Source organism: Streptomyces sp. NPDC002870, from assembly GCF_042888505.1.
In the GTDB taxonomy this organism is placed as follows: domain Bacteria; phylum Actinomycetota; class Actinomycetes; order Streptomycetales; family Streptomycetaceae; genus Streptomyces.
Window position 1 is genome coordinate 339,838 of the sequence record NZ_JBIAPW010000001.1, and the last position, 205,342, is coordinate 545,179.

Annotated in this window: 178 protein-coding genes, 7 pseudogenes and 2 riboswitches (1 of these 187 cut by a window edge); of the genes and pseudogenes, 90 read left to right on the forward strand and 95 right to left on the reverse strand. The window is 70.3% G+C overall.

All coding sequences use genetic code 11. The features are described 5' to 3' along the window. A protein-coding gene (locus ACFYWY_RS01530; protein ID WP_389177898.1) for a tyrosine-protein phosphatase crosses the window boundary here: on the reverse strand, nucleotides 1–284 show its 5' portion. 511 nt of this gene lie to the left of the window's left edge; only the first 284 of its 795 coding nucleotides appear in the window; its start codon is at nucleotides 282–284; its stop codon lies off the left edge, out of view. A 74-nt stretch (nucleotides 285–358) separates the two neighbouring features. Continuing rightward, nucleotides 359–3,499: an alpha-N-acetylglucosaminidase TIM-barrel domain-containing protein gene (locus ACFYWY_RS01535; protein ID WP_389177901.1), complete on the reverse strand. Its 3,141-nt coding sequence runs from the start codon at nucleotides 3,497–3,499 to the stop codon at nucleotides 359–361. A gap of 103 nt (nucleotides 3,500–3,602) precedes the next feature. Between ACFYWY_RS01535 and ACFYWY_RS01540 the strand changes: the two genes are divergently transcribed. After that, on the forward strand, nucleotides 3,603–4,094 hold the full coding sequence (locus tag ACFYWY_RS01540; protein WP_389177904.1) for a hypothetical protein: 492 nt from the start codon (nucleotides 3,603–3,605) through the stop codon (nucleotides 4,092–4,094). 95 nt (nucleotides 4,095–4,189) lie between these two features. On the opposite strand, the gene ACFYWY_RS01545 is transcribed toward ACFYWY_RS01540, so the two are convergent. Then, a complete protein-coding gene (locus ACFYWY_RS01545; protein WP_389177907.1) occupies nucleotides 4,190–5,740 on the reverse strand; it encodes a DUF1996 domain-containing protein in 1,551 nt (516 codons plus the stop codon). 213 nt (nucleotides 5,741–5,953) lie between these two features. Between ACFYWY_RS01545 and ACFYWY_RS01550 the strand changes: the two genes are divergently transcribed. Further along, entirely contained in the window at nucleotides 5,954–6,487 is a 534-nt protein-coding gene (locus ACFYWY_RS01550; protein WP_389177910.1) for a GNAT family N-acetyltransferase, read from the forward strand. Nucleotides 6,488–6,608: 121 nt separating this feature from the next. On the opposite strand, the gene ACFYWY_RS01555 is transcribed toward ACFYWY_RS01550, so the two are convergent. Next, on the reverse strand, nucleotides 6,609–7,604 hold the full coding sequence (locus ACFYWY_RS01555; protein WP_389177913.1) for an SDR family oxidoreductase: 996 nt from the start codon (nucleotides 7,602–7,604) through the stop codon (nucleotides 6,609–6,611). A gap of 159 nt (nucleotides 7,605–7,763) precedes the next feature. On the opposite strand from ACFYWY_RS01555, the gene ACFYWY_RS01560 reads away from it, so the two are divergent. Next, complete coding sequence (locus ACFYWY_RS01560) at nucleotides 7,764–8,375, forward strand: hypothetical protein (RefSeq protein ID WP_389177916.1); 612 nt, start codon at nucleotides 7,764–7,766, stop codon at nucleotides 8,373–8,375. 45 nt (nucleotides 8,376–8,420) lie between these two features. Continuing rightward, nucleotides 8,421–9,827 (forward strand): PepSY-associated TM helix domain-containing protein, encoded by a 1,407-nt coding sequence (locus tag ACFYWY_RS01565; protein ID WP_389177920.1) that lies wholly within the window; start codon nucleotides 8,421–8,423, stop codon nucleotides 9,825–9,827. A 25-nt stretch (nucleotides 9,828–9,852) separates the two neighbouring features. Here ACFYWY_RS01565 and ACFYWY_RS01570 read toward each other — a convergent pair whose 3' ends face one another. The 4 genes and pseudogenes from ACFYWY_RS01570 to ACFYWY_RS01585 all read right to left on the reverse strand — a co-directional run. Beyond that, nucleotides 9,853–10,434, reverse strand: coding sequence for a winged helix-turn-helix domain-containing protein (locus ACFYWY_RS01570; RefSeq protein WP_389177923.1), 582 nt, complete (start codon nucleotides 10,432–10,434; stop codon nucleotides 9,853–9,855). A gap of 423 nt (nucleotides 10,435–10,857) precedes the next feature. Then, a complete protein-coding gene (glnII, locus tag ACFYWY_RS01575) occupies nucleotides 10,858–11,880 on the reverse strand; it encodes a glutamine synthetase (protein ID WP_389177926.1) in 1,023 nt (340 codons plus the stop codon). 101 nt (nucleotides 11,881–11,981) lie between these two features. Further along, nucleotides 11,982–12,664: pseudogene (locus ACFYWY_RS01580) on the reverse strand (hypothetical protein). Further along, nucleotides 12,609–13,006 (reverse strand): annotated as a pseudogene (locus ACFYWY_RS01585) (hypothetical protein); the annotation flags it as partial. The pseudogenes ACFYWY_RS01585 and ACFYWY_RS01580, both read right to left, overlap by 56 nt. A gap of 65 nt (nucleotides 13,007–13,071) precedes the next feature. On the opposite strand from ACFYWY_RS01585, the gene ACFYWY_RS01590 reads away from it, so the two are divergent. Beyond that, entirely contained in the window at nucleotides 13,072–13,986 is a 915-nt protein-coding gene (locus ACFYWY_RS01590) for a Gfo/Idh/MocA family protein (RefSeq protein ID WP_389177929.1), read from the forward strand. Between the two features lie 130 nt (nucleotides 13,987–14,116). On the opposite strand, the gene ACFYWY_RS01595 is transcribed toward ACFYWY_RS01590, so the two are convergent. Both ACFYWY_RS01595 and ACFYWY_RS01600 read right to left on the reverse strand, forming a co-directional pair. Beyond that, entirely contained in the window at nucleotides 14,117–14,794 is a 678-nt protein-coding gene (locus ACFYWY_RS01595; protein WP_389177932.1) for a hypothetical protein, read from the reverse strand. Nucleotides 14,795–14,996: 202 nt separating this feature from the next. After that, complete coding sequence (locus tag ACFYWY_RS01600; RefSeq protein ID WP_389177935.1) at nucleotides 14,997–15,359, reverse strand: arsenate reductase family protein; 363 nt, start codon at nucleotides 15,357–15,359, stop codon at nucleotides 14,997–14,999. Nucleotides 15,360–15,480: 121 nt separating this feature from the next. Between ACFYWY_RS01600 and ACFYWY_RS01605 the strand changes: the two genes are divergently transcribed. The 3 genes from ACFYWY_RS01605 (at nucleotide 15,481) to ACFYWY_RS01615 (ending at nucleotide 17,804) form a co-directional block, all read left to right on the forward strand. Further along, nucleotides 15,481–15,750, forward strand: a complete 270-nt coding sequence (locus ACFYWY_RS01605; protein ID WP_389177938.1) for a hypothetical protein — start codon at nucleotides 15,481–15,483, stop codon at nucleotides 15,748–15,750. Between the two features lie 268 nt (nucleotides 15,751–16,018). Then, entirely contained in the window at nucleotides 16,019–17,362 is a 1,344-nt protein-coding gene (locus ACFYWY_RS01610) for a glycoside hydrolase domain-containing protein (RefSeq protein ID WP_389177941.1), read from the forward strand. A gap of 157 nt (nucleotides 17,363–17,519) precedes the next feature. Beyond that, on the forward strand, nucleotides 17,520–17,804 hold the full coding sequence (locus ACFYWY_RS01615; RefSeq protein WP_389177944.1) for a putative quinol monooxygenase: 285 nt from the start codon (nucleotides 17,520–17,522) through the stop codon (nucleotides 17,802–17,804). Between the two features lie 78 nt (nucleotides 17,805–17,882). On the opposite strand, the gene ACFYWY_RS01620 is transcribed toward ACFYWY_RS01615, so the two are convergent. Then, entirely contained in the window at nucleotides 17,883–18,359 is a 477-nt protein-coding gene (locus ACFYWY_RS01620; protein ID WP_389177947.1) for a GNAT family N-acetyltransferase, read from the reverse strand. Between the two features lie 190 nt (nucleotides 18,360–18,549). Between ACFYWY_RS01620 and ACFYWY_RS01625 the strand changes: the two genes are divergently transcribed. The 4 genes from ACFYWY_RS01625 to ACFYWY_RS01640 all read left to right on the forward strand — a co-directional run bounded on the left by ACFYWY_RS01625 (nucleotide 18,550) and on the right by ACFYWY_RS01640 (nucleotide 23,604). Beyond that, on the forward strand, nucleotides 18,550–19,419 hold the full coding sequence (locus ACFYWY_RS01625) for an arpA protein (protein ID WP_389177950.1): 870 nt from the start codon (nucleotides 18,550–18,552) through the stop codon (nucleotides 19,417–19,419). Between the two features lie 101 nt (nucleotides 19,420–19,520). Continuing rightward, entirely contained in the window at nucleotides 19,521–20,417 is an 897-nt protein-coding gene (locus tag ACFYWY_RS01630; RefSeq protein ID WP_389177953.1) for a class I SAM-dependent methyltransferase, read from the forward strand. Between the two features lie 23 nt (nucleotides 20,418–20,440). Continuing rightward, nucleotides 20,441–22,243 (forward strand): choline/carnitine O-acyltransferase, encoded by a 1,803-nt coding sequence (locus tag ACFYWY_RS01635; RefSeq protein WP_389177955.1) that lies wholly within the window; start codon nucleotides 20,441–20,443, stop codon nucleotides 22,241–22,243. Nucleotides 22,244–22,389: 146 nt separating this feature from the next. After that, nucleotides 22,390–23,604: a serine hydrolase domain-containing protein gene (locus ACFYWY_RS01640; RefSeq protein WP_389177958.1), complete on the forward strand. Its 1,215-nt coding sequence runs from the start codon at nucleotides 22,390–22,392 to the stop codon at nucleotides 23,602–23,604. A 40-nt stretch (nucleotides 23,605–23,644) separates the two neighbouring features. Here ACFYWY_RS01640 and ACFYWY_RS01645 read toward each other — a convergent pair whose 3' ends face one another. Genes ACFYWY_RS01645 through ACFYWY_RS01705 form a run of 13 tightly spaced genes read right to left on the reverse strand, consistent with a single transcriptional unit; the run spans nucleotide 23,645 to nucleotide 37,292 of the window. After that, complete coding sequence (locus ACFYWY_RS01645) at nucleotides 23,645–25,102, reverse strand: NADase-type glycan-binding domain-containing protein (protein ID WP_389177961.1); 1,458 nt, start codon at nucleotides 25,100–25,102, stop codon at nucleotides 23,645–23,647. A 4-nt stretch (nucleotides 25,103–25,106) separates the two neighbouring features. Next, complete coding sequence (locus ACFYWY_RS01650) at nucleotides 25,107–25,670, reverse strand: phage tail protein (RefSeq protein WP_389177964.1); 564 nt, start codon at nucleotides 25,668–25,670, stop codon at nucleotides 25,107–25,109. After that, nucleotides 25,667–27,628, reverse strand: a complete 1,962-nt coding sequence (locus ACFYWY_RS01655; RefSeq protein ID WP_389177967.1) for a putative baseplate assembly protein — start codon at nucleotides 27,626–27,628, stop codon at nucleotides 25,667–25,669. The genes ACFYWY_RS01650 and ACFYWY_RS01655 overlap by 4 nt, the downstream gene beginning before the upstream one ends. Continuing rightward, a complete protein-coding gene (locus ACFYWY_RS01660) occupies nucleotides 27,628–28,050 on the reverse strand; it encodes a GPW/gp25 family protein (RefSeq protein ID WP_356219489.1) in 423 nt (140 codons plus the stop codon). The genes ACFYWY_RS01655 and ACFYWY_RS01660 overlap by 1 nt, the downstream gene beginning before the upstream one ends. Beyond that, nucleotides 28,047–28,370: a PAAR domain-containing protein gene (locus tag ACFYWY_RS01665; protein ID WP_389177969.1), complete on the reverse strand. Its 324-nt coding sequence runs from the start codon at nucleotides 28,368–28,370 to the stop codon at nucleotides 28,047–28,049. The genes ACFYWY_RS01660 and ACFYWY_RS01665 overlap by 4 nt, the downstream gene beginning before the upstream one ends. A 49-nt stretch (nucleotides 28,371–28,419) precedes the next feature. Next, entirely contained in the window at nucleotides 28,420–30,246 is a 1,827-nt protein-coding gene (locus tag ACFYWY_RS01670) for a VgrG-related protein (protein ID WP_389177972.1), read from the reverse strand. Continuing rightward, on the reverse strand, nucleotides 30,243–30,965 hold the full coding sequence (locus ACFYWY_RS01675; protein ID WP_389177975.1) for a LysM peptidoglycan-binding domain-containing protein: 723 nt from the start codon (nucleotides 30,963–30,965) through the stop codon (nucleotides 30,243–30,245). Before ACFYWY_RS01675 ends, ACFYWY_RS01670 begins: the two co-directional genes overlap by 4 nt. 57 nt (nucleotides 30,966–31,022) lie before the next feature. Beyond that, on the reverse strand, nucleotides 31,023–31,448 hold the full coding sequence (locus tag ACFYWY_RS01680; RefSeq protein ID WP_389177978.1) for a phage tail protein: 426 nt from the start codon (nucleotides 31,446–31,448) through the stop codon (nucleotides 31,023–31,025). 24 nt (nucleotides 31,449–31,472) lie between these two features. After that, nucleotides 31,473–34,604 (reverse strand): hypothetical protein, encoded by a 3,132-nt coding sequence (locus tag ACFYWY_RS01685; RefSeq protein ID WP_389177981.1) that lies wholly within the window; start codon nucleotides 34,602–34,604, stop codon nucleotides 31,473–31,475. A 4-nt stretch (nucleotides 34,605–34,608) separates the two neighbouring features. Then, on the reverse strand, nucleotides 34,609–34,767 hold the full coding sequence (locus tag ACFYWY_RS01690; protein ID WP_389177984.1) for a DUF6760 family protein: 159 nt from the start codon (nucleotides 34,765–34,767) through the stop codon (nucleotides 34,609–34,611). Beyond that, entirely contained in the window at nucleotides 34,764–35,258 is a 495-nt protein-coding gene (locus ACFYWY_RS01695; RefSeq protein WP_356219507.1) for a hypothetical protein, read from the reverse strand. The genes ACFYWY_RS01690 and ACFYWY_RS01695 overlap by 4 nt, the downstream gene beginning before the upstream one ends. Continuing rightward, nucleotides 35,255–35,695 (reverse strand): phage tail protein, encoded by a 441-nt coding sequence (locus tag ACFYWY_RS01700; protein ID WP_389177987.1) that lies wholly within the window; start codon nucleotides 35,693–35,695, stop codon nucleotides 35,255–35,257. Before ACFYWY_RS01700 ends, ACFYWY_RS01695 begins: the two co-directional genes overlap by 4 nt. Nucleotides 35,696–35,729: 34 nt before the next feature. Beyond that, nucleotides 35,730–37,292: a phage tail sheath family protein gene (locus ACFYWY_RS01705; protein WP_389177990.1), complete on the reverse strand. Its 1,563-nt coding sequence runs from the start codon at nucleotides 37,290–37,292 to the stop codon at nucleotides 35,730–35,732. A 232-nt stretch (nucleotides 37,293–37,524) separates the two neighbouring features. Here ACFYWY_RS01705 and ACFYWY_RS01710 point away from each other — a divergent pair, with 232 nt between their 5' ends. Continuing rightward, nucleotides 37,525–39,042 (forward strand): DUF4157 domain-containing protein, encoded by a 1,518-nt coding sequence (locus tag ACFYWY_RS01710; protein ID WP_389177993.1) that lies wholly within the window; start codon nucleotides 37,525–37,527, stop codon nucleotides 39,040–39,042. A gap of 27 nt (nucleotides 39,043–39,069) precedes the next feature. Here the strand turns inward: ACFYWY_RS01710 and ACFYWY_RS01715 are convergent, their stop codons facing one another. The 4 genes from ACFYWY_RS01715 to ACFYWY_RS01730 form a co-directional block, all read right to left on the reverse strand. Continuing rightward, nucleotides 39,070–41,172, reverse strand: a complete 2,103-nt coding sequence (locus ACFYWY_RS01715) for an AAA family ATPase (protein WP_389177996.1) — start codon at nucleotides 41,170–41,172, stop codon at nucleotides 39,070–39,072. Nucleotides 41,173–41,251: 79 nt separating this feature from the next. Continuing rightward, nucleotides 41,252–41,959 carry a DUF4255 domain-containing protein gene (locus ACFYWY_RS01720; RefSeq protein WP_389177998.1) on the reverse strand — a complete coding sequence of 236 codons (708 nt, stop codon included), beginning with the start codon at nucleotides 41,957–41,959 and terminating at the stop codon, nucleotides 41,252–41,254. After that, nucleotides 41,956–45,192 (reverse strand): hypothetical protein, encoded by a 3,237-nt coding sequence (locus tag ACFYWY_RS01725; RefSeq protein ID WP_389178001.1) that lies wholly within the window; start codon nucleotides 45,190–45,192, stop codon nucleotides 41,956–41,958. The genes ACFYWY_RS01720 and ACFYWY_RS01725 overlap by 4 nt, the downstream gene beginning before the upstream one ends. A 183-nt stretch (nucleotides 45,193–45,375) precedes the next feature. Beyond that, complete coding sequence (locus tag ACFYWY_RS01730) at nucleotides 45,376–46,098, reverse strand: LuxR C-terminal-related transcriptional regulator (RefSeq protein ID WP_389178004.1); 723 nt, start codon at nucleotides 46,096–46,098, stop codon at nucleotides 45,376–45,378. A gap of 203 nt (nucleotides 46,099–46,301) precedes the next feature. Here ACFYWY_RS01730 and ACFYWY_RS01735 point away from each other — a divergent pair, with 203 nt between their 5' ends. Further along, nucleotides 46,302–47,648: a hydrolytic protein gene (locus ACFYWY_RS01735; RefSeq protein ID WP_389178007.1), complete on the forward strand. Its 1,347-nt coding sequence runs from the start codon at nucleotides 46,302–46,304 to the stop codon at nucleotides 47,646–47,648. Nucleotides 47,649–47,832: 184 nt separating this feature from the next. Here the strand turns inward: ACFYWY_RS01735 and ACFYWY_RS01740 are convergent. From ACFYWY_RS01740 to ACFYWY_RS01785, 10 genes and pseudogenes are all read right to left on the reverse strand, one after another. Further along, a pseudogene (locus tag ACFYWY_RS01740) lies at nucleotides 47,833–48,007 on the reverse strand (SAM-dependent methyltransferase); the annotation flags it as partial. Nucleotides 48,008–48,450: 443 nt separating this feature from the next. Further along, the gene (locus ACFYWY_RS01745; protein ID WP_389178010.1) at nucleotides 48,451–49,239 is read right to left on the reverse strand and encodes an ABC transporter ATP-binding protein; all 789 of its coding nucleotides are present in this window, start codon (nucleotides 49,237–49,239) and stop codon (nucleotides 48,451–48,453) included. Beyond that, on the reverse strand, nucleotides 49,236–50,075 hold the full coding sequence (gene ntrB / locus ACFYWY_RS01750; protein WP_389178012.1) for a nitrate ABC transporter permease: 840 nt from the start codon (nucleotides 50,073–50,075) through the stop codon (nucleotides 49,236–49,238). Before ntrB ends, ACFYWY_RS01745 begins: the two co-directional genes overlap by 4 nt. A 38-nt stretch (nucleotides 50,076–50,113) precedes the next feature. Further along, on the reverse strand, nucleotides 50,114–51,346 hold the full coding sequence (locus tag ACFYWY_RS01755) for an ABC transporter substrate-binding protein (RefSeq protein WP_389178015.1): 1,233 nt from the start codon (nucleotides 51,344–51,346) through the stop codon (nucleotides 50,114–50,116). A gap of 313 nt (nucleotides 51,347–51,659) precedes the next feature. Beyond that, nucleotides 51,660–52,304 (reverse strand): FKBP-type peptidyl-prolyl cis-trans isomerase, encoded by a 645-nt coding sequence (locus tag ACFYWY_RS01760; protein WP_389178018.1) that lies wholly within the window; start codon nucleotides 52,302–52,304, stop codon nucleotides 51,660–51,662. A 122-nt stretch (nucleotides 52,305–52,426) separates the two neighbouring features. Continuing rightward, the gene (locus tag ACFYWY_RS01765; RefSeq protein ID WP_389178021.1) at nucleotides 52,427–52,669 is read right to left on the reverse strand and encodes a hypothetical protein; all 243 of its coding nucleotides are present in this window, start codon (nucleotides 52,667–52,669) and stop codon (nucleotides 52,427–52,429) included. Between the two features lie 179 nt (nucleotides 52,670–52,848). Then, on the reverse strand, nucleotides 52,849–53,397 hold the full coding sequence (locus tag ACFYWY_RS01770) for a hypothetical protein (RefSeq protein WP_389178023.1): 549 nt from the start codon (nucleotides 53,395–53,397) through the stop codon (nucleotides 52,849–52,851). A 30-nt stretch (nucleotides 53,398–53,427) separates the two neighbouring features. Further along, nucleotides 53,428–54,127, reverse strand: a pseudogene (locus ACFYWY_RS01775) (class I SAM-dependent methyltransferase). Next, entirely contained in the window at nucleotides 54,128–55,048 is a 921-nt protein-coding gene (locus ACFYWY_RS01780) for a phosphotransferase family protein (protein ID WP_389178026.1), read from the reverse strand. It lies immediately after the preceding pseudogene. 94 nt (nucleotides 55,049–55,142) lie between these two features. Continuing rightward, nucleotides 55,143–55,898, reverse strand: a complete 756-nt coding sequence (locus ACFYWY_RS01785; protein WP_389178029.1) for a hypothetical protein — start codon at nucleotides 55,896–55,898, stop codon at nucleotides 55,143–55,145. A gap of 227 nt (nucleotides 55,899–56,125) precedes the next feature. On the opposite strand from ACFYWY_RS01785, the gene ACFYWY_RS01790 reads away from it, so the two are divergent. Both ACFYWY_RS01790 and ACFYWY_RS01795 read left to right on the forward strand, forming a co-directional pair. Continuing rightward, complete coding sequence (locus ACFYWY_RS01790) at nucleotides 56,126–57,481, forward strand: tetratricopeptide repeat protein (RefSeq protein ID WP_389178032.1); 1,356 nt, start codon at nucleotides 56,126–56,128, stop codon at nucleotides 57,479–57,481. Nucleotide 57,482: 1 nt separating this feature from the next. Further along, nucleotides 57,483–58,019, forward strand: a complete 537-nt coding sequence (locus ACFYWY_RS01795; protein ID WP_389178034.1) for an NUDIX domain-containing protein — start codon at nucleotides 57,483–57,485, stop codon at nucleotides 58,017–58,019. 151 nt (nucleotides 58,020–58,170) lie between these two features. On the opposite strand, the gene ACFYWY_RS01800 is transcribed toward ACFYWY_RS01795, so the two are convergent. Together ACFYWY_RS01800 and glnA are read right to left on the reverse strand one after the other, a co-directional pair. Then, complete coding sequence (locus ACFYWY_RS01800) at nucleotides 58,171–59,112, reverse strand: hypothetical protein (protein WP_389178036.1); 942 nt, start codon at nucleotides 59,110–59,112, stop codon at nucleotides 58,171–58,173. Nucleotides 59,113–59,426: 314 nt separating this feature from the next. Next, a complete protein-coding gene (glnA, locus tag ACFYWY_RS01805; RefSeq protein ID WP_389178039.1) occupies nucleotides 59,427–60,836 on the reverse strand; it encodes a type I glutamate--ammonia ligase in 1,410 nt (469 codons plus the stop codon). A gap of 209 nt (nucleotides 60,837–61,045) precedes the next feature. On the opposite strand from glnA, the gene ACFYWY_RS01810 reads away from it, so the two are divergent. Further along, on the forward strand, nucleotides 61,046–61,513 hold the full coding sequence (locus tag ACFYWY_RS01810; RefSeq protein ID WP_389178042.1) for an RDD family protein: 468 nt from the start codon (nucleotides 61,046–61,048) through the stop codon (nucleotides 61,511–61,513). A gap of 305 nt (nucleotides 61,514–61,818) precedes the next feature. Here ACFYWY_RS01810 and ACFYWY_RS01815 read toward each other — a convergent pair whose 3' ends face one another. From ACFYWY_RS01815 to lipB, 4 genes are all read right to left on the reverse strand, one after another. Continuing rightward, the gene (locus ACFYWY_RS01815) at nucleotides 61,819–62,526 is read right to left on the reverse strand and encodes a DUF4191 domain-containing protein (protein WP_389178045.1); all 708 of its coding nucleotides are present in this window, start codon (nucleotides 62,524–62,526) and stop codon (nucleotides 61,819–61,821) included. A gap of 19 nt (nucleotides 62,527–62,545) precedes the next feature. Further along, nucleotides 62,546–62,755 (reverse strand): hypothetical protein, encoded by a 210-nt coding sequence (locus ACFYWY_RS01820; RefSeq protein WP_389178048.1) that lies wholly within the window; start codon nucleotides 62,753–62,755, stop codon nucleotides 62,546–62,548. Between the two features lie 280 nt (nucleotides 62,756–63,035). Then, nucleotides 63,036–64,004, reverse strand: a complete 969-nt coding sequence (lipA, locus tag ACFYWY_RS01825; protein ID WP_389178051.1) for a lipoyl synthase — start codon at nucleotides 64,002–64,004, stop codon at nucleotides 63,036–63,038. 120 nt (nucleotides 64,005–64,124) lie between these two features. Continuing rightward, nucleotides 64,125–64,919 carry a lipoyl(octanoyl) transferase LipB gene (lipB, locus tag ACFYWY_RS01830; RefSeq protein ID WP_389178054.1) on the reverse strand — a complete coding sequence of 265 codons (795 nt, stop codon included), beginning with the start codon at nucleotides 64,917–64,919 and terminating at the stop codon, nucleotides 64,125–64,127. 243 nt (nucleotides 64,920–65,162) lie between these two features. Between lipB and ACFYWY_RS01835 the strand changes: the two genes are divergently transcribed. Continuing rightward, nucleotides 65,163–66,608, forward strand: a complete 1,446-nt coding sequence (locus tag ACFYWY_RS01835) for a regulator (protein ID WP_389178057.1) — start codon at nucleotides 65,163–65,165, stop codon at nucleotides 66,606–66,608. A gap of 151 nt (nucleotides 66,609–66,759) precedes the next feature. Here ACFYWY_RS01835 and ACFYWY_RS01840 read toward each other — a convergent pair whose 3' ends face one another. Continuing rightward, complete coding sequence (locus ACFYWY_RS01840) at nucleotides 66,760–68,109, reverse strand: FAD-dependent oxidoreductase (protein ID WP_389178059.1); 1,350 nt, start codon at nucleotides 68,107–68,109, stop codon at nucleotides 66,760–66,762. Nucleotides 68,110–68,451: 342 nt separating this feature from the next. Beyond that, nucleotides 68,452–69,342 (reverse strand): TIGR01777 family oxidoreductase, encoded by an 891-nt coding sequence (locus ACFYWY_RS01845; RefSeq protein WP_389178062.1) that lies wholly within the window; start codon nucleotides 69,340–69,342, stop codon nucleotides 68,452–68,454. 44 nt (nucleotides 69,343–69,386) lie between these two features. Between ACFYWY_RS01845 and ACFYWY_RS01850 the strand changes: the two genes are divergently transcribed. Then, nucleotides 69,387–69,884 (forward strand): GNAT family N-acetyltransferase, encoded by a 498-nt coding sequence (locus ACFYWY_RS01850; RefSeq protein WP_389178065.1) that lies wholly within the window; start codon nucleotides 69,387–69,389, stop codon nucleotides 69,882–69,884. Between the two features lie 40 nt (nucleotides 69,885–69,924). Here ACFYWY_RS01850 and ACFYWY_RS01855 read toward each other — a convergent pair whose 3' ends face one another. Next, nucleotides 69,925–70,446 (reverse strand): DUF4240 domain-containing protein, encoded by a 522-nt coding sequence (locus ACFYWY_RS01855; protein WP_389178407.1) that lies wholly within the window; start codon nucleotides 70,444–70,446, stop codon nucleotides 69,925–69,927. 111 nt (nucleotides 70,447–70,557) lie between these two features. Between ACFYWY_RS01855 and ACFYWY_RS01860 the strand changes: the two genes are divergently transcribed. After that, nucleotides 70,558–71,499 (forward strand): SDR family oxidoreductase, encoded by a 942-nt coding sequence (locus ACFYWY_RS01860; protein ID WP_389178068.1) that lies wholly within the window; start codon nucleotides 70,558–70,560, stop codon nucleotides 71,497–71,499. 32 nt (nucleotides 71,500–71,531) lie between these two features. Here the strand turns inward: ACFYWY_RS01860 and ACFYWY_RS01865 are convergent, their stop codons facing one another. From ACFYWY_RS01865 to ACFYWY_RS01880, 4 genes are all read right to left on the reverse strand, one after another. Further along, nucleotides 71,532–72,497, reverse strand: a complete 966-nt coding sequence (locus ACFYWY_RS01865; protein WP_389178071.1) for a helix-turn-helix transcriptional regulator — start codon at nucleotides 72,495–72,497, stop codon at nucleotides 71,532–71,534. A 121-nt stretch (nucleotides 72,498–72,618) separates the two neighbouring features. Then, a complete protein-coding gene (locus ACFYWY_RS01870) occupies nucleotides 72,619–73,437 on the reverse strand; it encodes a MerR family transcriptional regulator (RefSeq protein WP_389178074.1) in 819 nt (272 codons plus the stop codon). Between the two features lie 117 nt (nucleotides 73,438–73,554). Continuing rightward, nucleotides 73,555–76,224: a pyruvate dehydrogenase (acetyl-transferring), homodimeric type gene (aceE, locus tag ACFYWY_RS01875; protein ID WP_389178077.1), complete on the reverse strand. Its 2,670-nt coding sequence runs from the start codon at nucleotides 76,222–76,224 to the stop codon at nucleotides 73,555–73,557. 372 nt (nucleotides 76,225–76,596) lie between these two features. Further along, nucleotides 76,597–77,220, reverse strand: coding sequence for a GntR family transcriptional regulator (locus tag ACFYWY_RS01880; protein WP_389178079.1), 624 nt, complete (start codon nucleotides 77,218–77,220; stop codon nucleotides 76,597–76,599). Nucleotides 77,221–77,517: 297 nt separating this feature from the next. Here ACFYWY_RS01880 and ACFYWY_RS01885 point away from each other — a divergent pair, with 297 nt between their 5' ends. After that, a complete protein-coding gene (locus tag ACFYWY_RS01885; protein ID WP_389178082.1) occupies nucleotides 77,518–78,054 on the forward strand; it encodes a hypothetical protein in 537 nt (178 codons plus the stop codon). 535 nt (nucleotides 78,055–78,589) lie between these two features. After that, nucleotides 78,590–78,741: pseudogene (locus ACFYWY_RS01890) on the forward strand (IS701 family transposase); the annotation flags it as partial. Between the two features lie 411 nt (nucleotides 78,742–79,152). Here the strand turns inward: ACFYWY_RS01890 and cimA are convergent. Then, nucleotides 79,153–80,724, reverse strand: a pseudogene (gene cimA / locus ACFYWY_RS01895) (citramalate synthase); the annotation flags it as partial. A gap of 968 nt (nucleotides 80,725–81,692) precedes the next feature. Between cimA and ACFYWY_RS01900 the strand changes: the two are divergent. Continuing rightward, complete coding sequence (locus tag ACFYWY_RS01900) at nucleotides 81,693–82,064, forward strand: ATP-binding protein (protein ID WP_389178409.1); 372 nt, start codon at nucleotides 81,693–81,695, stop codon at nucleotides 82,062–82,064. Between the two features lie 66 nt (nucleotides 82,065–82,130). On the opposite strand, the gene ACFYWY_RS01905 is transcribed toward ACFYWY_RS01900, so the two are convergent. Together ACFYWY_RS01905 and ACFYWY_RS01910 are read right to left on the reverse strand one after the other, a co-directional pair. Further along, on the reverse strand, nucleotides 82,131–83,540 hold the full coding sequence (locus ACFYWY_RS01905) for an MFS transporter (protein ID WP_389178084.1): 1,410 nt from the start codon (nucleotides 83,538–83,540) through the stop codon (nucleotides 82,131–82,133). 461 nt (nucleotides 83,541–84,001) lie between these two features. Beyond that, a complete protein-coding gene (locus ACFYWY_RS01910; RefSeq protein ID WP_389178087.1) occupies nucleotides 84,002–84,637 on the reverse strand; it encodes a TetR/AcrR family transcriptional regulator in 636 nt (211 codons plus the stop codon). A 267-nt stretch (nucleotides 84,638–84,904) separates the two neighbouring features. On the opposite strand from ACFYWY_RS01910, the gene ACFYWY_RS01915 reads away from it, so the two are divergent. From ACFYWY_RS01915 to ACFYWY_RS01925, 3 genes and pseudogenes are all read left to right on the forward strand, one after another. Next, nucleotides 84,905–85,522 (forward strand): TetR/AcrR family transcriptional regulator, encoded by a 618-nt coding sequence (locus tag ACFYWY_RS01915; protein ID WP_389178090.1) that lies wholly within the window; start codon nucleotides 84,905–84,907, stop codon nucleotides 85,520–85,522. Nucleotides 85,523–86,121: 599 nt separating this feature from the next. After that, entirely contained in the window at nucleotides 86,122–87,450 is a 1,329-nt protein-coding gene (locus ACFYWY_RS01920; RefSeq protein ID WP_389178093.1) for a M14 family zinc carboxypeptidase, read from the forward strand. Between the two features lie 40 nt (nucleotides 87,451–87,490). After that, a pseudogene (locus tag ACFYWY_RS01925) lies at nucleotides 87,491–87,662 on the forward strand (thiamine pyrophosphate-dependent enzyme); the annotation flags it as partial. Here ACFYWY_RS01925 and ACFYWY_RS01930 read toward each other — a convergent pair. From ACFYWY_RS01930 to ACFYWY_RS01950, 5 genes are all read right to left on the reverse strand, one after another. Continuing rightward, nucleotides 87,646–88,710 (reverse strand): hypothetical protein, encoded by a 1,065-nt coding sequence (locus ACFYWY_RS01930; protein ID WP_389178096.1) that lies wholly within the window; start codon nucleotides 88,708–88,710, stop codon nucleotides 87,646–87,648. The pseudogene ACFYWY_RS01925 and the gene ACFYWY_RS01930 sit on opposite strands and share 17 nt — an antisense overlap. Before the next feature lie 54 nt (nucleotides 88,711–88,764). Beyond that, on the reverse strand, nucleotides 88,765–90,585 hold the full coding sequence (gene sucB, locus ACFYWY_RS01935; RefSeq protein WP_389178099.1) for a 2-oxoglutarate dehydrogenase, E2 component, dihydrolipoamide succinyltransferase: 1,821 nt from the start codon (nucleotides 90,583–90,585) through the stop codon (nucleotides 88,765–88,767). A 54-nt stretch (nucleotides 90,586–90,639) separates the two neighbouring features. Further along, the gene (lpdA, locus tag ACFYWY_RS01940; protein ID WP_389178102.1) at nucleotides 90,640–92,028 is read right to left on the reverse strand and encodes a dihydrolipoyl dehydrogenase; all 1,389 of its coding nucleotides are present in this window, start codon (nucleotides 92,026–92,028) and stop codon (nucleotides 90,640–90,642) included. A 281-nt stretch (nucleotides 92,029–92,309) separates the two neighbouring features. Continuing rightward, entirely contained in the window at nucleotides 92,310–93,875 is a 1,566-nt protein-coding gene (locus tag ACFYWY_RS01945; RefSeq protein WP_389178105.1) for a leucyl aminopeptidase, read from the reverse strand. 284 nt (nucleotides 93,876–94,159) lie between these two features. Next, entirely contained in the window at nucleotides 94,160–94,939 is a 780-nt protein-coding gene (locus ACFYWY_RS01950; RefSeq protein WP_389178108.1) for an adenosylcobinamide-GDP ribazoletransferase, read from the reverse strand. Nucleotides 94,940–95,012: 73 nt separating this feature from the next. Between ACFYWY_RS01950 and ACFYWY_RS01955 the strand changes: the two genes are divergently transcribed. Next, entirely contained in the window at nucleotides 95,013–95,768 is a 756-nt protein-coding gene (locus ACFYWY_RS01955; RefSeq protein ID WP_389178111.1) for a hypothetical protein, read from the forward strand. On the opposite strand, the gene ACFYWY_RS01960 is transcribed toward ACFYWY_RS01955, so the two are convergent. The 4 genes from ACFYWY_RS01960 to ACFYWY_RS01975 form a co-directional block, all read right to left on the reverse strand. Then, entirely contained in the window at nucleotides 95,717–96,421 is a 705-nt protein-coding gene (locus ACFYWY_RS01960; protein WP_389178114.1) for a hypothetical protein, read from the reverse strand. The genes ACFYWY_RS01955 and ACFYWY_RS01960 overlap by 52 nt on opposite strands. After that, nucleotides 96,418–98,259: a phosphatidylglycerol lysyltransferase domain-containing protein gene (locus ACFYWY_RS01965; protein ID WP_389178116.1), complete on the reverse strand. Its 1,842-nt coding sequence runs from the start codon at nucleotides 98,257–98,259 to the stop codon at nucleotides 96,418–96,420. The genes ACFYWY_RS01960 and ACFYWY_RS01965 overlap by 4 nt, the downstream gene beginning before the upstream one ends. 84 nt (nucleotides 98,260–98,343) lie before the next feature. After that, entirely contained in the window at nucleotides 98,344–99,414 is a 1,071-nt protein-coding gene (gene cobT, locus ACFYWY_RS01970; RefSeq protein WP_389178119.1) for a nicotinate-nucleotide--dimethylbenzimidazole phosphoribosyltransferase, read from the reverse strand. A gap of 45 nt (nucleotides 99,415–99,459) precedes the next feature. After that, nucleotides 99,460–100,662, reverse strand: a complete 1,203-nt coding sequence (locus ACFYWY_RS01975) for a bifunctional adenosylcobinamide kinase/adenosylcobinamide-phosphate guanylyltransferase (protein WP_389178122.1) — start codon at nucleotides 100,660–100,662, stop codon at nucleotides 99,460–99,462. A 91-nt stretch (nucleotides 100,663–100,753) separates the two neighbouring features. Between ACFYWY_RS01975 and ACFYWY_RS01980 the strand changes: the two genes are divergently transcribed. Then, complete coding sequence (locus ACFYWY_RS01980) at nucleotides 100,754–100,963, forward strand: hypothetical protein (protein WP_389178125.1); 210 nt, start codon at nucleotides 100,754–100,756, stop codon at nucleotides 100,961–100,963. 85 nt (nucleotides 100,964–101,048) lie between these two features. Here ACFYWY_RS01980 and ACFYWY_RS01985 read toward each other — a convergent pair whose 3' ends face one another. The 3 genes from ACFYWY_RS01985 to ACFYWY_RS01995 all read right to left on the reverse strand — a co-directional run bounded on the left by ACFYWY_RS01985 (nucleotide 101,049) and on the right by ACFYWY_RS01995 (nucleotide 104,336). Next, nucleotides 101,049–102,779, reverse strand: a complete 1,731-nt coding sequence (locus ACFYWY_RS01985) for an ABC transporter ATP-binding protein (RefSeq protein WP_389178412.1) — start codon at nucleotides 102,777–102,779, stop codon at nucleotides 101,049–101,051. 172 nt (nucleotides 102,780–102,951) lie between these two features. Further along, nucleotides 102,952–103,686, reverse strand: a complete 735-nt coding sequence (locus ACFYWY_RS01990) for a class I SAM-dependent methyltransferase (protein WP_389178128.1) — start codon at nucleotides 103,684–103,686, stop codon at nucleotides 102,952–102,954. A gap of 53 nt (nucleotides 103,687–103,739) precedes the next feature. Beyond that, nucleotides 103,740–104,336 carry a DUF3043 domain-containing protein gene (locus tag ACFYWY_RS01995; protein WP_389178131.1) on the reverse strand — a complete coding sequence of 199 codons (597 nt, stop codon included), beginning with the start codon at nucleotides 104,334–104,336 and terminating at the stop codon, nucleotides 103,740–103,742. 304 nt (nucleotides 104,337–104,640) lie between these two features. Between ACFYWY_RS01995 and ACFYWY_RS02000 the strand changes: the two genes are divergently transcribed. The 5 genes from ACFYWY_RS02000 (at nucleotide 104,641) to ACFYWY_RS02020 (ending at nucleotide 111,048) form a co-directional block, all read left to right on the forward strand. Next, a complete protein-coding gene (locus ACFYWY_RS02000; protein WP_389178134.1) occupies nucleotides 104,641–105,426 on the forward strand; it encodes a PspA/IM30 family protein in 786 nt (261 codons plus the stop codon). 9 nt (nucleotides 105,427–105,435) lie between these two features. Beyond that, nucleotides 105,436–105,714, forward strand: coding sequence for a hypothetical protein (locus ACFYWY_RS02005; RefSeq protein WP_389178137.1), 279 nt, complete (start codon nucleotides 105,436–105,438; stop codon nucleotides 105,712–105,714). Nucleotides 105,715–105,826: 112 nt separating this feature from the next. Beyond that, nucleotides 105,827–107,056: a sensor histidine kinase gene (locus ACFYWY_RS02010; RefSeq protein ID WP_389178140.1), complete on the forward strand. Its 1,230-nt coding sequence runs from the start codon at nucleotides 105,827–105,829 to the stop codon at nucleotides 107,054–107,056. Further along, a complete protein-coding gene (locus ACFYWY_RS02015; RefSeq protein WP_389178143.1) occupies nucleotides 107,053–107,739 on the forward strand; it encodes a response regulator in 687 nt (228 codons plus the stop codon). The genes ACFYWY_RS02010 and ACFYWY_RS02015 overlap by 4 nt, the downstream gene beginning before the upstream one ends. Nucleotides 107,740–107,907: 168 nt before the next feature. Further along, entirely contained in the window at nucleotides 107,908–111,048 is a 3,141-nt protein-coding gene (locus ACFYWY_RS02020; protein WP_389178146.1) for an efflux RND transporter permease subunit, read from the forward strand. 179 nt (nucleotides 111,049–111,227) lie between these two features. On the opposite strand, the gene nadA is transcribed toward ACFYWY_RS02020, so the two are convergent. Continuing rightward, nucleotides 111,228–112,418, reverse strand: coding sequence for a quinolinate synthase NadA (nadA, locus tag ACFYWY_RS02025; protein ID WP_389178149.1), 1,191 nt, complete (start codon nucleotides 112,416–112,418; stop codon nucleotides 111,228–111,230). Nucleotides 112,419–112,664: 246 nt separating this feature from the next. Here nadA and ACFYWY_RS02030 point away from each other — a divergent pair, with 246 nt between their 5' ends. Then, entirely contained in the window at nucleotides 112,665–113,021 is a 357-nt protein-coding gene (locus tag ACFYWY_RS02030) for an iron-sulfur cluster assembly accessory protein (protein WP_215098020.1), read from the forward strand. A 67-nt stretch (nucleotides 113,022–113,088) separates the two neighbouring features. On the opposite strand, the gene ACFYWY_RS02035 is transcribed toward ACFYWY_RS02030, so the two are convergent. Further along, on the reverse strand, nucleotides 113,089–114,561 hold the full coding sequence (locus tag ACFYWY_RS02035; RefSeq protein ID WP_389178151.1) for a hypothetical protein: 1,473 nt from the start codon (nucleotides 114,559–114,561) through the stop codon (nucleotides 113,089–113,091). Nucleotides 114,562–114,701: 140 nt separating this feature from the next. Then, nucleotides 114,702–114,908: a hypothetical protein gene (locus ACFYWY_RS02040; protein ID WP_389178154.1), complete on the reverse strand. Its 207-nt coding sequence runs from the start codon at nucleotides 114,906–114,908 to the stop codon at nucleotides 114,702–114,704. A 131-nt stretch (nucleotides 114,909–115,039) separates the two neighbouring features. On the opposite strand from ACFYWY_RS02040, the gene ACFYWY_RS02045 reads away from it, so the two are divergent. After that, the gene (locus ACFYWY_RS02045; RefSeq protein ID WP_389178157.1) at nucleotides 115,040–116,014 is read left to right on the forward strand and encodes a carbohydrate kinase family protein; all 975 of its coding nucleotides are present in this window, start codon (nucleotides 115,040–115,042) and stop codon (nucleotides 116,012–116,014) included. A gap of 271 nt (nucleotides 116,015–116,285) precedes the next feature. Here the strand turns inward: ACFYWY_RS02045 and ACFYWY_RS02050 are convergent, their stop codons facing one another. Next, nucleotides 116,286–117,716, reverse strand: coding sequence for a cysteine desulfurase/sulfurtransferase TusA family protein (locus tag ACFYWY_RS02050; RefSeq protein ID WP_389178160.1), 1,431 nt, complete (start codon nucleotides 117,714–117,716; stop codon nucleotides 116,286–116,288). Nucleotides 117,717–117,965: 249 nt separating this feature from the next. On the opposite strand from ACFYWY_RS02050, the gene coxB reads away from it, so the two are divergent. From coxB to ACFYWY_RS02070, 4 genes are all read left to right on the forward strand, one after another. Then, complete coding sequence (gene coxB / locus ACFYWY_RS02055) at nucleotides 117,966–118,925, forward strand: cytochrome c oxidase subunit II (RefSeq protein WP_389178163.1); 960 nt, start codon at nucleotides 117,966–117,968, stop codon at nucleotides 118,923–118,925. Beyond that, on the forward strand, nucleotides 118,922–120,661 hold the full coding sequence (gene ctaD, locus ACFYWY_RS02060; protein ID WP_389178166.1) for a cytochrome c oxidase subunit I: 1,740 nt from the start codon (nucleotides 118,922–118,924) through the stop codon (nucleotides 120,659–120,661). Before coxB ends, ctaD begins: the two co-directional genes overlap by 4 nt. Further along, nucleotides 120,658–121,056, forward strand: a complete 399-nt coding sequence (locus ACFYWY_RS02065) for a cytochrome c oxidase subunit 4 (protein ID WP_389178168.1) — start codon at nucleotides 120,658–120,660, stop codon at nucleotides 121,054–121,056. Before ctaD ends, ACFYWY_RS02065 begins: the two co-directional genes overlap by 4 nt. Before the next feature lie 119 nt (nucleotides 121,057–121,175). After that, nucleotides 121,176–122,432, forward strand: coding sequence for an Ig-like domain-containing protein (locus ACFYWY_RS02070; protein ID WP_389178171.1), 1,257 nt, complete (start codon nucleotides 121,176–121,178; stop codon nucleotides 122,430–122,432). 54 nt (nucleotides 122,433–122,486) lie between these two features. Here ACFYWY_RS02070 and ACFYWY_RS02075 read toward each other — a convergent pair whose 3' ends face one another. Then, the gene (locus ACFYWY_RS02075) at nucleotides 122,487–122,888 is read right to left on the reverse strand and encodes a hypothetical protein (protein ID WP_389178174.1); all 402 of its coding nucleotides are present in this window, start codon (nucleotides 122,886–122,888) and stop codon (nucleotides 122,487–122,489) included. 168 nt (nucleotides 122,889–123,056) lie between these two features. Here ACFYWY_RS02075 and ACFYWY_RS02080 point away from each other — a divergent pair, with 168 nt between their 5' ends. From ACFYWY_RS02080 to ACFYWY_RS02105, 6 genes are all read left to right on the forward strand, one after another. Further along, nucleotides 123,057–123,677 carry a heme-copper oxidase subunit III gene (locus tag ACFYWY_RS02080; protein ID WP_389178177.1) on the forward strand — a complete coding sequence of 207 codons (621 nt, stop codon included), beginning with the start codon at nucleotides 123,057–123,059 and terminating at the stop codon, nucleotides 123,675–123,677. Between the two features lie 78 nt (nucleotides 123,678–123,755). Then, nucleotides 123,756–124,565: a c-type cytochrome gene (locus ACFYWY_RS02085; RefSeq protein ID WP_389178180.1), complete on the forward strand. Its 810-nt coding sequence runs from the start codon at nucleotides 123,756–123,758 to the stop codon at nucleotides 124,563–124,565. Continuing rightward, a complete protein-coding gene (locus ACFYWY_RS02090) occupies nucleotides 124,562–125,614 on the forward strand; it encodes a Rieske 2Fe-2S domain-containing protein (protein ID WP_389178183.1) in 1,053 nt (350 codons plus the stop codon). The genes ACFYWY_RS02085 and ACFYWY_RS02090 overlap by 4 nt, the downstream gene beginning before the upstream one ends. Continuing rightward, complete coding sequence (locus ACFYWY_RS02095; RefSeq protein ID WP_389178186.1) at nucleotides 125,611–127,242, forward strand: cytochrome bc complex cytochrome b subunit; 1,632 nt, start codon at nucleotides 125,611–125,613, stop codon at nucleotides 127,240–127,242. The genes ACFYWY_RS02090 and ACFYWY_RS02095 overlap by 4 nt, the downstream gene beginning before the upstream one ends. Nucleotides 127,243–127,367: 125 nt before the next feature. Continuing rightward, the gene (gene trpD, locus ACFYWY_RS02100) at nucleotides 127,368–128,432 is read left to right on the forward strand and encodes an anthranilate phosphoribosyltransferase (RefSeq protein WP_389178188.1); all 1,065 of its coding nucleotides are present in this window, start codon (nucleotides 127,368–127,370) and stop codon (nucleotides 128,430–128,432) included. A gap of 98 nt (nucleotides 128,433–128,530) precedes the next feature. After that, a riboswitch (SAM riboswitch) is annotated at nucleotides 128,531–128,648 on the forward strand. Nucleotides 128,649–128,877: 229 nt separating this feature from the next. Then, entirely contained in the window at nucleotides 128,878–130,350 is a 1,473-nt protein-coding gene (locus tag ACFYWY_RS02105) for an aminotransferase class V-fold PLP-dependent enzyme (protein ID WP_389178191.1), read from the forward strand. Between the two features lie 102 nt (nucleotides 130,351–130,452). On the opposite strand, the gene ACFYWY_RS02110 is transcribed toward ACFYWY_RS02105, so the two are convergent. Together ACFYWY_RS02110 and ACFYWY_RS02115 are read right to left on the reverse strand one after the other, a co-directional pair. After that, on the reverse strand, nucleotides 130,453–130,734 hold the full coding sequence (locus ACFYWY_RS02110; RefSeq protein WP_307663983.1) for an Lrp/AsnC family transcriptional regulator: 282 nt from the start codon (nucleotides 130,732–130,734) through the stop codon (nucleotides 130,453–130,455). Then, nucleotides 130,731–131,474, reverse strand: coding sequence for a rhomboid family intramembrane serine protease (locus tag ACFYWY_RS02115; protein WP_389178194.1), 744 nt, complete (start codon nucleotides 131,472–131,474; stop codon nucleotides 130,731–130,733). The genes ACFYWY_RS02110 and ACFYWY_RS02115 overlap by 4 nt, the downstream gene beginning before the upstream one ends. A gap of 150 nt (nucleotides 131,475–131,624) precedes the next feature. On the opposite strand from ACFYWY_RS02115, the gene ACFYWY_RS02120 reads away from it, so the two are divergent. From ACFYWY_RS02120 to ACFYWY_RS02140, 5 genes are all read left to right on the forward strand, one after another. After that, nucleotides 131,625–131,867 (forward strand): hypothetical protein, encoded by a 243-nt coding sequence (locus ACFYWY_RS02120; RefSeq protein ID WP_389178197.1) that lies wholly within the window; start codon nucleotides 131,625–131,627, stop codon nucleotides 131,865–131,867. A 35-nt stretch (nucleotides 131,868–131,902) separates the two neighbouring features. Beyond that, the gene (locus ACFYWY_RS02125) at nucleotides 131,903–133,264 is read left to right on the forward strand and encodes an NYN domain-containing protein (RefSeq protein ID WP_389178200.1); all 1,362 of its coding nucleotides are present in this window, start codon (nucleotides 131,903–131,905) and stop codon (nucleotides 133,262–133,264) included. Between the two features lie 324 nt (nucleotides 133,265–133,588). Continuing rightward, nucleotides 133,589–134,614 carry an NlpC/P60 family protein gene (locus ACFYWY_RS02130; RefSeq protein ID WP_389178203.1) on the forward strand — a complete coding sequence of 342 codons (1,026 nt, stop codon included), beginning with the start codon at nucleotides 133,589–133,591 and terminating at the stop codon, nucleotides 134,612–134,614. Between the two features lie 173 nt (nucleotides 134,615–134,787). Next, on the forward strand, nucleotides 134,788–135,816 hold the full coding sequence (locus tag ACFYWY_RS02135; RefSeq protein ID WP_389178206.1) for an NlpC/P60 family protein: 1,029 nt from the start codon (nucleotides 134,788–134,790) through the stop codon (nucleotides 135,814–135,816). A gap of 41 nt (nucleotides 135,817–135,857) precedes the next feature. Next, a complete protein-coding gene (locus ACFYWY_RS02140; protein ID WP_389178209.1) occupies nucleotides 135,858–137,090 on the forward strand; it encodes a hypothetical protein in 1,233 nt (410 codons plus the stop codon). Here ACFYWY_RS02140 and ACFYWY_RS02145 read toward each other — a convergent pair. Then, on the reverse strand, nucleotides 137,044–138,294 hold the full coding sequence (locus ACFYWY_RS02145) for a glycosyltransferase 87 family protein (RefSeq protein ID WP_389178212.1): 1,251 nt from the start codon (nucleotides 138,292–138,294) through the stop codon (nucleotides 137,044–137,046). The two genes, ACFYWY_RS02140 and ACFYWY_RS02145, sit on opposite strands and share 47 nt — an antisense overlap. A gap of 98 nt (nucleotides 138,295–138,392) precedes the next feature. On the opposite strand from ACFYWY_RS02145, the gene ACFYWY_RS02150 reads away from it, so the two are divergent. Together ACFYWY_RS02150 and ACFYWY_RS02155 are read left to right on the forward strand one after the other, a co-directional pair. Then, nucleotides 138,393–139,535, forward strand: a complete 1,143-nt coding sequence (locus ACFYWY_RS02150) for a glycosyltransferase family 4 protein (protein WP_389178215.1) — start codon at nucleotides 138,393–138,395, stop codon at nucleotides 139,533–139,535. An 86-nt stretch (nucleotides 139,536–139,621) separates the two neighbouring features. Beyond that, a complete protein-coding gene (locus ACFYWY_RS02155) occupies nucleotides 139,622–141,241 on the forward strand; it encodes a GMC oxidoreductase (protein ID WP_389178218.1) in 1,620 nt (539 codons plus the stop codon). 28 nt (nucleotides 141,242–141,269) lie between these two features. Here ACFYWY_RS02155 and ACFYWY_RS02160 read toward each other — a convergent pair whose 3' ends face one another. Next, nucleotides 141,270–143,066 (reverse strand): AMP-dependent synthetase/ligase, encoded by a 1,797-nt coding sequence (locus ACFYWY_RS02160; RefSeq protein WP_389178221.1) that lies wholly within the window; start codon nucleotides 143,064–143,066, stop codon nucleotides 141,270–141,272. A 300-nt stretch (nucleotides 143,067–143,366) separates the two neighbouring features. Here ACFYWY_RS02160 and ACFYWY_RS02165 point away from each other — a divergent pair, with 300 nt between their 5' ends. The 6 genes from ACFYWY_RS02165 (at nucleotide 143,367) to ACFYWY_RS02190 (ending at nucleotide 148,317) form a co-directional block, all read left to right on the forward strand. Further along, nucleotides 143,367–144,122, forward strand: coding sequence for a metallophosphoesterase (locus ACFYWY_RS02165; protein WP_389178416.1), 756 nt, complete (start codon nucleotides 143,367–143,369; stop codon nucleotides 144,120–144,122). A 93-nt stretch (nucleotides 144,123–144,215) separates the two neighbouring features. Continuing rightward, complete coding sequence (locus tag ACFYWY_RS02170; protein ID WP_389178224.1) at nucleotides 144,216–144,665, forward strand: SRPBCC family protein; 450 nt, start codon at nucleotides 144,216–144,218, stop codon at nucleotides 144,663–144,665. Then, nucleotides 144,665–145,900 carry an ArsA family ATPase gene (locus ACFYWY_RS02175; RefSeq protein ID WP_389178226.1) on the forward strand — a complete coding sequence of 412 codons (1,236 nt, stop codon included), beginning with the start codon at nucleotides 144,665–144,667 and terminating at the stop codon, nucleotides 145,898–145,900. The genes ACFYWY_RS02170 and ACFYWY_RS02175 overlap by 1 nt, the downstream gene beginning before the upstream one ends. A gap of 77 nt (nucleotides 145,901–145,977) precedes the next feature. Beyond that, a complete protein-coding gene (locus ACFYWY_RS02180; RefSeq protein WP_389178229.1) occupies nucleotides 145,978–146,418 on the forward strand; it encodes a DUF5304 domain-containing protein in 441 nt (146 codons plus the stop codon). Nucleotides 146,419–146,484: 66 nt separating this feature from the next. Next, entirely contained in the window at nucleotides 146,485–147,426 is a 942-nt protein-coding gene (locus ACFYWY_RS02185) for an ROK family glucokinase (RefSeq protein ID WP_389178231.1), read from the forward strand. Nucleotides 147,427–147,540: 114 nt separating this feature from the next. Then, a complete protein-coding gene (locus ACFYWY_RS02190; RefSeq protein WP_389178234.1) occupies nucleotides 147,541–148,317 on the forward strand; it encodes an endonuclease/exonuclease/phosphatase family protein in 777 nt (258 codons plus the stop codon). A 57-nt stretch (nucleotides 148,318–148,374) separates the two neighbouring features. On the opposite strand, the gene ACFYWY_RS02195 is transcribed toward ACFYWY_RS02190, so the two are convergent. Both ACFYWY_RS02195 and ACFYWY_RS02200 read right to left on the reverse strand, forming a co-directional pair. Continuing rightward, nucleotides 148,375–148,983 (reverse strand): hypothetical protein, encoded by a 609-nt coding sequence (locus ACFYWY_RS02195; RefSeq protein WP_389178237.1) that lies wholly within the window; start codon nucleotides 148,981–148,983, stop codon nucleotides 148,375–148,377. Next, on the reverse strand, nucleotides 148,976–149,755 hold the full coding sequence (locus ACFYWY_RS02200; RefSeq protein ID WP_389178239.1) for an alpha/beta hydrolase: 780 nt from the start codon (nucleotides 149,753–149,755) through the stop codon (nucleotides 148,976–148,978). Before ACFYWY_RS02200 ends, ACFYWY_RS02195 begins: the two co-directional genes overlap by 8 nt. Nucleotides 149,756–149,919: 164 nt before the next feature. Between ACFYWY_RS02200 and ACFYWY_RS02205 the strand changes: the two genes are divergently transcribed. From ACFYWY_RS02205 to ACFYWY_RS02220, 4 genes are all read left to right on the forward strand, one after another. Beyond that, the gene (locus ACFYWY_RS02205) at nucleotides 149,920–150,711 is read left to right on the forward strand and encodes a lysophospholipid acyltransferase family protein (RefSeq protein ID WP_389178419.1); all 792 of its coding nucleotides are present in this window, start codon (nucleotides 149,920–149,922) and stop codon (nucleotides 150,709–150,711) included. 28 nt (nucleotides 150,712–150,739) lie between these two features. Next, on the forward strand, nucleotides 150,740–151,948 hold the full coding sequence (macS, locus tag ACFYWY_RS02210) for a MacS family sensor histidine kinase (protein ID WP_389178242.1): 1,209 nt from the start codon (nucleotides 150,740–150,742) through the stop codon (nucleotides 151,946–151,948). After that, nucleotides 151,945–152,619: a response regulator gene (locus ACFYWY_RS02215; RefSeq protein WP_389178245.1), complete on the forward strand. Its 675-nt coding sequence runs from the start codon at nucleotides 151,945–151,947 to the stop codon at nucleotides 152,617–152,619. The genes macS and ACFYWY_RS02215 overlap by 4 nt, the downstream gene beginning before the upstream one ends. A 177-nt stretch (nucleotides 152,620–152,796) precedes the next feature. Then, nucleotides 152,797–153,825: a 6-phosphofructokinase gene (locus ACFYWY_RS02220; protein ID WP_389178247.1), complete on the forward strand. Its 1,029-nt coding sequence runs from the start codon at nucleotides 152,797–152,799 to the stop codon at nucleotides 153,823–153,825. 193 nt (nucleotides 153,826–154,018) lie between these two features. On the opposite strand, the gene ACFYWY_RS02225 is transcribed toward ACFYWY_RS02220, so the two are convergent. From ACFYWY_RS02225 to ACFYWY_RS02235, 3 genes are all read right to left on the reverse strand, one after another. Further along, nucleotides 154,019–155,893 carry an anthranilate synthase family protein gene (locus tag ACFYWY_RS02225; protein WP_389178250.1) on the reverse strand — a complete coding sequence of 625 codons (1,875 nt, stop codon included), beginning with the start codon at nucleotides 155,891–155,893 and terminating at the stop codon, nucleotides 154,019–154,021. A 125-nt stretch (nucleotides 155,894–156,018) separates the two neighbouring features. Next, a complete protein-coding gene (locus ACFYWY_RS02230; protein WP_356228357.1) occupies nucleotides 156,019–156,087 on the reverse strand; it encodes a trp operon leader peptide in 69 nt (22 codons plus the stop codon). A 78-nt stretch (nucleotides 156,088–156,165) separates the two neighbouring features. Beyond that, on the reverse strand, nucleotides 156,166–158,952 hold the full coding sequence (locus tag ACFYWY_RS02235; RefSeq protein ID WP_389178253.1) for an N-acetylmuramoyl-L-alanine amidase: 2,787 nt from the start codon (nucleotides 158,950–158,952) through the stop codon (nucleotides 156,166–156,168). Nucleotides 158,953–159,166: 214 nt separating this feature from the next. Here ACFYWY_RS02235 and ACFYWY_RS02240 point away from each other — a divergent pair, with 214 nt between their 5' ends. Continuing rightward, on the forward strand, nucleotides 159,167–160,519 hold the full coding sequence (locus tag ACFYWY_RS02240) for a class II 3-deoxy-7-phosphoheptulonate synthase (RefSeq protein ID WP_389178256.1): 1,353 nt from the start codon (nucleotides 159,167–159,169) through the stop codon (nucleotides 160,517–160,519). 150 nt (nucleotides 160,520–160,669) lie between these two features. Continuing rightward, nucleotides 160,670–160,939, forward strand: coding sequence for a bacterioferritin-associated ferredoxin (locus tag ACFYWY_RS02245; RefSeq protein WP_389178259.1), 270 nt, complete (start codon nucleotides 160,670–160,672; stop codon nucleotides 160,937–160,939). 34 nt (nucleotides 160,940–160,973) lie between these two features. Here the strand turns inward: ACFYWY_RS02245 and bfr are convergent, their stop codons facing one another. Further along, entirely contained in the window at nucleotides 160,974–161,453 is a 480-nt protein-coding gene (bfr, locus tag ACFYWY_RS02250) for a bacterioferritin (RefSeq protein ID WP_215097996.1), read from the reverse strand. Nucleotides 161,454–161,610: 157 nt separating this feature from the next. Between bfr and ACFYWY_RS02255 the strand changes: the two genes are divergently transcribed. Continuing rightward, nucleotides 161,611–162,243 (forward strand): sulfite oxidase-like oxidoreductase, encoded by a 633-nt coding sequence (locus ACFYWY_RS02255; RefSeq protein ID WP_389178262.1) that lies wholly within the window; start codon nucleotides 161,611–161,613, stop codon nucleotides 162,241–162,243. Nucleotides 162,244–162,263: 20 nt separating this feature from the next. Here the strand turns inward: ACFYWY_RS02255 and ACFYWY_RS02260 are convergent, their stop codons facing one another. The 6 genes from ACFYWY_RS02260 to thiO all read right to left on the reverse strand — a co-directional run bounded on the left by ACFYWY_RS02260 (nucleotide 162,264) and on the right by thiO (nucleotide 167,971). Next, nucleotides 162,264–162,758: a DUF4396 domain-containing protein gene (locus ACFYWY_RS02260; protein WP_389178265.1), complete on the reverse strand. Its 495-nt coding sequence runs from the start codon at nucleotides 162,756–162,758 to the stop codon at nucleotides 162,264–162,266. A 77-nt stretch (nucleotides 162,759–162,835) separates the two neighbouring features. Then, entirely contained in the window at nucleotides 162,836–163,684 is an 849-nt protein-coding gene (locus ACFYWY_RS02265; protein ID WP_389178267.1) for a deoxyribonuclease IV, read from the reverse strand. A 5-nt stretch (nucleotides 163,685–163,689) separates the two neighbouring features. Beyond that, nucleotides 163,690–165,639 (reverse strand): Stk1 family PASTA domain-containing Ser/Thr kinase, encoded by a 1,950-nt coding sequence (gene pknB, locus ACFYWY_RS02270; RefSeq protein WP_389178270.1) that lies wholly within the window; start codon nucleotides 165,637–165,639, stop codon nucleotides 163,690–163,692. A 168-nt stretch (nucleotides 165,640–165,807) separates the two neighbouring features. Beyond that, nucleotides 165,808–166,602, reverse strand: coding sequence for a thiazole synthase (locus ACFYWY_RS02275; protein WP_389178273.1), 795 nt, complete (start codon nucleotides 166,600–166,602; stop codon nucleotides 165,808–165,810). A 5-nt stretch (nucleotides 166,603–166,607) separates the two neighbouring features. Next, nucleotides 166,608–166,817: a sulfur carrier protein ThiS gene (thiS, locus tag ACFYWY_RS02280; RefSeq protein ID WP_389178275.1), complete on the reverse strand. Its 210-nt coding sequence runs from the start codon at nucleotides 166,815–166,817 to the stop codon at nucleotides 166,608–166,610. After that, nucleotides 166,814–167,971, reverse strand: coding sequence for a glycine oxidase ThiO (gene thiO / locus ACFYWY_RS02285; protein WP_389178278.1), 1,158 nt, complete (start codon nucleotides 167,969–167,971; stop codon nucleotides 166,814–166,816). Before thiO ends, thiS begins: the two co-directional genes overlap by 4 nt. Next, nucleotides 167,969–168,081: riboswitch (TPP riboswitch) on the reverse strand. (Overlaps the previous gene by 3 nt.) Before the next feature lie 51 nt (nucleotides 168,082–168,132). Between thiO and ACFYWY_RS02290 the strand changes: the two genes are divergently transcribed. The 6 genes from ACFYWY_RS02290 to ACFYWY_RS02315 all read left to right on the forward strand — a co-directional run bounded on the left by ACFYWY_RS02290 (nucleotide 168,133) and on the right by ACFYWY_RS02315 (nucleotide 172,852). Beyond that, nucleotides 168,133–168,474, forward strand: a complete 342-nt coding sequence (locus ACFYWY_RS02290) for a hypothetical protein (protein WP_389178280.1) — start codon at nucleotides 168,133–168,135, stop codon at nucleotides 168,472–168,474. 85 nt (nucleotides 168,475–168,559) lie between these two features. Further along, on the forward strand, nucleotides 168,560–169,741 hold the full coding sequence (locus ACFYWY_RS02295; protein ID WP_389178423.1) for an NAD(P)/FAD-dependent oxidoreductase: 1,182 nt from the start codon (nucleotides 168,560–168,562) through the stop codon (nucleotides 169,739–169,741). 61 nt (nucleotides 169,742–169,802) lie between these two features. Further along, nucleotides 169,803–170,168 carry an Rv2175c family DNA-binding protein gene (locus ACFYWY_RS02300; RefSeq protein ID WP_389178282.1) on the forward strand — a complete coding sequence of 122 codons (366 nt, stop codon included), beginning with the start codon at nucleotides 169,803–169,805 and terminating at the stop codon, nucleotides 170,166–170,168. A gap of 86 nt (nucleotides 170,169–170,254) precedes the next feature. Further along, a complete protein-coding gene (gene thiE / locus ACFYWY_RS02305; RefSeq protein ID WP_389178284.1) occupies nucleotides 170,255–170,905 on the forward strand; it encodes a thiamine phosphate synthase in 651 nt (216 codons plus the stop codon). A 105-nt stretch (nucleotides 170,906–171,010) separates the two neighbouring features. Then, nucleotides 171,011–171,928, forward strand: coding sequence for a methylenetetrahydrofolate reductase [NAD(P)H] (gene metF, locus ACFYWY_RS02310; RefSeq protein ID WP_389178287.1), 918 nt, complete (start codon nucleotides 171,011–171,013; stop codon nucleotides 171,926–171,928). Nucleotides 171,929–171,979: 51 nt separating this feature from the next. Then, nucleotides 171,980–172,852: a hypothetical protein gene (locus ACFYWY_RS02315; protein ID WP_389178290.1), complete on the forward strand. Its 873-nt coding sequence runs from the start codon at nucleotides 171,980–171,982 to the stop codon at nucleotides 172,850–172,852. Between the two features lie 88 nt (nucleotides 172,853–172,940). Here the strand turns inward: ACFYWY_RS02315 and ACFYWY_RS02320 are convergent, their stop codons facing one another. The 4 genes from ACFYWY_RS02320 to ACFYWY_RS02335 all read right to left on the reverse strand — a co-directional run bounded on the left by ACFYWY_RS02320 (nucleotide 172,941) and on the right by ACFYWY_RS02335 (nucleotide 178,488). Then, nucleotides 172,941–174,428, reverse strand: a complete 1,488-nt coding sequence (locus ACFYWY_RS02320) for a phytoene desaturase family protein (RefSeq protein WP_389178293.1) — start codon at nucleotides 174,426–174,428, stop codon at nucleotides 172,941–172,943. A 512-nt stretch (nucleotides 174,429–174,940) separates the two neighbouring features. Continuing rightward, complete coding sequence (locus tag ACFYWY_RS02325) at nucleotides 174,941–175,549, reverse strand: TetR/AcrR family transcriptional regulator (protein WP_389178426.1); 609 nt, start codon at nucleotides 175,547–175,549, stop codon at nucleotides 174,941–174,943. Nucleotides 175,550–175,586: 37 nt separating this feature from the next. Continuing rightward, on the reverse strand, nucleotides 175,587–177,674 hold the full coding sequence (locus tag ACFYWY_RS02330) for a YhgE/Pip family protein (RefSeq protein WP_389178296.1): 2,088 nt from the start codon (nucleotides 177,672–177,674) through the stop codon (nucleotides 175,587–175,589). Further along, nucleotides 177,646–178,488 carry an ATP-binding cassette domain-containing protein gene (locus ACFYWY_RS02335; RefSeq protein WP_389178299.1) on the reverse strand — a complete coding sequence of 281 codons (843 nt, stop codon included), beginning with the start codon at nucleotides 178,486–178,488 and terminating at the stop codon, nucleotides 177,646–177,648. The genes ACFYWY_RS02330 and ACFYWY_RS02335 overlap by 29 nt, the downstream gene beginning before the upstream one ends. 158 nt (nucleotides 178,489–178,646) lie before the next feature. On the opposite strand from ACFYWY_RS02335, the gene ACFYWY_RS02340 reads away from it, so the two are divergent. From ACFYWY_RS02340 to ACFYWY_RS02350, 3 genes are all read left to right on the forward strand, one after another. Then, a complete protein-coding gene (locus ACFYWY_RS02340) occupies nucleotides 178,647–179,186 on the forward strand; it encodes an SAV_6107 family HEPN domain-containing protein (RefSeq protein WP_389178302.1) in 540 nt (179 codons plus the stop codon). A 135-nt stretch (nucleotides 179,187–179,321) separates the two neighbouring features. Beyond that, nucleotides 179,322–180,080, forward strand: coding sequence for a methyltransferase (locus ACFYWY_RS02345; RefSeq protein WP_389178305.1), 759 nt, complete (start codon nucleotides 179,322–179,324; stop codon nucleotides 180,078–180,080). A gap of 250 nt (nucleotides 180,081–180,330) precedes the next feature. Next, entirely contained in the window at nucleotides 180,331–180,735 is a 405-nt protein-coding gene (locus ACFYWY_RS02350; protein ID WP_389178308.1) for a DUF3040 domain-containing protein, read from the forward strand. Between the two features lie 183 nt (nucleotides 180,736–180,918). On the opposite strand, the gene ACFYWY_RS02355 is transcribed toward ACFYWY_RS02350, so the two are convergent. From ACFYWY_RS02355 to ACFYWY_RS02370, 4 genes are all read right to left on the reverse strand, one after another. Then, nucleotides 180,919–183,369 carry a DUF3488 and DUF4129 domain-containing transglutaminase family protein gene (locus ACFYWY_RS02355; protein ID WP_389178311.1) on the reverse strand — a complete coding sequence of 817 codons (2,451 nt, stop codon included), beginning with the start codon at nucleotides 183,367–183,369 and terminating at the stop codon, nucleotides 180,919–180,921. Further along, nucleotides 183,366–184,721 (reverse strand): DUF58 domain-containing protein, encoded by a 1,356-nt coding sequence (locus tag ACFYWY_RS02360; protein WP_389178314.1) that lies wholly within the window; start codon nucleotides 184,719–184,721, stop codon nucleotides 183,366–183,368. The genes ACFYWY_RS02355 and ACFYWY_RS02360 overlap by 4 nt, the downstream gene beginning before the upstream one ends. Beyond that, nucleotides 184,721–185,767 (reverse strand): AAA family ATPase, encoded by a 1,047-nt coding sequence (locus tag ACFYWY_RS02365; protein ID WP_389178317.1) that lies wholly within the window; start codon nucleotides 185,765–185,767, stop codon nucleotides 184,721–184,723. Before ACFYWY_RS02365 ends, ACFYWY_RS02360 begins: the two co-directional genes overlap by 1 nt. Nucleotides 185,768–185,967: 200 nt before the next feature. After that, complete coding sequence (locus ACFYWY_RS02370; RefSeq protein WP_389178320.1) at nucleotides 185,968–186,510, reverse strand: beta-class carbonic anhydrase; 543 nt, start codon at nucleotides 186,508–186,510, stop codon at nucleotides 185,968–185,970. 403 nt (nucleotides 186,511–186,913) lie between these two features. Here ACFYWY_RS02370 and rsmH point away from each other — a divergent pair, with 403 nt between their 5' ends. From rsmH to ACFYWY_RS02450, 16 genes are all read left to right on the forward strand, one after another. Continuing rightward, entirely contained in the window at nucleotides 186,914–187,867 is a 954-nt protein-coding gene (gene rsmH / locus ACFYWY_RS02375) for a 16S rRNA (cytosine(1402)-N(4))-methyltransferase RsmH (RefSeq protein ID WP_389178323.1), read from the forward strand. A gap of 145 nt (nucleotides 187,868–188,012) precedes the next feature. Then, entirely contained in the window at nucleotides 188,013–188,663 is a 651-nt protein-coding gene (locus ACFYWY_RS02380) for a septum formation initiator family protein (protein ID WP_389178326.1), read from the forward strand. Between the two features lie 4 nt (nucleotides 188,664–188,667). Continuing rightward, a complete protein-coding gene (locus tag ACFYWY_RS02385; RefSeq protein WP_389178329.1) occupies nucleotides 188,668–190,599 on the forward strand; it encodes a peptidoglycan D,D-transpeptidase FtsI family protein in 1,932 nt (643 codons plus the stop codon). A 16-nt stretch (nucleotides 190,600–190,615) separates the two neighbouring features. Next, nucleotides 190,616–192,316 carry a UDP-N-acetylmuramoyl-L-alanyl-D-glutamate--2,6-diaminopimelate ligase gene (locus ACFYWY_RS02390; RefSeq protein ID WP_389178332.1) on the forward strand — a complete coding sequence of 567 codons (1,701 nt, stop codon included), beginning with the start codon at nucleotides 190,616–190,618 and terminating at the stop codon, nucleotides 192,314–192,316. Continuing rightward, a complete protein-coding gene (murF, locus tag ACFYWY_RS02395; RefSeq protein ID WP_389178335.1) occupies nucleotides 192,316–193,710 on the forward strand; it encodes a UDP-N-acetylmuramoyl-tripeptide--D-alanyl-D-alanine ligase in 1,395 nt (464 codons plus the stop codon). The genes ACFYWY_RS02390 and murF overlap by 1 nt, the downstream gene beginning before the upstream one ends. Further along, entirely contained in the window at nucleotides 193,707–194,777 is a 1,071-nt protein-coding gene (gene mraY / locus ACFYWY_RS02400; RefSeq protein WP_389178338.1) for a phospho-N-acetylmuramoyl-pentapeptide-transferase, read from the forward strand. The genes murF and mraY overlap by 4 nt, the downstream gene beginning before the upstream one ends. After that, entirely contained in the window at nucleotides 194,759–196,195 is a 1,437-nt protein-coding gene (gene murD, locus ACFYWY_RS02405) for a UDP-N-acetylmuramoyl-L-alanine--D-glutamate ligase (protein WP_389178341.1), read from the forward strand. Before mraY ends, murD begins: the two co-directional genes overlap by 19 nt. Before the next feature lie 321 nt (nucleotides 196,196–196,516). Beyond that, nucleotides 196,517–197,836 (forward strand): putative lipid II flippase FtsW, encoded by a 1,320-nt coding sequence (ftsW, locus tag ACFYWY_RS02410; RefSeq protein WP_389178429.1) that lies wholly within the window; start codon nucleotides 196,517–196,519, stop codon nucleotides 197,834–197,836. A gap of 6 nt (nucleotides 197,837–197,842) precedes the next feature. Next, nucleotides 197,843–198,937 (forward strand): undecaprenyldiphospho-muramoylpentapeptide beta-N-acetylglucosaminyltransferase, encoded by a 1,095-nt coding sequence (gene murG, locus ACFYWY_RS02415; RefSeq protein WP_389178344.1) that lies wholly within the window; start codon nucleotides 197,843–197,845, stop codon nucleotides 198,935–198,937. 15 nt (nucleotides 198,938–198,952) lie between these two features. Then, nucleotides 198,953–199,759: a cell division protein FtsQ/DivIB gene (locus ACFYWY_RS02420; RefSeq protein WP_389178347.1), complete on the forward strand. Its 807-nt coding sequence runs from the start codon at nucleotides 198,953–198,955 to the stop codon at nucleotides 199,757–199,759. A gap of 279 nt (nucleotides 199,760–200,038) precedes the next feature. Further along, nucleotides 200,039–201,250 (forward strand): cell division protein FtsZ, encoded by a 1,212-nt coding sequence (gene ftsZ / locus ACFYWY_RS02425; RefSeq protein ID WP_389178350.1) that lies wholly within the window; start codon nucleotides 200,039–200,041, stop codon nucleotides 201,248–201,250. Further along, nucleotides 201,247–202,032: a peptidoglycan editing factor PgeF gene (gene pgeF / locus ACFYWY_RS02430; RefSeq protein WP_389178353.1), complete on the forward strand. Its 786-nt coding sequence runs from the start codon at nucleotides 201,247–201,249 to the stop codon at nucleotides 202,030–202,032. The genes ftsZ and pgeF overlap by 4 nt, the downstream gene beginning before the upstream one ends. Beyond that, complete coding sequence (locus tag ACFYWY_RS02435) at nucleotides 202,029–202,748, forward strand: YggS family pyridoxal phosphate-dependent enzyme (protein WP_389178356.1); 720 nt, start codon at nucleotides 202,029–202,031, stop codon at nucleotides 202,746–202,748. The genes pgeF and ACFYWY_RS02435 overlap by 4 nt, the downstream gene beginning before the upstream one ends. Before the next feature lie 124 nt (nucleotides 202,749–202,872). After that, nucleotides 202,873–203,478 carry a cell division protein SepF gene (locus ACFYWY_RS02440; RefSeq protein WP_389178359.1) on the forward strand — a complete coding sequence of 202 codons (606 nt, stop codon included), beginning with the start codon at nucleotides 202,873–202,875 and terminating at the stop codon, nucleotides 203,476–203,478. A 90-nt stretch (nucleotides 203,479–203,568) separates the two neighbouring features. Further along, on the forward strand, nucleotides 203,569–203,859 hold the full coding sequence (locus tag ACFYWY_RS02445) for a YggT family protein (RefSeq protein WP_389178362.1): 291 nt from the start codon (nucleotides 203,569–203,571) through the stop codon (nucleotides 203,857–203,859). 54 nt (nucleotides 203,860–203,913) lie between these two features. Beyond that, nucleotides 203,914–204,999, forward strand: a complete 1,086-nt coding sequence (locus ACFYWY_RS02450; RefSeq protein WP_389178365.1) for a DivIVA domain-containing protein — start codon at nucleotides 203,914–203,916, stop codon at nucleotides 204,997–204,999. The last annotated feature ends 343 nt before the right edge of the window (nucleotides 205,000–205,342 follow it).

Genomic DNA, 205,342 nt, shown 5'->3' on the forward strand with positions numbered 1-205,342 from the left:
ACCGCCATCCTGCCGGACGCCACCGGGTCGGCGAGCACATCGGCGAGCAGCAGCCGCCCGCCCGGCGGGATGCGGTCCGGGCGGGCGAGGCGCTCGGCTGCCGTGCGGAAGTCGACGACCGTACGGATCCCGAGCGCGGCGACGGCCGGATCGGCGGCTGGGTCGAGCCGGTCGAGCGACCCGGAGCGGAAGAGCAGACCGGATCGTACGGAACGGCCGCAGCGCAGGGGAGTGCCGCCGAGGCCGCGGAGGTTGGCGACGGTGGTGGCGGGGATCGCGGTCATGGCGGGCGGCTCCCTGACTCGGCACATCGATATCTGCTGCTATATCTGCTGGATGTCCCGGAAAGATCCTTTCCTTACGGAACGGTAGTGGACTCAGGCGCCGTGATCGACCACCCGCTGAAGTGCACCGTGCCCCGGGCCCCGCTGCCACCGCTTACGGCGCTCATGAACAGCCCCACGTCCTGAGTGCCGGCGGTTCCCGGCACGGACACCGTGGCGATCGTGCGCCAGGTGGCGCCGCCGTCCGTCGAGCAGGCGCCGGTGAAGGAGGTCCCCGCGTTGCGGACGAGCCTCAGCAGCACCGGGGCCTTGATACCGGTGATGCGCTTGTACGCGTCCAGAGTGCCGTCGCCGTTCGTGTCGTACGACAGCACGATGCCCTGGCCGGGTGTCGCGGCCAGAATCAGGAAGCCGGCGGCGCCGGGTGTGGACAGGCTGTTGCGTACGACGATGCCTGCCCGGGCCCAACTGCCCGTGTCCTCCTGGGAGTCCACGCGCAGGACGACGGTTGTGCCCCCCACCAGGGCGGCATCGCGGTAGGCGGTGCCGAAGTGGGTGGTGCCCCGCCACATGTCGTTGCCCGCGCCGTTGATCGCGAGGCGGTCGCCGAACTGTCCGAAGACGGCCGCGTTGCTGGTGAACGTGCGCCATCCGGCGTCCAGCGGCGACGCCACGAACAGCGCGCCCTTCTGGGGGACGGCCACCCGGTCCTCTCCGCGTGGGCCGTACTGCGTGCGCAGTTCGTACGGCATGGGGCGCAGGGGCTCGGTGAGAGGGTCGGCCGGGGCCGTCACGCGCCAGGAGACGGTGCCGGTGGCGCCCGCCGGGACGCGGCTCAGGAAGGGGTCGCCCTGAGGTTCGGCGTCCGGGCCGGTCAGGTCGAAGTCGACGCGGCCGGTGGAGCGCAGCCCGTTGAGGTTGCGGAAGGCGGCCGTGACGGTGCCGGTGCTGCCGGGCGTGAAGGCGGGCGGATCCGCGCTGACATCGGTGAAGCCCTGGTAGGGCGCCGCGGCGAGGGTGTCGTACACCCGCCGTGCCGTGCGGTACGCGTCCCCCGTCGCCCGCACCGGATAGGCGCGCCGGTCCTTCGTCCAGGCCTCCTCTGCCGGATACCAGTCGAAGGCCTTGGGCGCGCGGCCCTCGGCCATCGCGGCGGCCTGCTCGTCCAGATACGCCTCCCACTGCGGCACATGGACGTCGTTGATCAGCCCGTGCCAGTCGCGGTTGGCGTAGTTGCTGAGCTGGTCGGCCGCCGCCCGGTCCGCCCAGGTGGTGATCAGCGCCCTCGCGGTGCGCTCCAGCTCCACCGCCTCGTCCGCGCTGGTGGCCAGCCGTTTGGCGTCCTCAAGCCAGGGGCCGAGAAGGAAGGCGCGGTGGCAGCCGGCCATCGTGTCGCTCAGCCGCATCAGCTTCAGCCACAGCGCGGTGAGGGCGCGGAAGGTTTCCACGTCCTTGGTCAGATGGGCGACGCGCAGCGGGAGCTGCAGCGTGCGGGAGCGGTTGGCGAGGGCCTGACGGGCCAGGTCGGTCACATCGTGGCGGTAGGCGTCACTGTCGCGCAGCCACGGACGTACGCCGAGCAGCGCCGCGAACGCCCGGTCGAACGCAGCCGGGTCGAAGGCGGTGCCGATGTACGCGGTCATGCCGGGGCGGCGGCAGAACAGCGAGTCGTAGGGGCGGCCGTCGGTGCTGGTGAGCTGGTAGGCGGTGGCGGCGAGCGCGGCGAAGGCGGTGCGCGCCGATCTGTCCTCGCCGCCGTAGCGGATCTCGGCGTACTCGGCGAACCACGCCTCCCGGTCGATCCGCTCCTCGCGCCAGGCGAGCTCGCTGAACAGCTCCAGGGCGGCGGGGTCGCGCTCGGCGGCCTCCGGCATGTACGCGGTGCCGGCCAGCGCGCTGCCCGGCTTGTCGCGCCAGGCGGTGAACTTGGCGGTCCACCGGTCGGTGTTCGCCCCGATGGTGGTGCGCCCGCCGAAGTTCGGGATGGTGCCGAAAGCGTACGGAGCGCCGCCCCAGGCCGTCTCCCGGTCGGTGACCGTGTCCAGGTCGGAGAGCCCGTCGACGATCAGCACCCGGTCGGTGTCGATGGCATCGAGGAGGGCGGGCCGTGGGTTGGCCTGCCAGCCGAGGATCACCCAGGTGGCCCCGGGGCGTGCGGTGTGCAGGGAGGTCTCGACGGCGCGGGCGGCGGCCGCGACCGGGACGTCCCCGGCGGTGCCGCCCTCATGCAGCAGGTCCATCTTGAAGTGGCCGATTTCGCCGAACAGTTCCGACTGGTGCCGGTAGAAGGCGGCGGCGACGTCGGCGAAGCTCCGGGTGCGCGGGTCGAGCCAGTCGGGGCGGCGCAGCCCGTTCCAGCTGCCCTGCGGGATGACGCGGGCGTCGCCGGGATTGCGGGCGACGAAGCCGTCCGGGACCGTGCCGAAGTAGCCGGGCAGGACCGGGTGCATGCCCAGTTCGCGCATCCGGTCGCAGATGCGTCTGCCGAGTTCGGTCCGTCTGCCGATGAGCTCGGGGGAGAGCGGGCCGCCGTATTCGCTCATGTTCTGCAGCAGCCACCACGGCTGGTGGGAGGGGGCGGGCAGCCAGGTGCGGGACTCGGTGTCGGAGTATCCGAAGTCCATCAGGAGCCGGTGGTAGACGGCCTCCTGGCCGGGTGTCACCAGCACCTCGTTGCAGCCGTGCAGGGCGAGCACGTCGAGCAGCCGCTCCCAGCGGGCCCAGTCGGCGTACGGGGCGGTGTAGCCGTCGTGCGTGTCGTTGTACGCGAACCGGTGCGGGACGGTCGCCGACCGCTCGAGCGGCGTGCGGGGCGCGGGCAGCCGCCCCGGCAGGTCGAGCCGGCTGCCGGACCAGGAGATGTGCGCCCGGCAGACGTACTTGAGGTACCAGTGCACCGCGGTGAGGAGTACGGCGGGACTGGTGCCCGCGACCTCGATACGGCCACGCGAGCCGGTGACTTGGAAGCGCTCGGGTCCGTCCAGCGCCCGGAGCCGGAACTGACCGGCGTGCCGGGGAAGCAGCCGCTGGACCGCCGCCTGGGCGGGTGTGGTGTCGAACCGGGCGGCGGGCGCGGCGGCGGCTGCTCCGGACGCCGCGCCGGCCGGGGCGCCTCCGGATTGGGCTGCGGCCGCTGGGTTGTGTCCGGCCAATGCAGCTCCCACGCCGATCGCTCCCGCTGTGCCCAGCACCGTACGTCTCGACAGCTCGATCATCAGCGCTCCTCCGTGTGGCTCACGTGACAACAGGTGCGTGCGGGAGCGCAGGTTATCGGGAGTTCCCTCGCGCGAAAGGTGGCTGACAGGGCACGATGGCCGGATGCGGACAGTTACGAACACGGGCGCGAGGCGGACGGCCCGCGCAGCACTGGCAGTTCTGGCGCTGACCCTTGCCACGGCCTGCGGATCGGGCGACGACGGCGACGGGCGCGGCGGCGACAAGGATCCAAAGCCCCCGAAGACGGCGACGGGCACCCTGGAGCAGTTGGCCGAGAAGGCGGAGTGCAAACCGAACATCCAGACGGATGCGGACGAGCTGCGTCAGGCCAACTGCACGACGGGCGACGGCAAGTATGTGCTGGCCACCTTCGCCACCGACCGGGGGCAGCGCGAATGGATCAACGAGGCCAATGACTACGGCGGCTCGTATCTCGTCGGCCGCAAATGGGTCGTGGTCGGCGAGGCGAAGGTGGTCACAGCGCTGCGCGGCCGGCTCGGTGGGACGGTGGAAACCGGCTCGCAGCACCACTCGGGGAGTAGTGGTGGCAGTGGGGGGAGCGAGCAGGACCACTCGGAACACCACGGGAGCTGACCGCGCAGGTACTGGGTGGGGGGCCGGGACAGCCGGATCGGCCCCCCTTCCGGGGAGCCGATCCGGGTCGTGCGCAGGGGATCAGTGCCGACGGGTCACTGGCACTTCTGACCGGTGTTGATGCAGTCCACCACCTCGTTCATCAGGTCCTCGTCGAAGACGTTGATGAAGTCCCCGTGGTCGGTGATGGGCTTGTGCAGCTGCTCCGGGAAGGAGTCGACCGCGAAGCCGGGACCCGGCGGGACGTCGTAGACGATCCGCTGGACCAGCTGCGGGATCGCCTGGAATCCATCGCCGCAATTGCCGTTGCCGTCCGCGAAGGCCACATGCGTGCGGTGATTCGCACTGTCCGTGTTCTGGCCGTCCCAGCAGCTCTGGAACTTGAAGCTCCGCACCACCTGGCTGCCCTCGGGGCAGATCGGGTACTTGTCCTTCAGCTGACGGTCCTCGAAACCGGTGCAGCTCCAGGAGGCATTGGCATTCGCGTCACCATTGGTGAGTGCCTTGGCGTCACCGGTGATGATCCGCAGGAAACGGGGCATTGCGGTGACCTTGCTGACCGGATTGCCGACGAAATTCAGCGTGACCTGGGACGGAGTCTGGATCTCTCCGACGTTCTGGTCATTGCCGCCGCCGTCGGCGTTGGCGTCGTTCTCGTCCTGCCCGTTCTGCAGTCGCAGGACAGGCCAGTAGTACGTGGACTTGTCGCCCTGGTTCTGGCAGGTGGTGTCACCGCCTGCGAGATCGTCGTCGCTGGCGAATGCGTCATTGGCCTGGTTGCCGACGTAATCGTGCATATGGTGCGCGCCGTTGCTCACACCTGGGGCGACGATGACATTGTCCGGGTTGAACTTCCCGTTTTCGTTCGTCCCGCACTCGGTGGTGAAGGTGCCTTTGGACCCGCTGCGCCGCTGACGCGGCTGCTGGACGTTCGGCTCGACGGACTGGATGTCGACGAAGTCGGAGGCTTCGGGGCCGTTTCCGGCCTGCCCACCCTGGTCATTGCCTTGACCGTCGTCCTGACCGCCATTCTGGCCATCGTCCTGACCGTTGTCCTGACCGTTGTCCTGACCGCCGTCCTGACCGCCGTCCTGACCGTCGCCGTCCTGTCCGTCTCCTTGTCCGTCGCCGCCGTTGTCACCCTCGCCGGCGTTGACGTTGTCGTCGGGGCGCAGGGCGCAGGGGGCGAGAGAATCAAGCCCCTGCGGCTGCTGGCCGGCCCGGCCGATGGCCACGGAAATACGGTCGATGCTCGCCACCCGCTTGTCCTTCAGCGGATTCAGAATGGCGTTCTCGGCCAGTTGGGGATCCTGTTCGATCTGCTCCTTCTGTTCCGCGAACTTCTGGTACGCGTCGGTGATCTGGCTGTCCATCGTCGCCAGTTCCCGGTCGACTTCCGGACGTGCCTGTTCGGGGACGTCGGGCAGATCGTTCGCGACCTCGGGGCAGTCGATGGTGGACACCGACTGTCCCGCGCCCTTTGTCTGGTTCTGCGTCTGCTCGTTCTGCTGGCCGGACCAGGACCAGCCTTCGCCTGCGGAGGCATAGGTATTGACCGCGACCAGTCCACCCCCGCCCAGAATCAATGCGGCCGAGGCGACTATCGCCCGGTTCGCCAGCGTCGAGCGTTTTCTGTTGCGTCCCATGGAACTCCTCTGCTTCGTTGCCGGGTGTGGGTTAGGGGGGTCCCGGCAGAGGGAGAAGCGCGACGTTCCCCGGCAGAGGGAGAAGCGCGACGTCCAATACGGCTGGGGCTCATGGGGTGTTCAGCCGCCTCTGGAATTCGTAGAAATCTCCATGAGTAAATCCGGCGCATTGCGCTGAAGTCGGACGGCGGTGGGGATGGCAGGATGGACGCCATGACCGAGATCCAGACCCCCCGTCTCCTCCTGCGCCGCTGGCACGACGACGACCTCGTCCCGATGGCCGAGATCAACGCAGACCCCGAGGTCATGCAGTGGATCGGTGACGGCTCGGTCCGCGACCTGGAGCAGACGGCGCAGGACATCGAGCGCTGGGAGGAGGAGTGGGACGAGGAGGGCTTCGGCCTCTTCGCCGTCGAGCTGCTCGCCTCCGGTGAACTGGTCGGCTGCGTGGGCCTGTCCGTGCCGCACTTTCTGCCGGACGTGCTGCCCGCCGTGGAGATCAGCTGGCGGCTCGGCCGGCCCTTCTGGGGTCAGGGGTACGCCTCCGAGGCCGCCCACGCCTCACTGGAGTTCGCGCTCCAGGACCGCGGCCTCGACCGGGTGATCAGCATCGCGCGGCTGGGCAACGACGCGTCAGAGAACGTGATGCGCAAGCTCGGCATGGAGCTGGATCACGAGACGACGCACCCGGAGTACGGCTTCCGGCTGCACATCTACGCGATCGACCTCACGGAGTACGAGGCCTGACGCTGTCGTGGGCGTCCAGAGCCGCCGCTCCAACCACGGCCGTTGGGGGTCCCCCCCGGACGAAGTCTGGGGGGAGATTGAGGACACGCCCGAAGGGCGCACGCCCGCCGCAGGCGCCCCCCTAGCCGGCCAGAACCTTCGCCTCCACCTCCGCCGCAAGCCCCACCACCGGACGATCCTCCCGCTGCGGCGGAGCACCCCCGATGGACTCAAGCCACCTCCACGTGTCCGTCACCGTCGACCCGACCGGGCGGCAACTCAGCCCCGCCGCCAGGGCCTTGGCGACATTCACGCCGTGGATCGCTCGATGCAGTTCCGGCTGTTCCGCGCGGGGAATCCAGATCGGCAGGTCGGTCCACGGCTCGATCCCCGCCGCCAGGATCGTCTCCGGCGGCGTCCAGCGGAGCTCCGCCGACGAGCCCGTGGCCCTCGCGCAGGCCTCCAGCAGGTCGCCCATCGTCGTGTGCCCCGGCTCGCTCACCACGTTGTACGGGCCGCTCAAGCCCCGCTCCGCCGCCAGTACGACCCACTCCGCGAGGTCGCGTACGTCGATGTACTGCAGCGGCGTGTCCCGCGGACCCGGCGCGAGCACAGCGCCGCCGCGGGCGATCCGGCGCAGCCACCACGGCAGGCGGCCGATGTTCTCCCAGGGGCCGATGATCAGGCCCGCGCGCACCAGCAGCGCGCCCTCGTCGCCGAACGCGTCGAGCGCGGCCAACTCGCCGCCCCGCTTGGCTTCCGCGTACGGCACCTCGCCCGCGTCGGGCGAGCCCTCCACCACCGGGCCGGTCTCGTCGTGGCCGAGCGCCGGGGGCCAGGCGTACACCGAACAGCTCGACACATAGACATAGCGACCGACCCGCCCCGCCAACAGCCGCGCCGCGTCGCGTACGACGGAGGGCGCGGCCGACCACGTGTCGACGACGACGTCCCACTCCCCGTCAGCCAGCGCCGCAAGCCCCTCAGGCGCGGTCCGGTCGCCGAGCAGCGTGGTGACGCCCGCGGGCGCCTCGTGCCGCCCGCGGTGGAAGACCGTGACCTCCCAGCCACGTGCCAGCGCCGACTCGACGACCGCACGGCCGACGAACTCCGTGCCCCCCAGAATCAGAAGTCTCATAGCTGCGACTCTGCCTGGTGGGGAGAGGTCAGGGACAGGGTTTCAGCTGCCCGCGGAAGGGGCCCCTCCTGCAACCGCCGCGCGGGATGGCAGCATGTGCGGACCATGACAGATGCCCGGTCGCCGATACGCGCCTTTCGGGCCGCACTCTTTGCGGCGGTGTGCATCGCACTGGCCGCCATGGGGCATTCGTTCATATCTGCGCATGACATCCCCGTCCCCACGCTCCTCACGGCCTTCGCCGCGACCACGGCCGTCGGCTGGCTCGCCGGCGGACGACGTCGAGGCGTCCGGGCCATCGGCACCGGCCTGCTCGCCGTCCAGGGCGCCCTGCATCTGATCTTCTCCGAAGCCGGCGGACGCCCGTCCCGGCACCACCATCACGCCGAGCCCGCCACCACGGCCGGGCGAACCATGGACGCGGGAGCCATGGACGTGGGAGCCATGGACGTGGGTCCCATGTCCATCGGACCCATGGACGTGGACGCCGGCATGCTCGCCGCCCACCTCGTCGCCGCCGCCGTCTGCGCGCTCTGGCTGGCCCGTGGCGAGGCCGCCTTCTTCCGGCTCGCCCACGTCGTCGGGCATCTCGCCTTCACCCCGCTGCGCCTGCTCCTCACTCCCGTCCGGCTGCCCGCAGCCCCACGCCCGGTCCCGCAGAGCCCCCGGCCCCGGCGTCTGCACGGCGTACACCTCGCGCACGCGCTGACCCGGCGCGGCCCGCCGACGTTCCCCGCACCTCTCGCAACGGCCCCCGGAGCAGCCGCCTGACCTGGGGCCCGTCCCCCATGTCAGCGTCAACTCCCTAGGACCATCATGGCCATTGACGTCCCCAAGCAGACCGACGAATCCGAGAGATCGACCGCGCAAGGCTCCACCTGGAGCGCACTGCGCCCCCTCGTGCTCCGCCTCCACTTCTACGCGGGACTGCTCATCGCCCCGCTGCTCCTGGCCGCCGCCGTCAGCGGCTTCCTCTACGCGCTCTCCTTCCAGGCCGAGAAGCTCGTCTACAGCCATGAGCTGCAGGTTCCGACGGGCGACCGTTCCGTCCCCCTCTCCGCCCAGGTCGAGGCCGCCCGCACGGCCCACCCCGAGGGCGAGGTGACCGCCGTATGGCCCTCCTACGAGGACGGCGCGACCACCCGCGTCCTGATGACCACCCCCGAGGTCGAGGAGGGCGAGTCCCTCGCCGTCTTCGTCAACCCCTACACCGGGGAGATACGCGGCGAGCTGGTCGACTCCTTCGGGGCTCTTCCGCTGCGGGCCTGGCTCAGCGGACTCCACTCCAACCTGCACATGGGCGACTTCGGCCGCAACTACAGCGAGATGGCCGCCAGCTGGCTGTGGGTCGTGGCACTCGGCGGTCTGCTGCTGTGGCTGGGCCGCAGACGGCGCTCCAAGCGTGAGCTGATTCTTCCCGAGCGCGGCGCTACGGGCCGCCGTAAGTCCCTGACCAGGCACGGCGCGATCGGCGTGTGGGCGGTCGCCGGACTGCTCGTCCTCTCCGCGACCGGTCTGACCTGGTCCAAGTACGCGGGCGAGAACATCGACACGCTCCAGACGCAGCTCGGCGGCGCGACCCCGTCCGTGGCGGCCGAACTCTCGCCGGGCGGCGGGGAGGGCGACGGACACGAGGGCCACGGCGGCGGTGCTGACTCCGTCGCCCAGCAGGGCCCGGACGTCGGCATCGACAAGGTGGTCGAGGCGGCCGCGGCCAAGGGTGTCGAGGGGGAGATCTCCGTCATCCTGCCCGCCGACGGCAGTGGTTATGTCGTCAAGGAGACCGACAAGCAGTTCCCGGTCCATCTCGACTCGGTCGCCGTCCATCCGGCCGACGGCAAGGTCATGGACGAGCTCAGGTTCGCCGACTACCCGCTGCTCGCCAAGCTGACCCGGTTCGGGATCGACGTCCACATGGGCAGGACCTTCGGCCTCGCCAACCAGCTCGTCCTGGCCGCTCTCGCCCTCGCGCTGATCCTGCTCATCGTCTGGGGCTACCGGATGTGGTGGCTGCGCAGGCCCACGAAGGAACGGAAGCTGAGCGCGGGCCGCCCCATCCCGCGCGGCGCATGGCGGAAGGCGCCGATCACCCTGCTCCTGCCGATCGCCGCCGTGACCGCGGCGATCGGCTGGTTCGTCCCGATGCTGGGCATCAGCCTGCTGGTGTTCCTGGTGGCCGACCTCGCGTTCGCGGGCGTGGCGAGGGCCCGGTCCCGCTTCTAGCGGAAACCGGGCCCAGGCGCTCAGCTCACGGAGCGTATTTGTAGCCGACCCGCCGCACGGTCTGGATCGTGCGGCGGTGCTCGGCGCCCAGCTTGCGGCGCAGCCGGGCCACATGGACGTCGACCGTCCGGCCGTCGCCGACGTGCCCGTAGCCCCACACGGTGGTCACCAACTGGTCGCGGGTGTGCACCCGGTGGGGGTGCGCCACCAGATGCGCCAGCAGCTCGAACTCGAGGTAGGTCAGATCCAGCGTCCGGCCGTCCACGTGGGCGGTGCGCCGGGAGCTGTCGATCGTCACCGGGCCCGCACCCTCGGTGCCGTCGACCGGCGCGGCCGACGGCACCAGCGGGGCCGGCTGCTGATCGGCCGGTACGAGGACGAGGTAGCCGACCATCGGCGGCTGGTCCGGCAGGGTGGGCAGCGTGTGCTGGGGAGCGGGCAGCCAGGTGGCCCCCGGCGGCAGGAAGTCCGCCACATCGACGAGGCTGCCCGGCGGGACGATTTCGTCGCGGTCGACGGCACGCAGCCGGTGGCGGCCCGGATTCACGGGTTTGGGGTTGACGGCGGTCGCAGCGGATACGGCGGAGAAGGTACGGGAGTTCGCCATGAGGCTCAGCTCTTTCGCGCGGAGGAGTCGACGAGTCGGTAGGACGGACGTACGTCGTGCGCGCTGGCCGAAGACCGGGGTGAGCGGCTTTAGAGGGCCTGCGCGTTCACCGCGCGGCAACACACCCGGTCGAAGTCATGGTGCTGCCGGGACGGCCAGAACGGCTCAAGGTCGCTGCGACCTGTCGCGATGTGCTGGAAGCTGGCCATGCCCCTATTGAAGCAGATGGCGTCGTGCGGCAGCAGTGGCCTTCCGCACGTTGCCGTGCCTTTCCGGGGGGCGACCCCGGACCGTCGGCCGTAGGCCTGCCTGACGGTCAACTGGCGCGAGACGCGCCGAAGGGCGCCCACCGGCCGGACCGGAGGGCGCCCTGTCGTGCTCACTGCGTGCTCACTGCGTACTCACTTGGTGCCCACTGCGGGATCAGACCTGGCCGGCCTTCTCCAGAGCGGCGCAGCAGGTGTCGACGAGCAGCCGCGTCACCACGTACGGGTCGACGTTGGCGTTCGGGCGGCGGTCCTCGATGTAGCCCTTGCCGTCCTGCTCGACCTGCCAGGGGATACGGACCGAGGCGCCGCGGTCGGAGACGCCGTAGCTGTACTCGTTCCACGGGGCGGTCTCGTGCAGGCCGGTCAGGCGGTCGTCGATGCCCGCGCCGTAGTTCTTGACGTGGTCGAGCGGCTTGGAGCCCTCGCCCAGCGACTCGCAGGCGGTGATGATCGCGTCGTAGCCCTCGCGCATCGCCTTGGTCGAGAAGTTGGTGTGCGCGCCCGCGCCGTTCCAGTCGCCCTTCACCGGCTTCGGGTCGAGCGTCGCGGAGACCTGGAAGTCCTCGGCGGTGCGGTAGAGCAGCCAGCGCGCGACCCACAGCTGGTCGGAGACCTCCAGCGGGGCGAGCGGGCCGACCTGGAACTCCCACTGGCCCGGCATGACCTCGGCGTTGATGCCGGAGATGCCCAGGCCCGCCTTGAGGCAGTTCTCCAGGTGCGCCTCGACGACGTCACGGCCGAAGATCTCGTCCGCGCCGACGCCGCAGTAGTAGCCGCCCTGCGCGGCCGGGAAGCCGCTCTCGGGGAAGCCGAGGGGGCGGGCGCCCTTGAAGAAGGTGTACTCCTGCTCGATGCCGAAGATCGGCTCCTGCGCGGCGAACTTCTCCGCCACCTCGGCCAGTGCGGCACGCGTGTTGGACTCGTGTGGGGTCAGGTCCGTGTTGAGGACCTCGCACATGACCAGTACGTCGCCGTCGCCGCCGCGGATCGGGTCGGGGCACGAGAAGACCGGCTTGAGCACGCGGTCCGAGGCGTGGCCCTTGGCCTGGTTGGTGCTGGATCCGTCGAAGCCCCAGATGGGGAGCTCGGCGCCGTCGTTCAGAATCTTGGTCTTCGAACGAAGCTTGGCGGTCGGCTCGGTGCCGTCGATCCAGATGTACTCAGCCTTGAAGGTCACGGGCCTCATCCTTTGGGGGTGCAGCGGTATGTCGCGAAGCTTCGCAATCCGCGATTTCCCGGCCGTTGCCCGCTTGTGAACCCCGCGTTACGCCGGGCCGGTCAGCCCGCCGCGCGCTGCGTGAGCAGGGAGTCGAACCCCGCGGCACGGATCCGGCGGACAAGATCGGTGCGGCTCGTGCCCAGCGCCTCGGCCGTCCGGCCCAGATGCCAGTCGTTCTCGTGCAGCCGGTTCAGCAGATGGCTGCGCCTGATCTGTGCCTCGGAGAGCCGGAAGGTTTTGAGGGCGTAGACCCGCTCGAAGGAGTACGACGAGTCGAGCAGCCGGGCGGCCGGCAGCGTGTCGTGGTTCTCGGCCCACGCGCGCTCCTGCGCCCGGGCCGCGGCCCGGAGGTCGGCGAGCGTCTTCAGATGCCCGCCGTCGCGGACCCGCGCCTCGAAGTCCGGCACCGGGCCGCCGAAGAAGGCGGTCTGGTGGACCAGTTCCCCGTACAGATCCTCGATCAGGGACGGGCAGGGCACGGTAGTGGGCGGGGTGCGGTACGACTCGCGACGAAGCCGTGCGGAATGTAGGAGAGACAGTGCGCACGAGAGCCGAGCTCGACCTCGCCGGAGCCGTAGATCTCGTGACGCAGCCGCAGCCCTGCCACCGGCTCTTCGCGCACCAGCGGCACCAGCCGGATGCCGCCCCACACCTGGGCGGGCATGGTCGTGAGCCCGGTCACGTCCATCCTCCGCGTCGCGGATGCCGGCCGTCGGCACGCTCGGCGCGAGGCGGCGCACATCGAAGCTGTCCGCGTCGTATACAGGGTTCACATGCACGACATTTGTGCTCCGGTCGGGGTCGAGCCGGGTGCGCCAGACCCGCAGCATCTCGTCGGCCAGCCCCGGCGGCACGTTTTGTCCCAGCCGTCCGAGACGATCACCAGCCGCTCGGGGGAGTGCTCCAGGGCGTCCAGGATCCGGGTGCCGAGCGGAGTCGGCCCCCACGGCCGGACCAGCAGCGGGTCCGCGGAACCCGAGGTCCAGTGCGCGCGGTACGAACCGGCCGGCGCCTCCAGCAGGAAGTGGCAGCCGAGCGCTACCGCGAGCGGCCGGCGGCGCTTGACGCCCGAGTCGTACGAGGAATAGTTCGCGTCCCGGCCGCCTGTGTACGCACCGGGATTTTTCCGCGGTTGGCACACTGGGCGGTATGACGAAGCCCGCAAAGCAGCTGCGTATCGGACTCCTCGGAGCCGGTCCCTGGGCGGAGCGCACCCAGGCCCCCGCGCTCGCCGCCCACCCCGACGTCGACTTCGCCGGGGTGTGGGCCAGGCGGCCCGAGGCGGGCGCCGCCCTCGCCGCCATGTACGGCACGACGGCCTACTCCGGCGAGGACGGCGCCGACGCCCTCTTCGCCGCCTGCGACGCGGTCGCCTTCGCGCTGCCGCCGGACGTCCAGGCGCCGCTCGCGGCCAGGGCGGCCGCGGCCGGCTGCCATCTTCTGCTGGACAAGCCGGTCGCGACGAACGTGGCGGCGGCGCGCGAGACGGCCCTGGCGGCGGAGCGCGCCCAGGTCGCCTCTGTGGTCTTCTGCACGCTGCGCTTCGCCGTGGACACGGCACCCTGGATCGCCGAACAGGCGGCGGTGGGAGGCTGGTTCACGGCCCGCGCGCAGTGGCTCGGCTCGCTGTACGCGCCCGGCGCGGACAGCCCGTACGCCGCGTCGCCGTGGCGGCGGGAGAAGGGCGGGCTGTGGGATGTCGGCCCGCACGTGCTGTCCGTACTGATCCCGGTGCTGGGCGATGTGACGACGGTGACGGCGGCGCGCGGGCCCGTGGACACCGTGCATCTGGTGCTGCGGCACGCTTCGGGGGCGTCGAGCACGGCGACGCTCGGCCTGAGCGCGCCGGTGAAGGCGGCGGGCGCGAGCATCGACCTCATCGGCGATCAGGGGAAGGTGGCGCTGCCGCAGTGGGCCGACGCGGTCCGCTCGTTCGGTGCGGCGGTCGACGCGCTGCTGGAGTCGGCGCGTACGGGGCGGGCGCACGACTGCGACGTACGGTTCGGGCTGCGGCTGACCGAGATCCTCGCGGAGGCGGAGGCGGAGCTTCTGCGGCGCGGATAGCGGGAGCGGGGAGCGGGGAGCGGGAGCGGGGAGCGGGAGCCGGTAGCGGGGGCGGGCGAACTGGCCAGGACGGTGCCGTTCTCCTCCTCCCTGGCGGAGGAGAACGGCACCGTCCTGACAGCCGTCAGGGTCAGCCGACGCGCTCGATCCGCGCCTTGCGGATCAGGAACTTGCCGGGCTCGCGGACCTGCTCGAAGGCCGCGTTGTTCAGCAGGGCGCAGCTGCCGGAGACCGACGTGACCTTGACGGTCGTGGACTTGCTGTTGTCGAGGTTGGTCACCTTGAGGGTGGTGCCGACCGGGAACTGGCTGCTGGAGGCGGCGGGCGCGCCGCCCTCGCCGGACAGGGTCACGGTCGAGCCCGCGCAGACGACTTCGCCGACGGCGCCCTGGTCGCCGCCTTGATCATTGCCGCCCTGGTCGTCGGCCGGGGGCTGCTCTTCGGCGGGCGGCTGTTCTTCCGCGGGCGGGTCGGCGGGCGGCTGTCCTTCGGCCGGCGGCTGCTCGGCCGGAGGAGCGGCTTCTCCGCCACCCCCTCCGACCTCGCACCCGGAAGCCGCCTGCTTTCGCTTGATCTCCTCGATCACAGCCTCCCGGTTGGCGATACGCGCCTCGGACTGCGCATCCGGATTCGCACGCTGGCCGGCGATGAACTTCTCGTTGTTCTGCAGGGCGGTGACCAGTCCGTCGCAGGCCACCGACGCCTGGCTGGTGCCGGTCATCGCCACTGCCGTACCACCGATGGCGACGGCGGCGCCGACGAGCAGCGCGATCTTCTTCTTCCGGCTGAGGGTCTTCTTGCGGGACACGTGGGACTCCTTGTCGGGTCGGTTCCGTGTGCCGTTACGTACGAGTAGGAATCCCGGCTTTCTCAGCCCCCTCACCTACAACATCCTTAACTTTTCTTAAGGCAGCGCGCGGCACAGCGCGTCCAGCGCCCCGCCCTAGGCGTGCTCACCCGCACCTGCGAAGGTCGCGGGCACGGACGAGCGGTGACCTCACCGGGACGCGCTAGGACCGCCCGAGCGCGTCCCGTACGGCCTCGTCCGTACGCGCCACGACAGCCGTACCGTCGTCGGCCGTGATGATCGGCCGCTGGATCAGCTTTGGGTTCTGCGCGAGGGCGGCCACCCACCGATCCCGCGAACCCTCGTCCCGCGCCCACTCCTTGAGCCCGAGCTCCTTCGCCGCGGCTTCCTGCGTCCGCGCGATGTCCCACGGCTCCAGCCCGAGCCGCCCCAGAACGGCCCGGATCTCGTCCTCGCTCGGCACGTCGTCGAGGTAGCGCCGGACGGTGTACGCGGCGCCCTCCTCGTCGAGCAGATCGATGGCGCCGCGGCACTTGGAACAGGCGGGATTGATCCAGATCTCCATGCCGTCACCGTACCGCTCACGAGCCCCTCAAACACCGTCTGGCCAGGGGGGATTGTCAGTGGTGGCCGGTAGACTGAACAGTAGTTCGGGATGGTCCCGCCACCGCGCCAGGAGGTTGCCGATGGCCGTTGCCACACTCATGACGAAGCCCGTGTACCAGCCGCTGAAGAAGAAGCCGCTCCCGGCCGGACAGCCGCGCGAGTGGTACGTCTCCCACAACCGCCGACTGAAGGCCATGCGCCTGGCGATCGCCCTGCTCGACTCGGGCGTCTACCACCCGGCGACGGCCGACAATCGCAAGATACGAGCGACGGCGGAGAGCGTCGGGATCCACCCGCCGTCGGACACGACGTGCCGGATGGTGCGGGCACTGATCCGTTACGGCCGCTGAGCGCCACGTCCCGCCGCCGCCACATCGGGTGACGGCGGCGGGACGCGTGCCCGCGTCTTCGCGTGCCTCGCGCGAGCGTGCCCGCGCCTTCGCGTGTCCGCATTGTCCTGACCGCGGGCGGTCATAGGTCTGTTGACTGGAAGCCTGAAAAAGGTCCCATGTAACAAGCTGGTGGTCCCTGGTAACAACCCGCGCGTCCCAGGGTGCAGTTGGTAGGAAATAGGGCATTCTGACCCCCTCTCGCTTCGAGCCGCCCCGGGGGGCAGACATGTCACACCCGCACCGCACCCTCCGTACTCTCCGCAGATTCCTCGTCCTCTCGGCCGTCGGCGTGCTGAGCGCCGGCGCCGCGCTCGCCTCCGCCCCGCCCGCCGTTGCCGAACCGGACACGGCGGTCGCCCATACCGCGGGAGCGAGCGCAACCCGCTACTCCGGACTCGCCTTCGACACCTGTACGGCACCGCCGCTGACGGCCATCCAGGCCTGGAGCGCCTCCCCGTACCGCGCCGTCGGTGTGTACATCGGGGGCGTCAACCGCACCTGCGCCCAGCCGCAACTGACCGCGTCGTGGGTCACGTCCGTTTCGGCGCTGAAGTGGCGTCTGCTGCCCATTTACAAGGGCCTGCAACCGCCCTGCGGCGCCAGGCCCACCGACGCCAAGATCAGCTCCGTCCCGGCGACCGCCAGGTCCCAGGGCACGGCGGCGGCCACCGACGCCATCGCCAAGGCCAAGGCGCTCGGCATGCAGCCAGGCAGCGCCTTCTACAACGACATCGAGCACTACGTCCAGACGGACCCCACGTGCCAGGTCGCCGTGCTGTCGTACGTCTCCGCCTGGACGAAAGAGCTGCACCGGCTCGGCTATGTCTCGGGCGTCTACATGAACCTCAACCTCGGGGCGAAGCAGCTCTCCGACGTCTACACGTCCACCGCATACGCCCGTCCCGACGCGCTGTGGATCGCCCGCTACGACGGAGTCGACTCGCTGAAGGGCTGGACCGGCATCGCCGACTCCAAGTGGGCCTCCCACCAGCGGGCCAAGCAGTTCAAGGGCAGCCACAACGAGACCTACGGCGGCGTCACCATCAACATCGATACCGACCGGCTGGACACTCCGGTCGCCACCGTGGCGTACACGTACACGGCGACGAGCTCCACCGTGCTCAATGCCCGCACCGGTCCCTCGACGGCCTACCCCGTCGCCAAGTCCTATGCGCCCGCGTCCTCACTCAAGGTGGTGTGCCAGGCGCCCGGTTCCACCGTCGGCAGCACCCGCGTATGGGACAAGCTCTCGGACGGCACGTACGTCACGGACTACTACGTCAGCACCCCGTCCAACACCACCTACAGCGCGCCGCTGCCGCGCTGCACGTACCCGTACCAGACCACCGCCCCTGGTGGCGTCGCCGAGCGCAGCGGTCCCGGCACCTCGTACCCGACCGTGGGGACGTTGCCCAACGGGTCCCTTGCGTGGGTGTACTGCCAGCGGCCCGGCTCGACGGTCGGCACGACGAAGATCTGGGACAGGATGGACAACGGCCGCTATGTCTCTGACTACTACGTGGCCAACTCCAGCAACACGACCTACAGCAAGCCGGCTCCACGCTGCTGACGGACGCAGGTCCGGTGCCGAGCCCGGCGGCGATCAGGCGCAGGCCGCCGGGCTCGTCCCTGCCGACGGCGGCAGGGGACCGGCGGTCGTACGTGCGCGCCACGACCGCCGGTGAGACGATCGCCACCACGACCCACGCGCACCAGGGGAGACGTACATGCTCATCGTGTCCGGCCGCGTCCACGTCGCCGCGGACGCCCGCGACGGCTACCTCGACGGCTGCCAAGAGGTGGTGACCCAGGCCCGCTCGGCCCCCGGTTGCCTGGACTTCGCCCTCTCGCCCGACCTGCTCGACCCGACCCGGGTCAACGTCTACGAACGCTGGGAGTCGGACGCGGACCTCGCGGCCTTCCGCGGCTCGGGGCCGGACACGGGCCAGCTGGCGGCGATCGTCGACGCGGAGGTGATGAAGTACCGCATCTCCGCCACCGAGGCGCCGTGAGCAGCTCCCGGCGCTTGGGCGCGCGAGCCGGCGGCCAGCCGGGAATGGGAGCCGGGCGCGATCACGGCCGGGGCGCGATCAGATCCTGGCGCTGAGGCGCGCCTTCGAGGCCGGCCACTCCTCGGCGAGGATCGAGAAGTAGACGCTGTCCCGCCAAGTGCCGTCCGGCCGCTGCCTGTGGCGGCGAAGTGCGCCTTCCCGCCGTGCTCCCAGGCGGGCGATGGCGGCCTGGGACCTCTCGTTCATGTGGTCGGTCTTGAACTGCACGCGCCCCATGCCCAGTTCCTCGAAGGCGTGGCTCAGCAACAGCAGCTTCGTCTCGGTGTTGACCGCTGTACGCCAGGACGCGCGGCCGTACCAGGTCCAGCCGATCTCCAGCCGCTCGTTCTCCGTATCGACGTCCATGTACGTGGTCCAGCCGACGGCCCTGCCCGTCGCGCGGTGCACCACGGCGAACGATATGTACACGCCCTGCTCGGCAGCGGCGAGCAGCTCAGCGAGCTTGAACCCGAGTTCCTCCTGTGTGCGCGGCGTCGGTCCGCCCTGCCAGCGCAATCGAGTTTCGTACTAGTGCAGAACTCTACTCACGGCTCGAGTGTGCCGCGTCTACACAGTGTGACGTGTCACAGACAACGCGGCGGCGCTGTGGGAGCTTCAACTTTGCTACCTCTCAGTTGAGTTGATGAAGAGCCGAGGGTCCGGGCATCGGACTCGGGGCGGTCTGCCCGCACGTGGAGAGGATCGAATGAGCACTTTGGAAGCCATGGCGCTCGACCAGGTGGTCGACACGGCCCGGTATCCCCTGTCCGAACTCGAGAGCGCCGAGGGGCAGGCCGTGGTTTCCCGCGCCCGGCGCGAACTGCTGACTCTCGGCTGCACCGTACTGAAGGACTTCATCCGTCCCTCACTTCGCGATGTCCTGCGGCAGGAGTGCGCGGCCATCGCCCCCCGAGCGCACTTCGACGTCGAAACGGTCAACGTCTACAACATCGCGGTGGACTCGGCCCTGCCGGAGGACCACCCCGGCCGCAGGACCTTCCAGCGGGGCAACGCGTTCGTCGCGCGAGACCGCATCCCCGCAGGCTCACTCATCAGTCGGCTCTACTCCGACCAGGTGTTCCAGCGTTTCATCGCCGACTGCTTCAGACTGCCGCAGCTGCACGAGTTGGCGGACCCGCTCTCCGGGCTTGTTCTCAACGTCGTAGAGCCGGGCATGGAGCACCCCTGGCATTTCGACACCAACGAGTTCACCGTGAGCATGCTCACCCAGGAAGCGAAGGCCGGCGGCGTCTTCGAGTACTGCCCGAACATCAGGTCCGCGCACGACGAGAGCTTCGACGACGTCCGGGACGTACTGGACGGCCGGGGCGGGCGGATGACCCGGCGCCTCCCCCTGCAACCTGGTGACCTGCAGCTGTTCAAGGGCCGCTACTCGCTGCACCGGGTGAGCCCCGTGCGGGGCGAGGTCGCGCGCCACTCCGCGATATTCGCCTACAGCGAGCGCCCCGGCGTCATCGGGAGCGTGGCACGGACCCGGCAGCTCTTCGGCCGGGTACTGCCCGGGCATCTGGCAGCCGAGGGCCGGGCCGTCCGGAGCGATCAACTGCTGGATTAGCGGGCGCCGAGGACGTGCGCCGGCCAAGGACCTACGCCGCTCGGCCGCAGTCGTCGTAGGCCGTTGCCCCCCACTCTGCGATCCACGGAGGAGTAATTCCTGTGCGTTTCGACGCGACCGGAAAAGTCTCGCTCGACCACATCTACACCCAGCCCGATCCGCGCAGCTATTTCAGTGTGCTGCGCCCGCTCGGCTACTGCATTCCGCAACAGGCCAAGCCCTACTTCGCGAAGCTCATCAAGGAGTACCGGGAGTCCCAGCACGTCGCGGCGCCGAAGGTGCTGGACATCGGGTGCTCGTACGGAATCAACGCCGCCCTGCTGAAGTACGACACGACCATGGACGAGCTGTACGCGCGCTACTGCGACGAAGAACTCGAGGAGGAGAGCCGCGAAGCCCTGCTGGCCCGCGACCAGGAGCTGTCCCGGTCTCGCCAACCCCCGCAGCGCATCCGCTTCGTCGGTCTGGACACCTCGGGCAGTGCGCTGTCCTACGCGCTCGAGGCCGGGTTCCTCGACGACGCGGTCCACGCCGACCTGGAGTCGCACGAGCCCACACCGCGGCAGCGCGCCCAGTTCGCCGGGACGGACCTGGTGATATCGACGGGCTGCCTCGGCTACGTCACCGAGCGGACGCTCAAGCGTGTCGTCCGTTCGCAGGGCGCCCGCCGGCCCTGGATGGCGCACTTCGTGCTGCGCATGTTCCCATTCGACCCCGTCGAGCACGCGCTGGCCGGGCTGGGGTACCGGACCACCCGTGTAGAAGAGGTATTCAAACAGCGGCGGTTCGCCTCCCCGGAGGAGCAGACGCTCGTGCTGGACAGAATGTCGGCCGCCGGGGTGGATGCGCGGGGCCTGGAAGCGGAAGGCTGGCTCTACGCACAGCTCTACCTCTCCCGGCCGCAGGACCCATCAGACCCATCAGACTCTGAGGCCGGGGGGCTCGCCGCCCGCGAGGAAACCACAGTTCCCCACGATCCGAATCGAGAGCAGAATTGAACACCAGCCAGCAATCGGCTGCCATGACGACCTTCGCCCAGGAGGACAGCCTGCCGCGCGTACCGCTGCCCACGCTGGAGGCAAGCTGCGAGAGGTTCCTCGCCTGGTGCGCGCCGCTGCTGACCGCCGACCAACTGGCGGTGACCGAGGCAGAGGTGACCGCCTTCCTCCGGGCTGACGGCCCCGGCCGGGTGCTGCAGGCGGCGCTGGAGGAGTACGACGCCACGGAGGGCGTGCACAGCTGGCTCGACACCTTCTGGCCGTACCGCTACCTGGGCCGCCGGGACCGGATCGCGCTCAACGCCAACTTCTTCTTCCTGTTCAAGGACTCCGGCCGGCCGCAGGTGGAGCGGGCGGCCGGGCTCGTCGCCGGGGCCGTCAACTACAAGCGGCAGCTCGACCAGGGGCTCATTCCGCCGGTGGTGCAGCGCGGTGTGCCCCAGTCGATGGTGCAGAACAAATTCCTGTTCTCCGCCACCCGGATCCCCGGCGCGCAGCAGGACACCGTCCGCGCCCCCTACTCCCCGCAGTGGCCCGGCCCGTCCGAGGCCCGGCACATCGTGGTGTTCTTCCGGGGCGGCATGTTCCGGCTGGACGTGCTCGGCGCGGACGGCGTCCCGCACAGCCTGGACGACCTCGAGGCGGGGCTGCACGCCGTGATGAAGGCCGGCGCCGAGCCGGCCGCAGCGGACAGCTCGGTGGGTCACCTCACCACCATGGCCCGCGCGGAATGGGCGGCCGCCCGGGGGTCACTGCTCGCCTGCCACCCCCGCAACGCGGACGCGCTGGACGACATCGAGACCGCGCTGTTCTGCGTCGCTCTGGAGGACTTCGCACCCGCGGACACCCAGGAGGCCTGCGACGAGCTGCTGTACGGCGACCGCGGCAACCGCTGGTTCGACAAGGCCCTGACCTTCGTCGTCTTCGCCGACGGCCGGGCGGGGATCAACGTGGAGCACTGTGAGCTGGACGGAACCACCATCCTCAGCTTCACTGACGCCCTGCTGACCACCGAGGCCGAGGAGCACTCCCGCCAGTCCGGAGCCCGCTCCCAGGGGCTGCCGGCGCTGGAGCCGGTCGTGTTCGGGCTGGACGACGCCCTGCGAGCCCAGGTGCGCTCCGCCGCCGACGCGTTCGCCGCGTACGGGGAGAACACCGCGACCAGCACCGTGTCGTTCGCGGACTTCGGCAGCAACGCGGCCAAGGCGCTGGGGGTTTCGCCGGACGCGTTCGTCCAGGTCGCCTACCAGCTCGCCCACCAGCGCGCCAAGGGGCGCCTGGGCGCCACGTACGAGTCGATCGCGACCCGGCAGTACCGGCTCGGGCGGACCGAGGCGATGCGCGTCGTCACCCCCGGGATGCGCGATTTCGTCGCGGTCATGGAGAACCCGGCAGCGGACGCGGACACCCGGCGCGCCGCGTTCCGGGCGGCCGCCGAGCAGCATGTGGCCCGAGCGAAGGAGTGCCAGCTCGGGCAGGCGCCCGAGCAGCACCTGTGGGAGCTGGAGCTGATCCAGCGACGCCGCGGGGCGGAGCTGGGAGTGACCGAGCAGCCCGCGCTGTACCGGACGCCGGGCTGGCTGACGATGCGGGACGACTACCTGAGCACCAGCTCCGCGCCGTCCGCCAACATCCAGTACTTCGGCTTCGGGTCGACCAGCAGTAAGTGCATCGGCGTCGCTTATGTGCTGCTGCCGGAGCGGTTCAACCTCTACCTGAGCACGCCGCTGGCGGTGGCGGACCAGATGCGGACCTTCGCGGACCGGCTGCGGGAGGCGGTGGGCGAACTGCGGGAACTGCTGGCGCCGGAGCGTTCCGGGGACTGACGCAGAGCCGGGAGGGCCGCCACCGCGCGTCGGGGTGGCGGCCTTTCCCGCACCGGGCCGCGCGGAAGGCCGCTCAAGTCGCCGGGCCTGTGACCTGGGCCTACGATTCTTTTGGAGCTTTGTCCTCTCGTGACGGGAGCCGGCTCATGACGCGCTTGTACTCACGGCTGCGCAGGGGGGCGGCTGCCGCCGTGGCGGCCGGGCTGCTGGTCATGTTCGTGCCCGCGGAATCCGCGGAATCCGCGTACTCCCAGCCCACCCCAGAACCCACCGCGTCCGCATCCTCCGCCTTCCCGCCACTCACTCCCGCTGTGACCGGGCAGTTGGACAAGGCAGTCACACAGGTCATGCGCGAAGCGAACGTGCCCGGCGTGACGGTTGGACTGTGGGTTCCCGGCAAGGGCCATTACGTCCGCTCGTTCGGGGTCGCCGACAAGGCGACGGGCGCGCGCATGTCCGCCGGCCTGAATATGCGGATCGGGAGCGAAACCAAGACGTTCACCGTGACCGCCCTGCTCAGGCTGGTCGACCAGGGCAAAGTCGGCCTGGACGACCCGATCGGGAAGTACGTGGACGGTGTCCCCAACGGAAACCGGATCACCCTGCGCGAGCTGGCGGGGATGCGCAGCGGACTCTTCAACTACACCATGGACCCCGGCTTCTTCAAGGCACTGACAACCGACCCCCGACGGCCCTTCACACCGCAGGAGTTGCTCTCCTACTCCTTCAAGCACCCCGTGCAGTTCCAGCCCGGTGAGAAGTTCGAGTACTGCAACACCAACATCATCCTGGTCGGCCTGGTGGTGGAGAAGGTCAGCGGTCAGCCCCTCGCGGAGTACATCAAGCGCAACGTCCTCGACCCGGCGGGCCTGGAGCACACGCTCTTCCCGAAGGCCGCGGAGTTCCCGACGCCGCACGCCCACGGCTACACCAACCAGACGGCGACCGGCAAGGTCGAGGACTCGACGGACTGGAACCCCTCCTGGGCCTGGGCCGCCGGAGCCATGATCTCCGACCTGAACGATCTGCGTAGCTGGGCCTACACCCTCGCCACCGGTACACTGCTCAGTCCCGCCACGCAGGCTCAGCGCATGAAGATGTCCCCCAGCGACCTGCCGGACACCGGTTACGGCCTGGGCATCTTCGACGTCGCGGGCTGGATCGGCCACAACGGCTCGCTGCCCGGCTACGAGTCTCTGGTCGTCTACCTGCCGGAGGCTAAGGCGACGCTGGTCGTGCTCCTCAACACGGACATCAACTACAAGGGTTCTGAACCGAGCACTCTCTTCGGCCAGGCGATCACCCGCATAGTGTCGCCGCAGCACATCTTCAAACTGCCCGCCCAGCCGGCGGGGCAGTGAGCCAGGCCGGCTCCGGATCAGATCGCCGGGTGGCGCTGAGTCAGCTTCGCTGGAAGAACTCCACCTCCGCCAGGGCTAGGTGACGGCCCGGGGTCAGGCCGACAGCCGAGCGCAGGACCAGCCGTACCGTCTTCACGTCGCTGATCCCGGTGGGGATCGTCTGTGCGCCCGGTTTGTCGCTGAGGGTGAACTCCTTGTTGTGCGTGGTGCCGTCCTGCGTCGTCACCTCCAGATTCAGCTGGAGTGCGCGTGCCTGGCGGGCGTACTCTTGCGGATCCTTGGACGCGCCGTTGGTGATGATCAGGTCGACCAGCCGGAACGGCTTGCGGAAGGTGTAGGTCACCGAGGCGCCCGTCGCGGGCACACCCCAGTAGCGATTGGTCAGCCCGTCCGTGGTGTCCGTCGCCGGGTGCCCCGGCACCTCGGCGCTCGCCTTGGTGTCCGCTGGCGTTACCGGCTTGGCCTTGCCCAGTTTGTCCCGGGTGTCCTCGAATAAGGCGCGGCCGGCCGGCAGCAGAAGGAAGCCGCCCGCGCACAGAGCCAACACCACGGCCAGGATCACCAGCAGCCGCACCCCCCGGCCCGAACTCGCCCGCACCCGGCGGCGGAATGGCCACACGGTCCGCCACCACGGCAGCGGGGCGGCCTTCGCGGCGGGGTTCAGCTCAGTCGCGCAGCGTCGGCAGAACCGGCGGCCCGGCAGGTTGGGCGTACCGCAGGCGGGGCAGGGCACGCCTGCCGCGTCGTCCGGCACCGCAACGGGTCGCACGACGGGGCGGGGGGCTACCGGCTTCGCCGGGCGTACGGGCAGTACGGGGTCCGGAGGCGGTGCCTCGGGGGTGGGGGTGGGGGTGGTCGGGGTCCGGGGGCCGGGCAAGTTTGGGGTGGTAGGGGTGGTCGAAGCGGGTGGGGTGGTGGGAGGTGTGGTGGGGGGAGCTTCGTCGGTGTGGGGGGTTTCGTTGCCGCCCGTGGTTACGCCGGTGGTCGCGCTGGTGGAGTCGCCCGTCGTCCCGTCGGTGGTCGAACCGTGCGCCGGGGCGGACGGCTCGGTGCGGACATCCTCGGGCCCGGTCTGGGGTGGGGAGCTCGAGGGCTCCTGGGCGGGGGCGGCGACGGGGCCCTCGGCGGCGCGGGGGCGTGAGCCCGCGACCTGTGCGGGGCTCGGCCTGCTCGCCTCGCTGCGGCCGCGGCCGGTCAGCCGGGCGCGCAACGACGAGGTGCGGGGAGGCGTGGCGGACGTCGGCTCGTCCGCCGGGGGCGATGCGGGCGCCGGGGTGACGTCCGGCGCGGCCGGAGGCGCCGAGGGTGTGCTCGGTGGCGACTGCGCCGGGGGCGTGGGCGTGGGCGTGGGTGTGCTCGGGGCCGAGGGCTCCGGCGCTGTGGGCGACGGTGTGCTCGGGGGCGGCGTGGTGTCCGACCAGCCCAAGTACGCGCCGCAGTTGCCGCAGAAGTCGTCCGCGGAGCCGTTGGACGCCCCGCACGCGGGACACGCGCGCATGACGTCACCTCCCTTCGTCGGCGGGCGGGCCGGGCAGGACCTCCACCCGGCAGACGGTGTGCACCGGGCACATGGCCCGGACGATCTCGCGGACCCTGTCCACGTCCACCCGCGCCTCGCGGCCCGGCCACACCCGGACCAGAATCGCGGCGGTGGGCTCCGGCGGCAGATCGGCACAGGCAGTGCTCGACCACCACGCACCGCCGTCGCCGGTCACCTCGGCGTGCACGCCGAGCGCGAGTTGCAGGGCTTCGACCAGTCCGAGCCTGGTGCCGCGCCACCGGTGCAGCTCCACCGCGCGGACGACCGCCTCGCGGCGCAGCTCCACGGGCCACTGTGGGTCGTCGGCGGCACCCACCCAGGACGCCAGCCAGGCCAGGAAGTCGGCCGGCGTCACCCGGGGGTCGAGGTAGGCGGGCAGGTTGTCGAGGGTCGCGAACACCGGGGCGAGGACGGTGTCGAGACCGGTGGTGAACCGCTGCGCGAAGTCGTCGTCGGCGTACAGGGCCGGCAGTTGCTCACCGATCGGGTACCTGCTCGGCAGGCCGGGTACGGCGGCGCGGTTCATCCCCGTACCTCCGGATCGACCGCCGTCACGACCACCTGGTGCTGGTAGGAGAAGACCAGCGCGCCCGCGGCCACGTCGATGCGGTCCGAGGGGGCGCCGCGCCGCCCGGTGATCGGGTCGGCGGGGAACAGGCGGATCTCCTCCACCAGCGCGTTGCCGGTGGCTCGTTGCAGGACGCCGAAGATCTCGCCGTACTGGACCGGCCGCCCGAACGGCCATCCGGTGCCGTCCGGACCGCCGTGCAGGGGGTTGAGGTGGCGGAACAGCGCGTCGAGCGCCGCGTCGCGGAGCCGGTCGGTGTCGGCGGGTGCCGCCGTGAGCCGGGCCACCACGGTGACGCCCTGGTAGACCGGCGGCTCCACGACGAGGCGGGTGCCGATCAGGCGTCGTTCGTCGAGGCTCGTGGTGATCGCTTCGAGCACCTGGTCGGAGGGGATGAGCTGCTCGAAGCGGAGCCGGTCGTCGCCCTCGTCGGCCACCGCGTCCGGCACCACCAGGACCCGTACCGCGCCCGGACCGTCCGCGGCGGGCAGACAGCGGACCCGGCGCACCGAGGGCGCCGCCTGGCGGCTGATGATCTCGTAGTCCTCGGCGGTCACCGCGCGTTCCTGCATCCGCAGCACGTCCGGCGCCCGCAGCTTGGCGTTGGCGACGGTCTCACCGGCGACGCCGCCGCGCGCCGCCTCCCGGTTGGTGACCCGGGCGACGTACGGAACGGAGCTGCGCAGCACGGAGATCGCGCCGCGGGCGACGTTGCCGGCCGGGCCGCCGCCGGTGCGGTAGCGGGCGACCCGTACCTGGGCGCCCTTGGGCGGCAAGGCGCCGCACTGCCGCAGCGTGCCGTCCGGCTCGCGCAGCACCGGGGGGAAGCTGAACTCGCCGGTGGTGGCGTCCACGCGGACGTGCTGGTCGGCGGGCCCGGAGCGGCCGAAGTGCTCGACCACCTCCCAGCGTTGCCACCCCTCGGCCGAGGACACCTCCACCAGCGGGGGTTCGCGGTCGAGGAGGACCGGCGGGCGGCCGAGCCGGAACGTCTGTCCCGCGACGCCCTCCGAGGTGCCGAGCGGCACGTCGGTCACGGTCTCGGCGTGCTCGACGGACATGGTGCCGCCCACGGTGAGCACCTCCGCCTCGCGCACCGTCGGCGACTCCGAATAGAACGGCTGGCCCGGCTCCGGCTCGGTGACGCGGCAGCGCAGCCAGCCGGCCCGGGTCCCGCCGATCACGGACGCCGTGTGCCCGGCCGGTACATAGACGTTGACCTCGCCGGGCCGGTTCAGGCCTCCGGTGGTGTCCTCGCCGGTCTCGCACACCTGCCAGCCGCCGCCGTTCCAGGCCTCCCAGACGAGCGGGGGCTGGCGCGGGTCGACGCCGACGCCCTCCACGCGGCTGTCGAGGCGCACCGCGACGATGCAGCGCGGCACGGCCGTCGGCAGGCCGAACAGCAGCGCGTCGCCCGGCTCCGGGGCGGCCTGGAAGCAGGGGACGTCGTGGCCATCGGCGAGCGTTCCGGTCCGGTCGGTCTGCTCACCGGTCCGGGGCGCGGTCACCAGGCGGGTCAACTCGCTGGGCACGATGCGCAGTTCGTCCGTGGTCGTGAACACCACAGCCTCGTCGCTCTCGCCGCCTCCGGTGGTCACCTCGGTGCCCGCGGGCAGCGCCACCGTGTCGGTCTGCGGCGCCGACAGCCAGAAATCGACGTCGGCCACGGCCGCGGCCGGCGGGAACAGGCGGATGCCCAACAGGTCGAGGAAGGCGGTGTAGTTCTTGTCCGGGACCCGGTTCAGCCGGTACAGCAGCTGGTCCACGAGGTAGGCGAACGTCTCGATCAGGGTGACGCCCGGGTCGGAGACGTTGTGGTCGGTCCATTCCGGGGCGCGCTGCTGCACGTACCTCTTCGCCTCGTCGACGAGTTGCTGGAACCGGCGGTCGTCCAGGTTGGGGGAGGGCAGGGCCATCAGTCGGCGACCAATTCCTCGGCCCCCTCCTCGGAGGGGATCGTGTAGAAGGGAAAGACCAGGTTGCGTCGGTCGTTGGTGGACCGCAGGGTGTAGTGCACGTCGATGTAGAGGGTGCCGTCCTCGATGGCGTCGAAGGCGACCACCACGTCGTCCACCGCGATGCGCGGCTCCCACCGTTCGAGCGCCTCGCGTACCTGCTGTGCGATGCGTCCGGCGGTGGCGCCGTCGCCGGGGGCGAAGACGTAGTCGTGGATACCGCAGCCGAACTCGGGGCGCATGGGGCGCTCACCGGGCGCGGTGCCGAGCACGAGACGGATCGCCTCCTCGATCTCACGCTCCCGTTCGACCATGGCGATCCCGCCGGTCGGCCCGACCCTGAGCGGGAACGCCCAGCCGCGGCCGATGAACTGTTCGCTCATAGCTCGCCCCCGATCATGACGTTCAGGGAGCCGGGGGGCAGGATCATCGCGCCGCATGCGGTCTGGTTGCGCACCCGCGCGGCCGGCAGCCCGCCGATCAGTACCTGGCCCTTGGCGAGCGACCCCGGGTTGGGCACGATCACGTTGGCCGGTCCCAGGGCCGCGTGCGGCACGATCGGGCAGACGTGCAGGCTGCCCACGACGGCGGCGGGCTGATTGTTGATCAGCACGGTTGCCACCGACCTGGCGGCGGCGGGCGGCGGGGTGGTGATCCGGCCGCCGTGGTTGGTGGGGTCACCGGTACGGGCTGCGCCTGGCATACGGTGCTCCTTTCGGAAGGTCGGGGGCAGCGGACAAGGGATCAGGGCATCAGTTGATCTTGATGAGCCGGGCCTTGAGGACGCCGAGCAGACCGCCGTCGACGGTGACGTTCGAGCTGCCGTTGACACTCACCGTGCGGCCGCCGATCTTCACCCCGACCCTGCCGTTGATGTCCACGTTCCGGCCCGACACGCTCACGTTGCCGCGTCTCGCGTCCAGGGTGATGCCCTTCTTGTCGAGCAGGACGGAGGTGAGCGGGCTGCTGCCTTTCCTTGCGTACACCGTCAGCTCGATCTCGCCCCGCCGTTGGTCGAGGCGTACTTCGAGGCGCTCGTCACCGGTCACGATCCTGAGGCCGGACTGGCCCGGAGCCCTCGCGTCCAGGAGCTCCAACCGGTGCCCCGAACGCGACGCGATGGAGCGGCGGTTGACCTTCCCGGTGGCCTTGTCGATCAGTGGGACCTTGTGGGGCGAGGGCTTGTCCACGCCGTTGTACAGCCCGCCGATGACGTACGGGCTGTCCAGCAGGCCCTGTTCGAAGCCGACCAGTACCTCGTCGTTGACCTCGGCGCTCACCACGCCTCCGCCGCCCTTGCCGCCCCACTGCACGGTGCGCACCCAGTCGGTGGTGTAAGTGTCGTCCAGCCAGGGGAACTTCAGCTTCACCGAGCCGTTCTGTGCGCCGGCCGGCTCGCGTACGTCCGTCACCACGCCGATCGCCAGACCGGGTATGCGCGGGCCACGGGACGGTGCGTTGGCGCCGGTCACCAGGCCGGTCAGGGAGCGGTCCGGGCTGGCGCTGACCCACACCGTGGTCCGGTAGCCGCCGTGCGGTTCGAGGACGTGCTGCACCGCCGTCGCCGTGTACTTGCCGGAGAACGCCTGCCCGACGTTGCCGAGCGCCACGGGCTTGCCCGCCCGCAGCAGGGGGTTGCCCTCGGCCACCACCTCCAGCTCCCCGAAGCCCGCGCTGACCTGATCGGCCACCGCGTCCGCGACCGCCTTCGTCTCGGCCTGGGTGCGGTACGGGGTGTCCGTAACGGTCAGCTTCGACGACTTGCCGAACCGGGCGGCGAGCGCCGGGCTGAGGCCGGGCACCACCGTGTCGCTGTTCACTGACGGCTGCTTGGCCACCAGCGGCCGCTTCGTGGTGACGTCCCAGCCGCGCACCTCCACCTGCTGCGCGCCGTCCGCGGCCGACAGGGAGGCCCGCAGCGCCAGCAGGTTCCGCCCGTACTCCAGCACCATCGGGTCGCGGGTGGCCGAGGTCGACGGCGCGGGCGCGCCGGACGCCTTCACCGGCTTGGTGAACTGGAGCAGCCCCTTGTCGTCGACGCGCACCTGAGCGCCGCTCTCGGCCGCCAGGAACTGCAGGAAGTCCCAGTCGGACACGTTCGCCTGGGAGAGCTGCTTGTACGTGATCGGCGCCGCCTGCACGGTTCCGCAGGCCAGCCCGGCCCCGGCGGCCACCTTGCGGACGATGGCCGACGCCGTCATGTTCCGGTACGCCACCACCTTCCGGCCCCGCTGGAGGCGGTGCGCCTTGGAGTAGGCGCGCACGACGGTGAACGAGCCCGTGCGGTCCCGGTCCACCTCCAGGGCCGTCACCTCGCCGTTGAACAGCCGCTCGCGCGCCTTCCCCGACACGGTCACCACCGACACCTTGAGCGGGGTGCCGATGGTGATGCCGGTCTTCTTCAGGAACTCGTGATCGGGGTCGCGGAAGGTGAGCACCGCCGCGTCGGGCAGGCCCACGTTCTCGTCCACCACGCAGCTCACCAGCTGGGCGGCCCAGATCGGCGGAAGTTCGCCGGGCGTCTCCACGACGGGGTCCGCCGCGAACGACCGGCCGCCCCGTTCCGCAGCTGTGGTCACTGCTCCTCCTCAGCGCCCGCGTCACTCAGCCCCGGCACCACCAGTTCGGTGCCGGGCACGAGCGCCATCGGGTCGTCGATTTCGTTGGCCTCCGCGATGACTCGCCAGGCCGTCGCGTCGCCGTACTCCCGCCAGGCCAGCAGGGCCAGGCTGTCGCCCGCCACGACGGTGTGCGTACTGCGGGCGGTGCGCGCGCCGGACGTCGGGTTCTGGCCCGGCGGGTCGACGCTCGCCTCCTCGATCGACAGGGCGCAGGTGGCCCGCAGCGGCTTGCCGTCCACGTCGAACAGCGTGTACGACACCGACAGACTGGAGAGCACCCCGTCGAACGAGGTCGTCCGCGCGGTGCCCCACTCGAACCGCACCCAGGGGCTGGCCGGCTTCTTGCGGCCGAGGCTGGCCGGTGTCGGCACGCACGCCTTCATCAGCTTCTCCACCGCCTGCTCCACGGAGTTGTCGTGCTTGGCGGTGGCGTCCAGGAACACTTCGAGGCTCAGCTCGCGCGGGCCACTGCCGACGAACTCGGGCAGCGCCGACTGCCCCGCCATCCGGGACGGGGAGCGCCGCCACTCGGTGGTCTTGCGCAGCTCCAGGGTGGAGGGGTTGAACTGGAGGTTCAGCCGCGCGATCGTCCCGCCCGGCTTCGCGCCGACGGAGGCCGGGGGCTCCTTCAGCGTCAGCTGGGCCCTGGCCCGACTGGAGCGGAACGAGGGGGACATGCCGGGACTTCCTTTCCGGTGCGAATACGCGGACGGGGTAAGGGCGATGAGGGTGCGTCAGAAAGGCCGCAGCCCCTCGTGGGCGATCTCCAGGGTCTCCACCGCGGCTTCCGAGTTGCTGGGGTCGAAGGACGGACCCTGCCAGCGCACCGGGACGATCCCGAACACCTGCCAGCTGATGATCTTGGTCAAGTCCGGTTTCAGCGCCACGATCTCGCCGTCCTTGGGCTCCACCCGCTTCAGCGTCTCGTCGAGCCAGCGGCCGATCTTCGCCGTGTCGGCGGTGACGGGCCGGGTGAGCGTGATGTTCGACCAGCTCACGCGGCCGGGCAGCTGCCAGGTGAAGCCGTTGTTGCCGCCCTCCTGGTAACTCTCCATCTCTACCTCGGCGCCCATGCCGGAGCAGGTGTGGAAGGCGCCCAGGTCGTTGCCGCCGATCGCGAGCCGAAAGAACACGCTCGTCGCGAAGATGTTGTCCGTCATTCGTCCGTCATCCGTTCCGTGCCCTCAGCGGCGTCCGTCGTAGGGGCGGCCTGTACGTTCCCGGCCGCGCCGCAGCTCGGTGCGCAGCAGCCTGGCCATCGGGTCGAGCAGGCGGCGTGCCAGGTCGTCCAGGTCGAGGCCGGGGTCCTGCGGTGACTCGGCGCGGTGTGCCTTGCGCTTGCCGGAGGCTGAGGACGTGTCGTCCGACCGCGACTGACCGCGCGCCGGCACTGTCTTGGCCGGTTCGGCTTTGGGTTCGGCGAGGTCGCCGGCAGCGGAGGCCGACCGCCGCCGGCCGCGCGACGGCAGCTCCTTGGGCGTACCAGTGTTGATTGCTGAGTCGTCCGCGCTGTAGACCGCGCGCTGCACCGGGAGTGCCGCACCACCGGTCCCGCCGCCCGGCGTGGCGGTCCGGGGCCGGACCACGGGGACGGTCGCCCCCGGTGCCGGTGCCGGTGCCGGTGCCGGTGCCGACGTGCCCGTCGGGCGGTCCGCGAGCGGCGGCGCCTGCGGGGCGGTCACCGGCAGGGACCGCGCGGGTACGGCGACGGCCGGGGCAGCCGCCGTACCGGAAGTCTGGTGGTGCGGCGCAGGCTTGACGACCGGGACGCGCTGGACGGAGCCCGCGGAACTGGTCCCTCCGCCGCCCGAGTTCTGCGGTCCGTGCGCCGACACGGCCCGTTGGACCCGCGGCGTCGCCGTGGCGCCCCCGGCAGGTCCGGGCGTCGGCCGCGCGGCCACCCCGGTGTGCGGTGCGGGGTCGCCCCCGGAGGCAGCCGGTTCGCCCGGCCAGCGCATCGCCACCACGGGACGTGTGCCGGAGCGGGAGGCGGTCGGCCGTGCCACCCCTTCCGGGGTCCGGGTGTTCAGGGTGAGCGGGCGCGCCGGGAGCAACTGGAGGGTGCGGGGTGCCGCCGGGGCGGAGTGCGCTCCGGAGCCGGTCACGGTGCGAGGGCGCGGGTCGGCGGCGCCTGCGGTGCCGCGAGGGCGGGGTGCCGCCGGGGCAGAGGGCGTGCCGGCTGCCGGGGGCCGGGCGTCTCCGGTGCCTTCGGCCAGGGCGCGGGCTACGACGACCGGGCCCGGGGCGCGGGGGAGTCGAGGCCGTTGCCCGCCGGGGCCAGGCCCGTCGGACGTCGCGCCGGGGCGTCGCGCGTTTCCTGCCGGGTCTTGCGTGCCTTCGGGCGCGGCGGCCTGGGACGGCGTCACCAGCGGTGTGGCGGGCCCGTTTTCGTGGTCCGCGGGACCGTGCTCGGTGGCTCCCCCGGTGGAGGGGTGGTCCGCGAGGCGGCGTTGGACGTCGACGGCCCCCAGCAGCGGCGCGTCCGCTCCGGCCTCGCTCCCCGTGAGCGGCGGGGCCACGGTGGGCATCCCGTCGCGATCCGCCGCTGATGACGCAGGAGGGGTTACGGACGCCCAGTCCTCGCCGGCCGGGGCGCGCTGGACGTCCGGGCGGGCCGGTGCGCGCTGGATGTTCGGGCCGGGCGCCGCCGGACGGGAAGCGCGGGCGCCGGACGCGCCGGAGCCGGGCACGTCGGCGCTCGGCGGCAGTGCAGGCAGCGGCGCACCGAGGCCGCCACGCGCGCGTGCTCCGGACCGACTTGAGTCGGCAGTACGGCGCGGGGCGGGACCCTCCTGAGGCGTACCCCGCACGCCGCCGTCGGACGCGACCGACGTACCGGCCGTGCTCGTGTCATCCGTCTGGCGCTGGACGACGGGAAGCGCCGGGCCGGACGCGGATCCACTACCGGGCGCGCGGGTTCCCTGCGCCAACCGTGCAACCGTAGAGGGAAGTTCAGTCAGCGGGGCGCCGAGAGGCGCGCGGCTTCCCGTACGCGTGGCGGAACGCTGTGCGGGGGTGGTCGAGGGTGCGCTCGTCCCGGCCGGTGCGGAGGCGGGGCCGGGTGCGTCAGGGACCGTGCCGCTGCCGGGCGCCGGGGTGGCGGCGGGCCGCAGGGCGGGGACCGGGCGCGCAGGTCCAGCCGGGCGACGGGCGACGGTCAGTCGAGGACCCACCGAGCGGAGCTGTACGGGTACTTGGGACACGTCGGCGCTGGAGGCACGCGATGCCTCCGGCTGCCTGCTGCCTGCCCCGTTGGACTGTGGCCCCGACGTCCCCGTCGCGGTGCGCTGGACGGCCGGGCCGGAAGACGTACGACCCCCGGAACCGCCCGACGCCCGGGAGACGCTCCCGGAGTCCGGCCCGGGTGCGCTGGGCCGTGCCGCCGTAGCGGGCCCACCGGAAGCGGGCCGGGCCAGGCCGGCGTCCGCGGCTGCGCCCGTGAGCACCGCCACACGTCGGACCAGCGGAATGTCACGAGCGGCCGACGGGCGGCCGCTCTCGGCGGGGTTCACGACTGGTGCCGCGCCCGGCTCGACGGACCGTTGGGCAGGGGGAGTTGACGAGGCGAGTACGGCGGGGGAATCCGCCGGCGCGATGCCACGGGCCTGCAGAGCTTCGGCCGAACGGCCCTTCCCCGCAACGCTGTTGTCGCCGGAAGGCGCCACCACGGGCTTCGCCCCTGACGCCGTGTCCCCCGCTCCCGCGCCGCCGGAGCCGCTGCGGGAAGGCCGTACGGCGGAGACCACCGGGTCGGACGGAACCGAACCGGACGACGCCGGTCCGGACGGCCGCGCCCCGGGACGCACCCGGCGTGAGACCTGCGGTGTCCGGGCGGTGGCCGGCGACCGGGTCGCGCCGCCCGCGGCCCCGGCGTCAGACGTACCGTCCTGCGGACCGTCGGCACCCTCCGGGCGCAGTGTCCGGAGCAGCAGCGGTCCCCCGCCGGTAAGGGTGGGCTGCGGGGCGGCCGGACGGGTGACGCCGCGCACCAGGCCGGTCGGGGCGGTGGGCAGCAGGGCGTGGCCGAGACCGGCGTCGAACGACGGGTTTTGCCAGGCGGCGAGGCCCGCGCGGAACTCGAGGCCGTCGCTCACGCCCAGCGGGGCGCGGGAGACGGTGAGTTCCGGCGGTGGGGTACGGCGCCAGCCGCCGTCCCAGTCGTCGGGCACGGAGGGACCCGGGTCGCCGGGTGCGCCCCGGTCCGGGCCCTCGCCGGACGGACCGGCCGCTGAGGCGCCGGAGCGCTCCGTACGCCGCGGACGGTCCGCGGTGTCTGTTCCGGCGGCCCGGCGGCGCAGCCTGTCCCGCCATGCCATGTGCTCAACCGCCTTCGTTCATACGGGTGTTGATGCGAGCGATCTCGCCCACCCACTGCCGGCGTTCGTCGTGGGTCAGGTCGAGGATCTCCTCGCGCTGCCAGTGGAAGTGGTAGGCGATGTACGCGACCTCCTCCCGGAGCCGGGGAAGGGCGTACGTCACGATTCCCCCAGGCGCCCACCCGAGAGGTCGACCTCGAAGCCGCCTTCGCAGTGCGGGCACGTCACCGCCGCGCGGGTGTGACCCTCGCTGTTGACGCGCCGGTAGAAGTCCTGGAGGAAGGCGACGTCGGTGGCGTACATCCGTTCCACGACCCCGGCGTGCACATCGGTGATCGAGCCGATCCGGGTGATCACCTGGCTCAGCAGCACCACACTCAGGTACGCCGGGTTCTCCTTGACCCGCAGGTCGATCTGGGGCCGCAGCTCGTCACGGGCCGTGGCCAGGCGCATCGAGCCGTGGCGGTGCACGGTGCCCGCCTCGTCCACGTACCCGCGCGGCAGCTCGAACTCGAACTCGGTGCGCAGCCCGTGGTCCTCCCGGCGCGGCGGAGCGGCGGCGGGGGTGGCCGCCGCCTGCTCCGACGCCTGGGCGGGCGCTGTCACCTGGAGGATCTCCTCCAGGCTGCCCGCCGTCACCGTACGGCGTTTCATTCGACGATGATCTCCTCGAACACGATCGTGACGGACTCGGTGGCCGGTGACGACTCGCCCGCCTTCAGGGACGGGCCCTCCCACTTGGAGGCCCAGCCCTGCATCAGCTGGATGCGGCGGACCGTGTTGCCCTCGGAGTCCTTGATCTCGATGGTGAGGTTCTGCCGCGCGGAGTTCACGGCGCCGTTGTTCAGGGTCTCCTTGATCCACTTGGTGAACTCGCTGCTCTGGTCGAGTCCCCGGGTGATCGTGATCTCACCGGCCTGCCGCGCTCCGGGCTGCTTGCGGATGATCTGCTTGCCCTCGGCGCTGACCTGCTTGACCTCGACGACCTCCTCCTCGACGGTCAGTCCGCTGATCTCCTGGATCGACTCGACCAGGTAGCCGCCCAGCTGCACGCCGAAGACGTGGGTGGAAAGAGCATCGCCCGTTGCCATGACTGTCTGTCACCTTTCCTTGCTGACCCGCGGGTCACTCGTCGATGAGGCTGGTGCTGTCGGAGAACTGGGCCAGCCGGAACACCACGAACTCGGCGGGCTTGACCGGCGAGACGCCGATCTCGCAGATGACCCGACCCTGGTCGATGGACTCCTGCGGGTTGTTGTCGCGGTCGCACTTCACGTAGAACGCCTCTTCGGCGGTGCGGCCGAAGAGCGCGCCCCGGCGCCATTCCTCCTGGAGGAACGCCGTGACATTGCGCCGGATGCTCGCCCACAGCCGGTCGTCGTTCGGCTCGAACACCACCCACTGGGTGCCCAGGAGGATCGATTCCTCAAGGTAGTTGAACAGACGGCGCACGTTCAGGTAGCGCCAGGCCGGGTCGGAGGAGAGGGTGCGGGCACCCCAGATCCGGATGCCCCGGCCGGGGAAGGCCCGTACACAGTTCACGCCGATCGGGTTCAGCAGATCCTGCTCGCCCTTGCTGAGCCGGAGCTCCAGGTCCACCGCGCCGCGGATCACTTCGTTGGCGGGCGCCTTGTGCACGCCGCGCTCGGCGTCGCTGCGCGCCCACACACCGGCGATGTGACCGCTCGGCGGGACGGTGGTGTTGCGTCCGGCGGCCGGGTCGAAGACCCGCACCCACGGGTAGTAGAGGCTGGCGTACCGGGAGTCGTAGCCCGCCTCGTCGTTGCGCCAGGTGCGCACCTGCTGGGCGGAGAGCCCGGGCGGGGTGTCCAGGACGGCCACCCGGTCGCCCATCTGCTCGCAGTGCGAGATCACGGCGAGCTGCACGGTGCGCACGCCCTCGGCGTCGATGTCGCCGCGCTGGTAGGCGCCCATCAGGTCCGGCACCGCGACCATGGTGATCTCGTCGATCGTCTCCAGGCCGCCGAACCCGGTGCGGGCAGCGGCGTCGCCGACGTACTCGGCGGGGCTGAGGCGGGACACCTCGCCGGAGCCGTTCGCGGCGGGCGCGGCCGGGGCGTCGGGGATCGCGACGGTCTGGCCGGCGGGCCTGCTCTGGGTGGCGCCCCGCTGCTCCGTGACCTCGATCAGCTTGGATGCGCGGGCCTGGTTGACCAGGTACCCCTTGACGTTCTTGCGGGTGGATACCTCATACGTCTCCGCCACCCGGTCGCCCTGGCGGACCAGGACCTTGAAGCGGTCCTCCGGAGGGTTCTCGGCGTCCGAGTCGGCGACCTCCACCGACACACCGGAGACGCCCGGCTTGACCGCGACCAGGAAACCGCCGAGCTCCACGGGCTCCGCCGCCCGGGTCTCGCGCCGCCCCTGAGCACCGTCCGCAGCGGGGGCGGAGGTGTCCTCGGCGGAGCCGCCGATCCGCACCACGTACGCGGCGCCGCCGCCGTTGGCGAAGTACCCGTAGACCGCGTGGGCCAGGTAGGTGCCCTCGGTGAAGCCACCGAAGTGCTGGGTGTACTGGTCCCAGCTGGTGACCAGCGTCGGCGCGTGGAACGGGCCGTTCTCGGCGAACCCGACGAACGCGGCGACGGCGGTGCCTACCCCCTCGATGGGTCGGGCACCGGACTGCACCTCCTCCACGTACACGCCCGGGGTGAGGTACGTCGGCATACTCGCTCCTTCGCGTCCTTACAGGCCACCTGTGTCCAGGCCGAGTCTGCGCGGCGGGTCCGCCGGGCGACAGGGACCCGCGGACCTGGCCGGGGGCAAGACCACTGCCTTTCCGGACTCCTCGCGTGGACCGTCCGGGTGTTGCCCACCCTTGCCCTCGCATTGCCCGTCCGGACCTTCCCGGCCGGCCTCCGACTCTGTAGAGATGCAGGAAGTCCAAGGAGGTCCCGCCATGCACAGCAAGGAACTGCCGGAGAAGAATGCCGGTCGGCGTCGCGTGCCGAACCCGCCGCGACAGGTAGCTGCAGTGGCACGGCCCGCCACCGGGGCTCTGTCCCCGCAGACGGTCGCGGCCTTGCAGCGCACCGCCGGAAACGCGGCGGTGGCACGGATGATCGAGCGGCATGAGGAGCACGGGGGACGCGAGGAGCATCGGCACAGTGCCGGATGCGGGCAGGACCATGGCGCAGTTCAGCGACGTGCCGCTGACGAGGTGGGCTCCGTGGTGCGGTCCGCGGGCAGTCGTCTGGCCCCCTCGTTGCAGCAGGAGATGGAAGCCCGATTCGAGGGCGAGGACTTCTCCGACGTCACGGTCCACACCGGCACCGCTGCCCGACGTTCCGCCGAGGCAGTCGGAGCCGAGGCGTACACCACCGAGGCCAGCCACATCGTCTTCCGCAGCTCGATCGACAAGAAGACCCTCGCGCATGAACTGGAGCACGTCCGACAGCAGCGTGCAGGCACTGTGGCCGGTACGAACGACGGCAGCGGCCTGAGGATCAGTGATCCCTCCGACCGGTTCGAGAGGTCGGCCGAGCGCAAGGCGGAACAGGTGATGCGAGGCGGGGTGGACGTCCAGCGCTCGGCTGCGGAGGACGCTGCAGGGGCGGCACATCGAACGGCCGGGCCGTCGGCCGCGGTTCAGCGCATGCCCAACAAGAGGCCGACGAGGAAGACCACGGAAGGCCAGCCTTCCACCGAGCCACCCGCTGCCGAGAAGAGTGAGTTCGAGAAGATCGTGGAGTACTTCGAGGGGCTCAGCGAGGAGTTCAAGAAAAAGAAGCAGAACGAGAAGGAGTACATCCTCGAAAGGATCGGGGTCGAAGACGGAAGCGACCTTTTCACTCTCGACGATGTAGTGGACAACGATGACATGTTGAGCGATTTCTCCATTGAGATGGAAACCGCGCAACACGCGTCCGGGTTCGGGGGGACGGGCGGGGGGAAGAGTGACTGGGCGGCAAGTGCAGTGACCTCGGCGCATGCGGAGATGCGGAAGGACCATCCGCACTGGGGCGACGACACAACCCTCCACCACAAGATCTCCCGCAGCGAGTTGGACGGCGTACTCGCGCAGGCCGAGAAGGACAAGGCGAATGCGAAACCGCTCTTCGAGTTCCTCGATGAGATCCGGGCGGTACTCGGGTCGACCGCGGCGGACAAGAAGGCACTGCACAATATGCCCTCGAATCTGGAAATGGGACCTTCGAGTGACACCAGGAGAGGCGACCCGGGTTCCGGAACCGACTTCAACTACGTTCCTTCAGGCGCGATGACGCCACGATCGAGCGAGCTGAAGGACGCGCTGGCCCTGGCGAACAGGGCACCGGTCGACTGGGAAGCCGTCGCGGAGAAGCTGCGGGAGGCGCAGCGCCTTCACGAGAAGGAGTACGGAGGCGCGATCCTTTCCCCGCCCGTTCTCGAACGATGGGAGAAAATAGGTGCCAAGTGGAAGAAAGCCTCCGATTGACCGAGAAGGCCTCCGGCTGACCGCCCCTCAGACGCCGGTGGCCTCCGCCCAGTACGGGCCGAACTCGCCCTCCAGGACGAGCCGTCCGAGCTTGCGGTACTCCTGCGCGACCGCCGTCACCACCTGCCGCATGGTGAGCGGGGTGCCGGACTCCGCCGCGAGGTAGGCCGCGGTCACGGCGCAGGCTCGGATCGAGCCGCCGGCCAGTTCGAAGCGGTCCGCGCAGAAGGCGAGGTCCAGGTCGTCGGCCCGGGGCAGCCGGTCGCCCAGGCACCGCTCCCACAGAGCGAGGCGGTGGTCTGCGTCGGGCACCGGGAAGTCCGCCACCACGTCCAGGCGGCGTGTGAACGCCTCGTCCAGGTTGGCCCGCAGGTTGGTGGTCAGCACCGCGATCCCGTCGAACGACTCCATGCGCTGGAGCAGGTACGCCGACTCGATGTTGGCGTGACGGTCGTGCGCGTCCTTCACCTCCGAGCGCTTGCCGAAGATCGCGTCGGCCTCGTCGAAGAGCAGCACCGCGTTGACCGCCGACGCCTCGGTGAAGATCCGCTCCAGGTTCTTCTCGGTCTCCCCGACGTACTTGTCGACGACCGTGGACAGGTCCACCACGTACAGGTCCATGCCCAGGTCCGCCGCGACGACCTCGGCGGACATGGTCTTGCCGGTGCCCGACTCCCCGGCGAACAGCGCGATCACACCGCGCCCCCGGCCGCCGCCGGGCCGCATCCCCCACTGCCCGAGCACCTGGTCGCGGTGGCGGGCCCGGAGCGCGAGTTCGCGCAGCCGCCGGTGGGTAGTCGGCGGGAGCACCAGGTCGTCCCAGCCGACTCCCGGCTCCACCCGGCGGGCGAGCCGCTCGAGGCCCGCGCCGTTCTGGGCACGCACGGCGGTCTGCAGGTCGTCGGGACGGACCGGACGGCCCGCGGCGGCGGCCGTGCGCACCGCCACGTCGGCGGCGCGGCGCACCTGCCCGGAGTCCAGGCGGTGCGCGGCGACCGCCCGGGCGAGCGCCTCGGCGTCGCCGGTCACGAAGCCGTCACCGGCGGCCCGTTCGAGGGCGTGGCGCCAGCGCGCGGCCTGCCGCTCGGGAGAGGGCGCCGGCACGGTCAGGACAACGGGGGTGTCGGCCGCCCACAACGGGTCCCAGCCTTCGGTGCCGTACATGAGCAGGGGGATCCCCCGCAGTGCCGCGCACAACTCCCGCACCGTACGCCCCCGTTCGGCGGGTTCCGCGGGCAGCGCTTCCAGCGGGCCGAGGACGACCCCGGCGCCGGTCAGGCGGGCTTCGCGGGCGGCTGCCCGGGCGAGCTCGGGCCCCTCGCCCGAGCGACGGGCGAGTGCCGTCGCATCCAGCACGATCGGGTGCAGCCCGGCGGCACGCAGGGCGGCGGTGGCCAGTCCCTCGGCGTCGCCGCCCCGGCTGCGCAGATGGACGAGGCCGACGCCGGCCTTGGCCGCGGCCGCCGTACGCCGGATCTCCTCCGCCTCGGCGGTCGGGTCCTGCCTGGCCTCGCCGAGCACCCCGGCGAGCCGGGCGTCGGGCTGTGCGCTGCCCAGGAGGTGCCCGGTGACCCGGTCGGGGACCGCCAGGACGCGGGACAGCGGCGGCCGTTCCGGCTCGGTGACCTCCACCAGACCACCCGCGATCAGCGGCGCTCCGGGGGCGAGCCGGAATCGGGCGGATGCCGCCCCAGCCAGCCCGCACAGCTCCAGGGCGAGCCCGACCGTGGGCCGACGGCGCGTCAGGTCGTCGTGGAGGTAGCCGTAGAGCCGTTCGAACCGCGCGTCCAGGTCGGGCGCCACCGCGACCAGGAGCAGGTCCAGGTCCAGCGAGGACAGGCCGAACCGCCCGGCGAGGCCGTCGAGGACGGAACCGGCCGGTGGGTGCCAGGGCTCGTGGGCGGTTACGTCGAGGCCGCCCGGCTCATCCAGGATGCGGGACACCGCCTCGGGTGTGAGGTACTGGCCCCGGTACGGGTCGTCGGGGTCGGGGTCGACGGCGCGCCGGACCGCCACCGCATGCCGCACCCGCTCCTCGACCACGCGAAGCCGCGCCCATAGATGGTCGACTTCGGCGGAGAGGGGTTCGGTGTCGGGTCGGGCGACGGCAGGTTCGGCGGTGTGTGTCACGGCAGGCGGTCTCCCCGGCGGCGCCGGTCGGTGTGGGACTGAACGGTGGGTCGGACCACGGCAGGTTCCGCGGTGTACGTCACGGCTGGCGGTCTCCCCGCCGGCGGCGCCGGGCCGGGGCGGGGCCCCGCTCGCGCGGACCGGCGAAGCCGTCCGGGCCCGGGTCGCTGACCTCCGTGTAGCGCAGCCGGCGGCCCGGTGCCGCTTCCTCGCCCTCGCGTGCGGCGGCGGAGCGTACGACGAGGCCTTCGGTGACCGGCGGCGCGGTGGCCCTGGTCAGGCCCGCGAGCGGCGCCCGTACCCGCACCCCGAGTGACGCCTTCAGCTCGCCGCCGAGCGCCGACCACACGTCGGACGCGGCCGGTGCGTCGAGCGCCGCCCCGCCGGCGTCCAGCCCCACGGTCAGGCCGAGTTCGGCGAGCGTGCCGGTGAGCAGCCGCTCGGGCAGCGTGTCGGTGGCCACCAGAGTGGCGAGCACCTGCGAGAGCAGCCGGTGCTCGTCCTGTGGACGGCTCGTCCACGCCGTGACCATGTACGACAGCCAGAACCAGCGCGGCGGGGAGCGCCGCGCCACCAGGTACCCGTCCTCGTCGTACACCTCCCCGGCGCCGCTGCCGCGCCGGGTGGCGTCCTCGCGGATGTCGTACAGGAAGACGCAGACCGTCGGGGCGCTGCGGCGCGCCGCCCAGTCCCGGGTGGGGGCGTCGAAGACCACCTCGACGCCCGTTGCCTCCAGACCGGACTCGCCGAGCAGGCGGCGCAGCCCCTCGTCGACCTCGTGGATCACCGGCGGGTCACCTCGTCGGGCGGCTGCACGCTGCCGCTGACCACCAGGAAGTCGGTCTTCACCGGTGAGAACCCGGGGCCCCGGGCGGTGATGACGCGCGGTCCCGTCTGGTCCTTGGCGAGGATGAGCAGCTGGCCGATGAACGTGCCGTCCGGCTTCGGTACGGTCGGCGCCGCCGCCGCGGTGATCCCCGGCTTCCAGGTGAACCGCACCGGCACTCCCGGCGGGAAGTCCTTGCCGCGTACGGAGGTGACGAAGCCGGGCTTGCCGATCTCCGGCACCGCGATGATGCGCGGCTGGAGAATCCGCAGCCGCTCCCGGGCGGTGTTGTCGTTCGTGTTCGCATCGGTCCCGGTGGTGGTGAGTACGCCGGTGGCCTGGCCGGTCAGCGCCTTGTTCGGGCTGAGGACGACCCGTACGACGGTGCTCGCGCCCGGCTCGAGGTCCGCCAGCGCGCACACCCAGGAGGCGTCGCAGCCCGCCGGCGGCCCGCTGTTCGGGATGCCCTTGGGCAGACCGATCCGCAGCCGCAGCCCGGTCGCCAGCGCGTTACGGCCGTTGCGCACGGTGTACGTCACCACGACGCGCCCACCGACGTAGCCGGGGTTCGGCTGGGCCGTGACACGCACGCCGGGCCCGGCCTTCGGCTCCTCCGGCTCCGGGGGCACGGTGGGAGTCGGCGTGGGAGTCGGGGTCGGCGTCGGAGGGGTCGGCGTCGGAGGGGTCGGGGTCGGAGGGGTCGGGGTGGGAGGGGTCGGGGTCGGGGGCGGCGTGTCCTCCTCGACCACCGGCACCACGGTCCGGCCCGTGTTGTCGCTGGGCTCCGGATCCAGGACCGTACCGGTGACCGACCAGTCGATCGGCGCGTCGCCGGGTGTGACGCCGGTGAGGGTGACGTCCACCGGAACGGTCGTGCCCGGCTCCACCACGCCGACGTTGCACTGGAGGGAGGCGGCGTCGCAGGTGCCGCCGGGCCAGGTGATCCCGGTGATCTGCACGCCGGGCGGCGGGGCGAGGGTCAGCGTGGTGCCGGGGGAAGCGGCGGGACCGTTGTTCACCACGTTGACGCGGACCGTGGTGGAGTCGCCGACGGTGACCTCCGGCATGGTGCCGGGCGCCTCGAGGGCAAGGTCCACGGACTGCTGGACGGCCGGCTCCTTCTGCCGGCCCGGGAGACCGGTGGTGAGCAGGGTGATGTCGCCGGACTCGATCTCCAGGACGCTCAGCTTCTCGGGGCTGTTGACCGCGACGTCGGCGCGGGAGCTGAACACCAGGCTCTTGCCGTCGGCTGTCCAGGCGGCGTCCCGCGGCTGGAACGGGCCGGTGGCCGAGGTGTCCGGCAGCGCCCGGCCGCAGGCGCCGGGGAGGTTGATGACGGAGGCGGGCAGCAGCACCTGGCAGTCGTCGCCCGACAGGGACGTCAGGAGCAGGCCGTTCTGTTCGTCGACCGCGCCGCCGCCGTTCTTGCGGTTGAAGGCGATGCTGAGCCCGTCCGGGGAGAACGCCGGGCTGTCGTCGATGACTTCGCAACTGCCGGGGCAGTTGGTGGCGCTCAGGTCGCGCTGCTGGGTCAGGACGTTCACGGGCACGGTCCAGATGTGCTTGTTGCCGCCGCCCCCGTCGATCTCCATGTTGCGGGTGAAGGCCAGGGTGGTGCCGTCGGAGGACCAGGTGGGCTGGGCGTCCTGGCCCTGGAGCTGGCCGGCCGGCGGGGTGACCTCGCCGGCTATCGCGCCGGTGGCCGCGTCGGCGATGAGGATGCGGCTGGGTCCCGCGGCCCCGCCGACCCCGCCCGGCGAAGTCCGGGTGAAGGCAAGTAACTTGCCGTCCGGGGAGAACGTCGGGTCGGTGTCCCAGTCCGTCGCGCCACGTCCGGCGAGCGGCATGGGCGCCGCGTTGGAGCCGTCGGCGTCCACCATCCAGATCCGCTCGACCCGCTGGCCGTCGACGGTCTCGAAGCGCGTGACGACGATCCGGCGGCCGTCGGGCGTGTAGTTCTGCCGCTCGGTCCACGGGTCGAACCCGGCCGCGGGCTGGAACAGCGGGTCCTTGGCGGGATCGGTGTTGGTGTCGGCCGCCGGGTCCTCGTTGAGGAGCGTCAGCCCCAGGTCGCGGGGGTCGGACCCGTCCATCCGGACGTCCTGCAGCGTCACCACGTGCGCGCCGGAATGGTCCTTGTCAGGGGCTGTCGCCGTGGTGCGCTCCACCACCACGCCGCCGCCCTCGAGCGGGCCGAGCCAGGTGGGCGAGAGGACCTCCCGGTCCTCGTTGAGCTCCAGCTTGGGGACCTGGTCGGAGTGCGCGGTCGAACTGAACACATGGTCCCAGCCGCCCTCGCACTCACAGGTGATCTCGGGGCTCAGGAACAGCACCCCGTCCCCGTCGGGCTTCCACGCTGCCCCGTGGGCACGCCATGTTGCGATCGTGCCCCCGAACAGCGGCTCGTCCGTGGTCCCGTCCGTCACCCGCAGCCGGGGCACGGACTGCCCGTCGACGGTGGTGGTGGCGGTGTACGCGATCCAGTTCCGGTTCTCGTCGTCGTTCACCGGGTTCCACGCCGGCTCGGTGGCCGCGCCGTTCACGGGATCGGTGATCCGGGTTTCGGTGCCGCCTGCCAGCGGCCGTACGTAGATCTGCTGCCCGACCGACGCGTCGCTGTCGCTGTCGCTGGAGTACGCGATCCGCTGCCCGTCCGGGGAAACGGTGGGGCACTCCTCGTCCGCGGCGGTGTCAGTGAGCCGCGTCAGTCCGGTGCCGTCGGTGCGAACCAGCCACAGGTCGCGCTGCGTGCCGCCGTCCGTGCCGCCGGGTTCGGCAGAGTCGAACACCACCGCTTGGCCGTCCGGCGTCAGCCGGGGATGCGCCGCGTCCCGGCCGCTGGTGAGACGGCGTACCGAACCGTCGGCGGACCTCAGGTAGATCTGCGGGTCCTTCTCGTCGCGGCGGCTCGCGAAGACCATCTGGTCGCCGAGGGCGGACGGCTGGACGTCGAAGTGGGCCGGGCCAGCACCGAACAGCGGTGTGCTGGAGGTGCTGGTGGCGACCTGGCCGAGACTGCGGTGGCGGGTACCGGCGTACGCGACCCGGGCGTCCGCGGCGTCGGCCGCCTTCACCTGGGGCTCGGCACTGCCCGGCCCTGCGGCCGCCGTCACCCCGAGCAGCGGGATCAGCAGCAGCAGCGACATCCCGAGTCTCCCCAGGCGGTACCGCCCGCCGGGGCCAGCGGATTCCATCACGGTCCCCTTCGCAGTCTGGTGCGGCATCTGGATGTGCCCCCACCACCCTGCATCGGCCCGCGTACGGCGCGGCAGGGCGGCGGGGACGAACCCGGGGGAAGCGCGGGGTGCGCTTTCGGGCAGTGCCGGGTTCCCGGCCGGCGTCGGACGGGCCATCGGACGGGCCCGTCAACGAGTCCGTCAGATCAGCCCGTTGCGCAGCGCGTAGCCGACCGCGTGGGCCCGGTTGCGCAGTTGCAGCCGCGTGATGATCTCGTGCAGCACGTTCTTGACGGTCCGTTCGGAGTACGAGGTCTTGCGGGCGATCTCCGCGGTGTCCAGGCCCTCCGCCACCAGGCGCAGCATGTCCGCCTCGCGCGTGGTCAGCGTGGACAGGGAGAGGCCCCGCGGGTCGAGCGCCGAGCGCTGGAGGCTGCCCACCTGGGTGAGCAGCTTGCCGAGCAGGTCGCCGGGCAGCACGCCCTCTCCGTTGGCTATCGCCAGGACCAGGTGGAGGAGTTGGTCCTGGTCGGCCTCGGTGCGCCGCAGCACCGCCGCCACGCCGCACTCGATGACGCGCTGCAGCGTGCCGGGCCCGAGAGTGCCGACCACAAGGCCGGTGCGGGTAGCGGTGTTGTGCCGCAGCCGGTGCAGCAGGGCGGCCACGTCGTCGTCGACGTTGTCCACGACCACCAGCGACACCTGGGCCTGCTCGGCGTCGGCGTTGTCGAGCAGGTCGACCTCGGGGCGCTGGCGCAACTGCTGGACGACGCCGACGCGCAGAACCGGATCGGCGGCGCAGACGGCCACGGTCACCCGGTCCCGGCGATCCGAGCGGGAGGCCCCGTGCGTGGCGCCGGACTGGGCGGGCTCATGTGACATGGCGGCGGACATGGCAAGGCTGTTCTCCTGGGCGCAGGACATGGAGGGTTACCTGTTTCCTGAGTTCGTGGGGGTGGATACAAGGGCGAGACGACCACCGGAGGGCGGCGCGCGGGAGGCGGCGCGCCGCATTAACCACTCACCGTTACAACGGAGTTGGCCTTCACTCCCCGGGCACCGCCACTGCCCGGGTGTTGCCCTCGCGCTCCTCGTGGCGCTCCCGGGCGCGCTCCTACCGTGGTGGCGTGACGCCTTCTGCAGCCTCTTCCGGCCCCGGTGCGCCCGGCCTCGACATTCCGGCCGTGACGGTGACGCCGGGTGACACCGCCACGACCACTCTGACCGTCCGCAACGACAGCGACATCGTCGAGGCGTACAGCCTGGAGGTCGTGGGGGACTGCGCCTCCTGGACCACCGTGGAACCGGCGCGGGTCTCTCTCTACCCCGGCACCTCCGAAACAGTGACGATCCGTCTGGCGCCGCCGCGCTCCCCGGAGATCCGGGCCGGCGACCTGCCTCTGGGCGTGCGGGTCCTGCCGACCGAGCACCCCGAGTCGGTGCGGGTCCTCGAAACCACGGTGCACATCGAGGCGTTCCACGAGCTGCAGACCGAGCTGGCCCCGCGCCGGCGCCGCGGCTGGCTGCGCGGCCGCTACAAGCTGGCGGTGCGCAACCAGGGCAACACCCCGGTGCAGGTGGGCTTCACTCCCGGGCAGGCCGGCGAGGAGCTGGGGTTCGCCTTCAGCCCGGCGGAGCCGAAGCTGGAGCCCGGCGAGTCGGCGGAGGTCCGGCTTCGGGTCCGCACGGGCAAGCCGGTGTGGTTCGGCGCCGCAGTGGTGTGGCCGTTCACCGTGGACACCGCCGAGAAGGGTGACCGGGAGGAAGAGGCCCGGTGGGACGAGCCCGCCGTCCGGCCGCCGCTGGACGCGGAGTTCGTCCAGATCCCGATCTTCCCCAGGTGGCTGCTGATTCTGCTCGCGGCGCTGATCGCGCTGTTGCTCGCCTGGTTCGCGCTGGTCCGTCCGGCGGTGAAGAGCGCCGCCAAGGAAGCAGCCAGCGAGGCAGTCCAGGCGCGTCCCACGCCCGGCGGGGAGCAGGACGGTCAGACTCCGGGCACCGGTTCCGGCGGCGGTAAGGACACCCGGCCCGGTGGCCAGGGCACGGACGCGCCGCCCGGATCGGACTCCGACGCACCGCCCGGACCGGGCGGCGACGGTACGTCGGTCGGCGGCGGCCAGCAGGGTTCGGCGACCATCGACCTGCAGACGTCCGGCGGGGAAACCAAGACCGGTACCTACCGGGTGCCCAAGGACACGGTCTTCGGGATCACGGACATCGTCGTCGCCAACTTCCAGGGTGACGAAGGGGTGTTGACCATCACGTTCGGCGACCGCAAGATCACCACGATCGCGCTGGAGACTTTCCGCAACCAGGACTATCACTGGGTCACCCCTATCAAGATCCCTGAGAACGACACCGTGACCGTCAACGTGACCTGTGCGAAGCCGGGCACACCGGCCACCGGCCGTCAGGCGGAGGGGTGCCACGAGGTCCTGAACGTGAGCGGCGTGCTCAGTCGTACCAAGCAATGAACCGGGCCTTCCGGGACAATTGTTGGTCAGTGTGGCGCCATCCGGAAGAGGAAGATCTTGTTCCGTCCAGAAAACGGCAACCCTGGTCCGGAAATCGACACCCAGGTCCGGGCGGAAGTGTGCCGCTTTTCACAGCCGAGCGGCGTGACTTGACGCAAAGCCTCAGCGATCAAGGCGTGGCGTCGAACTCCCATCGGGCGATGGGCAGTCGGGTGCGGTCGGGCATGGTGACGTAGTTCTCGCGCGGACGGCCGTCAGCGGATGGATGTCTTCCCGCCCGTGCCGGGTGAGGGTACGGAGAAAGCCGGGACACCGCTCGGCTTGAGACGGCGGGAAATGGCGACGAGCAGGAGCTCGGGCTCCTCGGCGGCATGGAGGAGAGCCCGCCCCCGGAGGGAAGACCTCGTGACCATGATCGCGAATAGGCCCAACGCCGTCGGCTCCCCTGGCTACTTGACGGACAGCGGAAAAGGGCCGTCGGCCGCGCTCTCCGGTGAGGGAAGAGCGCGGCCGACGGCCCACAGACCGCCCCGTTCTGGCCCTCTTCTTCGGGACCCGGCTTGAGGATTACCTCAGGCGTAAGACGACGGCCCAAGAGGCGGGGCGTACAGCCCCGCCTCACGGCGTAAGCGAGGATCGGGTGTCCGTGGTCGTCCGGGAGGAGTCACCTGGTGTCGAGGCATCTGGCTCCCTGCTTGGCTCCCTGCGGGACTCATTGCTGAGACTTGTTGCGCAGGAACTCATACAGTGCGGCAGCGACTTGCGATCGGGCGCGCCGTGCGACCCTGGGACCGGCCCCGGGCTATGCGGCCTCCGCCTGGTCGGCGAGCAGCAGCTCGGACAACTGCTCCTGAGTAGCGGCGTATGCAGGGTGGTTGGTGATCGTCGCGCGGTCCCGAGGACGCGGGATCGGCACCGGGATGATCGTGCGCACCGACGGCTGCGGCGGGTTGGACATGACCACGATCCGGTCGGCGAGCAGAATCGCCTCATCGAGCCCGTGCGTGACCATGAGTACCTTCTCCGTCTCCGACTCGTTGCCCCACAGCTCGACGAGTTGTTGCTGCAATCGCGAGCGAGTGAGCGCGTCCAGCGCACCGAACGGCTCGTCCAGCAGCAGGGTGCGGGGTCCCACGGCGAAGGCCCTGGCGACCGCGGCGCGCTGAGCCATGCCGCCCGACACCTGACCTGGGCGCTTGTCGCGGTGCTCCCACAGCCCGACAGCGGTCAGATACCGCTCGACCATGTCGTCGGCCTTTGTCCGAGACCAGTCCGGCCGTGCCGCGCGGACGGCCTCGCGCACATTGGAGAGAAGGCTCAGCCGGGGCAGCAGTGAGTAGTTCTGGAAGACCATCGCCCGTTCGGGACCCGGCCCGGTGACTGTCTGACCGTCCACCACGACCTCACCCGCATCCGGGCGGACCAGCCCACCGACCAGATTGAGCAGCGTCGACTTGCCGCAGCCCGAGTGGCCGATGAAGGAGACGAACTCCCCTTCGTCGACGGTCAGGTCGACACCCCGCAGGACATGCTGAGCGGCTGCCCCCCTTCGGCGGAACTTCTTGTGCAGCCCGCGGATCTCGACGGTCACGACTGAACCTCCTCGATAGCTACATTGCGCGAAACCCGCACGAGAATCACGTCAAGGACCAGGCCGACAAGACCGATGAGCACGATCGCGGCGACGACTGTGCTGAGGTTCCCGGCGTTGTACGAGTCCCACACGAAGAACCCGATCCCCGCATTGCCGGAGAGCATCTCGACCGCCACGATGACCATCCATGCGATGCCCATCGACAGCCGCAGTCCGGTGATGATGGACGGCAAAGCGTTGGGCACGAGCACATGCCGTAGGTAGGCCAGGCGGCCGAACCGGAAGACTCGCGCAACGTTGCGGTGGTCCCGCGGGATCTCCGCCGCGCCCGCCGCGGTGTTGAGCAGCGTTGGCCAGAGCGCGGTAATGAAGATCACGAATACCGAGGCCTGGTCAGCGTCCTTGAACACGGCCAGCCAGATCGGGAACCAGGCCAGTGGCGACACGGGACGCAGCACCTGCACCACTGGGTTGAACGCCAGCCAGGCCCGGTGGCTCGCGCCGATGAGCAGGCCGGCCAGTACTCCGACCACAGCGGCCAGCGCGAAGCCGGTGAACACCCGCTGCAGCGAGATGCCCAGTTGACGGCCTATTCCCTTGTCGTTCGGGCCATTGTCGTAGAACGGATCCGCGAGCAGGTCAACCAGCGCCCGGGCCCCGTCGAGCGGGGTCGGGACGTCAGCTGACCGGGACGCGGCAAGCTGCCAGAGCAGCACGATGGCGGTGGTACCGATCACGGCCCAGCTGATGCCGCGGCCGATCTCGGCGAGCCGGCTCCCCCAGACGCCGGGGTCGGGCGGGCCGGACGGTTGTGGCTCGGTGGCCGGCGCCACTGCAGGATCAGCCTGGTCCGTGCCGGTCAGCGACGTGGTCATTGCCGCTTCGCCTCCTCCTTGGGCTTGGCAGGGTCGAACGTTGCGCCATCGAGCTTGACGGGGAACGGGCTCATGTCGTCGCCCGGTACGTCGATGCCCTCCTTGCCGGCGACCTCTTCGTAGAGGTCGCGCAGGACGATCTCATCGGCGATCTTGGCGTAGGGCGGCGCTTCCTTGAGCAGTCCGAAGCGCTGATACTGGCTAAGGAACCAGATCGCGTGCGCGCGCCGTGGCGCGGAGGCCTTGCCGTCGCGGAAGAACATCATCTGGTCGCCGCTGTACTTCTTCTCGCCGAGGTCCGCTCCCAGCTCGTAGGTCCCCAGCAGTCGGCCTTCGATGTCCTTCGCAGGCGCGTTGACGTACTTCGCGGCGCCGATCGTCGTCGCCGCCTTGGCGCGGTTGTCCAGGTCATCGAGCCACTTCGCCGCCTTGAGGATGGCCCCCATCACGTCGGCCAGGACCTCTTTGCGCTCCGCTACGAACTTGGCGCCCGCGACCAGGGCCTTCTCCGGGTGGTGCTGCCACAGGTCCTGGGTGGTCAGGTGAGTGAAGCCGATGCCTTGCTGGACGGCGACGGCGTTCCAGGGTTCCCCGACGCAATAGCCGTCCATGTTGCCGACCTTCATATTGGCAACCATCTGCGGTGGCGGGACCGGAACGATCTTGACGTCCGACAGATCGGCCTTGGTGGCTTTCAGCCAGTAGCGCAGCCAGGTGTCGTGCGTGCCGCCGGGGAAGGTCATGGCCAGGGTCGGCGACTTCTTCTCCAGCAGTGCCCGGGCGGCTTCCAGGTCCGCGTAGCCGGCGTCGGCGAAGTCTTTCTTGAGAGTGATGGCCTGGCCGTTGTTGTTGAGCACCATGGCTATCTTGAGGTCGGTCGAACCCGTGCCCGCGATCTTTGATGCAACGGACAGGGGGAGGCTGAAGAGAGCATGAGCGGCATCGATCTGCCCGTTGAGCAGGTTGTCCCGGGTGGCCGGCCACGAGGCCTGCTTGATCAATTCGACGTTGAGGTCGCGCTCGGCGAAGTACCCGAGTTCTTTCGCCATCACCAACGGAGCACAGTCGGTCAACGCGATGAACCCAAGTCGCACGGTACGGCCGGGCTTGGCTGATGAGGACTTCTTGTCGGCCGATCCGCACGCGGTGAGGGCGCTGCCCAGCGAGGCAGTGAAGGCGGCTGTTCCAGTAAGACGCAGGAAGCCTCTGCGCCCGAGGTTGTTCTCCATGGCCAGAAAGTAGGGGTCCACCGCGACGGTGGAATTGCGTATGCGTCAAGGACGTAAATCACACATCTCGCAGCCCCGTGGGCACGCAGTGTGAGGCGGGGGAAACGAGCCGCGACTCGTCCGGCCCACCGCCACGTCCAGCGCGTCACCGCCGAGCGTGCTCAGCACGGGCCGCCCTCGACGCCGCATTCAGTGCGAACGTCGAGGGCAAAGGCGACGACGGAGCGGCCCCCGCCGCGGCCTGAAAGGCACCCATGGAAATGGCCGTCGGCCGCGCCTTCCGGGAGCGGAAGAACCTCGAGCGCCGGACCGGTCAGGAAGATCCGGCACCCGCATAGGAGCCGCGCGGCGGGCCCTCCGGCTCACACGGGGCCGACAGCGCCGCCGCGCCACCGTCGACTGACGCCTCGTAGTTCCCCGGTAGTTCGTTGACGGCATGCATGAGTAGGCCCGACAGCATGCACACTGCCGGGGCCGTCAGTAGCACTTCGGGCAGGTCGTCCGGGACCGAGCGCTGCTTGCCCTGCACGGTGGCGTGGGCGCCGATCACGTTCATGATGTCGACGACGAACACCACAGTGTCCGTACCGGAGACTCCGAGTTGGGCACTGCCGGTTGTACCGTACGCAGCCGCCGGGGGCGCGGCCACCAGCACCCGGCTCCCGGCGTGCTCGTCGGAAACAGCCTTGTCCAGCGCGGGCAGAGTCCCACCCCGCCCCACGGCGAACACCTGAGGGCGGGCGCCCTTGTCGTAGGAGCCGGGAAGGGGCTTGCCGCTGCGCCACACCTGCGCCGTGTAGTTGACGATAGCGACGTCCCCGGCACGCGCCGCACGGCCTCGGCCTTGTATCTGCGGCGCGATGACGAACTTTCCGCTCGGCTTGGCCTTCGGAACCGCGAGCGTGGCCCTGGTTCCGAACTGGCCCGAAACGGTGGGCAGTAGAGCATCGCTGCTCACCGCAACGGGCACGGCTCTCGCGGGGGCGGACACCGACGGCGCCGGCAGAGGGCGATGCCAGCCATCAGGCCGCTGGTGATCAGATGAATCTTCGCTGCTGCACCCCACGACCCTGTGGTCTGTCAGGAAGGATCGGATTCGGGGGTGTTTCTCTTCGTCTTCTGCAATGGCGCCGTCCCTCGAGTGCGGAACAGGTGCAGTGCTGCGCAGGCCCATGCGCCGACTATGAGTGCGCATGAGGATTCCAGGAAGCCGATCGGCCGGTCCCCTGATTCCACGAGCGATACCACATAGATGGCGGCGTGAACGCTGCCCGTGAAGAAGAGCACGGCCGATGCGACAACCAGCCCAGGGGCCTTCTTCATGAGTGACTCCGATCTGTGATGTCTTCCCCCGCGTCCTGTAACACCTGTCCAGCGGCCTCAAGAGGCCGCCGGACAGAGTCTTTCCTGCGCGCTATCCGCTCAGCACCTGCCGTACCACGGGTATCCACTCTGGGAGACGGCGACCTCCAGCGCCAGTGTTCGGGCTACTGGGGGGCGCCCTAGGCGGCCCGTTCCGCCGAGTGCAGGGCCGCTGCCCAGTCCCGCACTGCCACCAGATGTTCGGGCAAGAGGCCGATGTGGGGGTCGGGCTGGACCGGCAGGGTGGGGAGCCCACGAGCGACGCGTGCGGCCGCCCAGGTGTGGTCGAGATCGGTGAAGTCGTCGTCGATCCATGAGGCCGGTGCGTCGCCGAGCCAGACGTCCACGTGGTCTCGTTTCCAGAGGTAGCCGTTGGGGTGGCTGGTGGTGATGTTCGGGCGGGGCAGGTCGACGTACGGGAATGCGGGGAGCCCTAGAAGTGGACCGATCAGCGTGGTGGCATCCCGGCGCCAGCTGGTGCACCACACCGGGGCGACCAGCCTGGTGCGGATGAGGTCGGTGAGCATCGGACCGTGTGCCGGGTTCAGCCACACCGGGACGGGAGTGTCGGGTGGGCGACCGGCAGGCACAACGTCGTGGCGGACGTGACTGGACGGCGTGGTCCCGTCCGCCCGCGGAAACGGTATGAGGACGCCGTCGATGTCGATCAGGAGGTAGGGCGGGCGCATCGGTTCCTCCGGCTCGTGTGAGGGGCGGGGTCAGAGCTTGCGCGCGGTGATCAGGAGGGTGGTCGGCCACGGGCCGTGGCGCGGGTCGTGGAAGTCCTGTGCCGAGGTGAGCCAGAGGCCGGCGCGGGTGAGGTGCTGTTCCCAATGGTCGGCATCGAACTCCCAGCGCACCAAGGGGAGTCGGGTGCGCTCGGGGAGAGTGACGTGGTCGCGTCGGGGACGGTCGTCAACGGCAGGGCGTCGGCCGCCGCGTTGGGGGTGAGGGACGGAGAACGCGAGGGTGCGGCCGGGTTTGAGGTGGGCGGCGATGGCCGGCAGGAGGAGGTTTCGGCGGGACGAGGCCGATCGCGCCGAAGACGGAGTAGATGGCGTCGAAGTGTTCGTCGGTCGCCTGGAGGTAGTGGAGGGCGTGACCGGCGGCGAAGGTGAGGCCGGAGAGGCGGCCGTAGTGGGTGCGGGCTCGCCGGATCTGGATGCCGACGAGGTCGACGCCGGTGACGTGGGCGCCTCGGCGGGTGGCTAGATGGGCGGCGTTGTGTCCGGGGCCGCAACCGAGCTCGAGGATGCGGCGGTGGGCGAGGTCGGTGCCGAGGATTTCCGCGCCGGGGCCGAGAACCGGTCGGGTGGTCCACTCCATGCGGGCAGGGACGGGCAGAGGCTCGGCGGTTGCCGCCGCCGTGCGTTGCAGGGCGTGGGTGTGCCAGGGGGAGGGAGCAGGTGCCGTGGGCATCTAGACCTCCAGGAGTCGGAGGACGTCGGTGAGGTGGCGGCGTACGACCTTGATGTACGCCGGGTCGGTGGCGGGGTCGTTGATCCAGCGGATCGCCTGCTCCATGAACCACTCCACGCTCCAGATGCGCTGCCAGCCCAATGCCCATTGCTCGGCGGGGAGTTCGCCGCGCGGGGTGAGAGCGTCGGGGGTGCCGCCCGCAGCCACGTACTGCTCGATGAAGGCGCGCAGACGGCCCGGGGCGGGGTTCTCGATGGTGCCGTGCCAACTGGCCAGGTCGAGAAGGCCGGGGCCGGTGAAGGCGCGGGCGAAGTCGAGCAGGCGCCAGGTATTGCCGTGGCCGATGTGGAGGCTGGTGGGGTGGAACTCGGAGTGCACCCAGCCGAACGGGGCGAGGGTGGCGCCGGTCGCGCGGTGCCGTGCGGCTCGGGCGAGGAGTTCGAGGGCCTGCTCGATGTCGTGGGTATCTTCTTCCGCCCAGCGATCGGCCTTGCGCAGGGCGTGGAGGTGGTCGAGAGCGCGGGCCGGGAGAGCGCTCAGTGCTTCCTCGTCGAGGAGGGAGAGCGCACCGGCGGTGCGGGCGCCGTGTACGACGACCGCTGTCGCGGCGCCGTCGAGGTCGTCGGCCTCGCGGGTCGCAGGGCCGAGGTCTTCGAGGAGCATGCCGAGCCGGCCTTCGCGTACGGCGGAGGCGTACACCTTGGGCACGGGGATGCCGAGGGTGTGCGCGAGGCGCAGGGCCTGGTCCTCGCTGTCGAAGGGGCGCTTGGCGTACTTGAAGATCGCGGTGGTGTGGTCCGGGAAGGTGACGCGTTCGACGCCGGACATCGACCACACGCGGACTTCTTCGCGGGTGGGGAGGGGGCGGCCTGTGGCGGTGCACAGGTTGTGGAGGACTTCGGCGGTGAGGGACTCGTCCATGGGGAGTGCTCCTGTATCTCCTGTACGGGGATGAAGGCGTCCGGGGCGGGAGAAGTGGTTCGGTGGCATCCCGCCCCGGGGCCTCGTCGAAGGGCTACGCGGCTGGGCTGCCGGTCACGCGGTGGGCGTAGACCTGCTCGATCCATCCGGCCTTGAACTGGGCAAGGTCGCCACGGAAGTTGGCCATCGAGGCACCGTAGGGCGCGACGACGCCGCCGGTCTGGTCCGGCACGGACTGGCAGCCGTGGACCAGGCGCCCGCCGAGGGCGGCATGGGCCTTGATGGACTCGATGCGGCGGTACTCGTTGAACCAGCCCCCGTGGTAGACCTCGTCAAGCAGACCGCCCATGTCATCGTCCAGGTCGAAGACGAGTGAGGTGGCGTCGGGGAAGAACCAGCACGGGCCGACGTTGGAGATGTGCCCGTCCAGTTCGACCTTGTTGAGGGCCATCAGCGTGGCTGCCTCGCGAAGCATCCGCAGGTGCCCGGCGGTGATCTGCGGCAGGCCGAGCGAGGCGAGGTGCTCCTCGCGGAACAGGTAGGCGTACACCTCGTATGCCGTGGCCAGGACGTGTGCGGCGTCCGAGGTGGAGCGGGCGTGCTCCTTGATGAAGTCGAGCGCGAGCTGCTCGACCGCGCTCTCGGTCGTCTCGTCCACGTTCAGGAGCTGGTCCTTGACCAGCTCCCAGTCGGCGACGAGCCAGGTGCTGGACTCGAAGCGGAAGAAGTACTCGGCCGGGTCGATGGTGATGCGCTGGCCGTCGACCTGGATGCCGGGCAGGCGGCTCCAGCGCTCGTCGAACGCCTCGGGAAGCTCGACCGTGATGGCCGCGGTGTCGATGGTGGTCACCGTGTCTCCGTTTCTCATCGGCTGGGTTCGGGCACAGGAATGCCCGAACCCGATGCGGGTGTACGGAACTTGGGGCCGCCCGGACCAGGAGGGGAGTCTGGATCGGTCGGAACCTGGAACCGGTCCGGGCGGCCGATGATTAGTGAACCCGTCGTCACGCACAGTGGGTACGGTGAGAGGCGGCGGAAGCGGTATACGCGGTTTACAACTCCTGATCCGGGGAGGTCGTGCCAGCGCCCAACCAGCCCAACTCGCGGCTACGCGAGGTGATCTCTGCCAGCGGCTGCACCTTCGACGCCCTGGCCAAGGACGTGCGCCGGGTCGCCGCCGAGAATGGCGAGATCCTCCAGACCAACAAGTCCGCGATCTCCCACTGGGTCAACGGCATCCGCGAGCCCTCTGGCCGGATGGGCCAGTACCTGGCCGAGGCGCTCTCCCGTCGCCTGGCGCGGACGGTCACGCTCACGGAGATTGGCCTGCGCGGCCAGGCGGAGACTTTGGCCGAGGAGACCGATCCAGTCGTCGCCGCAACGGAGTTGGGCCGCGCCGATGTCGATCGTCGACGCTTCCTGGCGATCGCCGCCTTTACCACCGCCGGTGTCGCGATGCCGCTCGCCTACGACCACGAGGCGACTTCCCGTATGCTCCGCGCCCGCACCGGGGGAGTCCTGGTCGGATCCGAGGATGTCGACGTCGTACGCCAGATCACCACCGCGTTCAGCTCCGCCGACGAACGCCTCGGCGGCGGACACGGCCTGACCACCGTCACTGCCTACTTGGCCGACACCGCAGCCCCCATGCTCCGCGCCCGCTTCCCGAACGAAGCCTTACGCCACGCAGCCTTCGGCGCGGTCGCCGAACTCGCCTACTTAGCAGGCTGGAAGCACCACGACCTCGGCCAGGAGGGCGCCGCCCAGCGCTACTACCAGGTCGGCTATCAGCTCGCCTGCGAAGCCGACCCACATGGCCACGCCGCCTGGATGATGCGTGCCCTCGCCCACCAGGCCCTCAGCCTGAAACAACCCCACCACTGCATCGACCTCGCCGAAGCCGCCCTCACCCGAGGCACCGGGCACATCGACGGCCAGACCGAGGCCCTGCTCCACATCACTCACGCCCGCGCCTACGCGGCTACCGACGAACAGCCCGCAGCCGCACGAGCCCTGCTCGCGGCCGAAGACGCCCTCCTGCGCGACGACGGCCCTCAGCCCAGCTATTCCCACGTCAGTGGCCCGGCCGCCGGCACCGTGGCCAGCCACACCGCCCGCACCCTGACCGACCTCGCAGATCATGTCGGCACCGAACAGCAGCACCGCGATGCCCTGGTCCGCTGGGACCCCGTGAAGTACAAGCGCGTCCACGCTCTGACCTACGCCGACCTGGGCGACAGCCTCGCTGCCCAGGCCCGCGCCGACGAGGCCGTCGCCGCCTGGTCGCAAGCTCTGACGCTCATGGAGGGCATGACCTCCGACCGCACCCGCAAGGCGATCACGTCGCTACGGTCCACTCTCGCGATCTACCAGCGCCGCAAGGTACCCGGAGCTACCGAGCTTGCTCGCCGTGCGCGCGAAGCACTCGCCTAACATGCCCAGGAACCGGCCGATGAAGGGACGCACAGTGGCTCAACCGACCACCGACGATCAGCCCAAAGCCCTCAAGCCCGCGCTTGAATCCATGACCCTGCTGGTCGCCGGCGTCATCGTCCATGACCTGGCCACGAACCGCGTCGTACTCCTCCAGCGCAGCGAGAACGCGAAGTTCGCCCAGGGCATGTGGGATCTGCCCGTCGGCAAGAGCGAACCCGGCGAGCCCATCACCGAAACCGCGGTGCGCGAGCTCTACGAGGAGACCGGCCTGAGGGTGAAGCCGGAGGCGCTCAAGGTCGCTCACATCATCCACGGAGCGTGGGGAGTTGAAGCTCCCAACGGCTTTCTGACCGTCGTCTTCGTAGCCAATGAGTGGACCGGCGAGCCCGAGAACCGTGAACCTCGCAAGCACGCCCATGTCCGCTGGGTGGATGCCAATGCCGTCCCCGAGGAGTTCGTAGACACCACCGCCAGCGCTCTCCACCGCTACCTGGACGATGGCCCCCAGGTGTCTCTCGCTGGTTGGCGTCAGTAAACACTCGCCTCATTCGCAGGGCCCGGCAATGGCAATGACTCCGAGGAGCCGACTGTGAGCCATGAGTTGCTGGCCCGGCCCCAATGCCTGCAAGCGCTTATCTCTGGCGGCGAGGGCAGCCTCTGGGGGACATGGACGAAGCCGACAGCAGTCAGCTCGCGTTGCTCCGGCGACGTCGAGGGAAGGGGTCGCCGACCGGCCAGTGCTCGGGCAGGCCGAGGGCGGTGTAGATGGGGCAAGCCGGTGGCTGGTGTTCGACGTGGACATCGACCACCTGTGCCGTTGCCCAGGTGGGGAGGACGAGGGCCGGGAGCGAGCTGGGGTCGGGACTTTGCCAAAGGATGGGGGTGTTCTTCGTCCAGGTCCAGGGAGCTGGGTTGTTGACGGTCAGCACGCCGCTGACCCTGCTGTGAGCGTGGTCGTAGGTAGCAGTCCAGTAGCCGTTGGGCTGTCGGCCGAAGGTCGGTGTGCTGTTGTGGACGTACTCGACGGAGGTCCCGTACAGCGCGGTCTCTACGTCTTCGTCTGGCGCATGCTCGGCGATGACCTGATCGGGGTCCAGGCTGGCGAGCCATCGCTTCAGCCCAGCCTTCAGCCGCCTCTGCGACGGTGTTGCCGACCCCGTCTGGTGAATCCTGTACGACACGAAGAAGTTGGGGCTCGGCACAGCGTCGATGGCATCGATCAGGATGGGTGGGAGCTGCCTGTTGGGTACCGTTTCGTCCAGGCGCTGGACCGTCCACTTCGCCTCGACGACGAACTGCTTGCCCTCGCGGGTGACCAGGAAGTCGGGGTTTGTGCCGCGAGTCCCTATTCCGGGCTCGATCTCCACAGTGCAACCGGAGCCAAGCAGCATCTCGTGCAGGTACAACTCCCACAGCGCGGAGTGGACGTTCGAGTCGGAGTTCCGGTCCAGCAGCCGACTGCGCAATCCGGGCTGGGTCTGATCCGGGAAGTGGGACCACCACTCGTTGATCACGTTCCGAACCTGATCCCAGAACGGACCGGCGATCCTGTCAAAGAACTCTGATTCTGTCTCTGCAGCTCGCTTCGGTGAGGCGTCTGTCCGAATCCGGCTCGCGTACACGACCATGACCAACGATCGTAGATTGCCCCGCCGACAACTCTCATACATTTTCTGCGGCGGGTGGGCCGCAGGTGCCGGTCAACAAACGTGGGTCCGCATGGAGGTGGCGCCGTGGCGCTGAATAGCGAGTGAAGGCCGTCACCCGTAGGTGACGGCCTCCACTGTCGTGTCTGACGCGAAGTCAGGGATTCCGTCGTCTGGTGCACACTCGGTGCACAACGCGGCGGAAATCAGCCGGGGACTGTGAGAACTCGCGAGGAGTCTTTTCACAGGTCACAGCACGTTTCGGATGGCCCTCGCAGGCCATCCGACCCCGCGTTTTAGATGTCGAAGTACAGCTCAAACTCGTGCGGGTGCGGCCGCAGCTGGATCGGGGCGATCTCGTGCGTCCTCTTGTAGTCGATCCACGTCTCGATCAGGTCCGACGTGAACACGCCGCCCGCCTGCAGGTACTCGTTGTCCGCCTCCAGCGCCTCCAGCACCGCCGGGAGCGAGGTCGGGACCTGCGGGACGCTCGCGTGCTCGTCGGGGGCGAGCTCGTAGAGGTCCTTGTCGATCGGCTCCGCCGGCTCGATCTTGTTCTTGACGCCGTCGAGGCCCGCGAGCAGCAGCGCCGAGAACGCCAGGTACGGGTTCGACGACGGGTCCGGCGCGCGGAACTCCACGCGCTTCGCCTTCGGGTTCGAGCCCGTGATCGGGATACGCATCGCCGCCGAGCGGTTGCGCTGCGAGTAGACCAGGTTGACCGGCGCCTCGAAGCCCGGGACCAGGCGGTGGTACGAGTTGACCGTCGGGTTCGTGAAGGCCAGCAGCGACGGGGCGTGCTTCAGGATGCCGCCGATGTAGTAGCGGGCGGTGTCCGAGAGGCCCGCGTAGCCCTGCTCGTCGTAGAACAGCGGGGAGCCGCCCTGCCACAGCGACTGGTGGACGTGCATGCCCGAGCCGTTGTCGCCGAAGATCGGCTTCGGCATGAAGGTCGCGGTCTTGCCGTTGCGCCAGGCGACGTTCTTCACGATGTACTTGAAGAGCATCAGGTCGTCGGCCGCGGCCAGCAGCGTGTTGAACTTGTAGTTGATCTCCGCCTGGCCGGCCGTGCCCACCTCGTGGTGCTGGCGCTCGACCTGGATGCCGGAAGCCTCCAGCTCCAGGGAGATCTCGGCACGCAGGTCGGCGAAGTGGTCGACCGGCGGGGCCGGGAAGTAGCCGCCCTTGTAGCGGACCTTGTAGCCACGGTTGTCCTCGACCGCACCGGTGTTCCAGGCGCCGGCCTCGGAGTCGATGTGGTAGAAGCCCTCGTTCGAGGTGGTGTTGAAGCGCACCGAGTCGAAGACGTAGAACTCCGCCTCCGGGCCGAAGTACGCGGTGTCCGCGATGCCGGTGGAGGCGAGGTAGGCCTCCGCCTTCTTGGCGATGTTGCGCGGGTCACGGCTGTACTGCTCGCCGGTGATCGGGTCGTGGATGAAGAAGTTGATGTTGAGCGTCTTGTCCTTGCGGAACGCGTCGAGCCGCGCCGTCGACAGGTCCGCGCGCAGCGCCATGTCGGACTCGTGGATCGCCTGGAAGCCGCGGATCGACGAGCCGTCGAAGGCCAGCTCGTCGGACGGGTCGAACGCCGTCGCCGGGATCGTGAAGTGCTGCATCACGCCGGGAAGGTCGCAGAACCGGACGTCTACCATCTTGACGTCGTTGTCCGCGATGTACTTCTTGGCGTCGTCGGCGTTCTGGAACATCCAACTCCTCCTACTCCCGACCCGGGATGGGCGGGGTTGTAGCTCTTCGTGCGGCCAGTGCGGTGGCACACGCTGAGACCCGACCTTAGGCAGCCGGGATTTCTCCAGCATGACCCATTTGTTTCGCCGAAGTTAACCGGGCCCGGAGTCGGAGCCGCGTCAAGGCCCCGCCTTCAGGTGGGTGAAACCGGGCGCAGTAACGTGTACGGGTGGACAAGAGGCAAGCAATCGGATCGTGGCTGTCCGGGCCCCGCGCGGCGGCCGAGGATATGGGCGCCGACTTCGGTCACCGGGGCGAGCGGCTCGGGCTGCCGGAGTCGGGACCGGGCTCCATCGCGCCCCTCGGGCGGCGCTTCGGCGCCGTCCTCATCGACTGGGGGCTGTGCCTCCTGATCGCATACGGGCTGTTCGCGAACGGTGACCGCCAGGGCGCCGGGAACTGGACGCTCGGCATCTTCCTCCTACTGAGCGTGCTGACCGTCGGGACCGTCGGCTGCACGCCCGGCAAGCGGATCCTCAGGCTGCGCGTCATCTCCGAGGACGGCGGGCGGCTCGGGATCGTCCGGGTTCTCGTACGCAGCTTGCTCCTCTGCCTCGCTCTCCCGGCCCTGATCTGGGACCGCGACGGGCGCGGGCTGCACGACCGCCTCGCCCACGCCGTTCAGGTGCGGATCTGACCCGGCAGGGGCCGTAGGCGAGATTGAGGGCCTTAGACGAGATACGGAGGCGGGGGGGGGGGGCGGGGGCCGCGGCCCCCCCCCCCGCGCAGGGGCACGCAACACAACGGCGCCGCAACGAGTACGCCCCCCCCCCCCCCCCCCCCCCCCCCCCCCCGCCCCACCGTGCCGGGGGGGGGGGGGGGGTGGGGGGGGCGGGGGGGGGGGGGGGGTGGGGGGGGGCGCCCCCCCCCGCGGGGGGGGGCCGCCCCCCCCCCCCGCCCCCCCCCCCCCCCTCCGTATCTCGTACGACATCTCGTACGAGGTCAGCGCATCTTTCCGCCCCGCGGCATCCGCATCCCCTTCGGCATCGGACCCTTCGGCAGCGGCATATTGCTCATCAGGTCGCCCATCGCCCGCAAGCGGTCGTTCGCCGCCGTGACCTGCGGCCCGGTGAGCACCCGCGGCAGCTTCAGCATCGTCGTGCGCAGCTTCTTCAGCGGCACCTGGCCCTCGCCGGTGCCCACGATGATGTCGTGCACCGGCACGTCCACCACGATGCGCGCCATCTTCTTCTTCTCGGCCGCCAGCAGCGACTTCAGCCGGTTCGGGTTTCCCTCCGCCACCAGCACGATGCCGGCCTTGCCGACCGCCCGGTGCACCACGTCCTGGCTGCGGTTCATCGCCACCGCAGGGGTCGTGCTCCAGCCGCGGCCCACGTTGTCCAGCACCGCGGCCGCCGCGCCCGGCTGGCCCTCCATCTGCCCGAAGGCCGCCCGCTCGGCGCGGCGTCCGAAGACGATCGCCATCGCGAGGAAGGCCAGCAGGAATCCGAGGATGCCCAGATAAATGGGGTGGTCGATCAAGTACCCGATCGCGAGGAAGACACCGAAGGTGACGATTCCCACAGCCGCGAGGACAAGACCGATCTTCGAGTCGGCCTTCCGGGTCATCTTGTACGTCAGGGCGATCTGCTTCAGTCGCCCTGTATTCGCAGCAGCGTCAGCGCTGTCTGAGTTTGCCTTCCTCGCCATAACCAGAAGTTTACGTGGCCTAGGAAGTCCGGTCGGCCACGCCCTCCAGTACATGCTGCGCATCGACCCGGTCCTTGGCCCGGCGTCGGTCTTCGAGGACCGCCGTCCATGCGTTCCTGCGGGCGGTGCGCTGGCCGCTGCCCAGGAGCAGCGACTCCATGGCGCGCAGGGCATCGGTGACGGACGGGATGGCGGTAGCGCGTACGGGACGAACCGGCGCGGCCTGCATGTGGATGTCCCCCCTCGGGGTGAGAGACGAAGAGCGGGAGCTGTGCGGGGCGGTACGGAGAGCGGTGTGTGCTGTGCACAGAGCGAGCGATGCGTGCTGTGCGTAAGCCCAGGGTCACTGATTGGTGTTACCAGGGCGTGACCGAGCGGTCAAACACTGATGAAACCTTTCCGCGGCGCGCCCGGACGCTGACGCGGCCCGTACGCCGCCCCGACCTGCGGGGAGGGTACGAGCCGCGTACAACCCGCCATTACTGGCCAGTAGTCGCCTGTGCCCGATTTCACACGGCTTGGGAGGCGGCGACCACGGCGTCCCGGCGCTCGATCGCCTGCTGGTACAGCCGGCCCGCGCGGTACGAGGAACGGACCAGCGGGCCCGACATCACACCGGAGAAGCCGATCTCCTCGGCCTCCTCCTTCAGCTCCACGAACTCGTGCGGCTTCACCCAGCGCTCGACCGGGTGGTGGCGTACCGAAGGACGCAGATACTGGGTGATCGTGATCAGCTCGCAGCCCGCGTCGTGCAGGTGCTGCAGCGCCTCGCTGACCTCCTCGCGCTCCTCGCCCATGCCCAGGATGAGGTTCGACTTGGTGACCAGGCCCGCCTCGCGGGCGCGCGTGATGACTTCGAGGGAGCGCTCGTAACGGAAAGCGGGGCGGATCCGCTTGAAGATCCGCGGCACGGTCTCGACGTTGTGCGCGAGCACCTCCGGGCGGGACGAGAAGACCTCGGCCAGCTGCTCCGGCACCGCGTTGAAGTCGGGGATGAGGAGCTCGACCTTGGTGCGGCCCGCCTCGCGCTCCGACGTCATCGTGTGGATCTGGCGCACCGTCTCGGCGTACAGCCAGGCGCCGCCGTCCTCCAGGTCGTCGCGCGCGACGCCGGTGATGGTGGCGTAGTTCAGGTCCATGGTGACCACGGACTCGCCGACGCGACGCGGCTCGTCGAGGTCGAGGGCGGCGGGCTTGCCGGTGTCGATCTGGCAGAAGTCGCAGCGCCGGGTGCACTGGTCGCCGCCGATGAGGAAGGTGGCCTCGCGGTCCTCCCAGCATTCGTAGATGTTCGGGCAGCCGGCCTCCTGGCACACGGTGTGCAGGCCCTCGCTCTTCACGAGTTTCTGCATCTGCGTGTACTCGGGGCCCATCTTCGCCCGGGTCTTGATCCACTCGGGCTTGCGCTCGATGGGCGTCTGGCTGTTCCGGACCTCCAGGCGCAGCATCTTGCGTCCGTCGGGTGCGACTGCGGACACGTCCGGCTCCCTACGACTTCGATTCTTCGGCGGACACCAGGGTACGCCCGTTATTTGTGTGGCCCCATGTCTGGGTGTGGCCCTACGTTCGGCCAACCCCGGATCAGGGGGGTGCATTCCCTAGACGGCGGCCTCGATGGGCCTCGGTCGCAGGTCCGCGTTCTCCAGGACGTCCCGCAGGTGCTTCTCGGCGACCGGAAGCACATCGGCGATGGTGATCTCGCGGCCCAGTTCGTACGCCAGCGACGTGACGCCCGCGTCCCGGATGCCGCACGGCACGATCCGGTCGAACCAGGTGTTGTCCGGGTTCACATTCAGCGCGAAGCCGTGCATCGAGACGCCCTTGGCGATACGGATGCCGATCGCCGCGAGCTTGCGGTCCTCGCGGCGCTGGCCCGCGTTGGAGGGGGCGTACTCCGGGCCGTTCAGCCGCGGGTCGAACTCCTCGTCCTGCAGGCGCGGGTCGAAGTCCAGCGAGAGACCGTCGATCGCCGGGCGGTCCTCGACCGGGTCGCCCAGCACCCACACACCACTGCGGCCCTCGACACGGCTGGTCTCCAGGCCGAACTCCGCACAGGTGCGGATCAGTGCGTCCTCGAGCCGGCGCACATGCGCGACGACGTCCACCGGGCGCGGCAGCTTCACGATCGGGTAGCCGACCAGCTGACCGGGGCCGTGCCAGGTGATCTTGCCGCCGCGGTCGACGTCGACGACGGGGGTGCCGTCCAGGGGTCGCTCGCTGTCCTGAGTGCGCCGGCCCGCGGTGTAGACGGGCGGGTGCTCCAGGAGCAGGCAGGTGTCGTCGATCTCGTCGGCGAACCGGGCGGCGTGGACCTCGCGCTGCTTCTGCCACGCCTCTTGGTACTCGACGGCTTCGTTACCGAACCCCAGTTGGACGAACCGCAGCTCACTCACGGCCGAGCCTCCCTAGAACCTTCACCCTGCACAACCTTCACCCTGCACTCATCACGCCCAAGCAACTGTACGGCGGCTCGCGGGAGGCATAGGGGGCAGGTGTTCCCGTCAGCGACTTCCCCAATCCTCACACGATCGGATGAATGTGGGGCGAAGGTGGCGGTCCGGGCGTGAAGGGCCGCTAAATTCGCGCCGTTCCATGAGGGCTGCTCGCGGCCCGGAAGGCAGGAGACCGCACAGCTGATGACGGAACGATCCCCACAGCGCATCCCCAATCGACAGCTCGCGGCGCTGATCGCAGAAGCCGGATTCTCCAACGCAGGTCTTGCCCGCCGAGTGGACCAGCTCGGACTCGAGCACGGGCTGGATCTGCGGTACGACAAAACCTCCGTGACCCGCTGGTTGCGGGGCCAGCAGCCCCGCGGCACCACCCCCGCCCTGATCGCCGAGGTGTTCACCCGCAGGCTCGGCCGCCGGCTGTCGGCGCAGGATCTGGGTCTCGACGCCTGCGCGCCCGTCTACGCCGGTCTGGAGTTCGCGGCCACGCCCGAGGAGGCCGTGGACATCGTCAGCGGGCTCTGGCGCAAGGACTCCGGCAGCCATGCGGAGCTGCGGAAGATCGCGTTCACCCCGGCCGGGCTTGTCGTGCCGAGCAGGGACTGGCTGATCGGACGGGCCGACGAGCGGGTCAGCCGGGGGGAGACCGGGCAGAACGGGACCGCCCGCGTCCCTGTGCAGGGCCGGGCCTCCGTGCCCCGGCAGCGCTCCACCGACCGGGGGCCGGGCCAGAAGGTCTCCAGCGGTGACATCGCCGCCCTGCGATCGGTAGGCGAGCTGTTCCGCACCCTGGACCACGCCTACGGCGGCGGGCACGCCCGGCAGGCGCTGGTCCGCTATCTCGAGCACGAGGCAGAGCCGATGCTCCGCGGCACCTATGGCGAGGTCACCGGGCGGCGGCTGTTCGCCGCCGCTGCCGATCTGACCCGGCTGGCCGGCTGGACGTCGTACGACATCGCCGCCCACGGCCTCGCCCAGCGCTACTTCGTCCAGGCGCTGCGGCTCTCCCAGGCCGCGGGAGATCGTGCGTACGGGTCCTATGTGCTGGTGACCATGAGCCGCCAGGCGGTCTATCTCGGGCACGGTCGGGAGGCGGTGCAGCTGACGCGCGTCGCCCAGCAAGGGGTGGGCTCGTCGGCGCCGCCCGTGGTGCAGGCGCTGCTGCACGCCGTCGAGGCGCGCGGGCACGGCGTGCTCAGCGACGTGCGGGCGTGCACCGCCGCGCTGGTGCGGGCCGAGCGGGCGCTGGAGACGGCGCGGCCCGGGGACGATGTGCCGCACTGGGCGCGGTTCTTCGACGAGGCGCAGCTCGCGGACGAGTTCGGGCACTGCCACCGGGATCTCCAGCAGTACCGGGCGGCGGCGCAGTACGCGGAGCGCTCGCTCCAGCTGCGCGCCCCGGCGTTCGCGCGCAGCAGGGTCTTCTGCCGGGTGGTGCTGGCCTCCGCCCGGCTCGGCCTGGGGGAGCTGGACCAGGCGTGCGCGCTGGGGGCGGAGGCGGCGTTGCAGGCGTCGGAGATGCGGTCGGCGCGGGCGACGGAGTACGTACGGGAATTCGAGCGGCGGCTGGAGCCGTACCGGGACGCGGCGGCGGCGCGGAACTATCGCGACCGGGTGGCAGCGCTGGGCTGAACCCGGGGGCGCCCCCCGGCCCCCCGGACGCCTGGGCCGGCCCCCCTGACCTCGGCGCCTCAATCCGTAACTGGGGCTTCGCCCCAGACCGGTGTCCTCAATCGCCGGACGGGCTGGATTTTCCAGCCCGTCCGGCGATTGAGGACAAAACCTACGCGACCGCCGACAGCGCGGCCTCCCCCTCGTACCCGGCCTGGACGCCGAAGTCCCGCAGGATCGCGTCCGCCGCCCTGCGGCCCGAGAACAGCGCGCCCTGGACCGTACTCGTATCGCGGTGGTCCCCGCAGACGTACAGCCCGGAGAGCAGCCGCACCGGGCGGCGCGGGTCGTGTGGCGGGCGCATCGCCGGGACCGCCTCCGGGTCGTGGTGGACCGCGAGCAGCTCCCAGTCGGCGGTGGGCGTGCCGTACAGCGTGGAGAGATGGGCGCGGACGGCCCGGTCCAGCTGCGGCGGGGGAGTCCCGAGCACCGTCGACGAGATGAGCACGCGGTCGCCCGGCGCGCGCGACGGGTCGACCTCGCTCATCACGGCGGTGTGCGAGACGGGCCCGCTGCGGTCGGCGTCCAGCACCAGGGCAGGGTCGGCGAGCGGGGCCTCGGGCGCGGTGTGGTGCAGCACCGTGACCGGGTGGAAGTCCGGAACGCGCAGCCCCGGCAGCAGCTCGGCGGCCGCGCGGGCGCCGGTGGCGAGCACCAGGGCGCGGCAGCCGAGTTCGCCGTACTCCTCGGTCGTGACGCGGCTGATGGAGGCGTCGGTGACCCGAATCCCCGTGCGTACGGTGCCGGGCGGCAGGGCGGCCGCCAGCTGCCGGGGCAGAGCCGCCGCGCCGCCCTCCGGTACGCACATCCGGCCGCGTGCGTAGCCGCGCAGGGCGAGATCGGCGCACCGGCTCGAGGTGGTCAGCGCCGGGTCGCAGAGCAGTGAGGACAGCAGCGGGCGCAGGAAGCCGTGGACCGTACGGGCCGGCACGCCGCGGGTGCAGAGCGAGTTGGTCGTGGGCCGCTCGGGGCGGGCCAGCAGGCGCTCCACCGGGGTGGCCGCGAGACGGGCGAGGGACGCGCCGAGCCTGGCCTGGTCGAGCGGCCGGGGGGCGCTTGCGAGGGCGCGTGCGACCGTGAATGCTCCCCCTGCGCGCCGGAGGGCGTGGGGGGAGCCCCACCTTGCGCTCCCTGGTTCACCGGACCGCCCCACCACCTCTCCGGTCCGCTGGAGCCGCCCCCCGCTGTGCACGAGGACACCGGGCGAGAAGGGCCGCAGGACGACGTCCGCGAGCCCCTTCGTGCGGCGCAGTTCGGGATATGAGGTGTTGAGCAACTGGCCGATGCGGTCGAGCAGGAATCCGTCGATCTCCTCGGTGGCCATCCGGCCGCCCACCTCGGGGGCGGCCTCCAGAACACTGACCGTGATGCCTGCGCTGATGAGTTGATGAGCTGCCGAGAGACCGGCGATCCCGGCCCCGACGATGACGACGTCCGCATGGTGAGCGGTGCTGCTGAGCACGTGCCCCTCCCCGAGGTCGGCGCGGCTGGTGGGAGGCTCATGCCCCCATCAGGCCCCCGGAATGCCCGAGTTCGGACGAGAGTAGGCAGCGGTGGCCGAACCGCAAGTCGCGCATGCGGTGGAGCACCGGGGCGCGGGGGCGCACACGTCTTCCCGGGGCGCCGTCCCGGACCAGGCGGCCCGGGCGGCGGACTACCCCAGGCCCGGCGGCCCGGGCGGGGCGGATTGCCCCGGACCCGGCGGTCTGGGCGGCGGGCTCCCCAGGGCTCGGCGCGGAGGCCCCGGCGCGGAAGCCTGGTGGCCCGGGCGGCGGGGCTACCCAGGCCCGCCCCGGCCGGCGGGCTACCGCAGGACCGCGCGGATCGCCTCGTCGATCCCGGGGAACGCGAACGTGAAGTCCGACTCCAGCAGCCGGCTCGGCACCACCCGCTGGCTGCTCAGGACGTCCCCGGCCAGCTCGCCGAGTACGGCGCGCAGCACCGGCGCGGGAACCGCGAAGAACGCGGGACGCCGCAGCGCCCGGCCCATCGCCTCTGTGACCTCGCGGTTGGTGACCGGGTGGGGCGCCGTGAGGTTCACAGGACCGGACAGCGACTCCGTGTCCAGGATGTGCCGCAGCGCCGCCACTTCGTCGTGCAGCGAGATGTAGCTCCAGTACTGCCGGCCGTTGCCGAGCTGCCCGCCGACGCCCGCCTTGAACACCGGGAACATCCGGCCCCACGCCCCGCCCTTGCGCGCCACCACAAGCCCCGTGCGGGCGAAGGCGGTCCGGATGCCCGCCTCCTCGGCGGCGGCCGCCGCCTCCTCCCACTCCACGACCATCTTTGGCAGAAAGCCGTCGCCGGGCGGCGCGCTCTCGTCCACCGCACGGTCCCCGGTGTCGCCGTAGAAGCCGATCGCGCTCCCGCTGATCAGCACCCGGGGCGGTACGTCCAGGGAGGCGACCGCCTCCGCGATCGCGGCCGTGCCCAGCACGCGGCTGTCCCGGATCTCCTTGCGGTACGCGTCGTTCCAGCGGCGCGCGCCGATGCCCGCCCCGGCGAGATGCACGACGCCCTCGCAGCCGGCCAGGCCGCCCACGTCGACGTACTGCCGGTGCGGGTCCCACTCCACCTCGTCCCCGGCCCGCGCGGGGCGGCGCACCAGGCGCACCACCTCGTGCCCGTCCGAGCGCAGCGAGCGCACAAGTGCCGTACCGATGAGTCCGGTGGAGCCGGTGACCGCGATCCGCATGGGCTCATCCTGCCCCCGTTCGGCCGCATGGCACAGTGACCTTCATGTCCGAGTCGCACATACGCCCCGCACTGCGCGCCGACGAGGCAGCCCTCGGCGAGCTCGACCGGGACACCTGGTCGCCGCTGCACGCGGTACAGCCGAGGCCGAAGCCGCCGTACGGCAGTTTCTTCGACGCGAACCACCCGCCCGAGCACTTCCTCGTCGCCGCGGACGCCGACGGCAGGGTCATCGGCTACATCCGGCTCGTCCCGCCCACGCCGCTGGCCTGCAACCAGCATGTGCAGCAGATCCAGGGCCTCGCCGTGGCCGACCGGGCGCGCGGGCGGGGCATCGGGCGGGCGCTGCTGCGAGCCGCGTTCGACGAGGCGCGGCGGCAGGGCGCGGTGCGCATCACGCTGCGGGTGCTCGGCCACAACAAACCGGCCCGTGCGCTGTACGAGTCGGAGGGCTTCGCTGTCGAGGGCGTGCTGCCGGGGGAGTTCTACCTGGAGGGGCAGTACGTCGACGACGTGATGATGGGCCGCAGCCTCACCGCGTGAGCGACGTCGTGACCAACGGCCCCCAGCCGGGCGGGAGTTCTCACGGGTTGCCGAAGCGTTCCCAGAGCCGGGGGAAACGTTGCGCCAGCGCCTCGTCGTCGTCGAAGTCGAACGGCGTCCCGGCCGGCTCGGCCGTCTGTGGCGCGATCCCGAGATCAGGCGCGACGACCCCGGTGAGCTGCTCGTACGTCTCGTCCGCCGCGTATCCCAGCTCCTCGCCGTCCCCGTCGATGTCCTCGTCGAACTCATCGAGCAGCTCGGCCAGCGCGTCCGGCTCGTGCAGCGCGCCCTCGAAGATCTCCCGGCCCTGCCCGATCAGCCAGCAGCGGAAGTAGTCGAATGCGTCGTCGCTCGCGCCGCCGAGCAGCACGGCGGCCGCGCCCCACAGATCCCACGTGTACGCGCGGTTGTAGCGGGCCTCGAAGTGCCGCGCGAAGTCCAGCACGGAGTCGGGGTCGAGCTGCAGCAGTCGCTCGACCAGCAATTCGGCATGGTCCTCGGGGTCGCCCTCGGCGGCCTCGCGGGTGCTGTCGATGATCTCCCAGAACTCCGTCTCGTCCATCACGGGACAAGCATCGTGGTTGGCGGGGGGCGGCGCACGCGGAGCCGCCGAAATGCTGACTCTTTCGAATGGCGGACAGGAGATGTCGGGTATACGTGCGACTGTCGGCGCATGACGACGGACACACCGACGGGCACACCGACTGGCACACCACTGACAGGGAAAGTCGCACTGGTCGCGGGGGCCACCCGGGGCGCGGGCCGCGCCATCGCCGTACAGCTGGGCGCGGCCGGCGCGGCGGTGTATGTGACGGGACGCACCACTCGCGAGCACGTCAGCGAGGTCGGCCGGGCGACGGAGACCATCGAGGAGACGGCGGAGCTGGTGACGGCGGCGGGCGGCGAAGGCATCGCCGTACCGGCCGACCATCTGGAGCCCGAGCAGGTAAGGGCGGTCGTCGAGCGGATCGACCGCGACCACGGCCGGCTCGACATCCTGGTCAACGACGTCTGGGGCGGCAACCACCTGCTCGACTTCGACACGAGGATGTGGGACGTCGAGCTGAGCCGCGGGCTGCGCATGATCGAGCTCGGGGTCAAGAGCCACATCATCACCAGCAGCATCGCGCTGCCCCTGCTCGTACGGCGGCCCGGCGGCCTGGTCGTCGAGGTCACCGACGGCACGGCCGAGACCAACAAGAGCTTCCGCGAGAACTTCTACTACGACCTCGCCAAGAACGGCCCGATCCGGATGGCCTTCATCCTGGGCGAGGAGCTGAAGAGCGTCGGCGGTACGGCGGTGTCCGTCACCCCGGGCTTTCTGCGCTCCGAGGAGATGCTCGACATCTTCGGCGTCACCGAGGAGACCTGGCGCGAGGCGGTCGACAAGCAGGCGCACTGGGCGCTGTCCGAGTCGCCGGTCTATGTCGGCCGGGGGGTCGCGGCGCTCGCCGCGGACCCGGAGCGGGCCCGCTGGAACGGGCAGTCTCTCTCCAGCGGGCAGCTGGCGAAGGTGTACGGCGTCACGGACGCGGACGGCAGCAGGCCGGACGTCTGGACGTACATGGCGGAGGAGGCGGCGGGCGCGGACCCGGCCATGGCCGACTACCGGTAGGGCCGCGGCCGACGGTAGGAGCGGCAGGGCCGCTACTGATACAGCCGCGCCGCCAGCTGCGCGGCCTCGGCGAAACGGGCGCGCAGATCCGGCGGCGCCAGCAGCTCCACATGGGGGCCCAGGCCGAAGAGCTGGCCGAACGCGACCTCGTGGGATTCGACGGGCAGGGTGAGCGTCACCCGGCCCTGCCCGTCCGGGGGTTCGGCCGCGGCCAGCGCCTCTCGGGCCGCCGCCCGGTCCGTGACGTACGGCAGCCGCCGCGCGCCTTCCTCGGTGACCCGGACCAGCACTTCGGCGCGGAGTATGGAGCGCGCGAACTGGGCCGCGCGCTCCTCCCAGAAGCCGGGCAGGTCGAACTCCTCGTCCCGTACGAAGAGTTCCCCGTCCGTGTCCACCGCCGTGAACCGGTCGATCCGGTACACCCGGAAAGCCGCGTCCGCGCGGGCGCACAGGTACCAGACACCCGCCTTGAGTACGAGTCCGTACGGCTCCAACTCCCGCTCGACCTCGGTGTCCTGGCGTCGGTAGCGGGCCCTGAGACGGCGGTCGTCCCATACCGCCTCCGCCACGGCCGGGAGCAACTCGGGCGTCTTCGGCTCCTGGTACCAGCCGGGGGCGTCGAGGTGGAAACGCTGGGCCGCGCTGTGGGAGGCGTCCTTCAGCGAGGGCAGCAGCGCCGCGGACACCTTCAGGCGTGCCGCGGACGCCGCGTCCTCGAGGCCCATCTCCCGCAATGCGCCCGGGAGCCCGGACAGGAAGAGGGCCTCGGCCTCGCTGCGCCCGAGCCCGGTCAGCCGGGTCCGGTAGCCGCCGACGAGCCGGTACCCGCCGGCCCGCCCGCGGTCGGCGTAGACCGGGACGCCCGCCTCGGACAGCGCGAGGGCGTCCCGGGTGATGGTCCGCTCCGACACGTCGAGCTCGCGTGCCAGCTCGGCCCCGGTCATGGAGGGCCTTGCCTGGAGGAGCAGCACCATCTTGATCAGCCTGGCAGCGCGCATGTCCCCATGATGGCCGAGGCCGGGACGAGACCGGAATGATGGCCGAGGCCGGGGAGGAGACCGGGGGCCGGGACGAGACCGGCGGTCAGGATGACCACGGGGGTCAGGATGACGACGGGGGTCAGGCGAGCGGCTCCTGGAGTTCGGTCACCCACTTGTCCTTGTCCGGCGGGCACTCGAGGTAGATCTCCCGGGCGTAGCCGACCGAGCTGTGACCGCCCGCGTCGATCCAGCGGGCCAGGTTCTGGGCCGTGGGCACGATCGCGTCCATCGGCCCGCGGTGCACGATCGTCGCGGCCCGCTCGACGGCCGGTAGATCGGCGACCTCGAAGTCCGGGCCGGGCTCCTGGCCGGCAGCGACCGTGCACCCGGCGTGCACCAGGATCGCGCCTTCACCCTCCGGCGCGTCCTCGTAGTACGCGATACCGGGCCCCGTCGGAGTCACCCCGGCCGCCTTCAGCCGCCGGAACAGCTCGTCGTACAGCGGGCTGATGACCGGGCCGATGTGCTCGGGGGCGTAACTGGCGGCCACTGCGGTCAGTTCGGCGACCCGTACCGCCGGTGTGCTCTTGATCATGACGTCCTGGGTGGGCATGTGGCCCTCGCTCTCGATCGACCGGAGCCTCGCCTCGACCTGGGACAGCCTCGCGGCCGCCGCGGCCATCGCGTCTTCCAGTTCCGCCTGCCGCAGCTTGAGCATCCCGCGCAGCTCCTCCGTACTCACCCGCTCCTCGAGGATCTCCTGCACCTGCTGGAGCGTGAAGCCGAGATCCTTGAGGGCGACGATGCGGTTGAGCTGGGCGAGCTGGGCCGCGGTGTAGTAGCGGTACCCGCTGTACGGGTCGGTGTGGGCGGGGCGCAGCAGCCCGATCGCGTCGTAGTGACGCAGCATGCGGGCTGACACACGGCCGTGCCTGGCGAAGTCTCCGATGGTGAACATGACGTCTCCCAGTGCACGGCTTCACACGGTGTCAAGGTCAAGCATCACCTACGACGGGAACCCCCAGCGGGGGTTCCCGTCGTACAGGTCCGGGTCCAGGCCCGGGTCCGGGGCCGGTCAGAGACCGTAGCGCTCGCGCGCCTCCTTCACGGCCGAGGCCGGGACCTCGCCGCGTCGGGCCAGCTGGGCCAGCGCCGCGACCGTGATCGACTGGGCGTCGACGCCGAAGTGGCGACGGGCCGCCTCACGCGTGTCGGAGAGACCGAAGCCGTCCGTGCCGAGCGAGGAGTAGTCCTGCTCGACCCACTGGCTGATCTGGTCCGGGACCTGGCGCATCCAGTCGGACACCGCCAGGACCGGGCCCGGCGCGCCTTCCAGCGCCTGGGTGACGTACGGCGTGCGCTGCTCGCCGTGGAGCAGGGCCTCGTCGGCCTCCAGCGCGTCGCGGCGCAGTTCGCCCCAGGACGTCGCGGACCATACGTCGGCCGCAACTCCCCAGTCGGCGCTGAGCAGTTCCTGTGCCTCGAGGGCCCAGTGGATCGCCGTGCCGGAGGCGAGGAGCTGGAGCCGCGGCGCGTCCGCGGAGGAGGCCACGCCCTCCTTGAAGCGGTACAGGCCGCGCAGGATGCCCTCCTCGACGCCCTCCGGCATCGCGGGCTGCAGCTTCGGCTCGTTGTAAACCGTCAGGTAGTAGAAGACGTTCTCCGCATCCGCGCCGTACATCCGGCGCAGACCGTCCTTGACGATGACGGCGATCTCGTACCCGAAGGCCGGGTCGTAGTTGAGCGACGCCGGGTTCGTGGACGCGATCAGGTGCGAGTGGCCGTCCGCGTGCTGCAGGCCCTCGCCCGTCAGCGTCGTACGGCCGGCCGTCGCGCCGACGATGAAGCCCTTGCCGAGCTGGTCGGCCAGCTGCCACATCTGGTCGGCGGTGCGCTGCCAGCCGAACATCGAGTAGAAGATGTAGAACGGGATCATCGGCTCGCCGTGCGTGGCGTACGACGTGGACGCGGCGATGAAGTCCGCCATGGCCCCGGCCTCGGTGATCCCCTCGTTGAGGATCTGGCCGTCCTTGGCCTCCTTGTAGTACATCAACTGGTCGCGGTCGACCGGCTCGTACGTCTGGCCCAGCGGGGAGTAGATGCCGGCCGACGGGAAGAGCGACTCCATGCCGAAGGTGCGGGCCTCGTCCGGCACGATCGGGACCCAGCGCTTGCCGGTCTCCTTGTCCCGCATCAGGTCCTTCACCAGGCGTACGAAGGCCATGGTGGTGGCCATCTCCTGCTTGCCGGAGCCCTTTTCGAGCGCCTTGAAGCCGCGCGCGTCCGGCTCGGGCAGCGTCACCGCGTGCACCCGGCGGGCCGGGGCGGGGCCGCCGAGGGCGGCGCGGCGCTCGGTGAGGTAGCGGACCTCGGGGGAGTCGGCGCCGGGGTGGCCGTAGGGCACCAGGCCGTCGGCGAAGGCGCTGTCCGCGATCGGGAGTTCGAGCAGGTCCCGCATGCCCTTGAACTCGTCGATCGTCAGCTTCTTCATCTGGTGGTTGGCGTTCTTCGACTCGAAGCCCTCGCCGAGGGTGTAGCCCTTCACCGTCTGCGCGAGGATCACGGTCGGCGCGCCCTTGTGCTCGACGGCCGCCTTGTACGCCGCGTACACCTTGCGGGCCTCGTGGCCGCCGCGGGAGGTGAAGAAGCACTCGGCGATCTTCGCGTCGCTGATCAGCTTCGACAGCTCGACGAGCGCGGGCTCGGCACCGAAGAAGTGCTCGCGGATGTACGCGACGTCCCGGGTCGCGTACGTCTGGAACTGCGCGTCCGGCACCTCGCGCAGGCGGCGCACCAGCGCGCCCGTCGCGTCCAGCTGGAACAGCTCGTCCCAGGCGGAGCCCCAGAGCGACTTGACGACATTCCAGCCGGCGCCGCGGAACTGCGCCTCCAGCTCCTGCACGATCTTGAAGTTGGCGCGGACCGGGCCGTCGAGGCGCTGCAGATTGCAGTTGATGACGAAGGTCAGGTTGTCGAGCCGCTCACGCGACGCGAGGGCGAGGGCGGCGGTCGACTCGGGCTCGTCCATCTCGCCGTCGCCGAGGAAGGCCCAGACGTGCGAGTTCGACGTGTCCTTGATGCTCCGGTTCTCCAGGTAGCGGTTGAAGCGCGCCTGGTAGATCGCGGAGAGCGGGCCGAGGCCCATGGAGACGGTGGGGAACTCCCACAGCCAGGGCAGACGCCGCGGGTGCGGGTAGGAGGGGAGGCCGCCGCCGCCCGCTTCCTGCCGGAAGTTGTCGAGGTGCGCCTCGGTGAGGCGTCCGTCGAGGAAGGCGCGGGCGTAGATGCCTGGGGACGCGTGGCCCTGAATGTAGAGCTGGTCGCCGCTGCCGTCGCCCTCCTTGCCGCGGAAGAAGTGGTTGAAGCCGGTCTCGTAGAGCCAGGCCGCGGAGGCGAAGGTGGCGATATGGCCGCCGACGCCGAAGCGGGAGCCGCGGGTGACCATCGCGGCCGCGTTCCAGCGGTTCCACGCGGTGATGCGGGCCTCCAGCGCCTCGTCGCCGTCGAAGGCGGGCTCGGCGGCGGTGGGGATGCTGTTGATGTAGTCCGTCTCCAGCAGCCGGGGCACGGGGACCCCGGCGGTCTCGGCGTGCTGGAGGGTACGGCGCATCAGGTACGCGGCGCGGTGCGGGCCGGCGTGCCGGGTGACGGCGTCGAGGGACGCCGCCCACTCGGCGGTTTCCTCGGCGTCGCGGTCCGGGAGCTGGTCGAGCTCGCTCGGAAGCTTGCCTACGGGGTCGGTCATGGTCGCCGCCTTCCGGACAGGAGGGGGGTGGAGAAAGGGGGCCTTGTCTGGCAGGACAGGGCGAGGGGTTGGTGAACCCCAGGTCGACTGTAAGTCTCTGATCGATGATCGATCAAAGCCTGGGGCGAAATTGGCATGCGGTGCCGCGAAATGGGGCACTCGGTGCCGGGGAAATTGGGTGCTTTTCGGGCGGGGGAGGGGTGCGCTGGTCACCCGGGGCTGCCGGGTGACCCGGTGTGTCCGTCCTCAAACGCCGGACGGGCTCCAAACGCGCCCGGAGTCTCGGGGTGCCAGCCGAGTCCGCCCGGCGACGGGCCGGGTGACCGGCGGCTCGGGGCGTCAATGCCAGCCCCGTACGACCACGCCGCCCCGTTACGCCCGCGGCGCGCACCCCAGCACGTGCGCCTTCACCAGCGCCCCGATCTCCGGGTCGCGCCGGCGAAACGCCTCGACCAGTTCCTCGTGCTCCTCCGCGTACGACTTCTGCACCGTCCCCAGCCACCGGATCGACAGCGCCGTGAACACCTCGATCCCCAGCCCCTCCCACGTGTGCAGCAGCACGCCGTTCCCCGCCGCCCGCACCAGTTCCCGGTGGAATCCGACCGTGTGCCGCACCTGCGCGGCCGAGTCGCCCGCCCTGTCCGCCGCGTACAGCGCCGCCACATGCGGCTCCAGCGCGGAACAGTCCTCCGCCAGCCGCCCGGCCGCCAGCTCGGCCGCGATCTGCTCGAGGCCGGCCCGGACGGGGTAGCTCTCCTCCAGGTCCGCGGCCGTGAGACTCCGTACGCGTACACCCTTGTTGGGCGCCGAATCGATCAGCCGCAGACTCTCCAGCTCCCGCAGCGCCTCGCGCACCGGCGTCTGGGACACCTGGAGCTCCGTCGCGATCCGCCGCTCGACGATCCGCTCGCCGGGCTTCCAGCGGCCGCTGACGATCCCCTCCACGATGTGCTCGCGGATCTGTTCGCGCAGCGAGTGGATGACGGGCGGGGTCATGAGGGCTCCTGGGGAGGGCAGCGCGGACCCTGTCATTATTGCCGCCGCTCGTCGGCGGCGAGATCGCGCAGTAGTTCCACGCACTGATCGACCCCCCCTGGACACCGAGATCCTGGAAGATCCACATCGCCGGATGGCACTGGCAGCGGCCTTCGGCGAACCGGCCCTGGAAGCCGTAGGTCCGCGCGATGCCGTACAAAGCCTGGGCCTGCGCCATCCGGTCGTCCGTGGAACTCGCCAGTCAAGGGCCCGGTTGTAGCGGAACGCCGGCTCGTATCTGCGCTGCCCGCGGTGCGCATGGCCGATGCACGTGAGGGCGTACGCCTGCGCGCTGACGTTCCCGATCTCCGCGGCCAGCGTCACGGCCTCATTGAAGTAGGGGAGGCCGTGACCGTCCCGGAACTCGTAGCGATACGTGTCGCCGATGCCGGTCAGCGCGTAGACCTGGGCCACCAAGTCGCCGGTGGTGCGGGCGAGTTCGAGCGCCCGCTCGTAGTGGGTGCGGGCATCCGCGTACCTCTGCTCGACGCTGTAGGCGAGCGCGATGCCGTTCAGCGACTCCGACGTGGCGGTGAGGTCGCCGTCGGCGAGTTCGAGGGCCTGCCGGTAGTGGGCGCGGGCATTGGGCACAGCATCGCCGCGCCGTATGTGCGATGGCAGCTCGAGCGCAACCGGGCCGAACTCGGCCGGCACCGCCTCGACACCGTGTTCCTCCACAACCCCGAACGCACCACCCGACCCGACCAGCTCTACGACCAGCTGCGCGCCGCGTTCGCGGTCCTCGAGGAAGCGGCCGCCGCCGGCCACCTCACCACGTACGGCATCGCGACCTGATCCGGCTTCACCGAGCACCTCATCACGGTCCCGGACATCGACCTGCCGTGAAGTGTGTTCAGGTATATACGCTTTGCGGAGTACGGGCAGGTGGGCTCGAGCGGGCAGTCCAGGCAGTTGTCGGCCGCCTCCGCCGGCGCGGTGGCAGGCTCCACGTGCAGGGCGTCCTGCGTGGCGATGATCACCGCGTCGGCCAACTTCGGCTGCGCGGCAAGTTCCCGCCAGTCGTCAAACACTACTCAGGCGGAATTGTATGCTCGATGGCTGCCTGCTGCCGCATTTGTGGGCGGGGGTCTGTGACCGCGATCCGCAACCTGCACCTGCTTCAAAGGAGGCCTGAGGACCGGACCATCAGGGCGTCAGCGGAGTCTGGCGACGTCCCTGGTCACGGGGCCGACGGCGGATGTGGGTGACCTGCGCCTGCATAGGGTCTGCAGGGGTGATGGGTTGCCCGAACAGACGGGTGATCTAAAGTCCCTACCCAACACCCCCGCGTACACCAGGGAGCCCCTCACATGACCGTGCAGGAGGTGTCTACCGCGAGATGAAACAGGCCCTGGGCCTGGCCCACTTCGAGGGCCGCACCTGGAGGGGCTGGCACCACACGTCACCCTCGTCTCCGTCGCGCACGCCTTCTGCACCCTCCAGAGACTGACTCGATCCCCAAAAGGAACGGCGTCGGCCTGACCCTCTACCGGGTTACCCGCGAACTGCAGTTACTCCTCGCGGTCTGGACCGGCGCCTGCCTCACCTGTCACCGCAACACACCAGACCCCATACCAACCTGACCAAGCCCTACTAGTTGTGTTGGAGAAGGGCGAAACGCAGTTCAGTCACTGCCACGGTGTCCACCATGCGGCTCAGCTTGTGCCGGGCGCGTGTTGCGTATGCCCGCGGCATAGTGATGTCGGCGACAGCTTGTGCCGAGCCAGTGGCCACGTACGCCAGTGCCAGCACTGGCGTGCTGCTGAGAGTTGAGGCGATCCGGCCCAGCGCCCCTGGGGTGTCCTTGAGGGATACGACCAGCGTGCACGCGTCGGCGTGGGACGCTGCCTTGTGCTCATCCAGCGGTGCGGCGGAAGGCCGAGCCGCATGCCGAGCCCGGAGCAATCCGTAGTTGAGCGCGTCCTGCAGAGCCTCGTAGGAGGCGGCGATGACGTTCTCGCCGACACCGACGGTCGACCACTCGTCATTGCCGTCGCTGGTGGTGATGAGGACCCGGGTGATGGACTCGGTGCCGTGTCGGCTCTCCAGGATGCGGACCTTGTAGTCCAGGAGCTCAAATCGGGATACCTCAGGGTACGTCGGCTGCACGGCCCGGTGCAGCGCGCAGTACAGAGCGTCGACCGGGCCGTTGCCGTCGGCGGTGGAGGTGCTTGCCTTGCCGTCGATGCGAACCCGTACTGTGGCTTCGGCTGAAGCTGGAGTCCTTGCCGCCCATCCCTCCGTGATGACCCGCCAGGACTCCGTACGGAAGTAGCGGCGCGGGCGGCCCTCGGCCTCCTCGCGCAGCAGCAGCTCGAAGGAGGCGTCGGCGGCCTCGTACGTGTAGCCCTGGAGCTCGCGCTCCTTGACCCGCTCGACGACGCGGCCGATCAGCGCGCGGTCGCCGCCGAGGTCGATACCGAGCTCCTTGCCTTTGAGCTCGATGGAGGCGCGGCCGGCCATGTCGGAGACGAGCATCCGCATGGTGTTGCCGACCAGTTCGGGGTCGATGTGCTGGTAGAGGTCCGGGTCGACCTTGATGGCCGAGGCGTGCAGTCCGGCCTTGTGGGCGAAGGCGGATACACCCACGTAGGGCTGGTGGGTGGAGGGGGTGAGGTTGACGACCTCGGCGATCGCGTGCGAGATCCGGGTCATGTCGGCCAGCGCGCCCTCGGGGAGCACCTTCTTGCCGTACTTGAGCTCCAGGGCGGCCACGACCGGGAAGAGGTTGGCGTTGCCGACCCGCTCGCCGTAGCCGTTGGCGGTGCACTGGACGTGGGTGGCGCCCGCGTCGACCGCGGCCAGGGTGTTGGCGACGGCGCAGCCGGTGTCGTCCTGGGCGTGGATGCCCAGCCGGGCGCCGGTGTCGGCGATGACGGCGGCGACCACGGCCTGGACCTGGGCCGGGAGCATGCCGCCGTTGGTGTCGCAGAGGATCACGACGTCGGCGCCCGCCTCATACGCCTCAGCGACCACGGCTTTCGCGTAGTCGGGGTTGGCCATGTAGCCGTCGAAGAAATGCTCGCAGTCGACGAAGACCCGGCGGCCCCGGGAACGCAGGTGGGAGACGGTGTCGCGGACCATCTCCAGGTTCTCGTCCAGGGTGGTGCGCAGGGCGAGCTCGACGTGCCGGTCGTGGGACTTGGCCACCAGCGTGATCACCGGGGCGCCGGAGTCGAGCAGCGCCTTGACCTGCGGGTCGTCGGCCGCGTTGCCGTCGGCCCTGCGGGTCGCGCCGAATGCGACGAGCTGCGCGTTCTTGAAGGAGATCTCCTGCCGTGCACGGGCGAAGAACTCCGTGTCACGCGGGTTGGCACCGGGCCAGCCGCCCTCGATGAAGCCCACTCCGAACTCGTCGAGGTGCCGCGCGATCGCCAGCTTGTCGGCGACGGTGAGGTTGATGCCTTCACGCTGCGCCCCGTCGCGCAGCGTCGTGTCGAAGACATGAAAGCTGTCGTTTGCCATGAGGTTGTTCCTGTCCAGGTCTGCCAGGCTGGGTAAGCCGTTGCGTCAGGGTTGCTGAGGAGAAACAAAAAGACCCCTCGCGGAACGCGAGAGGTCTGCGTGCGGGCGGTGGGCCGCCTGGGAGGGATCGCCCCCAGGTCACCTCGGTGCCGGCACGCGGGCGCTAATAATGAGACGCCGCTGCATGCCGGGGATTGTCACACGATGTGGTCACAGTGGAAAGGCTGTCTCACTTACCGGACAGCCGACAGGGATGTCGGCGGCGCGGGCTTCCCGGAACTGCGTCGCGACGGTGACACGGAAATGGACGGACCCGTTCTTCTGGAAAGCCGACCCAAGCGGTCCCGAGAGCGTCGAAGGGCCTCCCAGCCAAGGCCGCGGGCCGCGGCCGTAGGTCCCGGCGGTCCTCCCACTGCAGGGGCGGTGACGGCGGCGTGCCGTGCTGCCGTCGTGGACGCCTCGCGGGGCCCAGTGGATCAGCCAACTGAGGCATGGATCTTGCTCCATCGTGAGCTGCGTCGGGCGCTGCGCTGGACCGCACATGTCGGGCCGGTGAGGCGGAGGCGGCGCTACGCCTCCTGCAGCCACCGTGGCACCTGTCAAGATTTTCTGTCCAAGCTTGACAATTTTCCTACTCTGACAGTATCTGTTGATGCGGCAGTTTCAAGTGCTGCTGGTAGAGCAGCCGGGCGGTGGTTGTGCACTCCTCGAACCGGAATGTTGCCGCTCCTCTGCGACGTACATGTCGTGCCTGCTACTTCCTTTCGGCCGGTTGAGTATCGCCCGCGCTGGAGTCAAAGAGCGGGGACGGACAGGCTGGCGGCCTTCGTCGGCCGGAGACCTTCAGACGATCCCCGCCAGGCCCGCGCGCTGCGGCATCGTTCTCAACCTTCTCTATTTGTGAGCTCGCTAGGGCAACCGAAACCACAGAGACAAGTCCGCGGACCGCATCCCGCCGCACATGGATTCTGCCCGCCGCCACCAGCTCCTGCGGCAAAGCCCGCCGTCAGGTGTCAGGCCAGCTGAAGGAGTGGAAGCTCTCCCATGTGGCAGACGACCTCGTGCTGATCGTCTCTGAACTCGTGGGAAACGCAATCGTTCACGGTGCAGGACCGGTCCGCGTGGCCCTGCGCCTGCGATCACGAGACGACATCACGCACATCCGCCTGGAGGTGGGGGACCGCGGGCTCGGTTGGGACGGCGCCCGGCCTGCGGAGGAATCGGACGAAGAGCAGACCTGCGGCCGTGGCCTGTGGCTGATCGAAGCTCTGTCTGCGCGGTGGGGAAGCCTTCGGCATACACGTGGTCAGACGGTCTGGGCCGAGGTCGCGGATGGTTGAGGAGGGGAGTGTTCGGGCCCCGCCGCATGCAGCGGCGGGGCCCGAGTGCGTTTCCCGTGCCTTCGGTCAGGCCGCCCCGAGTTGCTGCCTGTTCCTCGCCGGCAGCGCCAGGCTGAGCACCAGCGCTACCGCGCCGACGGCCGCGCAGATGTAGAAGCTGGTCTCGAACGCGGCCCATGTCGGGACCGGCGTATTGGGGATCAGATCGGACGCCAGAATGCCGGCACCCACCTGACCGCCCAGGGTTCCCCCTACGTTGCGTAGGACGAACGCGGTACTCGAGATGCTTCCCGTCTGCTCCGGAGGAACGGAGCAGACGACGATGTTCATCGACTGGGTGAGCGCTAGGCCGATACCGATGCCCGCCACACCGCTGGAGATGTAGAAGACCGCCTTGAAGTCGGTTGCGAAGACCAGGATGAGACACGAACTGGCGATCAGCGCCGTGCCCACCGCCATGACGCTCCGCGCACCCAGCCACTCTTCGGCCTTCCCGGCCAGGGGAGCGCTTATTGTGCCGAGGACGCCGAGGGGCATGAGCAGCAGACCGACGGTCAGTGTCGTCGCGTCGAGCCCGTAACCCGTGCTGGAGGGGAGCCGGGCGAGCATCGGCAGCTGGACGAAGATGGCGAAGGTGCCGAAGCCGACGACGAATGAGATGACGCAGGTGAGCATCACGGCGCGGTTGTGAACCAGGCGAAGGTCCACCAGCGGGTGCTCCACGCGCAGTTCGACGATAACGAACACGGCGAGCAGGACCACGCCTGCCCCGATGAGCCCGAGCGCACGGAAGGACAGCCAGCCATGACTGGGAGCGAAGGTCAGCCCCAGCAATATGGACACCAGCGTAAGCGCCAGAAGTGCTCCTCCGGCCCAGTCGACCTTGCCGCTCGTTTTCGACGGAAGAGACGGCACCAGGGCCATGGCCGCCACCAGCATGGCCAGTAGGGCAAAGAGCGGGATCCAGTACAGCCAGGTGTAGGGCAGTCGCTCAATGAGCCAGCCGGAGAACAGCAGTCCCAGGGAGGAGCCGAGTCCGGACAGCCCGATGATCAAGCCGTTGGCTGTCTTGAGTCGTTCCGCCGGCTGGGTGTCACGCAGAACCGCGAATGCGAGGGGTGCAAGCCCGAGGCCCACACCCTGCAAGGCCTGTCCGACCGCGAGCATCCAGACCGAGGACGCGGTGGCCGCGAGGGCGACGCCGGCACAGAGGACGAACAGCGTGCCGATCAGCACGCGCCTCTTGTCCGTGACATCAACGAGCCGACCGACGATGGGCGTGGTGACGGCGCCAGCGAGCAGAAGCCCGGTGAAGACCCACACGATCTCCTCGGTGGACGCGCCGACTGCCTTCTGCAGCGCGGGCAGTGCTGGGACAAGCATCGCTTCGAGTACTGAGTAGGCGAAGATCGCCGTACTGAGTATCAGCGTGATTGCGATGCTGTTCCGGGCTTGCGGCGGGGACGCAGTGTTCATGTCAAACCTCCTCGGGCAGGGCCAGGCCCAGCCAAGAGATTGGGGAGTGTCGCAACATGGAGCGGACTTCCTGTGAGGGCGACGGGGATCACGGGAAGAGACCTGCGGCAATCGTTGTCCCGCATGTGCTCATCCGGCACGAAGCGGTGCGAGCATGCGCCGGCCAGAAGGGCAGGACAGGGCGGCCGACGCATGCTCGGTCCTAGGGGGCCCAAGGGGCCTGCGCGGCGGTGATGCCGGCGAATAGGGAGTTGTCACGAGAGTGCTGGGAGCGCAGCGGACGGCCAGGGCATCTCGCATGGATCTGTTTGCCAGGCTCGCTACTTGCGTAGTTGCGTCGGTGGTACGCCGAACCGATCACGGCCAGCACACGACGCTACGTTTGAGGCAGCCCCAGGAGGGAGGGGTGAATGAGGAGTGCAACGCCATCCGGTCGGTACCGTCCGCTGCCCCCAAGGGCCTTACCGGGCGGTGGCCTTGGAGACGACCTCAGGGAGCAGTTTCAGGGTCCCGTGTACTTCCTCCAGGAGCGTTCGTGATTTCGGGTTGGCCCGCCAGCGCGACAGAGCCAGGTGATTGGCTGCCGCTACCACTGCGACCAGAAGCTCTGCCTCATGTGCCCGCTCCGGGCCTACGTCCGGCCGTGCGATGACGGCCTCCGCAACGGCCCTCTGCTCGCGGGAGCTGTACAGAAGAGCCCTCGCACGGACGGAGTCCACTTCTTCCATCAGACCGAACACGGCAAGGAGTTCGTCCTCGGTATGCTCCTGGAGGGCCTCTTCGATGGACGCGGTCATCGCCTGGCCGATGGCTTCCAGCAGTGGCCGTTCGGAGCCGAGCTGCATGTGCCTCGCCAGAGCCTGATCGAGGTCGAGCCCGACCGCCAGGGCGAGGTCTTCCTTGGTCGCAAAGTAGCGCCGGATGGTGCGAGACGACATCCCGATCTGGTCAGCGATCTGTTCCATCGTGACGTTCTCAAACCCTTCCTGATCGAAGAGCCTGAGAGCGGTCGAGATCATACTGGCCCGGCGGCTGGCCTTCTGGCGTGCCCGAAGAGAGCCCGTGCCGGCCGAGATGGGCAGAGACGTGTTTACCATGCCGACGCCTTTCATTCGTACGCTGGGCCAGCAATCTCAGGATGGTGTCCACCGGAGAAAAATGTCAACGGTGGCCAGATTTGCTCGTTGGAGAGCAGTCCCCGCCGCATCCAGCCGCCCCCGTGCCGCCCCGACCTGCGGCTCAGCCTGACGCCGGAGCGGTTAGGTGGGCCGCACGAGCGCACCTGCGGCTGCCGTGGAAGCGTTACAGTAATAATGCTGTTATGCTTCCGTGAAGTGAACCTCACGCAAGCCGAGGGGACTCACATGACGGGACGAAGGGCCGAGTCGCGGCGCCGCAACCGGGAAGCCTTGATCGCTGCCGCAGAGCAGCTGTTCATGAGCAAGGGCTACAAGGACGTCAGTGTCCAGGCGATCGCCCAGGCCGCCGACCTGACCAGTGGAGCCATCTACTCGATCTTCGGGTCCAAGCTGGATCTGCTGTTCGCGGTGCTCGATCACACGCTCGACGGGCCCGACGCTGCACTGGCGACGCTGGACGACGACCAGACGATGACTGCAGTCGACATACTCAAGATGTATGCCAAGGAGCATCACCGCATCGTCGCGTCCTTGGACGGACTTAGGGCGCTCCGGCTTGAGGTTGACGTCATGTCCGTTCTTCTTCGCAGCGAGGAGCCGTTGGAGCGTCTTCGCTGGGGGATACGCCGGAACGAGCTGCTGGGTTCCGTTCTGACGTCCAGGGCCGTCGCTGCCGACGATGAGCACCGGCTCACAGGTGAGGAGGCCGAACGGCTCGCCTGTGCGGCCTCCGCGATGCTCCGCGGGCTGGCTTTGCAGCAGGTTCTTACCGGGAGCGGGTTCACGGCGGGTCAATGGGGCGAGCTCGCGAGTGCGCTGACTGCCGCTGTCGGCAGGTTGTGACATAGCAGGCGCCGACTGCTGATGGGGCGCCGGCCGCGGTGATCCATCCCGGCCGGTCGACAGCCTGGGGCTGCCCGGGCGTAGCCCGGATTCGGCGCTAGCCGGCATGGGCGCAGGTGCAGAGGTTCGGCCATCTCCAGCGCCATCCATGCGCGAGCGGCGCTGCCGCCCCTGCGTAGGCCCCCCTGCCTGTGCCGGTGAACGGGGTTACTCCGTAGCTCCGACCCGTCCGCGATCCATGGCGCCCTGTCCCGAGGCGCCGCGAAGAGCGGGTCGGATGAATTGACGACACGCACCCGCTAATCCATAGTGACATTACGGCAATAGTGACGTTACCGTTTCTTCTCCGGGCTGTAGCGCTGAAGAGGACCGGCGGCGGGTGAAGAGGGAGGCGCGTCGTCCCCCTTGCTGCTGCGGCCTCCATGGCTCCTGCCCGGCCCGGCTGGCGGAGAGGAAGGGGCTCGCGGCGGAACGACGTAGCCAGTGCGTTGTCCGCGCATGTTGGCCGGACCTGACGGCCCGCAACCGCCAAAGGCCAGGCGTCTACTTCGGACGCCGTCGATACAGGGAAACATCGAAAGATCAAGGTGGAAATCGTAGTGGACTACGGGTACGTGCCCACTCAGATCGACCGGTTTCTCACGGTCGATGAGTTGAATGCCGCTATTGAGGAGCTTGTCCGGGACTTCCCCGAGCAGTGCCGACTGCGGCGGGTCGGTTCGTCGCGCCAGGGGGAGCCTCTCACCCTGCTGTCGGTGGGGCACGGCCAGGAGCAGGTGCTGGTGGTGGGCGGCCCGCACCCCAACGAGCCGATCGGACTGCTCACGGTGGTACACCTGGCCAAGCTGGTCGCCGAGAACGAGGAAGCGCGCGGGCGCTATACGTGGAACTTTATTCCCTGTCTCGACCCCGACGCCACGCGCCTGAACGAGGGCTGGTTCGCCGGTCCCTACACCATCCGCCACTACCACGAGCGGTTCTACCGCCCTGCACTTGCCGAGCAACCGGAGTGGACTTTCCCGGTATTGGAAGACGGTGCCTACTTCGACAGGATGCTCCCGGAGACGCAGGCTCTCGCCCGTGTCGTCGACGAACTGAAACCCCGGCTGTCGTACTCCCTGCACAACGCGGACTTCGGCGGCGTCTTCTACATCCTCAACCGCAACCTGCCTGGCGCCGCCGAGGCCCTGGGGAAGGTCAGCGCCAAGCGAGGCGTCGAGCTGTCCCTCGGCCCCATGGACACTCTGGGCTGGCCCGAGGCGGGAACCGCGGTCTACCTCATGCCTGAGGCGAAGGCGCTGGCCGCCGCTGCTGCTCGAGCAGACGGAACAGCCGCCTTTGGCTCCTCCAGCTCGCACTACGCCGAACGACACGGCGCCACGACGCTGGTCGCTGAGGCGCCCCTGTGGCGCGACCCCCGAGCGAACGACATCAGCCCCAGCGGCCGGTCCTACCCCGCTGTCCTCGTAGAAGGCGCCCGCAACGCCCAGGAAACCGTCGAGAAACTCGCGAGCATCGCGAATCCGGTGAAGCCCCACCTCACGATCAACACCCCCCTGCGCCGCGCCCTGGACGGGTCCCTCGAGCAGACCGAAGGGCTCGCACCGGCCTATCAGGCGATGGCGTCGGTGTTCGCCGGCCGGGACGCCACCGTGGCTGAGGAGTTCACCGTTCGCTGCACCACCCACATGATGCGACTGAGGGCCGCCGGCCTGATTCGGCGGCAGCTCGACGCCGAGCTGCGCGCGGGCAACCAGCGGACCGCTCTGCGCGTAGCCAGCCACGAAGCCGACGCACTCTTCGACAGCTGGTGCGCCGAAGCCGAGGCGTACCTGGTCGCTGAGACCTATCCGCTGGGCGACCTGGTCGCTGTGCAGGTCGAGGCGGCGCTGGCGGTAGCGAGGCTGCTTGACGCCGAAGCCGAGTAACGGGCGCGGCACTACAGCCCCCAGCGGATGGATCCCGGCCGCCACCCGTGTGGCACCCCAGTGCACCCCTTTGGCCACGCAGACGATCCACGCCGCCGGGCATGGCCGAGGCACTGCGCCGCAAGGGCGAGGACGCCGTCGTCATGGCGTTCAGCGGCGACGGCGGGACCAGCGAGGGCGACTTCCACGAAGCCCTCAACGACGCCGCCGTGCTGAACCCAGCGGCCCCCGCGGCGTGGTCATGCGCCGAGACGTTGGTAGTGGGGCGCGGGCATCCTCGAAGCGGATGTGCGAATTCAGCCAGGCGCGTGCCTCGTCGGCCGAGGCGAAAGCCGGGCCGTCGGCGGTGGGCGCGCTGGGGGCCGGAGCACCGGTGAGCACGGACAGCGCGTCTGCCAGCGAGCCGAGCAGATGTCCGTACAGACTCCGGCGTACGTCCGTCCCGCTCAGCGCGGGATCCTTCTCGGCCACCACCTGCGCGTAGTGCCGGAACAGTCCGTGAAAACCGAAGCGCCACCGCGTGGCCAGCAGGACGTGACGCTGCTGGAGCCGCCCGAGCCGCAGCGCGGTCGCCGCCGGGATCGACATCATCACCGCCACCGCGTCCCCGGCGAAGTCGGGCCCGGGGTGCAACGCGCAATGGCGCAGGGTGAGCTGAAGCTCGCGCGGCAGCCGGTGGTACGACGCCAGGAACGCGGCCCTGACCGGGCCGTCCGCCTCGGGGAAGTCCCGTAGCGGATCGGGGGCTTCCATCGCGGCCAGCAGATCCGCCACCGCGGTGTGTCGCAGTGCCCAGCCCATCGGGCGCAGGGCCACCGGCAGCCTGCCGCAGCGGTCCGCCAGCCGCGCCAACCCGGCCTCCGGCAGGGCGCTTTGGTCCGTGTCACCGGCGATAAGCCGCAGCAGGGCGACCGCGTCCCGCTCCGGCAGCAGCCCCGCTCCGAGCGAACGGCCGGCCAGGATGTGCTGATTGCGGCTGGAGACCAGGATGGGACAGGCGGCGTGCGGGCCGGGCAGCAGTGGACGGATCTGCTCGGCGTCATAGGCGTTGTCCAGCAGCAGGAGTACGCGCCGCGTGGACAGCCAGGCGCGCCGCGCCTCCTCGCGAGCATCGCGGTCGGCCTGGATGTCCGTACGCCCGACCTGCCGAAGCAGGCTCTCCAGGACCTCGCCGGGGTCCCGGGCCTCCGGTGCCTGACGACCGTCTTCCGGCTCCGAACCCGGACGGAAGAGGGGGGACGGAAGGGATGACCCGCACATGAATGTGCCCCCGTCCGGCGGACCGGACGGGGGCACACCCACAGTGCTGGAGCCTTACAGGCCGAGCTCGACCTCGAACTCGCCGGCCTCCAGGATCGCCTTGACGTGCGTCAGGTAGCGGGCGGCGTCGGCACCGTCCACCAGACGGTGGTCGTAGGAGAGCGCGACGTACGTCATGTCGCGGATGGCGATGGTCTCGCCGAGATCCGGGTGGTTGACGACCACCGGGCGCTTGACGGTGGCGCCGATGCCCAGGATGGCGGCCTGGTTCGGCGGCACGATGATCGTGTCGAACAGCGCACCACGCGAACCGGTGTTGCTGATGGTGAAGGTCGCGCCAGCCAGGTCGTCCGGGGTGATCTTGCTGGAGCGTACGGCTCCCGCGAGCTCCGCGGTCTTCTTGGCGATGCCGGCGAGGTTCAGGTCGCCCGCGCCCTTGATGACCGGCGTCATCAGACCCTTCTCGGAGTCCACGGCGATGCCGATGTTCTCCGAGTCGAAGTACGTGATGGTGCCTTCGTCCTCGTTGATCCGGGCGTTGATGACCGGGTGGGCCTTCAGCGCCTGGGCCGCGGCCTTGACGAAGAACGGCATCGGGGACAGCTTGACGCCCTCACGGGCGGCGAAGGTGTCCTTGGCCTTGGCGCGCAGCTTCATCAGCTTGGTGATGTCGACCTCGACGACCGAGGTCAGCTGCGCCTGGCCGTGCAGGGCCTTCATCATGTTGTCGCCGATGACCTTGCGCATCCGGGTCATCTTGACGGTCTGACCGCGCAGCGGGGACGGCTCGACCGAAACACCGCCCGGAGCCTTCAAGGCGGCGGCCGGTGCCGGAGCGGCCGCGGCAGCCTTGGCGGCCTCCGCGGCGGCGATGACGTCCTGCTTGCGGATTCGGCCACCGACGCCGGTGCCCTTGACCGTGGACAGGTCCACGCCGTTCTCGGCGGCGAGCTTACGGACCAGGGGGGTCACGTAGGCGTCACCGGCGTCACCGGCGGCGGGGGCGGCCGGAGCAGCCGGGGCCGGGGTGACGGGCGCCGGGGCGGCCGGAGCCGGAGCGGGCGCGGCGACCGGAGCGGGAGCCGCCGGAGCCGGAGCCGGAGCAGCGGCGGCCGGAGCAGCAGGCGCGGCCGGGGCCGCGGGAGCCGCAGGGGCGGCCGGAGCCGGAGCCGGAGCAGCAGCGGCGGCGGGGGCCGGGGCCGGGGCGGCGGGCGCGGGAGCCGCAGCCGGAGCGGCACCCGGGGCGCCGATCACGGCCAGCTTGGCGCCGACCTCCGCGGTCTCGTCCTCGCCGACCACGATCTCCAGCAGCACACCGGAAGCCGGGGCCGGGATCTCGGTGTCGACCTTGTCCGTGGAGACCTCGAGCAGCGGCTCGTCGGCCTCGACGGTCTCGCCGACCTCCTTGAGCCAGCGGGTGACGGTGCCTTCGGTGACGCTCTCGCCCAGCGCGGGGAGAACGACGTCCGTGCCGGTGGCGCCGCCCGCGGGGGCAGCCGCCGGAGCGGGCTCGGCGGCCGGGGCGGGCGCCGGGGCCGCGGGTGCCTCTGCGGCCGGGGCCGGAGCTGCGGGTGCCGGGGCAGCCGCGGCCGGGGCCTCGGCCGCTGCGGGTGCCGGAGCCGCAGCAGCGGTACCGGTGCCGTCGTCGATGACCGCCAGCTCGGCGCCGACCTCGACGGTCTCGTCCTCTGCGACCTTGATGGACGCGAGGATGCCCGCGGCCGGGGCCGGGATCTCGGTGTCGACCTTGTCGGTCGACACCTCGAGCAGCGGCTCGTCGGCCTCGACTCGCTCGCCCTCGGCCTTCAGCCAGCGGGTGACAGTGCCCTCGGTGACGCTCTCGCCGAGCGCCGGAAGGGTTACGGAAACCGACATGGTTTCAGTTGCTCCTAACGGATGTGCGGAAATGGTCGTCGGGCCCGCGGGGGCTCAGTCGTGGGAGTGCAGGGGCTTGCCCGCGAGTGCCAGATGGGCCTCGCCGAGCGCCTCACTCTGCGTCGGGTGCGCGTGGATGAGCTGCGCGACCTCGGCCGGCAGAGCCTCCCAGTTGTAGATCAGCTGAGCTTCGCCGACCTGCTCGCCCATACGGTCACCGACCATGTGGACGCCGACCACGGCACCATCCTTGACCTGGACGAGCTTGATCTCGCCCGCGGTCTTCAGGATCTTGCTCTTGCCATTGCCCGCGAGGTTGTACTTCAGGGCGACGACCTTGTCCGCGCCGTAGATCTCCTTGGCCTTCGCCTCGGTGATGCCCACGGAGGCGACCTCGGGGTGGCAGTACGTCACCCGGGGCACGCCGTCGTAGTCGATCGGAACAGTCTTCAGACCGGCCAGCCGCTCTGCCACCAGGATGCCCTCGGCGAAGCCGACGTGCGCGAGCTGGAGCGTGGGGACGAGGTCGCCGACCGCCGAGACGGTGGGCACGTTCGTCCGCATGTACTCGTCGACCAGGACATAGCCGCGGTCCATCGCGACACCCTGTTCGTCGTAGCCGAGACCGGCGGAGACGGGCCCGCGGCCGACGGCGACCAGAAGCACCTCGGCCTCGAAGGCCTTGCCGTCCGCGAGGGTGACCCGCACACCCTCGGCGGTGTACTCGACCTTCTCGAAGAAGGTGCCCAGGTTGAACTTGATGCCGCGCTTGCGGAACGCGCGCTCAAGAAGCTTCGAGCTGTTCTCGTCCTCGACCGGCACCAGGTGCTTCAGGCCCTCGATGACGGTGACTTCGGAGCCGAAGGACTTCCACGCCGAGGCGAACTCGACGCCGATGACGCCGCCGCCCAGCACGATCGCGGACTGCGGGACGCGGTCCAGATTCAGCGCGTGGTCCGAGGAGATGATGCGGTTGCCGTCGATCTCCAGGCCCGGCAGCGACTTCGGTACGGAGCCGGTGGCGAGGAGGACATGACGGCCCTGGACGCGCTGGCCGTTGACGTCGACGGAGGTGGGGGAGGACAGCCGGCCCTCACCCTCGATGTAGGTGACCTTGCGGGAGGCGATCAGACCCTGGAGTCCCTTGTACAGGCCCGAGATCACCTCGTCCTTGTACTTGTGGACGGCTTCGATGTCGATGCCCTCGAAGGTGGCCTTGACGCCGAACTGGTCGGCCTCACGAGCCTGGTCGGCGATCTCGCCGGCGTGCAGCAGAGCCTTCGTGGGGATGCATCCGTTGTGCAGGCAGGTGCCGCCGACCTTGCCCTTCTCGATCAGGGCGACGTCCAGGCCCAGCTGAGCTCCACGCAGCGCCGCAGCGTAACCGCCGCTACCACCGCCGAGGATCACTAGGTCGAAAACGGTGCTGGCGTCGTTCGCCACGTCACGTCCTCCATGCATGTGCGCCGGGCGCCGGTCCTCGACCGGGCGGCGGCTGGTGTTCGGCCGCTGTTTCTTCGGCCCTGTGGTGGGGCCCTGTCCTGCCGAGAACCCATCTTCGCACTTGTTGACGGGAGGCGGGACGCGGGGCCGGGGTCTGGGGCGGCCGGTCGACCGTCCCGAGGGGTTACTGGCCCGTACGAACGTACGGATTCCGTTGAAGGCGAACCTAACAACACGGACGGCCCCGGACGTATGCCCGGGGCCGTACGGAGAGAAAAGCCTCAGCCCAGGTCGCCGGCGGCGGTGCGCTCGGCGAGCTTGACCAGGGTGCGGACCGCGGAGCCGGTGCCGCCCTTGGGGGTGTAGCCGTACGGCGCACCCTCGTGGAAAGCCGGGCCCGCGATGTCCAGGTGCGCCCAGGTGATGCCCTCGCCCACGAACTCCTTCAGGAAGAGACCGGCCACCAAGCCGCCGCCCATCCGCTCACCCATGTTGGAGATGTCGGCGGTCGGGGAGTCCATGCCCTTGCGCAGCTCGGCCGGGAGCGGCATCGGCCAGGACTGCTCGCCGACCTCCTCTGCGATCTCGTGGATGGAGGTACGGAAAGCGTCGTCGTTGGACATGATGCCGAAGGTGCGGTTGCCGAGAGCGAGCACCATCGCGCCGGTCAGCGTCGCGACGTCCACGATGGCGTCCGGCTTCTCCTCGGAGGCCTTCCACAGCGCGTCGGCCAGCACCAGACGGCCCTCGGCGTCGGTGTTGAGCACCTCGACCGTCTTGCCGCTGTACATGCGAAGGACGTCGCCGGGGCGGGTGGCGGTGCCGGACGGCATGTTCTCGGCGAGCGCCAGCCAGCCGGTGACGTTCACCCTCAGGCCGAGGCGGGCCGCGGTGACGACGGCGGCGAACACAGCGGCGGCGCCGCTCATGTCGCACTTCATCGTCTCGTTGTGACCGGCGGGCTTGAGCGAGATGCCGCCCGAGTCGTAGGTGATGCCCTTGCCGACAAGGGCCAGCGTCTTCTCCGCCTTGGGGTGGGTGTAGGCGAGCTTCACCAGGCGCGGGCCGTGGGCCGAGCCCTGGCCGACGCCGAGGATGCCGCCGAAGCCGCCCTTGGCGAGGGCCTTCTCGTCGAGCACCTGCACCCTGATGCCGTGCTCCTTGCCGGCGGCGGTGGCGACGGCGGCGAAGGACTCGGGAAAGAGGTCGTTCGGCGGGGTGTTGACCAGGTCGCGGGCGCGGTTGATCTCCTCGGTCAGCGCGATCGCGCGCTCGGCCGCGGCCTTGTGCGCCTTGTCGCGCGGCTTGGCGCCGATCAGGGCGACCTCGCCGAGCGGCTGCTTCGCGCCTGCCCGGGAGCCGGTGGCCTGGGTGGCCCCAGCGTTCTTGGAGTCCTTCGTGTCCTTGTTGTTGCCCTGGTAGGCGGTGAAGGCGTACGCACCGAGGAGTGCGCCCTCGGCGATGGCCTCCGCGTCCTCGGCCGCCTCGACCGGCAGAGCGAACGCGGCCTTCTTCGAGCCGTTCAGCGCACGGGCCGCGGCGCCCGCCGCACGCCGCAGCGTCTCGGCGTCGTACGCCTCGTCCTTCTCCGGCACCGCGCCGAGGCCGACCGCGAGGACGACTGGGGCCTTGAGCCCCGAAGGGGCGGGGAGCTTGGTCACCTCACCCTCGGCACCGGTGGCGCCGAGGGTCTCGAGAACGGAGGCGAGCTTTCCGTCGAACGCCTTGTCCACGGCCTCGGCGCCGGGCGCGACGACCGGGCCCTTGGCGCCCTTCGCGACGCCGACCACGAGGGCGTCGGCGCGCAGCGTCGCCGCGCCGGCAGTGCTGAGAGTGAGAGCAGTCACGGTGGTGAAATCTCGCTTCCGTTGAGTTCCGGGGCCGTAGAAGGGGGTGGATCGACACCCCACGCCGGACAAGAGCCTACGCGCGGTCACATGTATCGCTCACGGCGGCGGCGGTTCACTCGTCCGTGGCGACGACTCCGTGGCGACAACATGGACGCGTGCGCCAACCCCACCCGCTGCCCCATCACCGCATGCGAGCAGCTCCGCTGCAACCGCCTGCTGGGCCCCCTCGCCCACGACGGCGGGCCGGCCGTGGGCCTGAACGACAACGCTTGACGGAACGATCAAGCACGGCCCAGCACCAGCGCGACGAGGCACACCGTCGCCGCCGTCTCGGCGAGCGCGCCGAACACGTCGCCCGTCACCCCGCCGAAGCGGCGTACGCAGTGGCGCAGCAGCAGTTGTGCCGCGCCGAGGCCGGCCAGGACCGCCAGCGCGTTGTGCATCGCTCCGAATCCGCCGAACAGCGTGCCCGCCGCCGCACAGACCGCGGTGACCAGGGCGGCGACGGCGAGCCCGGTGCGTACGGGAACGACTTGGGCGACCGCCGCGCCGAGGCCTTCGGGGCGGGCCGCCGGGATGCCCGTACGCGAGGCGAGGGTGAGGGCGAGGCGGGCGGTCACGCCCGAGACCGCGGCGCCCACCGCTCCGTACGTCCAGCCCTCTGCGTACAGCTCGGCCACCGCCGCGACCTGGGCGAGGAGCACGAACAGCAGCGTGATGACCCCGAACGGCCCGATGTCCGACTGCTTCATGATGCGCAGCGCGTCCTCAGCGGGCTTTGCGCTGCCCAGGCCGTCGGCCGTGTCGGCGAGGCCGTCCAGATGGAGGCCGCGGGTGAGCGCGGCCGGGACGGCGACCGTGGCCGCCGCGGCGAGCAGCGGGCCGGAGCCGAGCAGCGTCAGCAGCCCGCCGGCGCCCGCGGCGAACAGGCCGACGACCAGCCCGGCCAGTGGCGCGCACAGCATTCCGGCGCGGGCCGCGGCACGGTCCCAGCGGGTGACGCGGACCGGAAGCACGGTCAGGGTGCCGAACGCGAAACGTATGCCGTCCAGAGGAATCATCGCGCGAAGGGTAGCCCGGCCGGAGTGACGGTAAATTGCGCATATCGCGCATATCGGGAGCGGGTGGCATGGGATGGGTCACTGGTTTTATCGCAACATCCTCGAGCCGGGGAAGCTCCCGATGCTGCTCGCGCTGGCCTCCTTCATCCTCACCTTCCTGGTGACCCGTACGATCACCCGGCTGATCAGGGCGGGCAGAGGGCCGTTCAAGAACGTCACGCCCGGCGGCATGCACATCCACCACGTGGTCCCCGGCGTCATCCTGATCGTGATCGGCGGATTCGGGGCGGTCGGCAGCGCCCGGCAGGGCCCTGGCGCGGCGGTCTGCGCGGTCATCTTCGGGATCGGCGCGGGCCTCGTACTGGACGAGTTCGCGCTCATCCTCCATCTCGACGACGTCTACTGGACCGAGCAGGGCCGTCAGAGCGTGGAGGTCGTGGTGCTCGCCGCGGCCTTGGCGATGCTGGTCCTCAGTGGCTTCGCACCGCTCGGCGTCAATCAAATGACCCCCGACGAACGCCAGAACCGCGCCGCACTGATCGCTACGCTGGCGATCAACTTCCTCCTTGTGCTCGTCGTGCTCTTCAAGGGCAAGCCACGGATGGCCCTCATCAGCGTTCTGCTGCCGTTCCTGGCGATCCTCGGGGCGGTACGGCTGGCCCGGCCCGGCTCTCCGTGGGCCCGCCGCTTCTACCGCAAGCGGCCCAAGGCCCGCGCCAGGGCCCGGCTGCGCTCCTTCCGCCACGACCGCCGCTGGGTCGGACCACGGCGCAAGTTTCAGGACCTGATCGGCGGCGCCCCCGACCGGCTGCCCGTGCGCAAACGCTGACGCATGCGCCGCTGCCGCACCTCCGAGAGCGCGCACACCAGGAGCACAGCCGCGATCGCCGCCAGATGCTCCTTGCCAGCGAGGTTGTTCTTGACCAGCACCTCGACCACCATCGACACGATCACCAGCGCCGCCGTGAGCCAGGCCCGGTAGCGCCGGCAGACGAAGAGCGCGAGGCCGACCACCGCCGCCGACGGGCCGGTGTCGACGACCTGGGCGTCCGAGGCGGGCAGCCCGAAGAACCCGTCGGGGCCGAGCGCAATGCCGATCCGTGCGTACGTCGTGCCGGCCAGCGTCGACACGTACGCGATCACCAGCGTCCGCCGGCGGCCCAGACAGATCTCCGCGATCCCGAACACCAGCAGCACCTGCGCCAGCGCACCCCACACCGGCAGATCCAGCGCCGGAACGAACAGCGACAGCGGGGTGCGCAGAAGGGCCACCCAGAGCGGGTCCTCGGCCTTGACGAAGCCGATGTCGTGGACCGGGCCGAAGCCCCAGGACCGGTTCTGCACCAGCTGGAAGAGCGCCGTGAGGCAGACCGCCCCGAGCGTCATCGGAACGGCCCGCCACTTCTTGGTGACGAGCGCCTCCCGCAGGGTCGCGTACAGCGGCCCCCACTCGCGGCGTGCGAAGGCGCTCACCGTGTTCAACGCCTGGTCTCCAGATGTCTGCGGTGCACCCACTTGGGCAGCCCGGGCGCCTCCAGGAAGCCCTCGGCGCGGCCCGCCGCGAGACCGATGCGCAGCAGGTCGGCGCTCTTCTCGAAGAGCAGGAAACGTGGCTCCCAGATGGGCCGGTACTTGGCGTTCGCGCGATAGAGGGACTCGATCTGCCACCAGCGGGAGAAGAAGCTGAGGAGCGAGCGCCACAGCCTCAGCACGGGGCCCGCGCCGAGCTTCGAGCCACGTTCGAAGACCGACCTGAACATCGCGAAGTTCAACGACACCTGCGTGATCCCGATCTCCTCGGCACGCTGCAGGAGTTCGATGACCATGAACTCCATCAGGCCGTTCTCGGAGTCCCGGTCACGCCGCATCAGATCGAGCGAGAGCCCCTTCGGCCCCCACGGCACAAAGCTCAGCACCGCCCGCAACCCGCCCTCGCCGTCCGTGCATTCGAGCATCACGCAGCGGCCGTCCGCGGCATCGCCGAGCCGCCCCAGAGCCATCGAGAAGCCGCGCTCTGTGGCTCCGTCGCGCCAGTCGTCGGCGCGCCGGAGCAGTACGTCCATCTCCCTCTGCGGGATCTCCTCGTGGCGGCGGATCCGTACCTCGTACCCGGCGCGCCCGACCCGGTTGTAGGCCTGGCGCACGGTCCGCATCGCGCGCCCGTCCAGGGTGAACTCGTCGGTCTCCACGATCGCCTCGTCGCCCAGCTCCAGCGCGTCCAGGCCGTGCCGCGCGTAGATGGTGCCCGCTTCCTCGCTCGCCCCCATCACGGCCGGGATCCAGCCGTGTTCACGCGCCTCGGCCAGCCATGGGTCGATCGCGCCGGGCCAGGCCTCCGGGTCGCCGATCGGGTCGCCGGACGCCAGCGAGACCCCGCCCACCACGCGGTAGGCCACGGCGGCCTTCCCGGTCGGGGACCAGACGACGCTCTTCTCGCGGCGCAGCGCGAAGTAGCCGAGCGAGTCCCGGTCGCCGTGGCGTGCGAGTAGCGCGCGCAGTCTCTCCTCGTCGCCCTCGGTGAGCGGGTCGACGGCCCGGCGGGAGCGGAACGCCGCATACAGCACGGCGAGCAGCAGCAGGGTGGAGAGGACGTTGATGGTGACGTTGACCCAGCCGGGTGTGCTGATCCCGGCGAAGGGGACGTCGTCGGCGGCCAGCGACACCAATCGCATCACGCCGTAGCGCCAGCGTTCCGGGAAGGTGGAGTGGCCGGCCGAGGTGTCGGTGACGGTGACGAGTATCGCGGCGAGCAGTGAGGTGACGAGCAGCCCGCCCGCCGCCACGGCCGCGGCCAGCTTGGGGTTGGCGCGGTCGCCCTTCGCGTAGAACTCCCGCCGCCCGAGCGCCAGGGCCAGTACGAAGGCGGCCGTCAGGACGAGCGAGATCCAGTTCTGCGCGTGCTCACGGACGTCCGGGTCGACGGCGATCGCGAGGGCGAAGAGCAGCAGAAAGAGCCCGGCCAGTACGGAGTTGAGGATCCAGGCGGCTCGCTTGCGGCGGCGCATGGTGATGGCCAGGAAGAGCGTGAAGGCTCCGGACGCGAAGCCCGCCGTGAGCAGGTACGGCGTGAAGTAGTCATCGATGTTGTGCCGCCGGAGATCCTGGCCGAGGGAGACCCAGACGGCGCTCAGGAGGTTGACGAACGTCACGGCGCGCAGATACCAGACGGCGAATGCCGCGCCGCGTCGTGAGCGGACGGTGCTGCGGCCGGTGCCGGTGCCCGTGCCCGTGCCCGTACCGGTACCCGTACTCGCGCTCGTACTTGGGCCGGTACTTGTACTCGGACTCGCCTCTTCGGTGGACAAACGGACCTCTCCCATGAAACGCGATGATATGGGGCATCACGCGTCATGGTGGGCGAGGGTGCGGCCGCCTGGTCGGGGGCGGCAGCACCGGCGGGCCCGTCAGTCCGTGTCGCTCTTCACCGGCTCCGTGCGCTCCGGCAGTTCGGCCGCGAGCGCGGCCGCCGCCTGGACGAGGGGGAGCGCGAGCAGTGCCCCGGTTCCTTCGCCAACAGTGACGCCATGGTCGAGCAGTGGGTTGAGCGCCATGCGGTCGAGCGCCTTCGTCTGCGCCGGTTCGCCGCTCACCTGGCCCGCCAGCCACCAGTCCGGCGCGCGGAACGCCGCACGCTGCCCGACCAGCGCACACGCCGCCGATACGACTCCGTCGAGGATCACCGGCATCCGGCGTACGGCGCTCTGCAGCAGGAAACCCGTCGTCGCGGCCAGATCCGCGCCGCCCACCGCGGCCAGCATCTCCAGCTGATCGCCGAGCACCGGCCGGGCGCGCCGCAACGCGTCACGGATCACCGCGCACTTGCGCATCCAGGCCAGATCGTCGATGCCCGCGCCGCCGCGGCCGGTCACCACAGAGGCGTCCGTGCCGCACAGCGCGGCGATCAGCGTCGAAGCGGGCGTGGTGCCGCCGACGCTCAGATCCCCGAGTACGACCAGGTCGGTGCCCGAGTCGGCCGCCTCGTCGGCGATCGCCATGCCCAGGCGTACGGCCGCTTCGGTCTCCTCGATCGTCAGCGCGTCCTCGATGTCGATACGTCCGCTGCCGCGCCGCACCCGGTGGCGTACCACCTCGTCCGGCAGCAGCCCCGGGTCGCAGTCGAGCCCCGCGTCGACGATCCGCACCGGCACGCCCATCCGGCGGGCCAGCACGGCGACCGGGCTCGCGCCGTCCAGCGTGGCGCGCACCAATTCGTGCGCGGTGCCGGACTCCCGGCCGGAGACGCCCAGTTCGGCCACCCCGTGATCACCGGCGAACAGCACCACACGCGGCTGCTCGATGGCCTTGACCGGCACGGAGGCCTGCGCGGCCGAGAGCCACTCGCCCAGCTCGTCGAGTCGGCCGAGGGCGCCGGGCGGGACGGTCAGCCGCTCCCGCCGCTCTTCGGCGTCATTCCGCACGCCGCTGTCGGGGCGCTCGATCAGGTCGGAGAAGTCATCGAGATTCAGCCTGCTCATTCGCCGAACAGTACCGGCAGCGGTGTCGCGGTACGGCAGCGCCTGTCAGCTGCGCAGCACGAGGGCCTGGCCTGCGACGACCAGCAGGACGTGTTCGCACTCGGCGGCGAAGGCGGCGTTGAGACGGCCCAGTTCGTCGCGGAAGCGGCGCCCGGAGGCGGTGGCCGGCACGACGCCGCTGCCGACCTCGTTGGTCACCGCGACCACGGTGCGCGTGGTCTGCCGTACCGCGGCGACGAGTTCGGCGACCCGCTCACGCAGCGCGCGATCGCCGCCCGCCGCCCACGTGGCGTCGTCCCAAGCGCCCACCCGGTCCATCGCGTCGGTCAGCCACAGCGAGAGACAGTCGATCAGCACCGGCGGTCCCTCCTCGGCGAGAATGGGTACCAGATCGCAGGTCTCGCTCGTACGCCACGAGCCCGGACGCCGCTCGCGGTGCAGGGAGATCCGGCCGGCCCACTCGGTGTCCCCCTCGCGGTGGCCGCCCGTCGCGACGTACAGCACCTCGGGGAAGGTCTCCAGCCTGCGCTCGGCCTCCAGGGACTTGCCCGAGCGGGCGCCGCCGGTGACGAGGGTGCGGCGGGGGATGTCGGGCACGGCGTGGTACTCGCCGACGATCAGCGTCGTCCCGTCCGGTACGGCCCGCGCGCCCGCGGCGGCGAGCCGTCGGCCCAGATCGGGACCGCCGCCGGCGACGTCGTGGTCGATGTGCACGGCGATGACGTCGGTGGTCGCGCCGATCGCGCCGGTGGCGCGCAGCCGGGCGATCGCGTCGGGCCGTCCGACGACATCGGCGACGACCATGTCGTACGCCGCGCGGCCCTCCGCGAGGCCGGCCGGCGAGGCGCCCGGCGGCAGATAGAGCAGTCGCTCGCCCTCCGGGGACGTCACCTCGTACCCCGTGCCCGGCTGATCCATCGGGATGGCCCGCACCCGGTGCCCGCTGATCAGCGTCAGCTCCCGGCCGTCCGGCACCCGCCCGGCCGCGGGCAGCCCGGCGGGCAGATCCACGGCGGGCCCGTCGTGCGGATGTGTGAGCAGCACCTGCCGTACGCCGACGAGCGAATGCCCGGCCCGCGCGGCGGCGAGGGCGGCGCCCGGGGTGAGGTCGAGCAGCAGGGCGCCGTCCACGAGCAACGCGGTGGCGGCCCGCGCGGACGCCCCGCGCGCGGTGGCACAGGCGGCGCAAGGGCAGTCGGGCCGGGGGAGTCCGGCGGGGGCGCCGGTGCCGAGCAGAGTCAGTTCCACGCTCACGATCCTCCCGCGTCACCGCTGGCCGTGCGCGCCCGGCTACGCTGCGGGCAGGAAAGAGATCACTGGTGGGCCCTGGGAGGCGGACATGGCATGGACGTGGCGGTTCGAGAAGTCCGACGGAACGGAGGTCCAGCCGGCGGTGCAGCCGGAGGAGTTCACGACGCAGGGCGACGCGGAGTCGTGGATCGGTGAGGTCTGGAAGGACTTGCTGGAGGGCGGCGCGGAACAGGTGGTGCTGTCGGAGGACGGCACGAAGGTGTACGGCCCGATGAGCCTGCGGGCGAACGAGTCGTAGGGGAGTAGGGGGCAGGGGCGGGTCCGCGCCGGGCCTGCGGGGCGCGGGCCCTGGGCGGCGGTCTGTAAGACGCCGGCGCCTCCGATCAGGGAGCCGACGCCAGGAACTGAGTCGCCGCCAGCTCCCCGTACAGCGGATCCGCCGCCACCAGCTCGCCGTGCGTGCCCACCGCCCGTACCTTCCCCGCGTCCATCACCACGATCCGGTCCGCCAGCGTCACCGTCGACAGCCGGTGCGCCACCACCAGCACCGTCACGTCGCGGGCCACCTCGGCGACCACATCGCGCAGCGCCATCTCGTTGACCGCGTCCAGCTGAGAGGTCGCCTCGTCCAGGAGCAGCAGCCGGGGCCGCCGCAGCAGCGCACGGGCGATCGCCACCCGCTGCCGCTCGCCGCCCGAGAGCTTGGAGCCGCGGTGCCCGACCACCGTCTCCAGTCCCTCCGGCAGCCGCTCCACGACCGCGTCGAGCCTGGCCCGTACGAGAACGTCCCGGATCTGCTCCTCGCTCGCGTCCGGCGCGGCGAAGACCAGGTTCTCCCGCACCGTCCCCGACAGCACAGGAGCGTCCTGCTCGACATAGCCGATCGCGGCGCGCAGATCGGCCAGCGGCCAGTCCCGTACGTCCTTGCCGTCGACGAGGATCCGTCCGCCAGTCGCCTCGTAGAACCGCTCGATCAGCCCGAAGACTGTCGTCTTGCCCGCCCCGGACGGGCCGACGAAGGCCGTCATCCCGGCGCCGGGCACCTCGAAGGAGACTCCGTGATGGACGTACGGAAGATCGTCGCGGTAGCGGAAAGCGACGTCCTCGAAGACCACCGACGCCGGACCCGTTCCCGCGTCCCCCCGCGGCGCCGTCAGCGTCTCCGTCTCCAGCCGTTCCGCCTCCACGATCCGCGCGATGGCCGCCGAGCCCACCTGGTACTGCGAGGCCGCCTCCACGAGTCGCGACACCGGGTCGATCAGATAGAAGAGGAAGAGCAGGAAGGCCACCAGCGTCGATACGGAGATCGCGCCGGAGGCGACCCGCGCCCCGCCGATGCCCAGCACCGCCAGGAACGACACCTGTACGGCCAGGCCCACCGAGGACCAGGCCGCCGACTGCCACTTCGCGGACCGTATGCCGTGCCGCCACGCCTCCAGCGCCGCCTTCGACACGACCGCCGCCTCACGCTCCTCGGCCCCCGACGCCTTGACCGTACGGAAGGCCCCGAAGGCCCGCTCCAGCACGGTGGAGATCTGGCCGACCGCCTCCTGGGAACGTTGCGTCGCCTGGGCGATCTTCGGCATCAGCAGCCCGACGCAGCCGCCGATCAGCACGATCACGCCCAGCGTGACGCCGAGCAGCACCGGGTCCATCAGCCCCATCATCACGATCGTGGCGACGAAGGCGAGCCCGCCGGCCGCCGCCGAGACGATCGACTGGGTGGTGACGGCACGCAGCAGCGTGGTGTCGGAGGTGACCCGGGACATCAGATCGCCGGGCTGGGTCCGCTCCACCTCCGGCAGCCGCAGCCGCAGCAGCCGCCCGATCAGGGTGCGGCGGGCGGCCAGCACCACGGACTCGGCGGTGCGCTCCAGGATGTACGCGCCGACCGCCTCGATCGCCGTGCCGAGCACCACCAGCGCGGTGAGCAGCGCCAGGATCCCGGTGATGGACTGATCGTCGCCGAGCCGGTCGACCAGGGTCTTGGCGGCGAGTGGCTGGGCGAGACCGGTGACTGTGCCGACCAGGGTGAGGGCGGCGCCGAGCGCGACGACCCAGCGGTGCGGGCGGAAATGCGCGTACAGCGCCCGCCAGGTCTCCCTGGCGGGCAGTCTGACGGGCGGTTTGTCGACGCCGGCGGTGGCGTCTGCGGTCTCTGGGGTCTGAGCGGGCTGTGTGGTGGTGTCTGCGGTTTTCGCGGCGGCCTCTGCGGTGGTCACCTCAGTGAGGACGCGAAAACCCCCGGAACACCTGAGCGGTTGCCCGAATCAGTCGCTCAGTCGCTCAGCCGCGTACGCCGCACAGATGCAGCAGGGCCGCGACCCGGCGGTACGGATCCGTGCGCCCCGCGCGGTCCTCCGCGGCCAGCAGCCGCTCCAGCTCGTCGGCGGCGGGCAGTTCGGCCTCGTCCGGCACGTTGTCGGTGAAGACCCGCACCCCGTACCAGGCGTGCAGCGGCGCCGCGATCCCCGCCAGCGTCGCCGTCAGCGCGTCGAGCCGGTCCGCCCGCACCACGAGCCCGAGCCGGTTGGTGTACGTGTCCGAGTCGAAGGCGGTCAGCGCCCCGGGCCAGTCCCCTGCCAGACCCGGCCGCATGGCCAGCGCGTCCCCGTTCCGTACGAGCAGGGAGAGCAGGCCCCCGGGCGCCAGCATCCTGGCCAGGCCCGCGAGCATCGCATCCGGTTCCTGGACATACATCAGCACCCCGTGGCAGAGCACCACGTCGAAGCTGCCGGGCAGGAAGTGCACCCCGGTGTCCCGGCCGTCGCCCTCGATCAGCCGGACCCGTTCACGGATCCCGGCCGGCTCGGTGGCGAGTGACTCACGGGCCGCCTTCAGCATGTCGCAATCGGACTCCAGACCGGTCACCGTGTGCCCGGCCCGGGCCAGGCGCAGCGCCTGGGTGCCCTGGCCCATGCCGACGTCGAGGATCCGCAGCCGCTGCCCGACGGGGTAGCGCGCGGCGATCTGCTCATCGAGCTGACGGGCGACGAGCTCTTGGCGGACGGCGTTGCGCAACGCGCCGAGCCCACTGAGCCAGCTCGCCGCAGCGCCCTCGAAACCGACCGTGCTCAGGGCCGCTCTCCGCGCTTGACCTGCGGCTTCGGCAGACGCAGTCGGCGCATCTGGAGCGTACGCATCAGGCCGTAGGCGACGGCGCCGCGCTTGGGCTCGTCCGGGAACCGCTGGTTCAGCTGCTTCTTCAGACGGATCGCCAGACCGACCGAGTCGACGATGATCAGGATGATCACGCCGAGCCAGAGCAGCAGAGCGATGTTCTGCAGGGAGCCCACCCGGACCATGCTCAGGACCAGGATCACCACCGCGAGCGGCAGGAAGAACTCCGCGATGCAGAAGCGCGAGTCGACGAAGTCGCGCACGAACCGGCGGACAGGTCCCTTGTCACGGGCCGGCAGATAGCGTTCGTCGCCACTGGCGAGTGCCTCACGCTGCCTCGCCAGATCCGTACGGCGGGCCTCCCGCTGGCGCTTCATCGCCTCCTTGCGGTCGGCCGGCGCGCTGGAGGCACGGCGGCGCTGGGTCTGGGCCTCACTCCGCTTGGGAGTGGGGCGGCCCTTCGGGGCCTCGGGGTCGCGGGGCTGCTTGGAGAGGTCCAGCGGCACCTTGTCGGTGGGGGACTTCTCTTCCTTGGAACGGCTACCAAACACAAAGCCCAAGGGTACGGGGTGGAACGCGCCGGCCCAACGCCGACGGGGAACGATCCCGCAACATGGAGCGTCTGTAGGAGACAGAAGCCCGGCGGAAGCCGGACAGAGCGGACGCTGCCCACGGCTTCCCTGACGGCCACCTACTCCTTGCGCCGGATCGAAGCCCTCAGCAGTCGTCCTTGGGGAGGAGCGCATCCGCGCTCGAACAGTGCGGTAATGGATGCAGGGCCCGTACTGTGGGTTCTGTTGGAGTGCTGAAGCTGAGTCCGTCAGAAGGGGGCGCGCGAAGCCCATGAGCGGTGTCATGAAGCGTATGGGGATGATCTTCCGCGCGAAGGCAAACAAGGCCCTTGACAGGGCCGAGGATCCGCGCGAGACCCTCGATTACTCGTACCAGAAGCAGCTGGAACTGCTGCAGAAGGTGCGCCGCGGAGTCGCCGATGTGGCGACCTCCCGCAAGCGGCTCGAGCTGCAGCTGAACCAGTTGCAGGGACAGTCGACCAAGCTGGAGGACCAGGGCCGCAAGGCACTGGCGCTCGGCCGCGAGGACCTGGCGCGCGAGGCGCTGTCCCGCCGTGCCGCGCTCCAGCAGCAGGTCACCGACCTGGAGACGCAGCACCACACGCTGCAGGGCGAGGAGGAGAAGCTCACCCTCGCCGCCCAGCGGCTGCAGGCCAAGGTCGACGCCTTCCGTACGAAGAAGGAGACCATCAAGGCCACCTACACCGCGGCCCAGGCCCAGACCCGGATCGGCGAGGCCTTCTCCGGCATCTCCGAGGAGATGGGCGACGTCGGCCTGGCCATCCAGCGGGCCGAGGACAAGACCGCCCAGCTGCAGGCCCGGGCCGGCGCGATCGACGAGCTGCTCGCCTCCGGCGCCCTGGACGACCCGTCCGGGATGGCCAAGGACGACATCGCCGCCGAACTGGACCGCATCTCCGGTGGTACGGACGTGGAGCTGGAACTGCAGAGGATGAAGGCCGAGCTCGCGGGCGGCTCGACCTCGAAGCAGGCCATCGAAGGCGGTACGACCGAGCAGCAGGACGCCGCTGGCCAGCAGAACACCCCGCACAAGTTCGACAAGCAGTAGGGACTCGTCATGATCGTACGGATCATGGGGGAGGGTCAGCTGACGCTGGCGGACAGCCACTTCGGGGAACTGAACAAGCTGGACGACGAGCTGCTGGCCGAGATGGAGCGAGGCGACGGCCCCGGATTTCGCCAGACCCTCCACGCGCTCCTGGAAAAGGTCCGCGAGCTCGGCGAGCCGCTTCCGGACGACTCCCTGGAGCCGTCCGAGCTGATCCTCCCGGCTCCGGACGCGACTCTCGAGGACGTACGGCAGTTGCTCGGCGACGACGGCCTGATCCCTGGCTGACGCTCGCACTCCAACAGACAGCGGCGCCCCGCTCCGGCCGGTCCGGAACGGGGCGCCGTTGTGTTTCCGCCGCTCGAGGGGAGGTACGCGTCCGTCGCGGCACGCCGTACCGTTGCTGGATGTGACCTCACTCGCCACCGGGTTCGCCCGCACCCAAGGCTGGCTCCGCGCGCATCCGCTGGCGTTCGACGGCGCGCTGGCCCTGGCGGTACTGCTCTGCATGCTCGTCGGCTCCTTCGCCGACCCGAACGGACCGCACGGGCCGCAGTTCGGAAACCGCACCCCCGAACTGCGCAGTGTGGTGCTGATGGTCCTGGTCGCCGGCGCCCTCGTCTTCCGCCGGCGCAACCCGATGGCCGTGCTTGTCTTCACCGCCGCGGTCGCCGTCGTGGAGCTGGTCGCGGGCGATCCTGCCGCCCCGGTCGCGATGAGCGCCGTGATCGCGCTCTACACCGTCGCCTCCCGCACCGACCGGCCCACCACCTGGCGGGTCGGTCTGCTGACCATGACCGTGCTGACCGGCACCGCGATGTTCTTCGGCTCGGCCCCCTGGTACACGCAGGAGAACCTCGGAATCTTCGCCTGGACCGGCATGGCGGGGGCCGCGGGAGATGCCGTACGCAGCCGCCGTGCCTTCGTCGACGCGATACGGGAGCGGGCCGAGCGCGCCGAGCGCACCCGTGAGGAGGAGGCCCGCCGCCGGGTCGCAGAGGAGCGGCTGCGGATCGCCCGTGACCTCCACGACGTCGTCGCGCACCACATCGCCCTGGTCAATGTGCAGGCGGGCGTCGCCGCCCATGTCATGGACAGACGTCCCGACCAGGCCAAGGAAGCCCTCGAGCATGTACGGGAGGCCAGCCGCTCCGCGCTGAACGAACTGCGTGCCACGGTCGGCCTGCTCCGCCAGTCCGGCGACCCGGAGGCCCCCACCGAACCGGCTCCCGGCCTCGATGTGCTCGACGAGCTGGTCATCACCTTCCGGCAGGCCGGTCTGCCGGTCGAAGTCGCCCGCGCCGACGACGGTGTCCGGCTGCCCGCCGCCGTCGACCTCGCTGTGTACCGGATCATCCAGGAGGCGCTGACCAATGTGCAGAAGCACGCGGGTTCGGACGCGAAGGCCGAGGTGAGTGTGATCCGGGTCGGCCCGACCCTGGAGGTCACCGTGCTGGACAACGGCGCGGAGACGGAAGGGCCGAAGGACGGCGGCGGCCACGGTCTGCTCGGCATGCGCGAGCGGGTCACCGCACTCGGCGGCGGCCTCACGGCGGGGCCCCGCTACGGCGGCGGCTTCCGTGTACAGGCGATACTTCCCCTCGAGGCACGATCGGGGGAGGACCGATGACGATCAAGGTACTGCTCGCCGACGACCAGACTCTGCTGCGCAGCGCGTTCCGGGTGCTGGTGGACTCCGAGCCCGACATGGAAGTGGTCGCCGAGGCCGCGGACGGCGCCGAAGCGGTCGCCCTCGCCCGCTCCACCAAGGCCGATGTCGTCCTGATGGACATCCGGATGCCCGGTACGGACGGTCTCGCCGCGACCCGCATGATCAGCGCGGACCCGGAGCTCTCCCATGTACGCGTCGTCATGCTCACCACCTTCGAGGTGGACGAGTACGTGGTCCAGTCGCTGCGGGCCGGGGCCTCGGGCTTCCTCGGCAAGGGCGCCGAACCGGACGAGCTCCTGAGCGCCATCCGTATCGCCGCGGCGGGCGAGGCGCTGCTCTCCCCGGTCGCGACCAAAGGCCTGATCGCCAAGTTCCTTGCGCAGGGCGGCACTTCGGACGACGGGCCGGAGTCCCAGGCGTACTCCGAGCGGCTCGACGCGCTCACCGGGCGCGAGCGCGAAGTCCTCATCCTGGTCGCCGGCGGCCACTCCAACGACGAGATCGCCGAACGGCTCGTGGTCAGCCCGCTGACCGTCAAGACCCATGTGAACCGGGCGATGGCGAAAGTCGGCGCCCGCGACCGCGCCCAATTGGTGGTCATCGCGTACGAATCGGGCCTGGTACGCCCAAGGGTGGAGTGAGCCGGCGGCCCCGCGTACTCCAGCTGCGGTATGCGCGAGATAAGGAACTGGACCTGCGGTCGACGGGTGAGTCCCTTCGGATGGCTGATCGTATGAGCGGGGAGCCGGCTGTGTCCCGCCATACCCTCAACGTTCCTCCTGCCGCGTAAGCCACAGAAGAGAGACCCCATGTCCTGGCTGTCCCGATTCAGCCTGTCGCAACGGGCCTTGATAGGTCTGATGTCGATCGTCGCGATCGTCTTCGGAGCGATCGCCATCCCGCAGCTCAAGCAGCAACTGCTGCCCTCCATCGAGCTGCCGATGGTGTCGGTGCTCGCCCCCTACCAGGGCGCGTCTCCCGATGTGGTCGAGAAGCAGGTCGTCGAACCGCTCGAGAGCACGCTCAAGGCCGTCGACGGCATCAAGAGCATCACCTCCACGGCGAGCGAGGGCAACGCCGTGATCATGGCCAGCTTCGAGTACGGGGACGGCACCAAGCAGCTCGTCGCCGACGTCCAGCAGGCTGTGAACCGGGCACGTACCGAACTCCCCGGAGATGTCGACCCACAGGTCGTCGCCGGTTCGACGGACGACATCCCGACCGTCGTCCTCGCCGTCACCTCCGACAAGGACCCGCAGGCGCTGGCCGACCAGCTGGAGCGCACCGTCGTACCGGCGCTCGAGGACATCGACGGCGTGGGCCAGGTCTCCGTCGACGGCGTCCAGGACCTCCAGGTCTCCGTCACCCCCGACGACAAGAAGCTCGCGGCGGCCGCCCTGAACACCATGGCGCTCGGTGAGGCGCTGAAGGCGGGCGGCGCGACCATGCCGGCCGGCTCCTTCGCCGAGGACGGCAAGAGCCGCACGGTCCAGGTCGGCGGCGGGTTCACCACGCTGAAGCAGATCGAGGACCTGCGGATCGCTCCCACGCCGCCCGCGGACGGCAAGCCCGTACGTCTCGGCGACGTCGCGACGGTCAAGCAGACGCCGTCGACTCCGGTCTCCCTGACGCGTACGAACGGCAAGCCGAGCCTCGCCGTCCTCGCCACCATGGACAACGACGGCAGTGCCGTCGCTATCTCCGACGCGGTCCAGGACAAGCTGCCCGGGCTGCGCAAGGACCTGGGCTCCGGCGCCGATCTGACCGTCGTCTCCGACCAGGGCCCGGCCGTCTCCAAGTCGATCTCCGGTCTGACCACCGAGGGCGCGCTCGGCCTGCTCTTCGCGGTGATCGTGATCCTCGTCTTCCTGGCCTCGCTCCGCTCCACCCTCGTCACCGCGGTCTCCATCCCGCTGTCGGTCGTCCTCGCGCTGATCGTGCTGTGGACCCGCGACCTGTCGCTCAACATGCTCACGCTCGGCGCACTGACCATCGCCATCGGCCGGGTCGTCGACGACTCGATCGTGGTCCTGGAGAACATCAAGCGGCACCTCGGCTACGGCGAGGAGCGGCAGAGCGCGATCATCACCGCGGTGAAGGAGGTCGCGGGAGCGGTCACCTCGTCCACCCTGACCACGGTCGCCGTCTTCCTGCCGATCGGCCTGGCCGGCGGGATGATCGGCGAGCTGTTCGGCTCGTTCTCGCTGACCGTCACCGCGGCCCTGCTGGCCTCGCTGCTGGTGTCGCTGACCGTGGTGCCGGTGCTGTCGTTCTGGTTCCTGCGCGCGCCGAAGGCCGTACGCGGGATCGACCCGGAGGAGGCCCGGCGCAAGGCGGAGGAGAAGGAGGCGCGCAGCCTGCTGCAGCGGATGTACGTCCCGGTGCTGCGCTTCGCGACCCGGCGCCGTCTGACCAGCGTCGCACTCGCGATCGTCATCCTGGTCGGCACCTTCGGCATGGCCCCGCTGCTCAAGACCAACTTCTTCGACCAGGGCGAGCAGGAGGTCATGTCCGTCAAGCAGGAGCTGGCCCCCGGCACCAGCCTGGAGGCGGCCGACGCCTCCGCGAAGAAGGTCGAGAAGGTCCTCGACGGCCTCGACGAGATCAAGGACTACCAGGTCACCGTCGGCTCCTCCGGCTTCATGGCGGCCTTCGGCGGCGGTACGGGCGCGAACCAGGCGTCGTACCAGCTGACCCTGAAGGACGCGGCCTCGTACGAGAAGACCCGTGACCGCATCGACGAGGAGCTCGGCAGGCTCGACGGCATCGGCGACACGACGATCGCGGCGGGCGACGGCTTCGGCAGCCAGGACCTGAGCGTCGTGGTGAAGGCGTCCGACGCGGACACGCTGAAGAAGGCGTCGGAGGCGGTACGGGCCGAGGTGGCGAAGCTCGACGACGTCACCGACGTACAGAGCGACCTGGCGCAGAGCATCCCGCGGATCTCGGTCAAGGCGAACGCGAAGGCGGCGGACGCGGGCTTCAACGAGACGACGCTGGGTCTGGCCGTCGGCCAGGCGGTGCGCGGCACCCCGTCGGGCAAGGCGATCCTGGACGACACCGAGCGCGACGTCGTCATCACCTCGGCGAAGCCGGCGCGGACGCTGGCGGAGCTGCGGGCCCTGCCCCTGGGCGCGGTGAAGCTCGGCGACATCGCGGACGTGAAGCTGGTGCCGGCGCCGGTCTCGATGACCCGGATCGACGGCTCGCGGGCCGCGACGATCTCGGCGAAGCCGACGGGCGACAACACCGGCGCGGTCAGCGCCTCGCTCCAGAGCAAGCTGAAGTCCCTGGACCTGCCGGAGGGCGCGACCGCGACGATCGGCGGCGTCTCGGAGGACCAGGACGAGGCGTTCGCCTCGCTGGGGCTCGCGATGCTGGCGGCGATCGCGATCGTGTTCATGCTGCTGGTGGCGACGTTCCGCTCGCTGATCCAGCCGCTGATCCTGCTGGTCTCGATCCCGTTCGCCGCGACCGGCGCGCTGGGGCTGCTCATCGCCACCGGCACCCCGATGGGTGTCCCGGCGATGATCGGCATGCTGATGCTCATCGGCATCGTGGTCACCAACGCGATCGTGCTGATCGACCTGATCAACCAGTACCGCTCGCAGGGCCTTGGCGTGGTGGAAGCGGTCGTCGAGGGCGGCCGTCACCGGCTGCGCCCGATCCTGATGACGGCGCTCGCGACGATCTTCGCGCTGCTCCCGATGGCACTGGGCATCACGGGCGAGGGCGGCTTCATCGCCAAGCCGCTCGCGGTGGTGGTGATCGGCGGCCTGATCACCTCGACGCTGCTGACGCTGCTGCTGGTGCCGACGCTGTACGCGATGGTGGAGCTGCGGAAGGAGCGCCGCGCGAAGAAGAGGGCGGCGAAGCGCGCGGCGAAGTCGGGCGGCCCGGCGGACCCGGCGGCGAAGGAGTCCGCGGCTCCGGAGCCGGCCCAGGTCTGACCTGAGCACGTAAGGGGCGTCCGCTATGGCGGACGCCCCTTACGCATGCCCGGGCGCGACGCATGCCCGGGCGCGACGCATGCCCGGGCGCGACGCATGCCCGGGCGCGACGCATGCCCGGGCGCGACGCATGCCCAGGCCTTACGCATGCCCAGGCAAGACGCATAGCCAGGCGAGCGCTACGGCAGTGCCAGCATCCGCTCCAGCGCCAGCTTCGCGAAGCTCTCCGTCTCCTTGTCGACCTCGATCCGGTTCACCAGATTGCCCTCCGCCAGCGACTCCAGCGCCCACACCAGGTGCGGCAGGTCGATGCGGTTCATGGTCGAGCAGAAGCAGACCGTCTTGTCGAGGAAGGCGATCTCCTTGTCGGGGTGCGCGTTCGCGACCCGGCGGACCAGGTTGAGCTCGGTGCCGATCGCCCACTTGGAGCCTGCCGGGGCCGCCTCGAGCGTCTTGATGATGTACTCCGTCGACCCGACGTAGTCCGCGGCCGTCACGACCTCGTGCTTGCACTCCGGGTGCACCAGGACGTTCACGCCCGGGATCCGCTCCCGCACATCGTTGACCGAGTCCAGTGAGAAGCGACCGTGCACCGAGCAGTGCCCGCGCCAAAGGATCATCTTGGCGTTGCGCAGCTGCTCGACGCTCAGTCCGCCGTTCGGCTTGTGCGGGTTGTAGAGGACGCAGTCGTCGAGCGACATGCCCATGTCCCGTACGGCGGTGTTCCGCCCGAGGTGCTGGTCCGGCAGGAACAGCACCTTCTCGCCCTGCTCGAAGGCCCAGTCCAGCGCGCGCTTCGCGTTCGACGAGGTGCAGATCGTCCCGCCGTGCTTGCCCGTGAAGGCCTTGATGTCCGCGGAGGAGTTCATGTACGAAACGGGCACGACCTGCTCGGCTATACCGGCCTCGGTCAGCACGTCCCAGCACTCCGCGACCTGCTCGGCCGTCGCCATGTCGGCCATCGAGCAGCCGGCGGCCAGGTCGGGCAGCACGACCTTCTGGTCGTCGGAGGTCAGGATGTCCGCGGACTCGGCCATGAAGTGCACGCCGCAGAAGACGATGTACTCGGCCTCCGGCCGCGCCGCGGCGTCCTTGGCCAGTTTGAAAGAGTCCCCGGTGACGTCGGCGAACTGGATGACCTCGTCGCGCTGGTAGTGGTGGCCGAGGACGAAGACCTTGTCCCCGAGCCTCTCCTTGGCTGCGCGAGCACGCTCCACGAGGTCCGGGTCGGACGGGGACGGCAGGTCGCCGGGGCACTCGACACCGCGCTCGCTCCTGGGGTCGGCTTCGCGGCCGAGCAGCAGCAGGGCGAGCGGCGTCGGCTGGACGTCGAGCTCCGGGCGGGCTTGGGCGGTGGTCACGACACGCACCCTTTCTCTTCTGCAGACAGGCCTTCTCGTCTATTTGACGCTATCTATCATAACTGCTTCACGTCACTTTGACGACGGCGATAGCGTCTATGTGACGCACCCCCCGCGTCCACAGGTCAGTGCCCCTTGTCGACCCAGTGTGCGAGCATGAAAGGGAATGACCTGCCCTCGGCCCGGAATGAATCCGCGGCCACGCCGGTTGCAATCGTCGGCAAGCAGTCTCCGTACAACCCGGGAGAGAAGCAGATGTCCGTATCGGACGAGACCACCACCGTGAGCGACGGCATCCTCCTGTCCGACGCCGCCGCGGACAAGGTCAAGGCCCTGCTGGACCAGGAAGGCCGGGAGGACCTGGCGCTGCGCGTCGCCGTTCAGCCCGGCGGCTGCTCCGGCCTGCGTTACCAGCTGTTCTTCGACGAGCGTTCGCTCGATGGCGATGTCGTCAAGGACTTCGGCGGTGTCAAGGTCGTCACCGACCGGATGAGCGCCCCGTACCTCGGTGGCGCGTCCATCGACTTCGTGGACACGATCGAGAAGCAGGGCTTCACGATCGACAACCCGAACGCGACCGGGTCCTGCGCCTGCGGCGACTCCTTCAGCTAAAGCTGCGTACGCACGAAGGCGGCGGCCCCTGCAAGTCAGGGGCCGCCGCCTTCGTCATGCCAAGGCGTTATTTCATCGGGACGGTCTCACCCGTCGCCGCGTCCACGACCTTCCGGTCGCCCAGCGGCTTGTCCAGGGTCACCTTCTCCGTCAGCTCCTTGGCGATCATGATGCAGACCCGCTTCGGATCCGGCTTCGACTCGGTGATCGTCACCTTCACCTGGCTGCCGCTCTCGGCCGCCTTCGCCGAGTAATCGCTGCACACCCCGCCCCAGAACGTCACGCTCAGCGTCCGCCCGTCCCGACCGTCCACGCTGTACGACAGGACGCGCCGGTCGGACGGCGCCGCGGTCTCCTGCGGCGGCTCGGTCGGCTTGATGTCCTGCTGCGGCGTGGCCTCCTTCAGATACTTCGGGTCCACCGCGGGCTGCGTGACCGTGAACGGCTGGGCGCCGCCCTTGGGCTCCACCTCGAACAGCCACGACGGTACGAGCGCCTGCTGCCCGTCCACGTACTGCGCGGCCAGTCCGAAAACCGCCTCGCCGACAGTCAGCCGCTCGGGGCCGGCCGGCTTGCCCTTGGGCTCGCACGGCGCGTCGGGCTTCTGCTCGCCCTCCAGCGGCACCGGCGTGGCGCAGCCGCCGATCCCGATCGTGCCGCTGTCCCGGCCGGCCTTGTTCAGGTGCTTCAGCGCCTCCTCGGCGGAGAGCACCGGATACTCGTCACTCTTCACGGGCTTCTTCAACTGCCCGCTGCCGCCGACCACTTGACCGTCCGCGCCGACCTGGATCCCGGTCGACCAGCCGTACGTCGGCAGCCCGCCGACGACCGGGTCGGCGTTCACCACCCGTACCGCGCCCATCAGTTGGCGGGCGTCCAGCTCTGCGTCGCTCTGGCCGACTGATTTCAGCACGGGGGCCGCGGCCTTCTTCGCGGCCGCCTCGCTCACCGGCGCGACGCGGGCCGTGCTCTCGACCGTCGTCCCCATGTCGGCGCGGGAGGGACAGACGTCGACCTTCTTGCAGTTGTCACCGCCCGGCGAAGCGCCGAACCTGGCGAACGTCCAGGTACCCGGAGCCTGCTTGTTGACCTGGAGCAGCGGGCCCGCGCCGTCCTTTTCCGCCCCGATCTTCCAGGCCGGGCCGTCCAGCCGCGGTGTGCCCGGCACCCCGAGCGCCTTCGCCAGCGCTGTCACCTCGGCCGCGGTCACAGCGCCCTTCGTACGGTGGAGGAATGCCTTGTCGGGACCGTCCGGCAGCTTGCCCTCGGCCCGGTAGACGATCCCGCCACCCGAGGGGTCGGGCTCACCGGGTGCGATGCCGGGGCTGCCGGTGGAAGTGTCAAGGGAGAGCAGCGGCGGCTTCGCGTCGCGCTGCGCACCGCTCTTGGCGCTCGCGCCGCCGCTGCTGCCGCCGAAGCCGGATGTCGCGAAGTACGCACCGCCGCCACCCGCGACCAGCACCGCCGCCGCCACCGAGGCGACGACGAGCGGGGAACGCCGGCGGCCCGGGCTGTCGTGCGTGTTCTCCGTGCTGCTCACCGCATCGCTCCTTGTCTCGTGTCCCCGTTGTACGGGGGCACGGATGAGACGGAGCGGGGGAGCGCACGGTTCCCTCGTGCGCCCCAATCGTCGGCCGTCCAGCCGTGAGCCCTCGGCCCTCAGCCGTCAGCCGTCGATCGTCAGTCGCCGTAGTCGGACATCGCGTCGATCAGCCGGGCCGACGAGGCGGGCACGATGACACCGTGGATACGGGACGGCGGCACCGGCGCGGGCACGGCGGCCGCGGGCACCACCCAGTGCGGAGCCATTCGCGCGCAGTCACCGCGCAACTGGGCCAGACTGATCTCGGACTCCCGCGGCTCGCTCGAGGCGATGGGCTTCGTCATATCCGCACCGTACGCACCAGGGGGTCCCGGAAAAAGGACCTACTATCGGGTAGTTTCCGCACTTCAACCCGGGTGCCCGGACCCGGTAGCGTTAACTGTCAACGCCCCCCCTTCTCAGGAGCGTCCCAGCCGTGCGAATCGCAGTCACCGGCTCAATCGCCACCGACCACCTCATGACCTTCCCCGGCCGCTTCGCCGACCAGTTCGTCGCGGAGCAGCTGCACACGGTCTCCCTCTCCTTCCTCGTCGACAACCTCGATGTGCGCAGGGGCGGAGTCGGCGCCAACATCTGCTTCGGAATGGGCCAGCTCGGCACCGGGCCGATCCTGGTCGGCGCCGCCGGGTCCGACTTCGACGAGTACCGCGCCTGGCTCGACCGCCACGGTGTGGACACCGACTCCGTCCGTATCTCGGAGGTCCTGCACACCGCACGTTTCGTCTGCACCACTGACGCCGACCACAACCAGATCGGCTCCTTCTACGCGGGCGCGATGAGCGAGGCCCGCCAGATCGAGCTCAAGTCCGTCGCCGACCGGGTCGGCGGCCTCGACCTCGTGCTGATCGGCGCGGACGACCCCGAGGCGATGCTCCGCCACACAGAGGAGTGCAAGACCCGCTCGATCCCGTTCGCCGCGGACTTCTCCCAGCAGATCGCGCGGATGAGCGGGGACGACATCCGCACCCTCCTCGACGGCGCCACGTATCTCTTCTCCAACGAGTACGAGAAGGGGCTCATCGAGTCCAAGACCGGCTGGAGTGACACGGAGATCCTGGACCGGGTCGGCCACCGGGTCACCACACTCGGCTCCAACGGCGTCCGCATCGAGCAGGCGGGCCGGCAGCCGATCGAGGTCGGCTGCCCGGAGGAGGACGCGAAGGTCGACCCGACCGGCGTCGGCGACGCGTTCCGGGCGGGCTTCCTCTCTGGCCTGTCCTGGGGAGTGAGCCTGGAGCGCGCGGCGCAGGTCGGCTGCATGCTGGCGACGCTGGTCATCGAGACGCTCGGCACCCAGGAGTACACCCTGCGCCGGGCCCACTTCATGGACCGCTTCACCAAGGCGTACGGCCACGATGCGGCGGCGGAAGTCCGGACTCACATCCACTGACGCCCCGGGGCTCCGCCCCGGACCTCCCCCATAGCCCTTCGGGCATGGGAGGTGCCCCCACCCCCTACGCCCTGCGGGCGTGGGGGGGGACCCCCACGCGTCAATCTCCGGCGAGGCTTGATTTTCCCGCCGGTCGGCCGCCTCGGGCCGCTCGCCCTCGCCGCCCGGGCCTCGGCCGCCGACCGCCGCCCGGCGGGCGCAGCCGCAGCCGCTCGGCGCGTGGCGCTCGGGGGCGAGACGGCGCCGCCCTCGGCCGGCGCCACAACGCGCATCACGCCAGCCGCCGCACCACGTACGCCGAACCCCGATCCGCCGGCTCTTCCCCCACGTACTCCTGCCCCCGCATCTCGCACCACGCCGGGATGTCCAGCCGTGCCGCCTCGTCGTCCGACAGGACCGTCACCGTCTCGCTGACCGGCACGTCACCGATCACCTTCGCCAGCTCGATCACCGGAATCGGGCAGCGCTTGCCCCGGGCGTCGACGATCAGGGATCCCGCCGTGCCCGCCGCCGCGGGCGTGACCGGCGCGCCGAGCCGCTCCCGTACGTCCGCCACCACCCCCGGCAGGACCTCCAGAAAGCGGTCCACGTCCTCCTCCGGCGTGCCGAGGGGGAGCGAGACTCGGACATTCCCCTCCGAGAGCACCCCCATCGCCCGCAGCACATGGCTCGGCGTGAGCGTGCTGCTCGTACAGGAGGAGCCCGACGAGACGGAGAACCCGGCCCGGTCCAGCTCGTGCAGCAGAGTCTCCCCGTCGACATAGAGACAGGAGAAGGTGACGAGATGGGGGAGCCGGCGCACCGGATCGCCCACCACCTCCACATCCGGAACCAGCTCCGGCACCCGCGCGCGGATCCGGTCCACCAGGGCACGCAGGCGTGCCGCCTCCTGTGCGGCCTCGGCCCGCACCGCCCGCAGCGAGGCCGCCGCGGCCACGATCCCCGGAATGTTCTCGAAGCCGGCCGACCGCCCCGACTCCCGCTCGTCGGCGGGGCCTTGGGTCGAGAACCGGACACCCTTGCGTACGGCGAGCAGCCCGACCCCCGCCGGACCGCCCCACTTGTGGGCGCTTCCGGCGAGCAGCGACCAGTCCCCGGCCACCGGCCCCCACGCGAGTGACTGCGCCGCGTCGACCAGCAGCGGCACCCCGGCCGCCCGGCATGCCTCTGCGACCTCGCCCACCGGCTGCTCCGTACCCACCTCGTGGTTGGCCGACTGCAGGCAGGCCAGCGCGGTGTCCTTGCGCAGGGCGGCGGCGTACGAGGCGGGGGAGACCGCTCCGGACCGCTCCACCGGGACCTCGGTCACCGACGGGAGGTCCGCCCCGCCCGCCGCCCCGGCAGCCGCCGCGCCCCCCGACCCGCCGTCCGCCCCCTCGTAGGAGGCCGCCGCATGCAGCACCGAGGAGTGCTCGACCGCGGAAACGACCAGGTGGCGCCCGACACGCCGACGGCCCGCGAGCGAACCGGAAATTCCCAGGTGAACCGCGTGCGTCCCCGAAGGAGTGAACACGAGTTCGTCGGGACGGCAGCCCACGGCCTCCGCCGCGGCCTCCCGGGCCGCGTCCAGCAGCAGCCTGGCGCGCCGCCCCTCGCGGTAGAGCCGGGCGGGGTCGGCCCAGCCCTCGTCCAGCGATGCCTGCAGGGCCTGCCGGGCAACCGGGTGCAGAGGAGCGGATGATGCGACGTCGAAGTAAGGCACACTGCAACGCTAACCCCCATACGCGGAGGGGGCGTCAGATGCCTGCCGGAGGCCGGGATTCCAGGGGCGCTCCACCCCTTCGGGGTGTCGGGCGGCGCGTTAAGCACCCTCCCCGCGCGACCCCAAATTGCGTCCAGTAGGGTTTGGTCCGCATAAACATCCAAACCCCTGCCCGCGTCAGGGCCGGCGACCGACCAGCGAGACGGCCGCGGCATGCCGCGCGGGCCGAGACTCTCGGGAAGGCGCTACGTGAGTCCCAACGGCTCCGACCGCTCGTCGCGGCGCCCGATGCGGCGGAAGCTGCTCCAGGTGCTGACCGCGGGCGTGGTCCTGGCGACCGCCTCTGGTTGCACATACAAGGACTTTCCCCGCCTTGGAATGCCCACCCCGGTAACGGAAGAGGCCCCTCGGATCCTCTCCCTCTGGCAGGGCTCGTGGGCGGCAGCGCTCGCTACGGGCGTGCTGGTGTGGGGTCTGATCATCTGGAGTGTCATCTTCCACCGGCGCAGCCGCACCAAGGTGGAGGTACCTCCGCAGACCCGGTACAACATGCCCATCGAGGCCTTGTACACGGTGGTTCCGCTCATCATCGTTTCGGTGCTCTTCTACTTCACCGCGCGTGATGAGTCGAAGCTCCTCTCTCTCTCGGAAAAGCCCGCCCACACGGTCAACGTGGTCGGCTACCAGTGGAGCTGGGGCTTCAACTACGTCGAGAACGTGGAAGGCTCCGAGGGTGACGCCAAGACCAACAAGGAACTGAAGGCCGTCCCGGACAAGTACCGCGCGGACTTCCCGGCGAACGCGGGCGGCGTCTACGACGCCGGCATCCCCGGCACCCGGAACCCCCAGACCGGCAACCCGGGCCCGACCCTGTGGCTGCCCAAGGGCGAGAAGGTCCGGTTCATCCTGACCTCTCGTGACGTCATCCACTCCTTCTGGGTGGTCCCCTTCCTGTTCAAGCAGGACGTCATCCCCGGTCACACCAACGTCTTCGAGGTGACTCCGAACCAGGAGGGCACCTTCCTCGGCAAGTGCGCCGAGCTCTGCGGCGTCGACCACTCCCGGATGCTCTTCAACGTCAAGGTGGTCTCCCCCGAGCGCTACCAGCAGCACCTGAAGGAGCTCGCCGAGAAGGGGCAGACCGGCTTCATCCCGTCTGGCATTGAGCAGACGGACCCGGCCAGGAATGCGGAGAAGAACCAACTGTGAGCATCCTCAACGAACCTCAGGGTGCCGCCGCAGCAGCTGACGACTCGTACGAGAACGAGCTGCCGGTACGGCGCAAGCAGCCCGGCAATGTCGTCGTGAAGTGGCTCACCACCACCGACCACAAGACGATCGGCACGCTCTACCTGATCACGTCGTTCGCCTTCTTCTGCATCGGCGGCGTGATGGCGCTCTTCATGCGCGCCGAGCTGGCCCGTCCCGGCACGCAGATCATGTCGAACGAGCAGTTCAACCAGGCGTTCACGATGCATGGCACGATCATGCTGCTGATGTTCGCGACGCCGCTGTTCGCCGGATTCGCGAACTGGATCATGCCGCTGCAGATCGGCGCGCCCGATGTGGCGTTCCCGCGGCTGAACATGTTCGCGTACTGGCTCTACCTCTTCGGCTCGCTGATCGCGGTGGCCGGCTTCCTCACCCCGCAGGGTGCGGCCGACTTCGGCTGGTTCGCCTACTCCCCGCTGTCGGACGCGGTCCGCTCGCCGGGTGTCGGCGCCGATATGTGGATCATGGGTCTGGCCTTCTCCGGCTTCGGTACGATCCTCGGTTCCGTCAACTTCATCACCACGATCATCTGCATGCGCGCGCCCGGCATGACGATGTTCCGGATGCCGATCTTCACCTGGAACGTGCTGCTGACCGGTGTGCTGGTCCTGCTCGCCTTCCCGGTGCTTGCCGCCGCGCTCTTCGCGCTGGAGGCCGACCGGAAGTTCGGGGCCCATATCTTCGACGCGGCCAACGGCGGCTCGTTGCTCTGGCAGCACCTCTTCTGGTTCTTCGGCCATCCAGAGGTGTACATCATCGCCTTGCCCTTCTTCGGGATCGTCTCCGAAGTGATCCCGGTCTTCAGCCGCAAGCCGATGTTCGGCTACATCGGCCTGGTGGGCGCGACCATCGCGATCGCCGGTCTGTCCGTGACGGTGTGGGCGCACCACATGTACGTCACAGGCGGCGTGCTGTTGCCGTTCTTCTCCTTCATGACCTTCCTGATCGCGGTACCGACCGGTGTGAAGTTCTTCAACTGGATCGGCACCATGTGGAAGGGCTCACTGTCCTTCGAGACACCGATGCTCTGGACGATCGGCTTCCTGGTCACCTTCACCTTCGGTGGACTGACCGGCGTCATCCTGGCCTCGCCCCCGATGGACTTCCACGTCTCCGACTCGTACTTCGTCGTCGCGCACTTCCACTACGTCGTCTTCGGCACCGTGGTCTTCGCGATGTTCGCCGGATTCCACTTCTGGTGGCCGAAGTTCACGGGCAAGATGCTGGACGAGCGGCTCGGCAAGATCACCTTCTGGACGCTGTTCATCGGCTTCCACGGCACGTTCCTGGTGCAGCACTGGCTGGGCGCCGAGGGCATGCCGCGTCGTTACGCGGACTACCTCGCCGCCGACGGCTTCACCGCGCTGAACACCATCTCCACGATCAGCTCGTTCCTGCTCGGTCTGTCGGTCCTGCCGTTCTTCTACAACGTCTGGAAGACCGCCAAGTACGGCAAGAAGATCGAGGTCGACGACCCGTGGGGCTACGGCCGTTCACTCGAATGGGCGACGTCGTGCCCGCCCCCGCGGCACAACTTCCTCACCCTGCCGAGGATCCGCAGCGAATCCCCGGCGTTCGACCTGCACCACCCGGAGATCGCGGCGCTCGACCAGCTCGAGCACGCCGGCCACGGCGCCAGCGTCATCGCCGGTGAGAAGGAGGCAGGCAAGTGAGGATCCAGGGCAAGATGTTCCTCTGGCTGAGCGTCTTCATCCTCGCCATGGCCGTCCTGTACGGCGTGTGGTCGAAGGAGCCGGCCGGTACCACCGCGCTCTTCCTGGCCTTCGGCCTGAGCATCATGATCGGCTACTACCTGGCCTTCACGGCCCGGCGGGTCGACTCCATGGCGCAGGACAACAAGGACGCCGACGTGGCGGACGAGGCCGGCGAGGTGGGGTTCTTCTCCCCGCACAGCTGGCAGCCGCTCTCCCTGGCCATCGGCGGTGCCCTGGCCTTCCTGGGCGTCGTCTTCGGCTGGTGGCTGCTGTACTTCTCGGCCCCCGTCATCCTGGTCGGTCTGTGGGGCTGGGTGTTCGAGTACTACCGCGGTGAGAGCCAGAACCAGTAACACCGCGTCAGCAACACACGGGCCGGGCCCGGATCCCCCTCACTCCTGAGGGGGATCCGGGCCCCTCGTTTGGAGTCACTCGGCGCGCCGTTGCAGACCTGTCTTCTTAACGTGTGCTTATGAACCACACGCCGCGCTTCCGCACCGTTCTCAGCTGCACCCTGCTGGTCGTGTCCTTCGGGGCGGCCGCGGCGGCGTGCGGCGCTTCCGACAGTCACCCGCTCGCAGCGAAGCCCTTCGACGCGGCGGAGCAGGTCTCCTTCAACACGCCCACAGGCAAGGCCAAGGTGAACCCCGACAAGCCCCTGGAGGTCACCACCAAGGGCGGCGACGGCGGCCGGATCACCGATGTGACGGTCACCGACGACTCGGGCCACCGCCTCGCGGGCGAACTCTCCGCGGACGGCGCCCGCTGGCGCTCCACCGCGCCGCTGTCGGCCGGCGCCAAGTACACCGTGAAGGTCTCCACGGAGGACGACGACGGCGCTCCGGGCGCCCGTACGCTCACCTTCGAGACGTCCCCGGCAAAGCGCCTGCTGACGGTCAAGTTCGGCCCGCAGGCGGGCACGTACGGCGTCGGTCAGCCGATAACCGCGGAGCTCAGCGCTGCGGTCAAGTCCAAGGAGGCCAGGGCCGTCGTCGAACGGGCCCTGAGGGTCGAGTCCGAGCCCTCCGTGGAGGGCGCCTGGTACTGGGTGGACGACAAGAAGCTGCACTTCCGCCCGAAGGAGTACTGGCCCACCGGCGCGACCGTCAGCGCCACCAGCAACCTCCAGGGCGTCAAGGTCTCCGACAAGATCTACGGCACCGCCTCGAAACCGCTCGCGATCACCATAGGTGACCGCATAGAGGCCATCACCGACGCCGGAGCGCACAACATGACGGTCCTGCGCAACGGAGAAGTGATCAACACCATTCCGGTGACCACGGGCAAGCCAGGGTTCTCCACCCGCAACGGCATCAAGGTCGTGCTCGGCAAGGAGTACTTCGTACGGATGCGCGGTACCAGCATCGGAATCGCCGAGGGCAGTTCCGAGTCGTACGACCTGCCGGTCTACTACGCGACACGCGTCACCTGGAGCGGTGAGTACGTCCACGCCGCGCCGTGGTCGGTCGGCTCACAGGGGTACGCCAACGTCAGCCACGGCTGCACCGGAATGTCGACCGGCAACGCAGCCTGGTTCTACAAGACAGTCCGCGAGGGCGACATCGTCAGGGTCATCAACAGCCGCGGCAACGAGATGGACCCCTTCGGAAACGGCTTCGGCGACTGGAACCTGCCCTGGGAGAAGTGGCGCAAGGGCAGCGCCCTGGTGGCCGACACCAGGGACGGCAGCGACCCCGCGGCAGCGGCGCGGCTGCGTCCCCAGGTCTGACCGGCCAGGTCTGAAGGCCCTGGTCTGCAGGCCCTGGTCTGACCGTCCCAGGTCCTACGCGTCGACGCCGAGCCGACCGCGCAGCAGGGCGGCCAGTGCGTCCGCGAACTCCACCGGATCGACCGGCAGGGTCACCGCGGCGTCCGCGCGGCTCCAGGTGGCCAGCCAGGCGTCCTGCGGGCGGCCGATCAGCAGCAGCACCGGCGGGCAGTTGAAGATCTCGTCCTTGATCTGCCGGCACACGCCCATGCCGCCCGCCGGAACCGTCTCGCCGTCCAGCACGCAGACGTCGACGCCGCCCTTGTCCAGGGCCTTGAGGACAGCGGGCAGGGTCGCGCACTCCAGGAACTCCACCGGCGGTACGTCGGCCGCCGGCCTGCGTCCCGCCGCCAACCGGACCTGCTCCCGGGTGCCCGCGTCGTCGCTGTAGACCAGGACCGTGGCAGTCGCCTGCATTGTTCCTCCGTCGTTGGATCAGGAACCGATGCGCCGGATGCTACTCCGTCCGACTCCCTGTCAACAGCAGTTGGCGCGGTGCTTCGATGGGCCGTTCGGGCTGGACAAGGCCCACTGACACACCGAACGGCACCCCCCGGAGTGAGGGCGGGATAAGCGACCGACATAATGTCGGTCGTGGCGACAGCAACGACAGTAGAAACCGGGCACGCGCACCCGTCGGTCAATCGGCCGAACCTCACCAGCGTCGGAACCATCATCTGGCTGAGTTCCGAGCTGATGTTCTTCGCGGCCCTCTTCGCGATGTACTTCACCCTGCGATCGGTGACGGGAGCCGAGTTCTGGAAGTCGCAGGCGGATCACCTGAACTTCCCGTTCTCGGCGACGAACACCACGATCCTGGTGCTCTCCTCACTCACCTGCCAGCTCGGCGTCTTCGCCGCGGAGCGGGGCGATGTGAAGAAGCTCAGGTCGTGGTTCATCATCACCTTCGTGATGGGTGCGATCTTCATCGGAGGCCAGGTCTTCGAGTACACCGAGCTGGTCAAGGACGCGGGCCTCTCGCTCTCGTCCAACCCGTACGGCTCGGTGTTCTACCTGACCACCGGTTTCCACGGCCTGCACGTGACGGGCGGACTCATCGCCTTCCTGCTGGTTCTCGGCAGAACGTACGCGGCCAGGAGATTCACCCACGAGCAGGCAACCGCCGCCATCGTCGTGTCCTACTACTGGCACTTCGTCGATGTCGTCTGGATCGGCCTCTTCGCCACGATCTACATGATCAAGTAACGGCGTGGGCAGCTCGCTGCCTGAAGCAGACACAGTCCAGAAGCATCGACGCAGAAGATCCTGACACCGGGGTAATCCGTGAAAAAGCTCTCCGCACGACGACGCCATCCGCTGGCGGCGGTCGTCGTCCTCCTCTTCGCGCTGGCGGCTACTGGGGGGCTGTACGCCGCGTTCGCACCCGCGGACAAGGCGCAGGCCGATGAAACCGCCCAGTCACTCGCCATCAAGGAGGGCAAGAAGCTCTACACCGTCGGCTGCGCCAGCTGCCACGGAACCGGCGGCCAGGGCACCTCTGACGGCCCGAGCCTGGTCGGCGTGGGCTCCGCCTCCGTCGACTTCCAGGTCGGCACCGGCCGGATGCCGGCCCAGCAGCCCGGCGCCCAGGTGCCGGAGAAGAAGGTCATCTACTCGCAGAGCGAGATCGACCAGCTCGCGGCGTACATCGCCTCCCTCGGCGCCGGTCCGATCACGCCGACCGAGAAGCAGTACAACCCCGAGGGCGCGGACATCGCCAAGGGTGGCGACCTGTTCCGTACCAACTGCGCCCAGTGCCACAACTTCACGGGTGAGGGCGGTGCCCTGACGGACGGCAAGTACGCCCCGAACCTCGAGGGCGTGGACCCCAAGCATGTTTACGAGGCCATGCAGACCGGCCCGCAGAACATGCCCTCCTTCCCCGACACGATTCTGCCGGAGCAGCAGAAGCGGGACATCATCGCCTACCTCCACACCGTGAACAGTGGAGAGGCCGAGAGCCCCGGCGGCCTCAAGCTGGGTGGCCTCGGCCCCGTCAGCGAGGGTCTGTTCGGCTGGGTCTTCGGGCTGGGGACACTGATCGCAGTTGCCGTCTGGGTCGCGGCCCACACCGCTAAGGCCAAGAAGTCATGAGTAGCCAAGAGAATCCAGAAGAGAACCTGCCTGCTGAGCAGGGCACCGCGCACGGCGCGGTAAAGGTCGCAGACGACCCGTTCGCGGACCCGGGGCTGCCGCCCCACAGGCCGCGCATCCAGGACATCGACGAGCGGGCCGCCAAGCGCTCCGAGCGCGCGGTCGCCTTCCTGTTCACGTTGTCGATGCTGGCCACTGTCGGCTTCATCGCCTCGTACGTCGTCTTCCCGGTCGACAAGATCGTGTACATCTGGCCGATCGGCCATGTGAGCGCGCTCAACTTCGCCCTGGGCATCACGCTCGGCGTCGCCCTCTTCTGCATCGGCGCGGGCGCGGTCCACTGGGCCCGCACCCTGATGTCCGATGTGGAGATCGCCGACGAGCGCCACCCCATCGCCGCCCCTCCCGAGGTCAAGGCCAAGGTCATGGCCGACTTCGCGGCGGGCGCCGAGGAGTCCGCCTTCGGCCGGCGCAAGCTGATCCGCAACACCATGTTCGGCGCGCTTGCGATGGTGCCGCTCTCCGGTGTGGTGCTGCTGCGCGACCTGGGCCCGCTGCCCGAGAAGAAGCTCCGGACCACCCTGTGGGCCAAGGGCAAGCAGCTCATCAACATGAACACGAATGAGCCGCTGCGTCCCGAGGACGTCGTCGTCGGTTCGCTGTCCTTCGCCATGCCCGAGGGCCTGGAGGAGGACAGCCACGACTTCCAGAAGGAAATCGCCAAGGCGGCCCTGATGATCGTCCGGATTCAGCCGGACGACATCAAGGACAAGCGCGAACTCGAGTGGTCGCACGAGGGCATCGTGGCGTACTCGAAGATCTGCACCCACGTCGGCTGCCCGATCAGCCTGTACGAGCAGCAGACGCACCACGTGCTCTGCCCCTGCCACCAGTCCACCTTCGACCTCTCCGACGGCGCCCGCGTCATCTTCGGCCCGGCCGGCCACGCCCTCCCGCAGCTGCGGATCGGCGTGAACGCCGAGGGCAACCTTGAGGCGCTCGGCGACTTCGAAGAGCCCGTCGGTCCTTCCTTCTGGGAGCGCGGATGAGTACTACAACTGAGACGAACCGCAAGGCACCGGCACCCGCGGGTGAACGGGTCGCCGACTGGGCGGACGGCCGGCTCGGGATCTACTCCATGGCCAAGGCCAACATGCGGAAGATCTTCCCGGACCACTGGTCCTTCATGCTGGGTGAGATCGCCCTCTACAGCTTCATCATCATCATCCTCACGGGTGTGTATCTGACGCTGTTCTTCCACCCGAGCATGAACGAGGTCGTCTACGAGGGCTCGTACGTGCCCATGCAGGGCATCCGGATGTCCGAGGCCTACGCCTCGACGCTGGACATCAGCTTCGACGTCCGCGGCGGTCTGCTGATCCGGCAGATCCACCACTGGGCGGCGCTGATCTTCGTCGCGGCCATGATCGTGCACATGATGCGCGTCTTCTTCACGGGCGCCTTCCGCAAGCCGCGTGAGATCAACTGGCTGTTCGGCTTCCTGCTGCTGGTCCTGGGCATGTTCACCGGTTTCACCGGCTACTCGCTCCCCGACGACCTGCTGTCCGGTACGGGCGTCCGGTTCATGGAGGGCGCGATCCTCTCCATGCCGATCGTCGGCACGTACCTGTCGTTCTTCCTCTTCGGCGGGGAGTTCCCCGGCGGGGACTTCGTGAGCCGGTTCTACTCGATCCACGTCCTGCTGCTGCCGGGCATCATGCTGGGCCTGCTGGTGGCCCACCTGATCCTGGTCTTCTACCACAAGCACACGCAGTTCGCGGGCCCCGGACGTACGAACAAGAACGTCGTCGGCATGCCGCTGCTGCCGGTCTACACGGCCAAGGCCGGAGGCTTCTTCTTCCTGGTCTTCGGCATCATCACGATCGTCGCCGCGGTCGCTTCGATCAACCCGATCTGGGCGCTGGGCCCCTACCGTCCGGACCAGGTGTCCACCGGCGCTCAGCCGGACTGGTACATGGGCTTCTCCGAGGGCCTGATCCGGGCCATGCCCGGCTGGGAGATCAACTTCGCGGGCCACACCCTCGCCCTGGGCGTGTTCATCCCGCTGATGATCTTCCCGATGATCCTTGCGGTGATCGCGGTCTACCCGTTTGTCGAGTCCTGGGTCACCGGGGACAAGCGCGAGCACCACATCCTGGACCGCCCGCGCAACGCCCCGACCCGTACGGCCTTCGGTGTGGCCTGGCTGACCTGGTACGTCATCCTGCTGATCGCCGGTGGAAACGACATGGTGGCCATCTTCTTCCACCTGTCGATCAACCACATCACCTGGTTCGCCCGGATCGCCTTCTTCGTCGGCCCGGTGATCGCCTTCATCATCACCAAGCGGATCTGCCTGGGTCTCCAGCGCCGCGACCGGGACAAGGTGCTGCACGGACGCGAGACCGGCATCATCAAGCGACTCCCGCACGGTGAGTTCGTCGAGATCCACGAGCCGCTCTCGCCGGGCCAGCTGCACACGCTCACCTCGCACCAGCAGTACAAGCCGGAGGAGATCGGCCCGACGGTCGACGAGAACGGCGTCGAGCGCAAGGTCAAGCGTCTGGAGAAGCTGCGGGCAGGGCTCAGCAAGGGCTACTACGGGGGAGACAGCCAGATCCCCAAGCCCACGGCCGAGGAGTACAAGGAGATCACGAGCGGCCACGGCCACCACTGATCCCACCCGACCGCGAGGTCGCCACAGCGAGAGCCCCGTCCATTCGTCGGACGGGGCTCTTCGCCGTCTGCCGGGCTGGATAGGGTGGACTCATCCCTGTTCGGCTGTGGACCCAGGAGTGGACCATGAACGTTGTGACCCCGGTTGGCGGCGACAGCGTGGCGGACCTCTCCTGGCCCGAGGTGCTGAACGCTCTCCTCGACAACCGTGACCAGAGCGCGGAGGCCACCGCGTGGGCCATGGACCGCATCCTCAGCGGCGAGGCGACGAACGCGCAGATCGCAGGCTTCGCGGTCGCTCTGCGTGCCAAGGGCGAGACCGTCGAGGAGATCTCCGGACTCGTACGGACCATGTACGCGCACGCGAACCTGATCGAGGTGCCGGGACCGAGCGTCGACATCGTCGGGACCGGCGGTGACGGCGCCAGGACCGTGAACATCTCCACCATGTCCGCGATCGTGGTCGCGGGGACGGGCGCGAAGGTCGTCAAGCACGGCAACCGCGCCGCGTCGTCCGCGAGCGGCGCATCCGACGTACTGGAGAAGCTCGGCGTCAATCTCGAGCTCACCCCGCAGCGGGTCGCCCAGGTCGCGGAAGAGGCGGGCATCACCTTCTGCTTCGCGGTGAAGTTCCACCCGGCGCTGCGGCATGTGGCGGCCGCCCGCAAGGAGCTCGGCATCCGCACCACGTTCAATTTCCTGGGCCCGCTCACCAACCCGGCGAAGGTGAAGGCGCAGGCCACCGGTGTCGCGGACGCGCGGATGGCACCGATTCTGGCTGGCGTACTGGCCGAGCGCGGTTCCTCTGCGCTGGTCTTCCGCGGCGACGACGGCCTGGACGAGCTGACCACGACGGCGACCTCCCGGGTGTGGGTGGTACGGGACGGGGCGGTGCGCGAGGAGGCCTTCGACCCGCGGGACATCGGCGTCGACCTCGTGCCGGTCGAGGCCCTGCGCGGCGCCGACGCCTCGTACAACGCGGATGTAGCGCGCCGGCTGCTCGGCGGCGAGACCGGGCCCGTACGGGAGGCGGTGCTGCTCAACGCGGCGGCGGCTCTGGTCGCGCTGGAGCCGACGGACGGCACGCTGAACGAGCAGCTGGCGGCGGGCATCGCAAGGGCCGCCAAGTCGATCGACTCGGGCGCGGCCAGAGCGGTGCTCGAGCGGTGGGTGGCCGCGAGCAACGCCTGAGACCGCGGTGGCGTGAGGCAAGGCGTGGTCCGGTTTCCCGTCTCAGGAACTGGACCCCGCCTTGCACGCGGTGGGACGTATGGCAGGATGCTCTCCAAGGTCATGAGTGACAGCGATTACGGCCCCGGCTCGCTGTCCGGCAACCCTCCGTCCGTGGCGGGGTGCCCCGGGTGAAGACCAGGCCGTAGGCAGCGAGGTCTGCGGCAAGCGCGGACCCCTGCAAGCCCTGGGGTCCTGGTCCTCAAGGGAGCAGTCTCGTGAGCAAGCGAATGCGGTAGGGCTACTCGCCCCTTCTTCAGTACGCCTCCGTGCGGCCGTCGCCGTGTGCTCGAGGCAACCCCTGTGCGCCGAACGGCCGTTGAGCCGCCGCGCAGGTTCTACCGAAGCCTCCCTCCGACTTCGTCGGGGGGGGACCCCCACGCTTGTCCTGCCGGGAGATACCGCCATGTCCGCACGCCCGAACGCCGTTGCCACCGCCCCCGCTGTCGCCCCCGCCCCCGCTGTCGCCCCCGCCTCTGCCGTCGCCCCCGCCGACTCCGACCCCGCCTGTGCCGCGCCGCTTCCGGTCCTCGGCCGGGACGTCACCGTCCCGCTCGTCACCGGCGGCGAAGTCACCTACGCCGCCCTCGACTACGCGGCGAGCGCCCCGGCCCTGCAGCGGGTGTGGGACGACGTGGCCGCGTACGCCCCGTACTACGGCAGCGTGCACCGCGGCGCCGGGTACCTCTCGCAGCTGTCCACCGACCTCTTCGAGAACAGCCGGGTCACGGTCGCCGAGTTCCTCGACTGCCGGCCGGGCGACCAGGTCGTCTTCACCCGCTCCACGACCGACTCACTGAACCTGCTGGCGGCCGCGATCCCCGCCGACTGCGAGGTCTTCGTCTTCGAGACCGAGCACCACGCCTCGCTGCTGCCGTGGTCGGACGCGAGGGTGACGTATCTGAACGCGCCGCGTACACCGGCGGAGGCGGTGCGGACGCTGGAGCGCGCGCTCGCGGACCGCGCCGAGTCGACTCAAGAGGGGTACGGCCCGGCGCTGGTCTGCGTGACCGGCGCGTCCAACGTCACCGGTGAACTGTGGCCGGTGAAGGAGCTCGCGGCTGCCGCGCACGCCCACGGTGCGCGGATCGTGCTCGACGCGGCTCAGCTCGCGCCCCACCACCCGGTCTCCGTACAGGAGTTGGACGTCGACTGGGTCGCCTTCTCCGGGCACAAGCTGTACGCGCCGTTCGGCTCTGGCGTGCTGGCCGGCCGTGCGGACTGGCTGCAGGACGCGGAGCCGTACCTCGCCGGCGGCGGTGCCTCGCGCAAGGTCGCGCGGCGCGCGGACGGCGGCGTGGACGTCGACTGGCACACCACGGCCGCCCGTCACGAGGCCGGTTCGCCGAACGTCATCGGCGTCTACTCCATCGCCTCCGCCTGCAAGGCGCTCACAGAGGCGGGCTTCGACAACCTGGTCGCCCGGGAGCAGCACCTCGTCGCGAAGGTCCGCGCGGGCCTGGCCGAGGTGCCCGAGGTGAAGGTGCTCTCGCTGTTCGGGGACGACTCCCCCTCGCGTTCCACTGGGGGGACCCCCACGCGGGTCGGCGTCATCTCCTTCGTCGTCGAGGGCTGGAACAGCTCGCACTTCGCGGCCGCGCTCTCGGCGGAGTACGGCATCGGCGTACGGGACGGGCTGTTCTGCGCGCACCCGCTGGTGCGGACCCTGCTGGGCAGCGACCCGCAGGACCCGGGCGAGTGCGGCGCGCCGGAGGCCGGGCCGGGCGAAGCCTCGCTCAACGCGATCCGGGTGAGCTTCGGGGCGGGTACGCCGGACGAGCATGTGGAGCGTTTCGTACGGGCGGTGAAGGAGCTGGTGCGCGAAGGCGCCAAGTGGAACTACCGCACGGAGGACGGCCGCTGCGTCCCGGCCGTGTGACACCGGGGCTGCCTGCCACGTCCCCCGGGGCTCCGGCCCCTCAGACGCCGGACGGGCTGGTTTCCAGCCCGTCCGGCGTCTGAGGACAGACAACGGAAGGCGCTACGAGTCCAGCCCGATCGCGAACGCCGCCTCCAGGTCGTGCTGCGAATACGTACGGAACGCCACATGCGTGTCCGTGCCCTCGACGCCCTGGATCTTGCTGATGCGGCCCGGGATGACGTCCGCCAGGTCGTCGTGCTTGGCCACCCGCACCATCGCGATCAGGTCGTACGTGCCGGTGACGGAGAAGACCTCGCTGACGCTGTCCAGCGCGGCGATCGACTCGGCGATCTCGGGGATGCGGTCCACGCTGGTCTTGATGAGCACGATCGCGGTGATCACGGTTGGCTTTCTCCCTCGGTGGCCGCTGCTGGGGCCCTCACTCTAGTCGCATGCCGGAATCGTCCCCAGGCGTAGACGAACCCGGCCCCGAACCCCACCAGATGCGCCAGATACGCGACGCCGGGGCCGCTGCCCGCGCCCTGGGCCGCCAGCCACTGCAGGACGAACCAGAAGATCAGCACGATCCACGCGGGGAAGCGCAGCGGCAGGAAGAAGAGGAACGGAAAGAGACTGGTGACCCGGGCCCTGGGGAAGAGGAAGAGGAACGCGCCGAGCACACCTGAGATCGCCCCGGACCCTCCCACCAGGGTCTGCTCGGATTCGGCGTTGGCCGCCGCGTAGGCGACCAGCGCGAGATAGCCGCAGCCCAGATAGAACAGGGCGAACTCCAGCCGCCCCATGCGCTCCTCGGCCATCGCGCCGAAGACGTAGAGGAAAAGCATGTTGCCGAGCAGATGCAGCCAGCTGCCGTGGACGAAGAGTGCGGTGAGCGGGGTGAGGAGTGGGTCGAGGGTGCCGGGGGAGCTGTTCATCAGTTCTGCCGGGATCACGCCCCAGCGTTCGAAGTACGCGCTCTGGGCTGCGAGCAGTGCGTCACCGGTGCCGTACACCGGGTTGAGGCCCGAGACCGGGCCGAGGAGGAACACCGCACAGCAGACGGCGATCACGCCGTATGTCACCGAGGGCCCCGTCACCGCGCTCCGTACCGCACCGCGCGCCGCGCCCTGCCAACTGATCATGGACAGAGCATGGCGTAGTAGGTCTGAACGGTACAGAGTGCCTCGCCGCGCCACGGGGTACCTGCGAGGCCGTAGGGTTACGGGCAGTACATCCGCGGTTCGACGGCGCACAGCGGCACCTGCATCCGTACGACGAAAGAAGACGGCACGATGACGACGGTCTCCCCGCCGACGGCCGGTACCCGCTGGCGCTGCACGCTCTGCGGCAACCTCACGCGCTTCGATGTCACCCGTTCCTCCAAGGTCGTCGAGTACGTCCATCTGGACCTGGCCGGCGAGCCGACGGTCGAGGAGCGCGAGGTGGTCAGTGAGAGCATCGAGTCGGTGCGATGCCGTTGGTGCAACGCGGTGGACCAGATCGAGCTGGTGGACAGGCCGGGCGCCGGCTCCTGAGGGAGCGGCCCGAACGGGTAGTGGGGTGACGGATCGTGGAGCAGCCTGCAAGTGGCGCTGAGCCGGCCGGTGCGGCCGGTGGCGCCGCAGAGGCGCTCGACCGCCCGTTGCCGGAAGGCGTACGGCGCAGGGTCATGGCGCTGGTCTCGGATGCCTTCGGAGGCCTGACCGTTGCCGAACTTCCGGCCCAGCTACGGCAGTACGCCCGGTTCACCCCCACCCGGCGCGCAAAATTCGCGGGCAACGCGATGGCCGCCGCCCTGGAGAGCGACCCGGTCTTCCGGCAGCGTATCGGCGAGCGGCTCGGCCAGGCCCAGCCGGAGCTGTCCGCGGCACTGGAGTCCGGATCGCCGCCCGCGGCCGCCGACCCCGTCGACGTGGCCGCCGCCGCCTACGTGCTGCGACCCACCGGATGGGTGAAACTTGTCGCCGCCGCGGGTGAGGAGGCCCTGCGTGCCGACGCCGAGCGCGCCGACGAGGCGGGGCGGCGCGAGCTGGAGCGGCTGCGCGAGGAGCTGACGGAGGCGCGAGGCCTGACCAAGAGCGAGACCGAGCGGCTGCGCACGGAGCTGGAGGCGGCCCGCAAGGAAGCCGAAACGCTTCGTCGCAAGCTGCGCAGCGCCCTGAGCGATGTGAAGCGCGGCGAGGCCGCTCTGCGCCGTAGAGACGCCGATATCGAAGCCATCAGGTCGGAAACCGCGGCCCAGGTCTCGGCGGCCGAGAGTGAGAGCCGTCGGCTCAAGGCACGCCTCGCCGAGGCGGAGGCCGCCGTGGAGGCGAGCCGCCGGGCCGCCCGGGAGGGGCGCTCGATCGAGGACATGCGGCTGCGCCTGCTGCTGGACACGGTCCTCGACGCGGCTCAGGGACTGCGCCGGGAACTGGCCCTGCCGCCCGCCGCCGTCCATCCCGCCGACACGGTCGACGCGGTCGAGCCGGGCCGGATGTCGCCCAAGGACATCGCGGCCCGTGCGCTCTCCGAGACCGATCCCGCGCTCCTGGACCAGCTGCTCGCGCTGCCGCAGGCGCATCTGGTGGTGGACGGTTACAACGTCACCAAGACCGGCTATCCGACGATGCCGCTGGAGAAGCAGCGGCTGCGGCTGCTCGGCGGTCTCTCGGTGCTCGCGGCGCAGACCGGCGCCGAGATCACCTGTGTCTTCGACGGGGCGGAGCTGGCGGCCCCGGTGCTGCTGGCGCCGCCGCGCGGAGTGCGGGTGCTGTTCTCCAAGCCGGGCGTGACCGCCGACGAACTGATCCGTCAGCTGGTACGGGCTGAGCCGCCGGGGCGGCCCGTGGTGGTGGTCTCCACCGACCGCGAAGTCGCCGACGGAGTGGCGAAGGCGGGCGCGAGGCCCGTCGCGTCCGCATTGTTGTTGAAGCGGCTTTCGCGCGTCTAGTTAACTGCCGTGCCAAATGCCCGAATTAGCTGCTTGTCTGACGGACGTAGTGTCAAGTGGCCATTACTACGCGTGTGATGTGGGTAAAGAAACGCTCGGCGACCAAGATTTTTCTCCGCAGGATTTGAAGTGATCACAGGAAGGTCACTAAGGTCGGGCCTCGAACCTTCGCGCGGTTGATCGCTCACCCGGGGCGAACAGCGAAGGAACCGCCGAGTCCGTGCAGTTCAGTCCTTTTCCCCTGTAAGGACCCGAAGTGCGGACGCCGGGGATTCAACCCCCCACAGCCCGGTAGGCGGCTCGAGGAAGAAGGAGCTCGCCTTCGTGGCGTCCCACCGTCGTCCCAAGCAGCCGAGCCGCACCCGCGTGACCGTGCTCACCGCGACCGCCGCCGCGGCCGTAGCCCTGACCTCCCAGGCCGCGCAGGCCGACCCGAAGCCGAGCAAGAGCGAGGTCAAGGAGAAGGTCGACAAGCTCTACGAAGAGGCAGAGGCGGCCACCGAGAAGTACAACGGGGCCAAGGAGCAGCAGGGGAAGATCCAGAAGCAGGTCGACGCCCTGCAGGACAAGGTCGCCCGCGGACAGGACGAGCTCAACACCCTGCGCGACGGCCTCGGTTCGGTGGCGAGCGCCCAGTACCGCTCCGGCGGCATCGACCCCGCCGTGCAGCTCTTCCTCTCCTCGGATCCGGACACCTACCTCGAGAAGGCCTCCGCGCTGGACCAGCTGGGCGCCAAGCAGTCCGACGCGCTGTCCGAGATCCAGGCCAAGCAGCGGACCCTCGCGCAGCAGCGCAAGGAGGCCCAGGACAAGCTCGCCGACCTGGCCAGCACCCGCAAGGAGCTCGGCGAGAAGAAGAAGGAAGTCCAGACCAAGCTCGCCGCCGCGCAGAAGCTCCTCAACTCGCTCACCGCGCAGGAGCGTGCCGCGCTCTCCGCCGACGAGTCCCGCGCCGACCGCGCCAGCTCGCGTGCGGACCTCGGCGCAGCGGTCCCCGCCTCGCAGCGCGCGGGCGCGGCCTTCTCCGCCGCCCAGAGCAAGATCGGTTCGCCGTACGTCTACGGCGCTTCCGGCCCCAGCTCCTTCGACTGCTCCGGGCTGACCTCCTGGGCGTACGCGCAGGCCGGTGTCTCCATACCGCGCACCTCCCAGTCGCAGGCCAACGCCGGCACCCGCATCTACTCGCAGGGTGCGCTCCAGCAGGGCGACCTGGTCATCTTCTACGGCGACATGCACCACGTCGGCTTCTACGCGGGCAACGGCCAGGTGCTGCACGCCCCGAAGCCCGGCGCCAGCGTGCGCTACGAGTCGATCAACAACATGCCGTTCCAGTTCGGCGTACGCATCTGACGCCCAATCGGGCGATTTCCCGCGCCCGTAACTGACGTCGCGCCCCGCCGGTGACCTGTGGTCTCCGGCGGGGCGTCACTTTCTGTGCATGTCAGGGCCGTTGGCCGCTGTGTGATCGCCCGGCTACTGTCTGCCGCGCAACATCCCTCGCACAGCGGAAGGGAGCGCGGTACGTGGCGCCCCATCGACGGCTTTCACAGTCCGGTCTCACTCAGAGTGTCCGGGTCACCGTTCTGTCCGCCGCGGCGGCAACGGCCGCTGCGGCGCTCGGGGCCGCACCGGCCGGCGCAGAACCGCACGACACCGCGGAGAGCGCCCGGGCCAAGGTGGACCGGCTGTACGAGGAGGCCGAGCAGGCCACCGAGCACTACAACAAGGCCGGTGAGCGGGTCGAGCGGCTGCGCGAGCAGGTGGCGCAGGCGCAGGACAGCGTGGCCCGCGGCCAGGAGCGCGTCAACCGGATGCGGGGAGCGCTCGGTTCGGTAGCGGGCGCGCAGTACCGGTCGGGCGGCATCGACCCCGCGCTCGCTCTGCTGCTCTCCGCGGACCCGGACAGCTACCTCGACAAGGCGGCGACCCTGGACCGGATCAGCGAGCGGCAGGCAACCGACCTGCAGGACCTTCGGCTGGCGCAGCGAAGACTCGGCCAGGAGCGCACGGAGGCCTCACACGACCTCGCGGAGCTGGAGCGCAGCCGGACCGCCGTCGCCCACCACAAGCGCACCGTCGAGCGCAAACTCGCCGAGGCGCAGCGGCTGCTGAACTCCCTTCCGTCCGAGTATCGCGCCGCCTTCGACCGGGCATCCCGCTCCGGCCGCGGCTCCCTGCCCGAACTCTCCGGCCTCGCCCCCGCCTCCTCGCGGGCGGCCGCCGCGGTGATGGCGGCCCGCAGCGCCGTCGGCAGCCCCTATGTCTGGGGCGCCAACGGGCCCTCCGGCTTCGACTGTTCGGGGCTAACCCAGTGGTCGTACGCGCAGGCGGGCGTCGGGCTGCCGCGCACCTCGCAGGCGCAGCGGTACGCGGGCCGGCAGGTTTCGCTGTCGGAGGCGCGGCCCGGCGACCTCGTGACGTACCGCAGCGACGCCAGTCATATCGGGATGTACATGGGCAACGGACAGGTCGTGCACGCGCCCTACCCGGGAGCGGCGGTGCGCTACGACCCGGTCGGCATGATGCCCGTCTCGTCGGTCACCCGCGTCTGAGCCGCGTTCCGTTCCGCGCCGCGTTCCGTACGATCGACCACGTGGCAGGTCACGGGCGCACAGTGCGCCGGGCGGTACGGCGTGCGGTGGGGCTGGGCCTCGCCGCCGCCCTGCTGGCGTCCGGCTGCGCGGTCCCCGGGGCGTCCGACACCACGATGCGGGACATCCAGCGCACGCTGGACGGGCGCGCGGCCGCCGTCCTCGGGCATGACGAGAGCTCCTATCTCGCCGCCCTCGATCCCGGGGCCCCGGCGCTGCGGGCGACGGAGCGCAGGGAGTTCCGGAACCTCGCGGATGTGCCGCTGCGCTCCTGGGAGTACCGGCTGAGCCAGGTGAAACGACAGGGCGCGCGGGCGGTCGCCGAGGCCGAACTGCGCTACCGCATCGACGGCTACGACACCGTCCCGGTCACCGCCTCCCGCACGCTGGAGCTCGCCGAACGCGAGGGCCGCTGGTACATCACGGCCGACCGCGCGAGCAAGCAGGGCGCCCAGCACCTCTGGCAGCAGGGCGACGTCGAGGTCGTCCGGGGCAAGCGGAGCCTGGTTCTCGGCGTCGGCCAGGACACGGCGCGGCTGCGCGCCCTCGCGGCCGACGCCGACCGGGCCGTGCCCGCCGTCTCGGACGCCTGGCCCGCCCCCTGGGCGCGGCGCGTGGTGATCCTGGTCCCCGCCTCGCTGAACGCCATGGGAGGGCTGCTGGGGGCGCCCGCGGCCGGGTACCGGGGGATCGCAGCGGTCACCACGGGCGAGACCGGGGCCACCGGGACGGTGCCCGCGGACCGGGTGATCGTCAACCCCGAGGCGTACGGCGCCCTCGGCGACTTCGGCCGGGGCATCGTGCTCACGCATGAGGCGGCTCATGTGGCTACGCGCGGGTACACCTCGGCGGCCACCCCGATGTGGCTCTCGGAGGGCTTCGCCGACTGGGCGGCGTACCGCGGCACGGACCGCAGTGCCGGGCAGACCGCCCCCGAACTCCAGCGCGCGGTCGTGCGCGGCGATGTGCCTGCCGCGCTGCCGTCCGACGAGGACTTCGCCTTCGGCGACGACGGGGACAGGCTGGCGCGCGCGTACGAGGGCGGCTGGCTGGCCTGCGAGCTGATCGCCGCGCGCTGGGGCGAGAAGAAGCTCACGTCGTTCTACCGGGCCGTCGGCGCGGGGAAGCACCGGGAGGCCGCGGTCGAGAAGGCGATGGCCGATGTACTGGGCACGACGCGGGAGGACTTCACGGTGCGCTGGCGGGAGTATCTGCGCGAGCGGCTGGACGGCTGAGCCGCGGCCGGCGGCGGCGCGGTTCGGTCACCGTCTGCCGCCACAGCCGCAGGCACGCGGTCAGCGTCGCCGCGACCAGCAGCCCATTGCGTACGGCCAGCAGCAGCACGCCCAGCGGGTCGCCGGCCACCACGTGCGAGAACCAGACCGGGAACTCCAGCAGCGTGACCCCCGTGGCGGCGAGCACCAGCCGGCCGGGCAGAGTCATCCGGCTGCCCCGGAAGGCCAGGCAGGCGGCGGCCAGGCCGACCAGCCAGATCATGTACTGGGGGCTGATCACCCGGCTTGTCGTGGTGAACAGCAACACCGCGGCGAACGCCGCGTCGCACGGCGTGCTCGGCGTGAACCTCTTGGCCCGCACCCGCCACAGCACCAGCCAGCCGCAGGCGAGGAGGGTGAGGGCGAGGGCGAGCGTGGAGACGAGCGTGACGTACGGGCCGACGAACTCCACCGACCCGTAGTTCAGCAGCACCTCGCCCTGCCAGCCGAAGTGCCGCGCCACATGGAAGACCAGCGCGCCCAGTGACTCGATCTCGGTGCCCCGGTCGCGCTGGAAGGTGAGGAACGCCGGCGCGCCCGGCATCGCCACGAAGAGCACAAGCGCCAGCGCGGCCGCCGTGCCCGCCGCGGTGGCCCAGGAGCGGCGGGTCGCCCGGCCGCGCGGGGTGCCCACGATCAGCAGCAGCGGCCAGACCTTCAGCAGGGCGCCGAAGCCCGCCAGCGCGCCCAGGGTGCGCGGACGGCGTGCCCCGGCCAGCAGGGCCGCGACGGCGACGGCCGTGACCATCAGGTCGAAGCGGGCGTACGCGGTGGGGCCCAGCAGCGGCACGCCCGCCACCCACACCCAGCTGCCGCGCTGCGACTTGCCGGGCCGCCCGCCGGTGTACAGCAGCAGGCTCAGCACCAGCGCGTCGCAGAGCAGGGCGAGGACGAAGAAGGCCGAGGTGTAGCCGAGGAAGGGCAGCAGGGCGGGGGAGAGGATCGCGAGCGCGGCGGCGGGCGGGTACTGCCAGGTGACGTCGTCCAGCGGGAAGGTGCCGGTCTTCAGCACCTGGTACCAGCCTTGGTAGATCACCGAGATGTCGCTGGTCACATCGGGGCCGGGGACAGTGACCACCTTGAAGACGCAGAGCAGCAGCGCGGTCCTGGTGATGATCCACACCGTGAGGGGAAGCCGCCTGCCGCTGCCGCTTGCGCCCGCCATGAGCCTCATCCCATTCATGCGGAATTGTGGGTGCCCATGATGCCGGGCAGGGCTGCGCGTGAGCGGTGAGGCAGGGCCGTTGGGTACTGTCGGCGGCGATGCACAAGACCCTGATCGTGACCAATGACTTTCCGCCCAGGCCCGGCGGCATCCAGGCGTTCCTGCACAACATGGCGCTGCGGCTGGACCCGGATCGGCTCGTCGTCTACGCCTCCACCTGGAAGCGCGGCCGCGAGGGCGCGGAGGCGACCGCCGAGTTCGACGCAGAGCAGCCCTTCACGGTCGTACGGGACCGTACGACGATGCTGCTGCCGACCCCGCGCGTCACCCGAAGGGCGACCCAGCTGCTGCGCGAGCACGGCTGCGAATCCGTGTGGTTCGGGGCGGCCGCCCCGCTCGGTCTGATGGCACCCGCTCTGCGCAGGGCCGGGGCCCGGCGGCTGGTGGCCACCGCGCACGGGCATGAGGCGGGCTGGGCGCAGCTCCCCGTCTCCCGGCAGCTGCTGCGGCGGATCGGCGAGGGCACGGACACGATCACCTATCTGGGCGAGTACACGCGCTCGCGCATAGCCGCCGCGCTGACTCCGGAAGCGGCCGGCCGCATGGTCCAACTGCCGCCCGGCGTCGACGAGAAGACCTTCCACCCGGGCTCGGGCGGGGACGCGGTCCGGGAGCGCCTGGGGCTCGCCGACCGGCGGGTGGTGGTGTGCGTATCGCGGCTGGTGCCGCGCAAGGGCCAGGACACGTTGATCCTGGCGATGCCCGGGATCCTGGCGAAGGTGCCGGACGCGGTGCTGCTGATCGTCGGTGGCGGTCCGTACGAGAAGGATCTGCGGAAGCTGGCGGACGAGACCGGGGTCGCGCAATCGGTCCGCTTCACCGGCTCCGTGCCCTGGGAGGAGCTGCCCGCCCACTACGGCGCGGGCGACGTCTTCGCGATGCCCTGCCGTACCCGAAGGGGAGGCCTGGACGTCGAGGGCCTCGGAATCGTGTATCTGGAGGCATCGGCGACCGGTCTTCCGGTCGTCGCGGGCGACTCGGGCGGAGCACCCGACGCCGTACTCGACGGAGAGACGGGCTGGGTGGTCCGCGGCGGCTCGGCCGACGAGTCGGCCGAGCGGATCGTGGCGCTGCTCGAAGATCCCGGGCTGCGGCAGCGGATGGGGGAGCGCGGCCGGGAGTGGGTCGAGGAGAAGTGGCGCTGGGACCTGCTGGCCGAGAAACTTCGGACACTTCTCTGACCTGCGTAAAGTCTTTTTTGATGGTGCGTCAGTTCTAGGCCGCGCGGAGCATGGGCGGAAGGTGAGATTCCGCCCATGCTCCGGACATGACACCACATCTGACGCGCCGTCAGCTGCTGGGCATCGCTGCCCTGCAGACCGCGGCCGCGCTCGGCTTCACCCGCATTGGTCTCTCCTCGGCGGCCGCCGTTCAGCCGCCGGCCACCGACTACGCCCCCGCCGTCGTGATCGGTTCCGGCTACGGCGCCGCCGTCGCCGCCCTCCGCCTCGCCGAGGCGGGCGTGCGCACCCTCGTACTGGAGATGGGCCGGCTCTGGGACACCCCGGGCCCGGACGGAAAGATCTTCTGTACCACCGGGGCGCCCGATCAGCGCTCCATGTGGTTCCGGACCCGCACAGAGGCGCCGCTCTCCACCTTCCTCTGGCTGGACGTCGTCAACAAGGACATCAGCCCCTACCCCGGCGTCCTCGACCGGGTCCGCTACGCGGAGATGTCCGTCTTCGTCGGCCGGGGCGTCGGCGGCGGATCACTGGTCAACGGCGGAATGGCGGTGACCCCGCCGCGTACGTACTTCACCGAGGTGCTGCCCCAGGTCGACGCCGCGGAGATGTACGGCACGTACTTCCCGCGGGCCCGCCGGATGCTCGGCGTCAACACCATCGACCCGGCCTGGTTCGAGTCCAGCGAGTGGTACCGCTTCTCGCGGATCTCACGCAAGCACGCCCAGAACGCCGGACTGAAGACCGTCTTCGTGCCGAACGTCTACGACTTCGGCTACATGCAGCGCGAAGCCGCCGGCCAGGCCACCAGGTCGGCGCTCGCCGGCGAGGTCATCTACGGCAACAACCACGGCAAGCGCAGCGTCGACAAGACCTATCTCGCCGCCGCGATCGGCACCGGCAACGTCACCATCCAGACCATGAGCCGGGCCAGAGACATCCGGACAGAGCCTGACGGCAGCTACGTCCTGACCGTGGACCGCACGGACACCGCGGGCCGCGTCATCGAGACCGAGGAGATCGGCTGCAAGCAGCTCTTCCTCGGCGCCGGCAGCATCGGCAGCACCGAACTCCTGCTGCGCGCCCGGGAGAAGGGCACCCTGCCCGGCCTCAGCACCGAGGTCGGCAGGGGCTGGGGCCACAACGGCAATGTGATGACCGGCCGCGCCAACCACATCTGGGACACCGTCGGGGCGAACCAGGCGACCATGCCCACCATGGGCATCGACGACTGGGGCAACCCCACCAATCCCGTCTTCGCGGAGATAGCGCCGCTGCCGATGGGGTTCGAGCACTGGATCAGCCTCTATCTGGCGATCACCAAGAACCCGGAGCGCGGCAGCTTCTCGTACGACGCGGCGACCGACTCGGCGAAGCTCAACTGGACCAGGTCGCAGAACCAGCCCTCCGTCAAAGCGGCCAAATCGCTCTTCGACCGCGTCAACAGGGTCAACGCCACCATCTACCGGTACGACCTCTTCGGCGGCAACAAGACCTTCGCCGACGACTTCACGTACCACCCGCTGGGCGGCTGCGTACTGGGCAGGGCCACTGACGACTACGGCCGCGCCAAGGGGTATTCAGGGCTGTACGTCACCGACGGCGCCCTGCTCCCCGGCTCGATCGGGGTCAATCCGTTCGTCACCATCACGGCGCTCGCCGAACGGAACATGACCCGGATCCTCGCCGAGGACCCCAGCGGCTGACCTCTGGCCAAGGGCTGTCAGCGGCCGTTCAGCCGCGGTAGATCGCCTCGATCTCGTCGGCGAAGTCCTTCGCCACCACATTGCGCTTCAGCTTCAGCGACGGCGTGATGTGTCCCGCCTCTTCAGTGAACTGGGAGTCAAGGATCCTGAACTTCCGCACCGACTCCGCCTTGGAGACGGCCGCATTGCCGTCGTCCACCGCCTGCTGGACCTCCGCGAGCAGATCCACGTCGTCGCGCAGCGAGGCAGCGGTCGAACCGGCCGGCTTGCCGTGGTCCGAGACCCAACGCCCCAGGAATTCCTCGTCGATGGTGACCAGCGCGCCCACGAACGGCCGCCCGTCGCCCACCACCATGCACTCCGCGACCAGCGCGTGCGCGCGGATGCGGTCCTCGATCACCGCGGGAGCGACGTTCTTGCCGCCCGCGGTGACCAGGATCTCCTTCTTGCGGCCCGTGATCGCGAGATAGCCGTCCTCGTCCAGGGTGCCGATGTCGCCCGTGTGGAACCAGCCGTCGGCCAGCGCCTCCGCGGTCGACGCCTCGTTGTTCCAGTACCCCTGGAAGACATGCTCGCCGTGCAGCAGCACCTCGCCGTCGTCCGCGATCCGTACCACCGAGCCCGGCAGCGGCTGACCGACCGTGCCGATCTTCTGCCGGTCCCACGGATTGAACGCGGTCGCCGCGCACGACTCGGTGAGGCCGTAGCCCTCCAGCACCGTGAAGCCGATGCCGCGGAAGAAGTGCCCGAGCCGCTCGCCCAGCGGCGCGCCGCCGGAGACCGCGTACTCACCGCGCCCGCCCAGCACCGCCCGCAGCTTGCTGTAGACGAGCCGGTCGAAGACCTTGTGTTTGAACTTGAGGCCGATCGACGGCCCCTCGGGGGTCCCCAGCGCGCGGCTGTAGGTGATCGCCGTCTGCGCGGCCTTGTCGAAGATCTTGCCCTTGCCGTCCGCCTGCGCCTTGGCGCGCGCCGAGTTGTAGACCTTCTCGAAGACGCGCGGCACACCGAGGATCAGCGTCGGCCGGAAGGAGGCCAGCTCGTCGGTCAGGTTCTTGATGTCCGGTACGCAGCCGAGCTTGATCGGCGCCATCACGGCCGCAAGCTCGACCATGCGGCCGAAGACATGCGCGGCCGGGAGGAAGAGCAGCACGGAGCTCTCGCCCGTACGGAACAGCGGCTTGAGGCGCTCGACCAGGTTGCCGCACTCCGCGAAGAAGGCGCGGTGGGTGAGCACACAGCCCTTGGGGCGGCCGGTGGTCCCCGACGTGTAGACGATGGTCGCCGGGTCGTCCGCCTTGGCGCTCCCGCTGCGCTCGTCGAGCAGCTCGTCGGTGATCTCGGCGCCGGCGGCGGTCAGTTGCCCGATCGCGCCCTGCTCGATCTGCCAGCTGTGGCGCAGGCCGGGCAGCCGGTCCCGTACGGACTCGACGGCGGCGGCGTGCGCCTCGCCCTCGACGATCACCGCGACCGCGCCCGAGTCACCGAGGATCCACTGGACCTGCTCGGGCGAGCTGGTTTCGTACACCGGCACGGTGACCGCGCCCGCGCTCCAGATCGCGAAGTCCAGCTGCACCCACTCGTACCGGGTGCGAGACATCAGGGCGACCCGGTCGCCGGGCTGCACGCCTGCGGCGATCAGGCCCTTGGCGGCGGCCCGGACCTCGGCGAGGAACTGGGTGGCGGTGACGTCCGTCCAGACGCCCGCCACTTTTCTGCCCATCACCGCGACCTCGGGATGCTGAGTGGCATTGCGGCGGATGAGATCCGTCAGGTTGCCGTCCGAGGGGACCTCGTACAGGGCCGGAAGGCTGAACTCGCGCAAGACTGCTGCTCCTCATCGGGCGCCGGCGCCACGGCTCTGTGTGATGCACCGGTTGCGGTCCAAGATCGGGCAGGTGCTCAGTGGGGTGAGCACGACTGGACTGCCCGGACGTTACCCACCAGTACTCGGTTCCCGATAGGGGGTTCCGGCCAGATGTTCCCTGCGTCACACGTGATGGCAGTGCTTCGCGCAGAGTAGTCCACACTCATGACGACTCGGAAGAACGGCTGGTCCGCCCCGCTCTACCGAGCCGCGAACCGGCGTCCTAGGGTGATCACCATGCGAGGCATTCGAGTCAACGTGGTCAGTGACGTACACGGCAATGCCACGGATCTCGCTCAGGCGGGAGACGGCGCGGACGCGCTCATCTGCCTCGGTGACCTCGTGCTCTTCCTCGACTACGCCGACCACTCGCGCGGCATCTTCCCCGACCTCTTCGGCGTCGAGAACGCCCATCTGATCGTGGAACTGCGCACCGCCCGCCGCTACGAGGCGGCCCGCGAACTCGGACGCAGACTCTGGGCCGAGCTGGAGACGGACCGGGAGTCCGCCATCGAGTCCGCCGTACGCCGCCAGTACGCCGAACTGTTCGCGGCCTTCCCCACCCCGACGTACGCCACCTACGGCAATGTCGACATGCCGACCCTCTGGCCGGAGTACGCACGGCCGGGCACCACCGTCCTCGACGGCGAGCGCATCGAGATCGGCGGCCGTGTCTTCGGCTTCGTCGGCGGCGGGTTGCGCACCCCGATGCGCACTCCGTACGAGATCTCCGACGAGGAGTTCGCCGCCAAGGTCGAAGCGGTCGGGGAGGTCGATGTGCTCTGCTCGCACATCCCCCCGGACGTCCCCGAGCTGACGTATGACACCGTCCCGCGCCGCTTCGAGCGCGGCAGCCGAGCCCTTCTCGACGCAATCCGCCGCACCCGGCCCCGGTACGCGCTATTCGGCCATGTCCACCAGCCGCTCGCCCGAAGGATGCGCATCGGCTCGACGGAGTGCGTGAACGTCGGGCACTTCGCCTCGACCGGTCGCCCCTGGACCCTGGAGTGGTGAACCGCTGGGCCCTGGAGTGGTGACCAGCCCGGTCGCGATAGCCTGCACCCCACACCACCCCCGGTCCGTACCGCACTCTGAGGAGCCGCAGCGATGGCGGAACACACCAGCTCGAGCATCACGATCGAGGCGGCGCCGGCCGACGTGATGGGCGTGATCTCCGACTTCGCCCGTTACCCCGAGTGGACCGGCGAGGTGAAGGAGGCCGAGGTGCTCGCCACCGACGCCAAGGGCCGCGCCGAGCAGGTCCGGCTGGTCCTCGACGCCGGCGCGATCAAGGACGACCACACCCTCGCGTACACCTGGAACGGCGACAACGAGGTCAGCTGGACGCTGGTGAAGTCCCAGATGCTGCGGGCCATCGACGGTTCGTACACCCTCGCCGCGGTCGGCGGCGGTGATCGCACCGAGGTCACCTACCAGCTCACCGTCGACGTCAAGATCCCCATGCTCGGCATGATCAAGCGCAAGGCCGAGAAGGTCATCATCGACCGCGCCCTGGCCGGCCTGAAGAAGCGCGTCGAGAGCGTGCCCACCGCCTGATGCGCACGGTCCTCGTCACCGGGCTCGGCGGCGCGGGCCGAACCACCGTCGCCGCTGCCACCGCGCTCGCCGCGGCCCGGCGCGGCAAGCGCGCCCTGTTCCTCTCCGCCGAGCCGGGCGACGTGTTCGGCACGGCCGTCACCGGTCGCCCCGACGCACCGGACGCGATCACGGACGGCCTGTGGGCCGCCCGCATCGACCCCGGCGCCGACTTCCGCGCCGAGTTCCTCTCTCTCCAGGAGCGTGCCGCCGCCGGGCTCGATCTGCTGGGCGCGGCGCGACTCGAGGACGAGGAGCTGACCGAGCTCCCGGGCAGCGAGCAGTTCGCCCTGCTGCGCGCGCTGAATGCCGCCGCCGCTGGGGTGCCCGGCGACTGGGACGTGGTCGTCCTCGACATGCCGCCGCTGCGCGAGACCATCGCCCTGCTCGCCCTGCCCGAACAGCTGCGCCGCTATCTGCGCCGCCTGCTGCCGCCGGAACGGCAGGCCGCCCGGGCTCTGCGACCGATGCTCGCCCAGCTCGCCGGTGTGCCGATGCCCGCGCAGTGGCTGTACGAGACCACGGCCCGCTGGGACAGCGAACTGGCCGGCCTCCAGGCGGTGATCGAATCCGCCGGCACGACGCTGCGGGTGGTCGCAGAGCCCGGACCCGCGGCCGCAGAAGCTCTGCGCACCGCCCGGGCCGGGCTCGCGCTGTACGGAGCGCCGGTCGACGCCCTCGTACCGAACCGGATTCTGCCGCGGGACTCGGCCGACAGCTGGCTCGCGACTCTCTTCGCGCAGCAGGAGAAGTGCCTCGGCGAGTGGTACGAGGAGTGGGCGCCCCAAGGCTCGCTCCGCGAGGTGCCCCACCTCGGCAGGGACCCGCGCGGCCTCGACGACCTCGCCCTCCTCGACACCGGCGACGGGCTCGCCGTAGAAGCCGTAGAAGCCGCGGAAGCACCGGCAGCGCATCTGGATGGCGGCGAGCGACGTGAGGACCCATGGCGGGTCGCGGAGGGGCACGGCCCCGACAGCGTCTTCGTCTGGGAGCTCGCGCTGCCCGGCGCCGTCAAGGAGGAGCTCGCACTCGTCCGCCGAGGGGATGAACTCCTCATCAGCGTCGGACCGTTCCGCAGGATCGTGCCGCTGCCCTCCGCGCTGCGCCGCTGCACCGTGGCGGGCGCGGGTCTCACGGACGGCGTGCTGCGGGTCCGCTTCCAGCCGGACCCCGAGCTGTGGCCGCGCACACGCTGAACACGCTGCCTCCATTCGGGTACCGTCGAGCGTACGAACCCTCAGTTTTTCCGCCAGTTCTTCCGCAGGAGTACGCCATGAGCGATGCCACCGAGCGTCCCTCCGTCGATGACGACGCCTGGGCCAAGGCGTGCGCAGAGGACCTGGAGGCGGAGAAGGCCCGCCGCCGCGCCCAGTACGGGCCGCCGCCCGGCTCGGCCGGCGAGGAGCTGCGCAAGTTCCTCGACGCGGTCGCCGACAAGGTCTCCTCGTTCCAGTCGTCGCTGCCCGGCCTGGCCGCGCAGAACACCGTGCAGCAGCTGGTCAACCAGGCGAAGGCCGCGGTCGAGCCGGTCATAGAGCGCAACCCCGAGGTCTTCGACCACCTCACGGCGGCGGGCGGCGAGCTGCTCGCCGCGTATCGGTCCGCTGTCGAGGGCCATGAGCGGCGCTGGACCCAGCGGCCCACCGTCTCCAAGGACGACCAGGATCCGCGTGACGACGGCCCCGGGGCGAGCGAGCACATCGACCTGGACTGACCAGGGCGTGCCCCTCCCTCGGGTACGGTTGGCCATAGCGGGGCTCGACCGAAAACTGAGGGACACATGGGACTCACCATCGGCGTCGACATCGGCGGCACGAAGATCGCAGCGGGCGTGGTCGACGAAGAGGGCACCATCCTCGAGACGCACAAGGTGCCCACCCCGTCGACCCCGCAGGGCATCGTCGAGGCGATCAGCTCGGCCGTCGCCGGGGCCGGCGCGGGGCACGACATCGAGGCGGTCGGCATCGGCGCCGCCGGATACGTCGACGACAAGCGTGCCACCGTGCTGTTCGCGCCGAACATCGACTGGCGCCACGAGCCGCTGAAGGACAAGGTCGAGCAGCGCGTCGGCCTCCCGGTGGTCGTGGAGAACGACGCGAACGCGGCGGCCTGGGGCGAGTACCGCTTCGGCGCGGGCCAGGGCCACGAAGACGTCATCTGCATCACCCTCGGCACCGGGCTCGGCGGCGGCATCATCATCGGCAACAAGCTGCGCCGCGGACGCTTCGGCGTGGCCGCGGAGTTCGGCCACATCCGGGTCGTCCCGGACGGTCTGCTATGTGGCTGCGGCAGCCAGGGCTGCTGGGAGCAGTACGCCTCCGGGCGCGCTCTCGTCCGCTACGGCAAGCAGCGCGCCAACGCCACCCCGGAGAACGCGGAGATCCTGCTCGGCCTCGGCGACGGCACGGTCGACGGCATCCAGGGCAAGCACATCAGCGAGGCGGCGCGGCAGGGCGACCCGGTCGCGGTCGACTCGTACCGCGAACTGGCCCGCTGGGTCGGCGCGGGCCTGGCCGACCTGGCCTCGCTCTTCGACCCGTCCGCCTTCATCGTCGGCGGCGGCCTCTCCGACGAGGGGGACCTGGTCCTCGACCCGATCCGCAAGTCCTTCCGCCGCTGGCTGATCGGCGGCCGGTGGCGTCCGCACGCGCAGGTGGTCGCGGCGCGGCTGGGCGGCAGCGCGGGCCTGGTGGGCGCGGCGGACCTGGCCCGCCAGGGCTGAGTTTTCTTTGTCCTCAATCGCCGGACGGGCTGAAATTCAGCCCGTCCGGCGATTGAGGACTGAGGTCTGGGGCGGAGCCCCGGAAAAGGGCCGCGCACGCGTATCTTGCTGCGCATGGCGATCACCGCACTGCCAAACTCCCGCACCGAACCCGACGGTTCGGCCGTGATCCGGGTGCTCAGCTACAACATCCGCTCCATGCGCGACGACGAGGACGCCCTCGCCCGGGTGATCCGCGCCTGCGAGCCGGACCTGGTGTTCATCCAGGAGGCCCCGCGCTTCTTCCGCTGGCGCAAGCACGCCGCGCGGCTGGCAGCCAAGAGCGAGCTGGTGGTGCTGAGCGGCGGGGCCACCGCGGCCGGGCCGCTGCTGCTCTGCTCGCTGCGGGCGACCGTGGAGCGTACGGAGGATGTGCTGCTGCCGCTCACCCCCCGCCTGCACCGGCGCGGCTTCGCCACCGCCGTCGTACGGTTCGGGGGCGCCCGGATCGGGCTGCTCAGCTGCCATCTGAGCCTGCAGAGCGACGAGCGCTATGCGCAGGCCGGGATGCTGCTGGACCGGCTGAAGGCGATGGACGTGCCGTACGCGATCGCGGCGGGCGACCTGAACGACCGGCCCAGCGGCCGCAGCTTCCGCAGGCTCGCGGGGGAGCTGCAGGACTGCTGGGCGGTCGCACCCTGGGGCGGCGAGCACACCTCGACACCGGACGACCCGCACCAGCGGATCGACGCGATTTTCGCTACCCCGGGGGTGGAAGTGCTGGGCTGCGGTGTGCCGTTGACCCTGCCGGGGATCACCCAGGCCGATCTGCGTGCGGCGACGGACCACCTGCCGGTGCTGGCGGCGCTACGCGTCCCAGCGGGGTCGTCCGACGGACCAAGTGCCGTCTGAGTCGCCTCCGACGGCCGAGCCGCGTCCGACGGCCGGAAGCCGACGCCGCGTCGCGAATCAGACCACCGCGCCGCGGCCCGGGTCGTCGTCGTCCTCGTCGTCGCCGTGTGACATCCGGGCGACCAGCGTGCCGAAGCCGCCCAGGAAGCCGCCGACGCAGAGCGTCGTCAGCCACCACGTCATGTTCCACTGCAGCAGCACCGCCACCAGCATCAGCACCGGCCCGCCGACCACCGCCAGCCAGGCGAACTTGGCTGTGACATCGGCCTCCGGCAGCGGCGGCGGCTCCGGCGGTACGAAGTGGCCCTCGTCGCTCTCGTCGAGGTCGTCGTCCTTCGCCGCGGCCACCTGGTAGTCGCGCGGGCCACCGATCCCGGGCGCGAACGTGATCGAGCTGCCCAGCGCGGGCTTGTCCGCGTCAGGCCGTGCTTCGGGCCCCGTTGCGGGGTCCTCCGGATCGGGTTCCGGCCGGGCCTCCGCCGCCCTGTCGTCCTTCGGCGTCTTGTTCAGATCACCCTCGAGCAGGGCGAGGTCCTCCACCGACTTGAACGGCTTGGCGCCCGGAGGGTCGGACGGCTCCTCGCCGTACCCCTCGACGATGGCCGCCCATGCGGCTTCCTCGTCGATCGGCTGCGGCTCGCGGTCCGCATCGTGCTGCTCAGCCACCGGTGGTGCTCCCCTTCTTCCCGATATTCGGAGCGAGCCGGCCGATGAACGCGTAACTCTCCTCGAAAATCCGCTCCGCATCGTGGTCCAACGTCGCCACGTGGTAGCTCTGTTCCAGCAGGATCTCCGAGACGTCCGTGGACGAGACCCGGCCAAGGATCCGCGCCGAGTCGGCGGGCGGCACCACATGGTCCTGCGGGCTGTGCAGCAGCACCATCGGCTGCGTGACCTGCGGCAGCTCGCCGTCGACCAGCCGGAAGAAGGTCCGCAGCGAGTGCGCGGCGTGCAGCGGCACCCGGTCGTACCCGACCTCCTCCGAGCCCTCCTTGGCGATGTCGCTCGTCAGCCCCTTTGTCGTACGCACAAAGTGGCGCGCGACCGGCAGGGCGTACGCCGACAGGCCGTGGACCTTGTTCGCCGGGTTCACCACGACGACGCCGCTGATCGCGTCCCCGTGCTTCGCGGCGAGCCGCAGCGTCAGCGCCCCGCCCATCGAGAGACCGAAGACGAAGACCTGGCTGCACCGCTCGATCAGTACCCGCAGCTCGCGGTCCACCTCTGCGTACCAGTCCTGCCAGCCGGTGACCTGCATGTCCTCCCAGCGCGTGCCGTGTCCGGGGAGCAGCGGCAGGGACACGGTCAGTCCGCGCTCCGCCAGATACTCGGCCCAGGGGCGCAGCGACTGCGGGGAACCGGTGAATCCGTGACAGAGGAGGACGCCGACCTCGCCGCCTTCGTGGCGGTACGGCTCGGCTCCAGGAAGGACCGGCACCTGGGTCTCCTGTTCGTGAGTGTCTGAAGGTGTACTTCACCGTACGCGACCGGACTGACACCGACCAGGTCCGTATGCCCCCCCAGCACAGGGATGACGGACCCACCTCGGGATAAGGTCTGTTCGACAGCACACAGGAGGCATTCGAGTTGATCTACGGCGCAATGAAGTTCTCCATCGGGGGCTCACTGAAGCTTGCCTTCAGGCCTTGGGTGGAGGGCCTCGAGAACATTCCCGCTGAGGGGCCGGCGATCCTCGCGAGCAACCACCTGTCCTTCTCGGACTCGTTCTTCCTGCCGGCGGTGCTCGACCGCAAGGTCACCTTCATCGCCAAGGCGGAGTACTTCACATCGCCCGGGGTCAAGGGCAGGCTGACCGCCGCCTTCTTCAAGGGCGTCGGGCAGCTCCCGGTGGACCGCTCGGGCGCGCGCGGTGCGGGTGAGGCGGCGATCAAGGCCGGGATAGACGTCATCGAGGCCGGTGGCCTGTTCGGCATCTACCCGGAGGGCACCCGCTCGCCGGACGGCCGCCTCTACCGCGGCAAGCCGGGCGGCCTCGCGCGCGTGGCGCTCGCCACCGGCGCTCCGGTCATCCCGGTCGCGATGATCGACACCGAGAAGATCCAGCCGCCCGGCAAGGTGGTCCCCAAGCTGATGCGTCCGGGGATCCGGATCGGCAAGCCGCTCGACTTCAGCCGCTACCACGGCATGGAGAGCGACCGCTTCATCCTGCGCTCGGTGACCGACGAGGTCATGTACGAGATCATGAAACTGTCCGGCCAGGAGTACGTCGACATCTACGCGGCGGCGGCCAAACGCCAGATCGCGGACGCGGAGAAGGCGGAGAAGGCCGAGAGGGCTGCGGCCGAGAAGGCCGCGAAGGCGAATAAGCCAGAGAAGACGGACACGGCCGAGAAGACGGACACGGCGGAGAATACGGACCGGCCGGCCGCCTAGCCGCGCTGTCCGTCCTGGGGTGGGGGATATGGCCAAGCGCGAGCGTGTCGTGCGGATGTCGGTCGAGCTGCCGCTTTGGCGCGCGCTGGCCGCCTACCGCCTACTGACCATGGTCTACGCGGTGCTCCTCTTCGTCCTCATTCCCAGCAAGTACGAGCGCCCCTGGATCGCGGCCGCCTTCCTCGCGGTGATGTCCGTATGGACGCTTGCCACGCTCCCCAAGGTGGCCAACGCGGGCAGCTGCACCAAACGCTTCCTGGTCGCCGACCTCACCGTCGCGCTGACCGGGATCATGCTCACGCCGCTCGCCGACGCCCAGGCCCAGACGCAGGACGGCCCGACCCTGCCGACGATATGGACCGCCGGGTCCGTGCTGGCGTTCGCGATCAAGGGCGGCTGGCGCTGGGCGGGCTTCGCGTCCTCACTCGTCGCCGTCGCCAACATCATCGAGCGCGGCCAGCCGAGCCGGGACACCTTCCACAACGTCCTGCTGGTCTGGGTCGCGTCCATAGCCATCGGTTACGTCGTCGAGGTCGCCCGCGCCTCCGAGCGCACCCTCGCCCGCGCCCTGGAGATCGAGGCGGCGACCCGAGAGCGGGAGCGGCTGGCCCGCGACATCCACGACAGCGTGCTCCAGGTGCTCGCGATGGTGCAGCGGCGCGGCGCCGCGCTGGGCGGCGAGGCCGAAGAGCTCGGCAGGATGGCGGGGGAACAGGAGGTCGCCCTGCGCACCCTGGTCTCCAGCGGTCTGGTACCCGCCACACGCGCTTCCGAGGACGTCTCACTCGGTGCAGTCGTCCGCACCGTCGATGTGGACGATCCGTCCGACGGGCCCCAACTGGACGACCTGCGTTCGCTGCTGGCCCGGCACGCCGGGTCGAAGGTGACCCTCTCGGAGCCGGGCGCCCCGGTGCTGCTCCCCACCGCAGCCGCGGCGGAACTCGCCGCCGCTGTCAGTGCCGCCCTGGACAATGTCCGCAGACATGCCGGCGAGGACGCCCACGCCTGGATCCTGGTCGAGGACTGGCCGGACGAGGTGATCGTGACGGTACGGGACGACGGTCCGGGCATCCCGGAGGGCAGGCTCGCCCAGGCGGAGGGCGAGGGCCGGCTCGGAGTCGCGCTCTCGATCCGCGGGCGGCTGCGGGACCTGGGCGGCTCGGCCGAGCTGATCTCGGTCCCGGGCCAGGGCACAGAAGTCGAATTGAAAGTTCCACGGGGGAAGGCAGACGCATGACGGACCAACAGACGATCAAGGTGATGGTCGTCGACGACCACCCGATGTGGCGGGACGCGGTCGCCCGCGATCTGGCCGCGGCAGGCTTCGACGTGGTGGCGACGGCCGGCGACGGTCCGCAGGCCGTGCGCCGCGCGAAGGCCGTCGCGCCCGACGTCCTCGTCCTCGACCTCAATCTGCCCGGGATGCCGGGCGTCCAGGTGTGCAAGGAGCTCGTCGGCTCCTATCCCGCCCTTCGGGTCCTGGTGCTGTCCGCCAGCGGTGAGCACGCGGACGTTCTGGAAGCGGTGAAGTCCGGTGCGACCGGCTATCTGCTCAAGTCGGCCAGTACGGAAGAGCTGACCGACGCCGTGCGGCGCACCGCCGTCGGCGACCCGGTTTTCACGCCGGGCCTCGCGGGCCTGGTGCTCGGTGAGTACCGCCGCCTGGCCTCCGAACCCGTTGCCGCAGCGGGTGTTGACGAGCCGAAGGCCCCGCAGCTGACCGACCGGGAGACCGAGGTGCTGCGGCTGGTGGCGAAGGGGCTCTCGTACAAGCAGATCGCCGAGCGGCTCGTCATCTCGCACCGCACCGTCCAGAACCACGTGCAGAACACCCTCGGCAAGCTCCAACTGCACAACCGCGTCGAGCTCGTGCGGTACGCCATCGAGCGGGGTCTCGACGACGCCTGACGCCGTGCCCCGCCCGTACAGGGGTCGTAGGGGACTCGTACGAGTGAAATACGCGTGAATGGCGGGGAGTTAACCGCCTTATGACGCACAGGAATTGACCTTTCGCCCCATCCCGCAGTGACCTGGATCACCATTAGCGTGGCGGTCATAAGGCTCACCAGGCGAAGGGAAGTTTCCATGCGCGTCGGAGTACTGACCGGGGGCGGCGACTGCCCCGGCCTCAACGCGGTCATCCGTGGTGTCGTCCGCAAGGGCGTGCAGGAGTACGCGTACGAATTCGTCGGCTATCGCGACGGCTGGCACGGACCCCTCGAAGGCGACACGGTTCCGCTCGACATCCCGGCCGTCCGCGGCATTCTGCCCCGCGGCGGCACCATCCTCGGCTCTTCGCGTACCAACCCCCTCAAGGAAGAGAGCGGCATCCGCCGCATCAAGGAGAACCTCGCCAAGCACGAGGTGGACGCGCTGATCGTGATCGGCGGCGAGGACACGCTCGGCGTCGCGACGCGGCTTCACAACGAGTACGGCGTCAACTGCGTCGGCGTGCCCAAGACCATCGACAACGACCTGTCCGCCACCGACTACACCTTCGGCTTCGACACGGCGGTCGGCATCGCGACCGAGGCCATCGACCGGCTGCACACCACCGCCGAATCGCATATGCGCGTCCTGGTCGTGGAGGTGATGGGGCGGCACGCGGGCTGGATCGCCCTGCACTCCGGCCTGGCCGGCGGCGCCAATGTCATCCTCATCCCCGAGCAGCGCTTCGACGTCGACCAGGTGTGCGCCTGGGTGACGTCGCGTTTCAAGGCCAGCTACGCCCCGATCGTGGTGGTCGCCGAGGGCGCAATGCCCAAGGACGGCGAGGCGGTCCTCAAGGACGGCTCGCTCGACTCCTTCGGTCATGTCCGGCTCTCCGGCGTCGGTGAGTGGCTGGCCAAGGAGATCGAGCGGCGTACGGGCAAGGAGGCCCGCACCACGGTCCTCGGCCATGTCCAGCGCGGCGGGACTCCGAGCGCCTTCGACCGCTGGCTGGCCACCCGCTTCGGGCTGCACGCGATCGATGCGGTGCGGGACGGGGACTTCGGCAAGATGGTCGCGCTGCAGGGCACGGACATCGTGCGTGTTCCGATCGCCGAGGCGACGGCGAAGCTGAAGACGGTGGACCCGACGCTGTACGAGGAGGTCGGGGTCTTCTTCGGCTGACGGGTTGCTGTCCCCGGGGGCGCTGCCCCCGGGGTCCGACCGCGTGCGGGGGCTCCGCCCCCGGGCCCCCGCGCCTCAAACTCCCCCAGACTTCGTCCGGGGGGACCCCCACGAGGCTGCAGATGCAGCCCGTGCGTAGGAGGAGGGTCCGGGGCGGAGCCCCGGTTACGGGATGGGGCGGGGTGGGGGAAAATCAGCCCCGGCCCACCCGCGTCGTTGAGGCCAGGAGCCCGTGGATCACCTCCGGCCCCCGCATCGTCAGTACCGACTCCGGGTGGAACTGGATGCCTGCGAAGCCTGTGCCCCGCAGGGCGTGCACCTCTGCCGAGTGGGGATCGCGGGCCACCTCGACCCCGTGCGCCGCCAGCTCCGCCGCCGCCGCGTCGTCGCAGCGTGCCGTGAAGCTGTTGTAGAAGCCCACGGTCTCCTCACGCCCGAAGAAGTCGATCCGCTCCTGCGCCCCCTGGTGCGGCGCGTCCTTCCGTACGATCTCCAGGCCCAGTTCGGCCGCCATCAGCTCATGGCCGAGGCAGACGCCGAGCAGGCCGTGGCGGTGATCGCGCAGCAGATCGGCGGCGAGTGTGCGCAGGAAGCGCATCTTCGGGTCGGTCGCGTCGGCCGGATCGCCAGGGCCCGGGCCGAGGACCACCGGTCCGGTGTGCGCGAGGACCGTCTCGCGCAGGCCCGGCTCGTCGTACCGCCGCACCGTCACCTCCAGGCCGGTGGAGCGCAGCAGATGCGCCAGCATCGCGGTGAAGGTGTCCTCGCCGTCGACCACCAGCGCGTGCCCTGTCAGCCGGGCGCCGCGCTCCTGCATCCGCAGCCAGAAGGGCGCGAGGTCGGCGCGCCGGGCGTCGAGGGCGGCCCGCACCCGCGGGTCGTCGGCGAGCTTGGGGCGCTCGCCGTCCTCCTGCGGCCGCCCGGGGCGCACGCCCAGCGCGGCCAGTACGCCTGCCGCCTTGGCGTGCGTCTCGGCCACCTCGCCCGCCGGGTCGGAGTGCCGCACCAGGGTCGCCCCGACCGGCACCCGCAGGGAGCCGTCGGCGTCGATGTCGGCGGTACGGATGAGGATGGGGGAGTCGAGGGTCTGCGCACCGCGCGCGCCCTCGCCGATCAGCGCGAGCGCGCCCGCGTAGTAGCCACGGCCGCCCACCTCGTGGCGCTCGATGACCCGGCAGGCGTTCTGCACGGGCGAGCCGGTGACCGTCGCCGCGAACATCGTCTCCTTCAGCACCGCACGCACATCGAGCGACGAACGGCCGCGCAACTCGTACTCGGTGTGGGCGAGATGAGCCATCTCCTTGAGCCGGGGCCCGATGACGACGCCGCCCATGTCGCCGACGGTGCACATCATCTTCAGCTCCTCGTCGACGACCATGGAGAGCTCCTCGCGCTCCTTGCGGTCGCCGAGGAAGCCGAGCAGCGCCTCGGGGGTCGGGCCCTCGGGCGGATAGCGGAAGGTGCCGCTGATCGGGTTCATCACGACGGTGCCGCCGCTCATCCGGACATGGACCTCGGGGCTGGCGCCGACGAGAGTGCGCCCGCCCGTGTGCACGACGAAGGTCCAGTACGCGCCCCGCTCGCCGGCCAGCAGCCGCCGGAACAGGGCCAGGGCGTCAGCCCGGCCGAAGCCGGGGATGCGGCCGGTGTAGGTGCGGCGGATGACGAAGTTCGCGCCCTCGCCCCGGCCGATCTCGTCCTCGATGACGCGCCGGACGATCTCCGCGTACTCCTCGTCGTCGACGTCGAAGGCCCCGCCCTCTACCCGGACATCGTGCGCCGGCAGTGACTCCAGGGCCTCGGCGAGCGGCACTTCGTACGTCTCGTCGGCGACGAGCACGGACAGCGGAGTGCCGTCGTCGCGTACGTCGAAGCCGCGCTCCCTGATCTGGCGGAACGGGATCAGGGCCAGTGAGGGACGGTCCGTGGCCGGGATGTCGGCGAGCGAGGCGGCCTCGTGCACGGTGCCGATCAGGACCTCGACGGTGTCGTGATCGTGGCCGGGGGTGCGTCTGCGCAGCAGGGCGAAGGGCGGGCAGTCGTCTTCGAGCAGTCTGCTGATGGGCATCGGGTGTTCCTTCCGAGCGGTCCGAGTGGTCCGGGTGTCCGGGTGGTCCGGGTGGGAGGAACGGCCCGTGGAAACAGGAAAGGCCGCCCCTCGGGGCGGCCTTCGCGAGCTGTGTGTACGCGCAGTCAGTGGGCCGCCGGATGAGCGGTCCACCACCAGGTCTGAGTCGAGTGCGCGAACATGACGCCGACCATAACGCATCCGCCCGCGGCACCGCGGCGCGTCCGGGGAGCGGACGGCCGCGGTGCCGCGGGCGGGTCATGCCTTGTGCGTCAGACCAGCAGGTTGTAGATCTGCCAGCCGGTGGCGATCTGCGCCCTGGCGGCGAACGGGGCGGTGCCGCTGCCCGTGCCCTTGTACAGCCACAGGACGCCAGAGGAGTCCCTGGCGATCAGGTCCGGCCTGCCGTCACCAGAGACATCGCTCGGTCCGTTCAGGAGGTTGTAGATCCCCCAGCCGGGACCGACCTTGACCCTGGCGGCGAACGGCGCGGCGGCATTGCCCGTGCCCTTGTAGAGCCACAGCACGCCGGAGGTGTCCCTGGCGATCAGGTCCGCCTTGCCGTCGGCCGTGATGTCACCGGTGTCGGTCAGCGTGTTGTAGATCTGCCAGCCGGGACCGATCTTGACCCTGGCGGCGAAGGGCGCGCCGGCGGTGCCGGTGCCCTTGTAGAACCACAGCACACCGGACGCGTCGCGCGCGATCAGATCGGCGATGCCGTCGACGTTGAGGTCCCGGGCGCCGGTCAGCTGGTTGTAGATGCCCCAGCCCTTGCCCACCTCGGTGCGCTTGAGGAACGGCGCGGACGGATTTCCGCTGCCCTTGTAGTGCCAGAGCACGCCGGACGTGTCACGGGCCACCATGTCGCCCGTGCCGTCGGCGCGCAGCGCCGTCATCGAGGTCACCGCGTTGTAGCCCTGCCAACCGCTGCCGACGCGGTAGCGGCTGAAGTACGGCGCGGTCGCGCTGCCGGTGCCCTGGTACTGCCAGAGCACGCCAGAGGAGTCGCGGGCGAGAGTGTTGTACCGGCTGGCGCCCGCGTCCGGGACGGTGCTGCTGATCTGCTCGACGTCGCTCGCCTTCACCCACGCCATGCGGTGGTTGTAGCGGATCGGGACGTAGAGGTCGGTCTTGCCCTCGACCCGGAGCTGCGTGGAGCCGAAGTAGTCGTCACCGAGGACCGCCTCGCCTGCCTTCACGTAGGCCTGGCCGGAGGGGAAGGTGTACTTCGACAGGTAGTTGGGGTTGTCCGTCGGCGCGGTCTCGCCGGTCCCCTCGTAGGCCGAGGCCTCGGGGAAGGAACGTCCGTAGACTCGGGCCGTCGCGCCGGCCTTGAGCTTCACTACGGTCCCACCGGCGACCGGCGCGGTGTACTGGCCGCCGGGGTTGTAGAACCAGGCCTTCTGCCCGCCGTACCAGATGGCCGTCCAGTTGTACTGCGCCTCGGCGACGACGTAGGTACCTCCTGCGAGGACCTTGTTGCCCCAGTTCGGGCCGTCGCTCCACAGCACGTTGGGTATGTATGGGTCCTTGATCGGCGTGGCCGTCGACGCCGTCGTGTACAAGTACCCGAAGTTCGCCGGCTGCTTGGCGACGGTGCTGCCGTTGTACGTGATCGTGGGCTGGTTCGCCGTGGTGAACGGCGGCACGACACGGACCAGTTGACCGGCCTTGAGCAGGCCGCCGGCGCCACCGGCGCCCGTCGGCGCCCCCAGCAGCGACATGTAGTGGTTCCAGTCCCAGAACGGGCCCGCGTCCCAGTGCATGCCGGCCACCTTGGCGTCCAGCTGTCCCGGCACCTCGTCGTGGCCGATGATGTGCTCACGGTCCAGCGGAATGCCGTACTTGGCCGCCAGGAACTTCACCAGGGCCGCGGAGGACTCGTACTGCGGCTCGGTGTACCAGCTGCCCGCCTTGATGGCGTAGCCCTCGTGCTCCAGGCCGATGGCATGCATGTTGACGGTCCAGTTGCCCGCGTGCCATGCCAGGTTCTTGTTCTCGACCATCTGGGTGACCAGACCGTCCGACGCGCGGATCAGGTAGTGCGCGCTTCCCCTGGCCGCGGAGCTCTGGAAGGCGGCGATGGTGCCGTCGTAGCTGCCCTCGGTGTCGTGGATGACGATCTGGCGGATGCCGAACCCGTTGGCGGGGCGGTCCGCGAGCGTGTAGTTGCGCTGGCCGGTGCTTGGGACCTCGGCCGGGATGTAGTTGCAGTTCAGGCCCGCCGGGCACTCGGGAGTCGGAACCGCCGTCGTGCTCGCGAAGGTCGCGGCGAGCGGGACGTTCGACGGCTTGACCGGCTCCACCGAGGGATCGGCCGTCAGCGTGACCAGCTGGCCATCCGCGGTGAGCTCCCGCTCGCCGGTCTTGATCGACTCGAAGACGCGCTTCGCGAAGAGATCGGCGCCCTTCTTGTCCGGCGACTCACTGAAACGGGCGACGGCCGGGTACCACTGCCCCGGGTCGCCCGGCAGCTCGCCGGTGGCCTGGCGCTGGTACTCCGCGAGCAGCGCCGCACCGGCGCGGATGCTCTCGGCTGTGTCGTTCTTCACGGAGTCTGTCGAACCGTCGATCAGCTTTGCGGCCTTGTCCAGCGTGTGCAGCCGCGGGTCGTCGGTGTCGACGGTCTCCTCCGGCAGGCTGCGCAGCATCTTCGCGGCGTCGAAGGTCTTCTCGATCTCCGGGTTGCCGCTCGCGTTGAGGTGCGCGAGGCGCTCCTTGCCGTCCGGCTGCTCCACGTCCTCCGGGTTCACCTGTGTGAGCCCCATGACGTTGTACGCGCCGGTCGTGCTCGGAAGTCCGTCGTGGGTCTCCCAGCGGGTCTGCCGGTACGAGACCGCCATCAGCACGCTCTGCGGCACGTCGAACTCCTGAGCCGCGTCCTCGAACTGGGACTGCAGCACCGCGCCCGCGGGCCCTGGCTTGCCGTCTGCCGAAGAATCCAGGAAGCCGGGCGAGGCCACGGCGATGGTGCCGATCGTGGCGGTGGCGACCACGGCTGTGGCAATGCCGTAGATGAGCAGCCGTCTCTTGCGGTCTCTGCGGTGTCCGCGGTTCAAAGCCCCACCCCTGTGTTACTTGTTTTAATATCGAACCACTCGGAAAATCGGCGTGAGAGTAGCAGGCTCGGGGGCTTCGAATCGCCTCGGCAGACAGATCGGACAGACCGGACGGCCTTGCCCGTTGAACAGGCAGTGTCGAGGTGGTGGACATCGCGTCTCATTCAGTGGGCGCCGGAAAGGGTGTCCGCGAAGACCCCGTAATGTTGACTGCGTGACCGTGAACGCTAAGACCACCGCTGTCGGTGGCAACACCTGGCGAGACCTGCCCGCGGCGCAGCAGCCCGAGTACCCCGATGCCGAGGCTCTGCGCGATGTGATCGCGGACCTCGAGTCGTATCCGCCGCTCGTCTTCGCGGGCGAGTGCGACCAGCTGCGCGCCCGGATGGGAGCCGTCGCCAAGGGCGAGGCGTTCCTGCTCCAGGGCGGCGACTGCGCCGAGGCCTTCGACGGCGTGTCCGCCGACCACATCCGCAACAAGCTCAAGACCCTGCTGCAGATGGGCGCGGTGCTCACCTATGCCGCGTCCGTGCCCGTGGTCAAGGTCGGCCGTATCGCCGGCCAGTACTCCAAGCCGCGCTCCAAGCCGACCGAGACCCGCGACGGCGTGACGCTTCCCACCTACCGGGGCGACTCCGTCAACGGCTTCGACTTCACCGAGGCCGCCCGGATCCCGGACCCCGAGCGCCTCAAGCGGATGTACAACGCATCCGCGGCGACGCTCAACCTGGTGCGCGCCTTCACCACCGGCGGCTACGCCGACCTGCGCCAGGTGCACGCCTGGAACCAGGACTTCGTGAAGTCGTCCCCCTCCGGGCAGCGCTACGAGCAGCTCGCGCGGGAGATCGACAACGCGCTGAACTTCATGAAGGCATGCGGCACCGACCCGGCGGAGTTCCGCACGGTCGAGTTCTACTCCTCCCACGAGGCGCTGCTGCTCGACTACGAGGGCGCGCTGACCCGCACCGACTCACGGACCGGCCAGCTGTACAACACCTCCGGCCACATGGTCTGGATCGGCGAGCGCACCCGCCAGCTGGACGGGGCGCACATCGAGTTCGCCTCGCGGATCCGCAACCCGATCGGTGTGAAGCTCGGCCCGACGACCACGGTCGACGACGCGCTGCAGTACATCGACAGGCTCGACCCGGACCGCGAGCCGGGCCGGCTGACCTTCGTCGTCCGCATGGGCGCTGACAAGGTCCGCGACAAGCTCCCCGAGCTGGTCGAGAAGGTCACCGCCTCCGGCGCCACGGTGGCCTGGGTGACCGACCCGATGCACGGCAACACCTTCGAGGCGGCATCCGGTCACAAGACCCGCCGCTTCGACGACGTGCTCGACGAGGTCAAGGGCTTCTTCGAGGTCCACAAGGCGCTCGGCACGCACCCGGGCGGCATCCATGTCGAGCTCACCGGTGACGATGTCACCGAGTGCGTGGGCGGCGGCGACGAGATCTTCGTCGACGATCTGCACCAGCGCTACGAGACGGCCTGCGACCCGCGCCTGAACCGCAGCCAGTCGCTGGACCTGGCCTTCCTGGTCGCCGAGATGTACCGCGACCAGTAGTGACGGATCAACGACGACGGGGCGCGGATCGATGTGATCCGCGCCCCATCGTCGATTCCGGGGCTTTTACGCACCGGGTCCGCCGGGTAAGGTTAGGTTAGCCTCACCGATCATCGGGGAGGGTGCCCACCTGTCAATCCCGTCCGGGAGGTGAACCGCGTGTACGTCTGCTCATGCTTCGGCATCACCGAGAAGCAGGTGAAGGAACACGCGGACGCCGGTGCCTGCACTCCCCGCCAGATAGCGTCGGTCTCCAAGGCCGGAACCGACTGCGGATCGTGTGTACGCCGTATCCAGGGGCTTCTCGGTCGTGACGCCTGCCCCCGCCGCGAGCTGCTCGAGCAGGGCAACGCCGCCGCCGTGCTGGCCACGGACCCCGATTCCGGCCGCGCCGGAACCGAGCTCGGCGAAGCGGCCTAGCCCTCGGGCTGTGGACAGGCGGTAGCGCTATGGCCTAGCTGTCCGGCTGCTCGATCAGCTGCGCGATGTACAGCGCCTCACCGAGCTTCTCCACCAGCTCCAGCTGGGTGTCGAGATAGTCGATGTGGTGCTCCTCGTCCGCCAGGATCGACTCGAAGATGTTCGCGGACGTGATGTCGCCCTTGGCGCGCATCACCTCGATTCCGCGCCGGAGGCGGTCGATCGCCTCCACCTCGACCTGCCGGTCGGCCTGGAACATCTCGGTGACCGTCTGGCCGATGCGCACATGGAACAGGCGCTGGTAGTTCGGCAAGCCCTCAAGGAAGAGGATCCGGTCGGTCAGCAGCTCCGCGTGCTTCATCTCGTCGAACGACTCGGACCGGGTGTACTTGGCGAGCTTCGTCCAGCCGAAGTTCTCCTGCATCTTCGCGTGCAGGAAGTACTGATTGATCGCGGTCAATTCGGCGGTCAACTGCTCATTGAGAAACTCGATGACCTCGGGGTCGCCCTGCATCGCAGAGGCTCCTTCCGCGCGCGTGTGACTTTGGCAGGTGCGCGCATCCTCGCACTGCGACCGGGGAGCGTCCAGTAAGTGCATGCTTAGTAGGAGTTGCCCGAATCGGGCCAGACCTGGTCATGACCACCCCTCCCGGTCTGTCACCATTGAAGGCATGGGTCAGCCGGAGAGCCGGGAATACCGCGCATCAGAGGGGTCCGAGCTTCCGCCGGGGCAGCGGCTGCAGCGTGGCTGGCCGGTCACCCATTACGGGCCTGTACCCAAGTTCAAGCCGGACCGCTGGGAGTTCAGGGTTTTCGGCGCCACGGCGGACGGCGACAAGCGCTGCTGGAACCACGAGGAGTTCTCGGAGCTGCCCTTCTCGACGGTCGTCGCCGATCTGCACTGCGTGACGAAGTTCAGCATGCTGGGGGCCGAATGGGGCGGTGTGCCCGCCCGTACGGTCGTGGACCTCGCGCCGCCCGCGGCGAACGTCACCCATGTCATGGTCTGGGCCGAGTACGGATTCAGCGCCAACCTGCGGCTCTCCGACTTCGTCTCGGACCGCACGATCTTCGCGACCCACAAGGACGGTGAACTGCTCACCGCCGAGCACGGCTTTCCGCTGCGTCTCGTCGTCCCGCATCTGTACGCCTGGAAGGGGCCCAAGTGGGTCCGCGGCGTGGAGTACATGAGCGCCGACCGCCGAGGCTTCTGGGAGGAGCGCGGCTATCACAATCTCGGCGACCCGTGGCGTGAGCAGCGCTACTCATATCAGGAGGAGCCGGGGGACGGCCCGGAACTCTGACCCCTGGAGCTCCCGGGGGTTCAGTGGTGGTACTGGTGGACCACCGCATGGCCCTTGCCGCGGCCGATCATCCACTTGTTGACGGGTGTGGTGATCAGGAAGGCGGCGACGAGGGCGATCGCCAGGACCCACCAGAACATCGCGTCAGCGAGGTGGGCGTCCATTGCGCCGGGCCACAGGGCGATCACTCCGTTGTCGATAATCTCCATGACGGCGATGGAGAGGGTGTCGGCGGCGAGGGCGACCCGAACGGCGGTCCTGAGGCCGACGCCGGCCTTGAGGACTCCGCGCAGGGTGAACGAGTAGCCGAAGAAGAAGGCCAGCACGATCGCGAGGATCATCGTCGGCATGTTCTCCCAGCCCAGCGCGGTGCCGATGACCATGCCGAGCACCTCGCCGATGGCGCAGCCGGTGAGGCAGTGCAGCGTGGCCTGGGCGGCCATCGACCAGCTGACGGGGCCCTGCTGCCTGTGGTGCTCATGGTGTGTGTGCTGGGCGTGAGCGTCGTGCTGCATGAGAGAGCCCCCAAATCCAGGTAGCGGTTCCTGCCGACAATAGAAACCGTATACCCCCCAGGGGTATCCCCCCCTGTTCAGCGGAGCTTCTTCAACCGCGCCACATCCGCCGCGTGCCCTTCCTTGCCGCCGGGTGTCTCGATGATCAGCGGTACGCCTTCGGTCGCCGGATGCTGCATCAGCGCCCGGAACGGCTCCTCGCCGATGTGGCCGGCGCCGATGTTCGCGTGGCGGTCCTTGTGGGCGCCGACCACATCCTTGGAGTCGTTGGCGTGGATCAGCTTCAGCCGCCCTTCGCCGACCGTCTCCACCAGTACATCCAGAGTCTGTGCCATCCCGTGCGGCCCGGTCAGATCGTGTCCCGCGGCGAAGATGTGGCAGGTGTCCAGGCAGACGCCCAGCTTGGGGTGGGCGTCGAGCGCCTCGAAGTACGGACCGAAGTCCCAGGTCCTGGAGCAGAGCGAGAAGCCCTGGCCTGCCGTCGACTCCAGCAGCAGGAACGGGTCGTCCTCGTGCGTCAGCTCGTCGAGCAGCGGCAGCATCCGCTCCCGCACCTGCGCCAGCGCCACCTCGCGGGTCCGGCCGCCGGTCGCCGAGCCGGTGTGCACGACCACGCCCAGCGCGCCGATCTCCCGGCCACGGCGCAGCGAGTGCCGCAAGGACTCCACGGAGCTCTCGGCGGTCGCCTCGGTGTGCGAGCCGAAGTTGATCAGATACGGGGCGTGGACGTACGCAGATATCCCGTCGGCTGCGCACTCGGCGCGGAACTGCTCGTCCTGCACCGGGCTTCCGGCGGGCGTCGCCCAGCCACGCGGATTGGCCACGAAGACCTGGACGGTCTCCGCCTCCAGCTCACGGGCGTAGGCGAGACCGGTCCTGGCGAGGCCGCCGGCCACGGGGACATGGCCGCCGACGGGGTTGCGCATCTGAACTACAGTCCCTTGGTCTTGATGGTGATCGTGCTGCCCTCGGGAGCCTGAGCGCCGCCGACGACGGACTGGCTCTCGACGGTGTCGCCGAGGAAGGGGAAGTTCTTCTCGACCTTGACCTGGAAGCCCGCGGACTCCAGCGCGCCGGTGGCGGCGTCGACCTTGTCCCCGACCACATCGGGGACCTCGATCATCCGCGGTCCCTTGGAGACCGTCAGCGTGATGGTGTCGCCGCGGGCCAGCTTCGCGCCCTCGGCCGCCGACTGCTTGGCGACAGAGCCCGCTTCCTCGGGGGAGTTGATCCGCTCCGGGGCGACCTTGACCTTGAACCCGGCGTCCTTGAGCGCGCTGGTGGCGTCCTCCACGGTCTCGCCGGTCACGCCCGGTACGTCGATCGGGGAGCCCTTGCTGACGACGAGGGCGACCGCGGAATCGGGGCTGCGCCCGGCCCCGGCCTCCGGGTCCGTGCTGATCACCGAGCCCTGGTCGATCTCGTCGCTGAACGCCTTGGTGACCACTCCCGGCGCCAGACGGAGCTTCCTCAGCTCGCGCTCCGCCGTGGCGAGCGGCTGGCCCTTGACGTCGGGGACCCGGACGATCTCCGGGCCGCGCGAGACGATGATGACCACCGAGCCGTTGCCGCGGATACGCTCATTGATCGCGGGGTCGCTGTTGATGACCGTGCCGCGCTTGACCGTCTCGCTGAAGTCGTACCTGACCTTCTTCACATCGAGCCCGGCGCTCTTCAGCTCCTGCCTCGCGTCCTTCTCGGTCTTGCCGATGAGGGCGGGGACACGGGTGAACTGCCCGGAGTTGATGTACCAGACGCCCGCACCTATGCCGAGCGCCAGGAACACCGCGACCAGCACCGCGACGACGCCGCGCCTGGGCATGGGCCGGCGCCGGGACTGCTGGGGCTGGTGCGGCGGCTCGGAAGGCGGCATCGCCAGCCGGGTGGTGTGGTTGACCACCGGCTCCTCGCGGGAGAGCACCCGCGGGATCACGTTCGTGGCGTCCTCGGAGGAGGGGGCCGCGTGCACCCGCTCGCCGCTGTCCTGCGCCGTGTCCTGGGCGTGCGCCTGCGGCGGCACCAGGTCCAGCTGCTCGTCGCCGAGCGGAGCACGGGCCTCACGGACCTGCGCCAGCAGGTCCACCGCGTCGTACGGACGGACGTCGGGATTGCGGGCGGTGGCGCTCGCGACCAGCTCGTCGAGCTCGACGGCGAGCCCGGGGACCAGTGCGGACGGCGACGGAACGTCCTCGTTCAGATGCTGGAAGAGCACTTGGGCGGGGGTGTCTCCGGCGTGCGGCTTGCCGCCGGTCAGCATCTCGTAGAGGACGACCCCGCAGGCGTACACATCGGCGCGGGTGTCGGCCGTGCCGTACTCGATCTGCTCGGGGGCGAGGTAGGAGACCGTGCCCAGCACCGTGCCGGTGGTGTTGGTGACCGAGCCCACAGCCCGTACGAGACCGAAGTCGGCGACCTTGACCCGGCCGTCGTCCCCTATCAGCACGTTCTCCGGCTTCATGTCCCGGTGGACGAAGCCGGCCCGGTGCGCCGCGCCGAGCGCCGCCAGCACGGGCTCCAGGATGTCGAGCGCGGCCCGCGGCTGGAGCGCCCCGCGCTCGCGCAGCACGTCGCGCAGCGTGCAGCCCGCGACGTACTCCATGGCCAGATAGACGTACGCGCCCTCGGCGCCCTGGTCGAAGACCGCCACCACATTGGGGTGGGCGAGACGCGCCACGGACTTGGCCTCGCGGATGAAGCGCTCCACGAAGGAGGCGTCGGTGGCGAGGGCCGGGTGCATCACCTTGAGCGCGAGCACCCGGTCGAGGCGGGTGTCGACGGCCCGGTAGACCGTGGCCATACCGCCGACGGCGATGCGCGCGTCGACGCGGTAGCGGCCGTCGAGCACCTGCCCGACGAGGGGGTCCTTGAGGGTCGTATCCACGCCGGTGATTCTACGAGCCACCGCGGACAACCCTGACGCCTCGGGTCGGGACCGGGGCCGTACTGGAGCCGAGCTGTGACGCTGCGCTGATTTCAGCCTCTGCGGCGTTTGAGGAGCGAGGTCCGGGGCGGAGCTCCGGTTCGGTGGGGGACCGGCTCCGCGCAGCGGTCAGAACGCCGGGCGTTCCGGGTCGAGGGCCGCGCGGCCCTCTGCCGGCGACGACGCCTCCGCGAAGTGCCGGCGCGGGATGCGCCCCGCCCGGCGAGCCAGACGGCCCGCCTCGACCGCGTGCCGCATCGCCTCCGCCATCAGCACCGGCTCCTGCGCTCGGGTGACCGCAGAGGCCAGCATCACCGCCGCGCAGCCCAGCTCCATCGCCAGTGCCGCGTCGGAGGCCGTGCCCGCGCCGGCGTCCAGAACGACAGGCACGCGCGCGTGCTCGACGATCAGCTGGAAGTTGTGCGGATTACGGATGCCGAGACCGGAGCCGATCGGCGAGCCCAGAGGCATGATCGCCGCGCAGCCAGCGTCCTCCAGCTTCCGGGCGAGCACCGGATCGTCATTGGTGTACGGCAGGACCGTGAAGCCGTCGTCGACCAGGGTCTCTGCCGCCTCCAGCAGCTCGATCGGATCGGGCAGCAGGGTGCGCTCGTCAGCGACGACCTCGAGCTTGATCCAGTCGGTGCCGAGGGCTTCGCGCGCGAGCCGGGCGGTCAGCACGGCCTCGCCCGCCGTGAAGCAGCCCGCCGTATTGGGCAGGACGCGGATGTTCAGCCTCTCCAGGACGGACAGCACGGAGCCCTGGACGGTCGGGTCGAGGCGGCGCATCGCGACGGTGGTGAGTTCGGTGCCGCTGGCGACGAGGGAGCGTTCGAGTACGTCGAGGCTGGGCGCCCCGCCGGTACCCATGATCAGGCGGGAGTTGAACGTGCTGCCGCCGATGGTGAGACGGTCGTCGGCCATGCCCGTCAGCCTCCCTGCACTGCGGTGAGAACCTCGACGCGGTCGCCGTCGTCGAGGAGGGTGCCGGACCACTGACTGCGCGGGACGACCGCTTCGTTGACCGCGGCCGCGACCCCGGAAGGGGCGGCGGTGAGGTCCGCCACCAGGGTGTCCAGGGTGGTCCCGGTGGCGAGCTCACGGGCCTCGCCGTTGACGGAGACGTTCAGGAGGTTCATGCGGGCTGCTCCTGGGGCACGGGGGAGAAGCGGCGAGGTGTGAAGGGGCGGGCCTCGTCCGGCAGCTCGCCGGTGACCAGCACGGCGGCCATCACATCGCCGGTCACGGGCGTGAGGAGCACCCCGTTGCGGTGATGGCCGGTGGCCAGATGCAGACCGGGCAGGGCGGTCGGGCCCAGCAGTGGAGCGTTGTCCGGGGAGCCGGGGCGCAGCCCCGCGCGGGTCTCGGTGAGCGGCAGCTCCGTGATGCCGGGCACCAGCTCGTGCGCGTCGCGCAGCAGCTCGTACACCCCGCCGGCGGTGACCGTGGTGTCCCAGCCGAGCTCCTCGCTGGTCGCCCCGACGATCAGCTCACCGTTCTCGCGCGGCACCAGATAGACGTGGCTGCCGCGCACCACGGCCCGTACGGTCCGGGAGAGGAAGGGCGCGTACGCGGGCGGCACGGTGAGCCGCAGAACCTGGCCCTTCACCGGCCGCACCGGAGGCAGCACATCCACCGGCACACCGCCGAGCCTGCCGCTCAGCGAGCCGCCCGCGAGGACGATCTGGTCCGCGGTGAGCTCGACGGCATCCCTCAGCACTGCTCCGACCGCCCGGTCCCGTACCACGGAAAGACGCTCCACCCAGCCGCGATGGAAGACCACCCCGGCCCGCTCGCAGGCCGTCACCAGCGCCGCGGTCAGCCGCCGCGGATCGACCTGGTGATCGCCGTCGACCCGCAGGCCCCCGCGTACGCCCGGCGCGAGCATCGGCTCCAGACGGCGGCATTCGCGCCCGGCCAGCCACTCCGACTCCAGGCCGGAGCGCCGCTGCAGGGCGTGCAGTTCACGCAGGTGCGCACGGTCGTCGGCGTCCAGGGCGACGGCCAGCGTGCCGCATGCGCGGTAGCCGACACGCTGCCCGCTCGCCTCCTCGAGCTCGGCGACGAACGCCGGATAGCGCCGGGCGGACTCCACGCTGAGGCGGAGCAGCGTCTGCTCGCCGTAGTGCAGCTCGGTCACGGCGGCGAGCATGCCAGCCGCGACCTGCGCGGCCCCGCCGCCCGGCTCCGGATCGACGACGGCGACGCGCAGTCCGCGCTGCGCCGCACGCCAGGCCGTGACCAGGCCGATGATTCCGCCCCCGACCACGAGGACATCTGATGTACGAGACATGGGCGTCCAGCCCCTCCCTTCGCCGGCATGACCCGGATCAGGTTCGTACGGTCGGAGGCCGCCCAGCCTCCCTCTCAGCCCGGTGCGTCCGGACTCCCGCGAGTGCCTTACGGTGGCCACCCTAACCCCAGCCCCCAACTCGCAGTAAGGGAGCAGCCGCTGTGGCACGGTCGCTCGACGGACTTGTACTCTCGCCGGTCGCCGACCAGGCTCCGGGCCAGGTGGGGACCCGCACCCGGTTCACGTACCACGAGCGGGACGGCCGCATCTGGGCCGAGTACGAGGGCGGCGACGTCGTACGCGGCCACCTTGTGGGGACGCGGGAGGGCGACCGGCTGGACTTCCGGTACGTCCAGCTGAAGACGGACGGCCGGACGGCCTCCGGGCACTGCGTCTCGACCGTGGTCGAGCTCGAGGACGGGCGAGTCCGCCTGGAGGAGACCTGGGAGTGGGAGTCCCAGGAGGGCAGCGGGACGAGCGTTGTGGAGCAGCCAGCGACCTGACGGTCCATCAGGTGCGTAAGGTTGTCGGGTGAGCGAGCAGCAGACAGCACAGGGCGCGCGGCGCGTGGTCGTCGTCGGCGCGGGGATGGCCGGTGTGCAGACCGCCGTGGCCCTGCGGGAACAGGGCTTCGCGGGACCGGTCACCGTGATCGGCGCCGAACCCCACCAGCCGTACGACAGGCCACCCCTCTCCAAGGCGATCCTGCTCGGCACGGCGGAGGGGTCGGCCTTCGAGCTCGACTTCGAGGTGCTCGACATCGAACTGCGGCTGGGCTGCGAGGTGACCGGCGTACGCCCGCAGGCGCACGAACTGGACACAGAGGCGGGAGTCGTCCCGTACGACGTCCTCGTCATCGCCAGCGGCGCGGAGCCGATCACGCTGCCCGGCGCCGAAGGTGTCCCGGGCGTCCACCTGCTGCGCACCCTCGACGACGCCGACCGGCTGCGCCCCGTCCTCGCACGGCAGCACGACATCGTGGTCGTCGGCGCCGGCTGGATCGGCGCGGAGTTCGCGACGGCCGCCCGCGAGGCGGGCTGCACGGTCACCGTCGTCGAGGCCGCCGACCGCCCCCTCGCGTACGCCCTGCCCGCCGAGGTCGCCGCCCCGATGACCGACTGGTACGCGGAGTACGGCGTCGAACTGCTCACCCACGCGCGCGTGGCCGACGTCGAGCCCGGCACGGTGATCCTCGCGGACGGCCGGCAGCTCCGGGCCGGGGCGGTGGTCGTCGGCATCGGCGCACGACCCGCCACCCGCTGGCTCGCCGGCTCCGGCATCGAGCTGGGCCCGGACGGCGCAATCACCGCCGACGAGCATCTGCGCACCTCGCTGCCCGATGTGTACGCCGTCGGGGACTGCGCCTCCTTCCCGTCCGGCCGCTATGGCGAGCGGCTGCTCGTGCACCACTGGGACAACGCCCTGCACGGGCCGCGCACGGTCGCCGCCAATGTCCTGGCGAGCGCACTGGGGCAGGCGCCCGAGGTCTACGACCCGGTGCCGTACTTCTGGTCCGAGCAGTTCGGACGCTTTGTGCAGTACGCGGGCCATCACCCGGCCGCCGACACGAGGGTGTGGCGGGGCAATCCGGCGGACGCCGCCTGGTCGGTGCTGTGGCTGCGTGAGGGCGCGCTGGTCGCGCTCCTGGCCGTCGGCCGGGCCCGCGATCTGGCGCAAGGGCGCAAGCTCATCCTGGCCGGCGCACGGCTGGATCCGGACCTGGCCGCCGACCCGTCCGTCCCTCTGAAGGCGGCGGCTGTCCAGGGCTGAATGCGGGCTCGTGTCCAGGGTCCGGGTACCGACTGTCAGTCCGGGATGGCACGCTTGTCCTGTGACCGAGATTGACGCAAAGATCGATGCTCTCGTCCCCGCCTGGCTCCACCTTCCCGACATCGCGGAAATGCTCGATGTCGAGGTGACACGCGTACGGCAGCTGGTCAAGGAAGGCCAGCTGATCGCCGTACGCCGTGGTGAGAACCGCGCGCTTCAGGTGCCTGCCGCCTTCATCGACGGCAACAAGGTGGTCAAGGGTCTCGCCGGGACCCTGACGCTCCTGAGGGACGACGGCTTCACCGACGAAGAGATGCTCGAGTGGCTCTTCACCCCCGACCCGACCCTGCCGGGCACGCCCGCGCAGGCGCTCAGCGAGAATCGCGGCACGGAGGTGAAGCGCCGGGCCCAGGCGCTCGCCGTCTGACGTCCTGAAGACAACACCACGCGGTGTGCGGGCGGGGGTCAGTGGTGCCTGCCCGCACGCCGCCGACCCACCCGGGGGGAACACCCATGTCCACGGCTCGTGCGCTGCTGTCCGACGCCCGGATCTATCTCTGCACGGACGCCCGCAAGCAGCAGGGCGACCTCGCCGGGTTCCTCGACGCCGTGCTCGCCTCGGGGGTCGACATCGTGCAGCTGCGCGACAAGGGCATGGAGGCGGCCGAGGAGCTGGAGCACCTCCAGGTCTTCGCCGACGCCTGCCGTCGGCACGGCAAGCTGCTCGCCGTGAACGACCGCGCGGACGTGGCCCATGCCATCGGCTCCGACGTGCTGCATCTGGGGCAGGGCGATCTGCCGGTCCCTGCCGCCCGCGCGATCCTCGGCGACGAGGTGCTCATGGGCCGCTCCACGCACGCCGAGTCCGAGGTCGACGCGGCGGTCGCCGAGCCCGGCGTGGACTACTTCTGCACGGGCCCCTGCTGGCCCACCCCGACCAAGCCCGGGCGGTACGCCCCGGGGCTCGGCCTCGTGCGGTACGCCGCGGGGCTCGGGACCGACCGGCCGTGGTTCGCGATCGGCGGGATCGATGCGGGCAACCTCGACGAGGTGCTGGACGCGGGTGCGCGCAGAATCGTCGTCGTGCGGGCGATCACCGAGGCCGACGACCCGGCAGCGGCCGCCGCCTCCCTCGCCAAGCGGGTGCGGGAGCGCGTCGGATAACCGTCCGAGGGGCAACTGTCCGAGGGGTGGACAGAAAACCGGCGAATTCGGACGTATTTCCCCCGTCCGGTTGGGTGACCGGCCCGGCCTGGATAGCCTGCGGGTATGGCCCTCGGTACAGCTTCGACCAGGACGGATCGCGCACGGACCGTGCGCGAGCTTCTTGCTACCGGCAAAACTTCCTACTCGTTCGAGTTCTGGGCGCCCAAGACCGAGAAGGGCGAGCGGAACCTCTGGAATGCGCTCCGCAGGGTCGAGGCGGTCGCCCCCAACTTCGTCTCCGTGACCTATGGAGCCGGCGGCTCGACGCGCGCCGGCACGGTCAAGGCCACCCAGCAGATCGCCGCCGACACCACTTTGACGCCCGTCGCGCACCTCACCGCGGTGGACCACTCCATCGCCGAACTGCGCAACATGATCGGCCAGTACGCGGACGCCGGAATCCGCAACATCCTCGCCGTCCGGGGCGACCCGCCCGGCGACCCGATGGGCGAGTGGGTCAAGCACCCCGAGGGCGTGCGGTACGCCGCCGAGCTGGTCCGGCTGATCAAGGAGTCCGGTGACTTCTGCGTGGGCGTAGCCGCCTTCCCCGAGATGCATCCGCGCTCGGAGGACTGGGACACCGACATCCGGCACTTCGTCGACAAGTGCCGGGCCGGCGCCGACTACGCGATCACGCAGATGTTCTTCCGGCCCGAGGACTATCTGCGGCTGCGCGACCGGGTCGCGGCCATGGGCTGCGAGACCCCGATCATCCCCGAGATCATGCCGGTCACCAGCGTCAAGCAGCTCGAACGGTTTGCGCAGCTCAGCAATGCCGCGTTCCCGCCGGACCTGAAAGAGAGGATCCTCACCGCCAAGGACGATCCGGCCGCTGTACGCTCCATTGGGATCGAGTTCGCGACGGAGTTCTGCGCAGGACTGCTCTCCGAGGGAGTCCCCGGACTGCACTTCATTACGCTCAACAACTCCACCGCGACGCTCGAAATCTACGAGAATCTCGGACTGCACGGGCAGTCGTGATCGGTCGTAGCCGCCCCGACCTGGGGCGACGGCCGAAGGAGAGGGGCGGGCATGGGCTGGACGGTCCTCTATATCGCGTTCGGTGTCGTCGCGCTGTGGCTGCTCGGTGAGGTGCTGCTGCAGTACAAGGCGCGGCTGCGCTGGCGACTTCTCGCCTTCGTCGGGTTCCTCGGCGTGGTCTTCGGCGTCCTGCTGCCGTCCGTCGTGGTGATCGCGCTCGGCGCGATCGCCTTCGCCGTCGGCCAGACGTATGTCACGCTCTCCTTCCGCCGCGGCTTCTCCACCGGCTGGGCGCTCGGCGGAAGCCCGGGCGTGAGCCCCCGCCGCAAGTCCGGCGCCAGGTCGGGGGCGGCTTCGCGCGAGCCCTCGCTGGAGGTCACCGACCTCTCCTACGAGCCTGCCGCGCCGTACGAGCCCGACCCGTACGAGCCCGACCCGTACGAGCCCGCCGCGTCGGCGTCGCAGCGCGAGCCGGTCTACGAGCCGCAGCCTCTCCCGGACGACACCGGGCAGTACGGCGTGTACAGCGACGCCGCCTACGCGGCCCAGCAGCAGGACCAGAGCCAGAACTACGCCCAGTACGGCGGCGCGTACGACAGCTCCGGCTACGAGCAGCAGCCGGCGGGCCAGGACAGCTACGCCGGGCAGTACGACTACGGGACGGGCCAGCAGCAGTACGCCGCGTACTCCGATCCGTATGTCGGCGGCCAGCAGTACAACGCGTACGAGGCGTACGACAGTTACGGCGGCCAGCAGCTGTACGCCGACCCGTACGCCCAGCATCAGTACGGCGAGACTCCGCCCGGCGGGGTGTGGGTGCCGCAGCAGCGCGACGGCGAGCAGGAAGTGCCGCCGATGCCGCAGGAGCAGCCCTCCCCCTACGGCTACGACACCGGGTACAACGAGCAGCAGTACCGCTACTGACAAGCCGGTTACCGGCGGCTGGTCCCTGACAGCCGGTCAGTCGCAGCCGTCACTGGCAGCTGTCATTGGCAGCCGTCACTGGGAGCCGCTACTGGGAGCCGCGGAAGTCCGCGCCCTCCACGATCAGACCGGCCACCAGCGCCCCCGACATTCCCGCGTGCGCAAGACCGCCGCCCGGGTGCGCGCGGCCGCCCACCAGATACAGGCCGGGCAGCCGTGTGCTGTTCGCCGGATGCAGATAGCGTCCGCCCTTCCCGGCGAGCGCGGGCGCGGGCAGCGGTCCCGTCTCTGCGGGCGTCAGGGTCTCGTGCCACAGCAGGCGCTCACGTATCTCCGCAACGGCCGCGGACGCGGCGTCGATCAGCACATCGGCGTACCCCTCGCGCAGCGACGCGTCGGTCCAGTCGACCGGGCTGCCGTGTCCCATGACCGTCGCTGAGAGGGTGACCGCCTCATGCCCGTCGTCGGGGCGGGTGCGTGGATCGTCGGGCCGCAGCACGGTGACGGTGGGCCGCTCGGCCGTCCGCCCGCCGAAGACCGCCGCCGCCTCCGCCCCGGCGTCGGGGGAGTGCACGACGCTCCGGTGGACGGCCGATGCGGGCCGCGCCCCGCGCAGCGCGAGCAGCACGGTGAACCTGGCAGGCAACTGACCGCCGCCGGCGCCCTGTCGAGGCCGTACGTCTCCGTCCCGCCACAGCTCGTGCCCGACGAGATCCGCAGCCTCTGCGCCCGCCACCACATGGTCGGCCTCTGCGACTGTGCCCCCGGCGAGCTCGACCCCCGCCGCCCGCCCGTCCTTCTCGACGATCCGGGTCACCTCGGACCCGAAGACGAACTCCACTCTCCGGGCCAGACACCGCTCGTAGACTGCGCGTGCCAGCTCGCGCATCCCGCCCTCGACGTACCAACTGCCGAAGGTCTGCTCCATGTACGGCAGCAGGGCGGCGCTCGCCGGGGCGTGCCGGGGATCCAGGCCGTACGCCAGGGCGTACCCCTCGAGCAGCGCCGCAAGCCGCGGTTCCGCAAGCTCCCAGGCGGCGACCTCGGAGACCGTCGAGGCCTGCCGGGCGCGCAGCAGCCTGCGCTGTCGCGGAGCGGGATACGGATCGCGCTCCAGCACCCGCCGGTCGGCCCACAGCGGCTCTTCGAGCAGTGGCCGCCGGGAACGGTCCCAGGCGTCCCTGGCCCGCCCGAGGAACGCGCCCCACCGCTCGCCCGCTCCCGCGCCCAGCGCGGCGTCGAGCGCGGTGACGACACCGGCCCGCGAGGCGTTCGGCAAGGACACCTCGGTGCCGTCGGCGAACACGTGCCGGCTCGACGGGTCCACCTGGGCCAGCCCGACGCACTGCTCCAGCGGCTCTTTGCCGGTCTTGACGAACAGGTCCCGCCAGACGGCGGGCAGATGCAGCAGACCGGGGCCGGTGTCGAAGGCGAAGCCGTCGCGCTCGAACCGGCCCACCGCGCCGCCGTAGCTCGCCGAGCGCTCGTACACCGTCACCCGGTGGCCTGCCACGGCCAGCCGGGCGGCAGCCGCCATGGCGCCCATCCCGGCGCCGATCACCGCAATCCGTGCCATGCCCGCGACTTTATCGGCACCCTCTGACCCCTGGATCCCCGGCCACCTCACGCCGCTGACCAGCACGTCCTTCCGAGAGGGAGTACGGACGCGGACGCGATGGTGACCAGTCGGCCTGCCGGCCGGGTGGGGATGAGTGCGGACGGCTGAGTATGCGTACCTAGTGGGTGAGATGAGTACGCGCGCGGATGGGGTCTCACCTGCATAGAAGGAAGAGTGGAGACCACGGAAGGGGCGCAGCGCCGGTACCGCCGACACGGGGCGGCGGAACGGCGCGGCTCCCCTGACGGAACGGGGGTGCACGACGGAGGACCTGATGACCAGGGTTCTCCGGCACAACGGGGGATACGGGGGATACGGGGGAACGGGGGACACGGGGGGAACACGCCGGTCCGGCGGGGCTCGGGGGGATCGAGCCTCACCGGACCGGCACTTCTGTGTCGTACGGCCTCTCACGCGCCCTCTGGCACGGCCCGCTGTACGCCCGCTCGTGCGCCCGCTCGTACGGCCCTTCAGCGGCCGCTGACGCGGCCGTGCAGCAGCCGCGACAGTGCAGAGTGCACATCGTCGAGCGACCGCTCCGGCTGGAAGGCCTGCCAGTCCAGCGCCGCCACCAGCACCATCCCGACCAGTGCCGCCGCCGTCAGCGGAATGTCGATCTCCTCGCTCAGCTCGCCGTTCTCGACGGCTTCCCGCAGCACCGTCTCGACGACGGCGACCGCCTGCTGCCGTACGACGAGAAGCGTCGACTGCCAGGCCCTGTTGGTGCGCCACAGCTCGGCGACGTACAGCTGGGTGAAGGCCGGATAGCGGTCTATGAAGACCAGACCGGCCCTGACCATCCCGTCCAGCGCCTCGACCTTGGTGCCGCCGTGCTCCGCCGTCGCGTCGGCGGCGGACTGCAGCGAGGCGGTGAGCAGGCCCACGCCGTACCGCAACAGCTCCTCGAACAGCTCGGTCTTGCTCTTGAAGTTGTAGTAGACCGTGCCCTTGGCGACCCCGGCGCGTTCGGCGATCTCGTCCACCGTGGTGGCGGAGAAGCCCTGCTCGGCGATGAGCGTCACCGCGGCCTCGTAGAGCTTTGCCCGGGTCGCCCGGCGTCTGGTGCTGGTGCTGTCCATGGCGTCCATGACGTCGATTCTCACAGGTCCGCCCGCCTCACAGACTCAGCTCGGGATGCAGACGGTCGAGCGTCCACACCTGTTTGCGCCGCGCGGACACGGCGGTGAGCGCGATCGCGCCCGCGGTGAAGGCGATCAGCACCGCGCACGCCTGCCAGACCGGGCCGAGGCCGCCGCCCGTGATGAGCCTGCGCAGCGCCTCGACGACGTAACTCATCGGGAGGAAGGGGTGGATGGCGTTGAAAAACCCCGGGCTGGTCTGGACGGGGTAGGTTCCGCCGGCGGAGGTCAGCTGAAGCATCAGGAGGGCGAGCACGAGGATCCGGCCCGCGGCCCCGAAGCGGGCGTTCAGCCACTGGACGATCGCGGCGAAGCAGCAGGTGACGAGGGCGAGGAAACCCACCGTCCCGGCCGCGTACGCCATGTTCATGCCGAGGCCCCAGTGCAGTACGGACATCAGCGCGGCGACCTGGGCCAGGCCGATCGCGGCGACGGGCAGCCAGCCGGCCACGGCGATGCGCCAGGCGGATGCGCCGGCGGCGAGGGCCCGCCCGTTGAGCGGCTGGATGATCATGTAGGCGACCATCGCGCCCACCCAGAGGGAGAGCGGGATGAAGTACGGGGCGAAACCGGTGCCGTAGTTGGGCGCCTTGTGCAGCGACTGGCTCGCCAGCCTGACGGGGTCGGCCATCACCTCGGTACGGCGGTCGCGGTCCTTCTTGTCGTAGTCGGGGATCTTGTCCACGCCGTCGTTGAGCCCGCCGGCCAGCTCGGTCGAACCGTCGGCGAGTTTGAACAGGCCGCCGTCCAGGGTGTTGGCGCCCTTCTTGAGCTTGCCGACGCCGCTGTCGAGATCGGTCGAGCCGGTCTTGGCGCCGGTCAGGCCGGTGTGCAGTTTGTCCGCGCCCAGAGCGACCTTCTTGGCACCCGAATTGAGCTCGTTGATCTTTCCGACGGCGTACTCAAGGTCCTCGTCCAGCTGCGGTGACCGCTTGGCCAGGTCCGTCGCCTGTCGCTGCAGCGTGGCGAGATGGCCGTCCAGCTTCTTCAGATCGCCGTCGTTGTCCTTGATCAGGGCATTGACGTCGTCGGCGACCTTGGCGACGTCGGCCGCCGTGTCCTTGGCGGTCTTGAGGTCGGAGCAGAGGGCCGGGTCGGGCAGCACGGCGTCCTCGCAGCGCGCCTTGTAGACGCTGCTCAGCTTGTCGGCCGACTTGTGGGCCAGCGCCGCGCGGCCGGGCGCCGTCTTCACGAGGATGCCGAGGTTGCGGCGTACCGCGCCTGACGCATCGGCGACCAGGCGGGCCGTGTCGCCGATCGTCCTGCCGTTGTCCTTGAGGTGCGGACGGACGTCGGCGGCGATCTTGTTGACCTTGTCGGCGAGCACCTGGGTGCCGTCGGCGACCTTCTGTGAGCCGGTCTCGAGGTCGCCCGCGCCCTTGTTCAGCTTGGTCAGGCCGCCGGCCAGCCTGCCGCTGCCGTCCTTGGCGTCCTTCAGGCCGTCCGCGAGGTCCTTGGAGCCCTCCTTCGCCTTGCCGACCCCGTCCTTGAGCTTGTCGGCACCCTTCGCCGCCTTCTCGGTCGCGTCATGGATGTCGGAGAAGGAGATGAAGATCCGGTCCAGGAACGTGCGGGAGGTGTTGGTCGATGCGGCCGTGCGCACCTCCGCGAAGACCGTCCGCGAGATCTGACCAACGATGTAGTTGTTGGCGTCGTTCGTACGGACCTGAAGGGCACCGGCCTCGGGGGAGTCGCCGGAGCTGGACGCGATGCGCTCGCTGAAGTCCTTCGGCATGGTCAGCGAGAGGTAGTACGCGCCGTCCTCGACGCCCTTGCGGGCATCGGCGGCGCTCACCTCGTGCCAGTCGAAGACCTTGCTCTCGCGCAGGTTCTCGGTGATCTCGTCGCCCGCGGCGATCTTCTTGCCGGCGGCGGTGGCTCCCTTGTCGTCGTTGACGAGGGCGACCGGGATCTTGTCGAGCTGGCCGTACGGGTCCCAGAAGGACCACAGGTACAGCGCGCCGTAGAGCAGTGGCAGCAGCAGGACCGCGACGAGTGCGGCGCGCGGCAGCTTCCCCCTGCCGAACCGCTTCAGCTCAAGCGCGGCCAGTTTCGGCGAGCGCATCGGCCTTCCCCTCCTCGTCGTCGGTGGTGCTTTCTGTGGTGTCTTCGGGCGTCTCGCTGTTCGCGGGCGTCTCGGAGTTCGCGGGCGTCTCGCCGTTTTCGCTCGTGCCGGTGTCTTCGGCCGCGATGGTGCGGATGACGGTCGTGTCCTCGGGCGCCTGACTGCACACGGCGAGCACGGTCGTGCCGGCCTCGGCGATGGAGCGCAGCAGCCGCCAGGCCTCGGCCCGGTCGGCGTCGGAGAGCTTGAGATCGGCGTCGTCGACGGCGAGCAGGCTGGGGCGGCCGACCAGCGCCAGGGCCACGTACAGGCGCAACGCCTCCAGCCGCTCCAGATCGCGCACGGAGGTGCGCTCCTGCTTGGGGAGCGCTGCCAGGTCGAGTCCGGCTGCCTCGAGTGCTTCGTCGATACGGCTACGGGCCGCGGCGGTCCTCTCGGCGCGCGGGCGCAGCAGAGCGCGCAGCGCGCCGTCGAAACGGCGCTGCAGCAGGGCACGCTCGCGCAGATGCTCGGCGACGGTCAGCGCCGGGTCGAGCTCGCTGACCCCCGGCACCGGCCCGAGCGCGCTGATCCTGCGTACGGCCGCCATCTTCTTCGGCAGCGGCAGACCGCCGACTTCAGCACTGCCCTCGGTGGGGCGCATCCGGCCGGTGAGCGCGAGCAGCAGGCAGGTGCGGCCGGAGCCGGACGGACCCTCGATCGTGATGAGTGAGCCGGGTTCCGCCCTGACGCTCACCGAGCGGAACGCCCAGCCGCGCGGGCCCTTGAGCCCGAACTCCTCGGCGGTGATGGCCGCCCCGTGCGGGCTGTCCATGTACCCTCCCCCAGTTTTTGCACTGACCAGTCAGTTCAAAAACTACCCCCGAACCTACGGTCGAAGCAAAAGAGCAGGTCAGGGCGGATTGTCAGTGGTGGCCTCCACGATGGACACATACGGCCACAGTGCCGTCACACGACGACAGGAGGTTCGTCATGGCCAGCTCCTACGCAGCAGCCGCACCCCGGCGCCGCGCCACCGGCCCTGCCCCCTCACCGACCGGACCGGCGAACGACGTGCACCCCGTCCTGCGGCGGGCCTCGGCACCGCCCGCCGCCCTCGACCTGCTCGCCCAGGCCCGTACGGGACTGGACGAGGCCGCCACTCTCGAAACACCGAACGAGCAGTACGCCACCGCCCATCTGGCGGCCCTGCGCACCGCGGCCGCGGTGCTGGCCGCCCGAGGCCGCCCGGAGACCGGCGCACGCCGCAGGCAGAGGATCCGAAGCGCCTGGGAAGTGCTGCCGGAGATCGCGCCCGAACTGACCGAATGGAGCGCCCTGTTCGCCTCTGGCGCCCGGCGCAGGGCGCGCGCGGAGGCGGGCATACAGGGCGCGGCGAGCCGCCGCGACGCCGACGATCTGCTGCGCGACGCGGCCATGTTCCTGCGCCTGGTCGAGCGGCTGCTGGTGCTCCAACCGGTGCTGCCGCAGCCGAGGACCGAGCATCCGGAGACGAGGGAAGCCGCAGGGTAGGGCGTAGGGGGCGCCGCCGGGTGAGAAGGGAGGGCTGGGGTGCCCGGCGGAGGCAATAGGGTGGACTGAGTCTTCGAGGTATTCAAGGTATTCAAGCCATTCAACGTGTTCGCACCGTCCGAGGAGTCAACTGCCGTGTCGGACCTGATGCGCCCCCGCGCCTCCCTCCGTACCGCCGTGGTCTGGGACGTCCTCAAGGACGCCCTCGACCGCCGGGTCAAGGCAACCGGGACGGACGCCCTGGACGTCCTCGACACTGGCGGCGGCAGCGGCTACTTCGCGGTGCCCGTCGCCCAGCTCGGGCACCGCGTCACCGTGGTCGACCCCAGCCCGAACGCACTGTTCGCCCTGGAGCGCCGGGCCGCCGAGGCCGGTGTGGCCGACCGGGTCCGCGGGGTCCAGGGCGACATCCACGGCCTGTTCGACGTCGTGGAGCGCGACGGGTACGACGCGGTGCTCTGTCACGGCGTCCTGGAGTACGTGGACGACCCCGCCGAGGGCGTACGCAACGCGGTGGACGCGCTCCGCCCGGCCGGTGCCATCAGCCTGCTCGCCGCCGGGCTCGGCGGGGCCGTCCTTGCCAGGGCGCTGGCCGGGCACTTCGCCGAGGCCCGCCAGGCTCTCACCGACCCCGCGGGCCGCTGGGGCGACGGCGACCCGGTGCCGCGCCGTTTCACCGCCGAGCAGCTCACCGAACTCGTCGCCGGGGCCGGCGTCGAGGTGGGTGCCGTGCACGGCGTAAGGGTCTTCGCCGACCTGGTCCCGGGCGTCCTGGTGGACACCGAGCCAGGCGCCCTGGACGCGCTGCTCAAGCTGGAGGCGGCGGCGGCCGAGCTGCCCGCCTTCCACTCCGTCGCGACCCAGCTGCACGTCCTGGGCGAGAAGCGGGGCTGATCAGCGGCGCAACCGCACATGGAGTACGCCACAGACCCCCCGATCGTGGGCTTCGCCCCGTATGATCGGAGGACACCATCCGGCATGACGGATCGGAGGTTGGGGAATCTACGCCTCAGCACCCAAGCCGCCATGGCGGCCCGGACTGGCGAATTGGCGTAGAGGGCGGGTTTCACGGGGGCGATTCCCTGCCTATTCTGAAAGGGCCGCTTACCGGTCGCCCCCCGCGGCCGACAACTAGGAGGACTCCGTGCCGCTCTCGGAGCACGAGCAGCGAATGCTCGAGCAAATGGAGCGAGCGCTGTACGCCGAAGATCCCAAGTTCGCGACAGCGCTTGAGGGAAGCGGGCTGCGTACACACACCCGGCGACGGGTCTACCAGGCGGTCGTCGGCTTCCTGGTGGGTATCGCGCTCCTCATGGCTGGAATGGTCGCGCAGCAGATCTGGATCAGCGTGGTGGGATTCCTCGTCATGCTGGGCTGTGCGGTGCTCGCGGTCACCGGATGGCGCAAAGCGCCCAAACCCGGTGAGCAGCAGACCCTGGGGGACGCGGCAGCGGCTCCTGCCGGCCGCCATCCCCGTCGGCGCAAGTCGATGATGGACCGGATCGAGCAGCGGTGGCAGCGCCGCCGCGACGAACAGGGCGGCCACTGAACCGCCTCATCAAAACGTGCTGAAACGGTGAGGGGCGACGCTCTTGAGCGTCGCCCCTCACCGTTTCTCGTGCAGCGCTCGTGCTCCCGTGCAGCGCTCGTGCTCTCGTGCAGCGCCTCGAGCGGCGGGAGTCGGGCCGGGCTCGCGCCCGGCCCGCTGCCGTCAGACGGCGTCCGACCCGCGTCAGCCTCGCTGCCGGGATGCGCGGCTCAGGATTCCCGGCCACCGGCTTGGCGACCAGCGGCTTCCCGACCAGCGGTCAAGACGCCAGCGGCGCACGCCCCACCGGTCCGTGACGGACGCCCAGCGCGCCGACAGGGCCCACACCACTCGGACGGTGGAGCGGGGCGCGAGCAGTGCCCGCAGCCGTGTACCGCGGCTCACCGCAGCCCCGAGCCCGGCCCGGATCTGCTGGGCGTCATCCGCCAGCCCCGTGCCCGGCCGGGGCTCCGGCGCATACAGAACCTGCTCCACCGCACCGGCCACCCGGTGCACCGCGTCGGCCGCCTCGCCCTCCAGCTGTCCCAGCCGCACGATGCGGGCAGCGGCCTTGCGCGGCGTCTGCGAATCGTCGGGCAGGATGCCGTGGTCCCACGCCGTATCGGAGATCTCCTGCCAGGCCGCCAACGTCCGGGCCGCCGCGTCCGCGGGCGTACGCCCGCCGGAGCCGAGGCGTCGCCCGCGCACTCTGATCCGCCACAGCATCGGCAGCAGCGGCACCAGCACCACCGCCACCACGGCCAGGCTCACACCCAGCACGGTCCCCAGCGGGGTCCCGGGTTCAGCCGGAGGCAGGATCTCCTGCGGAGCCGCCGCGCCGCACTCGCCGAGCTGCTTCGCCTGCGCCGGGCAGGTGTCCGACACCGAAGGCGCGGCCGAAGGCGTCGCCGCAGCGCTGGTCTCGGGCTGCGTCGGGTTGCTCGCTCCGCCGGACGGTGACTCCGGGCGCGTGTAGTCGGGCGCGGTGCCCCGGCTCGGGGTCGGCTCGAACCGCGTCCATCCCACGCCCTCGAAGTACAGCTCCGGCCAGGCGTGCGCCTCGCGCAGTCCGACCGACATGGTGCCGTCCGCCCTCGGCGAGCCTGGAGTGAAGCCCACCGCGACCCGCGCCGGTATGCCCAGCGTCCTGGCCATCGCGGCCATCGAGAACGAGAAGTGGACGCAGAAGCCCTCCTTCTCCCGCAGGAAGCGGGAGATCGCGTTGACGCCCGTGCCGGACTGCACCTGGGTGTCGTAGCGGAAGCCGCCCTCGATCGCGAACCAGTCCTGGAGCTTGACCGCCCGTTCGTAGTCGTTCGTGGCGCCCCTGGTCACCGTCGTCGCGGTGTCTCTGACCACGTCCGGAAGCGCATCCGGCACCCGGGTGTACTCGCTCAGCAGGTTGGCGGGCGGGGTGGGCGCGCTCGCCAGCTGGGCCGGCGTCGGCTTCACCAGCAGGCTGGTGACGGAGTACTGCGCGCCACGGGTCGTCTGGCCACGGTCGCCCACCAGGGTCCGGCCGGCGGGCTCGTAGCGCCAGCGTCCGTTGATCTGTACCTCGGACGCCGGGTAGGGGAGCGGCAGCCAGCTCTGCCGGTACGAGCCCGCAGCCGAGATGTTCGTCTTGATCTCGGTGACGCCTACGGACGGGCTCAGGCCGTCCGGCTGCGGAAGCCGGTCGGGCACGTCCTTGACCTTGCGCTCCGAGGACTTCCACGCCGTGCCGTCGAACTGGTCCAGCGCGACGATCCGCAGATAGAGGTCCTTGGTCTCCGTCGCGTTGGTGCGATACCGGATGACCTCGCGGTCCTCCGGCTGGTTGAGGCTGTCCTGCAACGAGACCAGCGGGTTCACCGCGGAGATGGTGCCGCCGCCGGAGCCCGCGCCGTCCCCGACGCCCGTGCTGTTCAGCAGCCCGCCGTCCAGTGCGGGCAGGGCCGCCGGGACCACGAGCGCGACGCCCAGCGCCAGCGCGCCGATCCGGCGGCCCGTACGGACCGGTGCCAGGGCTTTGCCGCCCGCCGAGTCGAACCCGGCAGGGGCGTGTCCCTGCCCGGGTGCGGCACCGCCGAAGACGCGGCCCCACTGGGAGAGCCGGTCCCGGCCCTCGGCCAGCAGGAGCACCAGATATCCGGAGGCCGCCAGCAGGAACCACATCCAGCTCGCGCCGCCGGAGAGGCCCGCGGCCACCGAGAACAGCGCCAGCAGTGGCAGCCCGGCCGGGGCGGCGCTGCGGAACGTCACCGCGAGCGCGTCCACCGCCAGGCCGATCAGCAGCACTCCGCCGATCACCATGATCCTGATGCCGTCGGTGGCCGGCGCCGGGATCGCGTACCGCCCGACGTCCTCGCCACCCGCGTTCAGCAACGTCCCGAAGTGCTGGAACGCCTCGGGACCCGGCAGCACGCCGAGAATCGCCTGGCTCCGGGCGAAGACCACGGTGAGCACCAGCAGCGTGACGAGCGCCTGCACCGTCACCGTCAGCGGCCTGGCCAGCGGCACCCGCCGGCCGAGCGCGCCGACCCCGCTCTGGATCGCCAGCAGGAACGCCGCCTGCACCATCCAGCTCGCCGGATCGACCAGCGGCAGCATCGCGCCCGCCGCCATCAGGGTGGCGGCGTAGGCACAGAGAGCCAGCCGTCCGCGACCGCTCATGACCAACCCCCAGAGAAACCGTTCGTACCGCTGGACGACTCGCTGCGCTGCCGGCCCGCCTGCTGCCACAGATCGCTGAGCGGCGTCCCGGGCGGCACGGACAGGGCCGTCCAGCCCGCCTCGCGGAGCAGTCTCAGCCGGTCTTCGACCGCCCCGGCCACCGCGCCGGTCGTCACCCAGGTCCCGCTGTCCAGGACGAAGGCGACGGCCGCGCCGCTGCGCTGCCGCATACGGGCCGCCAGGGCCGCCTGCTCCTCGTCCAGATCGCCGAAGAAGGCGACCAGCAGTCCTTCGTTCCCGCCGCGCAGCACGTCGTACGAACGCGAGAGCCCGGCCCCGTCGGAGTGGTCGACCACGGCAAGGGTGTCCATCATCAGTCCCGCGGAGTCCGCGGACTCCTGCGTCGACCCGGCGAAGCCGTCGGCGCCCTCACTGGGCACCGAGCTTCCGGTGTCCGTCAACAGCCGGACCGCGAAGCCCCGTTCCAGCATGTGCACCAGGGCCGAGGCCGCGCCCGACACCGCCCACTCGAAGGCCGAGTCGGGACCCGCGCCCTGATAGGCGATCCGCCGGGTGTCGAGCAGCACCGTGCACCTGGCCCGCTGCGGCTGCTCCTCGCGGCGCACCATCAGCTCGCCGTAGCGCGCCGTGGAGCGCCAGTGCACCCGGCGCAGATCGTCGCCGTAACGGTAGGTGCGAGGGATGATGTCGTCGTCGCCGGCCAGCGCCAGTGAGCGCTGCCGTCCGTCGCCGTACCCCGATGCCTCGCCGGCGAGCCGCACCGGCGGCAACGCCTCGGTCCGCGGAACGACGGTGAGGGTGTCGTACGCGCTGAAGGAGCGGGTCAGCTCGCACATCCCGAACGGGTCGCTCAGCCGCAGCTGCAGCGGCCCGAGCGGATAGCGCCCGCGCAGATCCGAACGGACCCGGTACGACACCTCGCGCCGGCCACCGGCCTCCACCCTGTCCAGCACGAACCGTGGCCGCGGCCCCAGCACGTACGGCACATGGTCCTGGAGCATCAGCAGCCCGGTGGGCAGCCGCGAGACGTTGTCCATGCGCAGGTGGACCCGCGCCTCTGAGCCCGAGGGCACCCGCGACGGCGTGAGCCGCCGGCTGCCCGCGACCCGGTAGCGGGTGCGGTACAGCACGGCCACACAGGCCAGCGGCAGCACAGCCAGCAGCAGTCCGACGCGCAGCAGGTCGCCCTGCCCGAGGACATACGCGCACACCGCCGCCGCCACTCCGGCCGCGAGGAACGAACGCCCGCGTGTGGTGAGCCCGCCCAGGGCCGCCCGCAGTCCGCTCGTGTCCTTGCCTTCCGCGGCGGCGGGGCCCCCGGCCGACGACATCACAGCCGCCGGGCGCCGGGCTGCTGGCCGTAGAGCGGCGCCTGGGCCGGACGGCCCGGGACATAGACGCTGTCGGAGCTGCCGGCCGTGGGCACCGGGATGCGCTGCATGATCTCCAGCACGACCTGCTCCGCCGTACGCCGGTTCAACTGAGCCTGAGCGGTGGGCAGCAGCCGGTGCGCGAGCACCTGCACGGCCAGTGCCTGGACATCGTCCGGCAGGGCGTAGTCACGGCCGCTGAGCGCAGCCGAGGCCTTCGCGGCACGCAGCAGATGCAGCGTGGCACGCGGCGATGCGCCCAGTCTCAGGTCCGGGTGGCTGCGGGTGGCCGCCACCAGCTCCACGGCGTACCGCCGGACGGAATCGGCGACATGGACCGTTCGCACAGCGTCGATGAGCTTCACGATGTCGTGGGCGTGGGCCACCGGCTGCAGATCGTCGAGCGGCGAGACCCCGCCGTGCACATCGAGCATCTGCAGCTCGGCCTCCGCGCTGGGGTAGCCGATCGAGACCCGCGCCATGAAGCGGTCCCGCTGCGCCTCCGGCAGCGGATAGGTGCCCTCCATCTCCACCGGGTTCTGGGTGGCCACCACCATGAAGGGGCTCGGCAGTTCGTACGTGTTCCCGTCGATCGTGACCTGGCGCTCCTCCATCGACTCCAGCAGCGCCGACTGCGTCTTGGGCGACGCGCGGTTGATCTCGTCGCCGATCACGATCTGGGCGAAGATCGCGCCCGGTTTGAACTCGAAGTCGCGCCGCTGCTGGTCGAAGATCGACACACCGGTGATGTCGGACGGCAGCAGATCCGGTGTGAACTGGATACGCCGCACCGAACAGTCGATGGACCGCGCCAGCGCCTTGGCCAGCATTGTCTTGCCCACGCCCGGCACATCTTCGATCAGCAGGTGCCCCTCCGCGAGCAGCACTGTCAGCGAAAGCCGTACGACCTCAGGCTTGCCCTCGATCACACCCTCCACCGACCTGCGGACACGCTCCGCTGTGGTGGTCAGATCTGTGAGGCTCGCTCGATCGTCATAGGTCGTCACCCGGCCCTCCTCGGCCCGTTCTACGGGCCGATGCTCTCCAGACGGCCCGGCCCACCCCGAAACACGGACACCGTCTCCGGAAGGTTCCGGAAGGGTGTCACAGACGCATTCTTGTTGGCGTTACCGCGTCGTGTCACTCGCCTGTGGATATGTGGGTGTGAATTGTCAGTGTTGCCATGCTTTATCCGGTGTGCGGGCGGTCACCCGGCGGGATCGATCTCCCGCAGCAGCCCCTCCGTCACATCGAACACAAAGCCCCGGACGTCGTCGGTGTGCGGCAGGAACGGCGAGGTGCGCACCCGCTGCATCGACTGCCGTACGTCCTGATCAACATCCCGGAACGCCTCCACCGCCCACGGCGGCCGCTGCCCCACCTCGTCCTCCAGCTCGTGCCGGAAGTCCTCCGTCAGACTCTCCAGACCGCAGTTGGTGTGGTGGATGAGTATGACGCTGCGGGTGCCGAGCGCCCGCTGGCTGATGGTCAGCGAGCGGATCACGTCGTCCGTGACCACACCGCCGGCGTTCCGGATCGTGTGACAGTCGCCCAGCTCCAGCCCGAGCGCGTCGTGCAGGTCGAGCCGGGCGTCCATACAGGCGACCACGGCCACCTGCAGCACGGGACGGGCGTCCATTCCCGGATCCTGGAAGCCGGCGGCGTAGCGCAGGTTCGCCTCGACGAGACGATCGGTGACCGTCCCGCCGGAACGTACTGCGTCGGCAGGGTGGTGCGCGGAAGTCGACATGAGGACGACGGTAATGGGCACAGGCGGGCGAAGCTCGCTGTGAGGGGGGACAAAGAACGTCAATGAACCTTGTTGTGACCTAACCCACAGGCGGGATGCGGCCGCGTCCGTACGAGTGAAGTGTCCGCTCCCCCGGCCCGTCCCGTGCCCCCCGCGCGACGCGCCAGCCGGTTGATTGACCGGCAGGACGCGTGGACTAAAGTGACGCGCAGTTCACGGACACTTCCAGCACATCTTGTAATTTTCGATGTTTCCCCCGCGTGTGCGGCGTACGTGCGGGCGGGGACCCGGCAGTACGTACCCCCGCGCCGGACCTGAGAGGGCGCATGAGCGAGCGCAGCGAGCGAATCATCAGAAGCCGTGCGCCTGGCGAATGTCGGCCCGAGCCCTGCGAGGGGCGCGCATGAGCCAGACCCGACACGTCCCGGTGATGCTCCAGCGGTGCCTGGACCTGTTGGCCCCGGCGCTGGACCGGCCGGGCGCGGTGGTCGTCGACTGCACCCTGGGCCTCGGTGGACACAGCGAGGCCCTGCTCACGCAGTTCCCCGAGGTACGACTGGTCGCACTCGACCGGGACAAGGAGGCGCTGCGGCTCTCCGGCGAACGGCTCGCCCCCTTCGGCGACCGGGCCACCCTGGTGCACGCCGTCTACGACGAGCTCCCCCAGGTCCTCGAACGACTGAAGATCCCCCGCGTCCAGGGCATCCTGTTCGACCTCGGCGTCTCCTCCATGCAGCTCGACGAGGCGGACCGCGGATTCGCGTACGCCCAGGACGCACCGCTCGACATGCGCATGGACCAGACGACCGGCGTCAGCGCGGCCGAGGTCCTCAACACCTACCCGCCCGGTGAGCTGGTCCGGATCCTGCGCATGTACGGCGAGGAGAAGCAGGCCAAGCGGATCGTCTCCGCGGTCGTACGGGAGCGGGAGAAGGAACCCTTCAGCAACAGCGCCAGGCTCGTCGAGCTGATCCGCAACGCCCTGCCGCAGGCCGCCAAGCGGACCGGTGGCAACCCCGCCAAGCGCACCTTCCAGGCGCTGCGCATCGAGGTCAACGGCGAGCTGACCGTCCTGGAGCACGCCATCCCGGCCGCGGTCGGCGCGCTCGCCGTCGGCGGCCGCATCGCCGTCCTGTCGTACCACTCCCTCGAGGACCGGCTCGTCAAGCAGGTCTTCGCGGCCGGCGCGGCCAACACGGCGCCGCCCGGCCTGCCGGTCGTCCCCGAGGAGTACCAGCCGCGGCTCAAACTGCTGACCCGCGGCGCCGAGCTGCCGACCGAGGAAGAGGTCGCCCAGAACCGCCGCGCGGCGCCGGCGCGGCTCAGGGGAGCGCAGCGCATCCGGGAGGACGTGTGAGCGACGCACGCGCGGCAGCCGGGCCGCCGCCGACGGCGATGGCCGCACCTCCGCGCCGCGCGGGCACAGACGGGGGTACTTCCCCCGGCCGCTCCGGGGGCACCCCCACCCGGGCGTCAGCTCCGGGGGAGAGCGGGGAGAACAGGTGAGCACAGCGGCCAAGCAGCTGAAGGGGCGAGCCGCGCGGCTCGCCGGGCTGATGCCGTCGAGGCCGAGCAGCGCAGCCCGCACCCCCTTCGTCCTGCTGGTCGTGGTGCTCCTCGGCGGCGGGCTGATCACGCTCCTGCTGCTGAACTCCGCGCTCAACCAGGGTTCGTTCAAGCTGAGTGAGCTCAAGCGGAAGACCACCGAACTCACCGACGAGCAGCAGGAGCTGCAACGGGACGTGGACGGCTTCTCCGCCCCCGACGCACTGGAGCGGCGGGCCCGCGAGCTCGGCATGGTGCCCGGCGGCAGCCCCGCCTTCCTCGACCCGGACGGCACGGTCCGCGGCGTGCCCCGCCGGGCCACCGGACAGCCGATCCCGGTCCCCTCACCCCTGGATGTCCCGGACCCGGCAACCCCGGCCCCCTCGCCCTCGCCGACGCAGGCCCTCGCCGCAACCCCGTCGACCCCGGCCGCCATGCCGTCGGCCGACTCGTCTCCGGCCACCCCGCCTCCGGCCCCCCCGCCGTCCGCCGCGCCGCAGTCACAGCAGTCAGCGCCCGCCGGTCAGCCCGCGCCGGCCGCGCCCACCGCGGCGGCCGAGCCGTCGAGCCCGCCCGCGAAGCCGAACCCGACGACCCCCGGCAGGTGACGCAGTGCCCCCCAAGCAACCTCCGCGCCGCCGGGTGCCAGGACCCGCCCGGCGCTCGCCCGCCCGCCCCGCGCCCCGCCGCCCGCGCTCCGGCCCGCGCACCATCAGGCTCGGCAGCCCCCGCCCCCGGCTGCGTCTGGTCAGCCTCGGCCTGACCCTGGTGATGCTGGCCTTCGTCGTACGCCTCCTCCAGGTACAGGCCGTCGACGCGAGCGCGTACGCCGCCAAGGCGGAGAAGAATCGCTACCTCAGCCACAAGCTCACCGCGGAGCGCGGCGAGATCACCGACCGGGCCGGCATCGCACTGGCCACCAGCGTCGACGCATACGACATCACCGCCGACCCGGCGCTGTTCACGCCGAAGGAGAGCAAGGCCCCCGACGCACCGGAACAGGCGGCCGCGCTCCTCGCCCCGATTCTCGGCAAGGACACCGCCGAACTCGCCAAGAAGCTCAAGACCCCGGGGTCCCGCTACACCGTGCTGGCCCGCCGCCAGACCCCGCAGGTGTGGAACCAGATCAAGGACCTCAAGGGCGTCTTCGCCGAGAAGGCCGCGGCCGACAAGCGCAAGGGCGGCCCCGGCGCCAATGCGCTGCTCGGCGTCTTCCAGGAGCCGAGCAGCAAACGCGTCTACCCCAACGGCGATCTCGCCGCCGGGATACTGGGCTTCGTCAACGCCGACGGCCGCGGAGGCGGCGGCGTGGAGTCCATGCTCGACAAGGCCCTCGCAGGCCAGGACGGGCAGATCACCTACGCACAGGCCGGCGGCCGCCGGGTCCCCACCGCGGGCTCCCGCGAGGTCCCCGCCGTCCCCGGCTCCGACATCGAGCTGACCATCGACCGGGACATCCAGTGGGCGGCCCAGGAGGCCATCAGCGCCCAGGTGAGGAAGTCCAAGGCCGATCGCGGCTACGTGATAGTGCAGAACACCCAGACCGGCGAGGTCCTCGCCATGGCCAACGCGCCCGGCTTCGACCCCAACGACATCACCCAGGCCAACTCGGCCGCCATGGGCAACGCCGCACTCCAGGACGCCTACGAACCGGGCTCCACCGCGAAGGTGATGTCGATGGCCGCCGTGCTGGAGGAGAAGGCCGCCACGCCCGGTACGCACGTCGTCGTCCCCAACCGGCTGCACCGCGGCGACCGGCTCTTCAAGGACGACATCGACCACCCCACCTGGTACCTCACGCTCAACGGCGTACTGGCCAAGTCCAGCAACATCGGCACCATCCTGGCGACCGGCCAGCTCGGCGAGACGCAGCGCGAGGCCAACGCGGTGCTCCACTCCTACCTGCGCAAGTTCGGCATCGGCAGACCGACCGGCATCGGCTATCCGGGCGAGACGCCCGGCATCCTCGCCAATCCGCAGGACTGGTCCACCTCGCAGCAGTACACGATCCCCTTCGGCCAGGGCCTCTCCCTCAACGCCATGCAGGCGGCCTCTGTCTACTCGACGATCGCCAACGGCGGCGTACGCATCGAGCCCACCCTGATCCGCGGCACCAAGGGGCCCGACGGCCGCTTCACCCCCGCGCCCGCCCCCGAGAAAACGCGCGTCGTCAGCAAGGAGACCGCCAGGACGCTTGCCACCATGCTGGAGTCGGTCGTCGACGACCAAGAGGGCACCGGCACCAAGGCCCGTATCCCCGGCTACCGCGTCGCGGGCAAGACCGGCACGGCCAACCGCGTCGACCCGGAACTGGGCCGCTACAAGGGCTACACCGCCTCCTTCGCAGGCTTCGCGCCCGCCGACAAGCCACAGATCACCGTCTACTGCGCCATCCAGAACCCCACCAAGGGCAGCTACTTCGGCGGCCAGATCTGCGGGCCGATCTACCGGAAGGTCATGGAGTTCGCTCTGAAGACCGTCCAGGCCGCCCCGACCGGCGCAGACCCCGTCCGGCTGCCCGTCACCTTCAAACCCGGTCAGTGACCCCGAGGAACCACCAGTGACAACGATCACCTCCGATTCCGGGAACCGCCCGGTCCACGGCACTGCCCCGGGCCCCTCACTTCGCCCCGGGCAGGGTGCGCCCGGTACGCTCACCGCCGTGTCACATGCTGATCAGTACCGAACCGCCCAGCAGGACGCCCCCGCGAAGCAGCCGGGTGCGCCCCGTCCGGACCGGCCCCGGCCGACGCCACTTGGGGAGCTGGCCGCCCGGCTGGGTGCGAAGGCTCCCAGTCCCGACGGGGTCCCCGGTGAGGTCACCGGCATCACCCACGACTCGCGGGCGGTACGCCCCGGTGACGTGTACGCCGCCCTGCCCGGCGCCCGCCTCCACGGCGCCGACTTCGTGGCGCAGGCCGCGGACCTCGGAGCGGCCGCGATCCTCACCGACCCGACAGGCGCCGAGCGCGCCGCGGCGACCGGTCTGCCGGTCCTGGTCACCGAGAACCCGCGGGGCCGCATGGGCGAGCTCGCCGCCGAGATCTACGGACAGCCCGGCGAGGCGCTGCTCCAGATCGGCATCACCGGCACCTCCGGCAAGACCACGTCGGCGTATCTCGTCGAAGGCGGGCTGAAGGCGGCGGGCCGCAGCACCGGGCTGATCGGCACGGTCGAGATGCGGATCGGCGACGAGCGCATCAAGTCCGAGCGCACCACCCCAGAAGCCACCGACCTCCAGGCCCTGTTCGCCGTCATGCGCGAGCGCGGCGTCGAGGCGGTCGCCATGGAGGTCTCCAGCCACGCCCTCGTGCTGGGCCGGGTCGACGGCTGCGTCTTCGACGTCGCCGTCTTCAACAACCTCAGCCCCGAGCACATGGAATTCCACTCCGACATGGAGGACTACTTCCAGGCGAAGGCCCAGCTGTTCACGCCGAAGCGCAGCAAGCTCGGGGTCGTCAACTTCGACGACGAGTACGGCCGCAGGCTCCTCAAGGAGGCGTCCGTCCCGGTCACCAGCTTCTCCGCAGAGGGCCACCCGGACGCCGACTGGCGGGCCGAGAACGTTGAGATCAGCGCAGTCGGCTCGGTTTTCACCGCGGTCGGCCCGGGCGGCGAGCGGATCCGCGCCGGGGCCCCGCTGCCCGGCCCGTTCAACGTCGCCAACACCCTGGCCGCCATCGTCACCCTCGCCGTCGCCGGGATCGACCCGCAGACCGCCGCTGACGGCATCGCCGCCGTCCCGGGCGTACCGGGCCGCCTGGAGCGCGTGGACGCGGGCCAGCCGTATCTCGCCGTCGTCGACTACGCCCACAAGACGGACGCCGTCGAATCGGTCCTGCGCTCCCTGCGCAAGGTCACAGAGGGCAAGGTGCACATCGTCCTCGGCTGCGGCGGCGACCGGGATGTGACCAAGCGCGGCTCGATGGGCGCGGCCGCCGCCCGCCTCGCCGACACCGCCGTACTGACCTCCGACAACCCCCGCTCCGAGGACCCCCTCGCGATCCTCGCCGCGATGCTCGCCGGCGCCGCAGAGGTGCCGATCCACGAGCGCGGCGACGTCCTGGTAGAAGCCGACCGGGCCGCGGCCATCGCGGCGGCCGTCGCCCGCGCCCAGCCTGGCGACACCGTGCTGATCGCCGGCAAGGGCCATGAGCAGGGCCAGGACATCGCCGGCGTGGTCCGCCCCTTCGACGACCGCCAGGTCCTGCGCGCCGCCATCGAGAACGCTGCAATCCATAAAGACAGTGGGATGAAGTAGTGATCGCCCTCTCCCTCGCCGAGATCGCCGAAATCGTCGGCGGGCAGTCGTACGACATACCGGATCCGGCCGTGCGGGTCACCGGCCCCGTCGTCATCGACTCCCGCGCGGTGCGGCCCGGCAGTCTCTTCGCCGCCTTCGCCGGCGAGCACGTAGACGGACACGACTACGCCGAGCGCGCCGTCGCGGCGGGTGCGGCAGCGGTGCTGGCCACCCGCCCCGTCGGCGTACCCGCGATCGTCGTGCCCGACGTCACCGTCGCGCTCGGCGCCCTCGCGGGCTCCGTCGTCGAGCGCCTCGGCACCACAGCCATCGCGCTCACCGGCTCCTCGGGCAAGACCAGCACCAAGGACCTCCTCGCCCAGGTCCTGGAGCGCAAGGGCCCCACGGTCTACCCCGCGGGCAATCTGAACAACGAGATCGGCCTGCCGCTGACCGCGCTGCGGGCCGCAGAGGACACCGAGCACCTCGTCCTGGAAATGGGCGCCCGGTACATCGGCGACATCCGCTACCTCACCGGACTCGTACCGCCGAAGGTCGGCCTCGTACTGAACGTCGGCAGCGCCCACATCGGCGAGTTCGGCGGCCGCGAGCAGATCGCCGAGGCCAAAGGCGAGATCGTCGAGTGTCTGCCGAAGGACGGCGTGGCCGTCCTCAACGCCGACGACCCTCTCGTACGCGCCATGGCGACCCGTACCAAAGCCCGGGTCGTCCTCTTCGGAGAGGCCCCGGACGCCGACGTACGCGCCGAGAATGTCCGGCTCACCCGACTAGGACAGCCCGCCTTCACGCTCCAAACCCCCACCGGGTGCAGTGACGTGACCATGCGGCTGTACGGTGAGCACCACGTGTCGAACGCGCTCGCCGCGGCCGCCGTCGCCCATGAGCTGGGCATGTCCGTCGACGAGATCGCCCTCGCGCTCTCCGAGGCGGGCACCCTCTCCCGCTGGCGCATGGAGGTCACCGAGCGTCCGGACGGCGTGACGATCGTCAATGACGCCTACAACGCGAACCCCGAGTCCATGCGAGCCGCCCTTCGTGCGCTCGCGGCCATGGGCAAAGGGCGCCGTACGTGGGCGGTGCTCGGCCAGATGGCCGAGCTCGGCGACGAAGCGCTCGCCGAGCACGACGCGGTCGGACGGCTTGCCGTCCGGCTCAACGTCAGCAAGCTCGTCGCAGTCGGGGGCAGGGAAGCGTCCTGGTTGCAACTGGGCGCATATAACGAGGGTTCGTGGGGTGAGGAGTCGGTGCACGTGTCCGACGCGCAGGCGGCGGTCGACCTGTTGCGCAGTGAGCTGCGTCCGGGAGACGTCGTGCTGGTGAAGGCTTCCAGATCGGTCGGTCTGGAGCGGGTTGCACAGGCGCTTCTCGAGGGTGAGGGTGCCGTCCGATGAGGCAGATCCTCTTCGCGGGAGCCATTGGGCTCTTCCTGACCCTGGTCGGCACCCCGCTGCTGATCAAACTCCTGGCCCGCAAGGGATACGGGCAGTTCATCCGGGACGACGGCCCGCGCAGCCACGGCAGCAAGCAGGGCACGCCCACCATGGGCGGCATCTCCTTCATCCTGGCCACGCTGATCGCGTACGCCCTCGCCAAGGTGATCACCGGCGAGGACCCGACGTTCTCGGGTGTGCTGGTGCTCTTCCTGATGGCGGGCATGGGCCTGGTCGGCTTCCTGGACGACTACATCAAGATCGTCAAGCAGCGCTCGCTCGGTCTGCGGGCCAAGGCCAAAATGGCCGGGCAGCTGATCGTCGGCATCGCCTTCGCCGTGCTGTCACTGCAGTTCGCCGACAGTCGTCACCAGACCCCCGCCTCCACCAAGCTGTCCTTCATCACGGACTTCGGCTGGTCGATCGGCCCGGTGCTGTTCGTCGTCTGGGCGCTGTTCATGATTCTCGCGATGTCGAACGGCGTGAATCTGACGGACGGTCTGGACGGCCTGGCCACCGGCGCGTCGGTGATGGTCTTCGGCGCCTACACCTTCATCGGGCTGTGGCAGTTCCAGGAGTCCTGCGCCAACGCGGTGACGCTGACCAACCCCAACGCCTGCTTCGAGGTACGCGATCCGCTCGACCTCGCGGTCGTCGCCTCTGCCCTGATGGGTTCCTGCTTCGGCTTTCTGTGGTGGAACACCTCGCCCGCCAAGATCTTCATGGGCGACACAGGGTCGCTCGCACTCGGCGGAGCGCTCGCGGGTCTGGCGATCTGCTCCCGTACGGAACTCCTGCTGGCCCTCCTCGGCGGTCTCTTCGTCCTGATCACCATGTCCGTGGTCATCCAGGTCGGCTCCTTCAAGATGACCGGCAAGCGGGTCTTCCGGATGGCGCCGCTGCAGCACCACTTCGAACTCAAGGGGTGGTCGGAAGTCCTTGTGGTGGTCCGCTTCTGGATCATCCAGGGCATGTGCGTCATCGTGGGTCTGGGCCTCTTCTACGCGGGATGGGCAGCCGAAAAGTGAGCACCTGGCAGGGCAAGAAGGTCACGGTCGCGGGCCTGGGCGTGAGCGGTATCCCCGCCGCCCGGGTACTGCACGGCCTCGGCGTCGTCGTCACGGTCGTCAACGACGGGGACGACGAGCGCTCCCGTGCGCAGGCGGCCGAACTGGAGGCGGAGGGCATCACCGTCCGCCTCGGCGACGGTGCGACCTTGCCCGCCGGGACCGAACTCATCGTCACCACGCCCGGCTGGAAGCCGGACAAGCCGCTCTTCGCGGCCGCCGCAGAGGCGGGCGTCCCGGTATGGGGCGACGTCGAACTGGCGTGGCGGCTGCGGGGTCGGGACGGCAGAAAAGCAGCGCCCTGGCTCGCGGTCACCGGCACCAACGGCAAGACCACGACCGTACGGATGCTCGCCTCGATCCTCGAGGCCGCGGGTCTGCGCACAGCGGCCGTCGGCAACATCGGCGTCTCGCTGCTCGACGCGGTCCTCGGCGACGAGGAGTACGACGTACTCGCCGTCGAACTCTCCAGCTACCAGCTGCACTGGGCGCCCTCGCTGCGCGCCCACTCCGCCGCCGTGCTCAACATCGCGCCGGACCACCTCGACTGGCACGGCTCCATGGAGGCGTACACCGCCGACAAGGGCCGGATCTACGCAGGCAACACCGTCGCCTGCGTCTACAACGCCGCCGACAAGGCGACCGAGGACCTGGTGCGCGAGGCGGACGTCGAGGAGGGCTGCCGGGCGATCGGCTTCACCCTCGCCGCGCCGGGGCCCTCCCAGGTCGGAGTCGTCGAGGGGATCCTGGTCGACCGCGCCTTCGTGGACAACCGGCAGCAGCAGGCCCAGGAGCTCGCCGAGGTCGCGGACGTCAACCCGCCGGCCCCGCACAACATCGCCAACGCGCTGGCGGCCGCGGCGCTGGCCCGTGCGTACGGCGTCCCGCCCGCAGCCGTACGCGACGGACTGCGCGCCTTCCGCCCCGACCCGCACCGCATCGAGAAGGTTGCCGACGTCGCCGGTGTCGCGTACATCGACGACTCCAAGGCCACCAACACCCATGCCGCCCAGGCGTCCCTGGCGGCCTACGAGCCCATCGTGTGGATCGCCGGCGGCCTGGCCAAGGGCGCGGTTTTCGACGAACTCGTCGACAAGTCGGCAAATCGCCTGCGCGGTGTCGTACTGATCGGCGCGGACCGCGCACTGATCCGCGAAGCCCTGCTGCGACACGCCCCTCAGGTCCCTGTCGTCGACCTCGACCGGACAGACACTGGGGCGATGTCGGCGGCGGTCCTGGAAGCAGCGCGGCTCGCCCGGCCGGGGGACACGGTTCTGCTGGCTCCGGCCTGCGCCTCGATGGACATGTTCGTCAACTACAACAAGCGAGGCGAGGCGTTCGCGGCCGCGGTCCGCGCACTCGCCGCCGAGCCCGCCTGACCGGGCCGCCCCCGTGCCGTGCGTCCCGGGGGCCGCCCGGGATTCCGGCGGCCGCACCAGGCACGACTGGAGGGGACAGCGAGCATGTCGGCCGATGACACCGCCGCCGCCCGGAGCGCGGCCCGCCCGATCCTCGGCGCCGCGGTACTCCCGCTGGGGGTCCTTCCACGGCCCCAGGGCGTAGGGGGAGTGTCCTCAATCGCCGGACGGGCTGAAAAATGGTGGGGGTCCCGCCCCGCCCCTCGGGGCGTAGGGGGAGGAGCCCCAGCCGGGCTGGGGCCCGCTCTCGCCGGTCCGGCGACGGCCCTCGCCGGGCTCGCGCTGCGCGGCCGGGCCGGGGGAACCGTGCGACGGCCGCCCGCCGCCGGTGGCGCCCGCGAGCCCAGCGATCCGCGGCGGCCCCGGGGCGGCGGCGTACGAAGGCTGTACGAGCAGGCCCGCCGGGCCTGGGACCGCCCGCTGACGGGCTACTACCTGATCCTCGGCAGCAGCCTGCTGATCACCGTGCTGGGTCTGGTGATGGTCTACTCCGCCTCGATGATCAAGGCGCTCGAGCTGTCGCTCCCGGCCTCGTACTTCTTCCGCAAGCAGTTCCTCGCCGCCGTCCTCGGCACCGGACTGCTGCTGCTCGCGTCCCGGATGCCGGCCAAGCTCCACCGCGCGCTGGCCTACCCGCTCCTGATGGGCACCGTCTTTCTGATGGTGCTTGTCCAGATCCCCGGGATAGGGCATGCGGTCAACGGCAACCAGAACTGGATCTACCTCGGCGGACCGTTCCAGCTCCAGCCCAGTGAGTTCGGCAAGCTGGGGCTGATCCTGTGGGGCGCCGATCTGCTCGCCCGCAAACAGGACAAACGGCTGCTGACCCAGTGGAAGCACATGCTGGTGCCGCTCGTCCCGGTCGCCTTTCTGCTGCTCGGCCTGATCATGCTCGGCGGCGACATGGGTACGGCGATCATCCTCACCGCGATCCTCTTCGGACTGTTGTGGCTGGCCGGAGCGCCGACCCGGCTTTTCGCGGGGGTGCTGGCGGTCGCCGCTCTCGTCGGTGTCATGCTCATCAAGACGAACGAGAACCGGATGTCCCGGCTCTTCTGCGTCGGCGCGATCGACCTCGGCCCCCAGGGCGAGTGCTGGCAGGCCGTCCACGGCATCTATGCTCTTGCCTCCGGCGGATGGTTCGGTTCCGGTCTCGGCGCAAGTGTGGAAAAATGGGGTCAACTCCCAGAACCCCACACCGATTTCATCTTCGCCATCGCGGGGGAGGAGCTGGGGCTGGCGGGGACGCTGTCGGTGCTCGCTCTCTTCGCGGCTCTAGGCTATGCGGGTATCCGCGTGGCCGGACGCACGGAGGACCCCTTCGTGAGGTATGCCGCGGGAGGCGTGACCACCTGGATCACGGCCCAGGCCGTGGTCAACATTGGTGCGGTGCTCGGTCTGCTGCCGATTGCCGGTGTCCCGCTCCCGCTGTTCTCCTACGGAGGGTCGGCCCTGCTGCCGACCATGTTCGCGGTCGGGCTGCTGATCGCCTTCGCGCGAGAGGATCCCGCCGCGAAGGCGGCCCTGGCCATGCGGAGGCCCGGGGTGAGATGGAAGACGATGAGGCGGCGCGTCAAGAAGCGTCCGTCCGGAGAGCGGTGAATTTCGGTGCATGTCGTACTCGCCGGTGGGGGGACCGCCGGCCACATCGAGCCCGCGCTCGCCCTCGCGGACGCCCTGCGCAGGCAGGACCCGGCCGTGGGAATCACGGCGCTGGGCACGGAGAAGGGGCTCGAGACCAGGCTCGTGCCCGAGCGCGGCTACGAGCTGGCGCTCATTCCCGCCGTTCCGCTGCCGCGCAAACCCACCCCTGAGCTGATCACCGTCCCCGGACGGCTGCGCGGCACCATCAAGGCCGCCGAGCAGATCCTGGAGCGTACGAAGGCGGACTGCGTCGTCGGCTTCGGCGGCTATGTCGCGCTGCCCGGCTATCTGGCCGCCAAGCGGCTCGGGGTGCCCATCGTGGTCCACGAGGCCAACGCGCGCCCCGGCCTGGCCAACAAGATCGGCTCGCGGTACGCCGCGGGCGTGGCCGTCGCCACGCCGGACAGCAAGCTGCGCAACTCCCGCTACATCGGCATCCCGCTGCGCCACACCATCGCCACCCTCGACCGCGCACGGGTGCGCCCCGAGGCGCGTGCCGCCTTCGGTCTGGACCCCAACCTGCCCACCCTGCTGGTCTCCGGCGGCTCGCAGGGCGCCCGCCGCCTCAACGAGGTGATCCAGCAGATCGCGCCGGTGCTTCAGCGCTCCGGCATCCAGATCCTGCACGCGGTCGGCCCGAAGAACGAACTGCCGCGCGTGGACAACATGCCCGGTATGCCGCCCTACATCCCGGTACCGTACGTGGACCGGATGGATCTCGCGTACGCCGCGGCCGACATGATGCTCTGCCGCGCGGGCGCGATGACCGTCGCCGAGCTCTCCGCCGTCGGGCTCCCCGCCGCCTACGTACCCCTGCCGATCGGCAACGGTGAACAGCGGTTGAACGCCCAGCCGGTGGTGAAGGCCGGCGGCGGACTGCTGGTCGACGACGCCGAACTGACCCCCGCGTGGGTCCAGGGCAATGTCCTTCCGGTGCTCGCCGATCCGCACCGGCTGTACGAGATGTCCCGTGCCGCCGCCGAGTTCGGCCGCAGGGACGCCGACGACCTGCTCGTCGGCATGGTGTACGAGGCGATCGCTGCACGCCGCCAGGCGTAAGAAGGGCAGGGGAGCGTGGCCGGACCGACCACCGCCGAACGCGGGGCGAGCAAGTCCCCTGGCGGGAGCGCGGGGTCGGCCCGCCCTCCCCGCCAGGGCTCCCCGGCCCGTCGGCTGCGTCTCCCCGGCCGCCGCGCGCTGCTGATCGTCGCCGCCGCGATCCTGCTCGTCGCGGGCGGAATCTGGGTGCTTTACGGCTCCTCGTGGCTGCGTGCGGAACGTGTCACGACATCGGGCACCGAGGTTCTGACGCGGGGCGAAGTGATGGCCGCGGCCGCTGTTCCGGTCGGTGCGCCGCTGATTTCCGTCGATACGGACGCCATTGAGGCCCGTCTCAGGCATAAGCTGCCCCGTATCGACTCGGTGGATGTCGTTCGGTCATGGCCGCGCGGGATCGATCTCAAAGTGACTGAGCGAAAGCCCGTGCTGCTCATCGAAAAGGGCGCAAAGTTCATCGAAGTGGACGCGAAGGGCGTCCGGTTCGCCACGGTGGACAAGGCCCCCAAGGCTGTTCCGCTACTCGAATTGACAGTGGATCAGTCCCCGAGTCTGCGCCGTTTCGGCGCGGACAGACTCCTTGCCGAGGCGGTACGTGTCAGGGGCGAACTCCCCGGAGAAGTCGTCGCGGACACAAGAGCCGTCGCGGTCCGCTCGTACGACTACATCACCGTGGAGTTGAGTCGGGACCGCACGGTCGTCTGGGGCAGCGCGGAGGACGGCGAGGCGAAGGCGCGCGCTCTGACCGCACTGATGAAAGCCGCGCCGAAGGCCCGGCACTTCGATGTAAGTGCGCCCACCGCCCCTGCCGCATCGAGGAGTTGACGTCCAAATGTGCTGGCCAGCCCCCTGGTTGGTCAGCGCAACGGCTGATCACATAGGGTGAAAAGAAAAACGGGAGGTTCGGCGTGTTCGTTGAACGTGCGCCACTTGTCGACTTAGTGTCCTGTTCGGAAGAGTCCAGCGAACAGACACACTGGTAACCCTAAACTTCAACGTTAGGGTTTGGGTCGGCGTTTCGGACCGTCCCATCGGCATCCGTCGTCGCGGCGCGGCAACCAACGCGAAGCGACGACACGTAACTCGAGGCGAGAGGCCTTCGACGTGGCAGCACCGCAGAACTACCTCGCAGTCATCAAGGTCATCGGTGTCGGCGGCGGTGGTGTCAATGCCATCAACCGAATGATCGAGGTCGGTCTCAAGGGCGTCGAGTTCATCGCGATCAACACTGATGCGCAAGCCCTGTTGATGAGCGACGCCGACGTCAAGCTCGACGTCGGTCGTGAACTCACCCGCGGCCTGGGGGCCGGAGCCAACCCCGCAGTCGGTCGCAAGGCGGCAGAGGACCACCGTGAGGAGATCGAGGAGGTCCTCAAGGGGGCCGACATGGTCTTCGTCACCGCCGGCGAAGGCGGCGGCACCGGAACCGGTGGCGCACCCGTCGTCGCCAACATCGCGCGCACGCTGGGCGCCCTCACGATCGGAGTGGTCACCCGCCCGTTCACCTTCGAGGGCCGCCGCCGCGCCAACCAGGCGGAGGACGGCATCGCTGAGCTCCGTGAAGAGGTCGACACCCTCATCGTGATCCCGAACGACCGCCTGCTGTCCATCTCGGACCGCCAGGTGAGCGTGCTGGACGCCTTCAAGTCCGCGGACCAGGTGCTCCTGTCAGGTGTCCAGGGCATCACCGACCTGATCACCACCCCCGGCCTGATCAACCTCGACTTCGCAGACGTCAAGTCCGTGATGTCCGAGGCGGGATCGGCGCTCATGGGCATCGGCTCGGCCCGCGGCGACGACCGCGCGGTGGCCGCCGCCGAGATGGCGATCTCCTCGCCGCTGCTGGAGGCCTCCATCGACGGCGCCCGCGGGGTGCTGCTCTCCATCTCCGGCGGCTCGGACCTCGGTCTCTTCGAGATCAACGAGGCGGCCCAGCTGGTGAGCGAGGCCGCCCACCCCGAGGCCAACATCATCTTCGGCGCGGTCATCGACGACGCCCTGGGCGACGAGGTACGGGTCACGGTCATCGCGGCCGGCTTCGACGGCGGACAGCCGCCGACCCGCCGGGAGACGGTTCTGGGCTCCAGTACGAGCAAGCGCGAGGACCCGCCGTCCACCGCGTCCCGCTCCACGGATCCCTCGCGTTCGTCCGGACTCGGCACGGTGCCGACCCGCGAAGAGCCCTCGGCCCCGGCCGAGTCCGTTCCGGTTGCGAACGATCTGAACTCCCCGGCCTCCGGACACGGGGTGCCGCCGGCTCGTCCGTACCAGGACAGCCAGGCAGAAGAGCTGGATGTCCCGGACTTCTTGAAGTGACAGTGCAGCACGACGCGATACACGAGAGCGGCGCGCACTTCGCCTTCACCGACCGGTGGGGCGGGGTGAGCGCCGTTCCGTACGAGGAGCTCAACCTCGGCGGAGCGGTCGGCGACAACCGGGAGGTGGTGCTGACCAACCGCGCGATCGCGGCGAAGGAACTGGGGCTCGACCCGGACGAGATCGTGTGGATGAACCAGGTCCACGGCAAGGATGTCGCCGAGGTCGACGGGCCCTGGGGCGACGGGCCGGTACCGGCGGTGGACGGTGTGGTCACCGCGCGGCGGGGGCTCGCGCTCGCCGTACTGACCGCGGACTGCACCCCCGTACTGCTGGCCGATCCGGTCGCGGGCGTGGTGGCCGCCGCGCACGCGGGCCGTCCCGGAATGGTCGCGGGGATCGTGCCCGCGACCGTCGAGGCGATGAAGTCGCTGGGCGCGGAGCCCGCCCGGATCATCGCCCGTACCGGACCCGCCGTCTGCGGACGCTGCTACGAAGTCCCTGATCAGATGCGATCGGAAGTGGCCGCGGCCGAACCGGCGGCCTGGTCCGAGACCAGCTGGGGCACCCCGGCCGTCGACGTCACCGCCGCAGTCCACGCCCAGCTCGAAGCGCTCGGGGTACGGGACCGGCAGCGTTCGCCGGTGTGCACACTGGAATCGCCGGACCACTACTCGTACCGCCGCGACCGCACCACGGGGCGGCTCGCCGGATATGTCTGGCTGGCTGTGCCTTCCCGGGGAACGACCCCCGGACCCCCGGCAGGAGAGACCCGAGCATGACGGACCGCAGAACTGAACTCGCCGACAGTCTGACGGCAGTGGAGGAACGTATCGCCTCCGCCTGCGCGGCCGCCAGCCGCAAGCGGGAAGAGGTGACCCTCGTCGTGGTCACCAAGACCTACCCGGCGAGTGATGTGCGACTGCTCCATGAACTCGGTGTGCTTCATGTGGCCGAGAACCGTGATCAGGACGCTGCGCCGAAAGCTGCAGCCTGTTCGGATCTGGACCTCCGCTGGCACTTTGTCGGGCAGTTGCAGACCAACAAGGTCCGTTCCGTGGCGAGTTATGCCGATGTCGTGCAATCTGTCGACCGGCTCAAGCTCGTCACTTCGCTGTCCGCCGCCGCGGTTCGCGCCGAGCGCGAGCTGGGCTGCCTGATTCAGGTGGCGCTGGACGCGGAGTCGGGCGAGCGGGGGGAGCGCGGAGGCGTCGCACCGGACGGCATCGATGAGTTGGCCGTCGCGATCGACGGAGCGCCGGGACTGCGGCTGGACGGTCTGATGACTGTCGCGCCGCTCGCCGGACCGTATGCGGGACGGCAACAGGCGGCGTTCGAGCGGCTGATGGAATTGTCATCCAGCCTGCGCGCCGGGCATCCGGCTGCGAACATGGTGTCAGCAGGGATGAGTGCGGACCTCGAACAAGCGGTGGCGGCCGGAGCGACACATGTGCGCGTCGGCACTGCGGTACTCGGAGTCCGACCCCGGCTCGGGTAACGTCGCCAAGCAAGTCGGACCACAGCAGAAAATATGGTCATTCCCGTCAAATACGGGCAGACCGAGTGGATCGCGGGCACTTGGTGACGAATGCCGATCCACCACAGAGCGGAGGACTCAGAGAATGGCCGGCGCGATGCGCAAGATGGCGGTCTACCTCGGCCTCGTGGAGGACGATGGATACGACGGCCGGGGTTTCGATCCCGATGACGATTTCGAACCCGAGCCGGAGCCCGAGCGGGACCACCGGCGGCACCAGCCCCCGCACCAGGTGGAGCGGGAGGAGCCGATGCGGGTGGTACAGCCGCCCGCGCAGCGCGAGCCGCTTCCGCTTCCCGCTGAAAGTGGACGTCCGGCACGAATCGCCCCCGTGGCATCCATCACACCTGAACGTCCGAGCCTGGAGAAGAACGCACCGGTGATCATGCCCAAAGTTGTGTCCGAGCGGGAGCCTTACCGCATCACCACACTGCACCCGCGGACCTACAACGAGGCCCGTACCATCGGGGAACACTTCCGCGAGGGCACCCCGGTGATCATGAACCTCACGGAGATGGACGACACCGATGCGAAGCGACTTGTCGACTTTGCCGCGGGACTCGTCTTCGGTTTGCATGGCAGCATTGAGCGGGTGACGCAGAAGGTGTTCCTGTTGTCGCCTGCTAACGTCGATGTCACGGCGGAGGACAAGGCCCGCATCGCAGAGGGCGGGTTCTTCAACCAGAGCTGAGAAATACGAGACCGGAACGACCCGGCCGAGAGGCCGGTGACCCGGCCGAGAGGCCGGTGACACGAGAGCCAGGGGAGAGGGAAGCGCGGGATGGGCGTCGCTTTGGATGTGATCTACATCGCGCTGATGTGCTTCCTGGTCGTGTTGATCTTCCGGCTGGTCATGGACTACGTCTTCCAGTTCGCCCGCTCATGGCAACCCGGCAAGGCGATGGTGGTCGTTCTGGAGGCCACCTACACTGTCACCGATCCACCGCTCAAGCTTCTGCGGCGGTTCATTCCGCCGTTGCGTCTCGGGGGCGTGGCACTCGACCTGTCCTTCTTCGTTCTGATGATCATCGTTTACATCCTGATCTCTGTCGTGAACAGCGTGGGGAACTGATGTGAGCGATACGGTCTTGCCGACTGCCGACGACTACGTAGAGGTGAAGAAGAGATGCCGCTGAGCCCCGAGGACGTGCGGAACAAGCAGTTCACGACCGTCCGCCTCCGAGAAGGCTATGACGAGGACGAGGTCGATGCCTTCCTCGACGAGGTCGAGTCCGAACTGACCCGCCTGCTCCGCGAGAACGAGGACCTGCGCGCCAAGCTGGCCGCGGCGACGCGTGCGGCCGCGCAGAACCAGCAGCAGCAGGGCATGCGCAAGCCGCCGGAGCAGCAGGACGGCCGTGGTCCGGGGGCTCCGGTGCCCGCCGCCATATCCGGACCGCCGGTCCAGCAGCAGCCCCCGCAGATGGGTCCGCCCCAGCTGCCCGGTGGTGCTCCGCAGCTGCCCGCCGGTCCCAGCCATGGCGGTCCGCAGGGCCCGCACGGCCCCGGCCCGATGCAGGGCGGTCCCATGGGTGGCCCGATGGGCGGCCCCATGGGCGGTCACGGTCCGCAGATGGGACAGCCCGGTCAGGGCCCCGGCGGCGACAGCGCCGCGCGGGTGCTCTCGCTGGCGCAGCAGACCGCCGACCAGGCGATCGCGGAGGCCCGTTCCGAGGCCAACAAGATCGTCGGCGAGGCGCGCAGCCGCGCCGAGGGCCTGGAGCGCGACGCCCGCGCCAAGGCGGACGCTCTTGAGCGGGACGCCCAGGAGAAGCACCGCGTCGCGATGGGCTCGCTGGAGTCCGCGCGTGCCACGCTGGAGCGCAAGGTCGAGGACCTGCGAGGCTTCGAGCGCGAGTACCGCACCCGGCTGAAGTCGTACCTGGAGAGCCAGCTGCGTCAGCTGGAGACCCAGGCCGACGACTCGCTGGCCCCGCCGCGCAGCCCGTCCGCGCCTTCGCTGCCGTCGGCTCCGTCGATGGCTCCGGCCGGTGCGGGTGCGATGGGTCACACCATGGGCGGCAACCAGTCGATGGGGCAGCCGATGGGTGGCAACCCGTCCATGGGCGGCGCGCCGTCGTACGGCGGCCAGCAGCAGATGTCGCCGGCGATGACCCAGCCGATGGCACCGGTGCGGCCGCAGGCTCCGCAGCCGATGCAGCAGGCGCCGTCGCCGATGCGTGGGTTCCTGATCGACGAGGACGACAACTGACGGCGGGTCGCGCGTATCGCGCGTAGCCGTCGGCAGGCTGAGGGCCGGGCCCGGGACATCTGTCCCGGGCCCGGCCCTTTTTGTGCGCGGGGGTGGGGGGTGGCGCGCCTGCGGCGGGCTTGTTCCCCACCCCCCTTCCCGTAACTGGGGGCAAGCCCCCAGACCCCCGTACGCGCTTCGCGCGTGTCCTCAATCGCCGGAGGGGGGGGGGGGGGGGGGGCCCCCCCCCCCCCCCCCCCCCCCCGCGGGGGGGGGGGGGGGGGGGGGGGGGGCCCCCACCCCGGGGGGGGGGGGGGGGGGGGGGCCCAAACCCCCCCCCCCCCGCCCCCCCCCCCCCCCCGGC

Excerpts from the sequence above, each read along its gene's own strand:
- ACFYWY_RS01535 (WP_389177901.1), bottom strand. The coding sequence starts at position 3,499 with ATGATCGAGCTGTCGAGACGTACGGTGCTGGGCACAGCGGGAGCGATC.
- ACFYWY_RS01540 (WP_389177904.1), top strand. The coding sequence starts at position 3,603 with ATGCGGACAGTTACGAACACGGGCGCGAGGCGGACGGCCCGCGCAGCA.
- ACFYWY_RS01545 (WP_389177907.1), bottom strand. The coding sequence starts at position 5,740 with ATGGGACGCAACAGAAAACGCTCGACGCTGGCGAACCGGGCGATAGTC.
- ACFYWY_RS01550 (WP_389177910.1), top strand. The coding sequence starts at position 5,954 with ATGACCGAGATCCAGACCCCCCGTCTCCTCCTGCGCCGCTGGCACGAC.
- ACFYWY_RS01555 (WP_389177913.1), bottom strand. The coding sequence starts at position 7,604 with ATGAGACTTCTGATTCTGGGGGGCACGGAGTTCGTCGGCCGTGCGGTC.
- ACFYWY_RS01565 (WP_389177920.1), top strand. The coding sequence starts at position 8,421 with ATGGCCATTGACGTCCCCAAGCAGACCGACGAATCCGAGAGATCGACC.
- ACFYWY_RS01570 (WP_389177923.1), bottom strand. The coding sequence starts at position 10,434 with ATGGCGAACTCCCGTACCTTCTCCGCCGTATCCGCTGCGACCGCCGTC.
- ACFYWY_RS01590 (WP_389177929.1), top strand. The coding sequence starts at position 13,072 with ATGACGAAGCCCGCAAAGCAGCTGCGTATCGGACTCCTCGGAGCCGGT.
- ACFYWY_RS01600 (WP_389177935.1), bottom strand. The coding sequence starts at position 15,359 with ATGGAGATCTGGATCAATCCCGCCTGTTCCAAGTGCCGCGGCGCCATC.
- ACFYWY_RS01605 (WP_389177938.1), top strand. The coding sequence starts at position 15,481 with ATGGCCGTTGCCACACTCATGACGAAGCCCGTGTACCAGCCGCTGAAG.
- ACFYWY_RS01610 (WP_389177941.1), top strand. The coding sequence starts at position 16,019 with ATGTCACACCCGCACCGCACCCTCCGTACTCTCCGCAGATTCCTCGTC.
- ACFYWY_RS01615 (WP_389177944.1), top strand. The coding sequence starts at position 17,520 with ATGCTCATCGTGTCCGGCCGCGTCCACGTCGCCGCGGACGCCCGCGAC.
- ACFYWY_RS01625 (WP_389177950.1), top strand. The coding sequence starts at position 18,550 with ATGAGCACTTTGGAAGCCATGGCGCTCGACCAGGTGGTCGACACGGCC.
- ACFYWY_RS01635 (WP_389177955.1), top strand. The coding sequence starts at position 20,441 with ATGACGACCTTCGCCCAGGAGGACAGCCTGCCGCGCGTACCGCTGCCC.
- ACFYWY_RS01640 (WP_389177958.1), top strand. The coding sequence starts at position 22,390 with ATGACGCGCTTGTACTCACGGCTGCGCAGGGGGGCGGCTGCCGCCGTG.
- ACFYWY_RS01645 (WP_389177961.1), bottom strand. The coding sequence starts at position 25,102 with ATGCGCGCGTGTCCCGCGTGCGGGGCGTCCAACGGCTCCGCGGACGAC.
- ACFYWY_RS01650 (WP_389177964.1), bottom strand. The coding sequence starts at position 25,670 with ATGAACCGCGCCGCCGTACCCGGCCTGCCGAGCAGGTACCCGATCGGT.
- ACFYWY_RS01655 (WP_389177967.1), bottom strand. The coding sequence starts at position 27,628 with ATGGCCCTGCCCTCCCCCAACCTGGACGACCGCCGGTTCCAGCAACTC.
- ACFYWY_RS01660 (WP_356219489.1), bottom strand. The coding sequence starts at position 28,050 with ATGAGCGAACAGTTCATCGGCCGCGGCTGGGCGTTCCCGCTCAGGGTC.
- ACFYWY_RS01665 (WP_389177969.1), bottom strand. The coding sequence starts at position 28,370 with ATGCCAGGCGCAGCCCGTACCGGTGACCCCACCAACCACGGCGGCCGG.
- ACFYWY_RS01675 (WP_389177975.1), bottom strand. The coding sequence starts at position 30,965 with ATGTCCCCCTCGTTCCGCTCCAGTCGGGCCAGGGCCCAGCTGACGCTG.
- ACFYWY_RS01680 (WP_389177978.1), bottom strand. The coding sequence starts at position 31,448 with ATGACGGACAACATCTTCGCGACGAGCGTGTTCTTTCGGCTCGCGATC.
- ACFYWY_RS01685 (WP_389177981.1), bottom strand. The coding sequence starts at position 34,604 with ATGGCATGGCGGGACAGGCTGCGCCGCCGGGCCGCCGGAACAGACACC.
- ACFYWY_RS01695 (WP_356219507.1), bottom strand. The coding sequence starts at position 35,258 with ATGAAACGCCGTACGGTGACGGCGGGCAGCCTGGAGGAGATCCTCCAG.
- ACFYWY_RS01700 (WP_389177987.1), bottom strand. The coding sequence starts at position 35,695 with ATGGCAACGGGCGATGCTCTTTCCACCCACGTCTTCGGCGTGCAGCTG.
- ACFYWY_RS01705 (WP_389177990.1), bottom strand. The coding sequence starts at position 37,292 with ATGCCGACGTACCTCACCCCGGGCGTGTACGTGGAGGAGGTGCAGTCC.
- ACFYWY_RS01710 (WP_389177993.1), top strand. The coding sequence starts at position 37,525 with ATGCACAGCAAGGAACTGCCGGAGAAGAATGCCGGTCGGCGTCGCGTG.
- ACFYWY_RS01725 (WP_389178001.1), bottom strand. The coding sequence starts at position 45,192 with ATGGAATCCGCTGGCCCCGGCGGGCGGTACCGCCTGGGGAGACTCGGG.
- ACFYWY_RS01730 (WP_389178004.1), bottom strand. The coding sequence starts at position 46,098 with ATGTCCTGCGCCCAGGAGAACAGCCTTGCCATGTCCGCCGCCATGTCA.
- ACFYWY_RS01755 (WP_389178015.1), bottom strand. The coding sequence starts at position 51,346 with ATGGAGAACAACCTCGGGCGCAGAGGCTTCCTGCGTCTTACTGGAACA.
- ACFYWY_RS01765 (WP_389178021.1), bottom strand. The coding sequence starts at position 52,669 with ATGAAGAAGGCCCCTGGGCTGGTTGTCGCATCGGCCGTGCTCTTCTTC.
- ACFYWY_RS01770 (WP_389178023.1), bottom strand. The coding sequence starts at position 53,397 with ATGCGCCCGCCCTACCTCCTGATCGACATCGACGGCGTCCTCATACCG.
- ACFYWY_RS01780 (WP_389178026.1), bottom strand. The coding sequence starts at position 55,048 with ATGGACGAGTCCCTCACCGCCGAAGTCCTCCACAACCTGTGCACCGCC.
- ACFYWY_RS01795 (WP_389178034.1), top strand. The coding sequence starts at position 57,483 with ATGCCCAGGAACCGGCCGATGAAGGGACGCACAGTGGCTCAACCGACC.
- ACFYWY_RS01800 (WP_389178036.1), bottom strand. The coding sequence starts at position 59,112 with ATGGTCGTGTACGCGAGCCGGATTCGGACAGACGCCTCACCGAAGCGA.
- glnA (WP_389178039.1), bottom strand. The coding sequence starts at position 60,836 with ATGTTCCAGAACGCCGACGACGCCAAGAAGTACATCGCGGACAACGAC.
- ACFYWY_RS01815 (WP_389178045.1), bottom strand. The coding sequence starts at position 62,526 with ATGGCGAGGAAGGCAAACTCAGACAGCGCTGACGCTGCTGCGAATACA.
- ACFYWY_RS01820 (WP_389178048.1), bottom strand. The coding sequence starts at position 62,755 with ATGCAGGCCGCGCCGGTTCGTCCCGTACGCGCTACCGCCATCCCGTCC.
- ACFYWY_RS01835 (WP_389178057.1), top strand. The coding sequence starts at position 65,163 with ATGACGGAACGATCCCCACAGCGCATCCCCAATCGACAGCTCGCGGCG.
- ACFYWY_RS01845 (WP_389178062.1), bottom strand. The coding sequence starts at position 69,342 with ATGCGGATCGCGGTCACCGGCTCCACCGGACTCATCGGTACGGCACTT.
- ACFYWY_RS01850 (WP_389178065.1), top strand. The coding sequence starts at position 69,387 with ATGTCCGAGTCGCACATACGCCCCGCACTGCGCGCCGACGAGGCAGCC.
- ACFYWY_RS01855 (WP_389178407.1), bottom strand. The coding sequence starts at position 70,446 with ATGGACGAGACGGAGTTCTGGGAGATCATCGACAGCACCCGCGAGGCC.
- ACFYWY_RS01860 (WP_389178068.1), top strand. The coding sequence starts at position 70,558 with ATGACGACGGACACACCGACGGGCACACCGACTGGCACACCACTGACA.
- ACFYWY_RS01865 (WP_389178071.1), bottom strand. The coding sequence starts at position 72,497 with ATGCGCGCTGCCAGGCTGATCAAGATGGTGCTGCTCCTCCAGGCAAGG.
- ACFYWY_RS01870 (WP_389178074.1), bottom strand. The coding sequence starts at position 73,437 with ATGTTCACCATCGGAGACTTCGCCAGGCACGGCCGTGTGTCAGCCCGC.
- aceE (WP_389178077.1), bottom strand. The coding sequence starts at position 76,224 with ATGACCGACCCCGTAGGCAAGCTTCCGAGCGAGCTCGACCAGCTCCCG.
- ACFYWY_RS01880 (WP_389178079.1), bottom strand. The coding sequence starts at position 77,220 with ATGACCCCGCCCGTCATCCACTCGCTGCGCGAACAGATCCGCGAGCAC.
- ACFYWY_RS01885 (WP_389178082.1), top strand. The coding sequence starts at position 77,518 with ATGGCCGATGCACGTGAGGGCGTACGCCTGCGCGCTGACGTTCCCGAT.
- ACFYWY_RS01905 (WP_389178084.1), bottom strand. The coding sequence starts at position 83,540 with ATGAACACTGCGTCCCCGCCGCAAGCCCGGAACAGCATCGCAATCACG.
- ACFYWY_RS01910 (WP_389178087.1), bottom strand. The coding sequence starts at position 84,637 with ATGGTAAACACGTCTCTGCCCATCTCGGCCGGCACGGGCTCTCTTCGG.
- ACFYWY_RS01915 (WP_389178090.1), top strand. The coding sequence starts at position 84,905 with ATGACGGGACGAAGGGCCGAGTCGCGGCGCCGCAACCGGGAAGCCTTG.
- ACFYWY_RS01930 (WP_389178096.1), bottom strand. The coding sequence starts at position 88,710 with ATGTGCGGGTCATCCCTTCCGTCCCCCCTCTTCCGTCCGGGTTCGGAG.
- sucB (WP_389178099.1), bottom strand. The coding sequence starts at position 90,585 with ATGTCGGTTTCCGTAACCCTTCCGGCGCTCGGCGAGAGCGTCACCGAG.
- ACFYWY_RS01950 (WP_389178108.1), bottom strand. The coding sequence starts at position 94,939 with ATGATTCCTCTGGACGGCATACGTTTCGCGTTCGGCACCCTGACCGTG.
- ACFYWY_RS01955 (WP_389178111.1), top strand. The coding sequence starts at position 95,013 with ATGGGTCACTGGTTTTATCGCAACATCCTCGAGCCGGGGAAGCTCCCG.
- ACFYWY_RS01965 (WP_389178116.1), bottom strand. The coding sequence starts at position 98,259 with ATGGGAGAGGTCCGTTTGTCCACCGAAGAGGCGAGTCCGAGTACAAGT.
- cobT (WP_389178119.1), bottom strand. The coding sequence starts at position 99,414 with ATGAGCAGGCTGAATCTCGATGACTTCTCCGACCTGATCGAGCGCCCC.
- ACFYWY_RS01980 (WP_389178125.1), top strand. The coding sequence starts at position 100,754 with ATGGCATGGACGTGGCGGTTCGAGAAGTCCGACGGAACGGAGGTCCAG.
- ACFYWY_RS02000 (WP_389178134.1), top strand. The coding sequence starts at position 104,641 with ATGAAGCGTATGGGGATGATCTTCCGCGCGAAGGCAAACAAGGCCCTT.
- ACFYWY_RS02005 (WP_389178137.1), top strand. The coding sequence starts at position 105,436 with ATGATCGTACGGATCATGGGGGAGGGTCAGCTGACGCTGGCGGACAGC.
- ACFYWY_RS02015 (WP_389178143.1), top strand. The coding sequence starts at position 107,053 with ATGACGATCAAGGTACTGCTCGCCGACGACCAGACTCTGCTGCGCAGC.
- ACFYWY_RS02020 (WP_389178146.1), top strand. The coding sequence starts at position 107,908 with ATGTCCTGGCTGTCCCGATTCAGCCTGTCGCAACGGGCCTTGATAGGT.
- ACFYWY_RS02030 (WP_215098020.1), top strand. The coding sequence starts at position 112,665 with ATGTCCGTATCGGACGAGACCACCACCGTGAGCGACGGCATCCTCCTG.
- ACFYWY_RS02040 (WP_389178154.1), bottom strand. The coding sequence starts at position 114,908 with ATGACGAAGCCCATCGCCTCGAGCGAGCCGCGGGAGTCCGAGATCAGT.
- ACFYWY_RS02070 (WP_389178171.1), top strand. The coding sequence starts at position 121,176 with ATGAACCACACGCCGCGCTTCCGCACCGTTCTCAGCTGCACCCTGCTG.
- ACFYWY_RS02075 (WP_389178174.1), bottom strand. The coding sequence starts at position 122,888 with ATGCAGGCGACTGCCACGGTCCTGGTCTACAGCGACGACGCGGGCACC.
- ACFYWY_RS02080 (WP_389178177.1), top strand. The coding sequence starts at position 123,057 with ATGTCGGTCGTGGCGACAGCAACGACAGTAGAAACCGGGCACGCGCAC.
- ACFYWY_RS02090 (WP_389178183.1), top strand. The coding sequence starts at position 124,562 with ATGAGTAGCCAAGAGAATCCAGAAGAGAACCTGCCTGCTGAGCAGGGC.
- ACFYWY_RS02095 (WP_389178186.1), top strand. The coding sequence starts at position 125,611 with ATGAGTACTACAACTGAGACGAACCGCAAGGCACCGGCACCCGCGGGT.
- trpD (WP_389178188.1), top strand. The coding sequence starts at position 127,368 with ATGAACGTTGTGACCCCGGTTGGCGGCGACAGCGTGGCGGACCTCTCC.
- ACFYWY_RS02105 (WP_389178191.1), top strand. The coding sequence starts at position 128,878 with ATGTCCGCACGCCCGAACGCCGTTGCCACCGCCCCCGCTGTCGCCCCC.
- ACFYWY_RS02115 (WP_389178194.1), bottom strand. The coding sequence starts at position 131,474 with ATGATCAGTTGGCAGGGCGCGGCGCGCGGTGCGGTACGGAGCGCGGTG.
- ACFYWY_RS02120 (WP_389178197.1), top strand. The coding sequence starts at position 131,625 with ATGACGACGGTCTCCCCGCCGACGGCCGGTACCCGCTGGCGCTGCACG.
- ACFYWY_RS02145 (WP_389178212.1), bottom strand. The coding sequence starts at position 138,294 with ATGGCGGGCGCAAGCGGCAGCGGCAGGCGGCTTCCCCTCACGGTGTGG.
- ACFYWY_RS02150 (WP_389178215.1), top strand. The coding sequence starts at position 138,393 with ATGCACAAGACCCTGATCGTGACCAATGACTTTCCGCCCAGGCCCGGC.
- ACFYWY_RS02155 (WP_389178218.1), top strand. The coding sequence starts at position 139,622 with ATGACACCACATCTGACGCGCCGTCAGCTGCTGGGCATCGCTGCCCTG.
- ACFYWY_RS02170 (WP_389178224.1), top strand. The coding sequence starts at position 144,216 with ATGGCGGAACACACCAGCTCGAGCATCACGATCGAGGCGGCGCCGGCC.
- ACFYWY_RS02175 (WP_389178226.1), top strand. The coding sequence starts at position 144,665 with ATGCGCACGGTCCTCGTCACCGGGCTCGGCGGCGCGGGCCGAACCACC.
- ACFYWY_RS02180 (WP_389178229.1), top strand. The coding sequence starts at position 145,978 with ATGAGCGATGCCACCGAGCGTCCCTCCGTCGATGACGACGCCTGGGCC.
- ACFYWY_RS02185 (WP_389178231.1), top strand. The coding sequence starts at position 146,485 with ATGGGACTCACCATCGGCGTCGACATCGGCGGCACGAAGATCGCAGCG.
- ACFYWY_RS02190 (WP_389178234.1), top strand. The coding sequence starts at position 147,541 with ATGGCGATCACCGCACTGCCAAACTCCCGCACCGAACCCGACGGTTCG.
- ACFYWY_RS02205 (WP_389178419.1), top strand. The coding sequence starts at position 149,920 with ATGAAGTTCTCCATCGGGGGCTCACTGAAGCTTGCCTTCAGGCCTTGG.
- macS (WP_389178242.1), top strand. The coding sequence starts at position 150,740 with ATGGCCAAGCGCGAGCGTGTCGTGCGGATGTCGGTCGAGCTGCCGCTT.
- ACFYWY_RS02215 (WP_389178245.1), top strand. The coding sequence starts at position 151,945 with ATGACGGACCAACAGACGATCAAGGTGATGGTCGTCGACGACCACCCG.
- ACFYWY_RS02220 (WP_389178247.1), top strand. The coding sequence starts at position 152,797 with ATGCGCGTCGGAGTACTGACCGGGGGCGGCGACTGCCCCGGCCTCAAC.
- ACFYWY_RS02225 (WP_389178250.1), bottom strand. The coding sequence starts at position 155,893 with ATGCCCATCAGCAGACTGCTCGAAGACGACTGCCCGCCCTTCGCCCTG.
- bfr (WP_215097996.1), bottom strand. The coding sequence starts at position 161,453 with ATGCAGGGCGACCCCGAGGTCATCGAGTTTCTCAATGAGCAGTTGACC.
- ACFYWY_RS02255 (WP_389178262.1), top strand. The coding sequence starts at position 161,611 with ATGGGTCAGCCGGAGAGCCGGGAATACCGCGCATCAGAGGGGTCCGAG.
- ACFYWY_RS02260 (WP_389178265.1), bottom strand. The coding sequence starts at position 162,758 with ATGCAGCACGACGCTCACGCCCAGCACACACACCATGAGCACCACAGG.
- ACFYWY_RS02265 (WP_389178267.1), bottom strand. The coding sequence starts at position 163,684 with ATGCGCAACCCCGTCGGCGGCCATGTCCCCGTGGCCGGCGGCCTCGCC.
- ACFYWY_RS02275 (WP_389178273.1), bottom strand. The coding sequence starts at position 166,602 with ATGGCCGACGACCGTCTCACCATCGGCGGCAGCACGTTCAACTCCCGC.
- thiS (WP_389178275.1), bottom strand. The coding sequence starts at position 166,817 with ATGAACCTCCTGAACGTCTCCGTCAACGGCGAGGCCCGTGAGCTCGCC.
- thiO (WP_389178278.1), bottom strand. The coding sequence starts at position 167,971 with ATGTCTCGTACATCAGATGTCCTCGTGGTCGGGGGCGGAATCATCGGC.
- ACFYWY_RS02295 (WP_389178423.1), top strand. The coding sequence starts at position 168,560 with ATGGCCGGTGTGCAGACCGCCGTGGCCCTGCGGGAACAGGGCTTCGCG.
- thiE (WP_389178284.1), top strand. The coding sequence starts at position 170,255 with ATGTCCACGGCTCGTGCGCTGCTGTCCGACGCCCGGATCTATCTCTGC.
- metF (WP_389178287.1), top strand. The coding sequence starts at position 171,011 with ATGGCCCTCGGTACAGCTTCGACCAGGACGGATCGCGCACGGACCGTG.
- ACFYWY_RS02315 (WP_389178290.1), top strand. The coding sequence starts at position 171,980 with ATGGGCTGGACGGTCCTCTATATCGCGTTCGGTGTCGTCGCGCTGTGG.
- ACFYWY_RS02320 (WP_389178293.1), bottom strand. The coding sequence starts at position 174,428 with ATGGCACGGATTGCGGTGATCGGCGCCGGGATGGGCGCCATGGCGGCT.
- ACFYWY_RS02325 (WP_389178426.1), bottom strand. The coding sequence starts at position 175,549 with ATGGACAGCACCAGCACCAGACGCCGGGCGACCCGGGCAAAGCTCTAC.
- ACFYWY_RS02330 (WP_389178296.1), bottom strand. The coding sequence starts at position 177,674 with ATGCGCTCGCCGAAACTGGCCGCGCTTGAGCTGAAGCGGTTCGGCAGG.
- ACFYWY_RS02335 (WP_389178299.1), bottom strand. The coding sequence starts at position 178,488 with ATGGACAGCCCGCACGGGGCGGCCATCACCGCCGAGGAGTTCGGGCTC.
- ACFYWY_RS02340 (WP_389178302.1), top strand. The coding sequence starts at position 178,647 with ATGGCCAGCTCCTACGCAGCAGCCGCACCCCGGCGCCGCGCCACCGGC.
- ACFYWY_RS02355 (WP_389178311.1), bottom strand. The coding sequence starts at position 183,369 with ATGAGCGGTCGCGGACGGCTGGCTCTCTGTGCCTACGCCGCCACCCTG.
- ACFYWY_RS02360 (WP_389178314.1), bottom strand. The coding sequence starts at position 184,721 with ATGTCGTCGGCCGGGGGCCCCGCCGCCGCGGAAGGCAAGGACACGAGC.
- ACFYWY_RS02370 (WP_389178320.1), bottom strand. The coding sequence starts at position 186,510 with ATGTCGACTTCCGCGCACCACCCTGCCGACGCAGTACGTTCCGGCGGG.
- rsmH (WP_389178323.1), top strand. The coding sequence starts at position 186,914 with ATGAGCCAGACCCGACACGTCCCGGTGATGCTCCAGCGGTGCCTGGAC.
- mraY (WP_389178338.1), top strand. The coding sequence starts at position 193,707 with ATGAGGCAGATCCTCTTCGCGGGAGCCATTGGGCTCTTCCTGACCCTG.
- murD (WP_389178341.1), top strand. The coding sequence starts at position 194,759 with ATGGGCAGCCGAAAAGTGAGCACCTGGCAGGGCAAGAAGGTCACGGTC.
- ACFYWY_RS02435 (WP_389178356.1), top strand. The coding sequence starts at position 202,029 with ATGACGGACCGCAGAACTGAACTCGCCGACAGTCTGACGGCAGTGGAG.
- ACFYWY_RS02440 (WP_389178359.1), top strand. The coding sequence starts at position 202,873 with ATGGCCGGCGCGATGCGCAAGATGGCGGTCTACCTCGGCCTCGTGGAG.
- ACFYWY_RS02445 (WP_389178362.1), top strand. The coding sequence starts at position 203,569 with ATGGGCGTCGCTTTGGATGTGATCTACATCGCGCTGATGTGCTTCCTG.
- ACFYWY_RS02450 (WP_389178365.1), top strand. The coding sequence starts at position 203,914 with ATGCCGCTGAGCCCCGAGGACGTGCGGAACAAGCAGTTCACGACCGTC.